Source organism: Mucilaginibacter sp. 3215, from assembly GCF_050433785.1.
Lineage (GTDB): Bacteria > Bacteroidota > Bacteroidia > Sphingobacteriales > Sphingobacteriaceae > Mucilaginibacter.
The window spans coordinates 114,767-345,452 of record NZ_JBNPWO010000005.1 but is presented as its reverse complement, the minus strand read 5'-3'; the positions used below and the strand labels follow the sequence as shown (position 1 = coordinate 345,452).

209 protein-coding genes, 1 tRNA gene and 1 pseudogene (2 of these 211 cut by a window edge) are annotated in these 230,686 nt (G+C 43.9%); 110 read left to right on the top strand and 101 right to left on the bottom strand.

All coding sequences use genetic code 11. The features are described from left to right. From ABIC84_RS12280 to pfkA, 3 genes are all read left to right on the top strand, one after another. Positions 1–340 carry the 3' portion of a protein-disulfide reductase DsbD domain-containing protein gene (locus tag ABIC84_RS12280; RefSeq protein WP_429263721.1) on the top strand. The gene continues 113 nt to the left of window position 1, outside the view, so the window shows 340 of its 453 coding nt (coding positions 114–453); its start codon lies beyond the left edge, outside the window; it ends in the stop codon at positions 338–340. A 23-nt stretch (positions 341–363) separates the two neighbouring features. Then, the gene (locus tag ABIC84_RS12275) at positions 364–2,121 is read left to right on the top strand and encodes a protein-disulfide reductase DsbD family protein (RefSeq protein ID WP_429263720.1); all 1,758 of its coding nucleotides are present in this window, start codon (positions 364–366) and stop codon (positions 2,119–2,121) included. Between the two features lie 146 nt (positions 2,122–2,267). Beyond that, a complete protein-coding gene (gene pfkA / locus ABIC84_RS12270) occupies positions 2,268–3,245 on the top strand; it encodes a 6-phosphofructokinase (protein WP_426583666.1) in 978 nt (325 codons plus the stop codon). Positions 3,246–3,300: 55 nt separating this feature from the next. Here the strand turns inward: pfkA and ABIC84_RS12265 are convergent, their stop codons facing one another. Then, a complete protein-coding gene (locus ABIC84_RS12265) occupies positions 3,301–4,653 on the bottom strand; it encodes a PAS domain S-box protein (protein WP_426583664.1) in 1,353 nt (450 codons plus the stop codon). 54 nt (positions 4,654–4,707) lie between these two features. Continuing rightward, on the bottom strand, positions 4,708–5,244 hold the full coding sequence (locus tag ABIC84_RS12260; protein WP_426583662.1) for a 5' nucleotidase, NT5C type: 537 nt from the start codon (positions 5,242–5,244) through the stop codon (positions 4,708–4,710). Positions 5,245–5,475: 231 nt separating this feature from the next. On the opposite strand from ABIC84_RS12260, the gene ABIC84_RS12255 reads away from it, so the two are divergent. The 9 genes from ABIC84_RS12255 (at position 5,476) to rplS (ending at position 10,112) form a co-directional block, all read left to right on the top strand. Continuing rightward, the gene (locus ABIC84_RS12255) at positions 5,476–5,997 is read left to right on the top strand and encodes a 30S ribosomal protein S16 (RefSeq protein ID WP_426583660.1); all 522 of its coding nucleotides are present in this window, start codon (positions 5,476–5,478) and stop codon (positions 5,995–5,997) included. Positions 5,998–6,092: 95 nt separating this feature from the next. Further along, the gene (gene rimM / locus ABIC84_RS12250; protein ID WP_426583658.1) at positions 6,093–6,620 is read left to right on the top strand and encodes a ribosome maturation factor RimM; all 528 of its coding nucleotides are present in this window, start codon (positions 6,093–6,095) and stop codon (positions 6,618–6,620) included. A gap of 161 nt (positions 6,621–6,781) precedes the next feature. Continuing rightward, a complete protein-coding gene (locus ABIC84_RS12245) occupies positions 6,782–7,216 on the top strand; it encodes a hypothetical protein (RefSeq protein ID WP_426583656.1) in 435 nt (144 codons plus the stop codon). Between the two features lie 68 nt (positions 7,217–7,284). After that, positions 7,285–7,722, top strand: a complete 438-nt coding sequence (locus ABIC84_RS12240; protein WP_426583654.1) for a hypothetical protein — start codon at positions 7,285–7,287, stop codon at positions 7,720–7,722. Continuing rightward, a complete protein-coding gene (locus tag ABIC84_RS12235; protein WP_176625861.1) occupies positions 7,719–7,919 on the top strand; it encodes a helix-turn-helix transcriptional regulator in 201 nt (66 codons plus the stop codon). The genes ABIC84_RS12240 and ABIC84_RS12235 overlap by 4 nt, the downstream gene beginning before the upstream one ends. 16 nt (positions 7,920–7,935) lie before the next feature. Next, a complete protein-coding gene (locus ABIC84_RS12230; RefSeq protein ID WP_429263719.1) occupies positions 7,936–8,325 on the top strand; it encodes a VOC family protein in 390 nt (129 codons plus the stop codon). Positions 8,326–8,377: 52 nt separating this feature from the next. Further along, positions 8,378–8,749, top strand: coding sequence for a VOC family protein (locus ABIC84_RS12225; RefSeq protein WP_429263718.1), 372 nt, complete (start codon positions 8,378–8,380; stop codon positions 8,747–8,749). A 106-nt stretch (positions 8,750–8,855) separates the two neighbouring features. After that, entirely contained in the window at positions 8,856–9,539 is a 684-nt protein-coding gene (gene trmD, locus ABIC84_RS12220; protein WP_429263717.1) for a tRNA (guanosine(37)-N1)-methyltransferase TrmD, read from the top strand. 225 nt (positions 9,540–9,764) lie between these two features. Next, positions 9,765–10,112, top strand: coding sequence for a 50S ribosomal protein L19 (gene rplS, locus ABIC84_RS12215; RefSeq protein WP_090532282.1), 348 nt, complete (start codon positions 9,765–9,767; stop codon positions 10,110–10,112). 721 nt (positions 10,113–10,833) lie between these two features. Here the strand turns inward: rplS and ABIC84_RS12210 are convergent. From ABIC84_RS12210 to ABIC84_RS12195, 4 genes and pseudogenes are all read right to left on the bottom strand, one after another. Continuing rightward, positions 10,834–11,487 (bottom strand): annotated as a pseudogene (locus ABIC84_RS12210) (phosphatidylserine decarboxylase family protein); the annotation flags it as partial. Positions 11,488–11,513: 26 nt separating this feature from the next. Next, complete coding sequence (locus ABIC84_RS12205; RefSeq protein WP_429263716.1) at positions 11,514–12,320, bottom strand: phosphatidate cytidylyltransferase; 807 nt, start codon at positions 12,318–12,320, stop codon at positions 11,514–11,516. Then, positions 12,317–12,529: a DUF2007 domain-containing protein gene (locus ABIC84_RS12200; protein ID WP_091167115.1), complete on the bottom strand. Its 213-nt coding sequence runs from the start codon at positions 12,527–12,529 to the stop codon at positions 12,317–12,319. Before ABIC84_RS12200 ends, ABIC84_RS12205 begins: the two co-directional genes overlap by 4 nt. Further along, positions 12,530–13,474, bottom strand: coding sequence for a CPBP family intramembrane glutamic endopeptidase (locus ABIC84_RS12195; protein WP_429263715.1), 945 nt, complete (start codon positions 13,472–13,474; stop codon positions 12,530–12,532). A gap of 39 nt (positions 13,475–13,513) precedes the next feature. Between ABIC84_RS12195 and dusB the strand changes: the two genes are divergently transcribed. Beyond that, positions 13,514–14,506: a tRNA dihydrouridine synthase DusB gene (dusB, locus tag ABIC84_RS12190; RefSeq protein ID WP_429263714.1), complete on the top strand. Its 993-nt coding sequence runs from the start codon at positions 13,514–13,516 to the stop codon at positions 14,504–14,506. A gap of 45 nt (positions 14,507–14,551) precedes the next feature. Beyond that, a complete protein-coding gene (gene apaG, locus ABIC84_RS12185; RefSeq protein WP_090532292.1) occupies positions 14,552–14,938 on the top strand; it encodes a Co2+/Mg2+ efflux protein ApaG in 387 nt (128 codons plus the stop codon). A gap of 109 nt (positions 14,939–15,047) precedes the next feature. Here apaG and ABIC84_RS12180 read toward each other — a convergent pair whose 3' ends face one another. After that, complete coding sequence (locus ABIC84_RS12180; protein WP_429263713.1) at positions 15,048–15,989, bottom strand: hypothetical protein; 942 nt, start codon at positions 15,987–15,989, stop codon at positions 15,048–15,050. 227 nt (positions 15,990–16,216) lie between these two features. Continuing rightward, the gene (locus tag ABIC84_RS12175) at positions 16,217–16,945 is read right to left on the bottom strand and encodes a zinc metallopeptidase (protein WP_090532294.1); all 729 of its coding nucleotides are present in this window, start codon (positions 16,943–16,945) and stop codon (positions 16,217–16,219) included. Between the two features lie 149 nt (positions 16,946–17,094). Between ABIC84_RS12175 and ABIC84_RS12170 the strand changes: the two genes are divergently transcribed. From ABIC84_RS12170 to bshC, 7 genes are all read left to right on the top strand, one after another. Then, the gene (locus ABIC84_RS12170; RefSeq protein WP_426583640.1) at positions 17,095–18,237 is read left to right on the top strand and encodes an NAD(P)/FAD-dependent oxidoreductase; all 1,143 of its coding nucleotides are present in this window, start codon (positions 17,095–17,097) and stop codon (positions 18,235–18,237) included. Positions 18,238–18,656: 419 nt separating this feature from the next. Beyond that, positions 18,657–18,890, top strand: a complete 234-nt coding sequence (gene rpmB / locus ABIC84_RS12165; protein ID WP_022830076.1) for a 50S ribosomal protein L28 — start codon at positions 18,657–18,659, stop codon at positions 18,888–18,890. Between the two features lie 82 nt (positions 18,891–18,972). Further along, positions 18,973–19,155, top strand: coding sequence for a 50S ribosomal protein L33 (rpmG, locus tag ABIC84_RS12160; protein ID WP_022830075.1), 183 nt, complete (start codon positions 18,973–18,975; stop codon positions 19,153–19,155). 83 nt (positions 19,156–19,238) lie between these two features. Next, complete coding sequence (locus ABIC84_RS12155; RefSeq protein WP_090532298.1) at positions 19,239–19,403, top strand: DUF4295 domain-containing protein; 165 nt, start codon at positions 19,239–19,241, stop codon at positions 19,401–19,403. A gap of 206 nt (positions 19,404–19,609) precedes the next feature. Beyond that, complete coding sequence (gene ftsY / locus ABIC84_RS12150) at positions 19,610–20,575, top strand: signal recognition particle-docking protein FtsY (RefSeq protein WP_129568978.1); 966 nt, start codon at positions 19,610–19,612, stop codon at positions 20,573–20,575. Between the two features lie 102 nt (positions 20,576–20,677). Then, positions 20,678–22,015, top strand: a complete 1,338-nt coding sequence (gene rimO, locus ABIC84_RS12145; RefSeq protein WP_426583636.1) for a 30S ribosomal protein S12 methylthiotransferase RimO — start codon at positions 20,678–20,680, stop codon at positions 22,013–22,015. A gap of 131 nt (positions 22,016–22,146) precedes the next feature. Next, positions 22,147–23,763, top strand: coding sequence for a bacillithiol biosynthesis cysteine-adding enzyme BshC (bshC, locus tag ABIC84_RS12140; protein WP_429263712.1), 1,617 nt, complete (start codon positions 22,147–22,149; stop codon positions 23,761–23,763). Between the two features lie 239 nt (positions 23,764–24,002). On the opposite strand, the gene ABIC84_RS12135 is transcribed toward bshC, so the two are convergent. The 8 genes from ABIC84_RS12135 to ABIC84_RS12100 all read right to left on the bottom strand — a co-directional run bounded on the left by ABIC84_RS12135 (position 24,003) and on the right by ABIC84_RS12100 (position 32,079). Next, positions 24,003–24,710 carry a peptidoglycan DD-metalloendopeptidase family protein gene (locus tag ABIC84_RS12135; RefSeq protein WP_429263711.1) on the bottom strand — a complete coding sequence of 236 codons (708 nt, stop codon included), beginning with the start codon at positions 24,708–24,710 and terminating at the stop codon, positions 24,003–24,005. 9 nt (positions 24,711–24,719) lie between these two features. After that, positions 24,720–25,097, bottom strand: coding sequence for a 30S ribosome-binding factor RbfA (rbfA, locus tag ABIC84_RS12130; RefSeq protein ID WP_090532309.1), 378 nt, complete (start codon positions 25,095–25,097; stop codon positions 24,720–24,722). Positions 25,098–25,197: 100 nt separating this feature from the next. Further along, complete coding sequence (locus tag ABIC84_RS12125; RefSeq protein ID WP_090532839.1) at positions 25,198–25,563, bottom strand: hypothetical protein; 366 nt, start codon at positions 25,561–25,563, stop codon at positions 25,198–25,200. A gap of 16 nt (positions 25,564–25,579) precedes the next feature. After that, positions 25,580–26,806 carry an FtsX-like permease family protein gene (locus ABIC84_RS12120; protein ID WP_429263710.1) on the bottom strand — a complete coding sequence of 409 codons (1,227 nt, stop codon included), beginning with the start codon at positions 26,804–26,806 and terminating at the stop codon, positions 25,580–25,582. Between the two features lie 62 nt (positions 26,807–26,868). Further along, positions 26,869–27,507 (bottom strand): MBL fold metallo-hydrolase, encoded by a 639-nt coding sequence (locus ABIC84_RS12115; protein ID WP_429263709.1) that lies wholly within the window; start codon positions 27,505–27,507, stop codon positions 26,869–26,871. A 146-nt stretch (positions 27,508–27,653) separates the two neighbouring features. Continuing rightward, positions 27,654–28,283: a SprT-like domain-containing protein gene (locus ABIC84_RS12110; RefSeq protein ID WP_090532317.1), complete on the bottom strand. Its 630-nt coding sequence runs from the start codon at positions 28,281–28,283 to the stop codon at positions 27,654–27,656. 183 nt (positions 28,284–28,466) lie between these two features. Then, positions 28,467–29,684, bottom strand: coding sequence for a hypothetical protein (locus ABIC84_RS12105; protein WP_429263708.1), 1,218 nt, complete (start codon positions 29,682–29,684; stop codon positions 28,467–28,469). Then, positions 29,677–32,079 carry a DUF2339 domain-containing protein gene (locus ABIC84_RS12100; protein ID WP_429263707.1) on the bottom strand — a complete coding sequence of 801 codons (2,403 nt, stop codon included), beginning with the start codon at positions 32,077–32,079 and terminating at the stop codon, positions 29,677–29,679. Before ABIC84_RS12100 ends, ABIC84_RS12105 begins: the two co-directional genes overlap by 8 nt. A gap of 153 nt (positions 32,080–32,232) precedes the next feature. On the opposite strand from ABIC84_RS12100, the gene ABIC84_RS12095 reads away from it, so the two are divergent. The 18 genes from ABIC84_RS12095 to ABIC84_RS12010 all read left to right on the top strand — a co-directional run bounded on the left by ABIC84_RS12095 (position 32,233) and on the right by ABIC84_RS12010 (position 50,789). Continuing rightward, positions 32,233–34,617, top strand: coding sequence for an alpha-L-rhamnosidase C-terminal domain-containing protein (locus ABIC84_RS12095; RefSeq protein ID WP_429263706.1), 2,385 nt, complete (start codon positions 32,233–32,235; stop codon positions 34,615–34,617). Positions 34,618–34,859: 242 nt separating this feature from the next. Then, positions 34,860–35,615, top strand: coding sequence for an ROK family protein (locus ABIC84_RS12090; protein WP_090532325.1), 756 nt, complete (start codon positions 34,860–34,862; stop codon positions 35,613–35,615). 38 nt (positions 35,616–35,653) lie between these two features. Next, a complete protein-coding gene (gene tkt / locus ABIC84_RS12085; RefSeq protein ID WP_112653383.1) occupies positions 35,654–37,657 on the top strand; it encodes a transketolase in 2,004 nt (667 codons plus the stop codon). 135 nt (positions 37,658–37,792) lie between these two features. After that, positions 37,793–38,500 (top strand): ribose 5-phosphate isomerase A, encoded by a 708-nt coding sequence (gene rpiA / locus ABIC84_RS12080; RefSeq protein ID WP_426583618.1) that lies wholly within the window; start codon positions 37,793–37,795, stop codon positions 38,498–38,500. 269 nt (positions 38,501–38,769) lie between these two features. Beyond that, complete coding sequence (gene tal, locus ABIC84_RS12075) at positions 38,770–39,858, top strand: transaldolase (protein WP_426583616.1); 1,089 nt, start codon at positions 38,770–38,772, stop codon at positions 39,856–39,858. A gap of 105 nt (positions 39,859–39,963) precedes the next feature. Then, positions 39,964–40,590, top strand: a complete 627-nt coding sequence (locus ABIC84_RS12070) for an HAD family hydrolase (protein WP_274986012.1) — start codon at positions 39,964–39,966, stop codon at positions 40,588–40,590. Next, complete coding sequence (gene gndA / locus ABIC84_RS12065; protein WP_426583613.1) at positions 40,587–42,011, top strand: NADP-dependent phosphogluconate dehydrogenase; 1,425 nt, start codon at positions 40,587–40,589, stop codon at positions 42,009–42,011. The genes ABIC84_RS12070 and gndA overlap by 4 nt, the downstream gene beginning before the upstream one ends. A gap of 26 nt (positions 42,012–42,037) precedes the next feature. After that, positions 42,038–43,552 carry a glucose-6-phosphate dehydrogenase gene (gene zwf / locus ABIC84_RS12060; protein ID WP_426583611.1) on the top strand — a complete coding sequence of 505 codons (1,515 nt, stop codon included), beginning with the start codon at positions 42,038–42,040 and terminating at the stop codon, positions 43,550–43,552. After that, positions 43,539–44,291: a 6-phosphogluconolactonase gene (gene pgl, locus ABIC84_RS12055; protein ID WP_429263705.1), complete on the top strand. Its 753-nt coding sequence runs from the start codon at positions 43,539–43,541 to the stop codon at positions 44,289–44,291. Before zwf ends, pgl begins: the two co-directional genes overlap by 14 nt. Positions 44,292–44,681: 390 nt before the next feature. After that, entirely contained in the window at positions 44,682–45,287 is a 606-nt protein-coding gene (locus ABIC84_RS12050) for an outer membrane beta-barrel protein (RefSeq protein ID WP_426583607.1), read from the top strand. A gap of 173 nt (positions 45,288–45,460) precedes the next feature. After that, complete coding sequence (locus ABIC84_RS12045; RefSeq protein WP_426583605.1) at positions 45,461–46,909, top strand: sigma-54-dependent transcriptional regulator; 1,449 nt, start codon at positions 45,461–45,463, stop codon at positions 46,907–46,909. Position 46,910: 1 nt separating this feature from the next. Further along, positions 46,911–47,114 (top strand): hypothetical protein, encoded by a 204-nt coding sequence (locus ABIC84_RS12040; RefSeq protein ID WP_176625913.1) that lies wholly within the window; start codon positions 46,911–46,913, stop codon positions 47,112–47,114. 78 nt (positions 47,115–47,192) lie between these two features. Continuing rightward, a complete protein-coding gene (locus ABIC84_RS12035; protein WP_176625915.1) occupies positions 47,193–48,227 on the top strand; it encodes an AI-2E family transporter in 1,035 nt (344 codons plus the stop codon). 163 nt (positions 48,228–48,390) lie between these two features. After that, a complete protein-coding gene (locus ABIC84_RS12030) occupies positions 48,391–48,657 on the top strand; it encodes a YtxH domain-containing protein (protein WP_090532345.1) in 267 nt (88 codons plus the stop codon). Positions 48,658–48,717: 60 nt separating this feature from the next. Beyond that, the gene (locus ABIC84_RS12025; protein ID WP_426583602.1) at positions 48,718–49,068 is read left to right on the top strand and encodes a phage holin family protein; all 351 of its coding nucleotides are present in this window, start codon (positions 48,718–48,720) and stop codon (positions 49,066–49,068) included. Positions 49,069–49,071: 3 nt separating this feature from the next. Next, on the top strand, positions 49,072–49,518 hold the full coding sequence (locus ABIC84_RS12020) for a hypothetical protein (protein WP_176625917.1): 447 nt from the start codon (positions 49,072–49,074) through the stop codon (positions 49,516–49,518). A gap of 279 nt (positions 49,519–49,797) precedes the next feature. Beyond that, positions 49,798–50,457 carry a tRNA (guanosine(46)-N7)-methyltransferase TrmB gene (gene trmB, locus ABIC84_RS12015; RefSeq protein ID WP_429263704.1) on the top strand — a complete coding sequence of 220 codons (660 nt, stop codon included), beginning with the start codon at positions 49,798–49,800 and terminating at the stop codon, positions 50,455–50,457. Next, entirely contained in the window at positions 50,457–50,789 is a 333-nt protein-coding gene (locus ABIC84_RS12010) for an MGMT family protein (protein ID WP_429263703.1), read from the top strand. Before trmB ends, ABIC84_RS12010 begins: the two co-directional genes overlap by 1 nt. 218 nt (positions 50,790–51,007) lie before the next feature. Here the strand turns inward: ABIC84_RS12010 and ABIC84_RS12005 are convergent, their stop codons facing one another. Beyond that, positions 51,008–51,367, bottom strand: a complete 360-nt coding sequence (locus tag ABIC84_RS12005) for a VOC family protein (RefSeq protein ID WP_090532356.1) — start codon at positions 51,365–51,367, stop codon at positions 51,008–51,010. Between the two features lie 127 nt (positions 51,368–51,494). Continuing rightward, positions 51,495–51,872, bottom strand: coding sequence for a VOC family protein (locus ABIC84_RS12000; RefSeq protein ID WP_090532358.1), 378 nt, complete (start codon positions 51,870–51,872; stop codon positions 51,495–51,497). A 121-nt stretch (positions 51,873–51,993) separates the two neighbouring features. On the opposite strand from ABIC84_RS12000, the gene ABIC84_RS11995 reads away from it, so the two are divergent. The 7 genes from ABIC84_RS11995 (at position 51,994) to ABIC84_RS11965 (ending at position 59,936) form a co-directional block, all read left to right on the top strand. Then, entirely contained in the window at positions 51,994–52,341 is a 348-nt protein-coding gene (locus ABIC84_RS11995; protein ID WP_090532360.1) for a carboxymuconolactone decarboxylase family protein, read from the top strand. 107 nt (positions 52,342–52,448) lie between these two features. Then, a complete protein-coding gene (locus ABIC84_RS11990; RefSeq protein ID WP_090532362.1) occupies positions 52,449–53,069 on the top strand; it encodes an ExbD/TolR family protein in 621 nt (206 codons plus the stop codon). After that, positions 53,053–53,616, top strand: coding sequence for a DNA-3-methyladenine glycosylase I (locus ABIC84_RS11985; protein ID WP_090532364.1), 564 nt, complete (start codon positions 53,053–53,055; stop codon positions 53,614–53,616). The genes ABIC84_RS11990 and ABIC84_RS11985 overlap by 17 nt, the downstream gene beginning before the upstream one ends. A gap of 158 nt (positions 53,617–53,774) precedes the next feature. Next, positions 53,775–56,582, top strand: coding sequence for a DNA polymerase I (polA, locus tag ABIC84_RS11980; RefSeq protein ID WP_429263702.1), 2,808 nt, complete (start codon positions 53,775–53,777; stop codon positions 56,580–56,582). A 412-nt stretch (positions 56,583–56,994) separates the two neighbouring features. Beyond that, positions 56,995–58,419, top strand: a complete 1,425-nt coding sequence (locus tag ABIC84_RS11975; RefSeq protein WP_429263701.1) for a glycogen synthase — start codon at positions 56,995–56,997, stop codon at positions 58,417–58,419. Then, positions 58,416–59,678 (top strand): glucose-1-phosphate adenylyltransferase, encoded by a 1,263-nt coding sequence (locus ABIC84_RS11970; RefSeq protein ID WP_426583583.1) that lies wholly within the window; start codon positions 58,416–58,418, stop codon positions 59,676–59,678. Before ABIC84_RS11975 ends, ABIC84_RS11970 begins: the two co-directional genes overlap by 4 nt. Before the next feature lie 72 nt (positions 59,679–59,750). Continuing rightward, positions 59,751–59,936 (top strand): hypothetical protein, encoded by a 186-nt coding sequence (locus ABIC84_RS11965; protein ID WP_188833649.1) that lies wholly within the window; start codon positions 59,751–59,753, stop codon positions 59,934–59,936. 216 nt (positions 59,937–60,152) lie between these two features. Here the strand turns inward: ABIC84_RS11965 and ABIC84_RS11960 are convergent, their stop codons facing one another. The 3 genes from ABIC84_RS11960 to ABIC84_RS11950 all read right to left on the bottom strand — a co-directional run bounded on the left by ABIC84_RS11960 (position 60,153) and on the right by ABIC84_RS11950 (position 62,782). Continuing rightward, positions 60,153–60,830, bottom strand: coding sequence for a metal-dependent hydrolase (locus ABIC84_RS11960; protein ID WP_429263700.1), 678 nt, complete (start codon positions 60,828–60,830; stop codon positions 60,153–60,155). Between the two features lie 300 nt (positions 60,831–61,130). Then, positions 61,131–61,445: a YbaB/EbfC family nucleoid-associated protein gene (locus ABIC84_RS11955; protein WP_090532373.1), complete on the bottom strand. Its 315-nt coding sequence runs from the start codon at positions 61,443–61,445 to the stop codon at positions 61,131–61,133. A 125-nt stretch (positions 61,446–61,570) separates the two neighbouring features. Beyond that, on the bottom strand, positions 61,571–62,782 hold the full coding sequence (locus ABIC84_RS11950) for a serine hydrolase domain-containing protein (RefSeq protein ID WP_129568956.1): 1,212 nt from the start codon (positions 62,780–62,782) through the stop codon (positions 61,571–61,573). Between the two features lie 139 nt (positions 62,783–62,921). On the opposite strand from ABIC84_RS11950, the gene ABIC84_RS11945 reads away from it, so the two are divergent. From ABIC84_RS11945 to ABIC84_RS11920, 6 genes are all read left to right on the top strand, one after another. Then, entirely contained in the window at positions 62,922–63,869 is a 948-nt protein-coding gene (locus ABIC84_RS11945) for a tetratricopeptide repeat protein (RefSeq protein ID WP_429263699.1), read from the top strand. Between the two features lie 123 nt (positions 63,870–63,992). Then, entirely contained in the window at positions 63,993–64,373 is a 381-nt protein-coding gene (gene gcvH / locus ABIC84_RS11940) for a glycine cleavage system protein GcvH (RefSeq protein WP_176625936.1), read from the top strand. 1 nt (position 64,374) lies between these two features. Beyond that, on the top strand, positions 64,375–64,764 hold the full coding sequence (locus ABIC84_RS11935) for a VanZ family protein (protein ID WP_426583575.1): 390 nt from the start codon (positions 64,375–64,377) through the stop codon (positions 64,762–64,764). Positions 64,765–65,347: 583 nt separating this feature from the next. Beyond that, the gene (locus ABIC84_RS11930) at positions 65,348–65,563 is read left to right on the top strand and encodes a FeoA family protein (RefSeq protein ID WP_090532383.1); all 216 of its coding nucleotides are present in this window, start codon (positions 65,348–65,350) and stop codon (positions 65,561–65,563) included. A 10-nt stretch (positions 65,564–65,573) separates the two neighbouring features. Continuing rightward, entirely contained in the window at positions 65,574–67,688 is a 2,115-nt protein-coding gene (gene feoB, locus ABIC84_RS11925) for a ferrous iron transport protein B (protein ID WP_429263698.1), read from the top strand. A 228-nt stretch (positions 67,689–67,916) separates the two neighbouring features. Next, the gene (locus tag ABIC84_RS11920) at positions 67,917–68,348 is read left to right on the top strand and encodes a hypothetical protein (RefSeq protein WP_429263697.1); all 432 of its coding nucleotides are present in this window, start codon (positions 67,917–67,919) and stop codon (positions 68,346–68,348) included. 268 nt (positions 68,349–68,616) lie between these two features. Here the strand turns inward: ABIC84_RS11920 and ABIC84_RS11915 are convergent, their stop codons facing one another. Beyond that, entirely contained in the window at positions 68,617–69,546 is a 930-nt protein-coding gene (locus tag ABIC84_RS11915; protein WP_429263696.1) for a TIGR01777 family oxidoreductase, read from the bottom strand. Between the two features lie 2 nt (positions 69,547–69,548). Beyond that, the gene (locus ABIC84_RS11910; protein ID WP_429263695.1) at positions 69,549–70,367 is read right to left on the bottom strand and encodes a DCC1-like thiol-disulfide oxidoreductase family protein; all 819 of its coding nucleotides are present in this window, start codon (positions 70,365–70,367) and stop codon (positions 69,549–69,551) included. Between the two features lie 493 nt (positions 70,368–70,860). On the opposite strand from ABIC84_RS11910, the gene ABIC84_RS11905 reads away from it, so the two are divergent. The 6 genes from ABIC84_RS11905 to ABIC84_RS11880 all read left to right on the top strand — a co-directional run bounded on the left by ABIC84_RS11905 (position 70,861) and on the right by ABIC84_RS11880 (position 77,524). Then, entirely contained in the window at positions 70,861–71,478 is a 618-nt protein-coding gene (locus ABIC84_RS11905) for a hypothetical protein (protein WP_354484777.1), read from the top strand. Beyond that, positions 71,475–71,777: a winged helix-turn-helix domain-containing protein gene (locus ABIC84_RS11900; protein ID WP_091166986.1), complete on the top strand. Its 303-nt coding sequence runs from the start codon at positions 71,475–71,477 to the stop codon at positions 71,775–71,777. Before ABIC84_RS11905 ends, ABIC84_RS11900 begins: the two co-directional genes overlap by 4 nt. 51 nt (positions 71,778–71,828) lie before the next feature. Continuing rightward, positions 71,829–74,213 (top strand): XrtN system VIT domain-containing protein, encoded by a 2,385-nt coding sequence (locus ABIC84_RS11895; protein WP_429263694.1) that lies wholly within the window; start codon positions 71,829–71,831, stop codon positions 74,211–74,213. Between the two features lie 103 nt (positions 74,214–74,316). Next, positions 74,317–75,672: an exosortase N gene (xrtN, locus tag ABIC84_RS11890; protein ID WP_429263693.1), complete on the top strand. Its 1,356-nt coding sequence runs from the start codon at positions 74,317–74,319 to the stop codon at positions 75,670–75,672. Between the two features lie 644 nt (positions 75,673–76,316). Next, positions 76,317–76,736 carry a cobalamin B12-binding domain-containing protein gene (locus tag ABIC84_RS11885; RefSeq protein ID WP_091166978.1) on the top strand — a complete coding sequence of 140 codons (420 nt, stop codon included), beginning with the start codon at positions 76,317–76,319 and terminating at the stop codon, positions 76,734–76,736. Positions 76,737–76,741: 5 nt separating this feature from the next. After that, positions 76,742–77,524 (top strand): enoyl-CoA hydratase/isomerase family protein, encoded by a 783-nt coding sequence (locus ABIC84_RS11880; protein WP_429263692.1) that lies wholly within the window; start codon positions 76,742–76,744, stop codon positions 77,522–77,524. Between the two features lie 200 nt (positions 77,525–77,724). Here ABIC84_RS11880 and ABIC84_RS11875 read toward each other — a convergent pair whose 3' ends face one another. Continuing rightward, a complete protein-coding gene (locus ABIC84_RS11875) occupies positions 77,725–79,383 on the bottom strand; it encodes a glutamine--tRNA ligase/YqeY domain fusion protein (protein ID WP_426583561.1) in 1,659 nt (552 codons plus the stop codon). Positions 79,384–79,879: 496 nt separating this feature from the next. Here ABIC84_RS11875 and acs point away from each other — a divergent pair, with 496 nt between their 5' ends. After that, complete coding sequence (acs, locus tag ABIC84_RS11870) at positions 79,880–81,781, top strand: acetate--CoA ligase (RefSeq protein WP_229701670.1); 1,902 nt, start codon at positions 79,880–79,882, stop codon at positions 81,779–81,781. 13 nt (positions 81,782–81,794) lie between these two features. Here the strand turns inward: acs and ABIC84_RS11865 are convergent, their stop codons facing one another. After that, positions 81,795–83,111 (bottom strand): amino acid permease, encoded by a 1,317-nt coding sequence (locus ABIC84_RS11865; RefSeq protein ID WP_429263691.1) that lies wholly within the window; start codon positions 83,109–83,111, stop codon positions 81,795–81,797. 194 nt (positions 83,112–83,305) lie between these two features. Between ABIC84_RS11865 and ABIC84_RS11860 the strand changes: the two genes are divergently transcribed. The 4 genes from ABIC84_RS11860 to ABIC84_RS11845 all read left to right on the top strand — a co-directional run bounded on the left by ABIC84_RS11860 (position 83,306) and on the right by ABIC84_RS11845 (position 90,028). Continuing rightward, positions 83,306–85,057: a c-type cytochrome gene (locus ABIC84_RS11860; RefSeq protein WP_429263690.1), complete on the top strand. Its 1,752-nt coding sequence runs from the start codon at positions 83,306–83,308 to the stop codon at positions 85,055–85,057. 60 nt (positions 85,058–85,117) lie between these two features. Then, positions 85,118–86,791: a tetratricopeptide repeat protein gene (locus tag ABIC84_RS11855; protein ID WP_429263689.1), complete on the top strand. Its 1,674-nt coding sequence runs from the start codon at positions 85,118–85,120 to the stop codon at positions 86,789–86,791. Positions 86,792–86,907: 116 nt separating this feature from the next. Beyond that, on the top strand, positions 86,908–88,506 hold the full coding sequence (locus ABIC84_RS11850) for a S8 family peptidase (RefSeq protein WP_429263688.1): 1,599 nt from the start codon (positions 86,908–86,910) through the stop codon (positions 88,504–88,506). Between the two features lie 13 nt (positions 88,507–88,519). Further along, positions 88,520–90,028 (top strand): carboxylesterase/lipase family protein, encoded by a 1,509-nt coding sequence (locus tag ABIC84_RS11845; RefSeq protein WP_426583546.1) that lies wholly within the window; start codon positions 88,520–88,522, stop codon positions 90,026–90,028. A gap of 448 nt (positions 90,029–90,476) precedes the next feature. Here the strand turns inward: ABIC84_RS11845 and ABIC84_RS11840 are convergent, their stop codons facing one another. From ABIC84_RS11840 to ABIC84_RS11830, 3 genes are all read right to left on the bottom strand, one after another. Then, the gene (locus ABIC84_RS11840; protein ID WP_429263687.1) at positions 90,477–90,707 is read right to left on the bottom strand and encodes a hypothetical protein; all 231 of its coding nucleotides are present in this window, start codon (positions 90,705–90,707) and stop codon (positions 90,477–90,479) included. Positions 90,708–90,762: 55 nt separating this feature from the next. After that, positions 90,763–91,698: a DUF6268 family outer membrane beta-barrel protein gene (locus ABIC84_RS11835; protein ID WP_429263686.1), complete on the bottom strand. Its 936-nt coding sequence runs from the start codon at positions 91,696–91,698 to the stop codon at positions 90,763–90,765. A 233-nt stretch (positions 91,699–91,931) separates the two neighbouring features. After that, a complete protein-coding gene (locus ABIC84_RS11830; protein ID WP_429263685.1) occupies positions 91,932–93,098 on the bottom strand; it encodes an aminotransferase class V-fold PLP-dependent enzyme in 1,167 nt (388 codons plus the stop codon). A 71-nt stretch (positions 93,099–93,169) separates the two neighbouring features. Here ABIC84_RS11830 and ABIC84_RS11825 point away from each other — a divergent pair, with 71 nt between their 5' ends. From ABIC84_RS11825 to ABIC84_RS11805, 5 genes are all read left to right on the top strand, one after another. Further along, the gene (locus tag ABIC84_RS11825) at positions 93,170–94,924 is read left to right on the top strand and encodes an FAD-binding protein (protein WP_429263684.1); all 1,755 of its coding nucleotides are present in this window, start codon (positions 93,170–93,172) and stop codon (positions 94,922–94,924) included. Further along, on the top strand, positions 94,917–95,774 hold the full coding sequence (locus tag ABIC84_RS11820) for a methyltransferase domain-containing protein (protein WP_429263683.1): 858 nt from the start codon (positions 94,917–94,919) through the stop codon (positions 95,772–95,774). The genes ABIC84_RS11825 and ABIC84_RS11820 overlap by 8 nt, the downstream gene beginning before the upstream one ends. Before the next feature lie 2 nt (positions 95,775–95,776). Next, a complete protein-coding gene (locus ABIC84_RS11815) occupies positions 95,777–96,874 on the top strand; it encodes a hypothetical protein (protein WP_429263682.1) in 1,098 nt (365 codons plus the stop codon). Between the two features lie 19 nt (positions 96,875–96,893). After that, complete coding sequence (locus ABIC84_RS11810) at positions 96,894–97,664, top strand: hypothetical protein (protein WP_429263681.1); 771 nt, start codon at positions 96,894–96,896, stop codon at positions 97,662–97,664. A 212-nt stretch (positions 97,665–97,876) separates the two neighbouring features. Then, complete coding sequence (locus ABIC84_RS11805) at positions 97,877–99,064, top strand: leucine-rich repeat domain-containing protein (protein WP_429263680.1); 1,188 nt, start codon at positions 97,877–97,879, stop codon at positions 99,062–99,064. A gap of 390 nt (positions 99,065–99,454) precedes the next feature. Here the strand turns inward: ABIC84_RS11805 and prfH are convergent, their stop codons facing one another. The 9 genes from prfH to ABIC84_RS11760 all read right to left on the bottom strand — a co-directional run bounded on the left by prfH (position 99,455) and on the right by ABIC84_RS11760 (position 114,012). Then, on the bottom strand, positions 99,455–100,069 hold the full coding sequence (gene prfH, locus ABIC84_RS11800; RefSeq protein ID WP_429263679.1) for a peptide chain release factor H: 615 nt from the start codon (positions 100,067–100,069) through the stop codon (positions 99,455–99,457). Between the two features lie 2 nt (positions 100,070–100,071). After that, the gene (locus ABIC84_RS11795; RefSeq protein WP_429263678.1) at positions 100,072–101,472 is read right to left on the bottom strand and encodes an RtcB family protein; all 1,401 of its coding nucleotides are present in this window, start codon (positions 101,470–101,472) and stop codon (positions 100,072–100,074) included. Between the two features lie 5 nt (positions 101,473–101,477). Continuing rightward, the gene (locus ABIC84_RS11790) at positions 101,478–102,209 is read right to left on the bottom strand and encodes a hypothetical protein (RefSeq protein WP_429263677.1); all 732 of its coding nucleotides are present in this window, start codon (positions 102,207–102,209) and stop codon (positions 101,478–101,480) included. A 459-nt stretch (positions 102,210–102,668) separates the two neighbouring features. Further along, a complete protein-coding gene (locus ABIC84_RS11785) occupies positions 102,669–103,943 on the bottom strand; it encodes an alginate lyase family protein (RefSeq protein WP_429263676.1) in 1,275 nt (424 codons plus the stop codon). A gap of 305 nt (positions 103,944–104,248) precedes the next feature. Continuing rightward, positions 104,249–106,330: a glycoside hydrolase family 43 protein gene (locus ABIC84_RS11780; RefSeq protein ID WP_429263675.1), complete on the bottom strand. Its 2,082-nt coding sequence runs from the start codon at positions 106,328–106,330 to the stop codon at positions 104,249–104,251. Positions 106,331–106,393: 63 nt separating this feature from the next. Continuing rightward, positions 106,394–107,995 carry a glycoside hydrolase family 43 protein gene (locus ABIC84_RS11775; protein WP_429263674.1) on the bottom strand — a complete coding sequence of 534 codons (1,602 nt, stop codon included), beginning with the start codon at positions 107,993–107,995 and terminating at the stop codon, positions 106,394–106,396. 107 nt (positions 107,996–108,102) lie between these two features. Beyond that, on the bottom strand, positions 108,103–109,740 hold the full coding sequence (locus tag ABIC84_RS11770; RefSeq protein ID WP_429263673.1) for an alpha-L-fucosidase: 1,638 nt from the start codon (positions 109,738–109,740) through the stop codon (positions 108,103–108,105). 122 nt (positions 109,741–109,862) lie between these two features. Further along, positions 109,863–111,713: a beta-L-arabinofuranosidase domain-containing protein gene (locus ABIC84_RS11765; RefSeq protein ID WP_429263672.1), complete on the bottom strand. Its 1,851-nt coding sequence runs from the start codon at positions 111,711–111,713 to the stop codon at positions 109,863–109,865. 292 nt (positions 111,714–112,005) lie between these two features. Then, positions 112,006–114,012 (bottom strand): alginate lyase family protein, encoded by a 2,007-nt coding sequence (locus tag ABIC84_RS11760; RefSeq protein WP_426583512.1) that lies wholly within the window; start codon positions 114,010–114,012, stop codon positions 112,006–112,008. 514 nt (positions 114,013–114,526) lie between these two features. On the opposite strand from ABIC84_RS11760, the gene ABIC84_RS11755 reads away from it, so the two are divergent. After that, complete coding sequence (locus ABIC84_RS11755) at positions 114,527–116,527, top strand: family 43 glycosylhydrolase (RefSeq protein WP_429263671.1); 2,001 nt, start codon at positions 114,527–114,529, stop codon at positions 116,525–116,527. A gap of 88 nt (positions 116,528–116,615) precedes the next feature. Beyond that, positions 116,616–116,819, top strand: a complete 204-nt coding sequence (locus ABIC84_RS11750) for a hypothetical protein (RefSeq protein ID WP_429263670.1) — start codon at positions 116,616–116,618, stop codon at positions 116,817–116,819. 103 nt (positions 116,820–116,922) lie between these two features. Here ABIC84_RS11750 and ABIC84_RS11745 read toward each other — a convergent pair whose 3' ends face one another. From ABIC84_RS11745 to ABIC84_RS11705, 9 genes are all read right to left on the bottom strand, one after another. Then, positions 116,923–117,936, bottom strand: a complete 1,014-nt coding sequence (locus tag ABIC84_RS11745; RefSeq protein ID WP_429263669.1) for an NAD-dependent epimerase/dehydratase family protein — start codon at positions 117,934–117,936, stop codon at positions 116,923–116,925. Positions 117,937–118,001: 65 nt separating this feature from the next. Continuing rightward, positions 118,002–118,571 carry a Crp/Fnr family transcriptional regulator gene (locus ABIC84_RS11740; RefSeq protein ID WP_429263668.1) on the bottom strand — a complete coding sequence of 190 codons (570 nt, stop codon included), beginning with the start codon at positions 118,569–118,571 and terminating at the stop codon, positions 118,002–118,004. Positions 118,572–118,674: 103 nt separating this feature from the next. Further along, the gene (locus tag ABIC84_RS11735; RefSeq protein ID WP_429263667.1) at positions 118,675–119,037 is read right to left on the bottom strand and encodes a hypothetical protein; all 363 of its coding nucleotides are present in this window, start codon (positions 119,035–119,037) and stop codon (positions 118,675–118,677) included. Positions 119,038–119,100: 63 nt separating this feature from the next. Beyond that, entirely contained in the window at positions 119,101–120,165 is a 1,065-nt protein-coding gene (locus ABIC84_RS11730; RefSeq protein ID WP_429263666.1) for a glycoside hydrolase family 43 protein, read from the bottom strand. Positions 120,166–120,337: 172 nt separating this feature from the next. Further along, positions 120,338–122,788 carry a glycosyl hydrolase family 95 catalytic domain-containing protein gene (locus tag ABIC84_RS11725; protein WP_429263665.1) on the bottom strand — a complete coding sequence of 817 codons (2,451 nt, stop codon included), beginning with the start codon at positions 122,786–122,788 and terminating at the stop codon, positions 120,338–120,340. 408 nt (positions 122,789–123,196) lie between these two features. Further along, entirely contained in the window at positions 123,197–125,116 is a 1,920-nt protein-coding gene (locus ABIC84_RS11720) for a RagB/SusD family nutrient uptake outer membrane protein (protein ID WP_429263664.1), read from the bottom strand. A 10-nt stretch (positions 125,117–125,126) separates the two neighbouring features. Next, positions 125,127–128,189, bottom strand: coding sequence for a SusC/RagA family TonB-linked outer membrane protein (locus tag ABIC84_RS11715; RefSeq protein WP_426583500.1), 3,063 nt, complete (start codon positions 128,187–128,189; stop codon positions 125,127–125,129). A gap of 474 nt (positions 128,190–128,663) precedes the next feature. Then, positions 128,664–132,692, bottom strand: a complete 4,029-nt coding sequence (locus ABIC84_RS11710) for a hybrid sensor histidine kinase/response regulator transcription factor (RefSeq protein WP_429263663.1) — start codon at positions 132,690–132,692, stop codon at positions 128,664–128,666. Positions 132,693–133,092: 400 nt separating this feature from the next. Next, positions 133,093–133,166: transfer RNA gene (locus tag ABIC84_RS11705), tRNA-Ala, on the bottom strand. A 771-nt stretch (positions 133,167–133,937) separates the two neighbouring features. Here ABIC84_RS11705 and ABIC84_RS11700 point away from each other — a divergent pair. The 6 genes from ABIC84_RS11700 (at position 133,938) to ABIC84_RS11675 (ending at position 136,444) form a co-directional block, all read left to right on the top strand. Further along, positions 133,938–135,149, top strand: coding sequence for an MFS transporter (locus ABIC84_RS11700; RefSeq protein WP_426583495.1), 1,212 nt, complete (start codon positions 133,938–133,940; stop codon positions 135,147–135,149). Positions 135,150–135,349: 200 nt separating this feature from the next. Further along, on the top strand, positions 135,350–135,526 hold the full coding sequence (locus ABIC84_RS11695; RefSeq protein WP_167516293.1) for a hypothetical protein: 177 nt from the start codon (positions 135,350–135,352) through the stop codon (positions 135,524–135,526). Positions 135,527–135,567: 41 nt separating this feature from the next. Beyond that, positions 135,568–135,696, top strand: coding sequence for a hypothetical protein (locus tag ABIC84_RS11690; protein WP_255485329.1), 129 nt, complete (start codon positions 135,568–135,570; stop codon positions 135,694–135,696). 38 nt (positions 135,697–135,734) lie between these two features. Then, entirely contained in the window at positions 135,735–135,899 is a 165-nt protein-coding gene (locus ABIC84_RS11685) for a hypothetical protein (protein WP_158604167.1), read from the top strand. 202 nt (positions 135,900–136,101) lie between these two features. Next, on the top strand, positions 136,102–136,290 hold the full coding sequence (locus tag ABIC84_RS11680) for a hypothetical protein (RefSeq protein WP_426583492.1): 189 nt from the start codon (positions 136,102–136,104) through the stop codon (positions 136,288–136,290). After that, positions 136,277–136,444, top strand: a complete 168-nt coding sequence (locus ABIC84_RS11675; protein WP_426583490.1) for a hypothetical protein — start codon at positions 136,277–136,279, stop codon at positions 136,442–136,444. The genes ABIC84_RS11680 and ABIC84_RS11675 overlap by 14 nt, the downstream gene beginning before the upstream one ends. 91 nt (positions 136,445–136,535) lie before the next feature. On the opposite strand, the gene lpxB is transcribed toward ABIC84_RS11675, so the two are convergent. From lpxB to ABIC84_RS11650, 5 genes are all read right to left on the bottom strand, one after another. Beyond that, positions 136,536–137,651 (bottom strand): lipid-A-disaccharide synthase, encoded by a 1,116-nt coding sequence (gene lpxB / locus ABIC84_RS11670; protein WP_426583488.1) that lies wholly within the window; start codon positions 137,649–137,651, stop codon positions 136,536–136,538. Continuing rightward, on the bottom strand, positions 137,651–137,917 hold the full coding sequence (locus ABIC84_RS11665) for a hypothetical protein (RefSeq protein WP_426583486.1): 267 nt from the start codon (positions 137,915–137,917) through the stop codon (positions 137,651–137,653). Before ABIC84_RS11665 ends, lpxB begins: the two co-directional genes overlap by 1 nt. 2 nt (positions 137,918–137,919) lie before the next feature. Beyond that, positions 137,920–138,693, bottom strand: a complete 774-nt coding sequence (gene surE, locus ABIC84_RS11660; protein ID WP_426583484.1) for a 5'/3'-nucleotidase SurE — start codon at positions 138,691–138,693, stop codon at positions 137,920–137,922. A gap of 109 nt (positions 138,694–138,802) precedes the next feature. Then, positions 138,803–138,988 carry a CsbD family protein gene (locus ABIC84_RS11655; protein WP_090532481.1) on the bottom strand — a complete coding sequence of 62 codons (186 nt, stop codon included), beginning with the start codon at positions 138,986–138,988 and terminating at the stop codon, positions 138,803–138,805. A gap of 126 nt (positions 138,989–139,114) precedes the next feature. Then, complete coding sequence (locus ABIC84_RS11650; RefSeq protein ID WP_426583482.1) at positions 139,115–140,125, bottom strand: dipeptide epimerase; 1,011 nt, start codon at positions 140,123–140,125, stop codon at positions 139,115–139,117. A 54-nt stretch (positions 140,126–140,179) separates the two neighbouring features. Between ABIC84_RS11650 and ABIC84_RS11645 the strand changes: the two genes are divergently transcribed. Beyond that, positions 140,180–141,169, top strand: a complete 990-nt coding sequence (locus ABIC84_RS11645) for a hypothetical protein (RefSeq protein ID WP_429263662.1) — start codon at positions 140,180–140,182, stop codon at positions 141,167–141,169. On the opposite strand, the gene ABIC84_RS11640 is transcribed toward ABIC84_RS11645, so the two are convergent. The 5 genes from ABIC84_RS11640 to ABIC84_RS11620 form a co-directional block, all read right to left on the bottom strand. Next, positions 141,138–141,767, bottom strand: coding sequence for a rhomboid family intramembrane serine protease (locus ABIC84_RS11640; protein WP_330859341.1), 630 nt, complete (start codon positions 141,765–141,767; stop codon positions 141,138–141,140). The two genes, ABIC84_RS11645 and ABIC84_RS11640, sit on opposite strands and share 32 nt — an antisense overlap. Further along, positions 141,768–143,513, bottom strand: a complete 1,746-nt coding sequence (locus ABIC84_RS11635; protein ID WP_429263661.1) for a M14 family zinc carboxypeptidase — start codon at positions 143,511–143,513, stop codon at positions 141,768–141,770. A 63-nt stretch (positions 143,514–143,576) separates the two neighbouring features. Next, entirely contained in the window at positions 143,577–143,978 is a 402-nt protein-coding gene (locus ABIC84_RS11630; RefSeq protein WP_426583475.1) for a ribonuclease E inhibitor RraB, read from the bottom strand. A 19-nt stretch (positions 143,979–143,997) separates the two neighbouring features. Further along, positions 143,998–144,351 carry an MmcQ/YjbR family DNA-binding protein gene (locus ABIC84_RS11625; RefSeq protein ID WP_426583473.1) on the bottom strand — a complete coding sequence of 118 codons (354 nt, stop codon included), beginning with the start codon at positions 144,349–144,351 and terminating at the stop codon, positions 143,998–144,000. Beyond that, on the bottom strand, positions 144,351–145,100 hold the full coding sequence (locus ABIC84_RS11620) for a hypothetical protein (RefSeq protein WP_429263660.1): 750 nt from the start codon (positions 145,098–145,100) through the stop codon (positions 144,351–144,353). Before ABIC84_RS11620 ends, ABIC84_RS11625 begins: the two co-directional genes overlap by 1 nt. Before the next feature lie 78 nt (positions 145,101–145,178). Here ABIC84_RS11620 and pepT point away from each other — a divergent pair, with 78 nt between their 5' ends. Continuing rightward, complete coding sequence (gene pepT, locus ABIC84_RS11615; RefSeq protein WP_429263659.1) at positions 145,179–146,429, top strand: peptidase T; 1,251 nt, start codon at positions 145,179–145,181, stop codon at positions 146,427–146,429. Positions 146,430–146,470: 41 nt separating this feature from the next. Beyond that, on the top strand, positions 146,471–146,965 hold the full coding sequence (locus ABIC84_RS11610) for an N-acetyltransferase family protein (RefSeq protein ID WP_426583467.1): 495 nt from the start codon (positions 146,471–146,473) through the stop codon (positions 146,963–146,965). A gap of 7 nt (positions 146,966–146,972) precedes the next feature. Here the strand turns inward: ABIC84_RS11610 and ABIC84_RS11605 are convergent, their stop codons facing one another. From ABIC84_RS11605 to ABIC84_RS11595, 3 genes are read right to left on the bottom strand one after another with little or no spacing between them, the layout of a single operon-like run. Then, on the bottom strand, positions 146,973–147,143 hold the full coding sequence (locus ABIC84_RS11605; protein WP_189549082.1) for a hypothetical protein: 171 nt from the start codon (positions 147,141–147,143) through the stop codon (positions 146,973–146,975). 1 nt (position 147,144) lies between these two features. Then, a complete protein-coding gene (locus tag ABIC84_RS11600; RefSeq protein WP_429263658.1) occupies positions 147,145–147,732 on the bottom strand; it encodes a zeta toxin family protein in 588 nt (195 codons plus the stop codon). Next, positions 147,725–148,264, bottom strand: coding sequence for a GNAT family N-acetyltransferase (locus tag ABIC84_RS11595; protein WP_426583463.1), 540 nt, complete (start codon positions 148,262–148,264; stop codon positions 147,725–147,727). The genes ABIC84_RS11600 and ABIC84_RS11595 overlap by 8 nt, the downstream gene beginning before the upstream one ends. A gap of 70 nt (positions 148,265–148,334) precedes the next feature. Here ABIC84_RS11595 and ABIC84_RS11590 point away from each other — a divergent pair, with 70 nt between their 5' ends. Further along, entirely contained in the window at positions 148,335–150,695 is a 2,361-nt protein-coding gene (locus tag ABIC84_RS11590) for a prolyl oligopeptidase family serine peptidase (protein ID WP_429263657.1), read from the top strand. Between the two features lie 88 nt (positions 150,696–150,783). Further along, positions 150,784–151,347 carry a suppressor of fused domain protein gene (locus ABIC84_RS11585; protein ID WP_429263656.1) on the top strand — a complete coding sequence of 188 codons (564 nt, stop codon included), beginning with the start codon at positions 150,784–150,786 and terminating at the stop codon, positions 151,345–151,347. Positions 151,348–151,391: 44 nt separating this feature from the next. Here ABIC84_RS11585 and ABIC84_RS11580 read toward each other — a convergent pair whose 3' ends face one another. Further along, entirely contained in the window at positions 151,392–152,000 is a 609-nt protein-coding gene (locus ABIC84_RS11580) for a murein L,D-transpeptidase catalytic domain-containing protein (RefSeq protein WP_429263655.1), read from the bottom strand. A 66-nt stretch (positions 152,001–152,066) separates the two neighbouring features. Here ABIC84_RS11580 and ABIC84_RS11575 point away from each other — a divergent pair, with 66 nt between their 5' ends. The 7 genes from ABIC84_RS11575 to ABIC84_RS11545 all read left to right on the top strand — a co-directional run bounded on the left by ABIC84_RS11575 (position 152,067) and on the right by ABIC84_RS11545 (position 161,463). Further along, a complete protein-coding gene (locus ABIC84_RS11575) occupies positions 152,067–152,492 on the top strand; it encodes a hypothetical protein (RefSeq protein ID WP_429263654.1) in 426 nt (141 codons plus the stop codon). A gap of 126 nt (positions 152,493–152,618) precedes the next feature. Continuing rightward, complete coding sequence (rimP, locus tag ABIC84_RS11570) at positions 152,619–153,083, top strand: ribosome assembly cofactor RimP (protein WP_429263653.1); 465 nt, start codon at positions 152,619–152,621, stop codon at positions 153,081–153,083. Between the two features lie 3 nt (positions 153,084–153,086). Beyond that, positions 153,087–154,322, top strand: a complete 1,236-nt coding sequence (gene nusA, locus ABIC84_RS11565) for a transcription termination factor NusA (protein ID WP_429263652.1) — start codon at positions 153,087–153,089, stop codon at positions 154,320–154,322. Positions 154,323–154,387: 65 nt separating this feature from the next. Next, positions 154,388–157,504, top strand: coding sequence for a translation initiation factor IF-2 (gene infB, locus ABIC84_RS11560; protein WP_429263651.1), 3,117 nt, complete (start codon positions 154,388–154,390; stop codon positions 157,502–157,504). 211 nt (positions 157,505–157,715) lie between these two features. After that, a complete protein-coding gene (locus tag ABIC84_RS11555) occupies positions 157,716–159,281 on the top strand; it encodes a M28 family metallopeptidase (RefSeq protein WP_429263650.1) in 1,566 nt (521 codons plus the stop codon). Positions 159,282–159,509: 228 nt separating this feature from the next. Continuing rightward, a complete protein-coding gene (locus ABIC84_RS11550; RefSeq protein ID WP_429263649.1) occupies positions 159,510–160,079 on the top strand; it encodes an RNA polymerase sigma factor in 570 nt (189 codons plus the stop codon). Positions 160,080–160,095: 16 nt separating this feature from the next. After that, entirely contained in the window at positions 160,096–161,463 is a 1,368-nt protein-coding gene (locus ABIC84_RS11545) for a carboxypeptidase-like regulatory domain-containing protein (RefSeq protein ID WP_429263648.1), read from the top strand. 70 nt (positions 161,464–161,533) lie between these two features. Here the strand turns inward: ABIC84_RS11545 and ABIC84_RS11540 are convergent, their stop codons facing one another. The 8 genes from ABIC84_RS11540 to ABIC84_RS11505 form a co-directional block, all read right to left on the bottom strand. Next, on the bottom strand, positions 161,534–162,271 hold the full coding sequence (locus tag ABIC84_RS11540; protein WP_429263647.1) for a DUF4197 domain-containing protein: 738 nt from the start codon (positions 162,269–162,271) through the stop codon (positions 161,534–161,536). A 37-nt stretch (positions 162,272–162,308) separates the two neighbouring features. After that, the gene (locus tag ABIC84_RS11535) at positions 162,309–163,319 is read right to left on the bottom strand and encodes an inorganic phosphate transporter (protein ID WP_090532528.1); all 1,011 of its coding nucleotides are present in this window, start codon (positions 163,317–163,319) and stop codon (positions 162,309–162,311) included. Between the two features lie 21 nt (positions 163,320–163,340). Further along, a complete protein-coding gene (locus ABIC84_RS11530; RefSeq protein ID WP_090532530.1) occupies positions 163,341–163,991 on the bottom strand; it encodes a DUF47 domain-containing protein in 651 nt (216 codons plus the stop codon). A gap of 48 nt (positions 163,992–164,039) precedes the next feature. Then, on the bottom strand, positions 164,040–165,104 hold the full coding sequence (locus tag ABIC84_RS11525) for a sensor histidine kinase (RefSeq protein ID WP_090532532.1): 1,065 nt from the start codon (positions 165,102–165,104) through the stop codon (positions 164,040–164,042). Between the two features lie 9 nt (positions 165,105–165,113). Next, complete coding sequence (locus ABIC84_RS11520; RefSeq protein ID WP_429263646.1) at positions 165,114–165,812, bottom strand: methyltransferase domain-containing protein; 699 nt, start codon at positions 165,810–165,812, stop codon at positions 165,114–165,116. A 98-nt stretch (positions 165,813–165,910) separates the two neighbouring features. Beyond that, the gene (locus tag ABIC84_RS11515; protein WP_429263645.1) at positions 165,911–167,035 is read right to left on the bottom strand and encodes an NAD(P)/FAD-dependent oxidoreductase; all 1,125 of its coding nucleotides are present in this window, start codon (positions 167,033–167,035) and stop codon (positions 165,911–165,913) included. A 6-nt stretch (positions 167,036–167,041) separates the two neighbouring features. Further along, positions 167,042–168,151 (bottom strand): type III polyketide synthase, encoded by a 1,110-nt coding sequence (locus ABIC84_RS11510; protein WP_429263644.1) that lies wholly within the window; start codon positions 168,149–168,151, stop codon positions 167,042–167,044. Between the two features lie 18 nt (positions 168,152–168,169). Further along, positions 168,170–168,697, bottom strand: coding sequence for a YceI family protein (locus ABIC84_RS11505; protein WP_429263643.1), 528 nt, complete (start codon positions 168,695–168,697; stop codon positions 168,170–168,172). A gap of 130 nt (positions 168,698–168,827) precedes the next feature. On the opposite strand from ABIC84_RS11505, the gene ABIC84_RS11500 reads away from it, so the two are divergent. After that, the gene (locus tag ABIC84_RS11500) at positions 168,828–169,712 is read left to right on the top strand and encodes a UbiA family prenyltransferase (RefSeq protein ID WP_429263642.1); all 885 of its coding nucleotides are present in this window, start codon (positions 168,828–168,830) and stop codon (positions 169,710–169,712) included. Between the two features lie 129 nt (positions 169,713–169,841). On the opposite strand, the gene ABIC84_RS11495 is transcribed toward ABIC84_RS11500, so the two are convergent. The 3 genes from ABIC84_RS11495 to ABIC84_RS11485 form a co-directional block, all read right to left on the bottom strand. Next, on the bottom strand, positions 169,842–171,629 hold the full coding sequence (locus tag ABIC84_RS11495) for a DUF885 domain-containing protein (RefSeq protein WP_429263641.1): 1,788 nt from the start codon (positions 171,627–171,629) through the stop codon (positions 169,842–169,844). Positions 171,630–171,725: 96 nt separating this feature from the next. Then, complete coding sequence (gene uvrA, locus ABIC84_RS11490) at positions 171,726–174,572, bottom strand: excinuclease ABC subunit UvrA (protein WP_429263640.1); 2,847 nt, start codon at positions 174,570–174,572, stop codon at positions 171,726–171,728. Positions 174,573–174,787: 215 nt separating this feature from the next. Next, a complete protein-coding gene (locus ABIC84_RS11485; RefSeq protein ID WP_429263639.1) occupies positions 174,788–175,573 on the bottom strand; it encodes a lytic transglycosylase domain-containing protein in 786 nt (261 codons plus the stop codon). A 231-nt stretch (positions 175,574–175,804) separates the two neighbouring features. Between ABIC84_RS11485 and ABIC84_RS11480 the strand changes: the two genes are divergently transcribed. Further along, complete coding sequence (locus ABIC84_RS11480) at positions 175,805–177,226, top strand: pseudouridine synthase (protein ID WP_429263638.1); 1,422 nt, start codon at positions 175,805–175,807, stop codon at positions 177,224–177,226. 163 nt (positions 177,227–177,389) lie between these two features. Beyond that, a complete protein-coding gene (locus ABIC84_RS11475; protein WP_091169211.1) occupies positions 177,390–178,523 on the top strand; it encodes a lactonase family protein in 1,134 nt (377 codons plus the stop codon). A gap of 136 nt (positions 178,524–178,659) precedes the next feature. Here the strand turns inward: ABIC84_RS11475 and ABIC84_RS11470 are convergent, their stop codons facing one another. The 4 genes from ABIC84_RS11470 to ABIC84_RS11455 form a co-directional block, all read right to left on the bottom strand. Next, positions 178,660–179,142, bottom strand: coding sequence for a hypothetical protein (locus ABIC84_RS11470; RefSeq protein ID WP_354485138.1), 483 nt, complete (start codon positions 179,140–179,142; stop codon positions 178,660–178,662). A gap of 49 nt (positions 179,143–179,191) precedes the next feature. After that, entirely contained in the window at positions 179,192–179,359 is a 168-nt protein-coding gene (locus ABIC84_RS11465; protein WP_175490073.1) for a hypothetical protein, read from the bottom strand. Positions 179,360–179,534: 175 nt separating this feature from the next. Then, entirely contained in the window at positions 179,535–180,119 is a 585-nt protein-coding gene (locus ABIC84_RS11460) for a non-canonical purine NTP diphosphatase (RefSeq protein ID WP_429263637.1), read from the bottom strand. Positions 180,120–180,141: 22 nt separating this feature from the next. Beyond that, positions 180,142–180,735, bottom strand: a complete 594-nt coding sequence (locus tag ABIC84_RS11455; protein WP_429263636.1) for a hypothetical protein — start codon at positions 180,733–180,735, stop codon at positions 180,142–180,144. Positions 180,736–180,913: 178 nt separating this feature from the next. Here ABIC84_RS11455 and ABIC84_RS11450 point away from each other — a divergent pair, with 178 nt between their 5' ends. Then, positions 180,914–182,383 carry a peptidylprolyl isomerase gene (locus ABIC84_RS11450; RefSeq protein WP_429263635.1) on the top strand — a complete coding sequence of 490 codons (1,470 nt, stop codon included), beginning with the start codon at positions 180,914–180,916 and terminating at the stop codon, positions 182,381–182,383. A gap of 4 nt (positions 182,384–182,387) precedes the next feature. Then, the gene (locus ABIC84_RS11445; protein ID WP_429263634.1) at positions 182,388–183,350 is read left to right on the top strand and encodes an AAA family ATPase; all 963 of its coding nucleotides are present in this window, start codon (positions 182,388–182,390) and stop codon (positions 183,348–183,350) included. 197 nt (positions 183,351–183,547) lie between these two features. Here ABIC84_RS11445 and ABIC84_RS11440 read toward each other — a convergent pair whose 3' ends face one another. After that, positions 183,548–184,411, bottom strand: a complete 864-nt coding sequence (locus tag ABIC84_RS11440; RefSeq protein ID WP_091169192.1) for a hypothetical protein — start codon at positions 184,409–184,411, stop codon at positions 183,548–183,550. Between the two features lie 277 nt (positions 184,412–184,688). Here ABIC84_RS11440 and ABIC84_RS11435 point away from each other — a divergent pair, with 277 nt between their 5' ends. Beyond that, positions 184,689–185,363, top strand: coding sequence for a hypothetical protein (locus ABIC84_RS11435; protein WP_429263633.1), 675 nt, complete (start codon positions 184,689–184,691; stop codon positions 185,361–185,363). A 15-nt stretch (positions 185,364–185,378) separates the two neighbouring features. Here the strand turns inward: ABIC84_RS11435 and cysS are convergent, their stop codons facing one another. From cysS to mutL, 5 genes are all read right to left on the bottom strand, one after another. Continuing rightward, positions 185,379–186,845, bottom strand: a complete 1,467-nt coding sequence (gene cysS, locus ABIC84_RS11430) for a cysteine--tRNA ligase (protein ID WP_426583413.1) — start codon at positions 186,843–186,845, stop codon at positions 185,379–185,381. Positions 186,846–186,932: 87 nt separating this feature from the next. Next, positions 186,933–188,042, bottom strand: coding sequence for an endonuclease/exonuclease/phosphatase family protein (locus tag ABIC84_RS11425; protein ID WP_354485149.1), 1,110 nt, complete (start codon positions 188,040–188,042; stop codon positions 186,933–186,935). After that, positions 188,043–188,915 carry a rhomboid family intramembrane serine protease gene (locus ABIC84_RS11420; RefSeq protein WP_429263632.1) on the bottom strand — a complete coding sequence of 291 codons (873 nt, stop codon included), beginning with the start codon at positions 188,913–188,915 and terminating at the stop codon, positions 188,043–188,045. A 33-nt stretch (positions 188,916–188,948) separates the two neighbouring features. Next, on the bottom strand, positions 188,949–189,674 hold the full coding sequence (locus tag ABIC84_RS11415; protein WP_091169174.1) for a rhomboid family intramembrane serine protease: 726 nt from the start codon (positions 189,672–189,674) through the stop codon (positions 188,949–188,951). A gap of 18 nt (positions 189,675–189,692) precedes the next feature. Next, positions 189,693–191,552: a DNA mismatch repair endonuclease MutL gene (mutL, locus tag ABIC84_RS11410; RefSeq protein WP_426583405.1), complete on the bottom strand. Its 1,860-nt coding sequence runs from the start codon at positions 191,550–191,552 to the stop codon at positions 189,693–189,695. A gap of 127 nt (positions 191,553–191,679) precedes the next feature. Between mutL and ABIC84_RS11405 the strand changes: the two genes are divergently transcribed. The 8 genes from ABIC84_RS11405 (at position 191,680) to ABIC84_RS11370 (ending at position 198,702) form a co-directional block, all read left to right on the top strand. Continuing rightward, a complete protein-coding gene (locus tag ABIC84_RS11405) occupies positions 191,680–193,311 on the top strand; it encodes an amidohydrolase (RefSeq protein WP_429263631.1) in 1,632 nt (543 codons plus the stop codon). Then, positions 193,298–195,115 (top strand): serine hydrolase domain-containing protein, encoded by a 1,818-nt coding sequence (locus ABIC84_RS11400; protein ID WP_429263630.1) that lies wholly within the window; start codon positions 193,298–193,300, stop codon positions 195,113–195,115. The genes ABIC84_RS11405 and ABIC84_RS11400 overlap by 14 nt, the downstream gene beginning before the upstream one ends. Positions 195,116–195,232: 117 nt before the next feature. Continuing rightward, positions 195,233–195,454, top strand: a complete 222-nt coding sequence (locus tag ABIC84_RS11395; RefSeq protein WP_090532581.1) for a DUF2683 family protein — start codon at positions 195,233–195,235, stop codon at positions 195,452–195,454. Further along, a complete protein-coding gene (locus ABIC84_RS11390) occupies positions 195,442–195,708 on the top strand; it encodes a Txe/YoeB family addiction module toxin (protein ID WP_429263629.1) in 267 nt (88 codons plus the stop codon). Before ABIC84_RS11395 ends, ABIC84_RS11390 begins: the two co-directional genes overlap by 13 nt. Positions 195,709–196,175: 467 nt before the next feature. Continuing rightward, positions 196,176–196,982 (top strand): AraC family transcriptional regulator, encoded by an 807-nt coding sequence (locus tag ABIC84_RS11385; RefSeq protein ID WP_429263628.1) that lies wholly within the window; start codon positions 196,176–196,178, stop codon positions 196,980–196,982. A gap of 61 nt (positions 196,983–197,043) precedes the next feature. Next, on the top strand, positions 197,044–197,424 hold the full coding sequence (locus ABIC84_RS11380) for a VOC family protein (RefSeq protein ID WP_429263627.1): 381 nt from the start codon (positions 197,044–197,046) through the stop codon (positions 197,422–197,424). A 61-nt stretch (positions 197,425–197,485) separates the two neighbouring features. Continuing rightward, a complete protein-coding gene (locus tag ABIC84_RS11375; protein ID WP_429263626.1) occupies positions 197,486–198,187 on the top strand; it encodes a hypothetical protein in 702 nt (233 codons plus the stop codon). Between the two features lie 50 nt (positions 198,188–198,237). Beyond that, positions 198,238–198,702: a hypothetical protein gene (locus tag ABIC84_RS11370; RefSeq protein ID WP_429263625.1), complete on the top strand. Its 465-nt coding sequence runs from the start codon at positions 198,238–198,240 to the stop codon at positions 198,700–198,702. A 51-nt stretch (positions 198,703–198,753) separates the two neighbouring features. On the opposite strand, the gene ABIC84_RS11365 is transcribed toward ABIC84_RS11370, so the two are convergent. Further along, complete coding sequence (locus ABIC84_RS11365) at positions 198,754–199,761, bottom strand: zinc-dependent alcohol dehydrogenase family protein (RefSeq protein ID WP_429263624.1); 1,008 nt, start codon at positions 199,759–199,761, stop codon at positions 198,754–198,756. Positions 199,762–199,850: 89 nt separating this feature from the next. Between ABIC84_RS11365 and ABIC84_RS11360 the strand changes: the two genes are divergently transcribed. The 4 genes from ABIC84_RS11360 (at position 199,851) to ABIC84_RS11345 (ending at position 204,451) form a co-directional block, all read left to right on the top strand. After that, complete coding sequence (locus tag ABIC84_RS11360; protein ID WP_429263623.1) at positions 199,851–200,708, top strand: AraC family transcriptional regulator; 858 nt, start codon at positions 199,851–199,853, stop codon at positions 200,706–200,708. A gap of 198 nt (positions 200,709–200,906) precedes the next feature. Next, on the top strand, positions 200,907–202,355 hold the full coding sequence (locus tag ABIC84_RS11355) for a circularly permuted type 2 ATP-grasp protein (protein ID WP_090532594.1): 1,449 nt from the start codon (positions 200,907–200,909) through the stop codon (positions 202,353–202,355). Positions 202,356–202,450: 95 nt separating this feature from the next. Next, positions 202,451–203,386, top strand: coding sequence for an alpha-E domain-containing protein (locus ABIC84_RS11350; protein ID WP_090532596.1), 936 nt, complete (start codon positions 202,451–202,453; stop codon positions 203,384–203,386). A gap of 96 nt (positions 203,387–203,482) precedes the next feature. Then, the gene (locus tag ABIC84_RS11345; RefSeq protein WP_426583390.1) at positions 203,483–204,451 is read left to right on the top strand and encodes a transglutaminase family protein; all 969 of its coding nucleotides are present in this window, start codon (positions 203,483–203,485) and stop codon (positions 204,449–204,451) included. 80 nt (positions 204,452–204,531) lie between these two features. Here the strand turns inward: ABIC84_RS11345 and ABIC84_RS11340 are convergent, their stop codons facing one another. The 7 genes from ABIC84_RS11340 to ABIC84_RS11310 form a co-directional block, all read right to left on the bottom strand. Then, positions 204,532–205,746 carry a glycosyltransferase family 4 protein gene (locus tag ABIC84_RS11340; protein WP_426583388.1) on the bottom strand — a complete coding sequence of 405 codons (1,215 nt, stop codon included), beginning with the start codon at positions 205,744–205,746 and terminating at the stop codon, positions 204,532–204,534. A 57-nt stretch (positions 205,747–205,803) separates the two neighbouring features. After that, positions 205,804–206,400, bottom strand: a complete 597-nt coding sequence (locus ABIC84_RS11335; protein WP_426583386.1) for a ribonuclease HII — start codon at positions 206,398–206,400, stop codon at positions 205,804–205,806. 86 nt (positions 206,401–206,486) lie between these two features. Further along, positions 206,487–207,725, bottom strand: a complete 1,239-nt coding sequence (locus ABIC84_RS11330) for a PP2C family protein-serine/threonine phosphatase (RefSeq protein ID WP_426583384.1) — start codon at positions 207,723–207,725, stop codon at positions 206,487–206,489. A gap of 40 nt (positions 207,726–207,765) precedes the next feature. Continuing rightward, on the bottom strand, positions 207,766–208,974 hold the full coding sequence (locus ABIC84_RS11325; RefSeq protein ID WP_426583381.1) for an ABC transporter permease: 1,209 nt from the start codon (positions 208,972–208,974) through the stop codon (positions 207,766–207,768). A 240-nt stretch (positions 208,975–209,214) separates the two neighbouring features. Then, the gene (locus tag ABIC84_RS11320) at positions 209,215–210,345 is read right to left on the bottom strand and encodes a glycosyltransferase family 2 protein (RefSeq protein WP_354485171.1); all 1,131 of its coding nucleotides are present in this window, start codon (positions 210,343–210,345) and stop codon (positions 209,215–209,217) included. Beyond that, positions 210,342–211,304, bottom strand: coding sequence for a hypothetical protein (locus tag ABIC84_RS11315; RefSeq protein ID WP_426583379.1), 963 nt, complete (start codon positions 211,302–211,304; stop codon positions 210,342–210,344). The genes ABIC84_RS11320 and ABIC84_RS11315 overlap by 4 nt, the downstream gene beginning before the upstream one ends. An 82-nt stretch (positions 211,305–211,386) precedes the next feature. Continuing rightward, a complete protein-coding gene (locus tag ABIC84_RS11310; RefSeq protein WP_426583377.1) occupies positions 211,387–212,232 on the bottom strand; it encodes a dienelactone hydrolase family protein in 846 nt (281 codons plus the stop codon). Positions 212,233–212,443: 211 nt separating this feature from the next. Here ABIC84_RS11310 and ABIC84_RS11305 point away from each other — a divergent pair, with 211 nt between their 5' ends. After that, positions 212,444–213,652 carry a sensor histidine kinase gene (locus ABIC84_RS11305; protein ID WP_426583375.1) on the top strand — a complete coding sequence of 403 codons (1,209 nt, stop codon included), beginning with the start codon at positions 212,444–212,446 and terminating at the stop codon, positions 213,650–213,652. A gap of 152 nt (positions 213,653–213,804) precedes the next feature. On the opposite strand, the gene ABIC84_RS11300 is transcribed toward ABIC84_RS11305, so the two are convergent. The 4 genes from ABIC84_RS11300 to ABIC84_RS11285 all read right to left on the bottom strand — a co-directional run bounded on the left by ABIC84_RS11300 (position 213,805) and on the right by ABIC84_RS11285 (position 217,133). After that, positions 213,805–214,185, bottom strand: coding sequence for an RNA recognition motif domain-containing protein (locus ABIC84_RS11300; protein ID WP_090532614.1), 381 nt, complete (start codon positions 214,183–214,185; stop codon positions 213,805–213,807). A 311-nt stretch (positions 214,186–214,496) separates the two neighbouring features. After that, complete coding sequence (locus ABIC84_RS11295) at positions 214,497–214,892, bottom strand: 3-oxoacyl-ACP synthase (RefSeq protein ID WP_429263622.1); 396 nt, start codon at positions 214,890–214,892, stop codon at positions 214,497–214,499. A gap of 316 nt (positions 214,893–215,208) precedes the next feature. Next, complete coding sequence (locus tag ABIC84_RS11290; RefSeq protein WP_426583370.1) at positions 215,209–216,006, bottom strand: alpha/beta hydrolase; 798 nt, start codon at positions 216,004–216,006, stop codon at positions 215,209–215,211. Between the two features lie 8 nt (positions 216,007–216,014). Then, a complete protein-coding gene (locus tag ABIC84_RS11285; RefSeq protein WP_426583368.1) occupies positions 216,015–217,133 on the bottom strand; it encodes a Zn-dependent alcohol dehydrogenase in 1,119 nt (372 codons plus the stop codon). 311 nt (positions 217,134–217,444) lie between these two features. Here ABIC84_RS11285 and ABIC84_RS11280 point away from each other — a divergent pair, with 311 nt between their 5' ends. Next, positions 217,445–219,010 (top strand): alpha-amylase family glycosyl hydrolase, encoded by a 1,566-nt coding sequence (locus ABIC84_RS11280; RefSeq protein WP_426583366.1) that lies wholly within the window; start codon positions 217,445–217,447, stop codon positions 219,008–219,010. Positions 219,011–219,239: 229 nt separating this feature from the next. On the opposite strand, the gene ABIC84_RS11275 is transcribed toward ABIC84_RS11280, so the two are convergent. The 3 genes from ABIC84_RS11275 to ABIC84_RS11265 form a co-directional block, all read right to left on the bottom strand. Continuing rightward, complete coding sequence (locus ABIC84_RS11275; protein WP_426583364.1) at positions 219,240–219,887, bottom strand: gluconate 2-dehydrogenase subunit 3 family protein; 648 nt, start codon at positions 219,885–219,887, stop codon at positions 219,240–219,242. A 20-nt stretch (positions 219,888–219,907) separates the two neighbouring features. Continuing rightward, entirely contained in the window at positions 219,908–221,644 is a 1,737-nt protein-coding gene (locus tag ABIC84_RS11270; protein WP_429263621.1) for a GMC family oxidoreductase, read from the bottom strand. Positions 221,645–221,775: 131 nt separating this feature from the next. After that, positions 221,776–222,438: a 3-keto-disaccharide hydrolase gene (locus ABIC84_RS11265; protein ID WP_426583360.1), complete on the bottom strand. Its 663-nt coding sequence runs from the start codon at positions 222,436–222,438 to the stop codon at positions 221,776–221,778. A gap of 959 nt (positions 222,439–223,397) precedes the next feature. On the opposite strand from ABIC84_RS11265, the gene ABIC84_RS11260 reads away from it, so the two are divergent. Together ABIC84_RS11260 and hisS are read left to right on the top strand one after the other, a co-directional pair. Further along, on the top strand, positions 223,398–224,429 hold the full coding sequence (locus ABIC84_RS11260) for a hypothetical protein (RefSeq protein WP_426583358.1): 1,032 nt from the start codon (positions 223,398–223,400) through the stop codon (positions 224,427–224,429). Positions 224,430–224,698: 269 nt separating this feature from the next. Continuing rightward, on the top strand, positions 224,699–226,240 hold the full coding sequence (gene hisS, locus ABIC84_RS11255) for a histidine--tRNA ligase (protein ID WP_426583356.1): 1,542 nt from the start codon (positions 224,699–224,701) through the stop codon (positions 226,238–226,240). 743 nt (positions 226,241–226,983) lie between these two features. Here hisS and ABIC84_RS11250 read toward each other — a convergent pair. The 5 genes from ABIC84_RS11250 to ABIC84_RS11230 all read right to left on the bottom strand — a co-directional run. Further along, the gene (locus ABIC84_RS11250; RefSeq protein ID WP_429263620.1) at positions 226,984–227,982 is read right to left on the bottom strand and encodes a YihY/virulence factor BrkB family protein; all 999 of its coding nucleotides are present in this window, start codon (positions 227,980–227,982) and stop codon (positions 226,984–226,986) included. A 110-nt stretch (positions 227,983–228,092) separates the two neighbouring features. Beyond that, positions 228,093–228,776, bottom strand: coding sequence for a M15 family metallopeptidase (locus ABIC84_RS11245; protein ID WP_429263619.1), 684 nt, complete (start codon positions 228,774–228,776; stop codon positions 228,093–228,095). A gap of 9 nt (positions 228,777–228,785) precedes the next feature. After that, complete coding sequence (locus tag ABIC84_RS11240; RefSeq protein ID WP_090532635.1) at positions 228,786–230,012, bottom strand: alanine dehydrogenase; 1,227 nt, start codon at positions 230,010–230,012, stop codon at positions 228,786–228,788. A gap of 53 nt (positions 230,013–230,065) precedes the next feature. Beyond that, positions 230,066–230,482, bottom strand: coding sequence for a tRNA (adenosine(37)-N6)-threonylcarbamoyltransferase complex ATPase subunit type 1 TsaE (tsaE, locus tag ABIC84_RS11235; RefSeq protein ID WP_090532637.1), 417 nt, complete (start codon positions 230,480–230,482; stop codon positions 230,066–230,068). A 147-nt stretch (positions 230,483–230,629) separates the two neighbouring features. Next, positions 230,630–230,686, bottom strand: the final stretch of a protein-coding gene (locus tag ABIC84_RS11230) for an alpha/beta fold hydrolase (protein ID WP_429263618.1). The gene runs 921 nt beyond the window's last position; only the last 57 of its 978 coding nucleotides appear in the window; its start codon lies beyond the right edge, outside the window — the gene reads right to left on this strand; the stop codon is at positions 230,630–230,632.

The window sequence follows — 230,686 nt, the reverse complement described above, 5'->3', positions numbered from 1 at the left end:
AGCTGTAGTATTTTTAAAAGCAACGATACAAAGCGGCTGGCACATTTACTCACAAACCGTAAAAGATGGCGGCCCCATCAAAACCTCATTTGACTTTACCCCATCAAAATTATATGCTGCTATTGGTAAAACTACCGAACCTACCCCGGTAACCAAGTATGAAAAAGCATTCAGCATGAATGTTAGCTACTTTGAAAAGGAAGTTGTTTTTAGCCAAAAAATCAGTTTAAAATCACCCAAAGCAACAGCAGTTACCGGCAAACTGACCTACATGACCTGTAACGATATGAAATGCCTGCCACCAGAAGACGTTGATTTCACTATCCCTTTAGGTAAATAATTCAGCACACCTTAAAAGTAGTCATGAAATTATTAAATAAAGGTGCTTACCTGCGCGCCGGGCTTATCACATTAATTACCCTGATTGTTCTTAATATAGCCGGAGCAAACCCGGCTCATGCTGTGCAAAAAAAAGCAGCCGATACTTCGGTATCAGCAGCGGATGTCACATTTACAGATATTCCTACCGCAGCAGAGAGCATAGCTATCAGGAAAAAGCAAGCCGATTCGGTAAAAAAGGCAGAAGCCGCAAAAACATCAAAGACGCCCGCAGCTGCTTCAAAAACAGCAGAAAAACCAAAATCACTTTGGCAAATCTTTATTGAAGGTTTACTGGGTGGCTTTACCGCGGTAATTTTGCCTTGTATTTATCCTTTACTGCCTTTAACAGTAAGCTTTTTTACCAAAAAAAGCGGCAGCAAAAGCAAAGCTGTTATGCAATCGCTCATTTATGGGGTATCAATCATTGTAATTTATGTTACACTGGGCTTGCTGATCTCCATCATATTTGGCTCGGATGCACTAAACGAACTGGCAACGAACGGTATATTTAATATTTTCTTCTTTTTGCTGCTCATTGTATTTGGTATTTCCTTTTTGGGCGCATTTGAAATCACACTACCAAGTTCGCTGGCTAATAAGCTGGATGCAAATTCTGATAAAGGCGGCCTTGCAGGTATCTTCTTTATGGCTTCAACATTGGTTGTTGTTTCGTTTTCCTGTACAGGCCCTATTATAGGAACCTTGCTGGTTGATGCAGCCTCAAAAGGTGATCGCCTTGGCCCGGCAATGGGTATGTTCGGCTTTTCTCTGGCTTTAGCACTGCCTTTTACCATATTCGCTTTATTCCCTTCAGCACTAAAAACGCTTCCGAAATCGGGCGGATGGCTTAACAGCGTTAAAGTTGTATTGGGCTTCCTTGAACTGGCGTTTGCTTTGAAGTTTTTATCCAATGTAGACCTGGCCTACCACTGGAACTGGTTTGACAGGGAAATATTTTTATCGCTGTGGATAGCAATTGGCTTACTGATCGGGCTCTACCTGATTGGCAAGATCAAGTTTTCGCATGATAGCGATGTAAAATTCCTTACTATTCCGCGCACGTTCCTGGCTATTATTGTGTTTGCTTTTGTTATTTATATGATACCGGGCTTGTGGGGTGCGCCTTTAAAATCTATTAGCGCGTTTTTACCTCCCGAAGCCACTCAGGATTTCAACCTTTCAAATATTCCGGATGGTTCAGGCTCATCAGCAGCAAGTCCATCAGCGGCCATACCCGCGAGCATTGGCGAACGCAAGTATGCTGCCAACTATACCCGCATCAAAACCAAAGGGTTGGATGCATGGTATGATTACGATCAAGCTTTACAGGTATCAAAGGCCCTGCATAAACCGATACTCATTGACTTTACTGGCTTTAACTGTGTTAACTGCCGTAAAATGGAAGCCAACGTATGGTCAGATCCGCACGTGTTTAGCCGCATTAAAAATGATTTTGTGCTACTGCAGCTGGTAGTTGATGACAAAGCAGAATTGCCTGCGGCGGAACACTTTGTATCAGATTACAGCGGTAAAAAGATCACTACACTTGGCGGTAAATGGAGCAACCTGGAGGCGCAACGCTTCAATTCAAATTCGCAGCCATTATACGTAATGCTTGATAGTGATGGCAACTTACTTAAAGATGCATCGGGTGCAGAAATACCGACATCGCCGGCAAATTATGACATTGCCAGTTATCTTAAATTTTTAGACAGTGGCGTAGCTGCTTACAAAAAATAGGGATCGGGTTCAAAAAATAAGTGTAAATTCGCGCAAAATTCAAATTCCGCGTTTTATTGGTTAGGCGTGGCGTTTGAATAATGAACAATATTTACAACCCTAATTAGTTATGAATAGGTTAGCCTGTTTATAACCGAAACAAAAAAATGACTCAGATCAAAAATATCGGCGTTTTTACTTCGGGTGGTGATGCACCCGGAATGAATGCTGCCATAAGGGCGGTGGTACGTGCCGCCATGTATTACGGAATTGAAGTCACGGGGATCCGCCGTGGTTACGACGGTATGGGCAAAGGTGACTTTTTTACCATGAACCGTAAATCCGTTTCAAACATTATCCAGCGTGGTGGCACAATCCTTAAAACTGCAAGGTGTGATGAATTCAGAACATCCGAAGGTCGTAAGGCAGCATATGAGCACCTGGTAAAAAATAAAGTTGACGCATTGGTAGCCATTGGCGGCGATGGTACTTTTACCGGCGCTAAAGTTTTTGGCAGCGAGTATGATATTCCGGTGGTTGGCTTACCTGGTACAATTGACAATGACCTTGTGGGCACCGATTTTACTATTGGTTACGATACCGCCATTAACACTGTTGTTGACGCCGTTGACAAGATCAGGGATACCGCCGAATCGCACGACCGTTTATTTATTGTTGAAGTAATGGGCCGCGACTCGGGCCTTATCGCTTTACGTACCGGTATTGCTACCGGTGCCGAGGCTATCCTGATCCCCGAAAGCAAAACCGGGCTCGAAGGTTTGTTAAACCGCCTTGAATTTGGCCGTAAAGATAAAACATCGCGTATAGTAATTGTTGCCGAGGGTGAAGATGCGGGCGGCGCGTTTGAAGTGGGCAGGTTAGTGCAGGAAAAGTTCCCTAATTATGATACCCGGATCTCTATTTTAGGTCACATACAACGCGGCGGAGCACCAAGCTGTATGGACAGGGTATTGGCAAGCCGTGTCGGCGCTGCTGCAGTTGAAGCCTTGAGAGATGGGCATCGCAACGAAATGATAGGCCTCATCAATGGTGAAATTGCTTATACCCCGTTTGAGCATGCTATTAAACACCACCAGGGCATTGATCCAAACATGATTAAACTGGTTGAAATGCTCTCTATGTAATTTAAGCTAAAACGATAAATAAAAACAGCCCCGCCTTAATCAAGCCGGGGCTGTTTTATTTGGCAATGGTGCTGTCAACAACAAGCCTTATCGCTGTATCAATTTCGGCACTCACGGTAAACAGGTGCGCTATGATCTCCCTATTTTCGGGGTTAAAGAAATCTTCATGGTCCATTAAGCTGATAAGCCCAAGCATACTTGCCACAGGCCGGCGCAACTCGTGCGAGCTTAAAGAAGCAACATTTCTTAAACGATCGTTCTGACTCACGAGTTCTTTCTGTATTTTGAGCCTTTCGGTAATATCATGACCAAAACAACCTGCACCTATTATATCGCCTGCAGCGGTGTAAATAGGATTAAAATTAACTTCATAATACAAACGCTGTCCATTTACCGGATCGATGCTTTCACTGATAATATCATACCGTTCTCCGCTTAAAGCACGGTTATAGTAAATAGTCCAATCGTCAATTAATTGCTTGCTAAAGCCCTTATGTTTATAGGAGTATTCACCTTTAAAAGGTTTTTGGCCCGTTAAATGAGTCACCTGCTCAACATAGGCCTGGTTCATGTACAAATAACGCAACTCTTTATCAACCGACCAGATATGGTCACGGGTATTATTGATCAATGCTTCAAGGCTGTCTTTCATATGCAAAGCCTCTTCCCGCATTTGCATTTGAGATGTAATGTCCCTGCCTATGCCCTGTATTTCAACTACCATTCCGTTATCGTCGGCGATGGATACAAACTCCCATTCGGTATCATGCAGGTTCCCATTTTTAGCAGGCTTTTTGTGAGCGAGCCTGACGATCTTGCCGGGATTATTAATACATTCCACAAAAGCGTCCTGGCACAGCTGCGCATCCTGCGGAATGGTCGTTTTTGAAAAATGATGACCTATTATGTCAGCCTCATCATAACCGAAGGTTTTAAAAAACCGGCGGTTAGCAAAGCTAAATTTGCCATTAATATCTATCCTTACCAGGAAATTTGTTTGCGAATCAATAAGCGAATTGAGAAACTGTTCGCTCAGACCCGGCTTGCTAAACGGGATCGGAATACGAACACCATCGAGGGCAGAAGTTATATTACTTAATATGATTTTATGGCCGGTAAGGCCATCAATGGCAAGCGTCCGTTTTTCGGTTAGCTGCTTTCGGCCCGCCTCCAGGTGATAGGTCATTTGGATTGACTCGTTCATAGCAAGCCCTTCAGTAAGTTGCTTTACACCGGCAAACGTTTCACCTTTTACCAGTCCAATCAAAAAATCAACATTTTGACGAAGGTGATCAGCGCCTACTTCAAAAAGGCTGTAAAAGCTTTCACTTACAAACAGGTATTTCTGTTCATCGATATCAAAAACAATTGTACAATTTCCGGTTGCAGCCGGGTTTGGGTTAAACATATAAAAAAGCTGTGAATACTTAAAGATATGGCTATTTACATGATAAACAAACAACTACAATAATTTCGCTGCAACTTCCTTCCAGGTATTTACCCGCTCATAGTCGGTAAGCAGCATGTTATGCGGTGAGGTATACAGGATCTTCCGGCCATTAAAGGTGGCGAAGTTTTTGATCCGGTCATCTATCATGATATCTACATCTAAAATCTTGTGCCCGCAAAAAATAATGTTTGTCCACGAAATAAATGGAAAATGTTCTTCCAGCCATTCCTGCTTATCCTCCAGTGAGTACTTGAACTCCATAGCGGCCGATGCTATGTACACATCGTACTTTTCGTGCAGGGCCTTCACTACTTCCTGTGCATCGGGCATCACCGGGATATCCCTGAAAAAACCCCGTTCATTAATATAAACCCTTAGGGTTTCGCTTAAGTGCGGCGGCAGGATCTCCCTAAACTCCTTACCCTCCATATTGCCCAGGCTTATTTCTTCACCATGCCTTTCTTTATACATATTGATGAATTTGCCAATGGTATCGGCAATAACTTCATCCATATCAATTGCTATCCGTATTTTTCTGTTGATGCTCATGGCGGGTAAGTTCCGATTTTTTTAAATTATTGCAATGTTAAGTTTAAAAAACAGCTAAATAAACCAAATCATGCCCTGCAAAAACAACCATTCACCAGTCAACCCAATCAGCCATTCACTTCAACCATAAATAATTAATTATCAACCATTTTTAATTACGATAAAAATTAATACCTTTGCATCCCCGCAGAAAGAACTCCGGGGATAATGTTGAATACATAAAAATTTACAATGGCAACTAAGATCAGACTACAAAGACACGGTAAAAAAGGCAAACCTTTTTATTATATCGTAGTAGCAGACTCACGCGCTCCACGTGATGGACGCTTCATTGAGCGTTTAGGTTCATACAACCCAAACACCAACCCCGCAACTATTGACATCAATTTCGACAAAACTTTAGATTGGGTTAACAACGGTGCCCAGCCTACCGATACTTGTCGTGCTATCCTTTCATACAAAGGCGTGCTGTACAAAAAACACTTACAAGGTGGTGTTAAAAAAGGTGCTTTAACCGAAGAGCAACTTGAAACTAAATTTGCTGAGTGGCTTGACCAGAAAGACAGCAAAATCACCGGTAAAAAAACCAGCCTTAATGTTGCTAAAGACGAAGCCCGTAAAGCCGCTTTAGCTGCTGAAGCTAAGAAGAGCGAAGAAAAAGCTGCTGCTATTGCTGCTAAAAACGCTCCTGTTGCCGAAGAAGAAGCTCCTGCAGAAGATGCAGCAAATGAAGAAGCTGAAAGCGCAGAATAATTTATTGATTAAGCGTACATCTATACGTTTGATTTCTTAAATCCGGATAATGGCGAGGCAAACAGCTTCGCCATTATTGTTTAATTATATTTTAAATGAAAACTGAAGATCATTTCAGGATAGGCAGCGTACTAAAAACCAAAGGCTTAAAAGGCGAGCTACAGATTTACGTTGATTTTGATGGCATTGAAGCCATTAAATTTAACGCGGTGTTTATTGATATTGCAGGGAAAATGATCCCTTATTTTGTATCATCAATAAAGTACCTGCAAAAAAACAACGCCTACTTAAACCTGGAAGATGTTGATACCATTGAAAAAGCATCAACCCTGGTAAAGAGGGATATCTACCTGCCCGGTAAGCTAAAGCCAAAAAAGAAAAAGAGCGAATTTACCCTGAATGACGTGGAAGGCTTTATCGCTATAGATGAAACCCACGGTGAACTGGGCGAAATATTATCGGTGCAGGAATATCCGCAGCAATTAATAGCCACAGTTCAGTACAAAAATAAGGAAGTACTTTTTCCGCTAAATTTAGAGATCATTAAAGGTATTGATGTTGAAGGCGGTGAGATTTACATTGACCTGCCCGAAGGCTTGTTGGATATTTATCTGGAAGGCTAAGTTTGAGATTCAAGACTTTTAGAATAAAGAAATAAGATTTCCCCCATGCCCGTGTACTCACGGGCATTTTTCATTTACCGGGATTTTAAAAAAAATATTTGTCAAATATATTTGACTTTTGTAAAGTTTACTTTACTTTTGGTCAGCCAAACTTTACAATTATGAAATCACGTTTTTTATTTCCGCACTATTGTCGATTAATTGGTTACTTGTGTTTTGTCATAGATATTTTAAAAGCCGTTGCTTTAAAATTTTTTTATCCCCAGGGCTTCGCCCAAACAGGAGATGTCCCCAATATCTGGATGAATATCACAAACGACTTTAATATTATCATCGTTATCATCGGATTATTGCTTATAGCTTTCTCCAAAGAAAAAGATGAAGATGAGCATATTTCACAGCTGCGATTGGACTCATTACAATGGGCGATATATGTAAATTATTGTCTTTTTCTGATTTTAGTCGTTTTGATACATGGCTTTAAATTTCTTGAAATTGTAGCCTACAATGTCATTACTCCTTTGATATTCTTTGTCATCCGGTTTAGATGGAAGGTTTTTTTATTAAATAGAAACCTCGCAAAAGAATCAAATTAAACTATAGTTGATTCAATAAGAAAAATTCAGAATACAGCCATCCTGTGTTTCGAGCAAATTTTACAATCATGAAATCACGTTTTCTATTCCCGCACTGGTTCAGGTACCTTGGGCTTGTGCTTTTCCTGATCCATATCCCCATCGTAATGTTTAAAAAAGAGATGGGCTTTAGCATGCATGAAGAACCGGTAAGCGACGACCTGTTTAACAGCCATCATATCTTTTTCATGACTACCACACTGCTCATGGCTATAGGCCTGTTCTTTGTCGCCTTCGCCAAAGAACGCATTGAAGATGAACAGATCTTTAAACTCAGGCTCGACTCATTGCAATGGGCTATTTATGTAAATTATATACTTTTGGTGGTGAGTTTAATATTAAGTAAAGACACCGAACATATTTTGTTTTTAAATTTATTGGTACCGCTTGTATTTTTCATTGTGCGTTTCAGGTGGAAGATTTTTCAGAACAACCGCCTCATCAACAAGGAAGAGGGGCAGGCATGAAAAATAACATTAGGGTTGAGCGCGCCATCAAAAACATAACCCAGGCCGAACTTGCAGAGCTTATCGGGGTATCGCGGCAAACCATCAACACTATTGAGAGCAACCGGTATGTGCCATCTACCGTGCTGGCTTTAAAAATAGCCCGTGTATTTGGCAAACCTGTAGAAGATGTTTTTTCGTTAGACGAAGAGGATTAATTAAACCAATATAACCATGGCAACAAAACCAAGCTTCGCACCGCAGTTAGCCATTCCGCATGGTGTAACCGATATCAGCTTTTACATTAAAGCTTTGGGCGCGGTAGAACTCAGGCGTTTTAGCAATGATGATGGCAGCATCCATGTATCGGAGCTTTCGATAGACGGAACCATCTTTCACCTGCATGAAGAAACCGAACGAACGGCTGTGCTTTGCCCCGATACTACAAAGGCTACCAGCGTTACCATCGGTCTTTTTGTTGATGACGTACATGCTGTGATGGAAGCTGCGAGGCGGGCAGGCGCAACAATAGCTTCGGAAGTAACAGACTGGGACTATAGTTACCGCCAGGGTGACTTTATTGACCCTTTCGGGCATCGGTGGATGATTGAGAAGGCGATATAGTCGATATAGAAGCAAGCAACAAGAATCAAGAGACAAGATAAAAAGCACCATTATGGCAAAGCAACCCACCTACGGCAACGGCAAAATATGCTATATCGAGATTCCAGCTACTGATATCAGCATATCCTCAAAGTTTTTTGAAACGGTTTTCGGCTGGCACATCCGGACGGATAATCACGGCTCCGCCTCGTTTGATGACGGCGTAGGCGAAGTAAGCGGCATGTGGGTAACTGGTCGTGAACCGATGGGCAAAGCAGGGTTACTGATCTCCATTATGGTTGATAATGCAGAAGCAACGCTTAAACTGATAGAGGCCAATCGGGGTATCATTGTTCAACCCATTAGTAAGGATTTCCCTGAGATTACCGCACATTTTACTGACCCGGCGGGTAATTTATGGGGAATTTATCAGCATAGAGGATAGTCATAGAAGCAAGATTGCACGACTCAGGAATCAAGACAATTTCGAAGAGAGGACATTTTTCAGTAATCTTGCATCCTGATTCTTTTATCCTGAGTCTGAAGAAAATATGCGTTTCGATATCATCTCTGTATTGCCCGGTTTGCTTGAAAGCCCTTTTGCACATTCCATTCTGCAGCGTGCACAGAAAAAGGGGATTTCTGAAATTGTTGTTCATAACCTGCGGGATTATGCCACCAATAAGCAAAAAAGCGTGGATGATTATCCTTACGGTGGCGGCAGTGGCATGGTGATGACGATTCCACCTTTTGCGGCATGCATCGAAAAGCTAAAATCAGAGCGCGATTATGACGAGATCATCTTCATGTCGCCCGATGGCGAAACCCTCAATCAGGCTATCGCTAACCAGCTTTCCATCAAAAAAAACATCATTATCCTTTGCGGTCATTACAAAGGTATCGATCAACGCATCCGCGACATTTATGTAACCCGCGAGATCTCTATAGGCGATTACGTACTTTCGGGCGGGGAACTGCCTGCCGCCGTATTGGTTGATGCCGTGGTAAGACTTATCCCCGGTGTATTGAGCGACGAAACATCCGCACTGTCTGATTCGTTCCAGGACGACCTGCTGGACGCTCCTGTTTATACCCGTCCGGCCGACTGGAACGGGCACAAGGTCCCCGAGATCCTTTTAGGAGGCAACACTCCCGAAATAGAAAAATGGCGCCATGAGCAGGCATTGGAACGTACCAAAGCCCGCCGGCCGGATTTGTTGGATAGAGGCGAGTAATGATAATTAATACACCGCGAATACTGGATTAGCTTAGAAAGCGGTTATCAAAACATTAAAACCACTCAATCAATCAACCATTCTCCCTTCCCTTAACCACAACCGGTTGTTAATAAAAAAACTAAATGTGGAAATTTTTAAATTTGGCTTTCATTTATTGAAAATAATCCCTATACTTGCAATCCGATTTTTACGGGCTAAAAATCGCATTAAGAGCTTAAAATCATGGATTTAGTAAAATTTGTTGAAGAGCAATCAGTAGAAAAAAAGCAGCTTCCATCCTTCAAAGCTGGTGATACTGTAAGTGTTCACTATAAAATCAGAGAAGGAAATAAAGAACGCGTTCAGGTTTACCAGGGTGTTGTTATTCAGCGTAACAGCGTTGGTGTAAGCGAAACTTTTACTGTGCGTAAAGTATCAAATGGCATTGGCGTTGAGCGTATCTTCCCTGTTAACTCTCCAAACATCGACAAGATCGAAGTTAACAGCGTTGGTAAAGTTCGTCGTTCTAAACTGTACTACCTGCGTGCCCTTACTGGTAAAGCAGCTCGTATCAAATCAAAACGCGTTTAATTTACCCAGCCGCTTAGCGGTATATAAAAGATTAAAAGGCCTTTCTGAAGTAATTTCGGTAAGGCCTTTTGCTATGTAATGGTTTTTTAAAAACCGTCCTCTTAATCTGTTGATTTTCAAACACGAAGGCAAAGGCAAGCTATCAAAGTAAACTACCGCGGGTTTGTAACCCGTGGTGAACCATGGCTTAAGCTTTCAGTTTCAACGATATCGAATCACAAGTTACGCTGCCACTAAACCTGCGACAGTGCAACAGCCATAAAAACCACGTCATTGCGAGGTACGAAGCAATCCCCAACTTTACAGAGCGAATTTGCATAGCCGCTACACTAATCGGGGATTGCTTCGTACCTCGCAATGACGCATTTAAATAGCTTTTCGAAAAAGCACAAAAAAAGCAGATGAGTTCCCCATCTGCCTTTCTTTATATAAAAACGTACGCTAATTATTCGCTATCCGCTTCCTTTGCCGCATCACCACTATCAACTTTTTTAGCTTTTGATGCAGTTTTTTTCTTAACAGGTTTCTCTGCGGCGCTTTCTTCCACTGCCGGATTTTCAGCTGTCTCAGGATGATCAACTACCAACGAAGGAGCCGGCGTAATGCTATTCATGGTTGGCGTTTCTTCTACCAAAACAGCCGGATCTACCGGTGCTGCAGGCGGCTCGGGAACAACAATTGCATCAGGCTTTGCAGCTTCTTTTACAGGCTCCGGATCAACCAGCTCGGCTAAAATGGTACGACCGCCTTTTACTACATCGCCAATATTTACCAGGATCTTAGTGCCCAGCGGCAGGAAAACATCCACTCTCGAGCCAAACTTAATAAAACCGAACTGCTGGCCCTGCTCAACAATATCCCCTTGTTTAACATACCAAACTATGCGGCGGGCCAGTGCACCGGCTATCTGTCTGAACAATACAGTTACACCTTTGCTGTTTTCAATAGCTATAGTTGTACGTTCGTTCTCGGTTGATGATTTAGGATGCCAAGCCACCAGGTATTTACCTTTATGGTATTTAAAATAACTTACCACACCTGCAATAGGGTTACGGTTCACGTGCACATTAACCGGCGACATGAAAACCGATAATTGAATACGTTTATCTTTTAAAAATTCGGTTTCTTCAGTTTCTTCAATCACTACAACCTTGCCATCGGCAGGGCAAAGGATAGTATTTTCGGCGGTTTCAATATCAAAGAATGGACTGCGGAAAAACTGCAGGATGATCAAAAATAAAGCACCCGAAAAAATATAAACTATCCATTTCAGCGTATGCGCAGTTGGCATGTAAAACTGGATGAGCGCATTTAAAACAAAAATGAACAGGATAGTAATAGCGAGTGAGGTATAGCCTTCTTTATGTATGGTCATTATTTATTGTGTTTAATACAAAACTACTAATTTGAAATTAAGTACAGGTATGCATATACAATTGGCGCGGCCATCAGCAGGCCGTCAAACCTGTCGAGCAGGCCGCCATGGCCTGGTAATATGCCCCCCGAATCTTTTACGTTGAGGCTGCGCTTGAACATGGATTCAACCAGATCACCCATGGTGCCAAAGTTTGAGATAATAAGCGACATAATGATCCAGTCGAAACAATTGTATTCTGTATAAAAACGGCTCAAAATATATGCCGCCAAAGCGCAGATCAGTATGCCCCCGATAAAGCCTTCCCATGATTTTTTAGGCGAGTGCCTTTCGAATAACTTGTTACGGCCAAATTTGCTGCCCACCAGGTAAGCCCCGGTATCATTGCTCCACAGCATAATTAAAAAGCCAAGCGGCACGTGAAAGTTAAAAACACCATCGCCACGGGTAAAAGCCATCGCATGAAAAAACATGAACGGCACAATAGCCATCAGCAAACCCAAATAAGTGAAGCCAATATTAGTGAATGGCGCGGTAGATTTTTTATATAACTCGCCTATCGGAATAAAGCTAAGCAGTATGGGTAGCAGTATAATGTATTTATATGCCGGGAAATAGCAGTTAGCCGCAAAAAAGAAGAACATGATTACGCCGGCAAGTGCCCCGGTAAAACGCTCGGGCTGCATACCGCCCTGTTTAACCAGTTTGTAAAATTCCAAAAGGCAAAACAGACTCAATAACAGGTAAAAAACACTAAATACATATGGGCCTAATAAATTAGACCCAATCATTACGATAATAAAAAATAAGCCAGTGATGGCGCGTTGTTTCATATATTAATTTGATTGAGGATCATGATCTCAATAGCCTTACTAAAATCCTCCTGGTGAATATAAACCTCTATTTCGCCAAAGTTGCGGTGCGATGAATCCTGTTTATTCAGCAAAACGGTATCAATATGATTCCCGGTAAGCATTTGCTTAACAATTTCTGATTGGTAAAAATTAGTTGAAGTAAAAATTTTGACCCAGTTTTTTTCCATTTAACTCAACAGCGGGCTTTTTCCTTTAGCAGTATTTCTGTACATAAAAAGCAAAATTAAAATAATTATCAGGCTTAAAGCATAGCTCTGATAATTAAAAACGTGCTGATCGTTAGGATCAAGGGTGATCCGTTTTTGCGAATACAGGTATAGGATCACCACCTGGGTGGCATTATTTAAAAAATGCGCCCAAACACTTGTCCAGATGCTGCCGCTCCACATCACAAAATATCCAAAAAACACGCCCAGCGCCACACGCGGTAAAAAGGTAAAAAACTCCATATGAAAGGCACTGAAAAGGATAGCAGTAATCCAGATTGCCGCATGCGGATTACCTGTCCACCTAATCATGATGGTTTGCAAACACCCCCTGAATAAAAACTCTTCGGCAATAGCTGTTAATAGCCCAACTACTAAAACCGCAAAAAGCATATCCCATACTGTTTTCATTTGCAGCATGGCTTCCGTAGCTTTTTGGGCCTGAGCCTCCATGGCCCGCAAGGCATCCTCAAGGCCTTTCAAAGAAGCAGGCAAAGCCAGTTTCTGGTTAACGTTTACCAGTACTTCCATAACCGGCGATGAACAGATCATGATAGATAAGATCAGCAGTAACAGCACCGGCGGAAATTTGGGGGTAACCTTCAAATAATCTACAGGCTCCTTTACTATAAAGCGCGCAAAAATTACAGGGGCGAGATACAAAGGCAGCGTAGTGCTGATGATTTGCAACGTCCACAAAGCAGCGCCAACATTCGGGTTTCGGGTATTAAAAGTAAACGTATCAGTAAGCGTTTGTGACCCAAATATCACCCCGATAATTCCGGCAGCTATTAAACCGCACACAATCAGCATCCCTATAGTTAGCGCAATCAGTATTATAAATTGTAAAAACGGCGTTATTTGACTTCCCTGTGGCTGAGGGCTTTGATATGAGGCTTTTATCATTCGATGTAAAATTCGTATTTTTGCAGGCTAAAGATAAGGATGTCTGTACAAATAGGAAATATTGATTTAGGTGAGTTCCCGCTGCTGCTGGCACCGATGGAGGATGTGAGTGATCCGCCCTTCCGCTATGTGTGCAAGCAAAACGGCGCGGATATGATGTATACAGAGTTTATTTCAAGCGAAGGCCTGATCCGCGATGCGGCAAAAAGCAGGCAAAAGCTGGATATTTTTGAATACGAAAGGCCTATCGGCATCCAGATCTTCGGGAGCGATATCGATCACATGCGCGAAGCTACCGAGATTGCTACATTAGCTGGTCCCGATTTAATGGATATTAACTATGGATGTCCGGTAAAACAGGTGGCCTGCCGCGGTGCAGGCGCAAGCCTTTTACAGGATATTGATAAAATGGTTGCCATGACCAAAGCTGTTGTTGAGGCCACGCATTTACCGGTAACTGTAAAAACCCGCCTTGGCTGGGATGATAATACCAAAAATGTTTATGAAGTTGCCGAACGCCTGCAGGATGTAGGTATCAAAGCACTTACTATACACGGCCGTACGCGCTCACAGATGTACAAAGGCGAGGCAGATTGGTCGTTGATCCGCGATATCAAAAAAAATCCGCGGATAAAAATCCCCATTTTCGGCAATGGCGACATCGATTCGCCCGAAAAGGCCGCCGCGTGGCGTATGGAATATGAGGTTGACGGCATGATGATCGGTCGTGCGGCGATTGGTTATCCATGGATTTTCCGCGAAATAAAGCATTATTTTAAAACCGGCGAATACCTGGATAAGCCAACAATTGCCGAACGTGTGGCAGCTTGCCGTGCCCATTTATACAAATCAATAGAGTGGAAAGGCCCTAAAACGGGCATTTTTGAGATGCGCAGGCATTACTCTAATTATTTTAAAGGTATAGATCATTTCAAAGAGTTCAGGATGCGTTTTGTTACTGCCCCTGACCTTGAAGCAGTTGACCAGATATTGGCCGAGATCGAAGAAAAATATGCCATCGAAATGGCTTAATATTTGCTCCCTTTCCATATATTTGAAATAAACGATACTTGTCACATGGTTACCACTATAACTGAGGGTGTTAAGGTTTCCATCGAAACCATATATCAGCCGGAGTATTCAAACCCGGCAAACGATCATTTTATGTTTGCCTACAAGGTAAGCATCGAAAACATGACCAACTACGCCATCAGGTTGATGAGCCGTCACTGGTATATATTTGACTCAAACGGTGCAAAGCGCGAAGTGGAAGGCGAAGGTGTAGTAGGCCAGCAGCCTGTTATTGAGCCGGGCCATACCCATGAGTACGTATCAGGCTGTAACCTCAAAACCGACATGGGCAACATGAAAGGCGAATACCACATGATCCGCCTGTTGGATAACGCCAACTTCAATGTACAAATCCCGGAGTTTTATCTGATAGCGCCATACAGGTTGAATTGAGAGTCAAGACGGCAAGATTCAAGAAACAAGAAAGACACTTAAAAAATATAACGGCCTAATTGATGATTCAGTTAGGCCGTTTCTTTATATATGAGTATTAAGATTGGGGCTATCGTTGTCTTTCCCTATGCGGTCTTTCTTCGCGCGGAGCCAAAGCTTGCCTGCGGGGAGCCCTGTTACTATGCTGCCCGGCAGGTCTTGCACCTGCATTATTTGTAGCGGCAACATTTGCCCTTCTGGCAGGAGCGTGGCTGTTAGTAGCATTATCAGCAGATGGAGCAGCATTAGCTTTATGCGCCTGGCCATCCTCGGCATTTGCTCTTGATGATGGTTGCGCCCGGTTTCCTTCAAGGGTAAAACGGCTTCCGTTAACCTTGTTCATGGCAGCGGTTGCCGGATGCCCGTTATTATTTTTTGCAAATTGGCTTGGATCTTTTACCGCAACCTGCCGGTGGGTAATCTGATCAGCTGTAGGCTGTATATGACTTTCCTTTTCGGCAGCCTGCTCTTGCGGCCGCGGCTTTGCGGTTACACCACCCGGTCCGTTAAAACTGTTATTATTAACGGTAACATTGTTATTGATAACAGTTTTGTTGACATAGGTATTATGCACAACCGTATTATTAACATTCACTACAGCGGTGTTGTACTGAAATGAATTACCGGCCCAGCGCCCGCCAACATAACCGGTTCCAACATAACCGTAGCCATAATTAACCCCGCCGTAAAACCCGATATGGCGGCCCCAATAACCCTCATGGTAAACATACACAGCACCGTCGTAGCCCCAGTACCCGGGTGTCCACAAATAACCCACCCTGGGCGGGCTTACCCATACACCCGGAACCCAGTAATATCCGCCATCCTGGTCATAAGCCCAATAACCGGGTGTCCACAAATACCCGTCAACAGGGCAGGGCGGCTGGGTATAGGTTGGCAATACAGGCGGTGCTATATTTACAGAAACACTTATACTGATTTGTGCATAGGCTTTAACGGATGCTGCTGACACTATCAAAAGCACCATAAATACACTTGCTATTTTTTTCATGATATATGATTTTACCCAAACCTACCCGTGTAACATGAACATTACATTAAGTTTCGGCGGCTTAGATGAACGAAACATGAAGTAGAGACAGGAAGTCAAGATTCAAGAAACAAGAAAAGAAAACTTAAAGAGAAAGCCCTAACCGAATTGTCGATTAGGGCCTTTTTTGCTTCTTGATTTCGTTCTTCCTTCTTTAACTCTTGATTTCTTGCCTCCTGCCTCTAATCTCAATTCCTCCTGTTAAACAAAAACGAAGCATAGTAAACCAGCGTAGCCAAAGCGCTCAACGCGGCAACTACATAGGTCATGGCAGCCCACCAGAGGGCATCTTTTGCCATTTCATGTTCTTGTCCGGTTTGTACTACAGCATAATTGTTATCCAACCAGGCTAACGCCCGGCGACTTGCATCAAACTCAACCGGCAGGGTTATAAAGCTAAAAAATGTAACCAGTGCAAGCGCGGCAACACCAACTGCCAAAACATAAGGGCTACCTGAAAAGAATAACAGCATAATGCCGATGAACAAAGTCCATTGGGTAATAGTTGATGCCACGTTGATAACGGGCACCATAGCCGAACGGAAACTTAGCCAGCCATAAGCTTCGGCATGTTGCACAGCATGGCCGCATTCATGTGCGGCGACAGCGGCAGCGGCGATACTGCGGCTGTAAAAAACATCGGTACTCAGGTTAACTGTTTTCGTTTCGGGGTTATAATGATCGGTAAGCTGTCCTTCAACACAAATTACCTGTACATCAAAGATACCATGGGCGCGCAGCATCTTCACGGCTACTTCCTGTCCCGATAAGCCAGACATTAAGCCAATTTCAGAATACTGCTTAATTTTACTCCTGAACCGCCATTGTACAATAAAGCTTACCAGGGCAACAATAATCATCAGGAACCAGGCCGAGTTCGGCGCGATGTATCCCATAATTAATGATATGTGATTCATATGATATTGATAAATATAAGTTAAAACTAAGTAGGTTGAAACCTTACAAACGTTACAGCGCTTGTTCAAAAACTATTCCGCTTTAAGCAAAAGTTTAAAAGCATTCGGTTACCTCAAAGTTTTTGCCTCCCGAATAGCTATTTTTGAACATGTTAGAGCCATCATTTTCATACTGGGAGCGTACAGCCTTTACTGATAATGCCGATGTTATCATTATTGGCAGCGGACTTGTTGGCCTTAGCGCCGCCCTTCAGTTAAAAAAACAGCAACCAACCTTAAAAGTTTTAGTGTTGGAACGAGGCTTCTTACCGTCAGGCGCCAGTACTAAAAACGCTGGTTTTGCCTGTTTTGGTACAGTTTCGGAGCAAATTGAGGCAATAAATCATTCATCAGAAACGGAGGCCATGCACCTGGTAGCTTACAAGTGGAAAGGACTGCAACGTTTAAGGGAAAATTTGGGTGACGCTAACATCGATTATTATCAATATGGCGGGCATGAACTGTTTATGGATCATGAGGAAAGCCATGCACGTGAGTGTATTGATCAAATAAACCACCTTAACAAATTATTAAAACAAGCTATAGGCCGGGCTGACATTTATTCAGTAGCCGATGAAAAAATTGCAGGTTTTGGCTTCAATAAAGTGAAGCATATCATATACAACCCTTTTGAAGGACAGATTCACACCGGCAAAATGATGCGTGCTCTATTATATAAAGCATACCAACTCGGCGTATTGGTACTTAATAATTGTGGCATTTCCGTTATCGGGCAGGAAGATCAGCACATCAGGCTAAGTACCTCGCAAGGTATTTTTAAAGCGGGCAAAGTGATCCTGGCTACAAATGCTTTTGCAAGCCAGCTATATCCTCAGCTTGATGTAGTACCCGGCCGCGGACAGGTAATGATTACCAAGCCTGTTCCAGGGTTAAAACTTAAAGGCACTTATCATTTTAACCAGGGTTATTACTACTTCCGCAATATTGATGGGCGGGTATTGTTTGGCGGCGGCCGTAACCTCAATTATAAAGCGGAAGAAACCTGGGATTTTGGCCATACCGATGAAGTTAAACAGCAATTGATAAACTATCTGAACCAGGTGATTCTCCCCGGCCAAAATGTTGAGATTGATTATTGGTGGAGCGGCATCATGGGTTTCGGGCAGGACATCAGCCCGATAGTAAAACAAGTGCAGCCTAATATTTTTTGTGCTGTGAGATGCAATGGCATGGGCGTGGCGATGGGGAGTTTGGTAGGCGAGGAAGTAGCAGAGTTGTTACTTAATTCGTAAGTAATTGATTTTAAAAGCCCGATAAATTGGGATGTAAAAACGGCCTCTTAACCACATCATTGAACCCATTGCGTGCGGCCCCCCGGAGCGGAGACACGGTAAGGAGCCCGGGCCGAAGCAACGCTCTGTAATCGTTGATTAAAATTGTTTGCCGATTTTGTGTGAACCCGATTTGATGAAACTAAAAGAATTCATCGAATTTATTTAGCATTCTGTTAATTGATCAAATTACAGGATCTGGGTTCAGACAACAGTAAGCACAGGTAAAAATAACCTGTTATCAGCTAAATAGATAAGCGCCTGGCACTGCTGTAAATCTTTTTTGAAAATTTTTCAAATCACTGTTGAATATTTGATTTAAAAGTCTGATATTTGCAAACTCTTTTTGGATAAAGGGTTGATAATTAAAAATATTTGTCATGTCAAGAATTTGTGATCTAACAGGAAAAGGATCTATCGTAGGTAACAACGTTTCAAACTCAAACGTTAAAACAAAACGCAGGTTTCATCCTAACTTGAAACTTAAAAAGTTTTATATTCCTGAAGAAGATAAATGGATTACCTTAAAGGTGTCTACTTCTGCTGTAAAAACTATCAGCAAAAACGGTATTACCGCCTGCATCAATAAATTTGTTAAAAAAGGCTACATTTAGTAGTTAGCTTTCAAGTTTAGCAGTATAATAAAATTGAAAAATTACGTAAGCCGTGAGGTGACACGTACAACATAAAAAGAAAATGGCAAAAAAAGGCAACAGGGTTCAGGTGATTTTAGAGTGCACCGAACACAAAACAAGCGGTATGCCAGGCATGTCTCGCTATATCACCACTAAGAACAAAAAAAATACAACTGAAAGATTAGAGTTGAAAAAATTCAACCCTGTTTTGAGGAAAGTAACCGTTCACAAAGAGATTAAATAATTAGTTGACCGAATTGATTGGCTCATTAAGTTTTAATTTGATATGGCCAACTCAATAATTCACTAAATCAATAATTAAACAACATGGCAAAGAAAGTAGTTGCAACGCTGAAAGTAGCAGGTAAAGGCAAAGAATATTCAAAAGTGATCACCATGAATAAATCACCTAAAACTGGTGCTTATTCATTCAAAGAGCAAATTGTCCCTAACGATTTAGTTAAGGATGCAATTGCAGGTAAAACTATATAATCACTCTTTGATTAAAATATTGAAGCCGTCTTGTTTTAACGAGAGGGCTTTTTTTGTTGAATGAAATTAGATGTGCAAATTTCAGGTGTGCAAATGCGCAGATGAAGAAAGGTGATTTGATATGGCAACATATTTGAATACTGAAATTAGTACATTGAACAAACAATCTGCACATCTGAAATTAGCACATTTGCATATCAACGAACATGGGATTATTTGATTTTTTTAAGAAAAAGGAAAACACGCAGCAGGAACAGCAGGCGCTTGATACCGGTTTGGAAAAAACCAAGGATAACTTTTTTTCAAAGATCACCAAAGCCATCGCCGGTAAATCAACCGTTGATGATGATGTGTTGGATGAGCTGGAAGAGATCCTGGTTACATCCGACGTTGGCGTAAGCACCACGCTCAAGATCATTGACAGGATCCAGGCCCGTGTTGCTCGCGATAAATACGTAAGCACAAACGAGCTGAACGCCCTGTTAAAAGATGAAATTCAGCAACTGCTTGCCGAAAACAACAGTAACGACTTCCGCAATTTTGAATATGGCGATCATAAGCCATACGTAATTATGGTGGTTGGCGTTAACGGCGTAGGTAAAACTACTACTATAGGCAAGCTGGCTCATAAGCTAAAGCAGGCTGGCAACCAGGTTGTTTTAGGCGCCGCCGATACCTTTCGCGCAGCCGCGGTTGACCAGATTAAACTTTGGGGCGAACGTGTTGGGGTAAAAGTTGTTGCCCAGGCCATGGGATCCGATCCGGCTTCGGTTGCTTATGATACCCTTCGTTCGGCTGTGGCCAATGGCGATGATGTAGCTATTATAGATACTGCCGGCCGTTTGCATAATAAAGTTGGTTTGATGAACGAGCTAACCAAAATCAAGAACGTGATGCAAAAGGTGATCCCCGGTGCTCCGCATGAGATACTGCTGGTACTGGACGCCTCAACCGGGCAAAACGCCATTGAGCAATGCAAGCAGTTTACCGAAGCTACCAATGTAAACGCCTTGGCGCTAACCAAATTGGATGGTACAGCTAAAGGTGGTGTGGTTATAGGAATATCAGATCAGTTTAAGATCCCGGTTAAATATATAGGTGTTGGCGAGGGAATGGATCACCTGCAGCTGTTTGACAGGCAGGCGTTTGTAGATAGCTTATTTAAGCAATAACAGCCCCGCCCAACCCTCTCCGGTAGGGAGGGCTAAATGAACTTGAAAGTCTCCCCTACCGGAGGAGATTTAGAGGGGGCTTCCCTCAATGATTAGTGTGTTATGAAGACAAAAGAAATTTCCCGTCCATCAGTTAAACAGGCCAAACCCCGTGTAAACGTGGTTACGTTAGGCTGTTCAAAAAATATTTACGATTCGGAAATATTGATGGGCCAATTGAAGGGCAACCAGTTTGATGTGGTGCATGAGGCCGAGAAGGTAGGCAAAAATGATATTATAGTAATTAATACCTGTGGCTTTATTGATAATGCCAAGCAGGAATCGATAGATACTATTCTGCAATACAGCGAACTCAAGGAGCAGGGCAAAGTAGGCAAGGTGATTGTTACCGGCTGCCTGAGCGAACGCTATAAACCCGAACTTGAAGCTGAGATCACCAATGTTGATGCCTACTTTGGCACTAATGACCTGCAAAATTTATTAGCTACCGTAGGCGCAAACTATAAACACGAGTTGATAGGCGAGCGTTTATTAACCACACCTTCGCACTTTGCTTATTTTAAAATTGCTGAAGGCTGTAACCGCCCATGTTCTTTTTGTGCTATCCCTTTGATGCGGGGTAAGCACCTGAGCTCACCTATTGAGCAACTGGTTGAGGATGCTAAGAAATTGGCTAAAAACGGAACAAAAGAACTCATCCTGATTGCACAGGATTTAACCTATTACGGCCTCGACCTTTACGGCAAACGCAATCTGGATGAGCTGCTTCGCCGTTTATCTGATGTGAACGGTATTGAGTGGATCAGGCTGCAGTACGCTTACCCTTCAGGCTTCCCAATGGAGATCCTGGATGTGATGAACGAGCGTGAAAATATTTGCAAATACATGGATATGCCTTTGCAGCACATCACCGATAACATGCTGAAATCGATGCGCCGCGGTATCACCAAGCAAAAAACCATTGATATAGTTAACGAGATCCGCGACCGTGTACCGGGCATTGCTATGCGTACTACACTGATCACCGGTTACCCGGGCGAAACCCAGCAGGATTTTGAAGAGATGGCACAATGGGTTGAGGATACCAGGTTCGACCGTTTGGGCTGTTTCACCTATTCGCACGAGGAAAAGACCCACGCCCATACTTTGGTTGATGATGTACCTGAAGAAGTAAAACAGGAGCGTGCCGATGCCATTATGGAAATCCAGCAGGGCATTTCTTTTGATAAAAACCAGGAAAAGATCGGCAATACCTATAAAGTGCTGATTGACAAAAAGGATGGTGGCTATTTTGTTGGCCGTACAGAATTTGATTCGCCCGAGGTTGATAACGAAGTTTTGATTGATGCCAGCATTGATTATGCTACCGTTGGCAGCTTTGTTAACGTAAAGATAGACAGCGCCGAAGACTTTGACCTTTATGGACAAATTGTAAAATAATGTTAATTTGCGGTCGGCTGTAAAGCGATTTGCGATTTATAATCTAATTTCGACATCAGCATTTAATTTTATTTGCTGATGTTTTGTTTTAGGGGAAATCTGAACTGAGCATCCAAAACCCGAAATCAACAATGGACGCATCCTGTATAAGTTATAAAGACACCGGTTTTTTTTCAAGCACAGTTGCCGAATATATCGACAATAAACCCGAACTACACCCTTTTTATGGTTACCGTCCGGATATGGCCGGTTTTGCCGAATTTCTGAAAAACAAAAAGGTAGTTGCTGACCGCGAAGTGCTGGTACGTGTTTTAACTAAGCAATATGAGTGTTTAGGCAAAGAGCCGGGTAAATTATGCACTTATTCAACTGCCCTTACAGCCCAAAACCTGGAGCTGTTAAAACAGGATAATACCTATACCATTACAACCGGCCACCAGCTTAATATCTTCGCCGGACCTTTATATTTCCTTTATAAAATTGCAACGGCCATTAAACTGGCGCAGCAGTTAAAAGCCGCCCATCCCGATAAAAATTTTGTGCCTGTTTACTGGATGGCCAGCGAAGACCACGACTTTGCCGAGATCAACTATACTAACATAGGTGGTAAAAAAGTGCACTGGTGGTACGAGGCTTCGGGAGCCACAGGTCGTATCGACCCGGTGAGCATGCGCCAGGCACTTAACCATTACAAAGGCGTTTTAGGCATGGAAGGTCACGCTACTGATCTTGCCGAAATTGTTGAAACAGCCTATACCAAATTTGATAAGCTTGCTGATGCTACCAGATATCTTGTTAATTCACTTTTCGGACAATATGGTTTAGTTATCATTGATGCCGATGACCATGAATTTAAAAAAGAGTTCGCGGCCATTATTGAGCAGGATATCATTGGTCAGCATAGTTTTAAAAACATTACCGAAACTAACCAAAAACTACATGAGCTTGGTGTACACATCCAGGTTAACCCACGCGAGATCAATTTCTTTTACCTGAAAGATCAGCTTCGCGAGCGGATAGTTTTCGAGAATGACAGCTACCAGGTGCTTAATACTGAGATAAAGTTTACCGAAGCTGAGCTTAAAAAGGAGATCGCCGAATACCCGGAACGTTTTAGCCCTAATGTGGTGATGCGCCCGCTGTACCAGGAATGTATTTTACCAAACATTGCCTACATCGGTGGTGGTGCAGAGGTAGTTTACTGGCTCGAGTTGAAATCCAATTTTGATCATTATAAAATTGATTTTCCTATCCTCATCCTTCGCAACTCGGCTTTGGTGATCAAAAAAGAACAGGCCGCCAAGGTTGAACGTATGAACCTTGACGCTATAGACCTGTTTAAACAAAGCGATGCCCTGCAAACCTATTGGATCAAAAAGCACAGCGGCCATAACCTGAGCATTGCCGAAGAATGGCGCGAAATGGAAAACCTTTTTGAGAAAATAAAACTCCGCGCCTACAAGATAGATCCTACCCTTTCACCATCAGCTGCGGCTGTACAGGCCCGCCTTAAAAAGGCCATGGATAACCTTGAAAAGAAACTGATCCGTGCAGAAAAGAGAAATTACAGTGTACGGTTGGAGCAGCTAACCGCTGTCAAAGCCGAGCTCTTCCCTAAAGACAGCCTGCAGGAGCGTTCTGAAAACTTCGGCCTCATGTATGTAAAATGGGGGCAAACTTTTATTGATGAGCTTATCCGCCTGTTTGAACCGCTTGATTTTAAGTTTACGGTATTAACGGAGAAATAACAGCAGGAGGCATAAGCTATCCCTGCCCTTTTTAGCGCAAGTCTTGTGTGGGGGGATATAAGCGTGGATGACTTGTGCTTTTCCGAATGTATCGTCCTAAAAAAAGTTTACAGTTTAAATGCTAAATCCTGTTATACGTTTACGCAGAAGGCACAAGTTACCTCAGCATTTGCAATCACACAAAACTTGCGCCAGCTAAGAATTGTGAGCGAGACGTAATTATGCATCTCTACGGGGTGCTACCCTACATTCACCGCTCTCGGAAACTTCAATATCAACCCGGGGTCAGGTATATTCTTCTGCCAGATCTCTTTTTCTGAAAACTTAGCTACGCCGGGATAATCGCCTTGTTTACCTTCCATATCAAACATCAGCTGGAAATGTAAATGCGGTGGCCAATGGCCGTTTTCATCGGCATTGCCAAGGGTTGCTATTTGGTTGTTTTTAGACACAGGCATACCTTTAGAAAGCCCCTTCAGGCTTTTACGGCTTAAATGCCCGTACAGGCTATAAAGGGTTAAGCCATCAAGGTCGTGTTGTAAAATAATGGTTGGGCCGTAATCGCCAATAGTATTATTATCCTGGTAACTGTGTACCATGCCATCAAGCGGGGCGTATACAGGCGTTCCGGCATCGCTCCAGATATCGACGCCCAAATGCAGGCGCCGGGGCTCATCATCCGTGTCAAAATGACTGCTAAAGGCATAAATGGTACGGTGTTCCATATACCCGCCAATACCGTAACGGCAATTGTAGTCGCGCAGCTTTTCGCTCACTAACTGGCTAAACATCCACGGCTTGTTAATAACCTCAGCCGTCAACTCCTTATTGGCGGCGGTAAGGTCAAAATGGTAAAGGCGGTCATGATCTGCATCAAAATCAACCACTTTGCCAATGGCTTCGGGATGATTGTTAACGTAATTAGCAAACAGCGTGTGCCGGTCCATCAGTGGTTATCAGTTTTCTTCGGTATCGGGCTGGCGTTCCTCTTTACTGATCTTATCAAAGATCTTGTCCATGCGTTCAACGTATTCGCTGGTATCGTCAACAAAAAACTCAAGCTGCGGAATGATCCTTACCTGGTCTTTGATGCGGGCGCCCAGTTTGTACCTGATCTCCGAAGCGTGCGATTTGATGGTATGCAAAGCGGTTTGCACATTAGGGTTACCCAAAAAGCTTAAAAATATACGGGCTATAGCCAAATCGGGCGTTACGCGTACCTTGGTTATGGTTACCAGTGTATTAGGCAAATAATTCATGCCTTCGCGCTGAAAAATAGCTGCAAGGTCTTCCTGTATTACTCCGGCAAATTTTTGCTGACGTTTTGATTCCATGGGTTGTTAGTTACGCCGATAAGGCAGATGAGTTGTTTAATGCTTAATGCAAAAGCCTAAGTTATTGTTTTAGGCTTTTATTAACAATGGTGGCAGGGCGTTAATTACATACGTCCTGCGGGATCTCTTTGGTTATTTTTACTACCTTTTTTACAACGAGGGTACTGTCATATTCAGACCCGCGGCCAACATCGCCCGATTTTGATTTGATGCCCTCAACCTCCACGTAAACCGGTTCGTAGGGTTTTTCGAAATTGAGTTGCGAATACTGAAGCTCCAACTGAGCCGAACTGTCAACAGCCCAAAACTCCTGGCCGCTATCGCAATCTTTAAATGATTTAATTTCGGGCCCCGCGCTGTACAAGCCTTTATAAAGCGTAACCCCGTCTTTTTTATGGGCATCATTATTACATGCGTAAACAGCAATAACAACAAGCAGCAAAACAAAAACTTTGATATACCTCATACCCATTTTAACAAATTTACAAATCCTGTTTGATTTCATCCAATCCTTTAATACTTAAACGGGCGCTGATGCCGGCAGCTATTACCGAAATGCCGCCAACGGTTAGCAGCACCAGGCCAAAATCCTTAATTTTAAGATCGATAGGATACGAGTCTAACACCGACATTTTGGCCCCCATTTTTATCCATCCGTAATGCTGCTGCAACAGGCAAAAAATGGTGCCCAGCGTTATGCCGATAATACAGCCAATAGCGGTGATCATCATTCCCTCAAAAAAGAAAATTCCCTGGATCATATTTTTATTGGCGCCCAGTCCGCTTAAAATGGCAATGTCCTTGCGCTTATCAATAACCAGCATGGTTAACGAGCCAATGATATTAAATATTGCGATGATAAGCACAAAGGTAAGGATCATGTAAACCGCCCAGCTTTCGTAATTAAGGGTTTTGTAAAGCTCGCTGTTTTGTTCCTTGCGGTTTTTTACGGTAAAGTTATTCCCTATTTTATCCTGGATGTCTTTTTGCATGGCATCGATACTGGTGCCGCGCTTAAAATTAAGCTGTAGTGAAGAAACATTTACCGGCTGGTCAAGCAGATCGCGGGCAAACTCAATGGGGGTTACAGCTATGTCATCAAATTCCTGCTGTATGGCAAACACTCCCGATGGATTAATACTGCGTACAACAAATTCATTTAAAGGATTAGCCGAATTTTCCGCACCGCGCCGCGGCGAATAGATCTGCATGGACGAAAGCTCGTCATGAACATTAATACCCAAGCTCCCCTGTATGGTAGCGCCAATTACAGCAAAATTTTGATCGCCGCTTTTAAGCGTGAATGAGCCGCTGGCTATGGTACTATCGAGCTGGTTGTTTTTCAAAAAATCATCGCTCACGCCCATTACGGTACCTAAAAATGGTTTATCACCATATTTGATTAGGGCTTTTTCCTGCAATACTTCGGTAAATGAAAATACGCGCGCATCTTTATGCAGGGAGGCAAAGTAAGGCGTGTTGGGATTAAAAGTTTTGCCCAGTTTGGTTTCGATCTTTATTTCGGGCGTAAAGTTGCTGTATAACGAAAGGATAACTTTTTCAAAGCCATTGAACACCGAAAGAATGATAAGCAAAGCCGCGCTGCCAATGAGCACCCCCAACATGGATATACCCGAAATAATATTGATAGCATGCATTTTTTTGCCCGAGAACAGGTAACGCTTTGCTATGTAAATGGAGGTGTTCAATTGTGTGGGAATTATGCGTTCAGGTTTTGCTTATGCTCAGTAAAACGTTGCTATGATGTTAACTAAGTTAAAAACGGATTGTTTTGTTTTTCGTAGCCGATGGTTGTTTCGGGACCGTGGCCAGGATAAACGGTAACATCATCAGGCAGGGTAAACAGTTTGGTTTCGATGTTATCAATCAGTTGGGTGAAGTTACCTCCCGGCAAATCCGTGCGACCGATGCTTTGTCTGAACAGGACATCGCCCCCGATCAGGATCTTAGCCTCTTTATCATAAAAACACAAGTGAGCAGGCGAATGCCCCGGCGCAAAGATCAAATGTAGCGTAGTATTGCCAAAATGGATGGTGCCGGTTTCGGGCAAAAATTCATCAGGCATCGGCGATACATCGTAACGGAAGCCCATAGATGGTGCATAAGCTACCACAGCAGCCAATACTTCCGACTCGCCAACGTGGAAACGGGGCTTAAGGCCATACTGGTCGAATACAAATTTATTGCCCAGCACATGATCGATATGGCAATGGGTGTTGAGCAGCATAACAGGCTTGAGGTTATTGTTTTTGATAAAGCCAACCACGGTGTTTTGCTCTGGTGCAGTATACATGCCCGGGTCAATGAGCACACATTCGCCGGTTTCATCATACAAAATATAAGTATTCTCCTGGTAAGGGTTATTTACAAATGATATAACTTTTGCCATGCGGTAAAAGTACGGAATAAATTGATTGGGTGCTTGGGGTAAGATTGAGCGATCGCTATTGCGCACGAAGCAATCTCCTATTGGCAGGTACGCCCTGTAAAGTTCGCGATTGCTTCGTTCCTCGCAATGACGATTGTTATATAATATTACGCCGCCGTTGCCCCTTCAATTAACTCCACCTCCGCTACCGGGCTGAACAGATAGATCCGCTTAGTAGCCACTTCAGTACATTTAAAGCGTTTACGCAACTTTTCGTCCTTGCGGAACACCCTGCCGTCCTTTAGCTTAAATAATGCCTTAAGCGGAATCTTTTCTACCGTTAAAATTGCTTCGGATGTTTTAGGGGGATCATATTTGCGCAGCGAACGGTACAGGTTCAAATCTGAGCAGCTTGACGCCGCCGGGTTATCCAGGTAGTTTACAATAGCCTTTTTAACATCTGCCGGGAAAATCTCTTTTTCAAAAAATGGCTGCATCATTTTTTTGAAATTGTTTTTCCATTCTGTTCCGTGGGGTTTGGCTTTTTGCTTATGCTCGTTCCAGGTATGCAGGTGTGCAAACTCATGCACTGTCGTTACCAGGAAAGCGTAGGGGTTAAGGTCGTAATTAACCGAGATACGGTGACCTTTGCCACCATAAGGCGAGCGGTAATCGCCAAATTTACTGTTACGGTTGCGCGAAATTTTAAATTCGCATTTGAAGTAGTCAATCCACCGGGCAATGAGCGGGGCCGCTTCTGCCGGTAGATATTTCTCTAAAACTTTTACTTTATCCAATTTTTACCTCAGTGCAAATGTAAGGATTTGTGGTTGATAGTCCATAAACCATGGTCGATGGTTTGTAAAACTTTGATTTACGATCTAAGTTTCTGCTGACGGTTATTTGCTCTAAAGTATAAGTCTGCCGGGATGGGCAAGCCTCTACATCCAATCTCATCCTAAATTCAAAGGGTGTAAATTTTATCTTTCCCCTTCCTTTTTCTTTACCTCCCTGGTCATCTTCAAAGTCAACAACAACAACAACCCTAACGAAACAATAATAGCTACCCAAATCAGTACGGTGTAATCTTTCCCGGCAGGTTTTACCGCCACTGCATAGCCGGTGTTTTTAACAACAGCCTCATGTTTAATAACCGGGGTGTTCCCTCCAATACTATCAGCAAAAAACTTAAGATCATATTCCGGGACCTGAGCCGAGGGGTCACCGACCAGGACCCGGTAGCTTTGCTTAGCTTCAAGGTAGCTGATCAAATATTCGTCGGATTGAAACGCTTTGATCTCACCGATGCTCAGTGGCTGGTTATCGCCGTTGCTTATCTCTATTAACAGGTGGTTGCTTTTTGCAGCAATTAACAAATCAGTTGTTTTATCTGATGACAGCTCGGCTTCGCTCAAGAGCTCCCTGCCATTGTTTACAAACTGGTGAACGGTAATACTTCGTTTATAATACCTCGGCGCGCTGATATTGAGGTGCAGCTTGTTTACCTGGTAATTATCGTTCAGCTTAATGTCAATGTAAGTAGTTTTATTGCTGTCCGCGCGGATAACATTTACAGGCTTAATGGCTGTATAGCTTTGAGCTTCGGATGCATATTCTGTATAGATCCCGGCCTGTAAAAATTTAACCGGGTTCTTATTTTTATCGTTTACCTGGATTTTTAAATAGCGATAGTTACTTGCCGGGAAGGATAGCGATTGCAGGTAGGTGCCTTCACTGTTTTGTATTGCTTCCTGCAGCGGAATCTCTTCCTGTATGGCGAACCACTGGTTCGAATCATCGCTGCCCAGCAGGTTTACTTTACGTTTTACGGCTGTGTTTTGCAGCCTGATCCAAAGACGGTCGAGCACCAGTCCCGTTTTATTTTCGATAATAAAAACCGTGCTGGTATCGGTTTTGGATGTGTTTCTGATCTCAGGAAAAACAACAAAACTTTTCTGGCTCTTTTGCGGGAGACTGCCGGCCTGGATGTATGGTACAAAATTACCATTCGCGTCTGCAATGCGAATGTCCGACAGATCGGGTTTGGCCTTTGCTACCAATTCCGGCTGTAGGCCAATACGGTAAAAGCCGTTGCTGTCAATCTTGTGCAGCGCGGCTTTATATTTAAAATTTTTTTGTGCCAATGCGGGCAATATGACTCCGCAAAGCAGCAGCGTTAAAAGCGTTAGCTTATTCATTTTTTTTAGCCTCATCATCGGCAATATTTTTTTTAGCTGTTCGCTGGTACATAAATGCCACAATAAGCAATAGTACTCCCAAACAAAAGAAAGCAGCTATTTTACCCCAAACCGGGATGTTTTTAATATCAAACAAAAATAATTTTAATAAAGTAAGCGAAAACAGCGTTAACGAAGCCACCCGCATTACCCGCAATTTATACCTCATACCCAGCCACATCAATGCGAAGGAAAGCAGTCCCCATAATACGGGTAAGCCGGTTTTTACGTATACGATTTCTATTTGATCGATAGAATTAGCTTTACTAAAAAATAGCAGGTTGCTCATCAGGCTCACCTCAAAACTTAAAAACAATACAACGCCCGCGCTTAATACCCAGGTAAACGCTTTTTTCAGGCCTTCGTTCATATTTTGCTGACATAAGCGGATCACCCTGTAAAACAACAGACCGATAAATACAGCACCAATCCAATGTGCCATAAAATGACTGGTCGACGGCTTCTTAGTTTCGAGCATCAAATGTTGCAGCGAATAATATTGTGGCGTAAGTAACAGGTAAACAACCAGGCAGATGAACAGTATCACAAATTTTGTGTTGCTGCTAAAATTGATAACCTGTATTTTGGGCGATGACGTATAGTAGATAAATACAAACACAGGCGTATACACCATCGCATATAAAATATTAAGGTTGGTATCCGGGTAATGGTTCAGGAACTGGTGGTTGATTTCCAGCAGGCCGCTTAAATAAAGAAGCACAAGTGCGGCTACTCCAAAAAGCTGCTCAGTAAAAATATTGGTGTGCTCCACCTTGGTTGAGTCCTTTTTAACCAATACCGAAAGTAAAAATGAACTCACAGCAGCAAATAGCGTAGTGATGAAACCCTTATTGGCAATTATGGTTAAACTCAAACTGTAGTTACTATAAGTTTGGTACATGTCCATTGATAAACTTAGCAGCATGGCTATCCATAAAAACACGGATGTATATTTCATAAGTTGGATGCCCGAGCGCAGGTACAGCCAATAAAGCAACACCGTTTCTGAAGCCCAGAAAATGGTAATGTTATTGCCATGCAACTGAATAGGAGCAGCTAACGAAATAAACGTGAGCGTAATGCCGATAAGCAGGTACAAAATATTAGTATCCACCTTACGATTGCGGAACAGGACGTATGAAAGCACCAGGTTTACCACAGCCAGGCAAATACAAAACAAACCCCGGTATTGCCCAGCATGCATCATGGTTAACAGGTACAGGCCGGTAGCAAAATATAACCCGGTATTAAGAAGCAAAATGCTGAAATCGGACGCGATAAATTTTTTGTTTTCGCGTACGTTGTTGGCTATGTTGATAACAAAGTAAAGCGCGTAAAAAATGCTGGCGTAAATAAAGCCGAAATGGTAGGTAGGAGGTTTAAGTGTATACAGCACCGTTGAAAAAACAATTACCGTAAAACCAAACGAAACAATGTTAAGCACCCTCCATGCTTTATAGTACGCAATGATGAGCAGCCCGGTATTTAATATCAGCAGATAAATAAACAGGCCGTTATAGTTGGCGCTTCCGTTGCTCACCATAAAAGGACTGGCAAAACCGCCAACCAAAGCAATTACGGCCAGTTCCTGCTTATCATATAATAAGGAGAGTACCACTGCAAAAATGGTGATCACAATTAAAATGATAAATGCCGTGGTTTGGTTAAACAGGTGAAACTGCTGAAATGCCAATGTTATGGTAAAATAAAACACGGCCAATCCACCGCCTACAAGCACCGAGCTAAAGGCCTTATAACTATCACGCAGCACATGTGCAACCGCAATTAAAATTCCGCCGCAAACAATACCTATACCCACGCGGCCTACTAAGCCTATCCAATCGTTATCAATAGCATATTTTACAAAGAAGCCAATGGCCAGCACCAGGATGGCTATGCCTATTTTATTGATGAGGTTTTCGCCGATGAATTTTTCAAGGTCGGGATGGCGCTCAAAGAAAGACGGCTTGGGCTGTAAAGGCTTCGCGGGTTCGAAATCGCGTGTTTTTATAGGGCGATTGATGATTGATAAGTTGTCTTCAATAACTTCGGGTTGCCTTTCAACTTTAGGAGGCGTGATAGGCTCTGGTTTTATCTCTGCCTCAACGGGAGGTTTTACTTTTTCAACAGGAGGTTGTGGTATAACAGGCGCAGGAGGCGAAACGCTTGCAGGTGCCCGTTCTTCTGCTTTTTTGACATCTTCAGCACCCGGCCGGGTTATCTTAAGCTGTTCAATAATACCTTTTAATTCGAATATTCTAAATTCAAGTTCTTTGATCTTATTGTTTAAACTGCCCTTGTGGTTCAGCATTATTATAATGATCACCACTAATAAAAAGACGGCTAATACATCCATAGTTTTAGGTTTGTAAAAAATAAAGATAACGGAATTATGAAATATTCCACTATCAGGCCTGCCGGCCAATAGGCATATTGCATATAAATTAAAGCTTTAATTGTAATTTAGCTGTACAGGCAAATGCCGATCACCTATAAACCACCCTATATCATGAAGACATCTTTTAAACGTTACTTTTTTTCGTGTTTTCTTTTTATTACAGCATCCACCTATGCGCAAACCATCAGTCCGGCGCTTTTAAAACACCAGTGGAAAGCATCGTGGATCACTGTTCCACAGGAATCATTAAAAGAATATGGCGTTTATTACTTCAGGAAAAGCATTGAGCTTTCAGCTAAGCCTGCTTCCTTCGTCGTTCATATATCGGCAGATAATCGTTATAAACTATACGTTAACCAAACTTTGGTTTCGTTAGGCCCCGCCCGCGGAGATACCTATTACTGGAATTATGAAACGGTTGATCTGGCGCCATATCTTCAGCCGGGCAAAAACCTCATTGCCGCTGTAGTTTGGAATGATGGCGATTATCGCCCCGAAGCACAGATCTCCTTACAAACAGGTTTCATTATGCAGGGCGATACTTCAAATGAAGAAATCATCAATACCAATAAAACCTGGAAATGTATCCGTGATAAATCTTTTCAGCCTATCACCGGTATTGGCTGGCATCCTTATTATGTTGCCGGGCCGGGCGAGCGGGTAGATTTAAACCAATCTATAAAAGATTGGAACACGACCGGGCTTGATGACAGTAGCTGGAAAAATGCTATCCGTATTGACAACGGAAATCCAAAAGGCGTAACCAATGCTTTTGGCTGGATGCTGGTGCCATCGTCAATTCCTGCTATGGAAATGACCAATCAAAGGATTCCGGTTTTAAGAAAAGCCGATGGGGTAACTGTTCCGTCCTCGTTCCCGGCAAGCAAAACAGCTATCACTATCCCGGCTAATACGTCGGCTACTTTACTGCTCGATCAAACCTATTTAACCAACGCCTATTTAACGCTCAATTTCAGCAAGGGCAAAAACGCCGGTATTGGCATTACCTATACTGAATCGCTTTTTAAAAGTTTAAGCGGCCCGGAAGGCCCGGTTAAAGGTAACAGGAATGATGTGGATGGAAAGATCTTTGTTGGCAGGAGAGATAGCGTTGTTTCTGACGGTGCCACCGGTAATTCGTTCACTACTTTAACCTGGCGTACGTTCAGGTATATCGAAGTGAAAATAACCACCAAAGATGAGCCATTGGTTATTGACGATATCTACGGAACATTCACCGGCTACCCATTTAAAATGAATGCCAAACTCGAAACGCCCAACCCCGAATTACAGCAGATGCTGGATATTGGCTGGCGCACCGCCCGCCTTTGCGCCGGTGAAACCTATACCGACTGTCCATACTATGAACAGCTGCAATACGTAGGCGATACCCGCATCCAGGCACTGGTATCTTTTTATAATAGCGGCGATGACCGCCTGGTGCGCAACGCCATTAACCAGATGGATCATTCCCGCCTGGCCGAAGGGATCACGCTAAGCCGTCACCCTTCGTTCTCACCGCAAATCATTTCCACCTTTTCGTTATGGTATATCGGGATGCTGCATGATTACTGGATGTACCGGCCCGATAGTTTATTTATTAAAGATAAGCTGCCCGGCATGCGTGATGTGCTCAATTTTTTCAGCAAGTATCAGCAAGCCGATGGCTCCTTAAAAGATACTCCTTACTGGACATTTGTTGATTGGGTTAACGACAAGGGCTGGAATTTTGGACAGGCGCCCAAAAGCGCCAAAGGCACTTCGGCTATATTAGACCTGCAGTTGATGTGGGCCTACCGACAGGCCGCCGAAATGGAAGCAAAAATGGGGATGCCCGCGTTTGCAGCAATGTACAAGGCCAAAGCAACACAATTAAAAACGGCTATCCAAAATAAATATTGGGACACGGGCAAAAAACTTTATGCCGATACCGAGGACAAGCAATTGTTTTCACAGCATACCAACTCCATAGCTGTATTGGCCGGGATGGTAAATAGTACAGTAGCGCATGATATCAGCTTAAAGCTATTGAATGACACTACAATAACCCTATGCACCATCTACTTTAAATATTACCTGCACCAGGCTATGGTTAAAGGCGGTCTGGGCGATAATTATCTAAACTGGCTCAACATCTGGCGTGATAATATCAAAATGGGATTGACTACTTGGGCCGAAATCTCCGACCTTGACCATAACCGCTCCGATTGTCACGCCTGGGGTGCAAGTCCAAACATTGAATTTTACCGTACCATTTTAGGGGTGGATACCTACGCGCCGGGGTTCAGCAAAATAAAAATTGAGCCGCATTTGGGCCAGATCAAAAACATTAGCGGCGAAGTGCCTCACCCTAACGGAAAAGTTTGTGCCAAATATGTGTTCGATAAAGGAAAATGGAGTATCAACATAGTGCTCCCCAAAAACACATCAGGCATTTTTGTGTGGAAAGGAAAAACTTTTACGCTAAAAACAGGTAATAACAGTTTAAGCATTTGAAAAAAATAACCGGGGTGTTTACATTTTACCTTAATTGCACTGATTTTGCCACGCATAAGTAAAATACTTTTAAATATTGACTCGTTAAATAAAAGCAACGCTAACTTTACCTTTGTTGCTTTAATGGGATAAATTGATTTTATCGCATTATTTAACAATTTGATATTATTAAAATGTGATATTTATGCGCTGGGAACTAAGGGTTTCACCAAATTGCCAACCAGCTAAATAAATTACGCTAAATGAAAAAAACACCATCCCAATTAAGGGTTCTCTCAATCGATATCGGTGGATCACACATTAAAGCCACTATCCTGAATAAAAAAGGGGATTTAAAAATGGAGTACGACAAGATACCTACTCCCGCTCCTGCAAATCCCGAAAACGTTATAAAAGCTATCAACACCCTTGTGAAGGATTTTCCGGCATATGATAAAATATCGGTTGGTTTCCCGGGTTATGTAAAAAACGGGGTTGTTAAAACCGCGCCTAACCTGGGTACCGATTACTGGGCCGATGTTGATTTAAGCAAAAAACTGGAAAAAGCATTGGGCAAACCAACCCAGGTGGTAAACGATGCCGATATGCAGGGCCTTGGCGTAGTTGCCGGGAAAGGCCTCGAAATGGTGATAACCCTGGGCACCGGCTTTGGTACTGCTTTGTTAATGGATGGTCATTTATTGCCACACTTTGAGCTGGCGCACCTCCCGATAAAAGAAGGTATTACCTATGATAACTATATCGGCGAGAAGGCTTTGGAGAAAGAAGGCAAAGAGAAATGGAACAAACGCATGAAAAAGGTTTTCAAAATATTGAAAACTGTATTCAATTACGATACTTTATACATTGGCGGCGGCAATTCAGATGAGCTTACCTTTAAGCTCGACAAAAACATGAAAATAGTTACCAATGCCGATGGTATCAAGGGCGGCGCAAGGCTTTGGCTCAGCGAGGACGAAAGTAAAACCAAACGAAAAATTGCAACACCTACCGAATAAATTAAAAACTAACACTAACTACAATACCTGATAACAAAATGGAAAACCAACAAGACATAGAAAAATTGGCGATTGATACCGTAAGGGTATTGGCAGCCGATGCTGTGCAAAAAGCAAACTCAGGCCACCCGGGTACAGCTATGGCGCTGGCACCAATGGGCCACGTTTTATGGACAAAGTTTTTAAACTACAACCCTAAAAACCCCGATTGGGCAAACCGCGACAGGTTTATCCTTTCGGCAGGCCACGCTTGTATTTTACAGTACAACTTTTTGTATTTAATGGGCTATGATCTTTCGTTAGATGATATCAAACAGTTTCGCCAGCTAAACAGCAAAACGGCCGGTCACCCCGAATATGGATTGGCGCCCGGCATTGAAGTAACTACTGGTCCGCTCGGACAGGGTTTTGCCAATGCTGTGGGTTTTGCCATTGCTCAAAAACACCTGGCTGCCCGTTACAACAAACCTGGTTTTGAACTGTTCAACTACAATATTTACACCATCTGCAGCGATGGCGACTTGATGGAAGGTGTAACTTCCGAAGCGGCATCATTGGCTGGTCACCTGCAATTGGGCAACCTCATCTATTTATATGATGACAACCACATCTCTATTGAAGGCAGCACTGATATTGCTTTTAATGAAGATGTAAGCGCCCGTTTTCGCGCATACGGCTGGCACGTGCAGGATCTTACTGACGTAAACGATACCCACGCGCTTGAGCTGGCTTTGATCAATGCCAAAGCCGAAACTCAGAAACCATCATTTATCCGCGTTCGCTCGCTGATTGCCTATGGTAGCCCTAATAAATCGGGCACTGCAGGTTCACATGGTTCGCCGCTTGGCGCCGACGAAATTAAACTGGTAAAACAGTTCTTCGGTTTCGATCCTGAAAAATCATTCAACGTACCTGACGAGGTGCTGGATTACTATCACAAAAAAGGTGCACGCGGCGCTGCAGTTGAAGAAAAATGGAACAAATTATTTGCAGATTATAAAGCAAAATTTCCTGAGTTAGCCGCCGAATACGAAGCTGCCGCGAAAGGCGAACTACCTGCAGGCTGGAAAGATAAATTGCCGGTATTTAAAGGTTCCGACCCTAAAATGGCAACCCGCCAGGCCTCAGGCAAAGTATTAAACGCTATTGCGCCGGCATTGCCAAACCTTATTGGCGGTGCGGCCGACCTTGCCCCATCAACCGAAACTAACCTGAAAGAGTACGATTCGTTTACATCAGAAAACCGTGCAGGCCGCAACTTCCACTTCGGAATCCGTGAGCATGCTATGGGTTCGGCTTTAAATGGTATGGCTTTAACCAAAGGCGTACTACCGTTTGGTGCTACCTTCCTGATGTTCTCTGAATATATGCGCCCGCCAATCCGCCTGGCGGCCATCATGAAAATAAACCCGATTTTTGTTTATACGCATGATAGTATTGGTTTGGGCGAGGATGGTACTACTCACCAGCCTATTGAGCAATTGGCTTCTTTACGTTCGATACCAAACTTAACCGTGATCCGTCCGGCTGATGCCAACGAAAGCGCGCATGCATGGCGTGTTGCCATCGAGAAAAAAGGCGGCCCAACTGTGCTGATCTTCACCCGCCAGGGCCTACCTATCCTTGACCAGGATAAATATGGCAAAGCCGAAAACCTGGAAAAAGGTGCTTATATCCTTTCAGAAGGCAGCAAAGGCCCGGATCTGATCCTGATAGCTACCGGATCTGAAGTAGCCTTAATTATGCAGGCGCAGGAAAAACTGGAAGCTGAAGGTATTTCAACCCGCGTGGTAAGCATGCCATCATGGGAATTGTTTGAAAAACAGGATGCGGCTTACAAAGAATCAGTATTCCCTAAAGCAAGTAAAAAACGTTTGGCGGTTGAAATGGCATCACCAATGGGCTGGCACAAATACATCACCGACGAAGGCGATATGTTAGGCATGACAACCTTCGGTGAATCGGCCCCTGCCGAAGACCTTTACAAACATTTCGGCTTTACTGTTGATAACGTTGTTAAAAAAGCAAAAGCTCTTTTATAGAGGCAAGAAATCAAGAGTCAGGAATCAAGATTTTCCTGGCTCTTGATTTAAAAAATATACAAGTAAGAATCAAACGGTAAGAAGATAAGTTTTTCTTCTTGTCTCTTGGTTCTTGACTTCTTGATTCTAATCAAAATGAACTGGAACAGCAACCTGATAAATAACCTGGAGTGGGCCGATAAGATTATCAATATCGAAGGCAAACAAAAGGTAGCTGCCGAAATAGCGGCAAAAGTTAAGGATGGCGATATTATAGGTGTTGGCTCGGGTTCAACATCATACCTGGCTTTGGTGGCCATTGCCCAAAGGGTAAAAGATGAAAAGCTGAATGTAAAGGCTATCCCTACTTCGGTAGAGCTTTCTATGTTTTGCGCCAAATTAGGTTTGCCTGTTACAACACTGTATGAATATAAACCCGATTGGCTTTTTGACGGAGCAGATGAGGTTGACCCCGACAAAAGCCTGATCAAAGGGCGCGGCGGGGCTATGTTTAAAGAGAAGTTGCTCATCAGCTCAAGTGAAGTAAGTTATATTATAGTTGATGAGTCGAAAATGGTTGATAAATTAGGCTCGAAATTTCCGGTACCTATTGAGGTTTTTCCGCAGGCATTGCCTTATGTAGAAAAGGAACTGAAAAGTTTGGGAGCTACAGAATTAACCATCAGGCCGGCAAAAGGCAAGGATGGTCCAATAATTTCAGAAAACGGCAACCTTGTATTGGATGCTAAGTTTGAGGAAATCGGTAAAAGTTTTGAAAAAGATATTAAATCGATAACCGGAGTAATTGAAAGCGGGCTTTTTATCGGCTTTGATGTGAATATTATCATGGCCTCGAACAGTTAGATTTAGCCTTAAGTTCGACATCTTTAGTCCGAAATCTTAAAGAAAATGAGACTTTTGATTTGCTAATTCCAATTTAAGGTTAAAAACCAGAATTTACTGCTAAAAACTGCAGGCTTAACCCGGAAATATTAACAAAGTATGATATAAATCTTACAATTACTGACATTCTTATTAAGAACTTTACATAATAGACCGATTTGGTAGCAATTTTTACTACCTTCATCGCGCTTTTAACAAAATAATTAACAAACACAAAAACAAACCCTATTATGGCAACTAATAACGTAGCACAGATACATGGTTTTGGTCAGAGTATCTGGCTTGATTTTATTGACCGTGAGATCATTTCTTCAGGAAAACTTAAACAATTAATTGACGTTGACGGCGTACGCGGCGTTACTTCAAACCCTGCAATTTTTGAAAAGGCTATCAGCAGCAGTTCTGATTATGATGCTGATATTGCCGCGCTCAAATCTGAAAGCGACAACGAAAAGCTGTTTTTTGAAATAGCTGTTAAAGATATCCAGGCTGCTGCCGACCTGTTTAAAGGCGTTTACGAAGAATCAAACAAAGTTGATGGTTACGTAAGCCTTGAGGTCTCTCCGTTCCTGGCTTTAGATACTGAAGGTACTGCTAAACAAGCCGAAGAACTTTGGAAAAAAGTTAACCGCGAAAACGTAATGATCAAAATCCCTGGCACTAAACCAGGTTTGGCCGCTATTCAGCAATCAATTGCAAAAGGCATCAATATCAATGTTACACTGCTGTTTGGCTTAGAACGTTATGAAGAAGTAACCGAAGCTTACATTGCAGGCCTGGAAGAGCATTTAGCTGCAGGTCATAAAATTGCCCACATCGCGTCAGTAGCCAGTTTCTTCCTGAGCCGTATTGATGTTATTGTGGACCCGATTATTGAAGCAAAAGGCGAAAAAGAGCTGTATGGTGAGGTCGCAATCGCGTCAGCTAAAAAAGCATACGAAATTTATAAAAGGGTATTCAGCAGCGAAAGGTGGAAAAAACTTGCCGAGCAAGGCGCACAACCACAGCGTTTATTATGGGCAAGTACAGGTAGTAAAAACCCTGCATTTAAAGATACCAAATATGTTGAGGCATTAATTGGCCCGGACACAGTTGATACCGTTCCTTTGGAAACTGTTGACGCTTTCCGTGATCATGGTGTTGCTGCAAACACGTTAGAAACCGGTTTAGATAAAGCTAACGAGATCTTAGCCAAACTACCATCTTTAGGTATCGACCTTGCTGCTGTAACCCAGCAGTTAGAAGATGAAGGCATCGAAAAATTCAACAAGCCATTTGAAAAGTTGTTGAACGCCATCGAAACACAGAAGAATAAGTAATCAAGTTCTAAGTCTTAAGCCGAAAGTCCAAGTTCGAAGTCGGGATTATTTCTTTGACTTTGAACTTAAGACTTTAGACTAACGACTTTAATACAAAATACATCTATGGAAGTTGCTGATCTGAAGATCCTTTTTTTTGACGTGGGCGGCATTTTGCTGTCGAACGGATGGGGGCATGAGGCGCGCGAAGAAGCGGCCAAACGTTTTAACCTTGATTACGACGAAGTTAACGCGCTGCATAATTTCATTTTTAATGTATATGAAATTGGTAGCATCACGCTCGACGAATACCTTGATACGGTGATATTTAACCACCCGAGGGATTTTGTACGCGAAGATTTTAAGGATTTTATCTATTCTACATCTGTTGAATTGCCCATGCTGCAATTCCTTAAAGACTGGAAAAAAGATTGTGGCTTCCGTATTATTTCAGTGAACAACGAAGGCAAGGAGCTGAACGACTACCGGGTGCGTAAATTTAAACTGCATGAATGTTTTGATGCCTTTGTATCATCATGCGAAGTAAAAATGCGCAAACCCGACCCCGGCATATGGCAGTTAGCTATGGGTATAGCCCAGGTATCGCCTCAACAATGCGTGTATTTTGACGACAGAAAGATGTTTGTTGATACCGCCCAAAAACTGGGGATCCGTTCTTTTCAGCATACCAGCCTCGAAAGCACCAAGAAAATTTTAGAAACTCTTAAAAAAGAAAACCTCAAAACAAAATGAGCGCAACAGAAAACAAATACGCCTTTGGCATGATAGGCCTGGGTGTTATGGGTCGCAGCCTGCTGCTAAATATGGCCGATCATGGCTTCGCGGTGGCCGGGCACGATAAAGATACCGGTAAAGTAGATTCATTGAACCAGGAAGCTGGTGACAGGGCCGCTAAGGGCTTTGCCGATGTTAAAGAATTTATACAGAGCCTTACCACACCAAGGGCTATCATGATGTTAGTGCCTGCCGGTAAAATTGTTGACGCTGTAATTGAGGAATTAACCCCGTTATTGGAAAAAGGCGATATCCTGATTGATGGCGGTAACTCGCACTTCACTGATACAAACCGTCGTGTTGAGGAACTGGAGGCCAAAGGCCTGCATTTCTTCGGTATGGGCGTATCAGGCGGTGAAGAAGGTGCCCGTCGTGGCCCAAGCATGATGCCGGGTGGCGATAAGGATGCTTATGCTGTGATGAAACCTATTTTTGAAGCCATCGCTGCTAAAGTTAACGGCGAACCTTGTGTTACTTACATTGGCCCTGGCGCATCAGGTCATTTTGTTAAAATGGTTCACAACGGCATCGAGTACGGTATTATGCAGGTAATTGCCGAAACTTATGAGATCCTTAAAAAAGGCTTAAAGTTAGGTAACGATGAAATTGGCGATCTGTTCACTAAATGGAACGAAGGCCGTTTACAGTCATTCCTTTTAGATATCACCAAAGATATTTTCAAATACAAAGCATCTGGAACCGATCATTTATTGTTAGATGATATTAAAGACGAAGCGAAAGCTAAAGGTACAGGTAAATGGACGTCGCAGGTGGCTATGGATTTGGTAACCCCAATCCCAACCATCGATACATCTGTATCAATGCGCGATCTTTCAAAATACAAATCACTGCGCGAAAAAGCTTCTGCCCTTTATAACGACCCTATCGAGCTTAAAGGCGATAAGGAGGAGTTGTTGGTTGCTTTAGAGCAGGCTTTCTATTTTACCAGCATCCTTACTTATGCACAGGGTATGCACCTGCTTACCAAAGCATCTGAAGAGTATAAATATGACCTTCATTTGGGCGAAATTGCCAAGATCTGGAGAGGCGGCTGTATCATCCGTTCAGAATTTTTGAATGACATTTACAATGCTTATAATAAAGATCAGGCACTGCCTCACCTGTTGCTTGACAGTGATATACAGGCATTGGTTGCCGGTACCTTACCAGGCATCAGGAAAGTATTATCGGCTACTATTGCTGCCGGTGTTGCTGCTCCTGGTTATGCTTCAGCATTGAGCTATTTTGATGCTTTCCGCAGCGAAAGAATGCCTTCAAACCTTACCCAGGCCCAGCGTGATTATTTTGGCGCGCACACTTATGAGCTGATTGGTAAAGAAGGCACCTTCCATACACAATGGGCTCCGGCAAACGACTAATTGACGCTATTAATTAAAACAAAACAATGAGCACAACAGCTAAATCAGACCCTACCATATTTATCATTTTTGGTGGAACGGGAGATTTGAACTCCCGGAAAATTGCGCCGGCCCTATATAATCTATTTTTAGATGGATGGATGCCCAAACAATTTTCAATCATTGGTACCGGTCGTACCAAGCTAACCGACGAGCAATTCAGAGAAAACCTATATAAAGATATCAACCAGTTTTCGCGCAGCGGTAAAACGGATGATAAACAATGGGCCGAATTTGTAAAAAACGTTTATTACCAGGTATCTGACGCTACTGATTTTGAAACATACAAAGAATTTGGCAAACGCATTGAAAAACACAACGCCGAGTGGAAAACTAGGGCAAACGTGTTGTTTTACCTTGCGGTAGCGCCTAATTTCTTCCCGATCATTGCATCAAACATATCAAAAGCTAAACTGGCCGATGATAAAAAACGTGTAAGGATCATCATTGAGAAACCATTTGGACACGACCTGGAAACTGCAAAAGATCTGAACCAGTTATTGAAAAGCATTTTTGATGAATGCCAGATCTATCGTATCGATCATTACCTGGGTAAAGAAACTGTTCAAAATATCATGGCTTTCCGTTTTGCCAACTCCATTATGGAGCCGCTATGGAACCGTAACCATATTGAGCACGTACAAATTTCAGTTACCGAGCAATTGGGCGTTGAAGAACGTGGCGACTATTACGATGGCTCAGGTGCGATGAGGGATATGATCCAGAACCACCTGCTGCAATTGCTTTGCCACGTGGCTATGGAGCCTCCTATCAGTTTTAGCGCCGATGAAGTACGCGACCGCAAAGTTGACGTATTGAAAGCAATGCGCAAGTTTACTGCTGAAGACGTACGTAACTCAACAGTTAGGGGCCAATACGGCAGCGGATGGATGAAAGGTAAAGAAGTACCGGGATATCGAGAAGAGCCAAAGGTTAACACCGAATCAAATACTGAAACATTTGCGGCCATCAAGTTCTTTATCGACAACTGGCGCTGGCAGGGTGTTCCATTCTATTTACGTACAGGTAAAAGAATGCACCAGTCATCATCAGTGATTACTATCCAGTTTAAAGATGTCCCTCACCAGATTTTCCCGGCCGAAGCTACTGAAAGCTGGCAGCAAAACAGGTTGATCATCAGCATTCAGCCAGAGATGAGCATCCGTTTGCAGGTTCAGGCTAAACGCCCCGGTATCGATATGGTATTAAACGCCGTTGATATGGTGTTTGACTATAAAGGCACCTACACCAACCAGGCGCCTGAAGCCTATGAAACACTGATCCTGGATACCATGATGGGCGATCAAACCCTGTTTATGCGTGGTGACCAGGTTGAGGCAGCATGGGAACTGGTAATGCCGATACTAAACACATGGCAAAATAAAAAGAGCCTTAACTTCCCTAATTATTCGGCCGATTCATGGGGCCCTGAAGCAGCAGAAGCTTTAATTGCACGTGATGGCTATAATTGGTTTACTTTACCTGTAAATGGTAAAAAATAAAAAGCTGATGAAACTGAATATCTATAACACGGAAGGTGAAGTTTTAACCGGGCTGGCCGATCATTTTGTTACCCTGGCTACCGAAGCCATCAACAAAAACGGCAAGTTCAGTGTGGCGCTTTCGGGCGGCAGCTCACCTAAAAAGCTATATGAGCTGTTAGCTTCAACAACATACGCCGACCAGGTGGACTGGGAAAAAGTTTTCTTCTTTTTTGGCGATGAGCGCAACGTGCCGCATGACCACAAGGACAGCAATTACCTGATGGCAAAAAAAGCGTTGTTTGAGCCATTGATGATAAGCCCGGCGCAGATTTTTCCGGTTGAGACATCGTTTGGCCCTGCCGAAGCCGCTGCCAAATACTGGGAAGTGATCTCGGCTTTTTTTGATGATGGCGAAGCAAGCTTTGACCTCGTGCTGTTAGGCTTAGGCGATAACTCGCACACAGCATCATTATTCCCTTATACGCCGGTGTTGCATGACCGTGTGCCTGGTGTAAAAGAAGTATGGCTTGAAGATCAGCAGGTATGGCGCATTACCCTCAACGCACCGCTTATTAATGATGCTGCTCAAATAGCATTCTTAGTTTACGGCGCAGGCAAGGCCGAAGCTGTAAAACACATCCTGGAAGATGATGAGGATATTGAGCTTTATCCAGCACAGCTTATTGATTCCATATCCGGCGAAGTAGAATGGTTCCTCGACGAACCTGCTGCTGCCGATTTGGAGAATAAAGAATAATATCCGCTATTATTTTAGCAACTAAAGGGCTTGGGCATTTGCTTAAGCCCTTTTTGTTTTGAGTAGTCCGTAATGATTACCGGATGCACATTGAACATTAATTTCACAGGATTTTTTTCGGCATTTAGTCGTTTCGCCCAATTTCACGCAGAATTCATCATTTTTGGGGTCAAAAACACATGTTAAGCCAATGTTATTTTTGACAGAAAAACAGCAATTACAAGGGCATTTTACACTATCCTGACCAAAATACCCATAGGGTCAAAAAATAAATTACTATTAATCAATTGATTAAATATTCATGACTTTTGGATGAAAAATCACATCTGATTTCTGTTGTTAATTTGCTGTGTGTTTAAGACAACACATATAAAAATTACAACAATAGTTATGAAAAATTTATTCAAAGTTTCAGCATTAGCCCTTGCATTTGCAGGCTTAGCATTTGGTGCAAAAGCACAAACATCTACACCTACTACCACTGCTACAACATCAACTACAACTAAAAGCGGCATCCGTTACAGCATCGGTGTCGACGCAGGTATTCCTCTTGGCGACTTCAAAGACAGATACAAATGGAATTTAGGCGGTTCGGTACAGGCTGATATCCCGGTTGTTTCAAACCAGTTATTTGTTACTGTTAACGCAGGTTACAACAATATCTTTGGTAAAAATGATGTGGTTGTAGGTAATACAACTGTTAGCCCTACCGATTTTCATTTGATCCCGGTTAAAGCAGGTTTGAAATACTTCCCTATCAGCAACTTCTACGTACAAGGTGAAGCTGGTGCTGCATTCCTGTTAAACAAATCTGACGTTGGCGCTAATAAATCAACTGCGTTTGTTTACGCTCCGCAAATTGGTGTTCAGTTCCCGGTGAGTGCAAGCAGCTTTATTGATGCCGGTATCCGCTATGAAGCAACTACCAAATATGCTACCGGCGTTGACGCAAGCAAAGTTAACTTTATAGGTTTACGTGTAGCGTACGGCTTTTAATATATGGCCCTACATATACCTTGATATCAAAAGGGGAGCTCATTCGGGCTCCCCTTTTTTATTATGTTTTTTTAGTTGATATGAACCTTTATAATTAAATAAATCGTATAAATTAGCACATTGTTTGTATTTTGACACGTAATATTACATTTACCGCACAATAATTGCTGAATATGAAAAGGATTCTCATCATTGATGATGAAGTTAATGTGGCGTTATTGCTATCGAAGTTTTTGACGCGGAATGGGTTTGACGTTAGTACGGCATCAAGCGGTACCGGTGGGATGGAAGCGTTGAAAAATGGTGAATATCAACTTGTACTATGTGATTTCAGGCTCGAAGATACCGACGGCCGCGAAATGCTCCGCAATATTAAAATTCAATATCCAAAAACAGGGGTTATCATCATCACCGGCTATTCAGATATTAAAATGGCGGTCGAGCTCATTAAAATGGGGGCCTATGATTATATCACCAAGCCGCTGTATCCTGATGAAATATTAAATACTATTAATAAGGCCCTTGAAACCCACCATGCCCTGGTTGAAATTGACGAGGAGCCCCAGGCGACTATTTTACCTGAGAAAACTAAAGTTAACACTGTAAAAAAAACCGTTTTTGCAGCCGAATTTGTAACCGGCACCAGCCGCGCGTCAAAAGAGCTCGCCCGGCAGATAGAACTGGTGGCACCAACAAACTACAGTGTTATTATTTTAGGCGAAAGCGGTACCGGAAAAGAATCCGTAGCGAAAAGCATTCACCTTAACAGTCCGCGGCACAACCAGCCTTTTATAGCAATGGATTGCGGTTCTTTAACCAAGGAGCTCGCGGCAAGTGAATTTTTTGGCCACGAAAAAGGTTCATTTACCGGCGCTTTATATACTAAAATAGGCCACTTTGAAATGGCTAACGGAGGCACTTTATTTTTAGATGAAGTGGGCAACCTTTCGTACGAGATCCAGGCAGCTTTACTTCGTACCGTACAGGAACGTAAAGTCAAAAGAATAGGCAGCACCAAGGAGATCGATCTTGATGTACGTATTATCATTGCCACCAACGAGAACCTGCAGGAGGGAATCCAGAAAGGCCGTTTCCGCGAAGATCTTTATCATCGCTTTAACGAGTTCAGTATTTACATGCCGCCTTTACGTGAGCGCGGCCATGATATTATATTACTGGCCGAACATTTTTTAAAAATAGCCAACCAGGAGCTCGGGCGCAATGTTGAATCGTTTTCGCAGGAGGTCGTGGATTGCTTTATGAACTACCGCTGGCCGGGCAATATCCGAGAGCTTAAAAATGTGATCCGCCGTGCAGCGCTTTTAGCCGAGGGCAATGAGATCACGCTTAAAGCATTGCCGCTTGAAATGTCGACCTATAAATTATCATACGAAACGGCTAATCATTATACGCAGCATCATCATGCCACAGCGCATGTGGCAGAAGCCCCTGAGTCAAAAGAACCCCGTCATGACCTTAAAAATGCCGCGCTCGAGGCCGAGTATGAAACAATTATAAGGGTGTTAAGGGAAGTTAATTTCAACAAAACCAAAGCTGCCGAAATCCTGAATATCGACCGCAAAACTCTTTATAATAAAATGAAGGCCATTAACCTTAAGTAAAATGGGGGCTTATGAAGAAAAGGACGATGCCGAGGCCCTGCGTAAATTAAGGCACGATATAAAAAACCAATTATCAAACATTCACCTGGCGCTTGAGCAATTACGGTATGAAATACCCAATCCAACATCAGACTGTTTGTTTTACATGGATACCATAGAAATAAGTTCAATCCGGATCAATACCCTGCTTAACGATACTAATTAAAGGCGTTGCAATTAATGCTTGAAACGCTAAAACTTTTTGGCGTTTTTTTGTTTAAGCAAGTATCAATCAACAGCCTACATGTCAGTCTTCAATTATAAGCAGCGCAACAATATTATCCTGGCGAGTATCATTATACTTGGCTGTTTTTTATTATATGCGCTCAGCAGCTTGTTTAGCTCAATTCTTGGTGCAGTAGTGCTGTTCACCATTTTTCGTCCCCTTTACATTAATCTTGCCGAAAACAAAGGATGGAACCGCTCGCTGGTGGCCCTGCTTATAATTTTTATATCGCTTATCGTTATCGTGATCCCTTTCTTAACACTAAGCATAATGGTTGTGGGCAAAATTTCAAGCATCAACCTTAAAGATCTCCCTATTGACCAATGGATCTCAAAAATCGATGCCTTTGCCGGCGCAAACCTTAATCAACCTCATTTTGCTGAAGACACATTACAAAAATTAAGCACCTTTGCCACCGGCCTCTTCCCGTCTATACTGGGCAGCGCGGCCAACACCATATTGACCCTGCTGGTTTTGTATATTATACTGTATTTCATGTTTACACAAATTCGTGAATTTGAGGCCGGACTATTGAAATATGCGCCATTCAGGGAGCAGCATGCATTGAAATTTGCCAACGCCCTGCGCGATTCTACCTATTCAAACGTTTTAGGCCAGGGAATTATAGCACTTACGCAAGGAATATTACTGGCCAACGGATTTTGGATATTCGGCATTCCCGACCCTATTTTTTGGGGGGTTATCGCTATCTTTATTTCGTTTTTACCCGTTGTAGGAGCACCAACGCTATGTATCCCGGCAAGCATTGTATTGTTTGCACAGGGGCACAACTGGCAGGGAGTAGCATTACTGGCTTACGGTTTATTGTTCATTGGCAATATTGATAATTTTTTGCGCATGATCATTAATAAACGCGTTGCCAACACACACCCTATTATTTCGATAATAGGCGTTTTTATAGGCCTGCCCCTTTTCGGGATCCTGGGCCTGGTGTTTGGCCCGGTACTGCTATCCTATTTCCTGCTGCTGATGGAAATTTATGAAACAAACCGCATGGCGGCCGACAGGCTTGAACGGATTAACAGCGTATAAAATATATCGTACAGCCCTGAATAGTTTTGTGAACACAGGGTAAAATTTATTTGACTGATAAAAGTTAATTTATACTTAAATAAAAATAATTGTGCCAAATGCACATATTTGGCAGGATATTTACACGTAACTAATCAAATGTTCAACTTTTAATTATATTACAATGAATGATAACTCAAAAGTAGTTGTTGCATTGCTTGCCGGTTTAGCAGCAGGGGCAGCGTTAGGTATTTTGTTTGCACCTGATAAAGGCAATGAAACCCGCGACAAGCTTACCGAATCATTAAAAAACCTGGGAGAGTCGATAAAAGATACCGCGGCTGCCGAAATTGACAACCTGGTTGGCTTAAAAGACAAAGTTGTTGAAAACATCAAGTCGAAAATTAAAGGTGCCGAAGAAGAATACCAGGACGACCTGGAGCACGCATAAGCATGTATAACACCAATCCCGGATGCAGATAAACAACATCCGGGATATATAACCTTACCCATGGAAGATAAAAAAGAGACTCAACCACCAGTACCCCCAATAGTTGATCAGTTAAAGGAATATGCCGAAACCCGGTTTAAACTTTTAAAATACGAAGCTATTGAAGGTGGTAGCTCCATATTAGCAAGCATCATTGCCGATTTGGTGACTGTAATAAGCATGGTACTGGCTTTTCTTTTTGCGAGTGTTACTTTGGGCTTTTTTCTTGCCGATATTTTACACTCCTACTGGATGGGTTTTGGATGTATTGCCGTGCTTTACTTTTTGATAGCCATGTTTATCAAGATATTTAAACGACACCTTGAAAGGCCGCTTATCAACATCTTTATTCAAAAAATATTTAAAAGATAAACCATGGATCTTCATATCACCAACATCAGCGATCTGCAAGCCGAAATATTCAGGTTAAAAACGCTTGAAAAACAGCAATCGGTGGCTTTGAAGGCGCGCGTTAACAGCCCTTCTGCTTTATTTTCAACTGTGCTTACGCTGTTCCCGCGTTCAAATGATACTGATGGTGTAAAAAATACCAGTTTTTTTCATCCCGATATTCTCAACCTCATCTCCAGGTTCGTGATTCCGCTTACCTTGAATAAAACGCTTTTTAAACACTCCAACTTTTTGGTAAAAACACTGGTTGGTCTGGTATCACAAAAGGCTTCAAACTATGTTAATGAGGATACCGTGAGCAGCATTTGGGACAAAGCAAAAGCGCTTTTCGCCAAATTCACCAAAAAGAAAGATGACGCGGCATACAAACCTGCGCCATATGTTAAGCCTGTAGGCGGATCTGTCGTATAATAATTTTTACACGAATTTTTCGAATTGAGACGAATTTCACGAATTAGAATTAAGTTTAATCTTTGAACTTCGTGTAATTCGATTAGTTGCTGCTCAATCTGCAAATCAATTTGTGTTAAAAATTCCCACACGAATTTTGCTAATTATTCGAATGTCTCAAACCTGCTATACAGATCCATTAAACCAATTCGCGTAATTCGATTTAATTGCTCTGCAACAAGCAAATCATTCGTGTTAAAATAATTTCAATATTTTTGCGCTTTATTTTAAAAACGTAAAGTGGGAAAAGATAAGTTAAGGCGTTTTGCCGAGGTTGAAACCTTTGGTAATGTATTGCAATTAGATGCCGGCAAACCGTTTAAGGGCCGGTGGGCCGTTGAGTTTTTTAAGAATGACAACCCGGTTGTGCTTGAACTGGCCTGCGGCAAAGGCGAATATACGGTAAACCTTGCCCGCATGTTCCCCAATAAAAACTTCATTGGTATCGACTACAAAGGCAACCGCATTTGGCGCGGTGCCAAAACCGCTATCGAAGATGGTGTGCCTAATGTTGCTTTTTTACGCATCCAGATCGAAAACCTGCTTGATTATTTTGCTCCCGGCGAAATAGATGAGATCTGGATCACTTTTCCCGACCCGCAGCCGCAATTAAGCCGCGAGAAAAAGCGGTTGACTTCACCACGGTTCTTAGATAAATATATCATCGTCTTAAAACCAGGTGGCTGCGTTAACCTTAAAACAGATAACGATGGATTGCACGTTTATACCGCCGAAAAAATTGACGAGCTGAAGTTGAATCTGCACGTTAAAACTGAAGACCTCTACAATTCAACATATGCGGACGATGTGCTTTCTATCAAAACTTACTACGAGAAAAAATATTTAAAGGATAACAAAAACATTAACTACCTTAAGTTTTCATTTCCTGAAAACGCCTGATGGAGGACATTAATTTTTTTGAAAAAGTTTACCAGGTAGCCCGGCTCATCCCGCCGGGACGGGTGACCTCATATGGTGCTATTGCAGCCTATCTTGGTACCAAAGGCTCATCGCGCATGGTAGGCTGGGCCATGCAGGCAGCGGGCAATGCCAAACCAGCAGTTCCGGCTCACCGGGTGGTAAATCGGCAGGGCTTGCTAACGGCAAAAGCTCATTTCGGCGGCAACCGCATGGCTGCAATGCTGGAAAGTGAAGGCGTAAAAGTAGTTGACGATCAAGTGCAGGATTTTAAAACAGTTTTTTGGGACCCTATGGTAGAGCTGGCTTTGTAATCTCCCGCTAAACTCATTTAACCATATCATTGCGAGGAGCGAGCCGGATAGTGCGTGAGCGCGACGTGGCAATCTCGTAGCCAATACATAAAAGTCATGTATAGACCAACCTAAACGGACGAAATGCCGCGCTACGCTCGCAATGGCATTTTTTCTATTTCAAGATATAGATAATTTCATCATCCCAACACTTGTTGGCTCCAGCAGCAATTATTAGTTTACTCTGTAAACTGCAGCAACTCCATCCTGTTTCCAAATGGATCAATAAATGAAAACCGCGTGCGATCCGGAAGAACAGGTTCTTCCCAAAACTCAACGCCATAGCTTTCCAGGTGCCGGCGGGCTTCTGCAATATCGGTAACCTCAAAGGCCGTATGCCGCGATGTGCGCGGCAAAGCATCTTCAGTACTTAAATGAAGCTGGATATCTGATATCTGAAACCAATAGCCTTTTGAATTAAAGGCCGGTCGTTCTATCCGCTGTAACCCCACAACGTCGGTATAAAAAATTCTTGCTTCTTCCAGCCGTTCCAACGGAACACAAACCTGGATATGGTCGGCGCGTTTAAAGTTGATCATATTATGAAAAAGGCGTCATTGCGAGGTACGAAGCAATCGCGAACTATACAGAGAAACTTGCTTAGTCGCTCTGCTGTTTGGGGATTACTTCGTCTCCGCAATGACGATTTGTTAATCAATAAGTTATTTATTCATGCTCGGCAAAAGTAAGCACATAACCATTATTATCTTTTATCGAGAATTCGGTTGCACCATAAAAGGTTGCTTCAAGTACTTTTAATACGGTTACTTTATCCTTTATCTCTTCAAAAAAGGTACGGATATTTTTCAGGTTGATGTACAACAGTAATGAGCCGCCATCAACTCGGCTTATCTCAGGCAGGTCATTGGCTAAACTGCTAAACGTTTGGAACATCATGGTAACGCTGCCATTGGTCATCATGGCCCAAACAAGATCAGTACCGGTTTCGGGTACACTCATGGCTACTTTAAAACCAAGCAGTTCATAGAAGCTGATGGTTGCGGCGATGTCTTTCACAAAAATATTGGGCGATAGGCTTTCCATAATTATCCGGTAAATTTTGTTATTAATGTTACCGGATAAAAATAAAGATTTATACTTTTAATTGCTAATTATTTTAGCTTAATTAGCTTAAATATTTACTCGATAATTAATTCAACATCCCGTGGGAAAACTTGTAGAAGAATTTGACGCCTATCGCTCTAAAATGAACGACAGGATCATGGAAACCGCCAATACCAACATTAAACGCTTTTTTGCGCTTGATACCACCAGCTATGCCGAAGGTGCACTGGATGTTAAAACCAAAGAAATGCTCGGCCTGGTAGCCAGTATGGTTTTACGCTGCGACGATTGTATCAAATACCACCTCGGCAAATGCCACGAAGCCGGCGTCAACCATGATGAAATGAACGAGATCTTTATGATTGCCAATTTGGTTGGCGGATCAATAGTTATTCCGCATTACCGCAGGGCTGTTGAGTATTGGGATGAGTTAAATGAAGTGAAATAAGTACGCAACAACGTCGTTATAAGGAGTGAAGCGAGTTCCTGTTTAGCAGTATAGGATTCGCTCCTTGTAATGCCGTTGTTTAATCCTTTACTTAACCTTTTCACACCATGTACAGACCTAAATTCCGCAGAAAGCATTTTGACGTAGACATGTTTCCGATGTTCAATTTATTATTGATCGTGTTATCATTTCTCATGCTGAGTGGTCGTCCCGCAATACGTTATCCTATTTTGATCAATTTGCCAACGGGGTCTTCTTTTAATACTGCAGATCCTGATAGCTACTTCACCATTACCACTATACTTATCGGACAAAAAAAGTTAATGCTAAAGCTTGATGCTCCAGATATACGCGAAGCAACACTCAAACAAATAGGAAATAAATACAACACTGATTTCACACCAGCTGAGATAAATAAATTTGGCGAAACGGATGTGATCGGAACGCCATTGGCTCAAATCAAAAAATATATTTCGGGTTACTACAACGCTACAGACTATTACAATCAACCGGGATTAAGGCTCGATGAATTAGCCGAATGGATAAAAGAATCGCGCAAAGCTACATTCGAAAAACATAATAGTTTAACACGTATTTTTATTATGGCCGACGGAGAAACCCCTTACCCCGAGATCAAAAATGTAATAGACATGTTAGGCCAGCAAAAAATCACCAAATTTTCAATCATTTATTCCTACCTAAGACAATATAATGAGCAATCAAACTAACAACTTAACCCGCTGCTCCTGGGCAGGCACCGACGAACTGTACATCAAATATCACGATGAAGAATGGGGCAAAGAAGTTCATGACGATCATACCTTATTTGAATTTCTGATATTAGAATCCGCACAGGCCGGGCTTAGCTGGATCACTATATTGCGCCGCCGCGAAGGCTACCGCAAGGCATTTGCTAATTTTGATGTGCAAAAAGTGGCAGCTTTTACCGATGAAGATGTTGAGCGCTTAATGCATGACGAGGGTATCATCCGTAACAGACTTAAAATATTAGCCACTATCAACAATGCTAAACTGTTCATCGGTATACAAAAAGAATTTGGTTCGTTTGATAGATACCTGTATAGCTTTATGCCCGATGGAAAGCCAATCGTAAATCATTCGCACAAAATACCGGCTACCAGCCCCGAATCTGACGCTATCAGTAAGGACATGAAAAAGCGGGGTTTTAAGTTTTTCGGCAGTACTATTTGTTATGCCCACATGCAGGCTACCGGTATGGTAAATGATCACATTCCTGATTGCAGCTTCAAATAAAACAAACACGAATCTTCACGAATGTGACCGAACTACACAAATTGATAATGAAATTAAAACCATGCAATTCATTAAAAATCGTGTTCTTTGCATAAACACCGGCATCAAAAAATTCGAGTCAATTAGCTTAAATTCGTGCAATTAGTGTCAATGATATTATGAAAAAACTATTTCTTTTGGATGGCATGGCCCTTATTTACCGGGCGCATTTTGCTTTAAGTAAAACACCACGGTTTACCTCAAACGGGCTAAACACCTCGGCAATGATGGGGTTTACAAACACCCTGCTGGATGTTTTGAAAAAGGAGGCCCCCACCCACATGGCCGTGGTTTTTGATACCGAAGCACCAACCGAACGACATACCGATTTTGAAGGCTACAAAGCTCACCGTGAAGCCATGCCCGAAGATTTGGCAAAAGCTTTACCTTATGTTATAAAAATTATCCTGGGTTTTAACATCCCGGTTATTACGTCGGATGGCTACGAGGCTGACGATATCATCGGTACCCTGGCAAAAAAAGCCGAGCAAAAGGGCTACACTGTTTATTGTATGACTCCCGATAAGGATTTTGGTCAACTGGTATCAGATAATATTTTCATTTACAAACCGGCCCGCATGGGTAACGAGATGGAAATACAGGGCGTTAAAGAGATATTGGCAAAATGGGAAATTGAGCGAGTTGACCAGGTGATAGATATTTTAGGGCTATGGGGCGATGCGGTAGACGGCATTCCGGGTATTCCGGGCATCGGCGAAAAAACGGCAAAAGCCCTCATTAAGCAATATGGCTCGATGGAAAACATCTTTGAGCATAGCCATGAGCTTAAAGGCAAACAGCGCGAAAACGTTGAACAGTTTAAAGAGCAGGGCCTGATGTCGAAAAAATTGGCTACCATATTGCTAAATGTACCTGTTGAACTGGATGAAGAAGGCCTCGAAGTATGCGCTCCAAGTAAGGAACTATTAGAGCCGCTTTTTGCCGAATTGGAGTTCCGTACCTTAGGCAAGCGTGTATTTGGTGATGATTTCAGTATTACTGAATTGAAGCCGGCCGGAACCCAGATCGATCTTTTTGGCAATCCAACGGCAACTGGTCGTACCACCATGACGGTTGATGTGGAAGATATTCGTGAGGACCTGATCATCGCTGCCAAAAATATTAACAATACGCCGCATGAGTATCATCTGGCCGACACCCTTGAAAAACGCGCCGAACTGATCAAAATATTAGCGCAGCAGCCAGCCATTTGCTTTGATACCGAAACCACTGGTACCGATCCTAATCATTGCGAGCTGGTAGGACTGTCGTTTTCTGTTAAACCAGGACAGGGCTGGTATGTACCCGTCCCTGCCGACCAGGCCGGGGCGCAAAGCATTGTTACCGAATTTAAAGCAGTGCTTGAAAATGAAAACATCGGCAAAATAGGGCAAAACATTAAGTTTGATATCCTGATGCTGAAATGGTACAACATCGAAGTGAAAGGAACTCTGTTTGATACCATGCTGGCCCATTACATCCTTGATCCGGATACCCGCCACAATATGGATATCCTGTCCGAAAATTACCTTGGCTACAAGCCTGTTTCCATAACCGAGCTTATTGGCCCAAAAGGCAAAAACCAAGGCAATATGCGCGATGTGGATTTTGAAAAAATAAAAGAATACGCAGCCGAAGACGCCGACATCACCCTGCAGCTAAAAGATATTTTTGAGCCTAAACTAAAAGAGGTTGAGGGCGAAAAGCTGGTGAACGAGATAGAGCACCCGCTTATTTATGTACTGGCGGATATGGAGTACGAGGGAGTGAAAATAGACCATGATACCCTGCGTGAGTTTAGCAAGCAACTGGAAACAGATATTGCCCAATATGAAAAAACAGTTTATGAAAAAGCAGGCGTAAAATTTAACATTGCATCGCCAAAACAACTGGGCGAGGTTTTGTTTGAAAAACTGATGCTTGACCCTAAAGCCAAAAAAACCAAAACCGGCCAGTATCAAACCGGAGAGGACGTATTGCTTTCATTAGCTGCCAAGAGCGATATTGTGCGTGATATCCTGGATTTTCGCCAGCTGCAAAAATTAAAATCGACCTATGTTGACGCGCTGCCGCAGATGGTAAATCCTAAAACAGGCCGGGTACACACTTCATACAACCAGGCAGTTGCTGCAACGGGCCGTTTAAGCAGCGTTAACCCCAACCTGCAAAATATCCCTATCCGTACCGAGCGGGGCCGCGAGGTTAGGAAAGCTTTTATCCCGAGGGATAGCAATCACACCATAGTATCTGCTGATTATTCGCAGATCGAACTCCGCATCATTGCCGAGATCAGCAAAGATCCTAACATGATGCAAGCCTTTATCAATAACCACGATATCCACACGGCAACAGCGGCCAACGTTTACGGCATCGGGCTTGACGAGGTAACCAGCGATCAGCGTCGCAACGCCAAGGCGGTTAATTTCGGCATTATTTACGGGCAGTCGGCCTTTGGCTTATCGCAAAGCCTGGGCATACCACGTAAAGAAGCTGCCGAAATTATTGAACAATATTTTATCCAGTTTGCCGGCATTAAACAATACATGAGCGATACCATGAACTTCGCCCGTGAAAACGGTTATGTGTGCACACTGATGGGCCGCCGCCGTTACCTTCGCGATATCAATTCGGCCAATGCAACCGTTCGCGGTTTTGCTGAACGAAATGCTATTAACGCCCCTATACAGGGTTCGGCTGCCGATATGATCAAAATAGCCATGATCAACATTCACCGGGAGTTCAAAGCCCAAAAGCTGGATGCCCGCATGACCATGCAGGTACATGACGAGTTGGTGTTTGACGTACCTAATCATGAGGTAGAGATCGTGAAGCCGATCATTATGCATAATATGAAAACCGCCATCAAAACCGAGGTACCCATCATGGTAGAGATCGGAACCGGATTGAACTGGCTGGAGGCGCATTAGCCCCCCAGCCCCCTAAAGGGGAGCTTCTAAAAAATGTGATCCTTGCGCTCGTTTGTAACGAGCGCTTAATATGGGCTTGCGTTTAAAACGCATCTCTGGCGATGCAATCGCCTAACCGTGTTAAGCACTCGTTGCAAACGAGCGCAAGTTAATTTTTCGGGCTACCCTGGCGGATACCGCATTGACATATCTATAATTTATGATGCATTTTGCAATATAAGACAATTCTTTCCCCTTCATAATACACTAACCTATACTTATCCCTTCCCTTTTTCCCTATCATTTTTACAACTATAACATCTTAACGGTAATAAAATTTCAGCGCTTTTAATCTAAATTTTACAAAACTATATTAATTGCCGCGGGTTTCTCTTTTGGTAATCTTTGCTTAAATTGAGCCAATAAAACCTGAATGAAAATATACCATTTGAGTGCCGAGTGCTATCCCGTTGCTAAAGTTGGCGGGCTTGCCGATGTTGTTGGCGCATTGCCTAAGTACCAGAACCTTGCGGGTTTGCAGGCTGCGGTTGTTATGCCTTTTTACGATCGTAAGTTTACCCAGGAAAACGACTTTGAAATTGTGTTTGCTGCTGCAACCTTGCTCGGTAATCGCCGACTTTTCTTCGAGATCCTGAAAGAAAAAACAAACAAACTCGGTTTTGAGCTTTACTTAGTGAAGATCCCCGGGCTGCTCGACAGGGAAAACATCTACAGTTACCCCGATGAGCGCGACCAGTTCATGGCCTTTCAATTGGCATTTTTAGATTGGATCAGTTATTCGCAGCAAACACCCGATCTGATCCACTGCCATGACCACCATGCTGGTTTAGTCCCATTTCTGCTTTATCATTCCAAACTATATACAAGGCTGGCCAATACGCCAACCATATTTACCATACACAATGGCCAGTACCACGGCGCTTTCGGCTGGGACAGGCTGTCCTTATTGCCTGAAATTGACCTGACCAAAACAGGTTTGCTTGACTGGGCCGGCGGAATCAACCCACTGGCTGCCGCGGTTAAATGCAGCTGGCGCTATACAACGGTATCGCCTACTTACCTGGAGGAGCTTACCTACAACTCAAATGGTTTGGAGTACCTGTTTTACATTGAACGGGCAAAAGGTTATGGCATCATGAATGGTATCGACACCGAGGTTTGGAACCCGCAAACCGACCCGATGATCCCAACCAAATTTTCGGCTAAAACACTGGCCAAAGGCAAAAGGGCTAATAAAGAAGTTATTTGCAAACGCTTTGAGCTCGATCCCGAAAAACCGTTATTCACCTTTATCGGTCGCCTCGTTGTTGAAAAGGGGGCTGATCTGTTGCCTGCCGCTATTGAACGCAGCCTGCTCGAAAACGAAGGCGAAGTAAACTTTATCATATTAGGCGCCGGCGATAAGGAAAATGAGCTTGCCCTGCTTCAGCTTAAAAATAAATACCCTGAGCATTGTAATGCTTTTATTGGCTATGACGAGTCATTGGCACACTTAATTTATGCCGGGGCCGATTTCCTGCTGATGCCATCACGCGTGGAACCTTGCGGCCTTAACCAGTTGTATGCGCTGCGTTACGGCACTATGCCAATTGTACGTACTACCGGTGGATTGAAAGATTCTGTCATTGATTTTGGCGATGAGGGAGGCTATGGGATCCGCTTTGTACAGGCCAGCGTACAAGATATTTGCCACTCAGTTTTCAGGGCAAAACAACTTTACCAGGATAGCGCAAAAATGCAGCAGCTCCGCAAACAAATGATGGAGCTTGATTTTTCATGGACACGCTCAACACAACAATACACTGAACTATACGAAAGCTTAAAACTAACTATATGACATCCAAAGTAATCTCCATTGTGCTCGGTGGCGGCCAGGGCAGCCGCTTATCACCGCTTACCGCAACGCGGTCAAAGCCGGCAGTTCCAATTGCGGGTAAATATCGTTTGGTGGATATTCCCATTTCAAACTGTTTGCACTCGGGTATTACGCGTATTTATGTGTTGACGCAGTTTAACTCGGCATCCTTAAACAAGCACATCAAAAACACGTATCATTTCAGCAGCTTTAGCGATGCTTTTGTTGATATTCTTGCGGCAGAACAAACGCCGTCAAGCGTGGCCTGGTTTCAGGGTACGGCCGATGCTGTGAGGCAAAGCTTACACCACTTGGCGGTGCATGAGTTTGAGTATGTGCTGATCCTGTCGGGCGATCAGTTGTACCAGATGGATTTTGAAGATATGATCAACCACCATATTGAAACCAATGCCGAAATTTCGATAGCTACCATCCCTGTTGATGCAGCTGACGTTCCGGGCTTCGGAATCCTGAAAACGGACGAGAACAACATGATCACCTCGTTTATCGAAAAACCTAAAAGCAATTTCGAAAGCTGGGCGTCAGAGGTTAGTCCGGAGATGGAAGCTGAAGGCCGTGTATACCTGGCGTCAATGGGTATCTACATCTTTAATCGCAAATTGTTATATGAATTGCTTGAAGGCAATGAGCGTACCGACTTTGGTAAAGAGATCATCCCGCAATCAATTGAAGGCCATCGCGTAGCCAGCTATCAGTATGAAGGATACTGGACAGATATTGGTACTATCCCTTCATTTTTTGAGGCCAACCTGGGTTTAACTGATAACATCCCCAAGTTTAACCTGTTTGATAAAAACCCCATCTACACCCGTGCGCGCATGTTGCCGCCGTCAAAAATATCAGGCACGCTGATGGAAAAATCTATTGTTGCCGACGGCTGTATTATCAATGCCAAACAGATCATCCATTCTATAATAGGGATCCGTACCCGTATTGGGGTTAATACCATTATCGAAAACTGTTATGTGATGGGTAGCGATAATTACCAAACCCTTGAGGAAATTGCCGAATCGAAAGAAAGCGGTTCGCCAATTATGGGTATAGGCGATAATTGCCATATCCAAAACGCCATTATCGATAAAAATACTTACATCGGTAATAACGTAACCATCAACTGCGGCGAAAAACTTGAAGACGGTGATTATGGCACCCATACCGTGCAGGATGGCATTGTTGTAGTTAAGAAACGGGCTATAATACCAAGCGGCACGGTTATTTAATTAAAAAATAAAAAAAACAAACCATAGTTAATTTGTTATAGATAGAACTAACCATCTAAAACATAATCAACTATGAAAAAGGCACTATGTATGATCGCTTTAGCAGCGATCTCGTTCAGCAGCGTTTTCGCTCACGGTACAGTAGTTCGCCCCTCAAAAGGCATTATGCAAACTGATACTACCAAGAAAAAGAAAACGAAGAAAATGAAAAAAGATACCATCATGAAAAAAGACACCATGAAGATGAAGAGAAAATAAGTCTTTAGTCTGAAGCCGGAAGTTTTAAGTCCGGTGGTATCAAACAGAAACAGCCCCGGCATTTTGCCGGGGCTGTTTGCGTTTGAAAATATCTCCAACCGTCATTGCGAGGTACGAAGCAATCCCAAACTTTACAGAGAGACTTGTACAGCCGCTCTGCTTCATGGGGATTGCTTCGTACCTCGCAATGACGATTATTTTATTTGATGTGTTTTTTTACAACTCTATAGTTTCGCCAATAGCCGGCAACTTCAAATTCAAGCCTGCTTTGATAAACTTCTCTGTTACTTCATCCTTATCAATTTTAATAACCGGGAATGAGTCATAATGAATGCCGATGATGTTTTTACAATTGATAAACGCCGACGCTTTAATGGCATCATCCGCGCCCATGGTATAGTTATCGCCTATAGGCAGAAATGCCCAGTCGAGGTTTTCATCGGCCAGGAGTTTCATATCATAGGTAAGCGCAGTATCGCCTGCAAAATAGATCACTTTTCCTTCTGCATAAATTAAGAAACCCGCAGGATTACCACCCGGCGAGCCATCGGGCAAGGTACTTGAATGAATAGCGTTTACCATTTTAACCCTGCCAAAATCAAAGTTAAAGCCACCGCCAATGTTCATGCCATGTACATTTTCAATGCCTTTAGTACCAAGCCATCCGGCAATTTCGGCGATACAAATTACTTTTGCACCACTGCTTTTGGCAACTTCCAACAAATCGGTCACATGGTCGCCGTGCCCGTGCGATACCAGAATATAATCGGGCTTCAAACTGTGGATATCAATATCCTTTGCCAGCGGGTTAGGGCTTATAAATGGGTCGAAAAGCAGTTTCTTTCCACCAGCTACAATCTCAAGGGCCGACTGGCCATAATAAGTAGTTTTCATAGAAAATAGTTTATTAACCTAATTCAAAAGTAAACACTTATAATCCCGATTTGATTTATTGGGAGAAAAGTTACAGCAGTTTTTTGAACAAACAAAAGCAAGGGGTAGCTTTAAAGTTAATGTCAATTCTGACCGAGCCTGGGAAGACTCGCACATGGAGAATAGGGAGAAAATCCTGTACACCCTGTAAACTCACTTAGCACAGTTTGTTATGCATGGCGTAGGAGATTTCTCTTCGCACAGCCGCTGTTGCCCGCCCTCGCTCATCGAAATGACATTTTTAAGATGGATGGTATAATTTTATTTACCAAACATATTACCCAAGCCGCCTAAACCACCAAACATACTTTGGGTCATGGCAGCCATTTCACTTTGGCTGATATTTTCGGCTTGTTCAAGCGCCTTGTTGATCGCAACAACCAATAACTCTTCCAATTCTTCTTTATCGGCATCGGCTAAAAAATCAGGATCTATCTGTACCGATTGGATCACTTTATTGGCATTAGCGTTTACAACTATTTTGCCGCCTTCGGCTGTGCCTGATACACTGATGGCATCAAGGCGTTTTTTCATTTCGCCAGCCTTTTGCTGGGCTTCCATTAATTTATCAAACATGATTTTTTTGTTTTTAGTCAGTGGTTGATTAGGTGAATGGTTGGAATACGGATAGAGGAAAAATGATCAATCGGTTTATTAAAACCACTCACCAAATCAACTCTATCAACCACTCACCAAAAAAATTAATCATCACTGGTATCGCCATTACCATTGTACGCACTTTTACGTACAATAGGCATGCCAGCAGCTTTAAACAGGTCATCGAGCTTTAATAAACTGCCGTTTGCCAGGTTGGTCAGCAATACTATGGTAATGTCGTGTTTCATATCACGCAGGTAAATATGCCTGAACCCATGCCACCAGCCGGTATGATAAATTACTTCCTCGCCGGGCGCGGTAAATGTACGCCAGCCGTAGCCGTAGTTGAAATGCCCGTGCACCATCGGGTTACGCGGCACGTAGGCCGAATCAAGCGTGGCCGGTTTTAACAATAACCCGGCACGTAAGGCACGGTCAAACAAAAACAGGTCGCCAACCGTGCTGTAAATGCCTTTATCACCCACCGGGCCGTCCAAAAAGTTCTGCACTACCGAATAACGCCACTGGCCGCGATCGTGCCCCACCACATCAACCGGGATTTTATCATAAACCGCCTTTGAGTAAACATGAGTATGTGCCATACTGGCTGGTTTAAACACATTTTCCTGCATAAATTGGGCATAGCTCATTCCGCTCACTTTCTCAATGATGGAGCCCAGCACCATAAAGTTGGAGTTGTTATACAGGAAACGCTTATTGGGCTCGTTGAAGCGCGTTGGCTTATAATCGGCAATCATTTTCATAGCCTCAGCATTGGTAAGTCCTTTGCGCTGGTTCAAGTGGTTTTTTCGGTATATATCATCGATAAAATATACATAGTTCATCATGCCCGAGCGGTGGGTGAGCAACAGGCGAATAGTTACGCCATCGTACGGGAAATCAGGAAAAAACTTTTTAACATCATCGTCAAGCTTCAATTTGCCGCGTTCCATCAGCAGGAGGATGGCGGTTGATGTCATAGTTTTAGTTACCGAAGCCAGCTCAAATTGCGAACCGATCTTCAGGCTGTCGCGATGCAGGTAGTCGGCCCAGCCAATGGCTTTTTCATAAACTATTTTTCCTTTTTTTGCCACCAGCACATTACCGTTAAAACCGCGGGTACGGTGCAGCTCCTGCATTACGGCGTCTATCTTTTTATCAGCATTTTTAGGATTGTAGGCCAGCAACGCGGTGGTATCAAGCGGCCTGGCGGCAACCTGCGACTGCGATTGGTCTTTATTTTTATTTTTGGATGAACAGGCTAACAGTAACAGGGGGGCAGCAAACACTACCAGGCTTTTGTACACTAATCTCATAAATAAATTTATCTCACACTAAACGAATGCGAAAATTAGAAATTATACAGCAGGTATTGATTAAAGTTTTAAAATTTTCTGTTAGTTAGCACAATTAGTATGTTTAAATATGATTTTGTTGAAAAAATGCTTGTTCATTATGGCCCTCGTGCTTAGCGCAGGGTTGGCAGGCGCTCAAAATGTTGATATTAACAGTACAATAAAGGAAGGCATCAGGCTTAACAGCGAAAAAAATTATTCGGCGGCTATTGAAAAATATAAAGAGGCACTTGCCGCCGAGCCAGATAACGCGCAGGCCAACTATCAGCTGGCCTTCAGTCTCAATGCATCGGGTAAGGGAACAGAAGCGATACCTTATCTCAACAAAGTGATAAAAACAGGCGGCGACCTAACTGGGCCTGCTTATGAATTAATGGGCAGCATTTATGATACTGCACGTCAACCCCAACAGGCCATCGACGCTTATAAAGAGGGGATCAAATTGAAGCCGGGGTATCAGCCGCTGTATTTTAACCTGGGGATAGCCTATTTCCGCGCGCAAAAATATGCCGATGCCGAGCTGGCTGCCATTGAAGCCATTAAACTCGATCCTAAACATGCTAATAGCCAACGCTTATACGGGCTGGTAACTTTCCACCAAAACAAAAGGGTACCGGCATTGATGGGCCTGTGCAGCTTCCTGCTGCTCGACCCGGAAGGCCCGCGCGCCGACGAAGCTTATACCAACCTGCAAAGTTTACTAAAGGGAGGCGACCTGAAAGCAGCCAAAGCAGATCCGGAAACCCTGTTACTAAATAAAACCCTAAGCACCGCCGTTTCGGTTTCTGGCGGTCAGCTGGAAACCCAGTTGAAAAACATTTTTACGGCGGTTGGCAAACTTGGCGAAAAGCCGGGCAGGCAATCCTTCTTTTGGAATTACTATGCAGCTTTTTTTTATAAGCTGTCACAATCTCAAAGCTTTTCAACGGCGGTTAAATTAATTGGCTTAAGCGCCGATAAAACAGCGGGAGCAAAGTGGCTGCAAAACAACGCAGACCAACGGAAGGCCCTGGAGGATTGGATGGCATCTGCCGAAAGAAAGTTTTAATTACAAATTTATCAACGATAAATCATTGCTATGCCATATAGAAAATGATGATTTTATAATTTACATATCAATAATTGCGAAAGCCAAAGTTTTACTATTTTTGAGCACACAAAATTTAACGACATGAATTTTCCGGCTGAATTAAAATACACCAAAGACCACGAGTGGATTAAGGTTGAAGGCAATGTAGCTACCGTAGGCATCACCGAATTTGCTCAAAGCGAACTGGGCGACATTGTGTATGTTGATATTACTTCATTAGGTAAAGAGGTTGCTAAAGACGAAGTTTTTGGCACCGTTGAAGCAGTAAAAACAGTATCAGACCTGTTTATGCCGGTTGCCGGTACTGTAACCGAAGTTAACCCGGCATTAAATAACCAACCCGAACTGGTTAACACCGACCCATATGGCGAAGGCTGGATGGTAAAGATCACTGTAGCTAATGCTGCCGATGCTGAATCACTTTTATCTGCCGGCGATTATAAAACGGTTATCGGCGTATAAGATGAAGCTGTTTTTAAAATATCATGGGCCCGCTATTTTGTGGGCCTTATTTGTTTTAATTATTTGCTCCATACATCTTGATTCTGTTGATAAATCGCCGATGTTTTTTGAGGGTTTTGATAAGCTAACCCACTGCGGTTTATTTTTCACCCTTATAGTACTGGTTTGTTTTGGTATTATCAGGCAACAAAAACCACGGCCACTTACGTATACAGGGGCATTCGCTATATGGGCGACCAGCGTATTTTTCGGAGGGCTTATTGAAGTGCTGCAGGCATCTGTTTTCACCTGGCGCAGCGGCGACTGGAACGATCTTTTTTGCGATGTGCTTGGAGCTTGTATGGGGATTTTTAGTGTAATGCTAACTGTTGAGGCAATTGGAAAAAAATGAAAAAAAATAAACTGGTCATTTTATTGGGCGTGCTACTCTTAACGGCAGGTTCATCATGCGGCATTTTCCATAAGGGTTGCGGCTGTCCGCGTTTCGGGAAAATTAAATCCGCCGACTCCAGATGTGCAGAAGTGCAAATGATGGCTTAGCCAGGTAAATCTATATCAGCAAAGCACATTTACTATTCAATTTACGGGTGTTCAACTTTTTAAGGTGTAAACACTTGCAATTATTTTCAAAAAAAACACTACTGATAATCAGCTACTTAATTTTATTAACTATTAGCAAAGCACCCAACATGAACACATCATCATTGATAATCAGCTACTTGCTTTTTTTTAGAAATTAAACGTTGAACACTCCCTTTTTAAAAATTGAACACTGACATAATTGTGTCAGTGAAGGCACCCAATATATGCTTTGCCGATCCGGAATCTGCAGATCTAAATCCTCACAACTGCATCTCGAATTGTCATTTACAAATCAAAAATCACCTGCACATTTAAAATCCGCACATCATAGCAAATCTTATTTGGATTTAATATAAATAAGCTTACATTTGCTACGTTTTATATTATAAATGATGAAGCTGTCACAACTGGAAATAGGCGAAACTGGTATTGTAAAGGAATTTACCGATCTTGAAATGTCAGTAAAACTGATGGAGATGGGCTGTTTACCCGGCGAAGAGGTCCGCATTTCACGCATCGCCCCTCTTGGCGATCCTATTGCCATCAGCGTATCAGGCTACCAGCTTAGCTTACGCAGGTTTGAAGCATCCACCATCATTTTGCAGTAGTTTGTAAGCGTTGAAAACCAATATAAGAGTTGCACTTGTAGGAAATCCAAATACCGGTAAATCAACTCTCTTTAATATATTAACCGGGCTAAATCAAAAAATCGGGAACTTTCCGGGGGTTACTGTTGATAAAAAAACAGGCTTTTGTACCCTGCCTGACGGCCGCACGGCCGAAATAGTTGACCTTCCGGGTACTTACAGCATCTATCCCAAAAGTAAAGACGAATCCATCGTATTTTCGGTACTGGCCGATAAATCAAAAGGCATGGTGCCAGATCTGGTTGTGGTGATCCTTGATGCATCCAACTTAAAACGCAACCTGCTGCTTTATACCCAGGTTGCGGACCTCAAGATCCCCGTAGTGGTAGCGCTCAACATGGTAGACGTGTCGGACAAGGCAGGCATCAAAATCAATATTGATCTTTTTGCCAAAAAACTGGGCGTTCCGGTAGTTCCGATCTCCGCCAGGAAAAATACCGGCATTGACAAGCTTAAAAGCGCCATTGCTTTTGCCAACAGCGTACCACTGCAACAAGATACTATTGATATTGAAAGCATCGCCCCAGGCATTATCGCACAGATAAAAGGGGAGATGCAGGTTGAAAATCCATATGTAGCCTTGCAGCTTGCCCACCAGCACGAAACGCTGAGCTATCTTTCAACTGCCGAGAGCGACCGGATTGAACAACTGGAGCAGGAGCATTCTTTCCACTCGCAAAAGGCGCAGGCTACAGAAACCATTGCCCGTTACAACTTCATCAACGACCTGCTTTACGATACGGTTAAAAAAGCTGAAACGGCTCACGACGAAACCATAAGCAACAAGATAGATAAGATCCTTACCCATAAAGTATTTGGCTTTGTGATCTTCTTCGCCATCTTACTGTTCATATTCCAGGCTATCTTTTCATGGTCGGCCTACCCGATGTCGCTCATCGAAGACCTGTTTATCTGGCTGCAGGCCGGCGCTGCTAAAATACTACCTGCCGGTCCGCTGAGCAGCCTCATCATAGATGGGGTATTAGCTGGCCTGAGTGGGGTATTGGTATTTATCCCGCAGATCGCCATCCTGTTCGCGCTCATCTCCATTTTGGAAGATACAGGCTACATGTCGCGCGTTACTTTTATGATGGACAAGGTGATGCGCAAGGTAGGGCTTAACGGCAAATCAGTAGTACCCCTTATCGGCGGTTTTGCCTGCGCTGTACCGTCTATCATGAGTACCCGTACTATCGAAAACTGGAAAGACAGGATGATCACCATTATGGTTACCCCGTTGGTCGCTTGTTCGGCCCGTTTACCGGTTTATACCCTGCTGATTGCGTTGGTAGTACCCAACCGCAACGTTTGGTGGATCTTTAACCTGCAAGGCCTGGCGCTTACTGCCATGTATGTGCTCAGCATCTTTTCGGCGGTTATTGTGGCTTTTGTAATGAAGTTTATCCTCAAAGCCCGCGAACGCGGTTATTTTATTATGGAACTGCCCGTGTACCGTATGCCAAGGTGGAAAAACGTGATCTTTACCATGTATGACCGTTCAAAAACGTTCGTACTGCAGGCCGGTAAAGTGATCATTGCTGTTTCGGTGATATTGTGGGTAATGAAATCATACGGCCCCGGCGACAGGTTTGCGCAGATAGATAAACAATACGCCCAGCCCCAATACACCAAAACCATGACGCCGGATAGCCTCACTAAAGTTATCGCATCCGAAAAACTGGAAAACTCATACGCCGGCGTGTTTGGCCATGTTATTGAACCCGTTATTAAACCCCTTGGCTTCGATTGGAAGATAGGTATAGCCCTTATCAGCTCCTTTGCTGCCCGCGAGGTATTTGTGGGCACCATGGCCACCATTTACAGCGTGGAGGGCGATGCCGATAAGATGCAATCGGTTCAACAAAAAATGCACGAGGCTAAAAATCCGCAAACCGGAGAGCCGGTATTTACCCTGGCTGTGGCTTTCTCCCTCATGATGTTTTATGCCTTCGCCATGCAATGTGCCAGTACGGTAGCCGTTGTTTACCGCGAAACCAAAGACTGGCGCTGGCCCGCTGCCCAGTTTGCCTATATGACCGCGCTGGCTTATACGGCGAGCTTTATCGTATACCATTGGCTCAAGTAATTTTAGTTAGTCCATGGTCGATAGTCCATAGACAATGGTAAAAGGAGTAGCCGATGTTCGAGGCCGCTGACTTTGAATAGCGAAGTATATTATTGGCTGAAGCAGGCTTAAAATTATTACCTTAACCAAGGTTTTTTATATTGTTACATGCCAATTTTTGAAACAAAATTCAACTATCCGCTATATTTCTGCTTATTGATAATAAGTATTGTTTTCTGCTCACTTTTATTGGGATTTTTACTCGCCGTACCGCAAATTATACAAGATGAAGGTCTTTTAACCGGAGCCGGAATAATGCTTGCCGGACTATTAATGTTTGGCTACTTTTCGGCACAGTCTATAGAAACGATCTCGACTATTCGTTATGGGATTATAATTACCGAAAATAAAATCATTTTAAAAGACTATATGTTTTGGCAAAACCAAGATATAACTAACCAAATAAAAGGATACAGCTCATCTTTTTATGGCCACAAAAACGATATCAAATGTATCATCATCTATCTCCAAAATAAAAAACACATCAATTTACCACGTTATTTATATTGGAATTACAGTAAAATAGAACCAGCATTGAATCTCCGTGAAATCCCATTTTTAGGCAACGAACTATTTTACTCAAAAAACATAATTTTTCGGGCCTATCGTTTTGATGAATGATATGACCCTGTAACAAATGCATTGCTGTTCGACGTCACCGATCTCGAATCCGTGTGTTTGTACTTTGTAACTACGCTATGTTCAGTAATATCTGTTGTTATTCTTATTCAGTCATAGAACAATAACGAAAAATCTATGAACCATCAACTATGATCTATGAACCATAAAAAACCCTTATTTATTCAGACTACAGGCACAGCCATCTGAAGTCAGAGACGTTGGACGGCGTCAAACGAGTAACATCACGCGTTGACACATGAGCAACCCGCTACCTCTTCAAACTCAAAATATCATGCACCGCATGCTCCGCTTTTGGGTATTGAAATATAAACCCGCTATCCAGTAAGCGTTTGGGCATTACCCACCGGCTTTTTAATATCAGTTCGGTTTCGGTACCGATTACCATGGCGCCGACTTCCAGCAGCCACTGCGGTGCGGGCAAGCCGAATGGTGCGCCATGGGCCCGGCGGATGATATGCATCATATCGGTGTTTCTTGTGCTTTCGGGAGCGGTGCAGTTAAATATGCCATTTAATTCGGGGTGGTCTAACAGCCATTGTGTGCTCCGGGCTACATCATGCTCATGCACCCAGGCTATGTATTGCTGCCCATCGCCTTGTTTGCCGCCGAGGCCAAACCTAACCAGGTTAAGCAACCGCGGAAAAACGCTGTCGCTTCGGCCTAACACAATGCCCATGCGCAGGGCAATTTTACGGGTATGGGGCGTATCTGTTTTAAAGAAAGTGCTTTCCCAAATGTTGCAAACATCAATAGAAAAGCCATAACCAATCTCACCGGTATCCTCATCCTGGGGGCGGTCTTCGGCGTGGCGGTAAATGGTGGCAGAAGTTACATTGATCCAAACCTTTGGCGGGTTTTCCATCTTATGGATCACCCTGCCTAATAGTTCGGTAGGTACCACCCTTGAACGGATGATCTCCTGCTTGTTCTTTTCGGTATAGCGGCAATTTACATTTTTGCCGCACAGGTTAATCAGCATATCGGCACCGGCAAGGTGAACTGTCCATCCCTCTTCGGTTTCACCATCCCAAACAGCGGTATGTACATTGCCATCAACAGGTTTTTGTTTGCGGGCCAGGATGATCACCTCGTCTGCCAAATCGCGGTAGTATTTGGCCAGCACGGTACCGAGATAACCGTTGCCGCCGGCCAGTACGATTTTTTTATAAGCTTTCATGATCAGTTAAGGTTTAAAATAAGTAATAATAAAACGATACGATAAGTTATCCAGGTAACGGTGAGCACCCAGCCAAGTCCAAGCAATTTGGTACGGCGGATATGTTCAAGGAGCATCAATCCCGCTACCGCCATAAAATACAGGGTGTAAATCAGCGGGCCGAATTGAAAAAAATGATTTGCAACCAACCCCATCAGCATTAATAAGCTGCCGGCAAAAGAGATGGTCATCATGTTGCCGAGGTAGGTCCACAGGTTACGGCGGTCAAAACTGCATATAGCAGCTCCCTGAAAAAGGATCTGCCCGCCGCAGATCAGGTACTCACGATAGGGGTTGCCTAAAGGAACAATCCCCGTAAGCAGATGTGCATAAGCGGTAAGGATGAACCCTGTACAAAACCAGGTGAACAGCAAATACAATAAGCGATAATGCAGCTTAAACGCAGGCTGGTATTCAAAGCCGGTTTCGGCAGCAGGGATAATTACCCTCCTGTTGTATGATATAAAAGCATAAACCTTGCTCATGAGCCAGGTGAATGGTTTAAAAGCAAATAAGGGAGTAAATACAGGCCAGGTATTGGCAATTATTTTGAAAAGGCTTTTAACGCCGTAGGTAACCTCGCCGCTTTTCAGGTTAATTAAGGCTATTTCGTTAACAGCCCGTTGCCTGTCATAAACAGGGCAGGTACCTGCATGTGCTTCCTGGTACGCGGCGCGGCCATCAGCATCAAGCATCCCTGTTTTTACAAAAGCACCGGTATAAGCCCGGCACATCGGGCATTCTGCATCAAACAGGATCATGTGGTTCTTGAGCGTTTTCATAATTTTCAGTGTTTTCTGAAACAAATATACAATATATTTTAAACTTTCAATAAATACTGAAAATTAAATTCCAAATCCTTGGACACTTAGTATCTTGAAGAGAGCCTTTAAAACGAATTGTCATTTCGACGAACGGAACTGGGCTGAGCAATGGTGTGAGTGAGATTTTTTAACTCCCTCCCTTGGGAGGGGTGTGATAGGAATGTGTAGTGGCAGGGAGGGGTTTATCCGCTATTTCAAAGGAATAGGCAAGGTGATGAAACCCCTCCCTACACCCTCCCAGGGGAGGGAATCGCACAATCCAACGCTTTTTTTATTTCTTCCGAACAGTTGTGCTCCTCACCCTAACCCCAACCCCCGCCGATTCGTTCGAAATGACATGAAGGTTTAATTGGTAAAAGGTATTAAACTATTAATTGCTTACTAAAAAAACTTCCCTCCCCTCTTGCAAATTCAAATCTTATATTTAACTTTGAACAACAAAGTACTTTTGATGAAAGAACAAGATATTCATGCAGAGTTAAGTTCCATCCGCGACCTGATGGAGCGTTCGGCCAAGTTTATTTCGCTTAGCGGCCTTTCGGGTGTGATGGCAGGCATCTATGCCTTCGCCGGCGCCGGCATAGGATACAGTTTGCTGCAGGGCGAGTATACTACCCTCAGGGAGCGCCATACTTACAATGAAGAATTGCTGATCATAAAATTATTTATCGTGGCAATTGCGGTGCTTGTACTGTCTATTGGCACGGGGATCTGGTTATCGGTACGCAAGGCTAAAAAAAATGGTCAGCCATTTTGGAGCGCCGGCAGCAAACGCCTGCTCATTAATATGGCAATCCCACTGGTAAGCGGCGGTTTATTTACTCTTATACTTGTTTATCGCGGTTATTATGGTGTTGTGGCCCCTGCTACATTGATATTTTATGGCATGTCGTTAGTTGCAGGCAGTCATTATACATATTCGGGTATTAGGAGCTTGGGGATATTGGAGATTTTATTAGGTTTGCTGTGTGCCATAATGCCGGGCTACGGCTTAATTTTTTGGAGTGTGGGTTTCGGTCTGCTCCACATTATTTATGGTACAGTAATGCATTTTAGATACGATAAGTGAAGATATCATTAGATCAGTTTGATAAAGCCTTTGAAAACCGCATCCGCCTGCAAATCATGAGCGTATTGGTTGCTAATGAAAGCTACGACTTTAACTCGCTTAAAGAATTGCTTAACCTTACCGACGGTAACCTGGCATCGCACCTGAAAGCGCTGGAGAAGGAAGAATACATCCAGGTGGAGAAAACTTTCATCGGCCGCAAACCAAATACACGTTACCTGGCATCCGAAAAAGGCCGGGCAGCCTTCAAATTGCACCTCCTTGCCCTCGAAAATTTGATCAAACAACAAAAACTGTAATTTTTTTTATCTATAAACTTTGAAATACAAAGTACTTTTAATTTATAAAATATGAAAAACCTTAAAGCAATTTTATCTGAAGATAGTGTTGTTAAACTTGGCCTAATCCTAATCACTATATCTGCCGGATTCTTCCTTATGGAGGGGTCCGGCCTTTTTGAACTTACCGAAGGAACTGCTTTTGGTGCTTTTTGCTTCAATTATTCCGCCTCACTTGTGTTTTTCTTTGTGGTGATATATAAAGGATTCAGACGCTTACATTATTGGGTGCTCCTCCTGGCACTTTGGTTCATCAGCGCGTTCGCACTTAACCTGAGCATCCCTGTTTTCAACACTTCGGTTACCTGGCTGTCGGTTGTTATCTGTATCTCCACAATCAGCATTATACTTTCTGTATTTATGAATGAGCTCAGTTCAAAAATGAAACACGTGGTGACATTTTTCCTGGGGATGGCTTTCCTGCTTTTTGTTTACTACAGCGTATACCTTACCTCCATGTATCTCATCGGCATTTTTGCAGCTATCGCGCTGGGGCTTTCGCTGCATGTTTTTGTGCCGATGGGTTTGGTTATAGTAACGTTTATCACCATTAAAAAAACAGTAAGGGGCAACAACTCCTTAAAAATGGCATTGGGCGCAGGCTTACTGGTTCCGGTTTTGGCATGCAGTATTTTTATATGGCAATGGAAAAGTATTAGCAATCAGGTTGATCTGGCCATCAATCATAATACTTTATCTGAAGGTAAGTTGCCAACCTGGGTAGTGGTCGGTCAAACTATTCCTAAAAGCGCCATAGCACAACGAATCATTAAAGCCGGCATTGTGTACACAACCGCAAACCTTAACGACAGTTGGTTTTGGGGCGGCTGGCGTAAAGCATCATTTGATGAACCCAAGCAGCATGATCCTTTTATAGTGATAGCAAGCCTGTTTGGCGGCGACTTAAACCTTGACGAAGCCGAGCGCATAAAAATATTGGAAGCCATGTATGATTCACGGCACCAGGCACAGGAGCGGCTTTGGAGCGGGGATAAGCTAAAAACGGCTAACGTGATCACCAATGTTAAAATCTTTCCGGAATACCGCTTAGCTTATACCGAAAAAACACTAACCGTACATAACACCGAAAAAGGTGGAGTACGGGCCTGGGCGGGCAAACAAGAAGCCATCTATACATTCCATGTTCCGGAGGGTTCGGTTGTTAGTTCTTTATCATTATGGATAGACGGTAAAGAACAGCAATCAAGATTAACCACTAAAGGTAAAGCCGAATCGGCTTATCGTGAGATTGTGGGTGTTGAACAGCATGACCCATCGGTGGTTCACTGGCAGGAGGGCAATACTGTAACGGCACGAATTTTTCCATGTACGCCAGAAGAAAACCGCAAATTCAGGGTGGGAATCACCAGTCCGCTGCGCAAGCAAAGCGATATGCTTACCTATGAAAGCAGTTATTTCGATGGCCCATCGCCCGAAGACGCAACCGAAGCCATCCAGGTATCTTTTTCGAAGAAACCTGAAAGCCTCAACATGCCAAACTTTGACGAGATCAGCGGGGGCGTTTATACTGCCGACCGGCCTTATCAACCGGATGAGCAGATCACGTTTAAAGCCCCGCCGCTTGCCGATATGCCGTTCGCATTTGCAGGTAAAGGCTATCAGCTGAAAGATTATGTGCCTCAAACCACAAACTTTAACCCGGAAGCCGTCTACCTCGACCTTAATGCAAGCTGGTCGGCCAGCGAACTGGGCGAGCTTTGGCCGGCCATCAAAACCAAAAAAGTTTACTATTACGATGGCAAGCTGGAAACATTAACTGAAGATAACCTCGGAAGCGTTTACAGCAGGATGGGCAAACTTAACTTTAGTATGTTCCCGGTTAATGAGATCAAACACCCCGAAAGTTCATTGCTGATTACCAAATGCGCCGAAACCTCTCCTAACCTGCGCGATCTTGACGAATCGGAGTTTGGCAAAGCGTTAACCAGCTATCTGCCGGGTGCAAAACAATTGCAGTTATACAATATCGGCACCAACCTAACGCCTTATTTAAAGGCATTGAAAGAGATGCGGGTATTTACTTATAACGAAGGAGATGTAGCAACGCTGCAAAGTAAGCTCACAAAACATGAATTTAGCCATTCGCAGGAAGATTCAACCCATGTAGTGCTCGCCCAATCGGGTTTAGTTATTGAACAAACTGGCGATACTTTAAAAGCAGGCAATGCGCCTGACCACCTGCTGCGCCTGTTTGCTTATAACGATATTATGAAAAAGGTTGGTCCGCATTATTTTGATAAAACCTATGTGCAGCCGGATATTATCGATGAGGCTAACCAGGCTTTTATAGCCTCGCCTGTTTCGAGCCTTATTGTACTCGAAACTCAAAAAGATTATGAACGCTTCGGGATTGATGAAAATAAGAACAGCCTTTAAAACGCTTCCGCAAAATCATCGGGCGCAGTACCCGAACCCGGGGAGTGGTTGTTGATCCTGGTTGTAATAGCGGTGATAAATTTCTTAGTATACAAGAGCAAGCATGTTCAGCCGGAGCTATAATTTGCAGGAGTATATCTCATTTAAATTAACCGGCAGCAGGCTAATCATCAATAGTTGCTGGTTAATATACATTGGCATTGCAGCGAGGTTAGGTATCATTTATTTTAAGTGGGATGCCAATATGGTGCTTGGCCTGGCGCTGCTGCCTTATATCTGCACGGTAAAGCGCGGGGGCCTTTCACTAAGGCACCTCGTCCCGGCCATTGTTTTTACAACAGTTGCCATTTATTTTCCGGTTAAAACAAATTTGTTCCTGGCCTTGCTGTTTTCTGCACTGCTTTTCTTTGAGAACTTAAAAGGAAAAATAAGCCTGGTATTGTTCCTGTTGTTATTGCTCATTTCGCCGGCATTTGAGTATATCAGCAATACTTTTAGTTTCCCTTTAAGAATTTGGCTCAGTGAAGTAGCAGCCTCTCTGTTTGCAAGTATGGGAATGGAAGCCAGTGCAGCAGGCAACATCATCCGGCTTAAAGGTTTCGAATTTTCTGTGGATCAGGCCTGCGCAGGTTTGCATATGCTTGCCACCTCGTTCATGATCTGCCTGTTTATAATAGCTCATTACCAGCGGCAGGCGGCAAAGCAATTGCACCTGGTGTGGATCTTGTTTTTGTTGGTGTTTACTTTTGCGTTAAACATCCTGTGCAACCTTTGCCGCATCCTGCTGCTGGTTTTTTTTAAAATACCGGCGGATACTACGATGCATGACCTGACCGGGATTATCTGCCTGCTCATTTACGTGGTATTGCCTTTATTGTTCCTTTCTTCTTTCGTATTGAAACGCACCGAAAAACCATACATCGATTCGCGGTTTTATAAAACCATCAGGCTGGCGCCGGATGAACTGCGCTTTCCGCTGATACACCTTGTATTGGCCGTTGCGTTAGTTGTAATAATTATAAACATCAAATCGATAGATGACCTGGAGGACAAAAGCGTAAGTAACGTATCCTTACCCGGTTATAAAAAATCGGTATTGGAAAGCGGGGTAATTAAATTTGAAAATACCGGTGCGCTGGTTTATGTGAAACCCTCTCCATTTTATTGCCCCGAACATGACCCCATGATTTGCTGGCAGGGAAGCGGCTATGTATTCAGTACGATAAAAAAGGAAGTAATTGCCGGTCGGCAGGTTTATTTAGGAGTGCTTACCAAGGCAAAGGATAAGATTTATGCTGCCTGGTGGTTTGATAATGGTAACATGAAATCAATCAATGAGTTTGAATGGCGATGGGCAGCCGCAAAGGGGGCTAAGCTGTTTTACCTGGTGAATGTGAATGCCGCTACAGAGACAGCATTGCTAAAGGCGGTGAAAAATTTGCCGGCTATTAAGCAATGATACTTACCACCTTTCTGAATAACGATCGGGGAAATTTCCGGAAAGAACCATGATGACGTATAAGAAGCTGTTTAAGAATGAAGAATATTAATTGCCGTTGGTTTTAACCAACGGATTAAGAGCCGAAAACTCATGGCTTTAGCCTAATTATGCAAGCGGATTTGGGCAGAAGGCCTCTTGTTGTGAATGCTTTATTCCGTTGGTTAAAACCAACGGCAATGAAGTTTTATCTACCTGTAAACGATATTCGTCAAATTTAAACAGGTTTTAAGATACATAGCGATGGTGTGCGTTGCCGCGTTAGTGATAGGAGCGGATACCGGCCTTGTGGCTAATGCCCGTGTAGTATGAGTGGATAGCACGGGCCGCAGGCAACGCCCATATTTATAAATCGACCAAAAAACCAACTTAAGATCAAGCCATTATAAAGAACTTGCTTAAAAATGAGAAAAATTGTAGGGATGCATAATTGCGTCTCCGAAGGACAAGCCGATTTCAAAAGCACCTCAGCTGCCGTAAATTGCACGTGTGAGATGCAATTATGCATCTCTACATTCAAAAACTATCGTTTTAAACAGCCTATAATAAACACAAACAACTTCCATAATTTTCTTATTACTTTTACAAAAACCAATAGGTTATTCATGAGTAATACCTTTAACCGACCAATCCGTGTTTTAGTTGCCAAAGTAGGGCTCGATGGCCATGACCGCGGCGCGCGCATTATTGCCACTTCGCTGCGCGATGCAGGTATGGAAGTTATTTATACAGGGCTACGCCAAACTCCCGAAATGGTGGTAAACACTGCCCTGCAGGAGGATGTCGATGCCATTGGCATTTCTATACTTTCGGGTGCGCACATGACGGTATTTCCGCGCATCATTAATCTCATTAAAGAGAAAAAAATGGATGATGTTTTGGTTACCGGCGGTGGTATTATTCCGCATGAAGATATGCTCGAGCTGCAAAAACTGGGTGTTGGCGAACTTTTTCCGCCCGGCACCAGTACGCAGGATATTGTAAAATATATAACCGGTTGGGTACATGAACACCGCAATTTCTAATACCTATGGAATTTCAAAATTTGCTGATTACAAACAAGGGCCGCGTTCAATTAATCACTATTAACCGCGAAAGCAAACTAAACGCCCTTAATAAAGATACACTGGCCGAACTGCATAGCGCTTTTACCCTGGCTTTCCAAAATCCGGAGGTAGGTGGTATCATCATTACCGGAGCCGGACCAAAAGCATTTGTTGCCGGGGCAGATATCAGTGAGTTTGCAGCGCTGAATATTGAAGGAGGTGCACAGCTTTCGCGTACAGGCCACACCGAAGTTTTTGATTTAATAGCTAACGGCAGCAAGCCTGTAATAGCAGCGGTAAATGGGTTTGCTTTGGGCGGTGGGCTCGAACTGGCCATGGCTTGCCACATCCGCATAGCATCTGACAATGCCAAAATGGGCCTGCCCGAAGTTACTTTGGGGCTGATCCCCGGCTATGGGGGTACACAACGCCTTACCCAACTGGTTGGTAAAGGCAAAGCGATGGAAATGATCCTGACTGCCGATATGATCACCGCGGGTGATGCCCTTCAATATGGCCTGGTTACCCACGTAGTTAACCCCGAAGAACTATTAACTAAAGCCGAAGAGATCCTGAATAAAATATTATCCCGCGCCCCTTTAGCCCTCGCGGCAGCCATCCGCAGCATTAATGCCGCTTATACCGATGGTATTAATGGCTATGAAACTGAAATAACCGAGTTTGGCAAATGCTTCGGCACAAATGATTTTAAAGAAGGCGTAGCAGCCTTTATGGAAAAAAGGAAAGCGGAGTTTAAAGGGGAATAACTTTATAAGGCTAAAAGCTGAATGCAGAAAGCTTAAGGCTATGCCGTTGTTGTCGTCACGGGTATCCGGAACACAAAAAACATGTCATTGCGAGGAGGAACGACGAAGCAATCGCATGCTATACAGGGCGGATATGCTTCCGTGCGATTGCCACGCTACGCTCGCAATGACATGATTTTTTTAAGGGGGGCCAGGGGTGATTACTTTTTACCCCAGCCGTCCTTCAATGTAACGGTGCGGTTAAACACCAGTTTATCCTGAGTCGAGTTTTTATCTAAAGTAAAATAACCTTTACGCATAAACTGAACCGGCTTGCCTAACTCGGCATTAACCAGGTCGGGCTCAATGTATACTGTTGACAATACATGCAGGCTGTTAGGATTGATATAATCTTTAAAGTCGCCATCCTCATTTGAAGGGTCTTCAACCTGGAATAACCGGTCATATAACCTTACTTCGGCAGTTTTGGCGTGTTCAACACTCACCCAGTGGATGGTGCCTTTTACATTAATGCCGCTGGTATCATGGCCTGATTTTGATTCGGGCAGGTAGCTGCAATGTATCTCGGTGATATTACCATCTGCATCTTTAACAATGCTTTCGCCTTTAATGATATAAGCATTTTTTAGGCGAACCATCAGCCCGATACCTAAACGGAAGAATTTTTTAGGAGCAACTTCCATAAAGTCTTCACGCTCTATCCACAACTCACGGCCAAATGGAATATCCCTGCCGCCGTCGCCGCCTTCAACCTCAGGGTTGTTTTCGCCGTGCATTACTTCGGTTTCGCCTTCAGGATAATTATCCAGGATCAGCTTAACCGGATCAAGCACAGCCATACGGCGCCATGCGGTTTTGTTCAGGTCCTCGCGGATACAGAACTCCAGCAAGCCAACATCTATCATGTTTTCGCGTTTGGCAACGCCAATACGCTCGCAAAACTCACGGATAGAAGCAGGAGTATAACCACGGCGACGTAAACCACTGATGGTAGGCATACGCGGATCGTCCCAGCCATCAACATAGCCTTCTGTAACCAGTTGCAGCAATTTACGCTTGCTCATTACCGTATAGTTAAGGTTTAAGCGGGCAAACTCGTACTGTTTTGAAGGGAAAATATTCAGTTTTTCAATAAACCAATCGTACAACGGACGGTGAGGTACAAACTCCAGCGTACAGATAGAGTGCGTGATCTCTTCAATAGCATCCGATTGCCCGTGAGCAAAATCATACATGGGGTAAATACACCATTTATCGCCTGTGCGATGGTGATGAGCGTGTTTAATACGGTACATCAATGGGTCGCGCAGGTGCATGTTGGGCGACGCGAGGTCAACCTTTGCACGCAGTACTTTCGCGCCGTCGGGGTATTTGCCATCTTTCATATCGGCAAACAGCTGCAGGTTTTCTTCTACTGAGCGACTGCGGTATTGGTTTGGCGTGCCTGGTTCGGTAGGTGTACCCTTCTGGGCGGCTATTTCTTCGGCTGTGCTGTCATCAACATAGGCCAGGTTATTTTTGATCAGTTCAACGGCAAAGGCATACAGCTGATCGAAATAATCAGAAGCATAAAGCTCATTGGCCCAATCAAAGCCAAGCCATTTTACATCTTCCTTAATACTGTCAACATATTCAATATCCTCCTTAACGGGGTTGGTATCGTCAAAACGGAGATTGGTAAGGCCATTGTATTTTTTTGCCAAACCAAAGTTAAGGCAAATTGACTTGGCATGACCAATATGCAGGTAACCATTAGGTTCGGGCGGGAAACGGGTAAGTACACGGTTGTCGTTTTTACCGGCAGCCAAATCTTCTTCAACAATTTCCTCTATAAAGTTCAGTGATCTTTCTTCGCTCATAAATTAGTATAGCAATATGAGCAAAAGTAACAAAATTTTAGGCGGCTGTGCGCATTATCATAGCATATTCGGTTGTGTATTATTGGCCAGTCAAAACAGGAAGCCATGCCGGATTTATCGGTGCCCCACATGCCGGGTATCCAATGCAAGGAGATAGCCCTCCCAATCGGGTTTATAACATGGGCGTTGCCTGCGGCCCGGGCTTTCCGTTGCAAGTCCTCGCTTGGCCCCTACGCTCCCTCTCGTTCGCTGCGGGCTTTACACTGCTATCCCTAACGCTGCCTGCGCACGCGGCCGGGAACAACAACAAACGGAGCCCACAATTAGTCCAATAATTGCTTTTTAAAATATTTTAAAAAGATAGAATTTTAATATATACATCACACATAAATTATTAAATTACGCCCACCATTTAAACCAGCATGAAACTTGGTACGGAGGAACAAAAACAAACAATTTAAACCCGGAACAGCTTCATCAACCAAACAACCAACCGATGAAAATTACATCATTTGAAGAGTACAAAAAAGTTTACCAGCAAAGTGTTGAGCAGCCCGAGCAGTTTTGGGCCGGCATTGCCGATAATTTTTTATGGCAAAAAAAGTGGGACACCGTACTGGACTGGAACTTTAAGGAGCCTAAGATCAAATGGTTCCAGGGTGCAAAACTCAATATAACCGAAAACTGCCTCGACCGTCACCTCGAAACTCTTGGCGATAAACCGGCCATCATCTGGGAACCTAACGACCCGGAAGAGGATCACCGCATTTTAACATACCGCCAGTTGCATGATAAGGTTTGCCAGTTTGCCAACGTACTTAAAAACAACGGCGCAAAAAAAGGTGACCGTGTTTGTATCTATATGCCCATGATCCCCGAGTTGGCTATTGCTGTTTTGGCTTGCGCGCGTATCGGTGCTATCCACTCGGTGGTGTTTGGTGGTTTTTCTGCACAGTCCATCGCCGATAGGATCAATGATGCTGAATGTACTATCGTGATCACCTGCGATGGCGGCAAGCGCGGCAATAAGGAAGTTCCGCTTAAAACCGTGATTGATGATGCTTTGGTACAATGCCGCTCGGTTAAAAAAGTTATTGTGCTTACCCGCAGCCGTACGCCGGTATCCATGATCAAAGGCCGCGATGTTTGGTGGGAAGATGAGATCAAAAAAGTGGAAACACAAGGTAACCCAAGCTGCCCTGCGGAAGTGATGGATGCCGAAGATATGCTCTTCATCCTCTACACATCTGGCTCAACCGGTAAACCCAAAGGGGTGGTACATACCTGCGGCGGCTACATGGTTTATACAGGTTATACTTTTGCCAATGTATTTCAGTACAACCAGGGCGAGGTATATTTCTGTACTGCCGATATCGGCTGGATCACCGGTCACTCTTATATCGTATATGGCCCGCTTTCGCAGGGCGCTACTACGCTGATGTTTGAAGGGATCCCAACTTACCCTGATTGCGGTCGTTTCTGGGAGATTGTAGATAAATTCAAAGTAAACATATTATATACCGCGCCAACAGCTATCCGCTCACTGATGAGTTTTGGGCTGGATAACGTAAATAATAAAGACCTGAGCTCGCTTAAAAAATTGGGCTCCGTAGGTGAGCCTATCAATGAGGAAGCATGGCATTGGTTTGATGACAATATCGGCAAAAACCGCTGCCCGATTGTTGACACCTGGTGGCAAACCGAAAATGGCGGTATCATGATTTCTCCTATCGCCGGTATTACCCCAACCAAACCGGGGTATGCTACCTTACCGTTACCAGGCGTACAACCTGTTTTGGTTGACGAAAACGGCAAAGTGATTGAAGGCAACGGTGTAAGCGGCAACCTGTGTATCAAATTTCCGTGGCCGGGTATGCTGCGTACTACTTATGGCGATCATGAGCGCTGCCGCACCACTTACTTCGCCACTTACGAAAACATGTATTTCACCGGAGATGGCTGTCTGCGCGATGAGGATGGCTATTACCGCATTACCGGTCGCGTGGATGACGTATTGAACGTATCCGGTCACCGTATAGGTACTGCCGAAGTGGAGAATGCCATCAACATGCATAGCAGCGTGGTCGAATCGGCGGTGGTAGGTTATCCGCATGACATTAAAGGCCAGGGTGTTTATGCCTATGTGGTGAGCCCTGATAAGCATGGCGATGAGGACATTACCCGCAAGGATATCATCATGACGGTATCACGTATCATTGGCCCGATAGCCAAACCGGATAAGATCCAGTTTGTAACCGGCTTGCCAAAAACCCGTTCGGGCAAGATCATGCGCCGCATTTTGCGCAAGATAGCCGAGGGGGATACCTCAAACCTGGGCGATACCAGTACTTTGCTTGATCCGGCAGTAGTTGACGAGATCAAGGCAGGGGCTTTGTAATATTTAAAAAAGACTAATTCACATTTTTTGTGAATGCGGCCCAAACATAAAACGGGATCCCGGCCATCAGCAGTAAAAAGCCGTAATACACAGCTTCCTGCCCGGCTCCCGCAATAGCCCAAAGCGCATAGGCAAAAGCCAGCATAGCCAGTGCTATAGCTCCGGCCCAGCCCCCTGCCTTTGGGCTTTTTCGTACCCGGATAACCAGGTAAGCCGCTGCCGATAACAAATAGGGGATCAAAACGCTCAACAGCGAAAGCAGCAGCAGAAATTTAAATTGTGTTACCAGGCCTTTGGTATAATTCATGGCCATAAACAGCGATACCATGATACTGCTGATGATAATACCCATATAAGGTACACCCTTTTTATTAGTGCGGCTGAATATCGGCGGGAAAAGTTGATCTTTTGAAATGGCATAAGGCACTTGCCCCTGCAATAACGTCCAGCCGTTCAGCGAGCCGAAAGCGGCGATGGCAATACCTGCGCTTACCCAGTAGCGGGCGCTGCTGCCGTAGATGATCACCGCGGTATCGGCATAAGGTGTAAGTGACTTTTGCAGCTGCGCCGCCGGAATAATACCGATAACGCTTACACTCCCCAGTATATAGATAAAGGTGGTGATGAGCAGCCCCAGCATGGTTGCCCTGGCTACCGTTTTTTCGGGATTGGCCACACTGCCCGATGGAACGGTGGCGCTTTCAATACCAATAAACGCAAACATGGTCATGGTAGCGGTTGCCTGCAGGGCGCTGACTATGCCTGTCCCGCTGGCGTTAAAAGGACTGAAGTTTGCTGCCTTAATGAAAAACAAACCGCCGATTGCTACCAGCAGCAGTGGCAACACCTTTAAAATAGTGGTAGCCAATTGCAACCTGCCGCCGGTAACAACGCCCAATGTATTGATATAGGCTAACAGCCAGATAGAACATAAACCGGTAATCACAGCAATAACACTGCTGCTTCCCAATATTGGAAAAAAGGTGCTTAAGGCGCTCACAAACGAGATAGTAATGGCAGCGTTGGCACAGGCCACAGCAAGGTAGTATCCCCAGGCCACTAAAAATCCAATGAAATCGCCCAGCCCGTCGCGGGTGTAGGCATACGGCCCGCCGGTAGCATGGGGCAGAAGCTTGCTCAGGTTGCTGAAAACCTTCGCTAAAAAGAACGAGCCTATTGCCGAGAACACCCAGCCCAGCAAACCAATACTCCCGAACGAAGCCATAGCCGCTGGCATCAGGAAAATGCCTGCACCTATCATATTGCCAATCACCAGCGAGGTGCTGGTCCACAGGCCTAATTTGTTTTTTTCGGGATGAGCTTCGGGCATGGATCTTTTGTTTTGTTGAAAAGATAGGACTTTTTGGGATAATATGATATCCTTACATCCGGCCCATGTTATAATATTTAGTCTCTCAGCCAATAAAAATAAATCTTCCTAAACATTTACCTTCAAAATCGCTTTTATAGCAGGGCATTGCCGTTTAATACCAATCCTGCATTTAGATAACCTGTTCGCCTCAAATGAAAAGCAAAAAAACTATGACCGGCGTGATGCTGGTGCTGTGTGCACTGTTGATTATCAGTTTTAAAAATATAGGCCATAACACTGTACCGCCTGCTGCTGACACCGCCAATGGCGGCTTATTCCTGCCCGGCAAATTTAAAGCGGTTGTGGTGGTGGATAGTTTGGAAGGCCGCGCACGTCATATCGCGGTGAACACCAATGGCGATGTTTATGTAAAACTCCGCTTCCCCGATTCTATCGGCGACAACGTTGCCCTGCGTGATACTAACGGCGATGGCCGGGCTGACGTCATTAAAAAGTTTGCCAACTATGAAGACAAAGGGCCCTATGGTACAGGCATGCGCGTACATAAAGGATACCTGTACTTCAGTTCGGAGGCAAATGTTTATCGAACCAAATTAAATCCGCAAACATTGGTACCCGATGCCCCGCTCGAATTGATTTTGCATGATGCTACCGCCCCGCATGAACATGATGCTAAACCCCTGGCCTTTGATAATGCCGGACATATGTACGTGGCGTTCGGAGCACCCTCAAACGCCTGCCAGGAGCAAAACAGGGTCCCCGGCTCAAAAGGGATCAAGGGCTGCCCGTTATTAAAGCAATATGGAGGTATCTGGCAGTTTGATGAGGCTAAACCTAACCAGGTACAGGCCGATGGAATCCGTTATGCTACCGGCATGCGCAGCATAGTTGCTATGGACTGGAATACTGCTGACAATTGCCTTTATGTGGTGGCCCATGGCCGTGACGACCTGCGCCTGCAGTTCCCTAAAATATTCAGTGCCTGGCAAAGCGCGGTGCTGCCTGCTGAAGAGTTTATTAAAGTAAAAAAGGGCACTGATGTAGGCTGGCCATATTATTATTACGATCCTATTAAAAAGAAAAAACTTCTGAACCCCGAATATGGCGGCGATGGCATAAAAGCCGGCAACGGCGCTAAATACACCCAGCCTATCATGGCTTTCCCCGCGCACTGGGCCCCCAACGACCTGTTTTTTTATACCGGCGATCAGTTCCCGGCAAGATATAAAAACGGGGCTTTTATTGCCTTTCACGGATCAACCAACCGGTCGCCTTACCCGCAGGCAGGCTTCTTTGTATGCTTTGTACCCTTTAAAAACGGGAAGCCAGCTGGTCAGTGGGAAATCTTCGCAGACGGCTTTACCGGAAAAAACACGGTAGTAAGTGTAAGTGACGCGGCTTACCGGCCAATGGGGCTGGCCATGGGGCCCGATGGCTCCTTATACATCAGCGAAACAGAGGAAGGAAAGATCTGGAAAATTTCCTACACGGGTAACAAAGCCGGGTTTGGCAAGGCCGAACTTGCCAAAATGGAGCTCCGTAAAAAACTACCGGGTTTCAGGTTGCCCGATGTTTTAAAGAGCGATCTGCAAACCGGCATGCTCAAAGGCGGCGCTAAAATTTACAATACCTATTGCGCTAACTGTCATCAAAAAAATGGCCGCGGCGATGGTAATATGATCCCGCCGCTTAGCGGATCGGAATGGGTAACCGGTGGTAAGTTTATGGAAAAAGACCTTGCTATAAGGGTACTGCTTAATGGCCTCGATGGACCCATCAAGGTGAAAAACAGGCCTTACAACAGCGCCATGCCCAAGCATAATTTTTTAAGTGATGCTGATATCGCTGCTGTACTTACCTATATCCGCAATAATTTTGGTAATAACAGCAGCCTGGTTACCGCGGCTGAGGTAAAAAAGGTTAGGGCTGAACTGGGCAAATAGGATTAAACCGGCAACCCATTTCCATTTTTTAATATTAACCGGATATGCTATTTTTATAGCATGACCTTATCATTTAAACCAATAGCTTTTTGGCTGTTTATTTTAGCCCCCTTAACCACCTGGGCTTTAGTACCGGCGGATACTTCCAGTAAAAAAAATTCCGTACCAATAACTGCACCTGGTTACCAGATCAGCGACTATGCATCCTATTTAAAAGAGGCTATCACCTGTTTCAGGCAAGACAGCATTGATAAAGGAATGATGTTACTATCCAAAAGCATTAAAAACATCACCTTACAAAAAGATGTAACGCGGATCATGCCCTATCAGGGATACGAAATTTTTAGCCTTGTTAAGGATATTGCTGACAATAGCAATCTTTCGCCTGCGGAAAAACAACTGGGGAAAGATTTTTTTAAATTGGTATTCACATCACAGCCCGGCGATAAAAATGCCGATAAAATTTTAGACGGCTTTTTTAAAAATGCTCCTAATACCGTTTTTGCTAAACGATTAAAATTACTTACCGCGTCATTTAAAGGAAAATCAGCCGCAGGTACTGAATTGAACCGGTTGCTAAAAGACAGCCCGAAATTGATTTCGGCCAACACAATGAAAGCAGAAATGCTGTTTGATGAACATAAATACCGGGAATGTATAACGTATTGTGATCAAATATTGGCGGTACGGCCACAGTATGCCCATGCATACCAGATGCGGGCTAAGTGCTATTATAATCTTGATGAGCTTGACAAGGCGGTAGCTGATTACGACCAGGCCATTAAATTTTTCCCGGGCTACTTTGTACTTTATTATGACCGGGCCGACTGCCTGATCGACCTTGAAAAATATAAGGAAGCAGCAACTGATCTGCGATTGACATTACGGTTAAAGCCCAATTATAGTTGGACTTACTACAACCTTACCAGGTGCTACAAAAATATGGATATGCCTGATAGCGCCCTTTATTTTATCAATCAGCATATCAACCAAAACACCGACGATGGTGATGGTTATAACCTGAAAGGTGATATTTACTGTGACAGGAGCGAATACGAAACAGCTATCAGTCTGTATACACAGGCCATCAACCTGGAACCCGACCGACGGACTTTTTATGTTGATCGCGGCGACGCTTATTATTACGCAGATAAATTGGACGATGCCATAAAAGATCTCCAAAAAGCTATCAGCATTGATAAATCATATCCTTTTCCATACGACAGGATAGGCGATTGCTACTATCAGAAAAAGCAATATGAAACAGCTATAACTTATCATCAGAAAGCAGTAAGGGCCGACCCGACCTATAAATACGCTTACGTAGGGCTCAATTTAAGCTATACGCAATCGGGTAACTACCAGGAAGCTATTGATGCCGCCAAAAAAGCAATAACTATTGACAGCACTTATGCCAATGCCTTGGGTAACCTGGGGTGGTCATGTTATTGCGCTGGTAAGTTTGATGACTGTATAAAATATTCTTACAAGGCGCTGAAATACCAGGATGACGCCACTTACGCCATGTTTAATATAGCGCTTGCCACACTTGCAAAAGGCGAAACAGGCAAAGCGAAACAATTGTATACAGGTTTTATAAAAACCTGTAAAGAAAAGAAGTATGAGATAAGGGATGGCGCCACCGACGATTTACGGGAACTGATCAGGAAAAAGGTTTACGTAGAAGAATCAAAATTTATAATTGAACATATTTTTGAGCAAAAAGTAGAGTGACCGGCAAGATATTTTTTCCTAAAAACGTGTTAAAATCACCAAACCCCCACATTTTTTAAACAATTAAAAACCTACTTTAGAGTTTTTGTACTTATAAACTATTACTGAAAGTATTAATGATAAACAATTTTCCGCTTAAAAAGCTTGTGCTGGTAGCCGGGCTTTGCTTACCTGTATTCACTTATGCGCAGGAAGCTCCAAAAACTAAACCTAACTGGCAAAACCTTGATCTTAAAACCGATTCTGTATTTGGGATCAGTACTGAAAAAGCATACAACGAGCTGTTAAAAGGCAAAAAACACGTTACCGTGCTGGTAGCCGTAATTGATGGGGGTATTGATGTGGACCATGAGGACCTTAAAAAGGTGATCTGGAACAACCCGCAAGAAACCGCCGCGAATAAAAAGGATGATGATAAAAACGGTTATGCTGATGACATGCACGGCTGGGATTTTATAGGATCGGCCAAGGGAGATGTACATTACGATAACCTGGAGCTAACCCGCCTTGTACGGATCAACAACGCACGCTTTGCCAATGCCGACAGTACGAAACTTACTGGTAAAGACCTTGCCGATTTTAAAGCATACAGCGCTATGAAAGCTGATATGGATAAGCAGGTTGCCAAAGCACAGCAAACCTATACGGTGATCAATAAATTCAACACCCTGCTTGATGGCGTACTGGCGAAGCTGGGCAACCAAAACCCAAGCCTTGATGACATTACCAAATTTGAGCCTAAAGATAATGGCGAGGCCTATGTTAAACGTGTATTGGTAAGCGCCCTGCCTTCGTTTAAAAATGTAGCCGAGTTCAGGGAGAAAGAGGTAAACGGCGGCTTAACTCACTTTAAAGAACAGTTGGATTATCACCTCAACCTTAATTTCAATTCAAGAGATACCGTGGGCGATAACTATAACAACGCTAATGAGCGTTTTTATGGCAATAATGACGTAACCGGCCCGGATGCTGATCATGGCACCCACGTTGCCGGGATTATTGGCGCGATAAGAGATAACAATCTGGGTGTTATGGGTGTGGCCAATGATGTAGCTATCATGTCGGTACGTACAGTGCCTACCGGCGATGAACGCGATAAGGATGTAGCAAATGCTATTCGTTATGCTGCGGCTAACGGCGCTAAGGTCATCAACATGAGCTTCGGCAAAAGTTACTCGTACAATAAAAAAGCGGTTGATGAAGCTGTAAAATTTGCGTTAAGCAAGGATGTATTGCTGGTACATGCCGCGGGTAATGACAACAATAACACCGAAGTTGAACTGAACGTCCCTAACCGTATTTATGAAGACAAAAGCGGCGTAGCCGGTGCCTGGATAGAAGTTGGCGCATCGGGTCCTAAAGACGACGAAACGCTGAAAGCATCTTTCTCCAATTATGGCAAAACCAGTGTTGATGTGTTTGCACCGGGTGTGGCCATTAATTCAACCACACCAAAATCTGCCTATGCCGAGCATGATGGTACCAGTATGGCGGCACCGGTTGTAACCGGTCTGGCAGCGCTTATCCGTTCATATTATCCAAAATTAACGGCTGTACAGGTTAAGGAGATCATCATGAAATCGGTAGTGAAAATATCGCATAATGTAGAGATTAAAGATGGAGAGACTAAAAAAGAAGTTCCGTTTACCGATCTTTGTGTAACCGGCGGCGTTGTTAATGCTTATAACGCGCTTCAGCTGGCTGCCACTTATTAAGATCAACCATGTTATGAAAAATATCATCCGCCTGATTCCGGGTTACACGTTTTTACTGGGCATATTTTTAGGTTTTACCACCTCTGCCCAAACAGTTGTAACAAAAGTATCAGGTGGATGGATAAAAGGTATCGAAGAAGGGCCAACCCTGGTATTTAAAGGCATCCCGTATGCTAAACCACCGGTTGGCCCTTTGCGTTTTATGCCCCCGCAGCCAATGATGGCATGGAAAGATACGCTTTCATGCGAAAAATTTGGAAGCCCGGCATCGCAGGGTGGCGGCACAGGCGGACTAAAAGGCAGCGAAGATTGCCTGACATTGAACGTTTATACACCAACAACAGCAAGGGATGCCAGGCTTCCGGTGCTGGTATGGGTACATGGCGGCTCGCTTACAGGCGGCTCGGGTATGGGGATGAACGGGCACGCTTTTGCCGACGATGACAGTGTTGTTACCGTTACCATTAATTATCGCCTTGGCGTTTTCGGCTTTATGTATTTGGGCGATGTAAACAAAGCTTATCAATCATCCGGAAATAATGGCCTGCTCGATCTGATCATGGCGCTGAAATGGATCAGGCAAAATATTACGGCGATGGGCGGCGATGCTTCGAAGGTTACCGTCATGGGCGAATCGGCAGGCGCAAAACTCACCAGTGCCCTGTTGGCAACACCGCAATCCAAAGGCTATTTCAACCAGCAGATTTTAGAAAGCGGCGCCGTGCAATGCATCCGGGATTCTGTTACCGCTAAGGGCATCAGGCAGCGGTTAATGACCGAGCTGGGTGTTAGCAAACCTGCCGATCTCCTCAAAATCTCCGCCGAAAAACTTATAGCAGCACAGGCAAACATCAGCAATGGGGCACAGGGCACCAACTATTTTGGCCCCGTGATAGATGGCGCGGTGATTTCGCAGGATCCATATCAATATATCCTCAAAAACAGGAATGATAAAGTACACTTCCTCATCGGTACCAATAAGTTTGAAAGTAAAATGTTTATGAATTTTGATAAACGCCTCAATCACCCCGATAGCACAGTGCTATATGGCTGGTTTGGTGATAATTACCGTTATATTTTATCAAACTTTGAAAGTGAGGCTAAAAATGGCAGTGCAGATAGCGCCGCCATAAAAGTACTCACCCAATACATGTACCAGATGCACAGCTACCGGCTGGCTAACACATTAGCGCAGGCAGGCAGCCACGTTTGGATGTACCGTTTTGATTACAAGCGCGATGGTACCGGTGCAACCCATGCCGATGAATTAAGCTATGTTTGGTTTTTACCCAAACAAAACAATTTTAACGATACAGAACTAAAACTGGCTAACCAAATACACCAAACCTGGGTAAACTTTATAAAAGGCAAAGCTCCGGGCCAGGTTAATGATAAGCAATGGCCTCATTTTGTAGCCGGCGAAAATAATATCATGGTTTTTGATACCGTTTCGGGACCAACGCAGCTTAACGATATTTACAACGACAGGGCCCATCCTTCTTCCTGCTTTGTACTAAAATAATTACCCTGGATGCAGTTTAAAATGGTTTGATAAAATCTTATTGAAAAAGCCGTCATTGCTGTAACGAAGCAATCCCCGGTTAGCAGAGTTGCTCCGTATAGTTCGGGATTGCTTCGTTCCTTATAATGGCATGATTGTAAGCTATTGATTATTAAGTATATTTTTCGATTGATTTTATAGATTTGGGCGTTGCCTGCGGCCCGGGCTTTACGTTACAAGTCCTCGCTTTTCCCGCCCGCAATCCCAATCCACGCCGTGGGCTTTACACTGCAATCCCTAACGCGGCCCCACACATAATATCCCTAAAATATATTTTACATGCCATAACGGCTTTTTTCAGCTTGCCTTGATGCTTTCTCAATAACGCGTTTCATCCGTTTTTTAACAGCTCTTCAGGTTTATTTGACAAGCGAATAGGCATACAAACATTATAATCCGGGCTTTGTGTTTATTCGAGCGGCTGGCATTTGTAACCATGATCTTTAAGGATGCCCACGACCGATTGCGGTGAAACATCCGGGCCCTCTATCCTCAATACTTTATCACAATCTTCCAGGTCAAAATTTACACTGCTATTGGTAATACGTTTTTGAAGCAGGCCCACCAATTTTGCTGCCTGCACCGGATCCTCAACATTTGTTTTAAAAACCTCGACCATTAAATTAATAGTTGTTTCCATTGCTGCGGTTGATTGATGTTATACATTGATAAGGAATACTTGCACCGGCTCCGGGTTAAAACCGGTAGCTGATCCCCGATTCGACGGTGAAGCCGGTCTTTTTCAGTTCGGCCAGGGGAACACGTTTGTTCAGGTCGTTAAATGGAGCCCAGTTAACTTTTTGATCTTTATTGTATAAGTCAAGCTTCTGCACAAAATTGTACCCGCCGCTTATTTGTACCGAAAAGTTTTTAGCCAGCTGGTAATTATAAAAAAGCGTGTTTTTATACTGCTGTACCTGTAAATAATTTGACCCGGTTTTTTTTGATAGGCGATACGAGCCCCCGCCAATGCCAAAGTCGCTGCTGAAACCAATGATACTTTTATCGTTGAGCTGGTACTTTAATTTTTCGGAAACGGGCAGGGTGCCGCTAAGGCTCAGTTTTTCGCTGATCTGCCATTCTATCCCGATAACCGGCAGCAGTATCGTACCAAAAAACTGCCTTGAATAACCCACACCTACGGCGTAGGAAAAGTTTTTAGACTTACGGATCTTGAGCATGGCAAAGCCTGAGTATAGCATGTCTTCGCCCGAAACATCTTTCAGATCGGATGATAAGGTAGGGATTGCTGATACCAGCAGCGCGTACTTTGCAGAAAACGATTTTTGAAAAGTGATGGGTACCGAAATAGAATAAAAATCAGCACCGCCGAATGTTTTTCCTGTCCCGGATAAGGAAAGCCCGCTGTAACTAACGCCGGCAAGTAAAAAATCAAGCTTTCCGTCCCTGAAATAATTTATCAGCGGTACGTTGAGCGAAGCATTCACTTGCCTGATGTTCATGTTTTTATTTTTAACGGTAAACGGCGAGTAGGAGTAATCGGCATCAAATGATCCGATTTTGGGCTTAAATACTGAATCGGCATTGGTTGCCGTTTTTTGCTGGGCGCCTGCAGTAAATTTAAACGAAATCAAAAAGATAACAAGATAGATCAGAGATGTTGCTTTCATAGCATTTGTGTTGTTAAGACGATTATTAAAATTTGTCTCTTAAACACGCCTGAAGCGTTTTACCCTCATTGCTGTTGATGATATTTTTTTAAAGTGGATTTGGGGGGGGGCTGGGGTAGTTCGGGCTATTTTTATTAATAAACGGACATCTTTCGGCCAAGGATATGGTTAAGCAATTGAAGCCTAGTTATGGAAAACGTTAAAGCGCCACAACCTGTCAGCATAAAAAGAGATTAGCGCGAAAAATTGATTATTAGTTGTATTAGTTTATTACGGTCTTTTGCGCTCATAGCGGGATACACTGGTAAATAAACAAGATTGTCTAATGCTAATTCTTCAGGTTTGGGAACGCCGCCCGCCTCGCTCAACTTGATTAAGCTTGATGCTTTTTGCGAAGCATCAAAACCGTTATTACGCAAGTGTTTGATCAGTGCATCCGGATTATGGGTTTCAACAGGCATCACCCAGTAAGAATGCCTCTTGTTCTCAAAACCAATTTTATAATTATCGGGGATCTTTGATAAAATATCTTTAGCTAATTGGATCCTTTTAGTAATACTATTTTGATCAAAGTTAGCAAGTTTTTTTCGGAGCAGCCTTTGATTTGGAGTGGAAGGCTGATGCCGGATCTGTCTAAAAATATCGTTGCCGGGGAAGCCCTTTGTAAAGCCACCTAATACCTGTTCAAAGTCTTTTCCCAAAGCCATCACTAAATTATAAAACCCGGTATAAATAACTTTATTGGTGAGCAGCTTTACAAACAGCACTTTAAAAAGCTTTTTAAAATAGCCTGCAGTGCTTTGTTGATGGTAGTGCCCATTTTGCGCAACAACCTCAGCGTACAAACCCGGGTCTTTTATTTTGATCATCGCCCCGCTAATAGCCGTATTGGTTTTAATAAAGCCAAAGCTAAACATCACTACGTCTGATGCGGGATTCCCGCTATATAAATTACCGGCATATGCTTGTGCGCAATCCTCAAATATAATGAGGTTATGCTTTTTTGCTATGGCAACTATCGCTTCAATTTCCATGATACCGCCAAAAAGGTGAGTGATCAGTATAACTTTGGTTGCAGGTGTAATTGCTGCTTCCACCTGGGCCGGGGACATATTTAAGGTATACTTATTAACCGGGATCGGAACAAGCGTTAATTCGTGCCAGTTAATTATGGCGAACATATCCGGGATATTGATATCAGTAACAATCATCTCGAAGCCCGGCGGAAAATTCAAAGCATTTAATACCAGATCGATTCCAGTTCTCACCGAGAGGCAAACCATTTCGTTAGCGCATTGATCAACATCCGGCCCTGGTAAGCGAAAGCGATCAGTAAGGCAGTAATAAGCACCTTCAACCAAATTCTTATAGCTGATATATAATTTACCTCTGGGTATCATGTTACATTTATATACGCGGCTATAATTATAATTGAAAGTAATGATATATTAGCGTATTGCCAAGACCATCCATGCGCCTGAAACAAAAACTACCTGTAACCTATCTGCTATTTACTTTTAACGGCCGCTTATCAAAAGGGGCTTTTTGGCTGGCTTCCCTGTTTTACTGGTGCACTTTTTACGTGTTGTACAACTTTTTATTGCTTGCTGGCGAAGGAGCTACGTTTATTCTATATCCTTTATTATTCTGGATCATTATAGCTACTTCTATTAAGCGCCTGCATGATCAGGGCTATTCAGGCTATTGGCTGTTTACTGTTTTAATACCCGTGCTTGGGCCATTATGGTTATTCTGGCGGTTAGGTTTCAAAAAAGGGGATTACACGACAAACCAATATGGTTCGGTACCCGGGTCGGCACCCGATTATTTGAAAAACGATGAAGGTAAAGAGATCCCCCACCTTAAAACCGATGAGCGTATTATTGACGATGTAACCCGGCTGAACCCCGTATTGGTTAGTAAAATTGCGCGTCCAACTTCGGTCGAAGAAATCTGCGAAATTGTTAAAAACGCTACCGGCGCTATCTCCGTAGGCGGCGGCCGTTTCAGCATGGGTGGACAAACAGCAAGCTCGCATAGTTTGCATATTGATATGCGCGGAATGAACAAAGTACTGGAGTTTTCAGCAGCAGATAAACTCATCAAAGTACAGACGGGTATCCGCTGGTGCGATATTCAGCAATATATTGATGAGTATGACCTGAGCATCAAGGTCATGCAAACCTACGCCAATTTCACGGTAGGCGGCGCATTGAGTGTTAATGCCCATGGGCGATATATGGGCATGGGGCCGGTTGTTTTATCAGTACGGTCAATTGATGTTGTGTTAGCCGATGGCTCGTTAGTTCATGCTACTAAAACAGAAAACCCGGAAGTGTTCTTTGGCGCAATTGGCGGTTATAATGGCATTGGCGTTATCGTTCAGGCCGAACTCGAGTTAGCCGATAACCTGGCCATTAAACGAATTGATAAAAAAATGAAAGTTGAAGAATATAAAGATTACTTCTTCAAAACCATACGCGATAATTCACAGGTAGTTTTCCATAACGGCGATATCTACCCACCAAAATACACGCGTTTAAGAGCTGTAAGCTGGATAGAAACCTCCGAAAAGCCGACAGTTAAAACCCGGCTGATGCCACTGAAAGAATCCTATCCGCTGGAGCGGTATTTCCTGTGGGCGTTTACAGAAAGACCATTAGGCAAGCCTTACCGGGAGTTTATAATTGACCCTTTACTGTTCAGGGGCAAAAAGATCCATTGGCGCAACTACGAAGCCGGTTATGATGTTGCCGAACTGGAACCCAAATCACGAATCAACAGCACTTATGTATTATTGGAATACTTTGTTCCTGTTCAGCGCTTTGAGGAATTTGAACAAGCCATGGCCGAAATATTTATCCGTTTTAATGTTAACGTGCTTAATGTATCCATCAGACATGCCAAAGCCGATCCGGGCACCTACCTGGCATGGGCACGGGAAGAGGTATTTGCTTTTGTGGTTTATTACAAGCAACGCACAGATCCGGCATCTAAACATGCTGTTGCTGTATGGACCCGTGAGCTGGCTGATGCCGTAATTGCTGTAAACGGTGCTTATTATTTACCTTACCAGGTACATCCAACCGCGGCACAGTTTCATAAAGCATATCCTAACGCGCAAAAGTTATTCGACCTGAAAACCAAGCTTGATCCTGACTATAAATTCAGGAACATTTTTTGGGATACCTATTATCAACCATTAAAATCCAAAAGCAATGGCTAATACATCCGAATTTAAAGCAGTATTTAACGATACCAAATGGAGCGACGATTTTTACCGCTTTTTACAGGTGATATTTCATTTGTATCCCGAGGATAAATTCCATCAATTAATAAAAGAAGAAACCGCTGCTGGCAAAACCGATGAGGAGATCTATAAATCAGTTCAAAGCAAATTGAAAGGCATTAAGCCATTCTTATCAGAACTGACTTATGCCTTGCCAGCGCTTAAAAAGCAAAAAAAAGAAATAGTCAGGCAAACACTGGGGTTATTGGGCGATGTTAAACAGATCTCGGGTTATGCCGAGATTGGTTCTACCGGTCGTTATATTAGTCAGCTAAGAAAAGAAATCAAGGTCACCGGCCCGATATATCTTATTAATGATCTCGCGCCAACCAATTCGCCGGGAGACATTATGGAGCGGGGGCAGCTGGGCAAGCTGGGCAATTTTGTGGATATTAATGGCTATAACCCAATTAGTAGTTTAACTATTCCTGATGCAAGCCTGGACGTGGTTACGTGCTATATTGGTTTACACCACTGCCCGGTAGCGAAGCTGGATGGGTTTGTGGAATCGATATACCGAATCCTACGGCCCGGCGGCTCGTTTGTTATCCGCGACCATAATGTTAAAACGCCAGAAATGGCCACCTTTGTTTCTTTGGTGCATACGGTATTTAATGTGGGATTGAACGAAACCTGGGAGTTTGAAGCCAGAGATTTTAAAAACTTCAAGTCCGCAGATGAATGGGCAGCCATTATTGAGCAGGCGGGATTTAAAGATGCCGGTAAACGAATACTACAAGATAAAGATCCATCCGATAATACCTTAATGTTGTTTACCAAAATATAGGCATGAAAAGGCTAAGGATACTGACATTAATTGCGCTGCTACTGGCTATCATAACTTTTGTTGTTAAAAACAGGGAGCCATCCACTGTGCCTTCCGGGAAGGGTTTGTTGGTGGATAAAGCCTGGCTGTCAATTAATAAGAACCCGCTAACACCTCAGGCAGCCGTACGTCCGCCTGATCAAACTTTTCTGACCTACCCCGAATGGTTCCTGGTGTTTAGTCCGGCTGAGCAGGCAGATTACTTTAAAACCCATACTTCAACCACCTTTCCATACCTGAAACATGTTGACCAGATGTGGGGTGGTTACGGTGTAATGTACGATCAGATTAAAGGCAATTTCCCTTTCAATACCGGCTACCATGTGATGATATGGGTAATAGCCGGCAGCACAACCGTTGAGTACGGTATCAAATCATTTTACGAGACCGTTGTTGGCCGGGTGACCGACATCAGCCCCAACGAAGAAATGACCGCCGAAGATAAGTTTAACGCCGACTATGAATACAGCTATGTGAAATTTATTGAGGCGTTGCCATGGTACGAGTATGATTTTAACCATCAGCTTAAAATGTTGTGGAGCAGTACCTCTTTCTCCGGTCCGCATTTGCTGCGTAAACTGGAGAGGCGCTATTATCTAACCACCGAACTATTGGTTAAAAGCGGCTATGGCTGGCTGATTGGCCTCGGCACCAAATCGGCTTATGAAACAGCCTCGTTGCAAACAGCAGTAGTGATGGATAGGCTACCCACAGGGTTGGATACAACCGGATTTGTGCATAATATAAAAGTATTGCCAAACGGTATGGTGCTGGCTAATTTACCCCGTTATGCTGAATTTAATACAGGGGTTAGTAAGCTGGCAAACAATGGTGTTGGTTTTACTGAGATTGCCGGAAATAAAAGTGCCATTATGCTTACTGTTTTAACTGACAGGCCTTTAAATGTTACCGATAATTATAAAATACTATTTACTCAGCCAATCTTTACCAAGCCGGGCTTAAGCAGGGTTGCTTTAGTGACAATGGTGGAAAACCTTAGCTCGCTTGTAAGAACACTTAAACTAAAAGGAGTGACGATAGAGCATATTTATGATTATTAATTAATTCTTTCTACAACTTATGAAAGTTAACCTACTTATTTTATTAATAGTATTTAGCCTCGAAAGTTGTTTAGGCCGAACTGATAAAAAGCTAATCAGTAACTGGAATACGCATCCAATTCCTACTAATCCGGACAGCCTCAGAAAATATGGTTTCTCTTTTCACGAATGGGCTGTCTATAAGAAAAACGATTCTGTTTTTGTGGTAGATAAGAAAGAACTTCCATCTCCTCAATTACCTTTTCAAATTAAAGTTAAAAAAGCTGATAGTCGTGACTTTGGGGGAAGGGCTTCAATCTTGAAAGTAGAAGATGGTTATTTAGTAGGTTTTTACAGAGGTGAATGGGGTGGTGCTCTATACTGGGTTTCAAGTGATGGTAAGAATTATTATAAAATATCAAATCATGCGATAGTGCAGTTTATTAATAGAGGAGGCAAACAATACGCCATTGAAGGGCTTGCACACTTAGGAACCTCGGAAGGAAGCATTATTGAAATCTACAAACCAAATGATAAATGGGCTGTAAGAGAACACTTAAAACTACCAACAGCACCAAAAGCTATCGCATTAGATCATCAGGATAACTTTATCATTATTACTTCTAAAAGTTTGTTAAAAGTAGGTCGAAATGCACAAATATTTTTTTTAGTAGATAAAGGATTATGGTACGCGGCTCTTTATCCCAATTCGATGGTTATCAGAAATAATAATATTTACGCAGGCATGCGCGCGGGAGTTTATCATTACGATCTGGGTACAGGGAAGGATTCCTGGTTGTTGCCATATTAGTATTTATGATTCCAAGCTTGACAAAATTGAAAAGATCAAACATTACTCCCCTCAAGGTCCTTTCCATATTGGCCATCTGTTTAGGCTTTGCAATAATTTACTTAACTGGTGGGTTTGGACTGGGAATAGGGATATTGATGATGATAAGTTCAATATTACTTTATCTCATTAATTATTTTGCTTCCAAGACTAAACATTTTAAACTAATACAGATGGGAGTATCAACAGTATATATTTTTACTGTTTCTTATTGTGCTTTGAAATGGCAGGAACATACAACTTTTATCTTCTCTAAAGCATCCAGGGGCGCAGCAGGGATAGTTTTCGGAATTCAAGGTTACCCTGCGCTGCCTCCCGCTTTTCTATGGGCTAAAACTGTTACCATCCCGGATAGCGGTATTGTCATCACGTCTACAAAAGAGGAAGAGATGCCAACCTGGCAACGATACCGGTACTCCGATAGATCTGCAGTTGAGCCGAATGACATTGAATGGAACCCAAACTTTCAATATCCCTGCATTAAAAGCAAGGGAATAGTAAAGGCATGGTTATTTAGCAAAAGGGGGCAATCCGATTCATTAGCGCAGAAGCGTATAGTAGAAATTGTGAACAAAATTGATGAAGGCAAATTGAAAACCCTTTATACGTCTTCAGGAGTGTCAATTGTAATAGCTAATGAGGGAGCCTATCTAACTCTTCAAGGTGCCGGACTTGCTTACCTGCCCGATGCTGTCAGCACATTACCAATTAATACAATTTACCTCGCACAGAATAAATTTACAACAATACCCCAACAGCTTTATAAAATTAAATCACTTCATAGTGTTTATTTGGGTGCAAACCCCATAAAGTCACTTCCTAATGATTTGTATAAAATGCGAGGGCTAAAAAGCCTGCTGGTAGGAAAAACGGAAATCCGCGAAATTAAAACTGATCTTTCAAACCTTGATAGTTTAGAGTACCTTGATATTTCTGGCAATAAATTGTCAATGTTTCCTGAAAAAATCAAGACTGTTCCTCACCTAAAATGGCTTTCAATTGAAGAAAATGAGTTTAAAGATTTGGGCTTCGTAGATAATAAATTAAGTGGGCTTCAAACATTACAGGTCTATAGCAATAAGATTAAACGCATCTCTGATAATATTCGCTATCTGTCAAATCTTAGAGAATTACTAATTTTTGATAACCAAATAGATAGTATCCCTAACTGTATAGGTTCGTTGGTTAATCTCGAAAAACTTGAAATTTGGAATAACCCACTTCGTTATATTTCTCCTGAAATCAAAAAATTAACAAAATTAAAAGAGATAAGATTGGATGACAATTACTTATCAAAAGAAGACAAGAAACAGTTAAAGCAGTGGTTGCCGCATTGTGATATTCACTTTCAAACCAGATAATTGATTAATATACTGGTGCCGTGTCGCCAGTGTCAATAGGATCAGCCGACGGTTAGTTTATTAACGAAACGGATGACAAGATACTTTCCTCTGGGACAACAACGTTTTGGCCAAAAACCTTACAAGTCTACTTTTCACGCAGATTGGGACCGGACATATCAATAAAACTTACGGAAAGTGTTGTACCGGCGTAGCACCCATAAAAAAACAGGCTTTTAGAAAAAAATCTAAAAGCCTGGTAATCGATATGTGGAGAATATCAGAGGATTCAAAGCTTCTAAAACAACAGCCAAACGCCGTTTTGAGGCTTTTATTAAACCTTATCATTTATAAAAACATCGATTTTTTACCTTTTTTCACGAAAAAACCCGGTTACTTTTGCCGCGTGTTTTAAATTACTGCCCTGATGGTTTTAACCGGATTACCACGCTCCAGGGCATTATGCTCCTGCCATTGGCTTTGCTGTTGCTCTATTAATTGTTCTGTTTGCCAGATCAGTATTTTGGCTTCCAGCCGGGCTAAACAAAGCTTCTTGTTTTCGAGCTGCGACCGGCTATCCATTGCCATAACTTGCAGCCCCGATGGTAAATGTGTTCCCCGAACCGCGGTTTCCACCTTGTTTACATTTTGACCGCCTGGCCCCGACGAACGACAGGTTTCCAGCTTTACATCTTTAGGGTTCCATTGCATCAGTTCTTTTACGTCAAAAACAGATACGCCTACAAACCAGTTTTTACGTTTATGGTATTTTCGATACGGACTTTGCGCTATCCATTGTATAGTGCCGGTCCATTCTTTTACAAAGGCATCCAGGTTATTACCTGTAGCCATCATCGTAGCGGATAGTAAAGTGCCGTTTAACCCGCCGGCTTTGTTTTCCAGTACTTCAAGCTGAATGCCTTGCTGTTTGGCTTGCTTCAACATCAGGTTTTGTACGCGGGCTACAACCCGGCAGCATTCTGCCGGGCCTTTGCCTGAAGTGATTTGTATCATCATCTTTTTCATCACTACTCCTTATTCATTCGAACGATACGTGGATAAAACTTGCCCTGGATATCAACCAGGTCGCTTTGCACCGCCATTACGGCCTCGATATCCTTATAAACTAAGGGGTTCTCTTCAACGGTACCGCCAATTAAGGTTACACCTGCATTGGTCAGCAACTTTTTCATGGCCGAAACCGTCATGCTGTCCTTAGCCTTTTGCCTGCTCATGGCCCGGCCGGCACCGTGCGATGCAGAATATAAAGCATCATTTGCGCCTTTGCCCGATACCAGGTAAGCCGGCGTGGTCATGCTGCCGGGGATAATACCCAGCTCGCCTTGATGCGCCGGTGTCGCGCCTTTGCGATGGATAATAACCTCCTGGCCGTCAGCCAATCGATCTTTCCAGGCAAAGTTGTGGTGGTTCTCTACCACGTGCAAAGCTTTCAAGCCTAAAGCCTTTAAAAGGTTAGCGTGTATGCGCTCATGACAAGCTTTGGCATAATCTCCGGCGAGGGTCATGGTTAACCAATATTCCTGGCCCGCCTCGCTGTCCATATCCAACCAGGCCAGTTGCTGTGCGTGGCGCGGAAGTTTGCAGGTATTCATGGCTATCTGCGTGTACTGCCTTGCTATTGCCGAACCTAAACCCCGGCTGCCTGAATGTGTTAACAAGGCCGTGTACTTTTTAGCGGGTAAACCTAAAGCGTTATCAGCCAAAAGTTCAATCTCGCCAAACTCCACAAAGTGGTTTCCGTTGCCCGATGTGCCTAATTGCCTTACCGCCTTACTCCGCAGCGGTTTCAAAAATGGGATCTCATCAAATACCCTGCTATCCAGCACTTCATGCTCCTGCCTTACCTCCAGGCCCCCTTCCATACCAAAATGAGTATGATTTTTTAAGGCTTGTTTAATTTGATATTCGAACCGTTTTAGAAAACCATCGCTCTCATCAATAATCGACAACGCCATGCGGCAGCCAATATCCATACCTACAGCATAGGGAATTACCGCGTTGTTTGCAGCGAGTACGCCACCAATAGGCAAACCAAAACCCATATGCGCGTCAGGCATTAACGCACCTTGAACGCTTACAGGCAGCATATTAGCCAGCTCCATTTGTTTTTTGGCCGATTGCTCAATACCCTTGCCTCCGTAAGTTTTGCAGTACACCGGTTCATCACGCAGTGCAAACGTTTTAAAGGATGGTGCGTCCGTTTTGCCAATTACCTTTTCGGCTATCTTGCTTGTTAACTCATCATCCAGAAATGCTTCCGGATCGTTCTTAATATTCAACAACAGGTCCAGTAGCTGCTGCTTACTATGGTGCTTGAAATTTTTAGAGGTTATACCAATAACCAGGCTTCGCAGCTGATCATTATGATAACCTATTTTACTTAAATCTTTTGTTCTTAAATTGCCCATGTGGGTTATGTTTCTAATTCCAGGTAGGCTTCTTTACAGGCATACCTGGGTGTGTTTTTAAATTTGTTAATGTATTTTGGCCGGTCGTTAAACTCATTTTTCCAGCGATAGCTCCGGCCACGGGTTAACAGGTTAATGCGCGGCCATAAGTGGTTGTTATCAATGTGTTCGTCTATCCACGCTAATTCCCTTTCAATATCCGCATCGATCATTTTAGTATGCGTAACCATATGTGGTACCACCTTCAGCACATATCGCCAGGGTTCGGCAAACACGTATTTCACCTCGGTACGGTAGGTTTTAGCATCAAAAGTTTCAACACGGGTAAAGCAAACCTTTTCCTGTTCGGTTAAATTGATCTTGTTGATATCCCAGCTATGCTGCGACAATTCACGCAGCATTTGCGGTTTTGCCTGGTACACATAACGTTGTTTGCGTCGTTTTTTCCGTTTGAAGGATTTGTCCTGATGATATTCAACCGTGTTAATTTTCATTAGCAAGGCTTCATAACAGTCCTTCCCCGGGTTATGCTTCTGGTCATCCCGCAACACAAAAAAACGTTTCCAGCCACGTTGATACGGGTGTTCAAGCGCAACCATAGGCAAAAGCCTTCTTTGCTCCCTTAGTTCATCGCGCCGTTTGTCCAGCTGTATCAGTTGTTTATCCCGACCGGTTTTAACGAGCCGCCTTTTGCGCCGTGCCGATTTGATACAGCGCGGCCATTCATGTGTGTTCATCACACTTTCATTTAATTTTCCTGAATTTGATTTTTGATCTCAGTTCGTCCTTGAGTAAGGATATACCCTTGTTAGAGCGCTCAAAAAATCCTGTGAATTTGGGGGCAGGCAAAATAATGCACAGGTTACTGACGCAAAAGTTTAATTATTTAATAAAATACAGGGTTTGCCTGCCTGATCAGGCAATGAGCGAAAGGGGCGATATGTAGATTTGCTCTGTCATGATTCCTTGATATTTAAAAGATTAACAAATCAGGAATTGGATACAAAGATAGAATTTAATTCGAAATATCAAGAGGCGGCTATTTAGTTTGCAGGTTTGGGCCGCAACGTAGCTACAATTTCCATCGCCAGCGCTTGCTGTTTATGATTTAAACTGCGCATATCTATTACCATAGAAAAGCACTGGCTTCATCAATATTTGACAAAGCCAGTGCAGCCTGTTTAGTTGTTTGTTGTTTAACGGGAGAAGGTCAGTGTGCCAAAGCCTAATTGATCATAGCCGCCACTATTACCTCCGTAATCGCCGCCACCTCCTTCGGGGCGTACTTTAGTTGCAAATTGGGTAGTATAGGTGGCTGTTTTTCCCTTTACTTTAACATAATAGTTATAAACAAGTTCCCAACCCGGGCGAACATTGCCCCGGCCTCCGCTTGAAATAACGGTTTGGTTTGAATTTTCACAGTTATTATAAGTTGTATATGGGACAGTGTTGGTTGTATTGATGTTGTAAGCCGCGATATATTCGCTTACCCCCAAAAGCGGCGGGTTAACGTGGTTCCAGGGATTATAGTCGAAAAAGTTTTGGCCCTGGTTGTATAACATCTCGCAAAAAGTGCCAAAGAGCGGAACTTCCATCGTGGCATGTCCCTGGTCTCTTCCGGCTTCCTGCGCCTGGTCCATTCCGTTGGGATAGGTAGCGGTGGTTACACGCCCTATATACGCGGTACCAACACCACTGTGCTGGTAATAATTTATAGCGTAATTAACTTTACTGATATCATCACAAAGAATGCCAATGGCCAGCACGGTACAAAGGTTTGACATATCCCAATTTAACCAGTAATGTGTTCCGCAGGTATTGTTATGCCTCGCCAGGAAATCGCTTGATACGGGATAATACACATTAAGCATAAAGTTTTTAAAAGCGGTAAAATCGGATGCCGACCAGCCACTGTAGCTACGCATAATTTCGGCCGCGTTGGCCCATTGGTAACCCTGCAGGCCGGCTGCAAGCTGTTTGTTACTATCGCCGTCAATCAGTTTGCATTTTGCGGCCCACGCGTTCATAATAGCCACGGCATTATTCCCGCAGGCGGTATCGCCCTTAATTTTCCAGCGTAATGCATTTTGATAAGCCGCGGCCGCGTCCTGGCAAGCCAGTATATAATTCTCGCCCTTTCCGCTTGCCGCCTTCCCGCGCACAATAGTATCTACCGGCCTGGGAACATACGTAGCAGATGAATGGCCGTTAGCGACGAGCTTGTTCCAGCCGTCGAGCCAGGGTTGCGCCCCGGCATTCACTTTGGCCGTCATCCGGGCAAAATCCGCTGCCGAATGCAGCATTCCCGGGTGAACAATGGTTGTTACGCTGCCTAACGAATATGACGTTAAATTTTTGCCTGCTACACTGTCTTTACCGCCGGTTGTTACGCTCTGAACAGATACCGGTTTGCTGCACCCGCAAAGCGAGGCTATGACACAAATAGCCAATTGAATTGATTTACTTTTCATTTTGTAGATATAATTAATTTAGTGAGCAATATTTTAGCTTATAGTCTGAGCAAAACTCCATTATAAGACAATAAAGCAAATTGTTTATACTCTCCAGAAAGTAATATTAATCAAAAATTAAATTTTAAATCGAATTGGTGGTAAATTAGTGGGTTCATATTCCTGTGTTTATAGGTAATAAGGGAGGGCACCGGTTAAAAAACAGCTAAGTTTTTTCAAAGACAGGCATGGCAGGCCAAATAAAACAGCCGATAATTGCTTTGCACCATATAGCCCTGCATCATGCAGGTAAACTTGCCGCAGGTTTATGGGGCAATTTCCTGCCAGCTAAAAACGGTACCATCTTTTTTGCCGGGCAGGGTTCCGGGCCAGTCGGCCCCGTATAATTCACCGGTATGAGGGTTCAGGCCCACAAAACGGTTGGTATGTAATGAGAGCAGCATGCACTGGCCCCGCAGCATATCCTGCCACAGCAGCAGGCTGGCGGCAGTATCCTTCTGGGTGAGCCGAACATCGGCCGCCATACCCTGGCCGGTAATGGTTACAAAGCCGGTACCGTTCATGGCCTGCAGCACAACGCGGCCATTTCCCCTGTCAATCACCCTGAAATTGCAGCCCGCGTCTTTTTCGTTGGTCCGGTAACTCCGTCCGGGGACGAGCATGCCGTGGGGATCGGCCCGTACCATGCGGCCGTCAGCCAGGTTGGTTAGTGTAATTGTTTTTCCGATGGGCAGGTTTTTGGATCGGTCAGCCAGGGGCTCCTTCAGTTCAAATTTACTGAATGCGGCATAGCCGCCTTCTTTATTTTGGGTATTGTAGGCAAACAGCGCAAAACGGGTACCCTGGAATGTTTTTAACTGGTACGGCAGGCGAATGGTATCGCCAAGGCTTTCAAACCGCGTTCCGTTAGTGCTGTAGCTCAACCGGGCAATATCGTTATCAAAATCGCCGAAGGCCCGTAGGCTCACCCGCGGCGATTGTAGCGGCTTATCAATAGTTTGATGCTTATACTGGTCAAAAAAGCGCAGCGTATACCGGTTACCCTCACGCAGCACGGCCACCCAAGCGTAAGGGATGTTCATCAGGCCTAAACCGGCGATATCTCCTTCCCTCAGGCGCGAGGCATCCAGGATTACTGTAGCTTCGCTCTCGGGGCCTACGCAGCGTTGGGTAAGTGTGTTGTGTGCCCATAAAAAATCTTTGGCGGGAAGGGTGCGCAGCTGTAGTTCGCCGGCTTTAAGTTTCCAGTGAGTGTTGATGGGGTTATGGTTCCATTGCCAGGCGGATACCAGCCGTCCCGATTTAAAATCGTCGCTCCGCACGTAAGGGGCATGCGGTGCCGATGTGTTGTTAGGCTTAAACCAGGTTTTGGGCGAGCGGCCCAGGTTGCCCGCCAGGCCAAAGTAAGGCCAGCCATCCTGCCAGGTAACAGGCGAGAGGAACGTAGTACGGCCCACCGACCTGAAGTCCATCATCGAAAAGCCCCACCACTGGCCGTTTGGCATATCCACAATACCGCCCTGGTGCATGGGTACTGAGGCTAACAGCTGGTCATTACGCTTAACCATGGTCACGTTTTCGGTGGGGGAAGGTACAGGCGTACCCTGGCCCATATTGTTGGTAAACCAGCCCAGCGAGGTGCCCAGGGTCTCTTTGGCGCTTATCACCGTAGTTTCGTAAGGGCCGTAGATATTGGCAGACCGGGCGCACTGCAAACGGCCGCCATCGGCATTGGTGATGTAGTACTTGCCGTTGATTTTATAAAAATGGTTGCCTTCGCCCATGGCCTCGTTTCTGGCGATGAGCAGCCTGTCGGTATTAGGTTCAAAGCCGCTAAGGTCGGGCTTGAGTTCAACCATCCTGATTTCGCTTTGCCCGTAAACGATGTAGATCCTGTTGTTTTCGAACAGTACCGAAAGGTCATAAACAGGCTTTTTAAGGTCATATTGTTTCCAGGGGCCGGCCGCGCTTTTAGCGGTAAATACCTGCAGGCCGTGCCGGTTTATGTTGGAGAAAATATAAAATGTACCGTTGTGGTACCTGATACAGGGCGCCCAGATCCCCTGCCCATAAGCTTCTTTACCGTTGCGCAGGTTAAAATCATCGCTGTCGTCAAAACGCGGAAGTGCGTAACTCACCAGCCGCCAGTTCACCAAATCGGTAGAGTGCAGCACCGGCAGGCCCGGTACGCTATGCATGGTGGTACCTGTGATGTAGAAATCGTTATTTACCCGGATCAGGTCGGGATCTGAAAATTCGTCGTAGAACAACGGGTTGGTGTAGGTGCCGTTACCATTGTCGGCCGTCCAGGATTGCGCGGCGGCCGGAGCCGTGGTCAATATACTGTAAACGAGTAATAATTGCAGTGCGGATATTAAGCGGATCATCGGGTTGGTACGGATTATGCATGTTATAGGGTCAGTCAGTCTGCACCCTGCTTAGAGCTGTTGTTAATGGGAATATTGATAGTGCAGGTAATCAACATCAATAAAACCGGCATCTTGCAGGTCGTTAAAACTGTAAATGGCCAGCCTGTCGCCCCTGTATGATCCCCATCTTAACTGATAGGTTTCGCCAATGGGTTTAAAATTCCTGCCATCCGTGCTGTAAGTAAAATTACTTTTGCCATCCAGGCCCCACACTGTGCGTAACCAAATGCTATTGCCCTTGATGATGGGGCCGTCGGTTACGGCATTTTCAGTAAAAAACTGCAACTGTTTACCCCGGTTGGTTTGCACTACACCAGCCGCCGCATAATGGGGCGCACCAAAGTGCGATAGCCCGGCGCGCTGGCCGTTAGCCATACCGCTCAGGTCAATTTTAACGGTGGCCGCGTTGGCGTTGGTGCGGTAGCAGCGCTGGGTTATGGTGTTGCCGGCATACAGCAAATCGTTTTTGAGCGGTTTGAAGGCGTGCAGCCTGAGCCAGCCTTTTCGTTGGGTTAAGGACCATTTGCCGGCGCGGGGCTGGTAGTTCCATTCCCACTGTGGTCCGGGCGTGTTGCCGGTAAACTCATCCGAGCTTTGCGGAACATCCCGGCCGGTGCCGGTTACGGGCATGGGGGCCTGCCACACCATTTCGCCAAGGCCCGCTGCATTAGGCTGGCCAATGATAGGCCAGCCATTAGTCCAGGTTACAGGTAACAGGCTCAATATCCGGCCCGACCAATCGCCCGAGCCATGATGGGTCAAAAAGTACCACTTACCGTCAGTCGTCTGCACTAATCCGCCCTGGTTGGGTTCGTTAAATTGCGGCTGACCTTCGCTCAATTGCTGCGGGCCTTCGTAAGGGCCCCGGATATCTTTGGCCCGCTCCATCATAAGCACCCTTACGTTGTTGCGCACCTCGCTGAAAAGGTGGTAATAATAGCCATTAATTTTGTACAGCTTGTTTGCCTCGCTGCCCTGCGACTGGTAGATCACCTTGTCGCTTTCCCGGTCAATCACCGAGCCATCGGCCGACATTTTAAACAGGTGGATTTTATAGTTATCGGCAAACCTGGTGCCTATTAGGTAGCCCTGGCCGTCATCATCCCAAAACGGGCAGCAGTCGTCCCAGCCTTTTTCGCTCAATACATGTTTCAAAGGTGCCCAGGGGCCTTCGGGCCGTGTAGCCGAACTCATAAAATAACCCTCGTCCGGATCTCCGAAGTAGATCCAGAAACGGTTGTTGTGATAGCGTATGGCACCCGCCCAGATCCCACGGCCATAACGGTCCATCCTGGTGTAATTCATAGCCGGCGAAATCACCGAAATATCGTTGACGGCGTGCCCCAGGATGCGCCAGTTCACCAGGTCCTTAGAGTGCAGGATCACAAAACCAGGCGAATATTGAAACGTAGAGGATACGGCATAATAGTCAGCACCCACCCGGATGCAATCTACATCGCTGTAATCACCAGGTAAGACAGGGTTACGGTAAGTACCGTCGGGTTGGTCGCCCCAGTGAGTCCAGCTGCCCCATAGCGGGGCTGCTTGTTTAGGCTGGCAACTGGCTTTATTAAAACAAAGCAGGGCTGAAACAAGGCCAGCAATAATTATTTGGCGAATCATAATGGACAATTATAAGTAGTTGATATATGAAATTAAGACTAGAGTATACCAAGTTGGCAAAGCCTCCTTGATAATAAAAAAATGAACTATTGCATACCGAAATGTTATTAAGCAATAGCTCCATCTATTTTAAACACATATGCAGTATCGCCGGGAATATTTTGCGTCAGATTTATTTTCAAGCCTTCAGCGGTTTGCTCAAAATCCAGCGGGGCATCATTGCCCAGCAAACTCACACGCTGCACTTTAGGTACATTGTTAAGCGCCAGTTTTTTAATAATAGCAGGGTTATTATCAGGCCAGCCTAGCATGGTAGCATATAGAACTTTGTCCTTTTTGACAAACCTAAAATCTGCTGCGCTGAAAGGTTTGCCCTTTCCCTCATTAAAGCCTTGCATGTTCAGTGGCGCTGCATCTTCAATAGCCGGGCCTTCACCAAAGGTGGTCCATGGGCGGGTGTTGTAAATACTCTCGCTGTTGATACTCATCCAGTCGGTAATGCCTTCTACCACGGCGCGTTCTTTAGCATCAATTGTGCCGTTGCCGCGCACCGGAACGTTCAACATAAGGTTGCCATTTTTACTCACTACATCAACCAATGTATGTATGACCGTTTTAGCAGTTTTATAGCCGTTGTTATCGTACAAAGAGCGTTCGTAATGCCAGTTGCCCAGACAGGTATCTGTTTGCCAGGGTTCGGGCTCTATGCTGTTGCTCTGGCCCCGCTCTATATCCCAGGCCATACATTTGCGCTGCTGCTCATTCAGCATTTTTCCAAACAGAACAGCTTCAAGCTTACCGTGGCGTTTGATATTGGTGTTATACATGTGAGCGGCTATGCGAAGCCCGGCATCACTTATTGGCCATAATGGCAACACGGTATCGTCAAAATAGATAACGTCAGGGCCATATTTATCGAGCAACTCGATGGTACGCCGATAGAACTTTTCACAATATGCATTGGACGGCATTGATACGCCATTACCCCAGGTCCACTGTTTATGGATTATGCCGTTATCCTGGCTATTTTCGCTCAGGGGATGATTTTGCGCATACAACTCCTGCGGGTCTTCACCATCCCACCACTTGTCTTTGCCGTCGGCTTTAGTGAGGCTGCCATCGTATGACACTCCGGCCAGCGGGCCGGCCTTGTCGGCACGACGGGCGGTTTCCATCCAGCTCCAAGCATGGGCGGCGTGCACGCTCACGCCGAACCGCAGTCCGTTATTTTTTGCCGCCTTGGCCCATCCGGCGATAATATCTTTTTTGGGGCCCATACGGGCAGAGTTCCATGGTTGATGTTTGCTGTCCCACATGTCAAAATTATCATGGTGATTGGCCATCGCCATAAAATATTTGGCGCCTGCTTTCTTATAAAGCCCCACCAGTTCTTCAGGGTCCCACTGGTCTGCCTTCCATTCATTGATGACATCTTTGAATCCAAATTTTGACGGATGACCATACTTCTGCAGATGGTATTTATTTTTCCGTCCGCCCTCCATATACATTTCCCGTGCATACCAATCACCCTGTTCGGGCTGGCACTGTGGCCCCCAGTGTGCCCACATCCCAAATTTGGCATCGCGGAACCACTCAGGCACCCGGTATTGTGCCAGCGAATCCCAGGTCGGCTTAAACGGACCTGCAGCGTACGGCGCTTTCAACAACCGGCCTGCATAACTTTTGGAAAGGTAGAACGACGACAGCCCTAACGCCATACCTTTAAGTACATTTCTTCTGTTCATTTGATATTCAGATATGTTACAGCGTTAAGACAGCATACTTATTTGTATGCGGGCTAATAACTGAAGTTTAATTTTTATAATTGGCTTGGCAACCTGTGTTGTACGTGAGACATAACGGGTGATCAATAGTTCCTGATTGTTGCGTAAACACCATACGATTGCTGGCTGATGTCGCTTAACGGGCGCAAAACAAATGTCTTTTCTTCGTTCCTCAACCGGAAAGCATTGCCACCCGCGGCAGTTATGTTTTTTAAGATGTCGTCCCTGTGTCCCTTCAGGATAAATTCGGAATCCGTTTCAGCCGCCAGCATAAGCGGGCCATAAAAAATAGCAAAAACGTTTTCATCATCGGGCATTGGCTTCAGGTAAAAATCGTAATGGAATACCAGTCTGATCTTGTCGTTGGTCTTCCATTCCCGCTGCAATGACAGATAAGAACCCGGCGCAGCATTCACCGTTTGCTTCTGATCATTGATGTACACTTCAAATTTTTTTGACCAGTCGGGTATCAGCAGCTTAACGGTAAGCCTGGCTTTTTTCACTTCTTTGAAAGTAAATTCTGCAGCCGGGTCCGCCGGGAAGTTTCCGCTTTGTTCTAAAACAAGTGATCTGGCTTTCCAGTTCAACCGGGAGGGGATATACAAATTTACCCATAAGGTGGAATCGTTGTGGTAATAGATACCGCTGTTCAAGGCTGCGAATGCTTCAACGGATGAGCCGTTACAGCATCGGAAGTCATCGTTTTGCAGAAACTTTTTTGTTTGCGGGGAGCCTAAAGGTAAATGATAAACAACTGTGCCGTTTTGGGCATTTTGAATGGCCATGGTTGAATTGTAAAAGGTATTCATGTAAGCATCCGCGTATTTGGCATCGCCGCTCCAGGAAAACAGCATCGCTGTGAGTTTTTGCGTATTGTGTGATACGCACGACTCGGCGATCTCCTTCGTCATCGTGTTGCTGAGGTGGTCAGGTACGCCCCAGTGTTCAGAGGTTAGCGATGTTGGTGTAACTACGTTCGGGCGCGGGCCGCTGCTTGACCCGTTAGCGTAGGCATGATGAGCGGTCAGCAGATCCCAAAAATTTTGCGCGGCATGCTGATACAGCGTATCTCCGGTAATGATATAGCGTTGCGCAAACCCGTTCACCAGTACGATATGGGTGTTTGCATGAAGACCTGAAAGGATATCCTGGTTGTTTGCCAATGGTTTGAGAAACCAGTCCCTGTCAAAAACCCTGGCCAGAGCCAGGTGCCTGGAGTTATGGGACACCTCGTAAAGCTTATACAATACATCGTTCATACCGCCCGCCTCATTAGACGGATTGGCCTCCGGGGTATAAAGCATTTTGTCAATGGCCTCCGGGCTGAGCTTACTCATTCTTCGGTCAACGTAGGCAGCCATGTCATTCACCATCATGTAGGCTTTCCGGTTGCCCGTGCGGACGTAAACGTCCAGTAGCCCCTGCATAATTTTATGGAGGGTATAATAGGGCGCCCATACGCCTCCGTACTTTTGCTCAAGCGTGTCAAAATCTTTTTCCGGGAACGCGCTCAGGTAGCCATTGCCAAAAGCCTGCTGGCATTTATACAATTCGTTAACCATGTAACTGAGCCGGCGCATTGCTGCCGTATCCTTATCCCTTTCTGCCAGCATCGCAACGGCAGATAAGTAGTGCCCTGTGAAATGTCCCCGGAGGCCAACCCCGGGGGCTTCCCACCCTGATAATGGTTTGGCTGTTGACGGCAGCCCGGCATTTACCCGGAAGTTATGCAGCAGCCTGTCGGGATCAAGAGACAGCAGGTATGCTGTGTTTAACGCTTCCCGTTGTTTTACCCGGGACGGTTTTAATACGACCGCTTCATCCGGGAATGGCGAAATCTTAGTGCTTGCAAGCGGGTAAGTATCGCTCTGGCCGTATGCAAGGCGACCTATTGAACATAGTATAAAAAAAATCAGGGAAAGCTTAGTTTTCATTTTTCCGGTTTAAAATTCTGTAACGTCATAACCAGTTTAAATAAAGTTTATAATTGCACCTCAGTTGCCCCGGCTTATCAAGTCCTGTAAAAATCCGGGCTTTTCGACCGCAGGCACACCAAAATTGATGGTGCAACCAGCAGATATGATCACGGGTTTGTTTGCTCAGGCTAAATGGTTAACGAATTTATAGGTATCAAAAAGAATATTGTTGTTCCAAATAGACTTTTTGTTATATAAACCCGACCTGACGATGTCAGCATTTCCGGTTATACTAATATTTTTTAAAAGGTTATTCTAACCTAACCTGATCAAACCTGACCGTTGTAGATACCGCTTCAAGCCCTGAAAAAACGATTATGCCGGCTTCTGTCAGCGATAGGTTTCGCGCAACAGTCCCGATCAGTTGCCACTCTTTGCCATCCGCGGAATAAAATGCGTTCACCTGGTTTTGCTCCTGAACTAACTTTAGCCAGCAACTGCCCGTCATGCGGTTAAAAGATACTACAGGTTCTTTTATATCGAGCGTCGCTCCTGCCTGTGTTAAACTATCGCCCGGATGAAGCCGTGCCGTACAGGTTACTACCCATTTTGGAGCCTCAAGTTGTTGCGAAACTTCCGGAGAGATCAGCAAATTTACCCCGGTCCCCTTTCCCCTTGCAGACTGCCGGAACGAAATGCCGAAGCCGGTGAACTGCGAAGTCAACTGCGGCTGATAATGAACGGCGAGCGTTTGATAAGGCGCTAATTTGTGATGGACGTAGGTAGCCCGCTCTTCGTTTCCGGTAAATCCCATGCCGGTACCTTCAACAGTAAAACCAGAATCCAATGACCGTGCTTGTCCTTTTTTTGATTTGGGGTCGAGATCGGTAACCGACCATCCTGCGGGCAATCCCGCTGTAACAGCAGCAGGATAGGCGTCCATACTTTTGCCTTTATTATTCACCGCCGATACCGTATACACATACTTGTGCCCCGAGGCTACGTTTTTATCCTGAAACTGTGCATTAGTAACCCTGGTGGAAATTATTTTAAACGTTCCTTTCCCATTGACTGCCCTTTTAACCTGATAAAAAGTGGCTCCCCGTACCGGTACCCACGTCAATTGAATGGACCCATTCTCGGGCACGGCCGTCAATCCCGACGGTGGGCACGGTGTAACCATTGTATAAGGATCAATAGTTTGCAGGCTGCGTGAGTACAATAAAGTACCAAAGCCAATATGGTCTGCACCCGGTGTACCCTGCGGTTCCGGTCGTACCTTTTCAGCAGCTTTCTGCGTAAAAGTGGCCGTTTTATTCGCCCGGTGAACATAGTGATTAAATACCTCTTCATAAACCGCACGCAATTTGCCGCGCCCTTCTGTAGCTATCTGAGCATGCAAATATTTTCCGGTCCGGTCCATTGCGGGCAAATAAGGAACATCCTCCCCCAAATTATATTTCGCGGTGTACTCGAAGCCCCTGAGCAGGCGATCATTGAGTATACCATAAAGGTTTAGTCCCTGTTGCCACGCTATCTCGGCGCAATCGGCAAGATGCGCAATACCTAATTGCGTATGTGACTGGTCTCTTCCGCTTTCCTGGCACTGTCCTTCTTCATTAACAATATAATTGGGCAGGCTGCCGTTGCCTTCGCCGTTTTGATAGTAAACAATCGCGCGTTCAAACATTGGCCGGTCATTGCAGAATACTGCTATGGCCATCATTGTTTTTAGTGCAGCTGAATCCCAGTTGCCGTTAGCAAAAGGTGCAAAATCTTTAATAACCGGATAAATCACTTCTTTAAAGTGCTTCTCAGCCTGCTTAATTTTGACAGTTGGCCAGTTTGAATTGGTATAGCGCAAAATTTCCGCGGCATTAACCATTTTGAACGGTCCAAGACCGGCCATTAATACGGCGTCACGGCCTGTTATGGATTTTAACGTCGATGCCCAGTCATCAATAATTTGTTTTGCTTTTTCTGCATAACGTTGATCGGCTGTTATGGTCCACATGATGGCATTCTGATAGGCCGCATTGGCGTCAGCATCATAAACACCCTGGCCCACGGTAGGATTTCGGCCAACCATCTCCATTGGCCCCTGCATTTTATAATCAAACTGCGACTGGCGATTATCTTTTAATTCATTATAACCCGTAAAAATAGGCTCAATGCGCATAGCAACGCCATTTTTTATTCTGGCCAGGTCTTCGCGACTTTGAAGCAGCCCCGGATGGACAAACTGTTGTGCTGTTGAAGTTTGAAAGCAAAGCAACAGCGCTGAAGCATTAATAAGATACCTGACAACTGTTTTCATAAACGTGTCTTAAATAATTAAAATTGAATGTTTTTTTTAATTCGCCGAAAATTTAAATCAACCGGCCTGTCGGATATTACAAAAGGCTTGATAATGCGCCAATTGTTCCTAATGTTTATCATTTGTTATATCATTATTAGTGACAAATCGGATGCCTTGCACATGTTCAGCCCGGAAGACATTCACCATATCACCAGGAAAGCACACGGTACAACTCTTAACAGTTTTTTATAAAAAAGGCACATACAGGAAAGACACTTCCTACCTTTTTTTATACTCATTACTATTGCCGCAATGACTTAAAAATGGAACAATAGCCTTGTTTTGATAATTCGGCACCTTTGATCATGTCACCTAAAGTCTAATGACAATATGGATAATCAGCTACTCGATATCTGCAATGAGCGTTATCAATATGGCGGTTTTGCACATTCGTTGTACGATTAGTTACATACAGGACATCCGGGCGAACGCCGTAATCATATTTTTAGGTCTTATATTCATTTGTATACTGATGACTTTCAAATCCATTATTTCCCGTTGCAGTTTAATAGTTGTTTGTTCTTTCTTCTGGTATCATGGCGCTATGGCCCAGTTCAATAAGGTAGAAGATATCAAGCCGGTTCCTTACCCCAGGGATGCAGCAACCCTGGTTAGAACTTATGTCAACCCGGTGCTCGCCGGGGATCATCCGGACCCGACGCTCTTAAAAGTTGGCGATGACTTTTACATGTGCGGCTCCAGTTTTCATTTCGTCCCTAACTTACCAATTCTTCATTCCAAAGACCTGTTGCATTGGGAGCTCATTTCAAGGGTTGTGCCCGCGGATTGGGATGAGTTAAAGTCCGGGGCGCCTGGTGCCGGCATTTGGCAAGGCGCAATAACCTATTTTTATGGCGTTTATCGTATTTATTTTTCAAACAGCGCAGGGGGCGGGCAATACATGTCAAGCGCCACGAAACCGTCGGGGCCATGGTCTGCGCCTGAAAAAGTTAAAACAACCCCGGATACAGGGCCTATCGGCTACGATAATTCTATTTTCGTAGATGACGACGGCACACCTTACATGATCATTAAAGCCAGTCAGACAGCTAATCGCATACAGCAGATCGATCGTTCCGGCCACCTGACAGGCAAATTGATTAACCTGGACTGGATCAATCACGACAAGAAATACAGCTGGGCTGAGGGCCCTGTGATGTGTAAGAGAGACGGCTGGTATTATTACTTCATGGCTGGTGATGTTACAGGCGGGCAGTATGTACTTCGTTCAAGATCACTTACTGCAGATTCAGCGAAATGGGAGAACCTTGGAAAAATATTCGCATTTTCAAAAGATCCGGATAACAGGTTCAAATCAGTCAATCATATGTCGTCTCCATTTCGGTTAAGTGACGGTACCTGGTGGTGTATCGCTCAAAGTTATGATGCGCCCAAAGGGGATGACTGGAGCGGCCAGGGAAGGCAGGACCTGATTTTGCAGGTTCAGTGGACAGCCGACGGCCGTCCGTTTGTTCCTTATCCCTCAGATATGCCCCTTACACGTCCAAATCTTACAAATAACGGCCTGGCCTGGCGCTTACCGAGGTCGGATGAATTTTCAAGTTCAAATTTGTCGTTGTATTGGCATTTTTTCAACAAGAACGCTGCGCAACAGTATTCAGTCACTGACAATAAAGGCTGGCTTAGGCTTAAGCCGAAAATTGGCAGGACCCACATTCTGCAAAAAGAGGCGGGACATTATTATTCGCTCGTTACGCGGGTAAGGCTGAATGCACTGGCATCGGGGCAAGAGGCGGGGATTTACCTTGCTTCCGGCAATGAATCGGTAAACGTGCGTCTTTGTACTGGGTTTGAAGAAGGCAGAAAAATATTCAATTTCGCGATGGGCGGCCAGTCGTTCAGCACAGAAAACAAAATTGGGGAAAGCGCATGGCTGAAACTGGAGCGAAAAGCGCATGAGCTAACCGGTTACTACAGTTCTGATGGTCTGCAATGGCATCAAATCGGTACGGTCATCAATGCAAGTGAACTGGACAAAGCCCAGCCTAATTTTAATTCGTGGGTAGGTACCAGCCTGGGCCTTTTTGCTGAAGGCAGGGAAGCGGATTTCGATCTTTTCGTTTATAAAGACGGTTATTCGGAGCAGCCCTTAGCAGGCGCCAATAATTATTGGGGCGTTACGTTATCTCAGGTTGATGGCGTTATCTTAAACAATGATGCCGGAGGTTGGGTGATGTTGGGCGGAGTGGATATGGGGAGAGGGGCAAACAAAGCAACCAGTATTTCTTTGACCGCCGCGGCGCTTAATAACGGCAGCGTTGAAATATGGATCGATGACCTAAACAAAGACGGCAGGAGAATCGCCGTTATACCAGTTAAAAGTACGGGCTCATTGAATAAATGGTCAGCCATATCTGCAAAGATACCCGCCATTGCCGGTCAGCATGATCTATATGTTAAGATAAAGGGATCTAAGAATGCTTTGGCGATAAGATCATTATTGTTTAAATAAGCTGCCCCTGCCCGAAACTAACTGGTTATAAAGGCAGGCGCTCTCCTTGCTTCCCGATTGCTATCCTTACCTTTTTTATCATTTAAAAATGAAAACCGCAGAAAAAAATGGTACAGCAGTACAAGCAATTGCAAACAAAGGAGTAAACAGAATTTCAAACCGCCCAGGCTTAACAGGAAAGGAAGCCAAAGAAGATGAGAGCACCGGAAGGTATAAGTTTTTCAGCGATGCTACGTTATTTTTAAAGCCAACTGAAAAGCCTCAAATACAAATGCGATTAAAGCATCTCTAATGAGGATTTTCTACTTGGACTATCAGAGCGTAACCGTAATTATTTCAGATCCGGAAAACAAGGAGGTTAAAAATCATTTATGTTATATATCCGACTATCTCAACTAATATATTTTGTTCCGATTTTTAATCAAATAGACCATTGCTTCTTTCACTACCTGCACCGGGTTTCTTGGAATAAATCCCAATTCTGTTCTGGACTTTGAAATATCAAAATTTTGTTGAAGTCCTGAAAACATTTTAATGTCTTTGGTAGTGAGCAATGGTGCTTTTCCCGTGATTCTGCTTCCGGTTTCCATCAGCCAGGCAATGGTCAAAAGTATGGGTTTTGGAACGGCGGCTGGCAGTTTTATATTCAGTTCAGGGAAGAGTTCCTGGGCGATTTTGGTAGTTTCTTTTATCGACATACATTTTTCGTTTGCCAGAATGTACCGCTCACCATCCCTGCCTTTTGTTGCAGCCAGATAACAACCTTCGGCAACGTCTTTTACATCAATCCAATTGAGCGTAATGTTGGTTTCAACAGGAATTTGTTTTTTCAAAATCAGGTGGATGATGTTATAGGAAACGTTCAATGGTGCAAATGCTTCACTGCCAATCATTGCGGAAGGCAGTACGGCAACCAGCTCAATGTTACGTTTCTTAGCCAACTCGAACGCCAGTTTTTCACCGTCATTTTTCGAGTTGTAATACATATCCCTGCGGTCGGAATTGTAGCCATAGCTCTCCTTTGTAGGAAGTCTGGAATAATCTAACGCCGCTATGGAACTTACATATACAATCCGTTTTACACCGGCTTCTGCGGCGGCTTCAATCATGTTTTTCGCCCCGGAAAGATTGACGTCATAAATTTCTTTTTTCGGGTTATTTGCCCAAAGTTTGAATGATGCACCTACGGCATAAAAAACATCCACATCCTGCAAGGCGTTAGCCAGGGATTGTTTGTCGGTGATGTCGGCCTGAACCACTTCGCAATTGAGTCCTGCAAAAGATTCCTGGTTTTTAATGTTGCGAACCGAAGCCCGGACAGGAATGCCTTTTTCGATAAGCAATCTCACAAGGTTATTGCCCAGATGTCCGTTTGCACCTGTAACCAATGCCAAATTTTTCTGTGCCATAGTTTTTGATGTTTAAATGATGGTACAAAATTCAAGATTGGCTTTTTAAAGGCACTTCACAAATGTTACTTAATGATTTCCTTTCGTATTCTGCTTAGGCTTTTAGGGTTCATTCCTAAAAAAGATGCGATGTGTTGCAGCGGTACGTTTTGTAAGATCTGCGGATAGTTTTTCATTAATTTGCGATAGCGTTCTTCGGCACTTAGTGTTGCCAGTTCTGTTGAGCGGTTTTCGTTATAGGCAAGTGATTGCTGGAAAACCGAGATGCGGAAATCCCTGAAGACTGTGCTTTGCTGTGTTAGTTGATCCAGATTCGTTTTCGTAATTCTCAATAATTCACATTCCGTTACACATTCCAGACTTTCGTTGGATTTTGTTTGGTTGACAAAGTGGAAGTAGGAAGTAATAAATCCTGGCGGACAATTGATATGTGTGGTTACCTCATCTCCGTTCTCGTTGTAATAAAACAGCCTTACATAGCCAGATACCACGAAATAAAGATACTTCGGAATGCTTCCCTCTTTTTCACAGATGTGGTTTTTGGGGAAAAGTACATACTCAAAAAAGTCTTTGCACAAGGCCTTATCTTCCGGCGTGATTGTTTGGGATAGGAGTGCAAATAACTTTTCATGCATTTTGTAAATTTAGAAATTTTATTAACCGTTATCGGCTTTTTGCCTATCCGTTTTCCAGGATGGTTTTGTCTGTAAGTTTTGAAATGGCATCGTTTATCGTGCTTTAAATGGTTATGCAAAGCAATGCAGATTCGGAATGCCCGAAGATACAGGCAATGGCATCATTTAGATTTTTGGGTAGATGGGTAATGATTTTACTGACGATGGTATTTGTCACTACAGTTATAATTATATGATGAGTGAATACAAAATTGCCATCTATGTCCGGGAAAAAATTGCCATCCTGTCCGGCATAAATAAAGCCGAAAATGGATTTGCTGACTGGAAGATTGCAGTTGATTTCGTATAAATGCGCCAATGAAGTAATATCATTAATGAGCTCGAAATTTTTGGCCCTGTTGTCTGCCAGTAATTTGCCTTTGGGTGGTTTGAAAAAAGCAGTGTCGCCTTTCTTTAATTTTTGCATCCATTCCGAAATGTTAAGCAAATTGATCCTCCTTTACGCTTCATCATATGGCTTATTCTAAATTTATTTTGATTTAAACGGGTCAATCAGGGCAATACTGCCATCTGAACGATGGTAAAGCGGCGTTACCTTAACATTTCTCAGGTGTGTTTTGCCGGAGATTTCCGTGTCGTGGTAAAACAGGTACCATTTTCCTTTAAACTCCACAATAGAATGGTGCGTGGTCCAGCCCTGCACCGGTTTCAAAAATATTCCTTTATAGCGGAAGGGGCCGAATGGCTTATCACTTGTAGCGTATGCCAGGTAATGCGTGTCGCCTGTAGAGTAGGTGAAATAGTATTTGTCTTTAAATTTATGCATCCAGGGCCCTTCAAAAAAACGCCTGTCATGGTCTTTTCCCAGCAGCGGACGCCCGCTCTCGTCCAGGATAATAACATCCTTCACCGGCCCCTCAAATTGCTTCATATCCGAACTTAGCCTGACCACTTTACAGTTGAGCGCCGGGGCATCGTCGTTCTGAAGGTCGGTTTTAGAACCGTTGGGCTGGTATTGGCCCGTGGCCCATTGCTGTAACTGACCTCCCCAGATACCGCCAAAATACATATAACTTTGGCCATCCGAATCTGTATATACCGCCGGATCGATACTAAAACTGCCTTCAATTGGCTGTGGTTCGGCTTTAAAAGGCCCGGCGGGATCTTTGGAAGTAGCGACGCCAATATGGAAAACATCTTGTTTATCCTTCACCGGAAAGTAAAGGTAATACACGCCATTTTTGTAAGCACAATCCGGCGCCCATAGCTGCCTTCCTGCCCAGGGGATATTTTTTATATCGAGGGCTACCCCGTGATCGGTTACAGGCCCGTCGATATGATCGAGCGAAAGGATATGATAATCCCTCATCGCGAAGTGATCGCCGCCGCCGTTGTCGGTTACGGCTGTGTCAATGTCATGAGAAGGGTAAATATAAATTTTACCATTGAAAACATGTGCGGAGGGATCTGCGGTATAAATCGATCTGATGAGGGGAGGAGATAAAAAGGTTTGTTTTGTTTGGGCGGCGGCCTGATGTACGGTGAAAATCGCCGCCATGAGTGTGCAGATAAGTTTAAATTGGGTTTGTTTCATCTTTGTTAATATTGTTTTCCAAAGGCAGCAGGCAGGGCATTATACTTCGATGTTTAATTTGACGGAGCTGGATAGCCCGGGTTGTCCGGCATTTTTTTATCATATCGCCGGCCAATTCCCTGTTATATGTTTATAGCGGGAAATTGCTACTACAACTCATCTTATTAATTACTCAAATAATGCGGTATGTTTTACCTGCCAGGGTTGGAAGATCATATAAATAACTTTTCGGGAGTTTTACGTTTAGATCTTTATCATTTTTTTTGATAATGGGTTGCGCGATGTCGGTGATACGATAGAATCGATTGCTGTTAACACCGTTTGCTTTTTTTAACATCCGGTTGTTCAGCAGTTCGTTAACACGCAGCCGGCAATTCCCGCCAAGGGCCGAATGTATAACGAGCTTTGTTAGGTGACGGCCTGACCATGCCAGGTCTATCTTGAATCCGCCACGGGCCATCAGCCCGTTTACACTGCCTTTATCCCAGTCGTCGGGCATAGCAGGCAGCAGATAGATTGCAGCATCATGGCTTTGCATCAACATTTCGGTGATCCCCGAAGTGCAGCCAAAATTGCCGTCAATCTGAAAGGGGGGATGTGCATCAAATAAATTGGGATATGTGCCGCCGGATCCGCTCATGACCGGTTTTATCTGGTCTTTGATTAGCTTGTAAGCGTGATTGCCATCCAATAACCGGGCCCACAAATTAATCTTCCAGGCCATTGACCAGCCGGTAGATACGTCACCACGGTATACCAATGAATTTTTGGCCGCGGCAAATAATTCCGGATGTATAAAAGGAGAGATCTGGTTTCCCGGGAAAAGTCCGTAAAGGTGAGATACGTGGCGGTGATTGTCGGTTGGCCGGTCAAAGTCGTCCAGCCACTCCTGCAATTGCCCGTACCGGCCCACCTGCATTGGCGGCAATTTTTCGCGCAGCGCTTTCAGCGAATCGGCAAATGTTTTGTCCGTATTCAGGTCTGCCGCAGCATATATAACATCTGTAAATAAGCCATATACCAATTGGTTATCCATCGTGGTCCCGGCAGAAACCGACACCTCATGGCTCCCGGTTATGTATTCGTGCTCGGGCGAAACGGACGGGCTTACGACCAGCCAGCCATGATCCGGTTCTTTTTGCAGCACATCAACGAAATAAGTAGCGGCACCTCTCATTACCGGGTAATATTGCTTCAGAAATTTTTTATCTCCTGTGAAAAGATAATGTTCCCACAGATGCTGGCACAGCCAGGCATTTGCGGTTGGCCATAAGCCCCAGAATGCGCCGTCGACTACACCGGTAATCCGCCAGATGTCTGTATTATGATGAAGCATCCAGCCCCTGGCCCTATACATCTGCCTGGCTGTCGCCTTACCGGTTACGGAAACATCTTTGATGAGGTTAAATAAAGGCGTGCCCAGCTCAGACAGCTGGGTGGCCTCCGCTGGCCAATAGTTCATTTCAGTATTGATATTGACGGTATACTTACTATCCCACGGGCCTTTCAGTTCCCCGTTCCATATGCCCTGGAGGTTGGCCGGTTGTGATCCCGGTTGTGACGAACAGATCAGCAGGTAACGCCCGAATTGAAAATACAGTTCGGCCAGTTGGGCGTCATTGTTACCTGCAAAGTTTTGTATCCGCACATCTGTGGGCAGCTTGATCGCGTTTGTCATGCCCAGGTCCAGTTTTATCCGGTTAAAGTACGATTGATAAAACCTGATATTAGATTGGCGCAGGGTATTAAACGATTTGGTACAGGCGGCCTGCATATCGTTGCGGGCCCGCCCAGGCGCGTTTCCTGACAGGTCGTGATAGTTGATGAAATTAGTGCCGATGGAGAGATAAATAGTCGCCGTGTCCGCATGAGCGATGGTCATCCCGGAAGTATCCGTTTGTATAGTACCCCCATGATTTTTTGCACGGGCGATCATGTTAAACCTAACCTGGCCTTTTTGATTTTCGTGATCGCTGCTTTTACCTGAAAGAACGATTTCCTGGTTAGCTGCGGTAAGCTCTTGTACAAGCGGGCTCTGGAGCCTTACCTTGCAATTGATCATTCCCGGTTTATCAGCACTCAGCCGTACCAGTAACACATGTTCTTTGAACGACGTAAAGTATTCCCGCTTATACTGAACACCTCCCGAGCTGTACCGTACTGTAGCTGTGGCATGTTCGATATCCAGGTCGCGGTAATAATTGCTGACGTCCGTTTGGCCGGGAAAATTGATATACAAATTTCCGGCGAGTTGATAGGGCATGCCGCTGTTGCCCTTCGGGCCGAGATATTTATTGGCAGCCGCCTGCGCCTCCAGATATTTTTTTTGCGCCAAAAGCACGCGTACTTCTTCAATATGAGGCTTAGCGGCCGAATCAATGTTGTTGTTGGGGGCGCCTCCCCAGATGGTAGATTCGTTGAGCTGGATGCGTTCCTGCTGTACGCCGCCAAAAACCATTCCGCCTATAAAACCATTCCCTATCGGCAGGGCCTCATTCCAGTTGGTGGCGGGCCTGGTGTACCATAGCCTATAACGCAGATCCCGAAGAGCGGATTGATTGTTTTGGCCCCAGGCGACGGCACAAAAAAGGCCTGCAATTATTGCTAAAAATATCTTTTTCAATTTTATCAGTTTAGTTATGACAGGGGTATACAAGCCCGTGCCGGTTTGCAAGTCAGTTTATCGGGTTATAGCGCAAGTCACTTTTTTAAGTATGGCTGCTTTTTTCTTACAATATATTGACTATTAGCCTTATGAACAATATTTTATCCCCGGATTAATTATCCCGATTGATTTTTGAACAAGCTCCGTTTTAAAGAAAACAGGGTTCGCTGAATAGGCCTGCGCAATACAATTGCGCAAATGTTAAACCGGAAAGCTGCATTAAGCTGTATAAATTGCCCCTCAAACACGAGAAAGATCATCGTATAATTTATGCAAATGCTGTGCGCTAAGCATTACCGACTGGAAGAAATTAAGAGGCTGTTCACAAATTGAACAGCCTCATTAAAAAATCATTATTTCTCCAGCTTAGTAGCCCGGGTTCTGGTAGGCAGCCTTATCAGCAGCGCTCATAACCAATGCATCTATCTGCCCCTGCGGAATAGGGCGAAGATAGAGATGTGAGTCGATGGAACGTGTAACTTTAACCGGCGTGTGGTCTCCAAAGGTGGTTCCTGCAATTGTAAAGGAAGCAGCAAGTTCCCCCCACTTTTGCGTCCGTACCAGATCGAACCAGCGGCCGCCTTCTGCATAAAATTCCCGGGAACGCTCCGCTAATACATAGTTCATGTCGATGATTGCGGGAGTAGCCGCCATCATAGCCTGGCTATCGTCTTCAATCTTTACTACATTACCATTATTATTGAAACGCCACTTTCCTGCGCGTGCCCGCAGCACGTTAACGAGTTCACGTGCGGATTTTCCGGGTTTAACAGCGGCGCCTTTAACTGCTGCCTCTGCTGCGATCAGGTATAGCTCCGAAAATTTTGCAATTGGATAGGGACGCGTACTACCGGCATTTGGCTGTCCCAAACCTGTGCCGTTATCTGTACGATAAGGCCCCAGTTTCCAGAGTCCCGGATAAATTATCCGGCTTATATCGCCAGGGTTGACCACCCAATCTGATCTACCTGGCAGTAATCCGGCACCAACATTCCCGTTTCCTTTGGCATACACTACGTTCGGATCGTCATTATCCAGGAACGAGAGTATCGCGCCCCCCTGTGCAACGGGCAAGCCGTTGGCGTTGGCTAAGGTCTGGGCCGTATTTCCGCCCTTTTGCCAGTTTCCGCGATATACGGTTGTGAAAGTTCCGTCATATCGTGAATCGTTTACTTTATCAGCGAAAGTGTTTTTCAGTACTTCAACAGTAGGGGCCATGCGAACCCAGGGCCGGCCTAAATGTTGATCTGCCTCACGCAGAACGGAGTTCACCCCGCCACTGATTATGTTGGGATAGTTCCAGGTCATCATCCAGCCGGCAAAGTTATCCGGAGCGCCGCCGCTTCCGTAGGTCAAACTCGAACCGTTATATTTTTCACTGCTTTGAGTATGGTCTGCATAAAGCACCATTTCGCTGTTACGGTCATTTGTTCCAACATTCACATCGTAAAATGTTGGCTGTAATTTGAACGGACCGGGATTATCAATCGCGGTGGTGGCGATATCGTAGGCGTTTTGAAAATACCACGCGGCGTCGTGTCCATTGGGATCTGTCCGGTTACTTGCGGGGTAGGTCGGGATACTATTGGGATTTTGCAACCACCATGCATAAGTTAAATAGGCTTTAGACAGGAAAAGGCGAGCTGCCGTTTTGGTCAGTCCGCCGGTTACCCGGCCGGTTTCCGGCAGATCATTGATCGCCTGCAGTAAATCCGGGAAAATCGCCTTTGTATAAACTTCGGGTACCGTATTACGCACTGAAGTCCTTGAAGGCGTGATATTAAATTTCAACGCTCCCGAACCCAGATCAAGCGGTACGCCGCCGTAGGACTGCACCAGCAAAAAATAATCAAATGCCCTGAAGAAGCGGGCCTCAGCAATCAGAGCGCTGGAAATCCCCACGGCACTGGCGTTTTCGATTACGCCGCTGGCAGTATTGATGTCTGTAAAAGACTCGCCCCATATGATACTGGTAGGATAACTGGTTGAAGATATGATACCGACGCCTGAGCAATCCAGATCTTTGAAGTTTCCGTCAGCGCTCTGGCCCCATGTAGCTTCATCGGTACCGGTAACACCCGAATTATAGTAATAAGCCTGCCCGTAAATATTACGCAGGTGCGCGTACATGGCTGTTAATCCCCCATTAACACCCTGTACCGTTTTAAAATATTCCGGGGTGAAGGAGGAACGCGGTTGTTCATCAAGCACTTTTTTACATCCCGTAGATAAGACCGTTAGCAAAAGCGTGGATTTTATGACGCTTTTTATCTTTAAAGTTTTCATGTTGATAATGTTAAAATGTCAAATTCAATCCAAGTACATAGTTCGTGGTCGAAGGGGCGTTGCTGCCGACTGTCAGGAATCTTCTTAGACTGTTTGACAGGGGCACCGCTGCGTTTTCATTACCATAAGAGTTTGGTTCAGGATCCATCCCGGATTCTTTGTGGTAAGGGGAGAAAAATACAAATGGATTTTGCACGGTGAAGTAAGTGCGCAGGCGCATGTTCGCGTGCTTTGAGAGCAGCTTGCTGAAATCATAGCCAAGTGTCATTGTCCGGATTTTGAGATAGGATGCATCAAAGTAACCGAGCGTACTGCCATATTTCGGATTATCGCCACTCAGGATGCCGCCTGGTTTCGGGTATTTTGCTCCTGTGTTATCAGGCGTCCAGTAATCTTCCTGAACGTTATTACTGCGGCCTGTCATCAGGTTCAGATAGCCACCTGAGCCGTACAGGCTACTGATGAGCGTGCCCCCTTTCTTAAAGGCACCTACAACACTAAAATCAAAGCCTTTATATGCCACACGCGTATTAAAGCCGCCTTCGAATTTAGGATCAACATCAATGATCTGACGATCGGCGGCCCCGATAGCCCTTGTTGGCTGACCGTTGGCGTCATAAGTACCGGTATACAACACTTTGATCATGCCCACATTTCCGCCCGGTTCGAGGGTGCTCAGGTAAGGGTCGCCAGACTGCCACAATCCTATTTTCTTGTAATCGTATATGGCGTTTATATTATGGCCTACGAACCAGGCGTTGCCCTCATCACGTGTCTGACCTGAAGCAAGTGCCACAAGTTTATTCCTGTTTCCATAGATATTAATACCCAAATCCCAGGTAAACCCGTTTTTATTGATGAGCGTACCATTTAAACTTAGCTCAAGCCCTTTGTTCTGAGTCCGCCCAACGTTTGCTGTATAGCTTCCAACCCCCGCGGTTGGAGGCAGTCCTACGCTCAATAAGATATCATTTGTATTTGTAACATAATATTCAACGGTACCTGATAAACGATGTTTAAACAAAGAAAAGTCTATTCCATAGTTCCATGTCTTGGAATATTCCCAACCTAAAGTTGGACTTGGAAGCTGTGTTACATAATAGCCCGTTGCATAGTTTGTGTCGCCGAAATTATACTGACGCGTACCCAAAGTACCTAATGTCTGATAAGCGTTTACTGCCTGGTTCGAGGTTTGCCCAAAGCCTGCACGCAGTTTCAGATTATCTATGACCGAAATGCCTTTCATGAAAGACTCGTTCATGATATTCCAGCCTGCTGAAACCGCAGGGTAAGTGTGCCATTTATGCCCTGGAGCTAACCGGGAAGAGGCATCCGAGCGAACGGTGGCAGACAGCAGGAAGCGGTCATCGTATGAATACATCACACGACCCATATAGGACATCAGGCCGCTCTGGCTGTAGTTGCCGTTGCCGATCGTGATCTCGCCGGTTGCTGCACCCAAATTATAAAACTGGAAAGCATCAGCTGGAATATCTTTGGCCGACATGCTGGAAGAATTGTACCTGGTTTGCTCGGTAGAATACAGGGCTACGACATTTATGTTATGCTTTTGGGCGAAAGTATGGTCGTAGGTGAGCAAATTTTCAACTGCCCAGTGATATTGGGCTGAGTTGCTTACGCCCGCTGTTGACGGCGTTGTAGGCGTGGCACTGCCAATCCCAACTCCGGTATAGTTGCCGTTGTTGCTTTGCACGTAATCCAGACCAAGGTTTACCCTGTATTTCAGGCCTTCTACCCACGGAATTTTTACTTCGCCATAAACGGAGTTGTATGTGGCGTAATTTCTTGTTTCGTTGAGCCATTGATCGTGGAGGTTATTGATGATGCCTTTGGTCAAAACGAAACTTTCAGACAGTGGCGTTTTAACCGTTCTTTTCAGGCTTCCGTCCGCATTATAGGGATTGGCAAGGGGCGAAAGTCCCAAAACACTGCCAACGCCAACCTGGCTGCCTTCCGTAAGGTTATAGTTATTGTTAGTGGTAAAGCCAACTTTAACGTATTTGCCTACATTCTGGTCCACTGATCCTCTCATGGAGTAGCGGGTATATTGCTGCGTGGGAATAAGGCCCTGATTTTTATAATAGCCGCCGCCGAAATTATATGTACCCGTTTGGCTGCCTCCGGAAACACCTACGTCATTACTGAAAACCATACCGCTTCTGTAAAAAAGCTTCTGCCAGTCGGTATTAACATCGTCCGCTTCGTCTACGGCGTTGGTATACAGGCCTGCCGCTTTACGTAGTTTTAAAAATTCGGGACCGGTCATCATCGGGTATCTGGCGAAAAGTTTTTGCTCCCCATAATAGGCGTTATAGGTAATTTTAGCGGCTCCTCCCACCTGGCCCCTATTCGTGGTAATAAGTACAACGCCGTTTGCTCCCCTCGAGCCGTAAATAGCTGTGGCGGAAGCGTCCTTGAGAATATCGATACTTTTAACGTCGTTAGGGTTAATATCACCAAGAGAGCCGGTAAAAGGGATACCGTCAAGTACGATCAAAGGATCATTGCTTGCAGTAAGCGACCGTTGGCCCCTGATCAGGATCTGCATCGTTGCACCTGGTTTTGTAGAAGTTTGAGAGACCTCTACGCCGGGCAACCTGCCTTGTATGGCCTGGCTGATATTAGGCGCGGGAATATCACGGATCCGTTCGCCGCTGATCGACGCGACTGAACCTGTTACAGCTTCCCGCCTTTGGCTACCATAGCCGATAACGATCACATCGTTAAGGCTGTTACTGCTTTGGCTAAGACGAATGGATAAATGTGTTTGCCCGTTAATCTGGATTTCCTGGTCGGCATAACCAATAAAAGTCACAATAAGCGCCTTCTCGGTTGTAGGGACAGTTATGGTGAAATTGCCGGCAACATCGGTAACAGATGTTGCTTTAGCTGTTTTGGCCCTAACGGTAGCGCCCGGTAAAGGCAGGCCCTTCTCATCGACTACGGTACCGTTTATTTTCCTGCCTTGCCCAAATGCTGTAAGGCTGGAAAGCAAAACCGCCAGCAGCAGCAAGAAAGGTTTCTTTTGAATAGTTTGTAATGATTTTTTCATAATTCAGGTTTAAAAAAATTGAAGTTTTTGTGCCATGGAGCAATTCGCCCAGGTTTGAGTTTAATATGCTTCCCGTCCGGGCCCCTAATCAGGTTTTTCATTTTATAGTTTGTTAAATCACAACGATAACTTTATTATGACCAGCTTCGCAATCGATTGCGAAATTGATGGTGACATAATGCGGACCTTAATCCGGACGATACAAATAAATCAGAATGTTTTTTTTAGTTTATAAATTGTATATGGCGGCAGGAATGCCCCCATTGCTATGCCGAAGATCATCGCTTTAAAGTGATTAGGGTAGGACAAATCGCAAAATTCGTGTTACATTTGTTCAACGATGCCATTATTGGTGATTTCTGCAGTGTTGTCGAATTACTTTGCCTCGAGAGTCTGACCACCTGAATATCCGAATGCAGCTTCCGATACATGCGCCATTGTGTAAAAAGATGGTAGCGGGGCCTATAGAACGCCTTAAATTGCAGGAGTGGCCTTGTTTTTAGATATATTCCTTTTGATGGTCAGATACTCCGACGGTAACATGCCGAAGCGTGTTTTAAAGATCCGCGAAAAATAGCTGGGTGTGCCGAAGCCTGTGATATAGGCGATCTGAGCTACATTATAATCACTGATTTCCAGCAACTGGGCTGCTTTGTCAAGTTTGACGTTGCGGATGTACTCCACCGGGGTTTGCCCGGTAATTTCCAGAAGTTTGTAATAAAGTGACCCCCGGCTCATGCCCACATGCCGGCTCAGTTCTTCAACTGACAACCCCGGCTCACTCAGTTGGTCTTCTATATATTTCATGACCGAATTTAAAAGCTTTACATCGGCCGACTCCATTTCAACCTGAGGGCTAACCATCTGTATTTGCCTGGAATATGTATCCTTTAGATTTTTGTTCAGGTCAAGAAGGTTATCGATCTTGGTTTGCAGGATTTGGAAATTGAAAGGCTTCGTAAGATAGTCATTAGCGCCTGTTTTGAGGCCTTTTAACTGATGCTCTTCCCCTGTTGTTGCCGTTAATAATATTACAGGGGTATGGCAGGTGCGCTTATCGGCTTTAATTTTTTTGCTCAACTCAATTCCATCCATGTGGGGCATGTTGATATCACTGACAACCAGGTTAACATGCGCGCCAAGTGTTTTTTGCCACCCTTCTTTACCGTGGGCCGCCTCAATAATATGATAGTATTTTTTCAGGTGATCCGACAAATAAGAGCGGAATTCGTCATTGTCCTCTACCAATAGTACGGTTGGCTTTAGTTCAGGGTTTTCACTGCCGGCCTGCCTGTCTTTAGCGTTTTCTCTATCAGAAACGGGAGGTGCTTCGGAGGTACCGGCTTCCACCGCAGCGGTGAGCGGAAGCCTTACTAAAAAGCTTGTTCCCTGTCCGGCTATACTTTCCGCCTGAATGGTGCCGCCGTGAAGTTCTACAAATTCCTTGGTTATGGAGAGGCCTATGCCGGTACCCTGGTTGACTATTGCACTGCTTTGGCGCGATTGATAAAAGCGTTCAAATATTTTTTCGAGATCATCGGCCTGTATACCAATTCCGGTATCAGTAACCTTAAGCAGCAAGCCTGTGCTCAACAACGAATTCTTTTCAGTCCGTGCGCTTACAGAAACCACCCCGCCGGCAGGGGTGAATTTAAATGCGTTAGACAACAAGTTGAAAATAACCCGCTCCAGTTTATCCGGGTCAAAGTAAGCCCGCACCTCTTCCTGTTGCACATCAACTTCCAGTGTAACCTGTTTTTTTAAAGCAAGATCCTGAAATGCTTCGCACGACTCGGTGATAAAAGACATAATCTCTCCCGCCGAAAGGCTGAGCTTCAACTTTTGCTCTTCCATTTTACGAAAGTCGAGCAACTGGTTGACCAGGTTGAGTAACCTGCGACCATTTCTATTGATCATTTTTAGATCCTCGATGTCATTCCCCGGAACAGATTTTTCAAGTAGTTTTTCGACCGGGGCCAGAATGAGCGATACCGGGGTTCGAAACTCGTGGCTTAGATCTGTTAAAAACTTTATTTTCAGCAAGTCCAGCTCATGCAAACGTTCAGCTTCCCGCCTTTCCTGTTCAATAAGCTGACTGACTTGAAGTTTCTCCTGGGCCTGCTCAAATTGCCTCCGGATCTTCTGAATACCGCGTCTCCTTATGAAAAACAAAGCCGATCCTAAAATAACCACGTAAGCAATATAGGCATAAACTGTTCGCCAGAACGGCGGCAATATAGTTATCCTGATCGTCGTCACCGGGTTATTCCAGTGGTTTTCATCTTTACTGGCCATCACCTCAAAACTGTATGTCCCGGGATCAATATTGGTATAGCTGGCTGTCCGAATATTTTGAACATAATTCCAGGCTTTATCAAAACCTTTTAGCCGGTAAGCATATAAATTCTGTTTAGGAGATGTATAATCCAGTGCCACATAGCCGATGGAAAAATTTTGGCCATATTTCAAAGTGACTTCTTTTGCGGTACTGATATGCTCATGAATCGGCGACTCATTTCCCGGATTTACTATCGCATTATCAACGGTTAAATTGCTTAGAATTACCCGTCCGGGACGAGAGACAACCGGCAATCTCGATGGATTAAAAAAATTAAAGCCGTCCTGACCTCCAAAATAAAGATTGCCGTCCCGGGTTTTAATTCCTGAGCCTGAAGAAAAAGCTCCTTGCTGTACGCCGTTTTCGTTAGTAAAATTGCGGAAAACCCTTCTTTTGTAATCAAACGAACTGATTCCGCGATCTGTGCTTAACCACAGGAAACCTTTATCGTCTTGCAAAATTGATTTTACGAAGGAATTAGCCAGGCCCTGATCTTCACCGTAAGAAATGAATTTTTTTTGATTTTCGTCAAAGTAGCTAATCCCCTGTTTGGTGCCAGACCAAACACTGCCGTCATTGGTTACAAATAAGTTCAGTACCACGTCGTCGGCCAGTGCCGAATTTTTTTTATTGTAATGCGTCCACTTTTGATGCTCAGTATCAAGCACTACGATTCCAGTTCCCATCGAAGCAATCCACATGCGCCCGTCCCGGCCCGGAATAACAGAAGAGATAAAACCGTTAACGGGTAAACTCCGGCTCTGGCCGCCGGCCCCGTTTTGACTTGTGAGATGTGAAAATGAATGGCTATTTTCATCATATATATCTATTCCCCGACCCAGTGTACCTATCCAAATTCTGCCACTCGCGTCGGCGTTAATGCAAGTAATATCATTGCTACAAATTCCATGACCATTGCCGTCAGCTGTATATTGTACATACCTATGAGTAGCGGTGTCGATTCGGAAAAGCCCGTTATGGTAAGTTCCCGCCCACAAGTTTCCTTTCCTGTCTATATAAAGTGATGTTACGGCCAGTGAGCTTCCGCGGCGTTTCAACTTACTTTGTATATCATACGAATGCAAAAGGCCTGTCTTTTTGTCGAGCAAAGCAATACCTGCGTCGGTCCCTACAAAAATGTCACCGCTGCTGCATTCCGCGAAAGCGGTTACAAGCGGCGATTTTAAACCGAGAGGATCGAAAGGGTCACTTTTCTTGTGATTGAAGAGTGCAAGATGAGGATCGTATTTTCCGATCCCTTCGGTAAAAGTTCCAACCCAATATATACCTGCAGGGTCAATAAATATGCTGCGTATGGAATTGCTTTTCAGGCTGCCCGCATTCCTGGGATCTGCGGTCAATTGCTGAAAAACCTCCAGTTGAGGATCGAATAAATTGACCCCACCCTCTGTTCCGATCCAGATCTTGCCGTCTTTAGCCAGGCACATCGTGAAAATTGCGTTATTGTCCAGGCTCAGGGACGATTGATTGCCAGAACGAAAAATTTCAAAATGCCCATCATCTGTCCACTTGTTCAGCCCGTCGTACGTACCAAACCAAATGCTGCCTTTTTTATCTTCAATGATTGCTTTAACCGTGTTATTACTTAATGCATACCTGTCCTGCTCATTGTGCGAAAACCTCTTGAATGAATTTGACGACCATTCATACACGTACAACCCGTAATTGGTACCAACCCACATCCGTTGTCGACTATCTTCGAACAAAGAGAGGACGACAAACGCGCCCGCGTCCTTTTTATCAGGTTCTGGAATCTTAACAGGCGTAATTCTGCCGGTTTTCGTATCAATTATCCGGAGATCTTCATAGGTGCCTACCCATAATTTGCCTTGGTGGTCCTGGCAAATAGCCCTGACAGATATGTCTGAAATTTCTTGCCAGGAACCGTCTCCCCTGAAACGTTCGAACCGATCAAACTTGCGGTCGTAATAAGAAAGCCCTCCTCCGCTGGCGCCAACCCATATCCGTCCGCTTTTATCTTCAAACATGGACAAGACTTCGTTGGAAGGAATACTATTACCAGATGCGCTATGCCTGTAAATAACGAAATTACTGCCATCGAATTTATTAAGCCCGTTTCCGGTTCCGAACCACATCAATCCAAACCGGTCTTTTATAATCGTATTTACTGTATTCGAGGACAATCCTTCTTTTATTGTAATAGATGTAAAGTTTATAGCAGCCTGTCCATAAATTTGAGATGGGACGCACAAAAAGAGCAGGCATGTCAATATATAACAGCTTTTAAACTTAAGCATGATTAAAATTTGATGAATAGTCACTCGTAGCAACCAATAAAGAATTCAGTAATTTATTTTAATTGGTGTTGTTTTGACAAATATAACCTGATTGATGCAAATATCCTTGTTAATTTATGACTATAGGGTATTTCCAGGTTTATTCCCAAAGTGTCCGTCTTTTATCAGGTAGCAACGGGTCTTATTCGGCATCGATTTTTGGATATCCCAGACTGTCTAAAACGTATGTGAAAAAAGAAAATCCGCCGATTTCATGCGAAACTCGGCGGATTTTGCGGAAAAGATGTGGAGAATATCGGAGTCGAACCGATGACCTCTTGCATGCCATGCAAGCGCTCTAGCCAGCTGAGCTAATCCCCCGCAGTGGGCTGCAAATATAGAATTTTGTGAATTAAAATGAAATTCTATTGTTATTTATTTTATCCGATCCTGTCTCAGCGCCTTTACTATCGGCTTGTTTAATTTAAACTTAAAATATACATGCACCTGGCTTGCCCCAAAATTGCTTCCGGGGAAGCAAAAGCTTATAAAAAAGTAAAGCCCCTGATGGGCAGGGGCCTTTACTAACCAATTATAAACCTAAATTATGAGAAGACTACTTTATGTATTGCGTTATTTTTAACACGGTGTAAAAGTAACACTAAGTTTTGATATTCTGAAAATATATTTTGTAATTGTTTTGTAAGTTTTATCAATTACATTGTCATCCGGTATCTTATTGTCAAAAATAAGAATAAAACATTATTAAATTACTAATTTTTTCAAATTATTTTATAATAATTACCACCTCGTTCATTTTCATCAAAAAAAGATGCGGTTTTATTTATAAAGTTTACAAAAATTTAATTTTAAATGATTTTTAAAGTAAAATTAGAATCTAAATCCCTATTAAAATTAAATTTTAAAGCATATCGTATGCTTAAAGCAAAACAATCGCCAGTTTTTCTTTAAAAAACTCCAAAATACCACAATTTTTTTGCCTTAATGCTGCTTTTAGCTCTTTAAAGAACGATTGTCTGCTAAAACAATTTATGTTCTAAACGCAGTTACATCCTAAAAATTACTTTACAAAGGTTTTTTTTTAAAGATGCTTTAACACTTTTGCAGCAAAAATATACTGCCTTTTAAAATATGTCATCAACACATACCGAAAAACAACATCCGCATCTTACGCCATTAACTTTATGGATCATGACCATAGCTACAGGTTTGGTGGTAGCCAACATATATTATAACCAACCATTACTGGCCGATATGGCGAATACTTTTGGCGTAAGCGATAAAAAAGCGCAGCAAATATCGCTTTTTACGCAAATTGGCTACGCTACAGGTTTATTATTTATAGTGCCATTGGCGGATATGCTTAAGCGTAAGCGTCTTATTTTAATTGATTTTGTGCTCATGATCATATCGTTAATAGCCAGCGCCATGGCGCCTTCCGTAACCATACTTATGATAGCGGGTTTTTTAGTGGGCGTATCATCGATTATTCCGCAATTGCTGATCCCAATGGCGGCCCACTTAGCCAAGCCATATGAGCGGGGTAAGAAGATTGGCTTTGTAATGAGCGGCTTATTAATCGGTATTTTACTGTCACGCACACTAAGCGGTTTTATAGGCGAGCATTTTGGCTGGCGAAGCATGTTTTATATAGCTGCAGGGTTAATGTTGCTCATCTGGTTCATGATATTTTTGTTTTTGCCCGAAATTGAACCCGATTATAAAGGCAATTATGGTAAATTGATGAAATCATTGATCCATTTAGTAAAAACCCAACCTAAATTAAGATTGGCAGCATTCAGAGGGGCTTTATGTTTCGCCGGTTTCAGCGCATTTTGGACAACGCTGGTATTCCTGTTAAAACAGCCTCAGTTTAATGAGGGCAGCGCCGCTGCGGGTATGTTTGGCCTTGTTGGCGCTTTCGGTGCGGTAGCCGTTGGCTTTATGGGTCGTCTGAGTGATAAAATGGACGCATACAAATTATCAATTTATACACTTTCGCTTATCCTGATCTCTTTTATTGTATTCTATTTTTCGAGCCATAGTATAATCGGGCTCATCATCGGGGTTATCCTTTTGGATATGGGTGTGCAGGCTACTCATATCTCTAACCAGTCTATTATTTTCGCATTGATCCCGGAAGCCCGCAATCGTATCAATACAGTGTACATGGTGTCTTATTTTATAGGCGGGGCTTTAGGCACGTTCTTCGCCAGCTTAGTTTGGAAAAACTATGAGTGGAACGGAGTGTGTGCTATTGGAGCTGCCTTATCAGTAATAGTGATCATAGTGCATTTGTTAAACTACAAAAAATCGTCCGCTACTGCTACTGATGTTCGGTAACGTATGCCTGTTTATCTGCTTTGAATAGTTGTCGGCGTTGAATTGATCAAAAAAAGTAAAAATTTCTTCTAAAAAAATACCCCTGTATTACAGCCATTTACATCGTATTGTAAAATAAATCTGATTTTTTAATGACTTTTTTTGCTCTCCGATAAAAGTTTGGCATTGATTTAGATCAGTACTTATCAAACGCAGTTGTTATGAAAGCAAAAGACAAAGCGGTTAAACCTGAAGAAGAGAAAGAGTGGGAAAACCCAGTGGAACCGACAAAAACTTCAGACCCACGCGATGAGGAGCAAATATTAAGGCAATATAAAGAAGCAAAACGCCGCCATGATAACCTCACCGAAAACGGAAACGAAAAAAAGAAAGACTAAAACGGAGACATTAAAATATTAAAAACATCAAAACCTACAACATGAAAACGCAAAAACAAACATCAACCACCAAACTAATAGCAAGCTTTGATAACGCACTTAAAAACATCATCATGAGCGACTTGAAAGCTATCAAAACTAAAACGCCTTATTTAACGCCGGCAGCTTAAACTAAATATAAACTACATCACCTACACTACATCTACCTATGAAAGCATATAAACCAACACCCGCAATAACTAAATTACTTGCACGCTTTGATGCCGAATTATTGGAGCTGTTGAGGGAAGATCTGAAAAACTACAGGGCTAAAACCCAATTTATGAGCAACAACAAGCAGGTAGCAGCACAGCAAACGCTGTCTGCCGCTTGATCAACATATATACATCTACCTATCGAGTACTAACATCACCTATGAAAACGTGGAGCCCTGCAAAAAACAGGGCTCTATTTTTTTTAGTAAAGCCGGGCAAGCTTAATGCTATCTTTGTATAATGTTAAATAACAATATATTAACCCTTTGGTCACCTAAAGGAAATGTCTGACACGGTTATTTGGGATCAAGCATCGGGCGAATGACCAATGCGGTTAAACATCATATTGCACCATCTACGCATAGTACCGTTAACCAGGTGATGAACAAACCGGTTACGGTCATATTGATCCTGCACGAGCAGGAGCTAAAGACTGATTGTCTGTATGGTGTATTGTTATCTGTAAAATTATATACTCTACATAAATACAAACATTATGGACCAGGTTAATTATCCCATAGTAATAATTGTAGTTATTGCAGTTATTATTTTGCTGGTTTGGATCATCAGGCGGAACCAGAAAGACGAAAAAAAGCTGGAACAGGACATCATCCAATCCGAACTAAAACCAGAAGAAAATAATGATAAGGAAATAGAATCCTGAGAAGTTGAAGTGTCATTGGTAGCCCGTCGAAGCATGGTGAGTTGGGCCTCTGCTCGCGACCCTTCGACATACTCAGCATGATAGCCGTTTTCTACTTGTTATCGATAGCGTATTTAACAATCAACCCGGCTGTTTTGGCTGATGCCCCCGGTTGTCCCATTCGCACATCAAGCTCGTCATAATTATTGAGCATGTTTTGGCGATAGGTTACATCATTGACAATCAGTTTTAACTCTTCACTTATCTTGTTAGCCGTACACTCTTCCTGGATCAACTCCTTCACTACCGCTTTGTCCATGATCAGGTTAACCAGCGATATAAATTTAAGTTTAACCAGCATGCGCGCTATGGCGATGGTTAATTTCCCGCCTTTATACACCACTACCTGCGGCACATTAAACAGCGCGGTTTCAAGTGTCGCGGTGCCGGAAGCTACAAGAGCTACATGGGCATGATTCAGCAGATCATAAGTGCCGTTGAATACAACGGGGATCTCGGCCCCGTTTAAGTAAGGCGCATAATAATCAGCCTGAAAAGCCGGTGCACCGGCAATTACAAACTGGTATTCAGGAAAGTTAGCCGAAGCCCGGATCATATCGGGCAGCAGTCTGCTGATTTCCTGTTTGCGGCTGCCGGGTAACAGTGCTATAATTTTTTTTACACCAAGTTTATTTTTTTGCAGGAAATCAGGGTCAGGATTAAACGCCGAAACCGCATCAAGTAAAGGGTTGCCTACGTAATCAACATCCATTCCCCACTCTTTATAAAATGCCACCTCAAAAGGCAATATGCAAAATAGGTGGTCAACAATGCGTTTGATTTTTAACACCCGCTTCTGGTTCCAGGCCCAAACTTTGGGCGAAATATAGTAGTTAACCGGTATGCCGTTAGCTTTGGCGTATTCGGCTATTTTGAGGTTAAAGCCGGGAAAATCTATCAGGATCAATACGTCGGGGTGGTAAGCCGAGATATCCTGCTTGCACGATCGCATGTTTTTAAGAATAGTTTGCAGGTTGGCAACCACTTCAACAAAGCCCATAAAAGCCATATCGGCATAATGCTTTACCAGTGTGCCGCCCTCGGCCTGCATCAGGTCGCCGCCAAAAAAGCGAAACTCAGCATCAGGGTCAAGCGATTTGAGCGCTTTCATCAAATTAGCCCCGTGCAAATCGCCCGAAGCTTCGCCGGCTACCAGGTAATATTTCATTATAAGGATTGCAATTTAAAAATAAATATGGCCAGCATAAACAACAGTGAGATCATAGCAATGCCGTTTCCCGTTTTATCGGCCCCCTTGCCATAAAAGTAACGAATGATAAACAGATTGATGGCAAAAGCGACAAAGTAAGGGATCCCCGGCTTGTGCATGAAAAACAGTTGATTTTTAAGCAGAAATCCAAAAACAAACAGGCTAACGCCTGGCAGTATAGCGCCAATGAGCAGCCCTAAGGATACGTCGTTTTTGTTTAGCATGATTACAGGTTGAATTTCCAGTTGTTTAAGTAAGGGATAACGTGGTGTGCAGTCATATCAAACTGCACCGGCACAACCGAAGCGTAACCCTGTTCCAAAGCCCACACATCGGTATCCTCGCCGCCATCATTTAATTGAAAAACGCCGGTAAGCCAGTAATAAGGCCTTTTATGCGGATCCATGCGTTCATCAAATTCTTCGGCCCATTTGGCTGCCGCCTGCCTGCAAATTTTAATGCCTTTAATGTGTTTTGTATTCGGGAAGTTTACATTTAACAAACTGGCTTGTGGTAAACCATGGGCTAAAACCTGTAAAGCAAGTTCTTTTACAAACTTGATGCAAGGCTCAAAATCGGCTTGCAAAGTATAATCATCTAACGAAAAACCTATCGACGGGATACCCTCAATGGCTCCCTCAACCGCCGCCGACATCGTGCCCGAATACAGCACATTGATAGAGTTATTAAGGCCATGGTTAATGCCCGAAACACAAAGATCAGGCTTTTTACCTTTAAAGATCTTGTTAACAGCCAGCTTTACGCAATCAACCGGAGTGCCCGAGCAGCGGTACATTTCAATGCCCTCGTAAATGTCAACCTGGTCAAGCCGTAAAGGTTTGCCGATGGTAATGGCATGCCCCATACCCGATTGCGGACTATCCGGGGCAACAACTACAACACGGCCAATTTCGGCCATAGCATCCATCAGGGCTTTGATACCCGGAGCGGTAATGCCATCGTCATTTACAACAAGTATGGTTGGCTTGGTAACTTTCATTGGGCAAAGTTAACAATCCTCAACAATGTAGCTGGTAATAATAGTTTTGGATGGTCATTGGATAAAACTATTCCAATAAAAAAGCCCCGTTTCCGGAGCTTTTAGCATCTTATAAACTGTTTATCCACTTTACCAGTTCATCGCGGGTTTTGCCCGTTTTTTGCTGAAGTTTGCCAAGTGTTTCATCATCTTTGCCTTCCTGCCAGGCAAGGTCATCGTCGGTAAGATCGCCATAGGCTTGTTTTATTTTGCCTTTCAACTCATTCCATCCGCCTTTAATTTCTAATTTATCCATGATGTTTTTTATTTAGATGTATCAGAATAACGGACGAGAGGCAAAGATGGTTTGAAGAATATTGGATTTGTAAAGAAGCTAAAAGCAGAATGCTAAAAGCTGAAAGCCGCGACCTGCTTAGATTGCTTAAAACCTCAACCCCAAACCTGCATCCTCATTCAGAATATATTTACCATCATTAAATTCTGGCATCAGATACGGATTATTGCTTACCAAAAAAGGACCATCAAGATCTACCCAATCAGCTTGCGGGGCAATGGCTAAACCTGCTAAAGCGGCACAGCTGGTTTCTGTCATACAGCCAATCATGATCTTCAGGTTAAGCTCACGGGCTTTATCTATCATCTGTTTGGCTTCATACAACCCTGCAGATTTCATGAGTTTAATATTGATACCGGTATAAACACCTTTGGCCTTTTCCACATCCTCAAAACGCTGAACGGCTTCATCGCCAATGATAGGAATAGGACTGTGCTCGGTGAGCCAGGCATTGCTGTCGGGATCAGTTTTGAGCATGGGTTGTTCTATCAATTGTACGCGTTGCTCGTGCAGCCAGTAGGTCATGTCAAGGCTTTGTTGCAGATCTGTCCAGCCCTGGTTGGCATCTACGTAAAGCGGCACATCAGTTACCGAACGGATAGTATTAATCAATTCTTTATCGGTATCGCGGCCAAGTTTAACCTTAATCACTTTAAACCCTTCTGCCTCTTTTACCTTTTTGATGATCATTTCGGGCGTATCAATGCCTATCGTGAAACTGGTAACTGGCATCAGCGCAGGGTTGCTGCCGAGCAGTTGCCAGCAGGGCTGGTTTTTCAATTTGCCGTCCAGATCATGCAACGCAATATCAAGAGCTGCTTTAATGGCCGGATTACCAGGAGCAATGCTATCGAGGTAATTGATGATCGCTCCAAAATCAAAAGGGTAACTAAACCGGTCAATATCAACCTTGCTTAAAAATTCGGTGGCACTTTGATGGCTTTCGCCCATATAAGGCACCATTGAAGCTTCGCCGTAACCGGTTTTACCTTCGTGGTTGATCTGCACCAGCATAACCGGGGTAGAGGTACGCGAAAATTTGGCTATCGTAAAAGCATGCTTCAGCTGAAGCTCGTAGGGTTGATATGTCAGTTCCATGTTAAAAACCAAAGCTAAAATTTTAGTACGAAAATCGTGCTTATCTTTGCGGCCATGCCGGCACAAATTTATTCACCGTTCACCAATTTCAATTTCAGCAACAATAAATGTTTCCTTACGGGGCAAAACCTTAATTCGCCCGAGGAGCAGATCCAGGTATTTCCGCAATGGCTCATGAGCCGTTATGAGCTGGAAGATAAGCCTTTTAAGTTGCTCGACGAAAGCATGGCGACTTACAAAGACCTGAAACTGCCCTGCACAGCCGAAGTTAACGAACGCTATCTTGAACCGCTCGAAAACGAAATTGCTGCTGCTTTTGATACCGGTTATGAAGCTGTAAAGGTGCTTGATGAGGATAAACTGTTTTTGTGGGCGGGCAAATTGCTGTACGGAATTATTTTTAACGAGATTCAGGCCGGCATCAAACTCCAACACTCGCAGGGCGAGGAGTTTAACATATCGCAATCCATTATCCACAAGTTCAATAACCTACACATGATGCTGCAAAGTATCAATCTGCCGGTTGAGTTTGATGGCTTTAAGCCGTATAGCCGGGTATTGTTTAAGGTTGATAATGCTGAAAACGTTTTTGGCTATCGCGATGAGATCAATACGCTTACCTTTTCATTAAGGATAAAAGATTTTGGCCTGATCCTTTGCCTGCAGGATAACGGCGCCAACGCCCGCTATCATAAAGAAGCTTTGGATAAAATTGCAGATCACACTCTGCATCCTATCCAGTTTGAAGAGTTGAACGCCCGCTTCTTTTATTCGGCTTATTTATTTAACCGGCTGCCCGAGTACGATATTTTCCATATTGGTGACACCATATCCTTAGAAGCCCTGCCCCTGCGCGGCACCAGCAGCAAACCACTGTTTGACGACTGGATGAACAAAACCTACGGACAGGTACTGGAAAACTTTTGGAAAAATTGGGGGTTCCTGCTGTTAGAGATTATCAAGAACCCCGAAAAACCTATGAGCTTTTTATTTAATGCTGACGGGGAGTTTATCAATGGCCAAGATTTGAAACTGCCATTGTAATCTGCTGCCAAAAATCGGGCAAAATTTCATGGTGAAATATAATGGTGATCATTAAGCCGCTCAGTGCGCCATAAAAGTGTGCATCATGGTTGATCTGATCGCGCGAATATTTTGATGCGAAGTGGCAATACACTAAATATAATACGCCAAATATCACTGCCGGGATAGGAATTGGTATAGGCAATATCATCATTTGAGCTAGCGGGTTATATAATATAGCACTAAAAATAACCGCGCTTACCGCACCCGACGCACCCAAACTATAATAACTGTAATGATCTTTGTGTTTGAGCACAGTAGGCATGTCGCTTAAAATTAAGCTTACAGTGTACAATATGGCAAATTGAACGTGGCCTAATAACGGCTCAAGCCCAAAAGCAAAAAAGTAAAACGACAGCATATTGAAAAACAAATGCATCCAGTCGCGGTGAATAAGTCCGCTGGTAATGATGGTATGAATATCCTTTCCGCGTGAAACTGTGTAAGGGTGCAGCATCATGCGGCCATAAAGGTTATTGTTTGAAAAAGCTAAAAGTGAAGTAATAATTGTTATTGCGAAAATAGCACAGGCCACCGGGGCCGTTTGTAAATATTCCATTTATTTAAGGTCGAGTTTGGTATTAGTTAATAATCTGCCTACCGGGTAGCGCATAAAAGTTTTTTCAAAGTAAGGCGAATTGCGGTAAACAAAGAACAATTGCGCACCAGCATTATTGGCCAGCTGTGGGTCTTTCGCTTTGGCATCGTCCAGTTTTTGTCTAATCGATGGATCCTTTTTTAGCAGATCAGCAGCTATATCTTCAAAAACATAGTCCGAAAAATACTCTTTTTCGCCCAGCACCGAATCAAAAAAGTTCCATGCAAAAAATGAGTCGACACCCTGCGGTTCCAGCGTTTCCACGATATAACGGTTTATCGGCTGATTAGTATATACTACATAGTCGCCGGTATAAAATTTAACCGGCATATCCACCGGGTTAAGTTTTACGCCGGTATGCAGGTAATGGCCCTCAAATGGCCGGGCCGGTGTTTTTAAATCGGTTATGTAATACATTTGCAAGTTAAGCGTGGTATCATGGGCCAGTTGTTTCATCTGCACCCCGTTCAGCTTAAACAGGTCAATCACCTTACCCCATGCCTGCGGAATTACATAGGCAACAGGCTTATCGGCAGTGGCGGTAACTTTATAGGTGTTGTAATATTTGATGGTTTTGGTGTAGGGCTTATCACGGTCATAATATAGCCTCGGCAATCCGCTCACGCCGCTGGTTTTATAGCCTGCCTCATAACCTTTAAAAGTAATAGTATCAACCTTACTTTTATCAACCATCCAGCCTAACGCAAACGTTTTTTGATTGGTTACCTGCTCATCGGCCTCGCGTTTCAACTCTCCTATCAGTTTGGCATCGCGCTGGTTAATTTCAATAAGGTGCTGCATAAAATCGTAAGTGGCATACACGCGCTTATCAAAAGGCTTCAGCATATGTGTTTCGGTAATATAGCTAATGATGTTATGCTGGGCCGTAAAGCCGGTAGCAAAGCGCGGGGTTTCTAAAAAACTAACGATACCCGAATCAGGAAGCCCTTCTTCACCGGCGCCGTAAGGGATCATTTCGTACCCGCTCTTTTTCATTTTGCTGTACAGGTACGGTGTAAGTGTTTTGGTGGTATAATCAGCCAGGATGGGGTTTTGCTTTTCTTTTTGTGTTTCAATGAGCGTCATCACATACTGATAATCGGCGCCATCGCTGGTATGATTATCTAAAAAGATCTCGGGTTTCCAGGTAGTGAGGATCTGTGTAAAAGCCAAAGCGTTGCGGCTATCAGCCTTAATAAAATCACGGTTAAGGTCGAGATTGCGATAATTACCCCTAAAGCCGTAAGCCGATGGACCGTTCTGACTTACACGGCTCAGGCCACGGTTAAGATTGCCGTCAATATTATAAAGTGCAATCAGGCATATCACCACATCTTTTGGCAACGTGTTGTTTTTAAGCAGATCTCGCACCAGCATCATGCTTGCATCAATGCCCTCCGGCTCGCCAGGGTGGATGCCGTTGTTGATAAGCAATACCCTTTTGTTTTGTTTTTTGATCACAGCCGGATCAAACACCTTATCTTTTGAAAGCACTACAAGTGTTAAGGGTTTACCCACATCGGTTGTGCCGTAATTGATAAGCTTCATTTGCTGCGGGTATAGCTTGTTAAGCTTTTGATAGTAATCAATTACCTGGACGTAGGTGGCTGTATAATTTTTATCCTTACTTAGTTCAAAAGGAGTAAGCTGAGCTTTGGCAGAGAGGGTAATAAAACAGGTGATAAGGGCAGCGAAAACTATCTTCATAAGTAAATACGTTGTTCAAATATAGCTTAAGAATGCCAATTAGATATGCGGCACACAATAATATTACTGATCGGGAATGGTGCCCCAGCCATCAAACTCACAATCAAATTTATAAGCAAGGCTACACATCTGGTTAATCCATGATGCTACAACTGCCTCTTTCATTTTTACTTTGTCAGACCAGCCGGTAATAATGAATAGTTTTTTATCCCCTTCAGAAACACCGAATTTTACCTGGTAGCTTAAATTGGATAATTCCTGCGCAAATATCTGGGCCTTTTGATATGTATTGGTGTAAAAGAAAAACTCAAGCATCAGCTCCCTGTCTTCGTCAACATTTAGCTCCCTGAGCTTTTCCATAAGTACCGGCAACATGTTAAGCTGTATTGCCGATTTTTCACTGAATGCTTCTTCCGATACAAATTGTCCGTTATCCTTCTTACCGAAAAAACTGAATAGCCCCATGAGTATAATATGAATTTGCTTATAATACAGCTATCTCCGCCTGCACTCTCTTCGGCAGGCTTTTAACCACTTCATTGTATGAGTGATCAATCATTTCGCAGAGTTGTTTTCGGGTAAGAGCGCCGTTCATTTGCACGGTGTTCCACATTTTTTTGTTCATGTGGTAGCCGGGCTGCACTTCGGGGTAGCGTTCGCGGAGTTCAACAGCCCATTCAGGGTCGCATTTAACATTGAACCTGTCGCCGGTTTGTAAACCTGTTAACAGAAAGATCTTTTCAGCAATTTTAAAAACCAGCGTATCCTCGCCAAAGGGGAAGCCCTCGGTAACGCCTGGCTTTTGCAAACAATAATCGCGCAGTTCTTCTATGTTCATTACCTGAAATTTCTGACCAATTTAGTGTAGGATACTGTATTGCCAAAGTTATACTTAAACCCAATGCTATATTGAACAAACTGATCGGGCGCATTGTTCTTAAATTTTTGAGGGTTATCATTGTAGCCGTCAAGCCCTTCCCCAAAAGTATAGCTGTGCTGAACGCCAAGGGTTATGGTGTAACCTACCTGGTCGTAATCATCGTAAATTTTAAACTCATAGCCCAATCTTAACGGTATCATAAGGTTGATGCTCTTATCTTTTCCCTGAAAACCCTCGGTTTCGCCAACCGGCCCATGGTTCTCATATCCGGGAGGGTTCGAACGTTGTACAAACGCCATCTTATTTTTTATTGCACCAATGCCCGAGCCTATATAAAAGTTTTTAAGTACGTTTAAAACGCCGCTGTTACTATAATCAATGATTTCGCCCATTTGTAAATCGGCACGAAGGACAAGCGCTAAAAAATTATTTTTTGATTTGCGGCCAAACTCGTCTGTACTGGGTGTAAGGCCGCCGCCTTCAATAGTTCCAAAATGAAAATCAAGCGCCATTGGTACATAAGGACTGTAGTTGTAAGTTAAATTGAGCGTACCCCCGGGATGCCATACTTGTTTTTTAAGGTCATCGAACCCACGAGCGTAATTGACACCTCCGCCAATGCCCCATTCATAATAATTAAAACCACTTTGGGCTTTTGCCATAGCCGAAGCACAAACCAAAACAAAAAGTAGAAAATATTTTTTCAATGTATAATTTTAATCAATATTTACAACTGGAGATGGCATTAACCACCGCCTAAATTTCCCCTAATATAAAAGCTTTATATGAATTTTAACTCATTCATTAAGTTCACAGTAGCCGAACGCTTCTTGCGCTACGTTACCATTGATACGCAATCAGACCCTTCTTCGGTTTCATTTCCATCAACAGAAAAGCAAAAAGATCTTGCCCGGCTGCTGGTTGATGAACTGTTGGCTATGGGTATAGCCGATGCACATTTAGACGAGTACGGTTATGTCTATGCTACTATTCCGTCAAATACTGATAAAAAGGTGCCCGTAATTTGCTTTTGCTCGCATATGGATACCGCGCCCGATTGCAGCGGAAAGAATGTAAAACCTTTAGTCCATAAAAACTACCAGGGCCAGGATTTAATATTGCCGGATGACAATACCCAGGTGATCCGCATGGCCGAGCATGCCGATCTGAAAAACCAATTGGGCAACGATATAATAACAGCCAGTGGCACCACGCTGCTCGGCGCCGATAACAAAGCCGGTGTGGCCGAAATTATGGATGCCTGCTACCAGCTCATCGGCCACCCCGAAATTAAACATGGTGATATCCGGATCCTGTTTACACCCGATGAGGAAGTTGGCCATGGTGTTGATCATGTGGATATTGCCAGGCTGGGTGCTTTTGCCGCTTATACTATGGATGGCGAAAGCGCAGGCAACATGGAGAATGAAACCTTTTCGGCAGATGGGGCGAGGCTTACTATTAACGGTGTAAGCTCACACCCCGGTTTTGCCAAAGGGAAAATGGAAAGTGCTATTAAAATTGCCGGGCAAATTATTGCTGCCCTCCCTGATGAACTTTCGCCGGAACATACTGAAGGAATGCAGGGCTTTGTGCATCCGGTAGGTATGGAAGGGCATGTGGAAACCGCTTCTATCGATTTTATAATCCGGGATTTTGATGAAAATAAACTCGCAGATCATGTTGATGTTATCCGCCAAACTGCTGATAATGTATTGAAGAAATTCCCAGGCTCAACGTTTGATATTGCCGTGAGCCAGCAATACCGCAATATGAAAGGTTTGCTCGACCAGCATCCGCAAATTGTGGATTATGCAATGGAGGCCATTAACCGCACAGGCTTAACAGCTAAGTTATGCAGTATCCGCGGCGGTACCGATGGTTCACGGCTTTCGTTCATGGGCTTGCCTTGCCCTAACATTTTTGCCGGCGAACATGCTTTTCACAGCCGGCACGAATGGGTATCGGTACAGGATATGCAAAAAGCGGTTGAAACCATTTTGCACCTGTGCATGATCTGGGAAGAAAGAAGTTAAGACATACGACTTTTCTTAATAACACAAAACTAAATTTGAAGATGTATACAATACGTACTGCCACCTTAAACGATGTGGAAACTATCCGTGATATTGCCGATAAAACATGGTGGGTAACCTACAGCCCCATTCTTGAGCGCGAACAGATATCCTTTATGCTTGGCGAGATTTACACGACAGAGAAAATAACCAAACAGGTTAAAGAAAATCAGCAAACTTACCTGTTACTGGAGGAAGAAGGCAATCCGGTGGCATTTGCAGCCTATTCGCCCCGCGAAGAGGATCCGGAGATCTACAAATTGCATAAACTTTACTGCCTGCCCGAAACGCAGGGCAAGGGCTACGGAAAAGTATTGATTAACGAGGTGGCCCAAAAAACTAAAGATGCCGGTAAGAAAACGCTGGAACTTAACGTCAACAGGTACAATAACGCCAAATCATTCTATGAAAAAATGGGGTTTACCATAGCCTATGAAGAGGATATAGCCATTGGTAAATACTGGATGAACGATTATGTAATGCGGAAGGAGTTATAAGTGATTGTTATTTGGCGGGAAGGGTTTTTAAAAGCTCTTTTGCGGGTACAGCTTTGAAACTGCCGTCTTTATCTCCAATGATAAGGCTTTCGTTGTTGGCAGCGGCAGTTTCAACCAGTTTGCGGTTTGCCCGCTTCATGCCTTCAAGCACTTTTTCAGCAAACTCGTTTATATCCATTTTATGTGTTTTTGTTGTCATTAGCTTGCGATAAAATCGTTTCCCAAATATCGGGTGTTATAATATTGATTTTAAGTTCATCCGCACTTTGTGCAACAAACACCGGCCCAAGATCCGTGTTGTTTGCAATCAGCCATTTATCACAAAGAGGTATATACAAAGATACCAAATTTCTTATTCCCCGGTAATATCTCCGTTCTATTACATCGGCAGGGATATTATGGCCTCCTTTACTGACTCGTTTAGCTACTCGTTCCATTGCCATTTCAGGAGAGCTCAACCAAAAAAACAATAAAGTAACTTCATATCCTTTTTGCCGGGCTCTTTTAACCAAAGATACATAACTCCGGGTTGAAAGCGTTGTTTCAAAGGCAAAGTCAACTCCCCGGTTCAGCAACTCATCAATTCGTTGCAGCATGATCCGGCCGGCTTCGAATGCAACACTTTCCGGATTGAAGGGAGATAGTCCCGCCGCGATGTTATCTGCATTTACAAACTCATTACAGTTAAGCAATTCGGGCAAAACTGTATAGCTTGCCGTGGTTTTACCGGCACCGTTACAACCTGCTATGATATACAAATTAGGCATCCTGTGAATTTAGTTGTTCATCCTTAAAAATAGCATACATATATTTATCCATCACCTCGCCATTTTTAATAACTGACCTTCGTAGTACGGCCTCTTGAATATAACCTGCTTTTTCGAGCACCCGTATGGATGCCCTGTTTCTATTATACACACCGGCTTCTAAGCGCAATAGCGAAAAATGTTCAAAAGCATAAGTGGTCACCAGTTTTACTGCCGCGGTTGCTAAGCCCTTTCCCCAATGTTCTTCACCAAGCCAATAGCCTATTTCGGCCGTTATGCGGCTTTCGTCGGTAAAAAGTTCAACACCAATGCCGCCGCAGGCTTCACCGTTAACTACTATGGCAAAGTTGGTTAAAGGTTTCTGGTTTTGGGCCAGGTTCACCCAAAATAGCGCATCCTCCATAGTGTAAGGATACGGGAACCTGTCGCGCAAAAAAGCCGATACTTTCGGGTTATCCGCATGCTTTTGAAGTGATGCTTCATCACCCGGTTGCCACGCCCTCAATAAAAATCCGTTGCCCAGTAGTACCATTTTGTAACAATAAAATGCTTAAAAATAGCAATCATTAGCCAAACTGTTAAATTGCATGCTTTATTGAGATATGAAAAAACTGTTAGGCTTATTGTTCCTGATCCCGATAACAGGCGCCTTTGCCCAAAAGCTGGATTCCCTTAGCATCGATAAAATTATGCGCGACCCTAAATGGATCGGTGTATCTCCCTCCAATATCAATTGGGCTAACGATAGTAAAAAGATCTACTTTAAATGGGATGATGATGCTTCAGGAGATACGCGCTTATATTCGGTTAACCCACTTGATAACAGGGTACAAAAAGTCAGCATTGCCGAACAGCGTGATCTGGCGCCGGGTAACTGCGAATGGAACAAAAAGCACAGCCAAAAGATACTTAGTAAAAATGGCGATCTGTTTTTATACGATGTAAAAGCTAATAAAACTACCCGGCTAACCAATACCGTAGGACAGGAGGAAAGTCCGGTTTTCAGCGGCGATGAAACAAAGATCATTTACAAAGAAGATAATAATCTTTTTGCCCTGAACCTGAATAGCGGCAGCTTGGTACAGCTCACCAATTTTGTACGCGCCACTACCGATAAAAAAAGCAAGGATAAGCCTAATGAGCAAGAACAATGGCTCAAAAAACAACAGCTTGAACTATTTGATATTATTAAAAAAGAGGCTAAAGACGAAAAAAAGGACTCAACAGAAACGGCATTGCTCAAACCTGATAAGTTGAAGGAGATTGCCTTTGGTGATAACAGACTGAGTGCTGTACAGATCAGCCCCGATAGCAGGTTTATCACTTACAAACTTACCAAACGTGCCGACGGGGTTCAGAATGCCATAGTACCTAATTATGTTACCGCATCGGGTTTCACCGAGGACATACCTAACCGTTCAAAAGTGGGCCGGCCATCGTCGACCTCAGAGACGTTTATTTACGATAAGCGCCGGGAAGCTGTTTACCCGGTTATTACATCAGAGATCCCCGGCATTAAAGACCTGCCCGATTACTTAAAAGATTATCCCGAAGAATTAAAAGCCCGCCAAAAAGAAAACGCCGACAGGCAGGTAAATATTGATGGCGTTTTATGGAATCAAAGTGGCAGTAACGCGGTGGTCATCATCTCGGCACAGGATAATAAAGACTGCTGGATCATGCGCCTTGACCCGGTAACCGGCAAGCTAAGCCTGCTTGACCGTCAGCGGGATGAGGCCTGGATCGGTGGCCCCGGCATTGATGACCCCGGGAATGCCGGTTTTATTGACGATACCCATTTTTTTTACCAAAGTGAGGCCAGTGGCTACTCGCATATTTATGTGGTTGATGTAACCAGCGGCGCCAAAAAACAACTCACCAGCGGCAAATGGGAAGTGCAAACTTTGCAGCTAAGCCAAGATAAAAAGACGTTTTACTTTACTGCTAATATTGATCATCCGGGAATAACCCATTTTTACAGGATCCCGGTTGGGGGCGGCACCCCCGTTAAAATTACCGGTATGAAGGGCGGCAATGAGGTAACACTTTCGCCGGATGAAAAATGGTTGGCTATTCGTTACTCTTATTCAAACCGCCCCTGGGAATTATATATCCAAGCTAATAAACCGGGCGCAAAAGCCGTAAAAATAACCAACTCTGTTTCGGCCGAATACTTGTCGTACTCCTGGCGCGACCCGGAGATCATCAACTTTAAAAACCGCTACGGTACCGATGTTTATGCTCGTCTGTATCAGCCTAAAAAGCAAGATCCTGCAAAACCAGCTGTGGTTTTTGTCCACGGTGCGGGTTACCTGCAAAATGTCACCTATTCGTGGAGTTATTACTTCCGCGAGTACATGTTCAATAACATGCTCGCCGATAATGGTTATACTGTTTTGGATATCGACTATACGGCGAGTGCCGGTTATGGCCGGGATTTTCGGACAGGGATCTATCGCCATATGGGAGGCAAAGACCTCACCGATCAGGTTGATGGCGTAAAATTGCTGGTTGAAAAATATGGCGTTAACCCGAAGCATGTCGGTTTGTACGGCGGCTCATACGGGGGCTTCATTACGCTTATGGGCATGTTCACCGAACCGGATGTTTTTGCTGCAGGTGGCGCTATCCGCTCTGTTACCGACTGGGCGCATTATAACCATGAATATACTTCGAATATCCTTAATGAACCTTTTACAGATGAACAGGCTTACCGAAAAAGTTCGCCTATTTATTTTGCCAAGGGCTTAAAAGGCAACCTGCTCATGCTGCATGGCATGATAGACCAGAATGTGAACTACCAGGATATCATTCGCCTCACTCAAAAACTGATAGAGCTGCACAAAGAAAACTGGGAGCTGGCTTCGTACCCGGTAGAAGACCACGGCTTTGAACAACCCAGCAGCTGGGCCGATGAGTATAAGCGCATTTATAAATTATTTGAGGGGACGTTGAAGAAGTAGGGTAACTACCTCCACCCGTCGTCCCGAATTAATTTCGGGATTCCATGTGCTTAGCCAGATAGACAAGTTAATAAAAATGCAATTTACAATGATGAGCATTTACAACAAACTGATCAAAGAGCCTTATATATCAAATTGGGGGAGCAACTTTGAAGAGAAGATATGGACAACGGGGCCTATCAATGAACTTGATAATAAACTTACAATTTTAGAATTTAAACCAACTGACAACAGAAAAATGTGGGCTTACGCAACATGCGGTATGTCTACATTTTCACATGAAAAGCCCATCGAACTACACTTGTTTTCCGCTATTCAGGATAACTCTATATTGGAACTGTTAACAAGTGTAGTTTACTTTTATAATATTGATCAAAATCTCAATTTAGGGCATACGGTTAATTTTGGCCGGCCATGGCAGGAAAATTCAGAGTGCAGCTACGGTTTAATTTCTTTACCTTATTTAGATGGACCTGATCTTGAATTGTTTGATCCTGGCAATAACCATAAAACAATATTTTTTTATTGGCTTATCCCTATAACATTACAGGAGCGAAACTTTAAAATACAAAATGGCCTGGACGCTTTAGAAGGGAAGTTTGAAGAAAGCCAGTTTAATTATCTCAATAGTGATAGAACATGCGTTGTATAACAGCTGTTTAAAATTGCGCTCGTTATAAACGGTCGCAAACCATGCTATTGATATATCCACATCAACACATGCTTCTTTTGTTTCTTTAACAGCACATCCACAGCTTTCATGATATTGTTTGAGATAGCAGGGCAGCCCCAGCCTTCGGGTGTACCATTGGGATAAACTTCATTTTCGGCAACGCGCTCCCAGGAGTGAAAAACGATTTGCCTTGCCAGGGCATTGTTGTTGGTACGCTCCAGCCCGTTTAAGTAATATTTTACATGAATGTCCCAGGCGCTCCAGGCACGGCCATCTATTTCGTATTTGCCCAAAGCGGTACAATGACTGCCATCCATATTACTAAATGATGGTTTGTCTTTTGACCATATGCCATTCCATGGGTTGCGCCCACAGCCATGGCTTACCAGTCCACTCATCAACATATTGTCTTTCTTAAAATCCCATACCACAAAACGCTTAACACCCGATGGCAGCGACATGTCAATTAAAATGCAATAGCGAGTGTTGTATCCCCGCTGCCGGCAAAATAAAAAGCTTTGCTTAGCTTTTGTTTTAACGCGGTCGAGGTCAATACGGGGCGGCACATCGGCGTTAACTTTAACACAGCAAAAGGATATTAAGAAAAGCAGGAATAAAGATCTCGGTTTCAATTGTGGCAGGTTTTGTGTTGTAAACAGAAATATCCGCTTTTTATTACAATAAACCTATCTTGCCAAATGAAAAAACTTTTTCCTTTATTACTTCCGCTAATGTTTTTATTTGGTTGTACAGGAACATCAACCCAAACACCAATAACCATTAAGACAGTTAATAACGGAAAAGCATTACAGGTAACAGGCTTCGATCCGGCTATCATTAACGACATCGGCCGCGACTCATCTGCCAAAGCCTGGGAAACGCTCATGGCTGTTTATCGCATGCCAGCCGATACCTCGTTGAAAAACCTGCAACCTGTACAGCCCGGACGCTATGTAATTAAAGATAATGTGATTATTTTTACACCCGATACAGCTTTCAACACACAGCAAACCTATTTTTTCCGTTATTATAATTTCGAAGCCGGCAGCACATTGACCGATCTGATAAGAAGCCATAGTAAACCCGGAACCCTGCACTATACAGATTTGATTTTTAAGCAATAAACTACCTATATGCTTGAAAATTTAATATTTTTGATTATATTTGCAACCGTTAATAAAAGAGGGGGCAATTAGTCCCCTCTTTTATTTTATCAATCAAAATTATTCTGTCAAAAACACCGGTGGGTAATGAATATTGAAAAAAGGGTAAAAGAACTGGTAGAAGAGAAAATAGCAGATAAGCCGCACCTGTTTATAGTGGATATCAAAATGCACCCGAACGGGAAGCTGATTATACTGCTTGATGGTGATAACGGTATCGGCATTGATGAATGTGTACAGGTAAGCAGGCATGTCGGCTTCCATCTGGAAGAGGAAAACGTAATTGAAACCGCTTATAACCTGGAGGTTTCATCGCCGGGTATTGATTATCCGCTATCGTCGCCAAGGCAATATGCCAAAAATGTTGGCCGCAACCTGGGCATTAAAATGAAAGATGGGGCTAAACGCGAAGGCACATTAACCGGCCTTACGGAGGATGCCATCACCATTGAAGAACAAGTAAAAGAAAAAGGGAAAAAAGCGCAGGTTATAGAAAGCGTTATCCCAATGGACCAAATAACAGAAACAAAGGTTTTAATATCATTTAAGTAAAAAATGAGCAATATTAATTTAATTGATTCTTTTCAGGAATTTAAAGATTTCAAGAACATTGACCGCCCTACCATGATGAGCGTACTGGAAGACGTTTTCAGAAGCATGATCAGGAAAAAGTACGGTACGGACGAAAATTGCGACGTAATTGTGAACACCGACAACGGTGACTTAGAGATCTGGCGCACCCGTAAAGTTATGGAAAATGGCTTTAGCGAAGATGATGACCTGGAGATAGAACTTGCCGAAGCACACCTGTATGACGCCGACCTTGAGGTTGGTGATGACTATATTGAACAGATCACTTTAGAAAGCTTTGGCCGCCGTGCTATTTTAGCCGCCCGCCAAACGCTGGTATCAAAGATCCTGGAATTAGAGAAAGACGAGATCTTCAAAAAATATAAAGACCGCGTTGGTGAAATTGTTACAGGCGAGGTTTACCAGGTTTGGAAAAAAGAAACTTTAGTACTGGATGACGAAGGTAACGAACTGTTGCTGCCAAAAACAGAGCAGATTCCGGCCGACTACTTTAAGAAAGGCGATAGCGTTAAAGCTGTTGTATCAAAGGTAGATATGCTGAACAGCAACCCTAAGATCATCATTTCGCGCACCGCGCCCGAGTTTTTACAGCGTTTGTTTGAGCTTGAAGTGCCGGAAATTTTTGATGGCCTGATTACCATCAAGAAAATTGTACGTGAGCCGGGCGAACGCGCTAAAGTTGCGGTTGAATCATATGATGACCGTATCGATCCGGTTGGTGCCTGCGTAGGTATGAAGGGTTCACGGATCCACGGTATAGTACGTGAGTTAAAAAATGAAAATATCGACGTTATTAACTTTACCAACAATGTTCAGCTATATATTCAGCGTGCACTATCACCTGCCAAAATCACTTCTATTAAATTAGATGATGAGAAAAAGACAGCGGCTGTGTATTTAAAACCCGACCAGGTATCATTGGCTATCGGCCGTGGCGGACATAACATTAAGCTGGCAGGAAAATTGACAGGCTACGAAATTGATGTTTACCGTGAAGCCGATGAGCATGACGAAGATGTGGACATCGAAGAATTTTCAGACGAAATTGATAGCTGGATCCTTGACGAATTTAAACGCATTGGTTTGGATACAGCAAAATCAGTATTAGCCCTAACCGTTGGTGAACTGGTAAAACGCACCGATTTAGAGGAAGAAACTGTAAAAGAAGTGTTATCAATTTTGAATGCGGAGTTTGAATAAACGTAATAAGCAAAATAAAAAGCGTATTTTTGCACCAAATTAGCAGAGAAAGTAAGTAATATTAAATGTCAGAAGACAAATCCATAAAATTAATTAAAGCAGTAAAAGAACTGAACATTGGCATGGGTACCCTTGTCGATTATTTAGCTACCAAAGGATACAAGGTTGACAAGCATCCTATGGCCAAGCTGGATAATGACATGTACAATGCCCTGTTAAAGGAATTTGCTGTTGACAAAAGTATTAAGGAGGAAGCTAAGCAGATCAGTATCGGAAAGATAAGGAAAGAAGAGCCTGCTGCACAGTTTCCTGAAAAGCCGGTTGAGAACCGCCGTTCGCGCGATTTTGAGAACGAAGAGATACTGATCAAGAATACAGGGCACTTTGCACAGCCGCAGGTTGAAAAACCTAAACCGGCCGAGCCGACTCCGGCAGCACAAGCTCCTGCACGTTCTGATGAGCGCAATGACGTATTACCTGGTGTTAAGGTAGTTGGAAAAATCGACCTTAACAACCTGAGTGCTAAACCACAGCCGCAGGCCGAGAAACCTGCGGAAAAACCAGTTGAAGTTGTTAAACAGCCAGAGCCTGTTGCACAGGCACCTGCGCCAACACCTGCACCGGCGCCTGCCGAGCCAAAAGTTGAAGCGCCAAAACCGGTAGCACCTGCTGCGCCCGAACCGCCAAAGGCTGAAGCACCAAAACCGGCAGCACCTGTTGTGCCCCCGGTTGCTGAAGCACCTAAGGCTGAAGAGCCGAAAGCGCCTGCTGCACCGATAGTTGAACAAACACCGGTTGTAACACCTCCGGCTGCTACTGAAACACCGGCTGATGACAGCCAGGAACCAGACGTGATCCGGGCTAAAGCCGAGCGTTTAACCGGGCCAAATATTATTGGTAAGATCCAGTTACCTGTTAACGCGCCAAAACGCAACCCGGTAGCTTCATCATCAAATTCAAATAATAACTCGGCCGATCATAAACGCAAACGTAAGCGTAAAGATAGCCAGGGCAACCCGCAACAAGGCGGCGGTAACCATCCGCATGGCCAGCAGGGCGGTGGTGGCAATCACCCGCAACAAGGTCAACAGCCAAGCGGTGGTGGTACCATTAATCCTAACCGCCCGGATTTCAGGAACCGTACACATGGAGCACCCGGAAACAGCGGGCCAGGTCAGGGCCAGGGAGGTCATGGCGGTGGTAACCGCCCGGATTTCAGGAACAACCGCAATAATCCGCCTCAACATACAGGACCGAAGGAAGAACCTTCAGAAAAAGACATACAAGACCAGATCAAGGCTACGCTTGCTCGCTTAAGTGGAGCAGGTAAGTCGGGCAAGTTTGCACAGCGTGCTAAATTCCGCCGTCAAAAACGTGATGACGTTGCTGCAAGTGCCGAAGAACTGGCAATGGAACAGGAACTGCAATCAAAAGTATTGAAGGTTACCGAGTTTGTAACAGCCAACGAGCTGGCAAGTATGATGGATGTATCTGTAACGCAGATCATATCTACCTGTATGAGCCTGGGTATGTTCGTTTCCATTAACCAAAGACTTGATGCCGAAACACTTTCAATTGTGGCCGATGAGTTTGGCTACCAGGTTGAATTTGTGAAGCCGCAGGATGAGGAAGCCAACCTTGACCAGGTTGATGATCCGGCCGATTTGGTGACACGTGCACCAATCGTAACCATCATGGGCCACGTTGACCACGGTAAAACCTCATTGCTCGACTTTATACGTAAAACCAACGTAATAGGCGGCGAAGCGGGTGGTATAACCCAGCACATTGGTGCTTACGAAGTAACATTGCCTGACAATAAAGGAAAGATCACCTTCCTGGATACACCGGGTCACGAAGCGTTTACCGCGATGCGTGCAAGGGGTGCACAGGTTACAGATATTGTAATTATAGTGATAGCTGCCGATGACAGCGTGATGCCGCAAACCCGCGAGGCCATAAACCACGCGCAGGCTGCAGGTGCACCAATCATCTTCGCCTTTAACAAAATTGATAAGCCGGGTGCCAATGCCGATAAGGTAAGGGAACAATTATCGGCCATGAATATTTTGGTTGAAGAGTGGGGCGGTAAATACCAGTCGCAGGAAATTTCGGCCAAAACCGGCTTAAATGTTGACTTGCTATTGGAAAAAGTATTGCTTGAAGCCGAATTGCTCGAACTGAAAGCTAACCCTAACAAACGTGCCGTAGGTACTGTTATTGAGGCAGCTTTAGATAAAGGTCGTGGCATTGTTACCACCATCCTGGTACAGGCCGGCCGCTTAAAAGTAGGCGACCCGATATTGGCAGGCTGCTACAGCGGTCGTGTTAAAGCGTTAACCAACGAGCGTGGCCAGCGTGTAGATTCAGCAGGACCATCAACACCGGTACAGGTATTAGGTATGCAGGGCGCGCCAACCGCAGGCGATAAATTCAATGCGCTTGAAAGCGAAGTTGAGGCACGTGAAATTGCTAACAAACGCCTGCAATTACAACGTGAGCAGGGCTTACGTACACAAAAACATATCACTCTTGATGAGATCGGCCGCCGTTTGGCAGTGGGTAACTTCAAGGAGCTTAACATCATCGTTAAAGGTGACGTGGATGGTTCTATCGAGGCCTTGTCAGATTCATTGTTGAAACTGTCTACCGAGCAGATCCAGGTGAACATCATTTCGAAAGCGGTGGGTCAGATCTCCGAATCAGACGTATTGCTGGCATCAGCATCCGACGCGATCATCATCGGTTTCCAGGTACGCCCTTCAGGTAGTGCCCGTAAATTGGCCGAAGCTGAACAGATCGATATCAGGCTGTACTCTATCATCTACGATGCGATCAACGAGATCAAAGCGGCGATGGAAGGTATGCTTGCACCAACCTTTGAAGAAAAGATTGTGGCTAACGTTGAGATCCGCGAAACCTTTAAGATCAGCAAAGTGGGTACTATTGCAGGTTGTATGGTATTGGATGGTAAAATTAACCGTAACAGCAAGATCCGCATCATCCGTGATGGCGTGGTGATCTACACCGGCGAACTGGCTTCACTGAAACGCTTTAAAGATGACGTAAAAGAAGTAAGCGCAGGTTATGAGTGCGGTTTGAACATCAACAACTTTAACAACATTGAAGTTGGCGATATCGTTGAAGCTTACGAAAACGTGGAAGTTAAACGCAAGCTGTAATTAAGTAAATCAGCTTTATAATATTGAAGGGCTTATCTGTAACGGATAAGCCCTTTTTTATTGGGATGTATTGCTAACCCAAGCCGCAGCCAGTTAAGCGATAGTAACTTAACAATCCTCCGCCATGTAACAACTTTGTTAACACAATATATTCCCAATTTTAATTTATAATAAATAGGTTTGTTTTAACTGATCTTATAATTTATTATATATGAAATTAAAACTACTCTTTTCGTGTTTAATTACGGCTGGTATTGCAGTACCATCGTTTGCACAGGAACCTGTTGATGCTGCCATGGTTCAAAAAATAAGGGAAGAAGGCCTTAACCATTCAAAAGTAATGGAAACGGCTTTTTACCTTACAGATGTTTCGGGCCCAAGGCTTGCCAATTCTCCGGGCTTAAAGCGCGCTCAAAACTGGGCTGTTAATCAGCTTAAAACCTGGGGCATGGCCAACTCCAAATTGGAAGCCTGGGGTAAATTTGGCAAAGGCTGGGAGGTTCAAAAAAACTATGCAGCTATCACGGTTCCTTACTATCATGCTATTATCGCCATACCTAAAGCATGGACACCAGGTACACATGGCTTGATCAAAGGCGAAGTGATGATAATCAAAGCCGATTCGGCAGCAGAGCTTGAGCAATATAAAGGTAAGCTGGCCGGCAAGATCGTGATATTTGATACTAAAGCACCAACAGAACGTACCTGGAAAGTGGATGCCGCCCGTTATACCAATGAGGAACTTACCGAAATGGCCAACGCGAAAGCTACGCCGGCCGGCCCGCGCAGGAACGCTGTGGACCCCAACGCCGCCCAAATGGCCGCTTTCCGTAAGCTACGTGCTTTCAGGACTGCATTAAGCCAATTTTTGGTTGATGAAAAAGCTGCCTTGGTGTTAAGCCAGGCCCGCGGTACTGATGGTACAGTGTTTACAACCAACGGCGCTTCATACGCCGATACCGCAAAAGCGGTAGCACCCGAGCTTGAAACCAGCAGCGAAGATTACCAGCGCATTTTGCGTCTTATAAAAGGCGGCCAGCCGGTACAACTGGAAGCTGATATTAAAACTCAATTCATTACCGATGACCTGCAGGGTTATGATGTAGTCGCTGAAATTCCCGGAACGGATAAAAAGCTGAAAGACCAGGTAGTAATGCTTGGCGGCCACCTTGATTCATGGCATGCTGCTACCGGTGCTACCGATAATGCAGCGGGCAGCGCGGTAATGCTGGAGGCCATGCGTATTTTAAAAGCGATTAACTTTAAACCCAAACGCACCATTCGCATCGCCTTATGGAGTTCGGAAGAGCAGGGCTTATTTGGTTCGCGCGGATACGTGGCCAATCATTTTGGCGATCCTAAAACGATGGAGCTTAAACCCGAACAAGCAAAGCTTTCGGCCTATTACAACCTGGATAATGGAACCGGCAAGATCCGTGGAGTGTATTTGCAGGGAGATTCGGCCGCAGCACCTATCTTTAAGGCCTGGCTTGACCCTTTTAAAGATCTTGGCGCCAGCACGCTTACCATTCGTAATACCGGCGGCACCGATCACCTTTCATTTGATGCCGTTGGTATTCCGGGCTTCCAGTTTATCCAGGATGCTATCGATTACGGTTCACGCACCCATCATAGTAATCAGGACACTTACGATCGTCTTATTGAAGACGACCTGAAACAAGCCGCTACCATTGTTGCTTCATTTGTTTACCATACGGCTCAACGTGCCGAAATGATCCCGCGCAAAGAGCTGCCAAAGCCACAACCTGCAAGGTAAAACTGTTACGATATTTATAGAAAAGCGATGCTTCCGGGCATCGCTTTTTTTGTTTAAACTTTATGCTATTGTCCTTTCAGTCGGGACTTAGTGTATTCATGGTTTATAACAGAAATGAACCAACACCTATGAAAAAAAACTGGTTATTAGCTTATTTTCCTTAAATAGAGCTGTCTGCAGGCGGTTAATTTCCATAAACCATTTTAATAAATTAATTTTGTATGTTTAATGAGCCTATTTATAAAACCCCAGAAACCAGGGAAATCAACAGACGAAGAACTACTTAGTGATTATCGCGCAAGCGGTAACCTAACAGTTTTGGGCAGCTTATATGAAAGATATATGCCCCTTGTTTATGGCGTTTGCCTTAAATATCTGAAAGATGAAGAACTGGCCAAAGACGCGGTAATGGGCATTTTTGAGGAGCTGGTTGATAAGGTTAAAAAGCATGAGATTAACCAGTTCAGGAATTGGGTGTATGTACTTGGGCGCAATTATTGCTTGATGCAGTTACGGAGGGGTAAAAAGATGGAGTTGGTTAATTTAGATGAAGTTGTGGAATTTACCCCCTTTTTGCATCCTGATGATAATAACAGGGAAGAGGCGTTGAAAGCTTTGGAGCACTGCATAGCAGGGTTAACCGGCGGACAAAAACAAAGTATCGACCTGTTTTATTTAAAAGAGAAGTGTTATAAGGAAATTGCCGGGATAACAGGATATACTTTAAATGAGGTAAAAAGTTATATCCAGAACGGTAAGAGGAATTTAAAAATTTGCCTCGAACGGAACAGTGCATAGTAAAAAGGCAAATATATTGCAAATACAGAAGTATCTCAACGGAGAGCTTGACGCCCGTGCTATGCATAAACTGGAGATGGAGGCACTAAACGACCCTTTTTTGATGGATGCATTGGAAGGATATGACAACATGGGGACAAGTCAACAGTTAAACCTTGCTGACCTTAGCTCAAGATTGCGGCAGCGTACCGGAGAAAATAAAGGCCGTGTAATACCGTGGACCGTTTGGCCCATAGCGGCTTCGGTTTTAATAGCATTAAGTTTGGGAGGCCTTTATCTTAACAGATCTCCTAAAGCTGAACTGCAAAGTAATAACATCGCAGGAAACAAAAATTCGACCCCGCCCATGGCAGCTGCCGCCGATACCGTAAAGACCGGCGATACAGTTAAAAAAGCAAGTGCCAATACGCCCATACAGGCCCCATCAGTTGCAGTAAATAAAAAACCAAGACGGACAAAGCAATCGGCTAACGCGCTTTATCAGCAGGAAATTTCCGCTGGCGACAATAAAACAGCTTCGAATGATGTTCCGCCTCCTGTGGGCAGCAATCCTTTAACAGTACCGGCAACTCCGCCCGCTGCTGCTAAAGATAAAGTTGTTTTGAAAGAAGAAGGCAATTTAAGTGAGCGGATAGTAGCAGGATACACAGCTCCAATTGCAAAAAAAGATACAGTAAGCCAGGATGTGATAGCATTAAGAGCGAATACTACTGTAGCTAAATCAAAAGCCCCGCTGCAATTTAAATTACCCGGAAAGGTTGACGGTGTTACATCCTCACCGGCAACTGTTTTTGGCAGCAGTAAAGCGGCTGCACAATCATTATACATTGCCGGTACTATTATTTCGAGAGATGACGGCTCTCCTTTAATTGGTGCGGCAATCAGGATCAAAGGCACCAACCGGAGCACGGTAACTGATGTTAATGGAAAATTCGCACTTAGTTCGCCGGGAGATAAGGCGACGCTTGATGTGGTTTATATTGGTTATGAGCCGAGGCAGGTTAACGCCACACGCGGCGATAGCATTAAAGTAGCGCTTAAGCCCGATTCCAGGGCCCTTAGCGAGGTGGTTGTAACTAAAAAAGACGATGACAACGGCGAGGTAAGTGTCACTGCGGCACATCCGCAACTGGGCTGGGGCAGCCTGAAAAAATATTTACAAACTAATGCTTTACTGCCTGATGGTACTGCCGGCACCGTGACCGTAACATTTACGGTATTCCCGAGCGGCATCACAGACGAGTTTAGTATTAAAAAAGGCCTGAATGAAGCGGCCGATCAAAAAGCCATAGAGCTTATAAAAAATGGCCCCTCATGGGTTGGCAGTACTAACAACAAACCCGAAGTTGTTACTGTAAAGGTTAAATTCCAAAAGCAAAAATAATATGCCCAATAAAAAAGCTGCGTTGAATAACATCGACGCAGCTTTTTTTGTATCTCTTTCTTTTATCTATTTATTGTCCTGTAGTTTTTTTCCTATCAGCAAAAGCGAATACTTTTTGTAATAAAGGCGTAGTACGCGCGCCAAGATTTTGACGAATGTTAAGCTCTTCTTTGGCTATCTCTACAAATAAGCCGTCGATGGCTTTTTGGGTCACATAATCGCTGATATCAGGGTTAAGCTTTGATACAAACGGAACTTTATTGTAAGCCTGGGCCGCGTCAGTATAGTATTTGGTAGCGTTCACTTTATTTAAACTGCCCTGGATAACAGGTTTGAATTGCAGGCTTAATTTCGCGGTAGTTGTACGTTTAAAATATTGTGTTGCAGCATCCTGGCTGCCCAATAAAATATTGGTAACATCCTGCAGGGTCATTTGCTTAATAGCATCAATAAAAATAGGTTTTGCCTGTTTTGCAGCGTCTTCGGCTGCGCGGTTAAGCGAAAGGATTACATTATCGCAAAGGCTGTTCAGGCCAAGCCCGCGTAAGGTTCTCTCAGCCTTTTGTGCTTCGGGCGGGAAAAGGATCTTGATAGCGGCATTGCCAAAAAATCCGTTAACTGCCGATAGTTGATCAGAGCTTTTACCTGTGCCTATTTCAAGGGCCTGTTTTAAACCGTTGCCTATTTCAAGCGACGTTGGTGTTCCCTGGTTTTGAATAGTGGCGTTAGCTACCTGGTTTAGCGTATCACAGCTGGTTAACGTAATTAAAGCTATTAAGATGGGGATAATGAGTAGTCTTGTTTTCATATAGTAAGTAAAGCTAACAAAATTACTACCGGTTTGTTTATGCAAAGAAATGTAATAATGCAAATACACCAGCGGCAATCAGGGCCGAAATAGGGATGGTAATGATCCAGGCCCAAACCAGGTTAATGGTTACGCCCCAGCGCACGGCCGATACACGTTTGGTTAAACCCACACCTATAATTGAGCCGGTGATAGTATGTGTTGTTGAAACCGGAATCCCGAAACGCTCGGTAATAAACAGGGTGATAGCACCAGCAGTTTCGGCACTTACACCTTCAAGCGGGGTAACCTTGGTTATTTTTGAGCCCATGGTTTTAACGATCTTCCAACCGCCCGACATGGTACCCGCAGCAATAGCTGAGTAACAAGCTAAAGGGATCCACTCCGGCATTACTGAGCCTGGCTTTATCACTTTTGAAGCAATAAGGCTTACGTACAGGATCCCCATTACTTTTTGAGCATCGTTACCACCGTGAGCAAAACTCAGAGCTGCCGACGATACTAACTGCATGCGTTTAAACCAGCGCTCGGCAGTGGCTGGTCTGGCAGCTTTGCACAGGTGGAGTATTAAAATGGTTACAACATAAGCTATAATTAAACCAATAAACGGGGCAAGTACGATGTAGGCAACGATTTTAAGCACATATTGCATTTCAACAGCATGCAGGGCGTTGGCACCCATATAAAGTGCGTTAGTCATACCAGCACCGGCAAAGCCCCCAATAAGGGTATGCGACGAGCTTGAAGGGATTCCGAACCACCATGTAAACAGGTTCCAGGTGATGGCGGCTACCAGGCCAGCCAGGATCACGTGCAGGGTAACGTAGTGCTCCAATACGATCTTAGATACGGTATTGGCAACCTTATGATCTTTAATAAAAAAGTAAGCTGCAAAGTTGAATACCGCGGCCATTAACACAGCCTGAAACGGTGTTAATACTTTGGTAGATACAATGGTAGCTATAGAGTTTGCGGCATCATGAAAGCCATTGGTGTAATCAAACAACAGGGCGAGTACAACAATAACTACAAGTAGGGAAGTAACCATTTAGCTGGGGATAAGATTTACTTAAGCGTTTTTAACTAAGATTGACTCCATAACATTAGCTGCGTCTTCGCACATATCAGTAGCGGTTTCAAGGGCTGCTAATATTTCTTTGTATTTGATAAGGCGGATAGCATCTTTTTCATACAGGAACAAGTCGGCTACAGCGCGGTCAAAAACATAATCAGCCTGGTTTTCAACGCTGTTTATCCTGATGCATGAATCGGCTATATTACGTACATTCCTAAGGTCTTTCAGTTCTTTTACAGCTTTTTCCAAATCAACACTGGCCTGCAGTATCAGGTCAGATAGCTTACGGATGTGCTCATTCAAATCATCTATCCTGTACAGGCTCATGCGGTTTGCCGCGCCCTGTATATAGTCGGCCACATCATCAATAGCTGTTGCAAGGGCGTGGATATCTTCACGATCAAAAGGCGTAATGAAGTTTTTGCCAAGCTCCAGGTAAATCTGGTGGGTATATTCGTCGCCTTTGTTTTCAAGCTTGTCAATCTGTTTATATAGATCCTCGCGGGTTGCAGGGTTGTTTGAGTTAACTGCTTCAACCAGTATGGTAGCCATGGCTACAACATTGGCCGCGGCTTGTTCAAACAGCGGGAAGAATATTTTTTTATCCTTGGGTACAAAATACTGGAATATACTGTTTAGCGACATAGTGATTTGAAATTGGTGTAAAGGTACAGTTAGTATGTTAAATTATTGTTAACTTTTTAACACAGGTAAATTTGGGAAAGGAATGGTCTGCTTAGCCCTTGCCAATGTAAAACCAAACGTTGAACCAAGCCCTTCTGTACTGCGCACATTGATAGTTTGCTGGTGGGCTTCAATGATATGCTTTACAATAGCAAGCCCCAGCCCGGAGCCTCCAATTTGCCTTGAACGGCTGCTGTCTGTACGGAAAAAACGCTCAAACAGTCTTGGCAAAAACTTTTCTTCAATACCAATGCCGTCATCGGTAACTTCAACCAAAACCTGGTCGTGCAGTACAAAAAGGCTTACCGAAGTACTGCCTTCTTCTTTACCGTACTTAAACGAATTATCTATCAGGTTCACGAGCACCTGTCTTATTTTTTCCCTGTCGGCATTCACCACAATAGGCTCATCATACTTTTGCTTAAATATAAGTTTGATGTGGTACTGCTTGCCTTTGATCTCCAATGATTCAAAAACCTCTTTGATCAGGTCGTTGATCTTGAATTTAGTATAATTGATAGGCATCTCGCCCGATTCGAGTTTGGAGATTTCATCAAGGTCTTTAATCAGATAACTTAGGCGGTCTACATTTTTCGAGGCCTTCTCCAAAAATTGTCGGGCCATTTCCCTGTCTTCCAGATCATCGTCCTGCAGGGCTTCTATGTAACCCTGGATAGCAAAAAGCGGGGTTTTAAACTCGTGTGAAATATTGGATAAAAAATCACGGCGGAATTTTTCCTGCTTACGCAATTCGTCTATCTCGGTCTTTTTCTGTTTGGCCCATTCCTTTACCTCCTGTTCTACATCGGCAATGGGGTTGGCGCTTACGTGTTCGCCAAGGGCGTCCCTAAGATCGCGGCCTAATTTCAGGTTATGGATCAGTTTATAAATTAACTTGATACGGGAGTAAATATATTTTTCGATAAGGTAGTAGAAAACGAAGTAACTTACACCAAGGGCCACCGAAAAAGTAACCATTACATCGTACCATTTATGCTGAAAATAAAAGTTAACTGCCGAGAGCGTAATTGCCACGCCAAGCGAGGTTGTTAAAACCAGTACACGCAAATTCATAGCGTAAAGCTACGATTTATAGATGATTAACTCCCATCTGAAAGGCCAGCGCCATGTTAATTTAAAGTTATCAATTTGTGCTTTTTTTAATAATGCCAACAATTCGTGCCTTTTAAAACCACGCTTAACCGAAAGGGGGCCATCATTTTGTGCCATGGCATTATGGGTAAAAACACGGGTTATTAACACTATGGCATGGTATAAAAGCCAGTGCCGGTGCAGGTCGGTAATGATAATTCCTTTTTGTGCCGAGGCTTGCATGTTTTTGATGAGCTCAATCCAGCGCTCATCATCAAAATGGTGCGTGAACAGGCTGCAAATGATCACATCAGCCGGTTTAATGAGATATGCTTCGTCAATAACATCGGCTTGGATAAAATTAATGTTGCTATAATCCTTCGCCTGTTTTCGGGCATAATTAACAGCAGCCTGTGCTGCGTCAACGCCGTTTAAGTTAAGATCGATTTGTTTGCTTTCGGCCCATTTAGCAATGGCTATCAGGGTGTCCCCTCCGCCACAGCCCCAATCACTAACAGAATAGCCCGTACTTACAGATAATTTATTCAATAAGTTGATAATGTTTTTATGGCCGCCAAATAACGCGTTCATCTTCCCCAGGCCTTCAAGCACCGGAGCTACTTCGGCAGAGGGGAGATTAAAATCGTCCATGATCTCCAGTGTATCTGTACGGTAACTTAAATCAGGCATATATTATAGCATCAAATGTACAAAGCCAAGAGCTGGCAATTAATTATTAAAACCAATTATCAACTTTGGATTAAATTTCTATAATATATACGCTTGAACTATACAAATGGTTGGCCGTGAGTTTTACTTATCAGGTATTGTGCAACAGAAGGCAGGTGATTCAGCGTATTTAAAGTAAAGGCTGTCATATTATCGTTACCAAACAAACGCTGTAACTGCCTGCCAACCCAAAGCCTTTGCGCAAACTGTTTGTTCCAGCTTTGGGCATAATCCTGCTCAAGGTTAGCGCGCTGTTCAGCATTAAAGCTACCCGGCTTATAGTGTGTAATAATTTTTTCGGAAAGGATTTTAGCCGAATGAATGGCCATAGTCATGCCGTTGCCACAAAGCGGAGCTATCATCCCGGCGGTGTCTCCGCTCATCAGGATGTGGTTATCAACAGGCGCCTTCTTCTCAAAGGAGATCTCGTTGATCACCTCCGGCTTATCCAGTAAAAACTTAGCGTTACGAAAGATCTCATCAAGGTAAGGGTTCCTGCGGATCACGTTCTCTTCCAGAGCCTGTAAAGTGCCGTACTTGCGCAGGTCTTCACGATGGGCCATATAGCACATGCAATACCTGTCGCCATCGGTTTTACTTACCCCACAATAGCCGTCTTTATAATTATTAAGCTGGATGAGGTCCTGTGGGAAATCCATCTGCAAATGAAATTTTACGGCCAGGTATGGGCTGCGTTTATAAAAGAACGGCCGTTTAAGTTTTTGATCGAGATTGGAGCGTTTACCGAACGAGCCGATAGCCAACGGGGCTGTTAATGTTTCGCCGGGAGTTACCACTTCAAATTTTTCGCCAGCAAAACGGATATCCTCCACCCGCGTGCCGGTTAAAATGTCAACCCCTTCGGCGAGGGCTTTTTGATACAGAAAATTATCGAAAGTAAACCTGCTTAAACCAAAACCGCCCAGGTCAAGCTTTTGCGAAAGTTTGGTGCCGGATGCCGCTGTTACCTCCAGCCGGTTGATGCGGGCAACATTCAGTTCATCAAGATTGATATCCAGCGAAGACAAAAAGGGGATCACCTCGTTCGAGATATACTCGCCGCAAACGCGATGCATGGGGTAGGTTTTTTTTTCGATAACTGTAACTTTTAGCCCCGCGCGGTTCAATAATATGGCGTTAAACAATCCGGCCAGGCCCCCGCCAATTACAATTACGTCGCTCATAATGGCTTAGTGCATTTCAAGTATCATTCCCTCAACCGTTAAACCCGGCCCAAAAGCGAAACTCAATATCTTCTGATCTACCAGATTACCGGCTTTCAGCATTTTATCCAGCACAAATAAAATAGTTGCCGATGACATGTTGCCGTATTCCTGCAGCACCTGGTAAGCGAATGCGTTGCTTTCTTCCGGCAACTCCAGCGCATCTTCAACGGCTTCCAAAATGGTACGCCCACCGGGATGGACAGCGTAGGCCGTAATATCATCTATATGGGTTTTGGCCTTTTGCAAAAAACGGTCGGTAAGGGCTTTGATATGTTTTTTGATTTGTTTGGATACTTTGGATGTAAGCTTCATTTCAAAACCGGTATTGCCCACGTACCAGCCCATCTCATTGCGGGCTTCAGTAACAAATTCCGAATAGAAATTTTTGAGCGAAAAGTAATTGCCACTGGCTAAACGGTTAGCCGTATTTTCGACCAAAACGGCAGCAGCCCCATCTGAAAATAGCGAATTAGCAACCCAGTTATCCAGCGTATTCACTTTTTGAAAATGAAGCGTACAAAGCTCTACACTAACAACAAGCACTTTGGCACCGGCATCGGCGCGGCAGATATAGTCGGCTACTTTGAGCCCGTTTATGGCACCGTAGCAGCCCATAAAGTTGATGCAGGTACGTTCGGTATCGCAGTTTAGCTGCAGCCGGTCCACAAGTTCGATATCAATCCCAGGTGCGTGCATACCCGTACAGCTAATGGTTACCAGGTGTGTAATGCTGCCGGTAATGTCATCTCCAAATTTTTGAAGACAGCTTTTTGCGGCATTTACAGCTATGGCGATAGCTTCTTTTTCGTAAAGCTTTAACCTTTTCTGTGTGTCAGGGAATGGTTCGAGCCCTGCCGACTGTTCAAAAAAAGTGAAATCTGCCGCATCCCGATAGCCAAAATCAGGAATTACCGAATAGCGGTAATCAATTCCCGAATGGTCATAAATCCCCTTTAATCTTGCTGCATTGGTTGCATCCAGCCCAAAGGCGTTAGCCATGAAATGGTAAATATCCTGCTGGGCAATTCGATTGGCGGGATTTGCTATCCCGATAGCACTGATGCAACTCTCCATTAAAAATGATTAAGCGTTTTATTTGCTGATCTCCGCCTCAACCGAAACATTGGCTTCATTTGAAAGGATCAGGTTTTTGCCGCCTATTCCAAAATCTGTCCTCAAAATCATAAAGTTTCCTTTCAGTTGTGCTGTATTACCTGATTCCATATACGTAAAAGGTACTTCAATCAACTTTGTTTTATCCCTTATAGTTACGTTAAAATTGCCGGTATAGTTGCTCCCGCTTTTACGTTTAAAGGAAACTGACTTTAGTGTGATCTTTGGATATTTAATTACGTCAAAATAATCTTCGCTTTTAAGATGCTTATCACGGCTTTCGTTATCGGTATTAACCGTATTGGATAACACTGACGCTTCGATAAAGCTGCCTTCCAGGTCATTAGGCTTAAACTTAATATCGGCCTGCAAACCGCCGAAGGTACCGCCAACATTAAAGCCAAGGTTTTTAATCTTAAAGCTGATATCTGATTTAGATACCGTTTGCGCGAAGCCCGCTGTCGTGGCGAAAATTAAAAGTACAACTATATAAATTTTCTTATTCATGTTACATTAACGCTGTTTCAAACATAATAATTTATACTGAAGGAATTTTGTACTTAAGGTTGTATGTTTATAACCGCAATCAGGCAACCTGATGTTGCCTCCGGCAGTAATTATAATGTAAAAACACGCCATGAAGTTTAAACAATTTATCCCTACCCGGTCGGCATTTGCGCATTTAAGGTTTGTGTTTTCTGTTTTTTTGCTGCCGGTGTATCTGTTTGCCTTTAGCCGGGCCGATGTGGTGAAAGCTTCAACAGCCGTACTTGTATTTTTTATATGGCATTTCCTTGCTTTCCCGGCCAGCAATGGCTATAACAGTTATTTTGATAAGGATGAAGATAGCATTGCCCTGTTAGCCAAACCGCCCGAAGTGGATCTCAGTCTGTATTATTTTTCCATTCTGCTGGAGGTTATCGCGTTTTTGCTTGGCTTTATCATTAGTTGGGAGTTTGCCTGTGCTGTGCTTATTTATGGCATTATGTCAAAATTATACAGCCATCCTGCTACCCGTTTAAAAAAATATCCCATCATCAGCTTTTTAACGGTGTTTATTTTCCAGGGATGCTTTATTTATTACACCACCTACACCGCTTTGACCGGCACAAGCCTGTTTGACCATTGGGATTTAGGGCTGATCATTCCAGGGGCTATCAGCTCCTGCCTCATCGGGGCATCATACCCCTTAACCCAGGTTTATCAGCATGAAGAAGACAGCAGGCGGGGCGATAAAACGCTTAGTATCGTTTTAGGCTACAAAGGCTCCTTTATTTTTTCGGGCGTATTGTTTGCCGCGGGGATAGGCCTTTCCTACTGGTATTGGCACCTGGCTGGGATGATGCTTAACTTTTATTTCTTTATAGTATGCGCCGCGCCAATATTTTTCTTTTTCAATTATTGGTTTTATAAAGTAGGCCAATCAACGGCGAATGCTAATTTTAAAAACGCCATGCGTATGAATTTCATCAGCTCGGGTTGTATGCTGGTTTATTTTGGGGTGCTGGCAGTGTTTAGTTGATAGATAGATCTAAAAACTAAACGCGTCATTGCGAGGCACGAAGCAATCCCAAACTATGCAGATTCGCTCTGTAGGTCGGGGATTGCTTCGTGCCTCGCAATGACGCGTTGTATTATAGCAATTTTCTTTTTACTTCTTCGCAGCCCAGGCATCCATTTTAGCCTCAAAAACCGCCATTGGCATAGCGCCATCTTTCAGTACCTGGTCATGAAATTCGGCGATATTGAACTTGCCGCCTAATTGCTTTTCATATTTGGTGCGCAGTTCGCGGATTTTGAGTGCGCCTATTTTATAGCTCAAGGCCTGACCCGGGATGGCCATATAACGCTCAATCTCTGCGGTTGCACCCTGCTCGCTGATGGCTTCATTATCCATCATATATTTAATAGCCTGCTCGCGGGTCATGCCTTTGGTGTGGATAGCCACATCGACAACCAAACGGATAGCCCGGTGAATCTCATCGCCTAACGCGCCCATATACTGGTACGGATCGGTGTATAAGCCGAGCTCTTTCCCTAATGATTCGCAATACAGCGCCCAGCCTTCTACATAGGCAGTTTCCCCGCCATCAAAGCGACGGAATTTTGGCAATGAAGCGTTTTCCTGGGTTAACGAAATTTGGTAATGGTGACCAGGAATTGCTTCATGCAAAAACAACGATTCCATGCCCGATGTGGTGTTAAACTTGGTGGCATCTAATATCGGCACGTAAAAAATACCGGGACGGGTACCATCTGCCGAACCCTGGTTATATTCGGCACTGGCCGATGCCGCGCGGAAGGCTTCGGTTTGCCTGATCTCGAAAGGGGTTTTAGGCACATGGTTAAACATTTTTTTCAGGTTTGGCTCCATGCGTTTGTGAATGTTTTCAAAAGCATCAAGCACATCCTTCGGGGTTTTGTAAGGAGTAAACTTAGGGTCGGTTTTCATGTATTCGAAAAACGCCTTCAAATCGCCCTTAAAGCCAACACTGGTTTTGATGCTATCCATTAAGCCACGGATCCGGGCAACTTCTTTCAAACCCAATTGGTAAATTTCTTCCGGAGTTTTATCGGTAGTGGTTTGTTGTTTAACTAAATAGGTGTATTTAGCAGTACCATCCGGCAGGGATGAAAAACCCGAGGTTGCACGTGCGTGGGGCAGGTATTGATTTTTCAGGTAATCGGCCAGTTTTTGGTAGGTTGGGTTAACTATGGTAGTTATCACTTTTTTGTAAGCCTCGGTCAGCTGTTTTTTATCCGCATCCGAAAAATCCTTCGGCATATTCTTAACTGGTCCGTAGAACAAGCTTTTTTCTACATCTTTTGATACCAGGTCCTGCATTTCGGGGATCATTTTAACAACTAACGATTTTGGCAGCACTACGCCTGTTTTGATGCCTTTGTTAAAATTAGCTATGGCTGTATCTGCCCAGATCTGGAAAGCGGATAATCGCTTAAGCCAGTCGTTATAATCAACAACCGTTTTAAAGGGCTGCGCACCAGAACCCGAACCCAACTGCCCTATGGTAATTGGCAGGGCATAAAACTGGTTAAAAGGCATGTACTCAAAGTGATACTTGAAATTATCAAGGGCCAGTTGCACCTCGTAGGTAAATATATCGTATGATAGCTTGTCGTCTTCGTTCAGTTCAGCCCGGTCAAAGTTTTTCACCTTCGACAAGTAAACCGAGTTGTAATCGTATGCTTTTTTTAAAAACTCCGCCGAACCATCATTGGGTAGCAGATCATTATAGCGCTTGTCGCCAATGTAGGTTGCATTAAGCGGGTAAAGTTTTAAGCCGTCCTGGAAATAATCTTCAAAAACTTTGGCGAGGTCTTTATTAGTAGGGATGCCGCCGGCGGTGTCTATTGATTTAGGTTGATTACAGGCCGCGAAAGAACCAGCTATGAATAGCATGAGTAATATTTTTTTCATGAAGGTGTTGTTAAAAACATAAAGCTAAGAAAAAAGAAAAGGAGATTTATCGTTACGATAGATCTCCTTGTTTATCATTTATCAGAATTTTAATAATTACAACCCCATTTCTTTTTTCAAAAACTTGCCGGTAAAGCTGTTCTTCACTTTGCACAAACCTTCGGGTGTACCCGAGAACAGGATATTACCACCGCCTGAACCGCCTTCGGGGCCAAGGTCAATTACGTGGTCGGCCACTTTAATAACATCAAGGTTATGCTCAATAACCAAAACGGTATTGCCTTTATCAACCAGTTGGTTAAGCACACCTAACAGCACGTTAATATCCTCAAAGTGCAAACCAGTGGTAGGCTCATCCAGGATATAAAAAGTGTTGCCGGTATCCTTTTTCGATAGCTCGGTAGCCAGCTTAACACGCTGTGCTTCTCCGCCGGATAGCGTGGTTGAAGCCTGTCCTAAGGTGATGTAACCCAAACCAACATCGTTCAGCGTTTTTACTTTGCGATAGATGGATGGGATGTGCTCAAAGAATGGCGTAGCGTCCTCAATACTCATATCCAGTACATCGCTGATGGATTTGCCGCGGTAGCGCACTTCCAGTGTTTCGCGGTTATATCGTTTGCCTCCGCATTCTTCACAAGGTACTTGTACATCGGGTAAAAAGTTCATTTCAATTACCTTCATGCCGGCGCCCTGACAGGTTTCGCAGCGGCCGCCTTTTACATTGAAGGAGAAACGACCTGGTTTATATCCCCTGATCCTTGATTCCGGTAGTGCCACGAACAGATTGCGGATATCCGAAAACACCCCGGTATAGGTAGCCGGGTTTGAGCGCGGTGTACGGCCGATAGGCGTTTGATCTATCTCAATTACTTTATCAATATGCTCCAGCCCCTCAATTTTTTCATAAGGTAGCGGTTGTTTCTTCGCCCTGAAAAAATGATGGTTCAGGATAGGATATAAAGTTTCGGTGATCAAACTTGATTTACCGCTGCCCGATACACCTGTTATGCCAATCAGTTTACCCAACGGAAAATCGACCGATACTTTTTTAAGGTTATGACCGGTAGCTTTTTTCAGGCTCAGGGTTTTGCCATTCCCTTCTCTGCGTTTTTTAGGAATAGCGATCTCGCGCTCACCATTAATATAGGATGTGGTAAGCGTATGCTTTTCCATTAATTGGGCCGGGGTGCCTTGGGCAACAACCTCGCCGCCATGTACTCCTGCTGCCGGGCCCATGTCAATTACATGGTCGGCTTCCAGTATCATATCTTTATCGTGTTCAACAACCAGTACCGTGTTTCCTAAATCCCGCAGATTTTTAAGGGCGTTGATCAAACGTTCGTTATCGCGTTGGTGCAAACCAATACTTGGCTCATCCAAAATGTACATCACATTCATCAACTGTGAACCAATTTGCGTAGCCAGCCTGATTCGCTGTGCTTCACCGCCCGATAGGGTCTTGGCTGTACGGTCAAGCGTTAAATAGCTCAAACCCACATCCAGCAAAAAAACAATACGAGCGCGGATCTCTTTCAGGATTTCCTTAGCAATCACATTCTGGCGCTCGTTAAGGCGGTCTTCCAGGCCATCAAACCAATCCTGCAGGTGATTGATATCCATACAGGCCAGTTCAAATATGTTTTTACCATCTACCTTAAAATGCAGCGACTCTTTTTTGAGCCTTGCACCTTCGCAAACCGGGCAGGTACGGAGCACACGATAGTTCTCCATATCGTCCATCCCCTCGTCGTTGCGGCGTTCCTGCTGCTCCTCCAGCATACGGATGATGCCTTCAAACGTGATCTGGTAGCTTTGAACATTCCACTTATTATATTCAACAGCAACACTCAATGTTTCGGGTGCGCCATTCAGGATCATATCCAACTGATCGCGGTTCAGCTTTTCGATAGGGGTTGAGAGCGAGAACTCATACTTTTTAGCCAGCGATTTCAACACCTGGAAGATCCATGTTTCTCGGTACTCGCCAATAGGGGCTAAACCTCCGTTCATGATGCTCAGTTTCGGGTTAGGGATCACCGAGGCTTCATCTACTTCAAAAATATACCCCAGTCCATTACATTTTTCACAAGCGCCATAAGGCGAGTTGAACGAAAATGTATTAGGCTGAGGCTCATCATATGAGATGCCCGATACCGGATCCATCAGGTATTTACTATAATAGGATACGTTATTGTCTTTATCGGCAATACGGATAATGCCTTTGGCAATTTTCAGGGCCTGCTGCACTGAGGTATATAACCGTTTGCTGTCCTTTTCGCTTACAACCAAACGGTCAACCACAATATCAATATCGTGGATCTTGTAACGGTCAACCTGCATTTTGGGTTCAACATCCGCGATAGCGCCATCAACCCAAACTTTTAAAAAGCCCTGCTTACGGATAGATTCAAACAATTCGCGGTAGTGGCCTTTACGTGCCTTTACTACCGGGGCCAGGATATTAACCGGCTGACCGTCAAATTTTTCGCTGATGGTTTTCAGGATCTGGTCTTCGCTCATGCGCTCCATCTTTTCACCCGTGGTGTAAGAGTAAGCATCGCCGGCACGGGCGAAGAGCAAACGCATAAAATCGTAGATCTCGGTAATAGTACCTACTGTGGAGCGTGGGTTTTTGCTGGTAGTTTTTTGCTCAATGGCAATCACCGGGCTCAGGCCCGATACCTTATCAACATCCGGCCGCTCCATCCCGCCCATAAACTGGCGTGAGTAGGCGGAAAATGTTTCCATATAACGGCGTTGGCCTTCAGCGTAAATAGTATCAAACGCCAGCGATGACTTGCCGCTGCCGCTTAAGCCGGTAATTACCACCAGCTGGTTGCGCGGAAACGAAACATCTATATTTTTCAGGTTATGCACCCGGGCACCATAAACTTCAACTTCACTTTGCTCGCCCAGGTCAACAAGAGGTTTTGTACTCATACTTTATTAATATGGATTTATTGACATTGTTTGAAGCTAATTATTATAGTTGCCAGATTTTTACAAAACGCTGCTTTCCTAAAATTTTTGGCTTAAACTATCAACAGTTTGCTACAAATATAAGCAAAAAAGGCCGATCATCCACTGTGGATGACCGGCCTCAAAGTGCTCCGTAATGTAATCTTTTAATTAATTTACAGTATGATTACCTGTCATTAATTAATCGCTAACAACTGTGATGCAGGCGGGATATAAAAATAATTATCATACCCGTGCTCTTTTGGCTGCTCGATAATAGCTTTCATGGCAATTAGCTTGTAAACATATGAACCGGTTTCGCGGTTCAGCTTCATGCGGAAGTAGTTATCTTCATTTTGCCTGTTAATGGCGCGCGCTAATTTAATCGAGCCATTGTTGTAGGCAGCAGCTGCCAGTGTCCAGCTGTTGAATTCATCGTATAGTTCTTTGATATACTTGCAGGCTGCAATAGTTGATTTGCGAAGGTTTTTCCGCTCATCAACACCATGGCCTACTCTAAGTCCGTAGGTACGTGCAGTACCTGGCATAAATTGCCAAAAACCCGACGCTCCTTTTGGTGATGTGCCCGATTTAAGGCCCGACTCAACCAGGGGGATGTACTTAAAATCTTCCGGGATACCGTAAAACTTTAAAATGGGCTCGATGATCGGAAACCATAGCTCGGCTTTCCGGTGCAATACATTGCTCTGCACACTTTTAAAGTCGTGCTGCCTGAGCGATTTGTTGAGTTTACGCGTAACCCTTGCGTCATTAACTGGTAAAGCCTCATTGGCAAAGTTGTAAGCAACTGCCTTTGAGCTTTTGAGAAAAATAAAATCTGAGGTTCGGGTGCTTAAAGTTGCCGCTTTTGCAGCCTTTTCGATGATCGTTGTACCGAAAATATTAAGCTCTGAAATGAGAACCAGCACCAGTGTTACGGAGCACGTAAGTAAGTGTTTTTTAATCATTTCTTTTCCTATCATTTAACTATACATTTGGTAGAATGTGCTGCAAAGGTAGGTTATACAGATCACATAATCAAATACTTACCATTTTGCTAACTTTTTTAGAGTTGGTTTTTGGTTCAAAAACGGTGTTTAAAACCGTTTAAACGGCGATTTTGCAAGAGGATATTTTTTTGATCTTTTTAGATAAAAATTGGCAAAAAAGCGTAACTTTGACCCTCACGCTGCGAAAGCGCTAAACAAAAAATTATGGTATTTAAGAGACCAGCAGGTAGTCGCGACGACAAACCCGGAAAGTCGTCATCAAGGAGTTCAAGATCCGACGACCGACCAAAAAAATCAGCATCAACCCCAAAAGGTAAAGCTACTCCAAACGGAGAGAAAAAAATACTTTCCAGGCCGGAAAAAACATTCCAAAGCAACAGGTTCAGTGACGATAAGCCCAAAAGCAGTTTTAGGGGCGGGGAATCATCTGGCGATAAAAGATCAGGCGCTAAGCCAAGGCCTTACTCTGGCAGGCCTGCTTCCGACAGCGACGACAGGCCAAAAAGAAACTTTGGCGGCGATAGCACAGGCGAAAGGAAGCCATTTAGTGGCGGCCCGCGTAAACCTTACAGCGGCAGGCCAACAACCGGTGATAACGACAGGCCGAAAAGAAGTTTCGGCGGCGAAGCACAAGGCGAAAAAAAACCTTACTCATCTCCACGTACCCGTTCATCAGCAAGTTTTGAGGGCAAACCTAAAAGAACCTTTGGCGGTGATGCAGGGGGCGAACGTAAATTTGCACCAAGAGGAACCGAGGGCGGCTTCAAAAAACGCGAAGGTGGTTTTAAAGAGAAATCACCATTTGGCGAAAGGCCGGCACACAGGCCGCATGACAGGGAAAACCAACAGGATGCCCCTAAAACCATGCGCAGTCGTAAAAATTCTCCTGCAAAAAAATCAGAAGACGATGGGCTGATCCGCCTGAACCGTTACATATCAAACGCGGGTATTTGTTCACGCCGTAAGGCCGATGAGCTGATTACCGCAGGCGTGGTATCTGTAAACGGCGAAGTGGTAACAGAATTAGGTACCAAAGTTGATCCGTTTAAGGATACTATTAAATATAACGGCGAAACGCTGAAACGCGAGAAAATGGTTTATGTATTGTTAAATAAGCCAAAGGATTATATCACAACTACAGATGATCCGCAGGAACGCCGTACAGTAATGCACCTGGTTGAAAAGGCAAGCCGCGAGCGTATTTACCCCGTTGGCCGCCTTGACCGTAACACCACCGGTTTGTTGTTAATGACAAACGATGGTGATTTGGCCGATAAGCTATCGCACCCGCGTAACAGCATCACTAAATTATACCAGGTTGAACTGAGCAAAAGCCTAACCCAAGGCGACCTGAATAAATTAACTTTCGGCCTTGAGCTGGAAGATGGCGTAATTAAGCCCGACGCGGTATCATACGTAGCCGGCGGATCAAAACGTGAAGTTGGGATCCAGATCCACAGCGGCAAAAACCGTGTTGTGCGCCGCATGTTTGAGCACCTGGGTTACGAGGTTGTTAAGCTGGACAGGGTAGTTTACGCTAACCTTACCAAAAAAGACCTTCCGCGGGGCCGCTGGCGTTACCTCGATGAAAAAGAAGTGATCCAGTTAAAACACCTGATGAAATAATGAAACGCCCCGTTAAACAGCGGGGCATTTTTTTTGTCTATTTTGTTATCTTGCACAGCAATGATTGTAAGGCTAAAAGCTGAATTTATAAAGCTTAAAGCTATATGATTGTCAGTATTTTTTGCTATTTGTGAATTAATTAATAGACCTTATATAATCAACCATGAAGAAATTTCTTTTGATCATAGCTATGCTTTCACCGGCGCTAACATTCGCACAAAATAAAAAAACAGGGCCTAAAACTTTCGACCTTGTGGTTGGCACTTACACCACCGGCAAAAGCAAGGGCATTGTTGTATACCGTTTTTATGCCGAAACTGGCAAGCTGGCCTACCTTAGTGAAATTGATGGCGTAAATAATCCGTCGTATTTAACATTAAGCGCCAATAATAAATTTATTTATGCAGTTAATGAGTTGCCTAAGGGCGAGGTAAGCGCATTTTCATTTGAGCCCAAAACGGGCAAAATGACTTTTATCAACAAGCAATCAACACTGGGCGCCGATCCGTGCCATATCTCGGTTGATAAAGCACAGAAAAACCTGATCATAGCTAACTACTCAAGCGGCAACGTTGCGGTAATGCCTTTGAATAAAGATGGTTCAATAGCTAACGGAATTCAAACGGTACATGATGATGGCCATAGCATAAACAAGGAAAGGCAGGAATCTGCACACGCGCATATGGCGGTCCTTACACCCGATGAAAAATATGTATTGTATAATGACCTTGGCACCGATAAAATAAACGTTTACCGCTACCGTCCTTCAAAAGAGCCCCGTATTGTACCCGCAACACCGGCCTTTGTAAGTGTTACTGCAGGTGAGGGCCCAAGGCACCTGGAATTTTCGGCTGATAAAAAAACTGTTTACCTGGTAACCGAAATGGGATCGAACGTTATTGCGTTTGATTACAATAATGGTAAGCTAAAACAAAAACAATCCATTACTATGCTGCCAGATGGCTTTACCGGCCAAACTGCAGGTGCAGCTATTCACCTTTCGCCCGATGGCCGTTTCCTGTATGCTTCAAATCGTTTGGAAACCAACGAAATCAATATTTATGCTGTTAACCAGGAAACAGGTTTGCTTACTTTTGTAGCGCGCCAGTCTACCTATGGCAAAAACCCACGCGATTTTGCTATCGACCCAACAGGTAACTTCCTGATAGTGGCTAACCAGAACAGCGATAACATGTGGGTATTCAAAATAGATCAAAACACCGGCAAACTTGCCCAAACAGGCATCAGAGTTGATATTGGCAACCCGGTATGCTTAAAATTTGCACCAGCCGAGTAAGAAGGTGAAAGGATAAAGGTAAAAGGTTTGGCCTCGCGCTGAAAATGAAAAAGGCGAAGTTTGAGAACTTCGCCTTTTTCATTTTATCAGCTGGAAAGGAAACCTTTAACCTTTCGCCTTTTAGCTTTAACCTCAATTAAGGGTTTTTAGTAAACGAATATACAATGTATCCGGTGGTATTGCCTACGGTAACCGGCGATTTCAAGGTCATGGTTGAGCCATCGTTGCTGGCAATATCCAAACGATATCCTTCGGATACGTTTTTGGCTTTATCGCCTTCAAAAAGTTTTTTGAACTGGAATTGTGTACCGGTTGTACCACCGTTATAAACCGACCAGAAAATGGTTTGCGATGTTCCGTTGGTTAAAGTGTAGATACCATTACCACTGTTGGTGAGCTTCCACGTGCTGCCAACAAAGGCTTCGGGGGGAGCCTGATCAAATACGCTCTGTACTGCATTTTGTACAAGGCCGTCGTAACTTACATTATTGCAGGTCCAGGTACCAACAAATTTACCGCGCGATACATTAGACGTAGTTGTGCTTTTGGTTGACGAGCAGGCCGAAATGACCAAAACAAGTGAAAAGATTGCGATTGAGGTCTGAATTAACTTTTTCATGACAGTATATTTTATGCATAAATAGCATAAATCCTGCCAAAGTGTGTAATTATAAATTCACCGCCTGCTGGCGGGTGCGTTTTTCTAATTCAGTTAACCTTTTATTGATTGATTCGGCAATCTGGTCCGCTTCCCGAACTTTTTTAAGGCTATTAATAAACTTAGGGTTGGTATCCCTTTCCGATAAAATTTTACCGATTTGCTTAATAATGTTCATAGGTTATTCCTTATAGCTCTATTTTACGGGGCTTACACCACTAAGGTTTCGTTTCTTCCTGCTAATATCGAATAAATTTAGTTAAACGTTTTACCATTAGAAAAAAAGCACCTTTATTATTTATAAATAACTGTTATTGTAACGCGTTAAGTTGAGGCTGAGTGTACTAAAATGATTATTCACCAGCTTCATTTAAAAATGCGATCAACTTTTCCATTGCTTTTGCACGGTGGCTAATGCTATTTTTTTCGTCCATACTCATTTCGGCAAAAGTAATGTCGTAACCTTCCGGTTCAAAAATAGGATCATAGCCAAAACCGCTATTACCACTCGGCTCTTGCCGGATGGTGCCTTCAACCGTTCCTTCAAAAAAGTACTCTTCGCCGTTCCAGATCAGGGAAATTACGGTACGGAAGCGGGCCTTTCGGTTTGCTTCGCCTTTTAAATTATCAAGTACTTTACTAATGTTGGCGGCGTGGTTACCGTGGGTACCTGCATACCTGGCCGAGTATACACCCGGCTCTCCGTTCAGGGCGTCAATTTCCAGCCCGCTGTCATCGCCAAAGCAGTTAAGCTTATACTCAGCATATACATAATGGCTTTTGATTGAGGCGTTGGCTTTAAACGTAGTGCCGGTTTCTTCAATATCATCATAGCAGCCAATATCGTGCAGGGTTAAAAGCTGAATGGCCCCATTGAGTTTAGCCGAAACCTCATCAAGCTTGTGACGGTTATTGGTAGCGAAAACTAACTGCTGCATATTAATTTAATGGCGGGTTTATTTATAATGTTTTTACCAGTTCCCAAAAGGTCTTCTTATACTCTACATTGTTCATCATTTCATCAAACGAATAACTGTACAGTACAGTGATTCCGTTTGAGGTTACCGGCTTATTAGGCTTAAGCACTTTGATATCCTGCGGAAGTGCATCTCCTCCCAAAACAAGCACTTTGGTTGGCTTAAAAAATGGCTTCAGCTGGCTAAATTTCGTTTCACTGTAGTTGGCAAGGTTAAATATAGCTACATCATCGGGGCCAAGTTCCTTACGTTTGAGGATATTTTCAAGGGCTGTTAAATGTTCGGCCTTTATAAACTCATCAGTGCTATAACTGGTAAGTACCAGGAAGTTCTTTAAGTTTTGGCCTTTATACTTAAATCCGGCAACCGGCGTTGGTATTACAGGCTGAGGTTCAGCGGCTAAAGCAGGTCTGGTTGTTGCAGATCCGGGTGTTATTTGTTCAATAATGGGTGATGATGGCTCCGCTGTGGTGAGTTCAGGTTCGGCAATTTTATCATACAACATTTTATCTGCATTGAGCAGGTAAAGTTCATCCTCTAACAAAAAACGAAACGCGGCGGGATTCTCAACTTTCACTTTAACAAATTTTAACCAAAAGTAGTTAAACGGTTTCAAGCTTTATAGGCATATTAGCACAATTATAGCCGGTTGGTTTTGCAGAAAATATTTGTTCGGTTATAATTAATAAATTTTACCGAAATTCGTAGTTTTTAACGGGTTAACTATCCCGTTTTATTTAGTATAACAGCGTTACATGAGAAAGTTAGGAGTATTAGTACTAAGTTTTATTTTAACAATTACATTTGCAAAGGCACAGGTAGCATCAGATACAGCAGCAAAAAAACTGGTTAAAGCCGATTCGGTTATTGCCCCCACATCCGGCAAAACGCTTGATAAAATTGCAGCGGTAGTTGGTAACAGCCCGATACTGCTATCAGACATTGAACTGTCTTACGCTAACTTCCTGGTACAGGGAAACCAACCTGACCCATCTGTTAAAGCCCGTATTTTACAAACTTTGTTAACCCAAAAACTGCTTGCCCAGCAAGCCGCAATTGATAGTATTGAAGTAAAGGAAGAAGATGTTGATGCCAACGTTGATCGCCGTATGCGTGAAATGACGCAGCGCGCGGGCGGGCAGGAAAAGCTGGAAGCATTTTTAGGCCGTTCGGTTATCCAGTATAAAGATGAGATCAGGCCCGACCTGAAAGAGCAGATGGTTGCTCAAAAAATGCAGCAGCACATTACCGAGAAGCTGAATGTTACCCCTCAGGATGTTAAAAAATATTACGATGGAATCCCTAAGGACAGCTTGCCTTCATTTAATAAAGAAGTTGAAGTTGGTGAGATTGTTTTTCAGCCTAAATTAACTAAAGAAGAAAAAGACCTTTACAAAGCTAAGGCCGAAGAGTTAAGGCAACGTGTTAAAAAGGGCGAAGACTTTGGTACACTGGCCAGGCTTTATTCGCAGGATCCGGGTTCGGCACCTGAAGGAGGCGACCTTGGTTTTGCCGACCGTACCACTTTTGTGAAGGAATTTACCGCAAACGCTTTCAAGTTAAAAGCTGGCGAGATTTCCCCGGTGTTTGAAACGGATTTTGGTTTCCACTTTTTACAGGTGATTGAACGCCGCGGCGAACAGGTTCACGTAAGGCATATCCTCATTACACCGGTTGTTACCCAGGCCAGTTTGGATAGGGCAAAAGCAAAAGCCGATAGTATTTACAACTTACTTGTAAAAGACAAGAATGTAGGTGTCGATTTTTCAAGCGCTGCAGCCTATTACTCAGACAATAAAGACACTAAATACAACGGTGGCATGATGCTTAATGCCGAAGACGTACAAAGCCGCTCAACTTTTATCCCTACCGATAAACTTGATCCTAAAGTTGCGCTTATTACCGATACGATGAAAATCGGCAGCATTTCAAAACCTGATCTGTTTACCGGTGCCGACGGTAAAAAGAGCTACAAAATATTGATGCTTAAATCGGCTACCAATGCCCATAAAGCTAATTTAGAGCAGGATTTCCCTAAACTTAAGGAATATGCCTATAATGATAAGGTTAACAGAACTGTATCTCAATGGTTCGAAAAACGGCGCAAGGAAACTTTCATTAAAATTGATAAAGAATATCAGGCATATGATGTGTTGAAGAAATGGGTAAATACCAATCCCTCGCCCGTAATCCCGGAGACCAAAACCAAATCATCATCTAAATAATTTTATGCAACACAGCTCTGATGTAGAAGCCGCAAACGCTTTAAAACAGGCCTACCAGCAAATACGTGCCGAAATAGGTAAAGTAATAGTAGGTCAGGATGAAGTGATAAAATTTGTGCTGATCTCTATTTTCAGTAACGGGCATTGTTTATTGGTTGGTGTGCCCGGGCTTGCAAAAACCCTGCTGGTGCAAACGGTATCGCAGGTGCTTGACCTTGACTTTAAAAGGATCCAGTTTACGCCCGACCTGATGCCTTCAGACATCATCGGCTCTGAAATATTAGGTGAAGACCGCAATTTTAAATTTATCCACGGCCCGGTTTTTTCAAACATTATCCTGGCCGATGAGATAAACCGTACGCCGCCAAAAACGCAGGCAGCCCTGCTTGAGGCCATGCAGGAAAAAGCGGTTACCGCAGCAGGCGTAACACATAAGCTTGCACAGCCCTTTTTTGTATTGGCTACCCAAAACCCTATTGAACAGGAAGGGACTTATCCACTGCCCGAAGCACAGCTGGACAGGTTTATGTTTAATGTAGCCCTCAGCTACCCTTCATTTAAAGAGGAACTGCTGGTTGTTAAGAACACCACAAGTACTACTAAAGCAGAAGTAAATAAAATATTAAACGCCCAGCAGATCATCTATTTTCAGCAACTGGTGCGCAATATCCCGGTTACCGATAATGTGATGGAGTACGCGGTGAAACTGGTATCCAAAACCCGCCCCAACAGCGAGTTTGCCACACCACAAATTAACCGCTTGCTAAGCTGGGGCGCAGGACCAAGAGCGTCGCAGTTTTTAGTATTAGGTGCTAAATGCCACGCGGTACTTAACGGTAAATACTCGCCCGATATTGAAGATGTGCAGGCAGTGGCCAAACCTATTTTAAGCCACCGTATAGTGCGCAGCTATCATGCGGAAGCCGAAGGATTATCAGCAGCTGATGTTATTGAGCAGTTGTTTTGATTTTAGTGATTAGAGGTTAGGTTAGGAGTGGTTGAAGATTAGTTTTTAATAGTCGATAAAGTAAAAAGGCCTTGTAATTTATAGTTTACAAGGCCTTTCTATTACTTATTGCGCCGCGTCCTTACGGGCAACCTGTTACCCTAATCTCTAATCTCCAGTCTCTAATCTCTCACAACAAACCTCTAATCACTCAAAGACTACTCATTCTCAATAGGTGAGAAAATCTCAAGAAGGATATTCCATTTTTTTGTTTTGTCAATTTCCCAAACCCTTACATAATTGTAGTTGCCTACAACATTGCCTTTGGTAATGCGGGCGTGACCATAGGTATAAGCCAGGTCATTACTCGCGGCGCGGCCGCCATCGGTAGTTTCGGCAGTGATGCTGATGGCTTCGTTATTGATAAACTTCATCACCACATCGGTACCGGTCATTGGCGGAAAGCCGGGGAAATAATAGCGGCCTTCAGGGCTTAAAAATTCCTTATAACTGGCCATAGCCGATAATGTTAACCCATGATTAAATGTTTTATCGGTACCAATAATAACATTTTTGGCGCCGAATGGGTCTTTACTTGGGCCTGAACGGTGCGCCGGGTCGGGTTCTTTAAAATCGGTAACGACTTCTTCTTCAGCTTCAGGATGCTGGATACCAAGGTCGATGAGAAGCTTTAATTTACCATCGGCGTTAGTACGCCAGATAGACACATAATCGCCAAACACTTTATCATCATCAGTTTTGCCGTTTTGATATACATAGGGGCCCGCGGTGAACGCCAGGTCGCCATTGGCCGAGATCCGGGCAAACTTGGGCTGCCAGCTAAGCTTTCCGGCTTGTTTATCAATCTTACTATAAAAATCAACAATCTTTACTACATCGGGCTTAAATATGATGCCATCGGGATCGGCAACTGCCAGGAAACCATCTTTTATTCCTTTACGTTCAACTAACTTATCAAAAGCTTGTTCAACACTAACTACCTTGTTTACATTAACAGCGTCCTGCGCCAGGGCAAAAGCACTATAACCAATAAATGTAGCAGCTAATATTATTTTCTTCATATTTATATTCGGGTTTTAGGGAGCAATTTAGTAATAAATTTTAAGTCGGAAACGCAATAGTCAAAATGCATTACGCAGCATAGCATAATTTAACAATTGCATTATTTTTGTTTTATCCTGAAACGAAGATATGGGCAAATAATTGCAGAGCGCGGGTTTGATCATATAAAATATGCGTAAATATTTAAATTTACTTAATAATGAAGTTGAATAAAAAAACACTTAACTTCATAACCCAACTAATCTGTTTTTGTTTAAATCAATATAAATTGCTTTCATGAAAAAGTATAAGCTATGCTGCGTATTTGTACTTTTATTGCTGTGTGTAAAGGCAAAAGCGCAATATCTTTCTGATTATACCGGCCGCCCATATTATCTTAAAACCAATGATGGCATACAAGGCAGCGCCCTCCTTACCGATAACTGGCTGAATGGCACTGTTTATTTCGTTAACGGCAAAATAGCTAATGCAATATTGAACTATAATATTTACGGGGATGAACTTTTGTTTAAGAGCCCCCGGGATTCATCGGTACAGGCCTTTGTTGACCCGGTGAAAGGTTTTTCAATAAAAGGCATCGCGCTTGAAGAAAGTGACCAAACAGATATGAACTTTAGCAGCGGCTTCCCGGCTGTGGACGATCAAACCTCAAAAACTTTTTACCAGGTAGTAGGAGACGGAAAGGTTAAACTGCTCCGTTATTACAAGAAAAAAGTACTTGAGTCAACGGGCTTTGCTTCGCAGGTGACCACCAAAACTTTCATGACGGCCAATAGCTACTACATTTTTGCCAATAACCAAATGACAAAGATCAGGCCGTCGCAAAAAACCATCCTCGCAGCAATGAGCGACAAGGGCGATAAAATGCAGGAGTATATCAAAACCAACAAAGTTAATTTTAAAAGCGATGCTGCCTTAGCTAAATTATTCAGCTACTACAACTCGCTTTAAAATCGTGGCCTGTTATCAGGCTTTGCTCCAGGTAGTCCCTTCTTTACTATCTTTTAGCTGGAAACCTATCTGTGATAAACCATCACGGATCTTATCTGACGTGGCATAATCCTTATTGGCTTTAGCACCGCTGCGCAGATCGACAATAAAGTTTAACACTTTTGGCAGATCGTCATTAGCCGCCTGCTCATTTTGTAAACCCAGTACGTCAACCACAAATAAATTCATAAGCGCGGTTAACTGCTCAAGATTAGCGCCGTCAATTTTCAATTTACCATCATATACCGAATTGATAATGCGCGATGCTTCAAAGAGCTCCGCTATTAAAACCGGGCTGTTAAAATCGTCGTTCATAGCCGCATAGCAACGCTCCATTAATGGTGCTATTTCAACTTCGGTAGTGGCAGAGGCTTTTAATCCATCGGTAAGCAGGGTGAAGGCGTTCATAAGGCGTTTAAACCCTTTTTCGGATGCCTCCATTGCTTCGTTGCCAAAATCAAGTGTACTACGGTAATGGGCCTGCAGCATGAAGAACCTTACCGTCATGGGGCTGTAGCCTTTATTTAGTATCGAATTTTCACCGCTAAATAATTCGTGCGGTAAAAAGCTGTTACCTAATGATTTCGACATTTTTTGCCCGTTTACCGTAAGCATATTGGTATGCACCCAGTAATTAGCCGGGTTGGTACCGCAGCAAGCTACGTTTTGGGCAATTTCATTGGTATGGTGCGTTGGCACAAGATCAATCCCGCCTCCATGAATATCAAAGTGGCTGCCCAGGTATTTCTGGCTCATGGCCGAGCATTCCAGGTGCCAACCGGGAAAGCCCACGCCCCATGGCGAAGGCCATTTCATCAGGTGTTCGGGTTTGGCTTTTATCCACAGGGCAAAATCAAGCTTGCCATGTTTTTCCTGCTGGCCGCCAAGCGTGCGGGTATTATTTAAAAGGTCTTCGAGATTACGGCCGCTTAGTATGCCATAGTCCTGGCTCTTGTTATATTTTTCAACATCAAAATAAATGGTACCATCCACCTCGTAAGCATAGCCCCTGGCAAGTATTTCCTTCACCATTTCTATCTGCTCAATGATATGGCCGGTAGCTGTAGGCTCAATGCTTGGGGGTAGGTTGTTCAGGATCCTCATCACATCCCTGAAGCCAACGGTATATTTTTGTACTATCTCCATTGGCTCAAGCTGTGCAAGCTTGGCCTTTTTTGCAATTTTGTCTTCGCCCTCGTCGCCGGCGTCTCCTTCGAGATGGCCTGCATCGGTTACATTACGTACGTAGCGCACCTTGTAGCCAATAGCTGTAAGGTACCTGAACATAAGGTCGAAAGATATATAAGTACGGCAGTTGCCTAAGTGAACATCGCTATAAACAGTAGGCCCGCAAACATACATGCCAACATGCGGCGCGTTAATGGGCTTAAATAATTCTTTTTTACGGGTTAAAGTGTTGTAAACAAACAAATTTTGTTGCATGAGCGCAAACTTACGATTTTTTCAATTTTAAGTTACTGCCTGCCGGCTTTCGGGTTTATTTTTACAAACGAAGAGCAATGACTTATGTTAATTTAGTACGAGATCGCTGCGTAAAGGATAATGGTCTGAAAGTTTTTTTTCGATCACCTTGTAGTTGAAAACCGAAAACTGCTGGCTGCTCATAATGTAATCTATCTGGTAATTGGGGAAATCGCCGTTATAAGTGCGGCCCAAGCCCGAGCCTTTTTCGCGGAATGAATTGTTTAAGCCTTTGGCCATTTGGTTAACAGCGAATGACGACGGGGTATCATTAAAATCGCCGGCTATAATATATGGGTAAGGGCATTGAGCCGCATGTGCTTTTACTTTGAAAACCTGTTCAGCCCTTTTCATAAAAGCTATTTTAAGCTTGCTCCCCAGGCGCTTGGTTGATTTAATGTCGGTTTTTCCTTTTTTTGATACGCTGTCGATATATTTATAATCGTCCGGGTTAAAATTGATGGATTGCAGGTGGATATTATAATACCTGAAAATTTTATCTCCCTTTTTTATATCAGCATATAAGCACTGGTTGCCGGATGTTCTGTCGGCCGCAAGGCGGATCATCCCTCTTGATAGGATAGGGAATTTCGAAAAGATAGCCATGCCAATGGCTTCACGGCTGTTAAAACTAAAGGGTTCAAAGTAAAAGTTATTGCTGCCTAATATTTTGTTGATCGAATCGCGTGTTTCATACTGCCCTTTATTGCGGGTATAAAACTCCTGGAACCCTATCACATCCGGCTGCTCGCTATTGATGATCTCCAGGATCTCATGCTTGGTTGATATATCGTTATTGAAGCCAAAATGTTTAAAGTTATGCACGTTGTAGGTCATGACATGTACAACATTGAGCCCCGGGGGCAACGAAAAACTTGATTTAAATCTGAACCCGATATTGTTATTAAGTACTCCCCAGCCAATTAAAATACTGACCAGCGAAAATAAAAACTGCCAGCGCTTACGCAGCAGCCAATACAGCATCATGATTATATTAACCAACAGTATAGGAGGATAGGCAAGGCCGAAGAAGGCGAATAACCAATACTTGCGCGGATCAACCGAGGGGGCTAAATATCCTATTAGTAAAGCAAAACAAAAAAACAGGTTTATCCATAATAATACCCTGCTAAAAATACTTTGCTTTTTTTTTATCATTTATTCCTGTTTGCTTGCACGCGATAAAATTTCCCGCTCCTGTTTGCTTAAGCTATTGTAGCCCGATTGCGATATTTTGTCTAAAATGCGGTCGACCTCTTCCTGGCGCGGGTAGTCGGATGCGTTTTTGCCCATATTATTTGATACCACTTTTAGCCTGGGTTTCCGTTTAAACAGCCCGGCTATTCCGCCCACCCAATCATGGCCTTTTTGTAATTGCTTAATATACACAAATCCCATTAAAGCACCACCAAGGTGGGCTATTTCGCCGCCCGCGTTTGCACCAACTATACCCAAAAAATCAATAACCAGGATTACAAATACCAGCCATTTTAATTTTACCGGCCCAAATAAAATTAATGATATGGTGTAGTTGGGCAACAAAGTGGCCGTTGCCACAACAATGGCCATTACACTGGCCGATGCACCAACTATGGTACTGTTCTGTGCAGCGTTAGCACTGGTAAATGCAGGCAGCAGGTTTAAGGCCAGCAGATATAACACAGCACCGGCCAGGCCGCCCATTAAGTATAAACCTATAGTACGTTTATTACCAAGGTACTCTTCAAATATTTGCCCCATCCAATATAGCCAAAGCATATTGAACAGGATATGAAGTATACCTGCATGCATGAACATATAGGTTAACGGCGTCCAAAAGCGTTTAAGCAAATCTGGCAGGTATGCCGGCATGTTTAAATACTTATCGGCATAAAGTAAAATGATACTGCCCCCAAAATGCGTTAGTAACTGTTCAACTATTGCCGAAATGTTTATCGCCAGAAAAACAATCACGTTAATGCCGATAAGCAGGTTCAGCCTATTGCCGGAGCGCAGCATTTTGTAGTGGATATTTTGCCAAAGGGTGCTCATAATAAAGCTGTATTACAAAGATAACTACTGTTATTAATAAAAATTGTTTGGCCGTTGTAATCGCCAAATTTTAACTAATAAAAACCCGATAAGCGCACCGCCAAGGTGTGCAAAATGCGCCACCGAATCTCCGGAAAATTGCTTTACCCCTAAAAATAATTCTATCACTACATATACAGGAATAATATATTTTGCCTTGATGGGCACAGGTATAAACAATATCATCAGTTCAAGATTTGGGAACAGCATGCCAAAAGCAATCAGCAAACCAAATATTGCTCCTGATGCCCCCACAATCGGTGTCGCATAAATATCAATAAGTTTTTCAGCATTTTCGCCATATTCTGCATAAGATGACTGAAGTGAGGGATGGGCAATGGTAAAGCTGCCGGTTATGCCATGCACCTCTATGGCCTGTACCGCAATTTGAAACAGAATTGCCCCTATTCCGCATAAAAAATAGAGGTTAAAAAACTTTTTTGAGCCGATAGCATATTCTACAATAGGGCCAAAAGAAAACAAGGCAAACATGTTGAAGAAAATATGGCCCCACCCCCCATGCAGGAACATGTAAGTAATGATTTGCCATAGCTTGAAATAAGGCGAATTAAAATAAAAACCGCCTAACAATGGCACTATTTTGGCCTCATAAAATTGCCCAAACAATACAAATGGCAAAAAGCATATTATATTTATAATCAGCAGATTTTTAACAACAGGTGTAAGGTTGGCAAAAGGCGATTGATTGTATCCGTTCATATATAATTTAGCCTGGGGCTATTTTTCAAATCGTTCCATTAATTCGTTCATAGTAAAGGTACTGATTACGGGCTTACCATTCAATGCCTGGTTAGGTGATTCACAGGCAAAAAGCTGGTCGATAAGCTGGTTCATTTCCTCCAGGGATAACTTTGTTCCTGATTTAATAGCGCCGTTACGGGCCAGTGACCTCGCCAGGTTATCCCGTTTATCTAATTTAAGGATGGCCATATTGTTTTTAAAACCTTCCAGTAAATGTTCTAAAAGCTCATGCTCACCAACGTTGTTCAATTCGGCCGGGATCCCCTCTACTACCACGGTGTTTTTTCCAAATTCGCGGATGTCAAAACCCAGCGACCGGATATCAGGCAAAAGCTCTTTCAATAACTCAAAATCGGCACCGTTTAGTGTTACCGACTGCGGAAATAAGCTTTGCTGGCTCACACCCGAATGATTTTGCAGCTGTTGTAAAAAGCGTTCGTACAAAATACGCTCATGCGCGGCCTGCTGGTTAATGAGCATAAAGCCCGATTTTATTTGCGACAGGATAAACCGGTTATGGATCTGGAACAGTTGCCGCTCGCTTGGTTTACTTACATCCTGCTCATCAACCGCTATGGTTTTTTCCTCGTGGATCTCGTGCTGAAAAAGGGTTTCCTTTTTGCTGATCTCATACAAAGTATCCCAGTTTTGTGGAATGGGGTCTTTTTTATAACCTCCGCTCTCCCTTAAAAAGGGATGCTCCTGCCTGGGTTTTTCTGCTTTATCAGCAAATGGGTTAAAGTTTGGATTGAAAGAAATAGTAGGGGCGATGATCTCCTCAAATGGTTTGGGGGTTATCAGGTGCTCGATACTGTTTTCCTGGTCAAAATCCAGGCTGGGCGTAATGTTATATCTGCCTAATGACCGCTTTACTGCCGACCGGATTATGGCATAAATAGCCTTTTCATCCTGGTATTTGATCTCAGTTTTGGTAGGGTGTACGTTGATATCAATTTTTGAAGGGTCGATATCGATAAACAACACATAAAACGGAAAACAATCATCGGGCAATAGTTCTTCAAACGCTGTTGTTACAGCATGATTAAGGTACGAATCACGGATGAAGCGGTTGTTTACAAAAAAGAATTGCTCGCCCCGGGTTTTACGTGCAAACTCGGGCTTGCCTACAAAACCGCGCAACTTAATAATCGTTGTATCTTCTTCAACAGGTACCAGCCGCTGGTTATAATTATTGCCAAACAGGTGTACTATTCTTTGTTTAAGCGTGGTGCCAGGCAAATGATAAACTTCCTGGCTATCATGGTGAAGGGTGAAAAAGATTTCGGGATGTGCTAAGGCCACACGTTGAAACTCGTCAATAATATGGCGCATCTCTACCGGGTTGCTCTTTAAAAAATTACGGCGGGCCGGGGTATTATAAAACAGGTTTTTTATGGAGATGGATGTGCCCGCGTTAGTTGCACATGGCTCCTGGCTTATCACTTCAGAGCCTTCAATAGTTATACAACTGCCCAGTTCGTCTTCATGGCGGCGGGTTTTCAGCTCTACCTGGGCAATAGCGGCGATAGACGCCATGGCTTCGCCCCTGAAACCCATGGTACGGATGGCAAAGAGATCTTCGGCCTTGCGTATTTTTGAAGTTGCGTGGCGCTCAAAGCACATGCGGGCGTCGGTAAGGCTCATGCCGCAGCCATTATCAATAACCTGGATCAGTGATTTACCGGCATCTTTAATAATGAGCTGGATCTTATCCGCACCTGCATCAATAGCGTTTTCTACCAATTCCTTTACCGCAGAGGCCGGTCGCTGCACTACTTCGCCCGCGGCAATCTGGTTGGCAACGGCATCCGGTAAAAGCTGAATAATGTCTGACATCTAAAAAAAACTCCCTCCAATTTCTATTTCGATGCTAAATTAAATATTTGAAGGCATAACTTTATGATTTGATAGTTGTATATACTTTTGTGGTTTAATACAATTACAATAAACATACAATTACTTTATGAAGAGACTATTGCCCGCGCTGCTATTACTGGCAGCGGCCTGCAAACAAAAGGAATACAATGCCGATATGTTGGTAAAAAACGCGGTTGTGTACACCGTAGATAGCAATTTTACAACAGCAGGCGCATTTGTAGTAAGCGGAGGAAAGATACTTGCAGTAGGCAATGCCGATTCCCTTGAACAAAAATACAACGCCCGCGAAGTGGTTGACGCGCAGGGCGCCGCGGTTTATCCCGGCTTTATTGACGCCCACGCCCATTTTTATGAATATGGTATGGGCCTGCAGGAAGTAAACCTGGTAGGCACCCATAGCTGGCCCGAAATTATTGACTCGGTAAAAGCTTATGCCGAACGTAATACCGACGGTTGGATCATTGGTAACGGCTGGGACCAAAACGACTGGACTAATAAACATTTCCCCGATAAGGCAAAGCTGGATTCGCTGTTCCCGATGAGGCCGGTGATCCTTAGCCGTGTTGACGGGCACGCCGCTATAGCCAATCAGGCAGCACTGAACATTGCCGGTGTTAAACCGGGGCAAACCATTAACGGCGGCGAAATAGAAACCAGTAACGGGAAACTTACCGGTATTTTGGTTGATAACGCGGTAGGTATAGTTACCCGTAAAATTCCGGAGCCCACAGCTGCTATTATAGATACAGCCTTGCTATCGGCACAGAAAAATTGTTTTGCCGCTGGGTTAACTACTGTTGATGATTGCGGGCTGCCTTATACCATGGTAAACACCATTGCCGAGCTGCAAAATAAAGGCGACCTGAAAATGCGCCTGTATGTGATGCTGGCCGACAGGCAGGAAAATTATGATTACCTGTTTAAGAAGGGAGTTGTTAAAACACCCCGTTTAAATGTAAGGGCATTTAAAGTTTATGCCGATGGCGCACTCGGTTCAAGAGGGGCCTGCCTGCTAAAACCTTATGCCGACTCGGCCAAATGGAGCGGCTTTTTGTTGAGTAACCCAAAACATTTCGAAGAAATAGCTCCAAAAATAGCGGCCCGCGGGTTCCAGATGTGTACCCATGCCATTGGCGATTCGGCTGTGCGGGTAATGCTTAAGATTTATGCGGCTAATTTAAAAGGCAAAAACGACCTGAGGTGGCGTATCGAGCATGCGCAGATCGTATCGCCGCAAGACCTGGACATGTTTGGCCAATACAGTATTGTCCCATCGGTACAGCCTACACACGCGACATCGGATATGTACTGGGCCGGTAAAAGACTGGGCCGCGAACGGCTTAAAACGGCTTATGCCTATAAACAATTGTTAAAGCAAAACGGGTGGATCCCTTTGGGTACCGATTTCCCGGTTGAGAACATTAATCCGCTTTATACGTTCTATGCAGCGGTTGAGCGCAAAGATTTGAAAGGTTTCCCGGAAGGTGGTTTTCAGCCTGAAAACGCCCTGAGCCGGATTGAAGCATTAAAGGGAATGACCATTTGGGCAGCCAAAGCCAATTTTGAAGAAAAAGAAAAAGGCAGCATTGAACCCGGTAAATACGCCGACTTTGTGATATTGGATAAAGATATTATGAAAGTAAAAGGCAGCGAGATCCCGGCAACCAAAGTGACCCAAAGCTATATAAACGGAGTTAAAGTATATGATAAAAAATAAATGGGGCCGTGTTCCTTTAGTACTATTAGGGTTTGCATTATTTAATACCGCTTGCGCGCAAAATCCACCGTTAACAGGGCAGGCCTTCATTGCCGAAGAAAGGTTGGTTGGCAACTCCACCGTGTTACTTAACAATGCCTCATACCTGGTGCCGCTGCAAAAGCTGGAGGATTTAAAAATTGCCAGTGTGCATTTCAATAACCAGTACGCCGCCGTTTTTGATAGCTTGCTTAATAAATATAACAAAGTACAACTGTTTGACGGTGCCACTTATTCGGGTAATAAAACGCTGGCCAATCTTACTTCCGATCTGAAGTTTTATAACACCATTATAGTACAGGTAAATGATGCCGATTTAAGCAATCCGGATGTGATTGATTTTATCAGTACCAATCAAAAAAACAAGAATATAATTGTCGCGGCTTTTGGCAACGGTTCGCTATTGAGCAAGCTTGATGTTATAACCGCCCCCGTGATCTGGACAGAACGGGTATCCGAGGTATCGGCCATGTACAGTGCCGAAGCTATATTCGGCGGGGTAAGTATCTCTCAAAAATTAGCGAAAAACTACAGTGCGGTTTATAAAACCGGGATGGGCTTTACTACCGAGAAAACGAGACTGCAATACACTGTTCCTGAAGAAGCTGGCATAAATGCTGCCAACCTGCAGGGAATAGATAAAATAGCACAGGAAGCTATCCGCGAGCATGCCACTCCCGGCTGCGTGGTATTGGTTGCAAAAGATGGTAAAGTGATATTTAATAAAGCTTACGGTTATCACACCTATGATAATGTGATCCCAGACAAGCTGACCGATATTTTTGACCTTGCCTCCATGACCAAGGTATCGGCAACTACCATGGAAACCATGCAGCTTACCGACCAGGGTAAACTAAGTCTGGAGAAAACCCTTGGCGATTATATTCCCCTTGCCCGTAAAAGCAATAAAAACGACATCCGGATCCGCGAAGTGCTGCTGCACCAGGCAGGCTTGATCCCCGATATCCAGTCATTTGAAAAGGTAAAGCCAACTGATCACAGTACCGATTCGTCTGCCGCTTACCCCACAAAAGTATCTGATCATTATTACCTGCGCAAAGACTATTATAAAGATGTAATGCTGCCCGATATGCTGAACTCGCCGTTAAAAACGCGCGGGCAATATGTGTATAGTGATGTTAGCATGCTATTTATGCAGGAGGTTGTTGAAAACATTACTGCCGTGCCGCTCAACATTTATGTACAGCAGCATTTTTATACTCCGCTGGGAATGCAAACTGCAGGCTTCTTACCCTTATACCGCTTTACGCCCGACAGGATAATCCCTACCGAAAATGATAAGGAGTACCGTATGTCATTACTGGATGGATATGTACATGACCCAACAGCAGCGCTTTTGGGTGGCGTTGCCGGGCATGCCGGTTTATTTGGCAGTGCCAATGATGTGGCCATATTATACCAGATGGTTTTAAACAAGGGGAGTTATGGCGGTGCCCAATATTTTAAGCCGGAGGTTGTTGACCTGTTCACCTCCAAACAATCGCCGGTGAGCCGCCGCGGACTGGGTTTTGACCGCTGGGACCCGATAGCCGAAAGACACTATCCTTCAAAACTGGCGTCAGATCAGGCTTTTGGACATACCGGTTTTACAGGCACCTGTATCTGGGTTGATCCTAAATACAACCTGGTATATGTATTCCTGTCAAACAGGGTGAACCCCTCGGTGTCCAGTAAATTGGGCAGCCTTAATATCAGGCCAAGGATTCAGGATGTTGTTTACGAAGCGATAACGAAAGGGTTGTAAGGAAATTTCGGAATTAGGGATTTTGATTTCGGATTTGCCCCATTATTTGCAGGGGCTGTATCGGGTTGTATTTTAGACAGATTTGACGGTTGAAATAAAAACGGGTATATTTGATATATGACAACATTAACCATACATCCTGCAGATGCAGATCAGGAAACTGCTATCCGGATTTTTTTGGATGCCCTGCATGTTGATTATAAAACGAGTGAAATAACGGATGATACTGCTTACTTGCTTTCTTCAGAAGCAAATGCTCAGCATCTGCAAAAATCAATTGAGCAAGAGCATCAAGGTAAAGTCACCAAACTTAACCTTGATGATATATGGAAACTATAAATTTTACTGACGAAGCGCTGACTGATCTCGAATACTGGAAGAAGAGCGGAAATATCATTATCCTTAAACGGATTCGTCAATTGATCCAGGCAATACAAATTGATCCGTTCAAAGGTATCGGTAAACCTGAAGCACTAAAACACAACCTTTCGGGTGCATGGTCAAGACGCATTAACCAAGAACATCGTATTGTTTACAAAGTAGAAGACCATATTATAACAGTTTACTCACTTAGGTTTCATTATACGAAGTAATATCCCACATCTTGGGAGAAAAGTTATCCTGAAATAAAATGCCTCTGGATTTTTATGATATAAATGATATCCACCTCAGTCAAAAACTATTTGAGTTAGATGAAACGGACATTGAAACTTTAGAGCCGGTATTGTCCAGTTTAAAAAAGACAACAGGGGTAACAATTGATCCTTATGGGACAACGCGGATATATGCAAATCATATCTGGCTTATGATATCACTGATTCAGAGATCTTTGTTAACATTAAACAATAGCATACAGAGTAAGCATGCAATATTAAGCCGGGTGCTCGCTCGTTTTAAAGAGGTTCAGGAGGGTTTTATAATTATAGGTGATTGAGGACGGATTGAACATTTTTTCAATAGTGAAGGAATAATAACTAAACTGGCGGATGGTCATCTTTTAAATAAAACCCTAAATTTATTTAATCCCGAAATCGAACATTCGCAATCCCAAATCAAAACGATGCGTTATTTCACGATCCAGCCACCGGCCGAGCTTAAACCTTATGTAAGATTTTACTGGGTGCTTGAGCATGAACTGAAGCCGGATCATTCGTCATATATTTATCGCTCTGTTGCTGATGCCTGTACCGAATTGGTATTTCACTACCGTTCGTCGTTTAATGAATTGAATGGGAAGAATGAGCAAAGCCCAAGCCTGTCAGGCATTCAATTTCAAACTACACAATATCGCAGGTTTATAACAACCGAAAGCTTTGGCATATTTGGCGCCTATATTTATCCTTTTGCAGTGCCTTATTTTTTTAATATCCCCAGCAGCCAAACCAGTAACCTCGCATTTGATTTCGATACGTTTTTAAGCCGGCCGGGCCAGGAGCTGGAAGAGCAGATCATGGTGGCCGGAAATAACCATAAACGGGCAGAGATCCTGTCTGCATTTTTAATAGCCCGGTTACGTCAAAGTGTGTTGAAAGATGACCGCATAGCGGTAGCCGTCAGGGATGTGATCCATAATAAACAACACAGAACGGTTGCTCGACTGGCTGATGCTTATAATTTATCGGCACGGCAGTTCGACCGTAAATTTAAGGAGTCCGCGGGCTTTAGCCCTAAAACTTATATGCGGCTGGTGCGCCTTCAGGATGCCTTGACTCAATATAATGCAGATAAAACACTAACCCAAATAGCGCTGGAATGCGGGTATTACGACCAGTCGCACTTTATTCATGACGTGAAGGAGTTTACAGGCTATCATCCGGGTTTTTATTTTTCAGGCAAGGCAGAGGGAACTGAATACCGGAATGCATAATGTCCGGTTTTTACAATTTTGAGAACAGGGGGGACAGCTAATTTTGAGAAAAAAACAAATTATGGCAACAATAAACATTCCCGAAAATTACCAGGCTGTAATGCCTTACCTCATTGTTAAAAACGGCGCTCAGTTTATCGGGTTTACCCAAAAGGTTTTTGGCGCAACCGAACAATTTAAAACCATGCGCGACGAACACACCATTATGCACGCAGAGGTTAACATCAATGGCAGCACCATCATGTTTGCCGATTGTACCGATACTTACCAACAGCAAAATGCAGGTATGTTTGTATATGTAGAAAGCTGTGACGAAACTTACCAGAAGGCCATTGATAGTGGAGCCGAAAGCGTTATGCCGCCGGCCGATCAACCATACGGCAGGAGTGCAGGGGTAAAAGACCCGTTCGGAAATACATGGTGGATTACTAACCCGCTATAAATAATTTGAATAATTTATGGAAATCAAACAGCGTCTGCATCTTATCCATAACATTACAACCATGAAAAATCTTTTAACTGTTTTAGTGTGTCTGTTTTATGGAACTACCGCTTTTGCTCAGACAGTCCTACCTCAAACGTCATCGCCGCAAATTAAATCAGCTCAACCTTTGCAGGCAAAGCCAGATACCGGCAAAGCTTTGTTAAACCCCAATCAAAGCCCCTCGTTTAAAGACACAACTAATGCATATAAAAGCTACCAGTCTAATTCTCCCGCCGATTCCTTATACCGCCATTTACCTGATGCAAAGGAACGGCAGCCATTAATTATTGTTAACTCCAAAATCATTACTGGTCTTGGCCATATAAATCCAAATGATGTTACCTGGTTGACAATTTTTAAAGACAAAGATGTTCCAGCAAACGTCGCCAACCTAAGCAGGTTTGGTATAATAATGATAACCCTTAAAAAAGGAGTGAAAATTGAAACAAATACTTTTGACGATATAAAAAGGAGGTTTGGAGTAAGTGGTAATGTGAGGTTTGCTGTTGACGGCTATTTTGTTGACGATGAAAGTATGCTCATTTCGGCGCAGGACATCAACGAAATAAACCTAACCTGGAAAAAGAATAAAGATGGGTCGCCGGATGTAACGATCAACATATGGATGCTGGCGCCTGAAGCCCGCAAAGGCCCTGTTGCCGGAAGGCACCCAACTGATAAACCCGGTGAAATTTATATAAGGGGATTGGTATCAAAATAATTTTATTTCGGATAAAATCTTTTCCTTTGCCGGTCGTCATACATTAATATATGTACGCTTTTATTTTAGCATTACACTCTCTTACGCGCTGGTTTGTTTTGGCCAGCCTGCTTTTTGCCATTTATCGCGCTTACAGCGGATGGCTTACTAACAAAAGCTATTCAAAATTTGAAGACCGCGTACGGGTTATTACTACCAATATTGCCCATATCCAGCTAACTATTGGGCTCTGGCTGTATTTCATCAGCCCGATAGCCAATTATTTCATCAGCCATTTTAAAGAAGCGGTGCACGAGCGGCAGATCAGGTTTTTTGGCATGGAGCATGTTACCATGATGCTGATCGGCATTACGCTGATCACTGTTGCCTCATCAAAAGCCAAACGAAAAACACTTGATAAGGACAAATTTAAAATCACGGCCATTTGGCTAACCATTGCCCTGCTGGTTATTTTAAGTTCCATCCCCTGGTCGTTTTCGCCGTTGATCAGCCGCCCGTTATTCAGGCCGTTTTAAAACCCTGGGCCTTGAAAACGGAGAGGTCAACTTATTTTAGGGTGAGTCACCTTACTCCGCAACGTCAATCACCAATTTACCGCTTGCCTTACCATTCTCTAATATCTCGTGGGCTTGATTGGCGTTAGCCAATGTAAATGTACGTTCATCCACCAGCGGAACAATTTTACCAGCTTCTGCAAGTTTTGCAGCCTGCTGCATAATTTCACCATGATGTTTGCGGCCCCTACCGCTGAGCATCGGCATCAAAGTAAACACTCCTGAGTATGTAGCTCCCCGGAATGATAAGGGCGCCAGCTTATGCTCTCCCCAGCCCAGGCAACTTACCACATGACCAGTATAATAACGCACCGCATTAAATGATGCATCTAAAGTGGCTCCGCCCAGGGTATCATATACAATATCAAACCCTTCGCCGTTAGTATAATTGTTCACATATTCGTCAACAGTTGAGGCACGGTAATCAATAAAGGTAGCGCCAATGCTTTCAATATATTGCTGCTGGGCCACGCTGCCTGTAGCATATACATCCGTGCCAAAGGCTTTCGCTACCTGAACCGCTAAATGGCCAACGCCTCCGGCACCACCATGCACCAGCACTTTTTGTCCCTCATGCACATTTGCCCTGTCTACAAGGCCTTCCCAGGCAGTAATAAAATTAAGCGGCATCGAAGCCGCCTGTCTGAAACTTAAGTGAGATGGTTTAATAGCAAGCAGGTCCGCATCAAAGGCAGCATATTGCGCGTAAGTACCCTGTAGCCCACCAATACCACCGGCAAGGCCGTACACTTCGTCACCAGGTTTAAAAGTATTTACATCAGCTCCAACGGCTTCAACTATGCCGGCAAAGTCCATTCCTAAAATAGCAGGTAAGGGCTGCCTGGCATGCCCGCCTTTACCGGTACGGATCTTATTATCCAATACGCTGACGCCGCTGGCTATAATACGCACCAGTACCTGGCCCTTGGAGGCAATTGGGCGGTCGACTACGGTTATTGTGAAAGGCGCATTTGCTTCAGGAGCGATAAGGGCCTGCATTGTTGTATTTTGAGTTTCCATTGTGTTGTTGTTTAATTACAATACAAAATTATACAAGCAGGCAGCCATATTCCTTGTACAATCCCTCGTAACATTTGTACATTTACACTATGGTAAAAGATAATTTATACCAGCCTTTTGAAGTTGTTTTGCGCGAACCACTCAGCGCCTGTCCCCGCAGCAAACACTCACACAGCTTTTTCGAGTTTATTTATATCGTAAGCGGCACCGGAAAGCAGTGCATAAACAAAAGCAAGTTTACCTATAAACCCGGTCACCTGTTTTTACTTACACCTGATGATTCACATTATTTTGAGATACTAACCGAAACACAGTTCCTGTTTATCCGTTTCAACCCACTTTACATTAAAGATCACGGCCTTAGCAACGAAACAGCCGAGCATCTCAATTTTCTGCTAAAAAACGCAGGCCAGGCACCGGGATGCATATTAAAAACCGATGAAGACAAGGCCGTTGTAAAACCCATTATGCAGGCCATCATCAGTGAAAAAGAAAAAAACGGGCTTTACAGTAAAGCGCTCCTGCAGCAATATATCAATACGGTTATAGTAATCGCCGCCCGTAATGTGGCTATGAGCATGCCCGATGAAGTTAGTGAGAACACCGAAGAAAAAACACTTGATATCCTGCAATACATCCAGGCCAACATCTACTTCCCCGAAAAACTAAAAGCTAAAGTCATAGCCGATAAAGCCGGAATCTCTGAAAACTACCTTGGCCAGTATTTTAAAAAACATACCGGCGAAACTATGCAGCAGTATATCATCAATTACAAACTGAAGCTGATTGAGAACCGTTTACTGCACAGCAACATGCGTATGGTTGAAATTGCCAATGAGCTTGGTTTTAATGATGAGAGCCACCTGAACCGTATTTTTAAAAAATACAGACATATGAACCCTTCGGATTTTAGGAAAGCGGGAGGAGAATTGCATACCCTTGTTTAATACGTTAAAGCCCGTCAGTTTTATATTAACGACCCAACAAAAACAAGAATTATATTTTAAAAATCGCCATGAATTGAAAATTTGATGAAAATATCTTCAAAAATTTCAAAATAATTTGCTTTTTTATCAAAAACACTTCATAAATTACAATTCTGAAAGATAACTGATTGTCAATTTTTAATTTATTGTAATTTTCTCATGGAAGAATCAGCTTATTTTGACAAATACAGCCCAATTGATAATGTTTGGGACGAAATGTATGGCTTAGACGCTAATGTTCGGGAACATTACCGTAAAGTTATTGACTACATTTCGAAGGAATCGGCCGACGACCTGAACAAAAAGGAGGAGCTTGCCAAGCGCCTTTTCATGAGCCAGGGCATCACCTTTACCGTTTATAATAGCGGCGAGGGCATTGAAAAGATCTTTCCTTTTGACATTATCCCCCGTATCATCACTGCCGATGAATGGGCTTTTGTTGAGCGTGGCATCAAGCAGCGACTTAACGCGCTTAATTTATTTCTGAAAGACATATACCATAATCAGTTTATTGTAAAGGACGGCATAGTACCCATTGATATTATTTATTCGTGTCCGCACTTTCTGCGCGAGATGTACCAGCTCCAGGTGCCTTATGATATTTATGTACATATTTCGGGCATTGACCTTATCCGTGATGAAGACGGCACTTTTTATGTGCTCGAAGATAACCTGCGCACCCCATCGGGCGTAAGCTATATGCTCGAGAACAGGGAGATCACCAAACGCTTGTTTCCTGACCTGCTACCGCAATGCAGTGTGCGCAGCGTTACCGAATATCCGTCAATATTATATAAAAACCTGCTGGCGCTTTCACCCCGGCAGATCCATAATCCAACTATTGTTTTACTTACGCCGGGTATTTATAATTCGGCCTATTTTGAGCATACCACGCTGGCCCGCCTGATGGGGGTTGAATTGGTAGAAGGACGCGACCTGGTAGTGAACAACCATAAAGTGTACATGAAAACCACCACCGGGCTGCAACAGGTTGATGTGATCTACCGCCGGGTGGACGATGAATTTCTCGATCCCCTGGTATTTAACCCGGCAAGCATGCTTGGCGTAGCAGGCCTTATGGGTGCTTATCGCAAAGGAAACGTAGCCATAGTAAATGCAACAGGCACCGGCGTAGCCGACGATAAGGCTGTATATGCCTATGTACCCGATATGATCCGCTATTATCTGAACGAAGAACCCATACTCAAAAACGTACCAACACACCAGTTAGGCAATCCGGATGAACGCGAAATGGTGTTTAAAAACCTCAATAAAATGGTGGTTAAAAAAACCAATGGCAGCGGCGGTTACGGGATGCTGATGGGGCATGCGGCAAGCGAGCAGGAGATTGATGAATATAAAAAGGAAATCCTGAAAGATCCGCGTAACTTCATAGCGCAGCCAACCATCAGCCTTTCGGCGGCACCTTGTTATATGCAGGGCGAATTAAAGCCACGCCGGGTCGATTTAAGGCCTTACGCGCTGTACGGCCCCGATGGCATTGAAATAGTCCCCGGCGGCCTAACCCGTGTGGCTTTAAAAGAAGGTTCACTGGTGGTAAACAGTTCGCAGGGTGGCGGCAGTAAGGACACGTGGGTGTTAGCCTGAAAGGTAAAAGGCTTTTAAATCAAAATAAAAAACAAGAAGGATGCGGAGCTAAGTAAATCCGAAATTGAACATCCGAATTCCGAAATTTAGATCATATGTTAAGCAGGGTTGCAGCAAGTTTTTATTGGTTAAGCCGCTATATTGAGCGCAGCGATGGTATGCTGCGGATGCTCAAAATTAATTATGCCTCATCGCAGGATACAGTGCAGGAATTTACCTGGGAACCTGTAATGAGGATTTTTGCCGGGCTAAACGCCGGCGAAGCCGAAAAACTGGACAACGACAGCCGGTCGGTTTTAAAGTATATGGTTACCGGGAAAAATAATCCTAATTCAATACTCAACATCATTACACTGGCACGAGAAAACGCCCGCGGTGTACAGGAGCACATCACCAAAGACCTTTGGCAATGCCTGAATGAATATTACCACACCGTAAAAGATCCGCGGCTGGAACGCGCCCTGCACCGGGAAGACCCGATAGGGGTACTGGACGTACTGATAAAACAAGTAATGCTTTATTACGGCACAGTGGAGATTACTATGGAGCGCGGCGAAGGCCGCGCATTTATGAACATTGGCAAATACCTGGAGCGGGCCATCCAGTCGGTTGATATTTTGGATACTAAATTCAGCTCGATAAGTGACAACCCCGATCTGCTTACGGATACCACTTACTGGAAACACCTGCTGCTTTCATTGGGTGGGTACGAACTGTATTTAAAAACATACCGTGAAGGCTTTGAGGCCGAAAATGTTTTGGAACAGGTTGTACTGAACAACGATTTTCCGCGCTCGGTTATTTATTCGGTAAATAATATTCAGCGCTATTTCGACAGATTGAAGAATGACAGCAATGCCGATGACTACAGGGAAATGTCGTTTCAGATAGGCCGGTTGCAAAGCCGCATCAAATACAGTTCGGTAAAAAGTATCAAGCAGGAAGGCCTGCACCTGTTTCTCACCCAGATCAGGAGTGAGCTATACGGCATAGGCAATTCATTAAACCAACATTACTTTGCTAATTCATGATAACAATTTGAAGATGTTTTGATTTGAAGATTTGAAAATGCCGGTCTATCTTTTCATTTTCAAATTTTCAAATCCTCAAATTAAAAAATTAAAACAATGCCTGAATTTAAGATTCAACATATCACCAAATACACTTATGAAGGCCCGGTTCGTGACAGCGCCAACCAAATCATCCTGTTCCCGATAAAAGATGAATACCAGGAAGTGGTAAAACAGGAGCTAAGTATAACCGGCAACCCGGTAGTTGATACTCATACCGATTACTATGGCAACGAGGTTGGCAGCTTCACCTACAGCGACCAGCACAATATGCTGGTCATTAACTCAAAGCTGGTTGTTATTACCCGCCAGCGCCCGTTGCCGGTTAACGATATTTTTCCGGAGCAGCAATGGGAGGATCTTAAACGTCTTCAATACATGGTGCCCTATATTGATTTTCTAAAGCAGGAATATTTTGAAGGCCTGCCCGAGCTACAGGCAATAGTTGAGCAGGAACGGCGTAAAGATGAAACGCCCTTTCAGATAGCACTTCGTTTTTGCGGCTGGGTTTACAAAAACTTTGAGTACATCAAAGGCGTTACCACGGTTGAAACTACGCTGGATGAAGTGTGGAAGCTTAAAGCCGGCGTTTGCCAGGATTTTGCCCATATTTTAATGGTGATGCTTCGCCAGCTTAAAATACCATCCCGTTATGTAAGCGGCTATATCTGCACCCATAGCAGTGCTATGCGCGGCGAAGGGGCAACCCATGCCTGGGCCGAAGTGTATGTGCCCGACTACGGATGGCTTGGCATCGACCCTACAAATAACTGTATTGCCAATGAAACTCACGTACGCCTGGCTGTTGGCCGCAATTTTTCAGATTGTTCGCCGGTTAAAGGCGTTTATAAAGGCGCCTACGGCCACAAGCTGGAAGTATCAGTAATTGTTGACGATGCAGATACTATTGTTTTTGAGGATAAAACCCACGAATCGCCGGCTATGCACGCGGTAGCCGAATTTCCTAAAAACAGCTATCAGCGATATATGGAGATCATTCAACAGCAGCAGCAACAACAGCAGTAGGTCAGTTGGCAGTGGCAGTTTTCAGTTGGCGGTAGCAGCGGAGAAATTGTTGTCACACCAACAATGGCATAGGGAATCCCTTATTCAGGTAAATCAACGTCCAGGCTTTGATAAAAAGCAACAAGGCCCGGTGCTATTACATGTACATCATGCTGTTCTTCAATTAAACGGCGGGCGTTGAGGCCAATGTTACGGCAAAATTCTTCGTCGGTAATACAGCGTTCAATGGCATCATAAAACTCCTGCCGGTTATTAGCAATAAGGATATTAGTGCCATTGGTAAAATTGATGCCTTCGGCACCTAATGAGGTAGAGATAATACATTTTTCCATGGCCATGCCCTCTACTATTTTAACCCGCATGCCACCACTTGAAAGCAAGGGTACCACCATAATAGCCTTACTATTCACAAACTCAGAAGCGTCGTCAACCTCTCCCTGGATAAAGATCTTTCCCATCGCTTCATAATCATCAAAGCTATCGGGGATATTATGTCCGGCAACATAAAATTTTACGCGGAGGTCGCCCTCGGTAAGGTCTTTATAAAAATTCTCAATAAACCATTCAATCCCCTCCCGGTTGGGCATCCAATCTAACGAACCTAAAAAAAACAAACTTGGGAACTCCGTTTTATTATAATCAGGCTTATAATCGGTCAGGGAAATACCTACCGGAAAAATATCAACCGGGATGGTAACACCGTATGATAACAGCGTTTTTTTATCTTCATTGGTAAATACAGCAATGGCATCAAATTTATTAAGCTGCTGCAGTTCATAATCTTTCACCCGGCGGGCCAGCAAATGCAGGTACCACTTCTTAAACAGGTCGCTTTTTCGTTGTGCCAGCCTCATCCATACCTGGTGTTCGATATTATGCGACCGGTAAATCAACCTGGCTTTGGTATGCTTACGCATAGCGGTCAGGTAAGGCGTTACAAACAAGCCTTCAAACTGGATAACATCGTATGCCGTCTGGCGCAATTCGCGCAGCAGGAGTTTTTCAAATTCGGCATTGTAATAACGATCAACATCGTTTGATTTTTTGTTGAACAGGTTAGTTATGGAATCAAGTACAGATATATTGATGTTAATGTCATATGATGTGTACCTGATCTTCTGCATCAGCTCATCTTCGTTTGTTTGTACACTGCCATGATATCTTTTCCCGTTTAAAGCTACCAATGCAACTTCATGCCCAAGTGCAATCAGCCCTTTTATGGTATTGCAAACCACAATAGCGTAACCGCCATTCTGCGGAAATGGTACACGATGTGTTAAAATTAGGATCTTCAAACGGTGGATTTGGTTTTTAACAAAAATACCATCCTGAACGTGGTATTCAAAACTTCATTAAAAAATACTTAACTGCGGATCGGTAACCCTGAAAGTGCGGCGGTGATAGGGCGTAAAACCAATCTTCATTACGGTTTCGCGGTGCCTAATGGTTGGATAGCCTTTATTGGTATGCCATTCATATTCCGGGTGTTCGGCCGCTATTTGCATCATATAATCGTCGCGGTAGGTTTTGGCCAGGATAGATGCAGCCGCTATGCTGAAATATTTTCCATCGCCTTGTATAATACACTCATGCGGGATGTTCCGGTATTTTTTGAAGCGGTTGCCGTCGATGATCAGAAACTGGGGTTCAAGATGTAATTTTTCGATGGCCCGGTGCATAGCCAGGAATGATGCATTGAGAATGTTGATCTCATCAATCTCCAGATTATCAACAGATGCGACGGCATAAGCCACCGCTTTTTCCTCAATTTCGGCACGAAGCTGGTACCTTATTTCTTCGGTAACTTGTTTGGAATCGTTCAGCAGGTGATGGTCAAAATCGGAGGGTAAAATCACTGCGGCGGCAAAAACAGGCCCGGCCAAACATCCTCGCCCCGCTTCATCGCATCCTGCTTCCAAAAATTCGTACTGGTACCTGGCTGATAACATCCGGCAAATATAATAAGAGTTGTAAACGTGTTAGTAAAACAATTAGTATGATGTGTTTTTCAACATGCGGCTAACGCATCCTTTACTTAAAAAATTTTTAGCGTAAGCAGGGTAATATCATCAATGGGCTTGCTTTTATAAACGTTGCTCAAATAATCCAACAGCGCCTGGTTAAAATTATCGGGCGATAGCTCGCCATGCGCAAGCACAAAATCAAGTAATTTATCCTCATTCCATATTTTGGTGCTGGGCGATTCAAAATCCATGAGCCCATCTGTATAGTTAAAGATCAGGCTGCCGGGCTCCACATCAACTTCGCCCTCGTTTAAAAAAGGCAGATCTTCAAAAACCCCAATCATGGTGGTACCCAGTTTAAGCGGAATGGCTCCCCCTTCTGAATAAAGTATGGTTGGGTTGTGCCCTGCATTAATATAATTAAGCCGCCGTTTTTTTTGATTATATCGCGCAAGAAACAGGGTGATAAACCGTTCGCCCTTGGTATTGCTGAGTACAATTTTATTTAAACGGTCAATAATATTGGTCAAATCACCTTCAACCGCCGCCCAGGCATGCAGGCTGGCCTGGAAGTTGGCCATCAGTAAAGCAGCCGAAATACCCTTCCCCGATACATCGGCAATACACCATAAAAACTCGTGCTCATTAAGGCGGATAAAATCAAAATAATCACCGCCTATGTTTTGATGCGGAAGATACTTAGCCCCGATCTCCACACTTTCGTCCTTATGTTCACGCATGGGGATCAGCATATTTTGCACCTCCACGGCAAGCTCCATCTCGCGCAAAAAACGTTCTGATTGCAGCCGTTCGCGGAAAAGTTTTTTATTTTCAAGCGCCACAATAATCACGTTCATCAGCGTTTGGATGAAATTAAGATCATTGTTAAGCATCTCACCCGAGGTATTAAAATCGCCGATAAGGGCGTAGGCAAGTGCCTTGCTTTTGTGATATACCGGGATAAAGTAATTATATTTTTTAAGGACAGGGTCGCGGTGCCCGGCAATAGCTATAGGCGCTTTAACCTTACTCAGCTTTTTACACGCACGGGCCAGCACTACCGACGATTCAACGTCGCCGCCATACTTGGCTATACAGGCAAATTTATCATCCTTTTCAATCAAAAACCTGAGTTTACCTACCTGCAAATAGTTTTGCAGGATAACTTCCAGCATTTGAATGAGGATAGGAGTAGCGGTATTTTTGTTTATGGCCCGCGTAATTTCCAATAAAGAATTTAATTCCGACTGCCGTTTGAGCAAAAGCCTGATCAATTCGTCTTCGCCGGAACCGTCGTCTATATTCAGCATATTGATATAAGTACGCTGACTAAAATAGAAGAAATAATTTTTAAATACGAGTACTTTGTGATTTTATATCAAAGGCATCGCGCAAGCCAACAGTAACCAGGTTAAAAGCATAAACCAGCAGCATAATGGCCATACCGGGAATGATAGCCAAAAAAGCCGAATCCATAACAATATAACCATAATGTTCCTTGATCATGCCGCCCCAGGTTGGCATAGGCGGCTGTGCGCCAAAACCCAAAAAACTAAGGCCCGCCTCTAAAAGTATAGCCGAGGCAAAGTTTGAGGAGGCCAAAACCAGTATCGGCCCGGTTATGTTGGGTAAAATATGTTTAGCTATAATGCGCTTGTTGCTAAAACCCAATGCCCTTGCGGCCTCGATGTACTCCACCTGTTTAAGGCCCATTACCTGACCGCGCACCAGGCGCGCCACTTCAACCCACATGGAAAGGCCAACGGCTATAAATATTTGCCATAGTCCTTTACCCAACGCAAATGATATGGCTATTACCAGTAACAGGGCCGGCAGCGCCCATAAAATATTCATCAGCCAGCTTAATGAGGCATCAACCCATCCCCCAAAATAACCCGCTACCGCACCTATAGTTACGCCCAGCAGCATACTGATGATAACCGACATTAAACCCACAGCAAGCGAGATCCGCGTGCCCAGCAGCAGGCGGCTTAGCATATCCCGGCCATAACCATCAGTACCAAGCCAAAAAGTTTTAAAGCCAATGTTTTCTTCATAAACCCTTCCCCAAAACCTGCGATAAACACCGTCATTGGCTTCCCTCACAACAATTTGGCCGTTATAATTAAAAGTAACCCTCCCGTTTTTATAAACCGGCTTTTGCCCGGTCATTACCTCAAAAATATTGTAGGCTTTTTTCTCGGGCTTATCTTCATCGCCAATATATCCGTTAACGTAAATAGAATCTTTAACGAAATGATACCCGGTAACGGGAACTTCTTTATAAAACGACGGCTGCCCATACAGCATCCTGCTGAAAAAATTTACGGTATCAACAGCCTCCGCTTTCCTGAGCTTTAACATCATATAGGTTGAGCCCGGCTTTTTTATACTGAGCTGTATGATCATATTATTGGCCAGGGGCGTATCATCGGGCATAATGAGGTAGCCCAGTATCGCAACAAGCAGCGTGAGCAGGATAAATACAAGCCCGCCTACAGCAAGTTTATTACGCTTAAAAACACGCCAGGTGCGTTTTGCTGGTGTAATTTCGGCCAATGTGTTAATAGTTCATGTGTATTGGCTAAATATCGCTTAAATAGGAGCAATTAGCAATAAGGACAGGTTTCTTTACAATCAAATAGCCAAAAGCAGAAAGCTTAAGGCTGAAAGCTGAATTACAGCTGAAGCCGAAAGCATAAATGGAAGTTAAAAACGAAAAGCCCAAAGCCTATTAACTTAAACTATGCTTCGTCGCAAAAGGATGAAGCTTTAGGCCTTCAGCCTTGAGCTTTCGGCTTATTTAACGATTCTGCCTTTCCAGGCATACTTCTTATTTTTCCCTAAAAAACCGATAATAACGAAATAAAGGATATTAAGCGGCAAAACAAAGCTTACGTACAACAGCAGTTCGCGCCGTTTTAAGAAGTTCATGATCGGTGTCATGTATAACAAGTCTATCGCATATTTAATTCCGATAGTAAGCAAAAACAATTTCAGGAAACAGCTATCGAAAATACCCAGCACGGCTGTTAGCAATAGCATAAAATTACACAGCCAGATACTGAGCGCAAAAGCCACCATCTTTTTATTTTTGTACTTGGTTGATTTTGATGCCCAACGGCGCCGTTGCTGCATAAACTCTTTTAAATTAGGCTTTGCGTGGGTATATACAATTGCCTCGCGCCGTTTTAAAAAGGCTATCCTGCCGGGATAACGTTCTCCAACCTTGTGCAATAAAAGTTCATCATCGCCCGAGGCCAGATCATCGATGCCGGCAAAGCCGCCTACTTCATAAAATACATCTTTACGATAAGCAAAATTTGCCCCGTTACAGGTGGCAGCAAAACCATGACCTAAAAACGCGCCCCCCATACCAATAAGCGATGAAAAATCAAGTGTTTGCATGCGCTCAAATACCGATTGCTCCTGGAAATAAGTTACCGGCGAAGAAATCATAACCAAGTCATGCTGCTCATAAAAGCCAACTATAGTACGCAGCCATTGATTACCCATACGGCAATCAGCATCCGTTGCTACCATTAAGTCGCCTGTTGAAAGTTTAATGGCTTCGGCTATCGCTTTCTTTTTATAGGAGTTAAGTGTTTCACCAAGCTTAAGTTGCAACAGCTTTACGCCCTGTGCCGCATAACTGCTAATAATAGCTGCGGTATTATCGGTTGAATGGTCGTCAACAATAATGACCTCCACCAGGTGTTTGGGATAATCCTGGGCCAAAATATCTTCAATGGTAAGGTGAATCTTTTCTTCCTCGTTACGGGCCGCAATAAGCACAGTAACTTTGGTGCTAAATGTTTGGGCGATAACCGGAGGGGTGGTGACCTTTGCCCAGCCTATCCGGAGATAGATGAGCAACAGCACATAAAGCCCTATGGAAAATAATGAAATAATACTAATCAGCGCGGTCAAAAGAATTTGAGTTTTAAAACAAAAAACGATCCTAAAATAGCAGGAATAAATAAATTAATAAGCCATATTGACGATACACCGGCTATTACGGCGATATTTTGATCGGTCACATACACAAACAGGTGCGAAGCAGTAAAGCCGCGTACACCGATATCAAAAAGATCAAGCGAAGGGATAGCTGATGATACCACGAAAAAAAGCATCAGCATGAGCATCATGGGTACAACAACCATATGCGGCATTAACAACTGAAAAACCAGGAAATACTGCATTGAAAACGTGATATACCGCGCAATGCTAAAACCCATGATGTTGATAAGCTCGTGGGTGTGATACCGGCCCATTACTTCAAAAAAGCGGTGATATTTTTTGATGAACGGAACCCTGTCAAGCAAAGTAACCGCCCACTTGATATGAAAATAAAATATCAGCTGCATAGCTGCAATTACAACGCCGATAACAACTACCCCCCAGGCCAGCAATAAATTGGCATGAATAAAATTGACTACGAACCAGATCATGGCTATTACGCCCAAAACATTGGTTACCGAACCTTGGCTAAATGAACCTACGCCCATGGCAAAAATACCCGGAATACGTTTGCGGGGGGGTAAAAACATCACACGTCCGCCATATTCGCCCAGCCTGTTTGGTGTGGTTACTGCCCAGGTAAGGCCGCAAAAAACCGCCTCAACAGCTTCCCATAAAGAAATATTGATTAATGTTTTGGTTACATAGCGCCATTTAAGCGCTTCCAGAAACCAGTTTAAAAACATCAATATAACTACCAGTCCCATAACAATAACAACATGGGTAGTACTTATTTGCGATGCGAAATGTTCAAACTGCTTTAGGTCGTTATTCTTTTTGTTGAACTGCCGGTAAATAAACCACCCTGCAATTATCAATATACCGGCCTTAAGAAGATACGAAACAACCTTTTTAGCAGAACGTGTCAAGTAGATAAATTTTTATGCAATGTTACAAAAAAATGGGGCATGCCAAAGCTTGCCCCATACAACACGATACTGTTAATTTTGTTTACTTCAATCTTGCTTTTAAAAACACCAGCGTATTTGCATAAGCGTCTTTGGTAGCATCGCTGTTATAAATAGGATTGCTCGGGTTTGCAAAACCATGGTCGGCATCATACTGGTGCAGATAAACCTTTTTTCCGGCGGCTTTCATATCAGCATCAAATTTGGCTACAACCTTAGGGTTAATCCACTGATCTTTATTGGCGAAGTTCCCCAGCACATCGGCGTTTAAGGTTTTTAGTTTATTTACATCCTGTTCGGGCATGCCATAATACATTACACAAGCTACCGCCTTTTTACCCGCAAGTAAGCTGGTTTGCAAACTCCACCCGCCGCCAAAGCACCAGCCAACAGTAGCAATATGTGCTTTGGGGCCGGCATATGCTATGGCTCCGTTTACTATAGCGCGGGCCCTGTCGTCATTTACCGCTTGCATAAATTTCCCCGCGTCTTCGCGTGTGGCAGCTACCTTGCCGTCGTATAGGTCAAGGTCAATGATGTTGACGTTACCCAGGTCATTATAAAGCTTTTCTGATTCTTTTTTTACATAGTCATTAAGGCCCCACCATTCATGTATCACCAATAGATAATTGTTAGTAGGTTTTTTAGCTTTCATAAAAAATGCTGATGCCTGTTTCCCGTCGGATGTTTTGTAGGTGATGACCTCGCCTATACTGCTTTGAAAGCGGATTGGCAAAGGATTTTTGTGCGACAATTTGAACCGGGTATCGGAGGCCAGCATGGCAAACTGCTGTGTTGCCGATGGATTACTGCAGCAAACTATTTTGCGCTGCGCAGAAGTTATAGTGGCTATGCCGATAAATAATGTAAATAAGAGCAGTTTTTTCATAGGGTTCAATTTTATGTTAATTAACGCTGATGTGCGTTAAAACAATTACGTTGATAATATAGTTTTAGTTGCGGGGGTTAATGTGATTAACCGGCATAAATTTACGATAATGCATACACAATTACCTAAAATTTAATGCACGCCTGTTTATTATCCATTGAATCTTATGTGGGTAAAAGCACGTATATAATAATTATCAATATATATTAATATGCCTGTCCCGCCAATTCCTGATAATGAAATGGAAAGGCTTTTAAGCCTTTCGGAGTTTGATCTTGATTATACCGAACACAAAGACAGTTTTAAAGACCTGGCCAAGCTGGCAGCCAAGGTTGCCGGTACGGAGGTTTCGCTGGTTAACCTTATCGACTCCTATACCCAATGGAGCATCAGTGGTCATGGTTTAGAAATCGAACAAATGCCGCGTGAGGATTCGGTTTGTCAGTATACTATTATAGACGGAGAGTATTTTGAGGTTGAAGACTTACGGAATGACGAACGTTTCCGGGATAAATTTTATGTAACCGACGGACCCAAATTAAGATATTATTATGGCATACCGCTAAAGGTAGGCGACGATCATAATATCGGGGCCTTATGTGTGCTTGATAAAAACGTTAAAGAACTCACTCCCGAAAAGGTTGAACTTTTAAAGATCATTGCTAATGAAATACTAAGCAGGTTAAAAGACCTGAAAGTAATTAACAAACTAAAAAGTAAGCTTGCTGAAGCCAGCGAAATTCAAAAAAAGGTGGCTCATGATATCCGCGGGCCGTTAAGCGGGATCATCGGCCTCGCCCAGCTGATCAGCGAACAGGGAGAGGCAAACCAGATAGAAGAAGTGCTGGAGTTTACCAACCTGATCCATAAAAGCGGGCGGTCGATACTGGAGCTTGCAGATGAGATCCTGAGTGCTGATAAAAACGATCATAAACGCATATCCAATGGGGCGGAATTTAACCTGCTGGTATTTAAAGATAAAATTGAACGGCTTTTTATTCCACAAGCCCGCAATAAAAACATTTTGCTTACGGTTACAACCTCATCCGAATCGGAGCGGGTTCCCTTTGCCCGGAATAAACTATTACAAATAACGGGGAACCTCATCTCAAACGCCATAAAATTTACTCCGGCCGGCGGTTATGTTAATGCAGACCTGAGTCTCGAACTGAACGACCATACCCATATACTGCAAATCCAGGTGAAGGACAGTGGTGTTGGCATAGATGAAAAAGGTATCGAAAAAATACTGAAAGGCAATGCAGCGTCAACAGCAGGCACAACTGGCGAAGCCGGCTTTGGCTTTGGGCTGGCATTAGTAAAACATCTGATTGAAACCCTTAAAGGGACAATCAGTATCTACTCAAAACCTGGCGAAGGGACTGTATTTGAGGTAAGGCTACCGCAAAAAATGCAATAATAAAAGAACCTGTCCGGAGAATAATAGGGCATAAAGATTTGCGTAGGCAAAAAAATCCCTAAATAAGTTGTTTCCTGAAGGTAGATTATAGATGCAATGCTTAAGGTAAAATACCGGCCTAAAAGCCCGGTATTTTACCTTAGATTATATTTTTACCAGCTTTTGCCGCCGCCGCCACGGTTATCTCTTGAATAGCCGCCACCGCCACCGCGGTTGCCGCCACCGTAACCACCGCCGCCACGGTTACCACCACCGTAGCCACCGCCACTGCTTCTGCGGTCACCGCCTGGTTTTTTCTCTTCTGCCTGGCTTACTGCAATTGATCTACCTTTAACTTCAGAACCGTTTAGGCCGCTTATAGCTTGTTGTGCTGCCTCATCATCTGCCATTTCAATGAATCCGAACCCTTTGCTTCTTCCTGATTCCCTGTCAATAATAATTTTTACGGAGTTAACTTCACCATAAGCTTCGAAAAGCTGCTTTAAATCGGCTTCCCCTAAAGAAAAAGGAAGACTTCCTACGAATATGTTCATTAATATTTAGTTTTTAATGGGCATGCTTTGTTAATTACCCACGTTTTGTTAACATCAAATATAGTAATAGATATTTGATGATTACTGCATGTTTATGTGAATGAATGCTTTTATTTTAAAAAAAATATTTTTTTTGATCGTTTTGGGAAGATAAATCAAAAAAGCCAACCTATTAATACAAAGGTTAATTGCTTTTGTTTTAAAAGCGTGCTGTTTTTGTAAAATAAATATGTAAAGAAAGCGCTGTCAATATTTTTTTAATATTAACGTAACAAAAATTTATTTTCCGGAGATAAATCAGCAGCAAAAATTTAAACTACCGATTCGATCTGGTAGCGTTTGCCATTCAGGGTAAACTCTTCCCCCGCTTTTTTACCGCTAAGCAGGTTTCCTACAGGCGATGCCGGCGACACCGCAAAATAAGTTTTGCCATCAAGCATTAAAGCGCCCGCGCTTATTGCCAGGTAAAAATTGCCCTTATTGGTAAATATCACACTGCCGGATTCGGCATGCATCGATACCCCGGTGGTATTGATGCGGTTTAAAGCCACCAATAGTTTGTTGGCTTCATTTAGCTGCGCCATATTGCGGTTGGTTTCCTGCTGCATCATTTCACGCCCGGTTTCATATTTATCACCCGCGCTGCTTTTGGTATCATCGGTTGACGCCCTTTGGGCATCGGCTATGGCAAGTTCCGCGGCCTCCATGATTTTACGCACATGATTAACACACAATTGATGTAATTCTTTCTTCAGATCGCCCATTTATGATATCAAACAAAAGACTAAAATAGGTGAAAAGATCAAATTTTATTGGCAGAAAAACTGCTGTAAAATAAAAGCCCCCTTGCACTCGCTGCTTGGGGGCTTTAAACCTAAACCTTATCACTATTTGCAGGCGTTAACCTACAAAGTAGATAAACGTTATTAAGTGCAATAATGGTATGTCAGCCTAATTAAAACTGACAAAATAATGATATTCGCACATTACAAGCCAGTCCTTAGTGTATATTAACAGCCTCATCTACAGTTTACCGGCAAAAAATTTAAGGGTTGAAATAATATGTTTTGCCCAGTATGACCACTCGTGTCCGCCCTGGTTTTCTTCATAAATATGAGGAATCTTCTCCTTATCCAGCTTTTTATGCAGGTCACGATTATAATTAATCAGCAAATCATTTATACCGCAATCAAACCGAACAGGCGGCAGCTGGGCCCTGTATTTTTTAAATGTTGCAAACACATCTTCATCGGCCACAATATCCTGTGCATAGGTTTTTAAGGGCTCGCCGGCAAAAAGTTTGATTTGCGGCAAGCTTGTTATAGATGAGAGGCCCGAGATAGCTTTAAATTTATGCCCGTATTTTGCGCCTATCCTCAAAGCACCGAAGCCGCCCATAGATAAGCCCGCTATAAAAAGCGGTGAGTTTTGCTTTGCACCGGGAATGTTTTCCATTACAGCAGTTGGAACATCCTCGGCTATCCATTGCTCAAAATTAAAGCCGCTATGTGGCAAATAACCTGAGCCATCACCCCAAAGCCCGTCTGACGGCATGGCTAATATCATTTTTGGCAATTCGCCTTTTTCAATCAGCTCATTGGTTTTTAAATGAACGCCCCCGCTCATGGCCCAGCTCCAGGCGCTGCCATATACCCCGTGCAGTAATATTACAATAGGTAAAACCTCGTTTTTATTGGCTCCGGGCGGAACGTATACGCAAATATCACCCCGGCCCTTTAAATTGGGCGTTTTTACAGTTATAAACCGTAGCTGATTACTTTCATATTGCGGATTGGAAATTTCTGTTGTTTTAAATGGCATGAGCTTTTTTAGTCGAACACGATAACCCCTTTGGCATTCCTGCCTTTCAGCATGTCATCAAAAGCTTTATCAAGTTCGTTTATAGAATATGTACGTGTAATCATTTCTTCAAGTAATAAGTGCCCGCTGGTATAATGTTGTACTATATCCCGAAAATCAATTTGCGGGCGGCACTTACCATAAAGCGGGTTAAGGTAAATCTTATCCCATTCAAAAAGGCGCATATCAATGGTGATGTCCTGTTCAATACCGCTTACCTGTACGGCCGTACCGGCATTGCGCACCATAGCTAAAGGGGCTGCTCCCAATTCGGGAATAGCGGTGCATTCAAAAGCATAATCGGCCCCGCGGCCACCGGTAAGTTTTTTTACTTCTTCGGCGGCCTTAAGGAGGCCTATATCATCTTTCGTGGCTAAAATAGTGTGTGTTGCACCAAACTTAACAGCCATTTCAAGCCGGGTGGGGTTAATATCAATGGCTATGATCATACCTGCGCCGGCAATTTTTGCACCTTGTATCACATTAAGGCCAACACCGCCGGTACCCAGCACCACTGCCGATGAACCTGATTTTAGTTTAGCCGCATTCACCACAGACCCATAACCCGTCATTACGCCGCAACTGATGATACTTGCCGCAGGGAATGACATGGTTTCCGATGTGTTTTTCACCACTGCCGACTCTTTTACCAAAGTATATCCGGCTATGGTACCGATATTGAAAGACCTTAAAATGGGATCCCCATTAAGCGTTGTTCCGTCAAGGCCGGCATGGCCCGGAGTGTAGCCATTCCCGCCGGCTGCAACCGGCGAGGCTACTTCACACAAATGCAGATTATCCTCCAGGCACTGAAAGCATTTGCCGCAATGCATGGCCCAGTTTAAGATCACCTTATCGCCAGGTAGTACACTGCTAATATTTTTCCCAACCGAAACCACAATACCAGCACCTTCATGCCCTATAATGAACTGCTTTCCCCAGCTTAACGAGTCATGATCGGTATGGCAAAGTCCCGCTGCTTTTATTTTAACCAGCACTTCATCATCTTTCGGTTCGTTCACCACAATATCCTGTACCGAAAAACCACCCTTTCCATTGGCAATAGCCGCCTTGCATATTATAGCCATAATTGAAGGATATGTTAAACGCTTTTCATGCGCCATTAAACCAGTTGAGCAAATAATAGCAACCACTATAGCTTGCCATATTAGCAGTGCTGGATTCGCCAAACCTATGTAACAAAAGTAGGTTAAGCCATGATTCTAAAACTTTAGCAAATTGTCCAAAAAGTGGCCTATATTATCCTCGCAGGCGCTTTTTCTTGCATTTGACAATATTTTTAAAGGGTCGCCGGATAAAATACACCAGTTTTTCACACCTGTAGTTATTGTTAATAATCAACCCTTTACGTTACTTTAAACTCCAATTATAACAAACCATGAAACTAAATAAGCTTTTTATCCTGGGCTGTTTATCGTTTGGCTTTATCCCCGCCGGCGTTAAGGCCCAAACGGGAGCGCTGGGTAATAACGAAATTATTTACCATGTATTCCAGCGAAGTTTTTACGATAGTAATGGCGATTATCACGGCGACCTGAATGGCATCCGCAAAAAGCTTGATTATATACAGGAACTCGGGGTTACGTCAATATTGCTTACCCCACTTTACCAATCCGCTTTTTATCATAATTACTTTGCCATTGATTTTGAGAAGATCGACCCGAAATATGGCTCCCTGGCCGACTACCTTAAACTGATCAAAGAGCTGCACCGCCGGGGGATGAAATTTTATATGGATATGGAAACCCAGTATGTAACCGAAGATTCCCGCTGGTGGAAAGAAGCCTTCGGAAATCCCAAATCAAACTACAGTGATTATATTTTATGGGATGATAAGGACAACAAAAAGCCGTCAACCATAGTATATAACCTCACGGGGCTGACAGGTTACGACAGCGTAACCCGCAAAATAACTACCGCAAATCTTAACAGCGAGGCTTCTAAGGCTTATAATCTAAAATTGTTCAGCTACTGGATAGACCCTAATGGTGATGGCAAATTTGATGATGGAGTAGACGGTTTCAGGCTTGACCATATGATGGACGACCTGGATAATAAAGGCCGTCTTCCACATTTATTCGATACTTTCTGGAACCCTTTACTAACCAAGCTAAGGACCATCAACCCTAAAATTAAAATAGTAGCTGAACAAGCCAACTGGTTTAGTCTTGGTACTGAATACCTGGAACATGGCGGCGTTGACCGGGTATTTGGGTTGCGGCTGTGTTTTGCTATCCGATCGTTTGATAAAAAGCTGCTGTTGGCCAATGCCGATTCAACGCTGACTATGCTGCCGCCCGGTAAACAACAGGTAGTTTTTATTGAGAACCACGATGTGCCGAGGTTTAGCTATGCGGTTAAAGGCGATCTGGCTAAACTAAAAGCTGGCTGTGCATTTAACCTGTTAATGGGCGGCATTCCATCCATTTACTACGGGCAGGAGTTGGGCATGACCGGCACCACGGCAAATTTTGGCGCTACCGATGCCAATGAAATTCCCGACAGGGAAGCTTTTGAATGGTACAGAAGCGATACAGGCAAAGGCATGGCCCTGTGGTATAAACAAACCGGCCCCTGGAAAGATCAGTTTAATAACGATAAGCCTAATGATGGTATCTCCCTCGAAGAAGAAAAACAGGACCCAAACTCATTATGGCATTACTATAAACAGATGATCGCCATCCGCAAAGCAAATCCCGCTTTTGCTGACGGCAGTTATAAAACCATCGGCAATGATAATGATCATGTTTTTAGCTTTATAAGGAAGGATGCCGGACAAACTATACTGGTGGCAATAAACCTGTCGGATAAAGAAACAGGAGCGACTTTTGAAGCCGGAGGCAATCCGGTTAATATTATTGGGGACGCAAAACCGGTAGCAAAGGGAGGAAAGCTGGCGGTTAATTTGCCAGCGTTTGGGGTGGAGGCTTGGGAGTTGAAGTAAAAACCTGCGCCCGTTTAAAACTTGCGCTCGTTTGCAACGAGCGCTTAATATGGTTCGGTGATTGTATCGCCGGTCGCGTTATAAACGCAAACCCAAGTTAAGAACTGAAGTAGCTGGCACAAATAAAAAAAACGTCATTGCGAGGAACGAAGCAATCCCAAACTATACAAAGCGGCTCTGCTTATCGGGGATTGCTTCGTTCCTCGCAATGACGGATTCATTAAACTTCTTACATCGAAGCCGAAGCTTTCACATTTTCCATGCCGTAATGTTTCAGGATATCATCAGGTACACCTGTCCATTTGCCGGGTTGGTTACCTGCGTAGCCAATATCTTTCACCCCGATTTCGCTGGTGAAAAAGCCCGAAGCAGTAAGATCGCGCATGCGGTTGAAGAAAGCTACACCCTGGGCCATTTCTGGTTTGGCTTTTTTAGGGTAAGCGATCATATCAATTAGCTGGATCTGCTGATCTTTAGTGCAGTCGGTAAATGGCTTGCCGAAACGGTTAAGGCATTGCAAATCGAGCCAGCGTAAACCACCGCGCATGGGAGTTTGATGATCGGGCATATCTTTTACAATAAACTCTATAAAATCCGGCACCTTGGCGTCTGAGGCGCTGCCCGATTTTTCATCTTTTGGGATAATGATATCGGCCAGTACAGTGATGGTAGCCATTTCGGCGGCGGTGAAAAATTTATCGGCATGCAGTTTTTTATCCCGCTCAACTTCAAACGGCTGGCGACCTACTTCATCGCCGGCTGCCGCGGTGGTTGTTTCTTCCGCGCCTTTTTTTGTATCGGTTTTACAGGCCTCCAGTAATAATCCTGCCGAAAGTGTACCCAAGCCCAGGGCTTTGAGGGAGTCACGTCTGTTCATAAAATTGTTATGTTAGCTTGTTAAACGTTTAATTTTTTTCTTTCCTGAATAATGTATTCTGCGGTACGCATTGACAATGCAAGGATTGTCCATGTTGCGTTTTTATCCCCTTGTTGTACAAACGGAGCGGCATCAACCACAAACAGGTTTTTACAATCATGCGCCTGGCACCATTTATTTAGCGCCGATTTTTTAGGGTCGTTACCCATGCGGATAGTACCAACTTCATGAATGATCTTACCCGGAGTTTCCAAACCATAATTGGTTTCAGGACCTTGCGGCGGCCCATATATTGCTCCGCCCATGTTATGCATAATTTCCTGGAAGGTTTCCTGCATGTGCTTGGCCTGTTTAATTTCTTCAGGAGCCCATTTGTAGTGGAAGCGCAACACCGGGATCCCGTATTTATCAACTACGTTAGGATCAATTTCGCAATAGTTATCATAACGGGCAATAGCAGTACCACGACCGGCCATACCAAACTGGGTACCATAAAAACGACGGTAGTCATCTTTTAACGAAGCACCATAACCACCGGCCTCTTTCATTTTACCATCGCGGCCAGGCACTACGCCATTCATGTTTTGGATACCGCCGCTAAAACCGTATGACGGCATGTGTAAACCGCCACCATACTCGATGTGATAACCACGCGGGAAATCCAGTTTTTTATTATCAAGCCACCATGGCGAGTAGATGTGTACACTGCCAACGCCGTCTTCATTATAACGCTTGCGGTCCATCAACTGTGGAAGGAAACCACCGGCGCTTGAGCCTGTTGAGTCATGCAAGTAACGACCAACAACACCACTGCTGTTAGCCAAACCGCCCGGGTGCTGGGCCGATTTCGAGTTAAGCAGGATCCTTGCAGATTCGCCCGCACTTGCACCGAGGATAACCGTTTTAGCGTTAACCTGGTACTCCTGCAAATCCTCTTTATTAATGTATGATACACCAACAGCCAAACCTTCGGCATTGGTAATCACCTCGCGTACCATGGCGTTGGTAATCACTTTTAAGTTACCTGTTTTAATAGCAGGAATCACCAAACATGATGATGCCGAGAAATCACCATAAACTTTACAACTGCGACCGCACTGCCCGCAGAAGAAACATGCGCCACGGTCTTTATTGCCCGGTAAAGCTTCTGTTAATACCGAACCACGGCCCGGAATAATTTTAACGCCAGCTTTTTGAGCACCTTTTACTATATAAAGCTCATTAAGTCTTGGTTTTGGAGGAGGCAGGAAAATACCATCCGGTTCGTTCTCCAAACCTTCTTTGGTCCCGTAAACACCTATCATACGGTCAACCTTATCATAGTATGGCTTAACATCATCATAGGTGATTGGCCAATCGTCGGTAAGGCCGTCTTTGGCCTGGAAATCACGCGGGCCCATCCTTAACGAGATCCGGCCCCAGTGATTGGTACGGCCACCCAGCATCCGCGAGCGGAACCAGAAAAACTCTGTTTTATCTTTGGTAGTGTAAGGTTCGCCGTCGATTTCCCAACCGCCATAGGCAGCGTCAAAATCGCCGAAAGGACGGGTAGTACCGGCACCGCGGCGCGGCGACTCCCATGGCCATTTTAACTGTTGTGAATCTTTAGCAGGGTCAAAGTAAGCACCGGCCTCAAGCATTAAAACTTTTATCCCGGCGTTGGCCAATACGTAACCGGCCATACCCCCGCCGGCACCCGAACCAACAATCACCACATCATAGGTGGCTGATGATTTTTTAATTTGCAGATCGCTCATATTATATCAAAGTATCCTTCTTTCTTATAGGGAGAGGAAATTACACATGCCTGGAGCATGTTAAAACACAATTTAAGTTATGGTAAAGATATGAACAGGCCACTATATAAGCATCCTGTTCATAAAAAATATTAAAGCTCTTTCAGTTTAATGTTACGGTAGCTAACCAGGTGACCGTGATCCTGCAAAGCAATATGGCCTTTAGGATATTGGGCAAAACCTTTCCAGTTTTTAAACTTGCTATCAGCTAATACTTTGTTCCATTCGTCGCTGCCCATTTTTACATCAACAATTTGGGTGCCGTTAAGCCAGAAAGTAAGCTGACCATCTTTTTTACGCAGCTTCACTTTATTCCATTCGCCGGCCGGCTTGCATACATCTTTTGAAGGGGCAATCATATCATACAATGAGCCGGCAAGGTGGTTGGCTTTTTTGTTGTCGCTCGCATCTTTATTATCAAGCACCTGCATTTCCATGCCAGTTAAGTAAGTTGCGCCAAATTGAGGGTCTTCATGCACCCCGAAAATGATACCGCTGTTACCCTCTTTGCTGATGTTCCACTCTAAGGTAAGTTCGTAGTTTTCGTACTCGCCATCGGTAACCAGATCGCCATGACCTTCTGCTGCCTGCGGATCGAGTTGCAAAGCACCGTCAACAACCTTCCAGCCCACAACGTCCTTTTTTAAGTAGGTGTGCCAGCCATTGGTGGTTTTCCCATCGAACAGTTTGGTTTGTGCCGATACCGACAGGCAAAAAGCCGGGATGGCCATAAGGCCAAGCATGATTTTTTTCATAAAATTATAGTTGTTTTTATAGTATCAGAACCGCCATTAAAATAGCGTTGGTTGGTTGCGGCGGCTCCTGTTGGTTTCATTGTTTTGCTTTGTACAAGGTATCTGACTTAAAAAGTATAAAACTGTTTAAGGGCATATTTTGATAAAACGTTTTAATTGCAAATTAAGTGAACATTTTTTTAGGTCGGGTTAAATATATCGGCTTTTTTTTAATGCTAAAACGATTATCGCAAAAATAAAGTATAAGCCTGCGAAAACCGAGGTAAAACCTTGGTTACAATGGACAATTTACGGTAGATGGAGACCACGGAAAGGGTACCTGATTGTAACAAATGAGGTGTCCCAATTTTTTGATTCCCCACAAAAAAGCGAAAAACCATCGGCCGGTATTTTTTTAAAAACAGTAATGTTCCATTTTTTGAGAGTGAAACAGCGGAACGCCTTTTTTATGAAACACATTGATAATCAGCCACCACAAAACAACACTAAACAACACTAAACAACTGATTATCAGTGAGTAAAACCTGAAGAAGTGGCTTTAAGTGTTTCATATGCGGGCCTTAAAAACCCTATTTAATTTAGCTGTTTTTCATAGATTTTAAAGGTTTTTGGGATTAAACGGAAAGAATAGGGCCGCGTACTGACAAAATTCCGTCACCATAATTCCGGGTGGAAATGTGTTGTTTTGCCCCAGGGGCAAAATAAGCCTGGGCTTAACAAACGCTATACCCGCGCCGGCTTGAGGCCGGTTGAGAAACAGCCAACAAGTGCACATAATTTCCGGTTAATGTCACAAGATGCCGATTACCGATACATTTACTTAATGCTGACATATGCCCAATTGCAAAAAAACTTATAATAGGTAATATTGCGCCATTGTGGTTAACCGTATTTTAACACATAGGATTAATCATAAATAACTATAACCCAAGCATTATCGGTAATTAACACTTACTACATTGATCAATTTTTATTTTATAAAACCTGGTTTCAAGAAATCTGGTTTAACGTTTGCATTAAAAGCAATTTGCATACTTTTTATTTTTATTACTGTTGACAATTTCACAACGGCTGCGAATACCCGCACAGCTACCCCGGCCGATACACTGGCCGACAGCGCACTGATGAAAAAGCGGCTGATTAACCAGGCATTTGATTACATTTACGAGCAAAACCTGCGGGTATCAGAAGGAGGAAACGATTACTTTAACAAAATAAAAACCCAGCTTACTGCCGATCTGGCACCGAACTTTGTTTTATTCAGCACGCCAAAGTCGCGGTTCTTTTTCGTCTTTACTCCACGGGTGAAGATCCGCCTGCTGGCCTCACATGGCGCACCGGTAAAATCGCCAAGCTTTATGCCGGGCGGTACGGTGTATTTCAGGGTGAACGAGGACACTTACAATCCAAAGTTCTTTTCGTTCGGTTACTCACATCATTCCAACGGCGTACGCGGACCATCACTTAATCCCGACGGCAGCTTTAACCGCGATAGCGGCAAGTTCACCACCAACTTTTATACTTTAACTTATTACAGCGGCAAACGCTTTGATAAAAAAGACCTGATCATCAACCGCTATGACAACCTGGGTTTAGAGGTCCACGCCGGTTTGTTTAACCTTGGCTTGTCCGAAGGCTTGAAAGATCATTATGGCTTTATCCGCATTAATGGTAGTCGTATGTACAACTTCGCCAAAGCCTATACCGACCCTATTGACAAGAACAAAAAAGTATACCAAAACTGGCAGCGCATCCGGTTCGACTTTACCTATATTGTAGATAAGTACGATAATTACTCAACTTTTGATTTTAAGAAGCGTTTAAACGTCAGCCTGAAATACTATTACCAGTTTCCGTTTATGCCTGATGCTGCCCTTATGGTTGGCGGAGGTTACCGCGGGCAGGATGATTATAACCAGTTTTTCGAAGACAGCTACGGTTATGTTACCATTGGCTTTGCAACAAGCCTGAGTTTTCATACACATAAGTAAAAAAACTACGCCGGCGCTCGGCTCCAGCCGGGTGGCAACTATTTCCAGGCCTCTGGCCTGTATAACGGGGCTTCGGCGGCCAGAGGCCGTTTGATAGTCAACACCCGGCAAGAGCCGGGCGTTAGCAAAGGGGAAAAGAGAAGCGGTTTCGCAGGCGAAACCGCTTCTCTTTTTTTATCGCTGCCGCAAGCCTCCCGGCTTGTGGCCCGCATGCTTAGTAACAGACACGACAATCCATCGCATAACCCTCTTTTTTGTACATTTGCCGCATGGCATCCATTAAACCATCCGTACCCAAGGGCACCCGCGATTTTTCACCTGCCGAAATGGTGAAACGCAATTATATTTTCGATACTATTAAATCCGTTTTCCGCAAATATGGCTATCAGCAGATAGAAACACCCACCATGGAAAACTCATCAACCTTAATGGGGAAATATGGCGAAGAAGGGGATAGACTGATATTTAAAGTATTAGACAGCGGAGAATATCTTGAAAAAACATTAACATATAAAAAGCTATTAGATCTTTCAGGTCAAACACTCCATCAAAGACAACTTCAGGACAAAGTTCTTGCATCGATGGATTCAAAAACAAATTCGGATACGCTTAATTCAACAATATTAGCAGCGCAAGGAAAGCAAAGTGAGATTGAAAGCCAACTGATTTATTTTATAAATGAGTCCTTAACGTCAAAGAGAATAACTTCAGAAATCTCCGAAAAAGCCCTACGCTATGACCTTACCGTGCCTTTTGCCCGTTACGTAGTTCAACACCAAAACGAGATCACTTTTCCATTCAAACGTTTCCAGGTGCAGCCGGTTTGGCGTGCCGACAGGCCCCAACGTGGCCGTTACCGTGAGTTTTACCAATGCGATGCCGATGTGGTAGGCTCTGATTCACTACTGAACGAAGCCGAGTTTATCATGATCTATGATGAAGCTTTAACCCAACTTGGCCTTAAAGACTTCAGCATTAAAATCAATAATAGAAAAATACTATCAGGAATTGCGCAAGTTATAGACAAAGCTGATAACATCATTGATTTAACTGTAGCCATTGACAAACTGGACAAGATCGGCCTCGATGGCGTGATTAAAGAACTGCTTGAAAAAGGTTTTACCGATGCCGATATCGACAAACTAAAACCTGTTATCCTGTTGGAAGGCAACAACACCGAAAAGCTGGCAAACCTTCGGGAAGCATTAGCCCAATCAGAGATCGGCTTAAAAGGCTGCGACGAAATAGAAACCGTTTTCGGCTATATAGAACGCTGCCCGCTTCAAACCGCTAAGCTTGAATTGGACATCACCCTTGCGCGCGGCTTAAACTATTATACCGGCGCCATCTTCGAGGTGAAAACCAACGAAGTAAATATGGGCAGCATTGGCGGCGGCGGACGTTATGACGACCTTACCGGCATGTTCGATAGCAAACAACGCCTTACCGGTGCCGGCATCTCCTTCGGGGCCGACAGGATCTATGACGTACTGGAAGAACTAAACCTTTTCCCGGCCGGCAGCAATCAAACCACGCAGGTACTTATATGCAATTTCGATAAAGAAGGCGAACTTTATAGTTTACCTCTATTACAGCAGCTCCGCCGCCATAATATCAACACCGAACTCTATCCGGCAGGTGCGAAAATCAAAAAGCAGATGGAGTACGCTAACAACAAAAACATCCCTTATGTGGTAGTTATCGGCGACGATGAAATGCAAACCGGGTTATTGACATTTAAAGACATGGCAAGCGGGGTTCAGGAGAAATTGACGGCGGATGAGATCGTAGCAAAACTGAACCGGGATTAAACGGTTTTTCTTGGATTGACAGAATTTGATTTGTACGCGTCTTATTTTCATTTCCCTTTATAGTTCAGAACAAATAACAAAGCCGGGGAAGACTAACGAAGTTTTTAAAACTTCGTTAGTCTGGATTCTACAACACCTCATGTCAGCTCAATCGAAGTGTCGTACGCAGAGGCCTACCCACCATGCTTCGAGAACCTACCCATGACATAATAAATAAAGAATGTTCCCGTCAGCAGGTAAGCTTCGGGTGAAAGCGGACAGAACAATGGTGGCCTTGAGCGCAGGAAGGGGCATAGCAAGTTTTTGCAGAAGCATTGGGAAAGCGCGAGCGTAGCGGGGCAAAATATTGCAGCCGCGGTTCTGCCCGTTTTGCAGGGCAAAGGCCGGCGGGGCTGTGGAGTGGGTGAGCGCAAAGAAGCCTATCTGCTGACTTGACTTTTTGGATACTTTTGTGTCAAGACAAAAGTATCTGGCCCCGCGCGGCCAAGAGCGCGACGATGCAAGTTCGATACCACTAAGCACCTTGTCTGGCTGTAAGAGATTGCTGTATAACTCAGCAATGACGTGGAGGAGATGTCATTGCTCCTTCAGAATCCAACGGATTTAAATCATTCAGCATGACCCCCCTTTTTCTCCTCGTGTGGCGACGCGCCACCCTGAGTTTACCGAAGAGTCGTGCGCAGAGGCCTGGCCGCCATGCTTCGATAAGCTCAGCATAACACCTGTTTTGTCCCTAATGTTTCCTATCCTTTTTTCTCTCCCTCATTCTTTTTCAAATGCCCTTCAAGCTGCGGGTTTTGAGGTGGAAGGGTTTTTACGCGGTGTTCAACCTCGGTTTGCTGAACATGAACGGCGTAATCTGCGGGCTCGATATGGCTCCCGCTGGCCTCGGCAAATACCTGGGTAAACTCGGCACCAATGTACAATATGGCCGATGTATAATAGATCCAAACCAATATCACAATAATAGAACCCGCCGCGCCATAGGCCGACCCTTGCGCTGTATATTGGATATAAAGGCTGATGAGGTATTGACCTATCATAAACAGGATAGCTGTAAATACCGCGCCGCTGCGCACATCCCGCCATTTGATTTTAACATCGGGCAAAAACTTAAATATGATGCCAAACAAGGTAGTGATCACCACCAGGGTAATGCCCAGGTTTAGCGCCTGAACAAATACTTTCGTAAAAGAATCGATACCGGGAAAAAAATGCTGGATCTGATCCTTCAGGGCACTTATGACCAGGTTGATAATAAGCGATGCCAACAACAGGAAGCCCAGGCTGATGATAAGCGAAAAGGACACAAACCGATTTTTCAGCAATTGCATCCAGCCGCTTTTAGGCTTGGCTTTAACCCTCCAGATTATATTAAGCGAATCCTGGATCTCGATAAAAATACTGCTCGCGCCCAATAAAAGCGTAACCCCGCCAATAATAACCGCTATGCCCGATTTCCCCGACAGCGCAAGGTGCTTTAAGGCATCCTGAATTTGTGCTGCCGGCGTTTTGCCAACATAACGAACAATTTCGGGGTACAACCGCTCCGTTGCGGCATCCCGTCCAAAAACCAGGCCGGCTACCGATATTACAATAATTAATAACGGGGCAATTGAAAAAACGGTGTAATAAGCCAGCGAGGCGCTTAATTTTAAGCCATTATCTTTTGAAAAGCCCGTGAACGATGCCAGCAGAACCTTCCATAGTTGTTTAAAGTATGCTTTGCTTAAAAATTTCATGCCTGTTTTTTGTAGATTAACCCTGCTTATGTACGGTTAAGCAATATTAATGCCTTTTGTATGGTTTTGTAATAAAAGTTGTAAGTTTTGAAACAGGGCTGCCTAACGTATTATAAACTCTGAACGGGAATATCCAGCAACTCATACCCGGCCCAGCCTATAAAATCATAATGCCACCATTCGGTTGACAGCACTTTAAAGCCGTATTTGGCCATTACTGTTTTCAGCAGCCCGCGGTTTGTAATTTGCTGCTGCGGTAAATCCATATAGTTTGCCCCGGCCTTACGGCTAAAGCTATCAAAGCCGGTTGGCATATCCAGTTCTTTGCCGGTTTTAATATTGATAAGGGAAAGGTCAATAGCGCAGCCACGGTTATGCTTCGAGCCTTTGCGTGGATCGGCTACAAAATTGGTATCGGGGGCCATTTCATAAAAATTAACGGTGACCGAATAGGGCCGATAGGCATCATAAATTTTAATACCGAGGCCCTGCATTTTTAATTCGGCTTCAACCTGCTGAAGCGCTTTTACAACCGGGAGCCTTGCATAAGCTTTGGCCCTTGTATATATGCGGCGATGCATGAAATTGTTGGTTGTAGCATACCGCAGATCTAAGATAATTTCAGGGATATATTTCTTTATTTCAACCAGCTGTTTATCCGGGTTTGCTTTAACCTGTAGTTTATAGCGGGCAATACCATAAATTTTTGTACTGTCGATATATTTATAATGCTGCGCATTAACGCGCAAAGCACACGCTACAAATATCAGCAATATCAAATACCGGCAATTCATATTACCTGTTTACCTGTGCGATACGATCAGCAAATCGAGGTCTTTGCAGGGGATCGAGAAACGCTCGCCAATGTGTTTATTGGTAAGCTGGCCCTGGTAAATATAAACCGCGTTACGCACCCCCGATTTTTGCCAGATGAGGTTTTTGATGCCGCCCATATCGCCAATATCAAGCAGTATCGGTGCAAAAATATTGGTGAGCGCATAGGTAGCGGTACGGGCCACACGCGATGCGATGTTAGGCACACAATAATGAATTACATCATATTTGCGAAAAACGGGGTGGGTATGATTGGTAACTTCGGATGTTTCAAAACAGCCGCCCTGGTCAATACTTACATCAATGATCACCGAGTCGCGTTTCATGCGGCTAACGGTAGCTTCAGAAATAATGCAGGGGCTGCGGCCATCTTCGGCACGGAGCGCGCCTATGGCCACATCGCAGGTGGTGATGGCTTTTTCTAATACAATAGGCTGTACCACCGATGTGAAAACGCGGTTGCCGATATTGTTTTGCAGGCGGCGGAGTTTGTATATAGACGGATCGAATACCTTAACCTCGGCACCCAATGATATGGCGGTGCGTGCCGCGTATTCACCCACGGTTCCGGCACCCAGAATCACGATTTCGGTTGGCGGAACGCCGGTTATGCCGCCCAGCATCAGGCCTTTGCCTTCAAAAACATTGCTTAAATATTCGGCTGCTATAAGTATGGAGGTAGCGCCCACAATTTCGCTCATGGCCCTTACCACCGTAAGGGTATTGCCCTCATCGCGCAAATGCTCAAAACTTAGCGCGGTGATCTTTTTGGCCATCAGCGCCTGAATGCTTTCGGCCTTGAGCGTAGCGATTTGCAGGGTAGAGATCAGGAGCTGCCCGGGCTTCATCAGCTCAATTTCATGAGTGGTAGGAGGGGCTATTTTGATAATGATATCGGCCTCGTAAACCTTTTTAGTATCATATACTATCTGGGCGCCCTGCTCACTGTAATCCTTATCCGAAAAATTGGCAGCCTGCCCGGCATTACTCTCCAGCATCACCTCGTGGCCGTTATTAACCAGCAGCGCTACCGACAGCGGGGTCAACGGCACGCGGTTTTCCTGGAAGGAAACCTCTTTGGGAATGCCGATGTATAGCTTGTTCTTTTTGCTTTTTACCTCCAGCAACGACTCCTGGGGCTGCAACATTGCTTGCTTGGCAATATCCGAAAACCCGCTATATATCCCTGAACTCATGATGTGTTTTTTTTAAGGCTGTTGAAGATAAGAAAAAACGATGTATGATAAAACTAAATATTTTCCATGCTGATGCTGCGCGAGGTGCTGTCCAAAACCCGGATCCGGATGTTGGTGTAACGGTTGGGAAGCAAGTCTGGAATTTTTTCGGGCCACTCAATAAAGCAGTAGGCATCGCTGTAAAAATATTCCTCATAGCCCATATCCAATGCTTCTGTTTGATTTTTAAGACGATAGAAATCAAAATGAAAGATCCTGCTGTCGCGGCCGGTGTATTCGTTTACAATTGAAAACGTAGGACTGGTTGCCTGTTCTGTTACGCCGAGCTCTTCGCATAAAGCTTTGATGAGCGTTGTTTTGCCCGCCCCCATTTCGCCATAAAAAAGAAAAATTTTATTCCCCGCCGAGTTGGCCAGGATGGCTTCGGCAGCCTGCGGTAATTGAGATGTTGAATTTACAGATAGTTGCACGTGTTATAAATTTAAGTACGTCATTGCGAGGAACGAAGCAATCGCGAACAATACAGAGCGGACCTGTAAGTAGGGGATTGCTTCGTTCCTCGCAATGACGTTTTTATGCTTAGTGGCACTGATTCAAAAATACTCAAAATCCCTAAATTATAAATTAGCCGTCAGGGCTTTAAAAAAGGCCTCCTTAACCTCAATATGCGGAAT

Excerpts from the sequence above, each read along its gene's own strand:
- ABIC84_RS12275 (WP_429263720.1), top strand. The coding sequence starts at position 364 with ATGAAATTATTAAATAAAGGTGCTTACCTGCGCGCCGGGCTTATCACA.
- pfkA (WP_426583666.1), top strand. The coding sequence starts at position 2,268 with ATGACTCAGATCAAAAATATCGGCGTTTTTACTTCGGGTGGTGATGCA.
- ABIC84_RS12265 (WP_426583664.1), bottom strand. The coding sequence starts at position 4,653 with ATGTTTAACCCAAACCCGGCTGCAACCGGAAATTGTACAATTGTTTTT.
- ABIC84_RS12260 (WP_426583662.1), bottom strand. The coding sequence starts at position 5,244 with ATGAGCATCAACAGAAAAATACGGATAGCAATTGATATGGATGAAGTT.
- ABIC84_RS12255 (WP_426583660.1), top strand. The coding sequence starts at position 5,476 with ATGGCAACTAAGATCAGACTACAAAGACACGGTAAAAAAGGCAAACCT.
- rimM (WP_426583658.1), top strand. The coding sequence starts at position 6,093 with ATGAAAACTGAAGATCATTTCAGGATAGGCAGCGTACTAAAAACCAAA.
- ABIC84_RS12245 (WP_426583656.1), top strand. The coding sequence starts at position 6,782 with ATGAAATCACGTTTTTTATTTCCGCACTATTGTCGATTAATTGGTTAC.
- ABIC84_RS12240 (WP_426583654.1), top strand. The coding sequence starts at position 7,285 with ATGAAATCACGTTTTCTATTCCCGCACTGGTTCAGGTACCTTGGGCTT.
- ABIC84_RS12235 (WP_176625861.1), top strand. The coding sequence starts at position 7,719 with ATGAAAAATAACATTAGGGTTGAGCGCGCCATCAAAAACATAACCCAG.
- ABIC84_RS12230 (WP_429263719.1), top strand. The coding sequence starts at position 7,936 with ATGGCAACAAAACCAAGCTTCGCACCGCAGTTAGCCATTCCGCATGGT.
- ABIC84_RS12225 (WP_429263718.1), top strand. The coding sequence starts at position 8,378 with ATGGCAAAGCAACCCACCTACGGCAACGGCAAAATATGCTATATCGAG.
- trmD (WP_429263717.1), top strand. The coding sequence starts at position 8,856 with ATGCGTTTCGATATCATCTCTGTATTGCCCGGTTTGCTTGAAAGCCCT.
- rplS (WP_090532282.1), top strand. The coding sequence starts at position 9,765 with ATGGATTTAGTAAAATTTGTTGAAGAGCAATCAGTAGAAAAAAAGCAG.
- ABIC84_RS12205 (WP_429263716.1), bottom strand. The coding sequence starts at position 12,320 with ATGAAACAACGCGCCATCACTGGCTTATTTTTTATTATCGTAATGATT.
- ABIC84_RS12200 (WP_091167115.1), bottom strand. The coding sequence starts at position 12,529 with ATGGAAAAAAACTGGGTCAAAATTTTTACTTCAACTAATTTTTACCAA.
- ABIC84_RS12195 (WP_429263715.1), bottom strand. The coding sequence starts at position 13,474 with ATGATAAAAGCCTCATATCAAAGCCCTCAGCCACAGGGAAGTCAAATA.
- dusB (WP_429263714.1), top strand. The coding sequence starts at position 13,514 with ATGTCTGTACAAATAGGAAATATTGATTTAGGTGAGTTCCCGCTGCTG.
- apaG (WP_090532292.1), top strand. The coding sequence starts at position 14,552 with ATGGTTACCACTATAACTGAGGGTGTTAAGGTTTCCATCGAAACCATA.
- ABIC84_RS12180 (WP_429263713.1), bottom strand. The coding sequence starts at position 15,989 with ATGAAAAAAATAGCAAGTGTATTTATGGTGCTTTTGATAGTGTCAGCA.
- ABIC84_RS12175 (WP_090532294.1), bottom strand. The coding sequence starts at position 16,945 with ATGAATCACATATCATTAATTATGGGATACATCGCGCCGAACTCGGCC.
- ABIC84_RS12170 (WP_426583640.1), top strand. The coding sequence starts at position 17,095 with ATGTTAGAGCCATCATTTTCATACTGGGAGCGTACAGCCTTTACTGAT.
- rpmB (WP_022830076.1), top strand. The coding sequence starts at position 18,657 with ATGTCAAGAATTTGTGATCTAACAGGAAAAGGATCTATCGTAGGTAAC.
- rpmG (WP_022830075.1), top strand. The coding sequence starts at position 18,973 with ATGGCAAAAAAAGGCAACAGGGTTCAGGTGATTTTAGAGTGCACCGAA.
- ABIC84_RS12155 (WP_090532298.1), top strand. The coding sequence starts at position 19,239 with ATGGCAAAGAAAGTAGTTGCAACGCTGAAAGTAGCAGGTAAAGGCAAA.
- ftsY (WP_129568978.1), top strand. The coding sequence starts at position 19,610 with ATGGGATTATTTGATTTTTTTAAGAAAAAGGAAAACACGCAGCAGGAA.
- rimO (WP_426583636.1), top strand. The coding sequence starts at position 20,678 with ATGAAGACAAAAGAAATTTCCCGTCCATCAGTTAAACAGGCCAAACCC.
- bshC (WP_429263712.1), top strand. The coding sequence starts at position 22,147 with ATGGACGCATCCTGTATAAGTTATAAAGACACCGGTTTTTTTTCAAGC.
- ABIC84_RS12135 (WP_429263711.1), bottom strand. The coding sequence starts at position 24,710 with ATGGACCGGCACACGCTGTTTGCTAATTACGTTAACAATCATCCCGAA.
- rbfA (WP_090532309.1), bottom strand. The coding sequence starts at position 25,097 with ATGGAATCAAAACGTCAGCAAAAATTTGCCGGAGTAATACAGGAAGAC.
- ABIC84_RS12125 (WP_090532839.1), bottom strand. The coding sequence starts at position 25,563 with ATGAGGTATATCAAAGTTTTTGTTTTGCTGCTTGTTGTTATTGCTGTT.
- ABIC84_RS12115 (WP_429263709.1), bottom strand. The coding sequence starts at position 27,507 with ATGGCAAAAGTTATATCATTTGTAAATAACCCTTACCAGGAGAATACT.
- ABIC84_RS12105 (WP_429263708.1), bottom strand. The coding sequence starts at position 29,684 with ATGAATAAGCTAACGCTTTTAACGCTGCTGCTTTGCGGAGTCATATTG.
- ABIC84_RS12100 (WP_429263707.1), bottom strand. The coding sequence starts at position 32,079 with ATGGATGTATTAGCCGTCTTTTTATTAGTGGTGATCATTATAATAATG.
- ABIC84_RS12095 (WP_429263706.1), top strand. The coding sequence starts at position 32,233 with ATGAAGACATCTTTTAAACGTTACTTTTTTTCGTGTTTTCTTTTTATT.
- ABIC84_RS12090 (WP_090532325.1), top strand. The coding sequence starts at position 34,860 with ATGAAAAAAACACCATCCCAATTAAGGGTTCTCTCAATCGATATCGGT.
- tkt (WP_112653383.1), top strand. The coding sequence starts at position 35,654 with ATGGAAAACCAACAAGACATAGAAAAATTGGCGATTGATACCGTAAGG.
- rpiA (WP_426583618.1), top strand. The coding sequence starts at position 37,793 with ATGAACTGGAACAGCAACCTGATAAATAACCTGGAGTGGGCCGATAAG.
- tal (WP_426583616.1), top strand. The coding sequence starts at position 38,770 with ATGGCAACTAATAACGTAGCACAGATACATGGTTTTGGTCAGAGTATC.
- ABIC84_RS12070 (WP_274986012.1), top strand. The coding sequence starts at position 39,964 with ATGGAAGTTGCTGATCTGAAGATCCTTTTTTTTGACGTGGGCGGCATT.
- gndA (WP_426583613.1), top strand. The coding sequence starts at position 40,587 with ATGAGCGCAACAGAAAACAAATACGCCTTTGGCATGATAGGCCTGGGT.
- zwf (WP_426583611.1), top strand. The coding sequence starts at position 42,038 with ATGAGCACAACAGCTAAATCAGACCCTACCATATTTATCATTTTTGGT.
- pgl (WP_429263705.1), top strand. The coding sequence starts at position 43,539 with ATGGTAAAAAATAAAAAGCTGATGAAACTGAATATCTATAACACGGAA.
- ABIC84_RS12050 (WP_426583607.1), top strand. The coding sequence starts at position 44,682 with ATGAAAAATTTATTCAAAGTTTCAGCATTAGCCCTTGCATTTGCAGGC.
- ABIC84_RS12045 (WP_426583605.1), top strand. The coding sequence starts at position 45,461 with ATGAAAAGGATTCTCATCATTGATGATGAAGTTAATGTGGCGTTATTG.
- ABIC84_RS12040 (WP_176625913.1), top strand. The coding sequence starts at position 46,911 with ATGGGGGCTTATGAAGAAAAGGACGATGCCGAGGCCCTGCGTAAATTA.
- ABIC84_RS12035 (WP_176625915.1), top strand. The coding sequence starts at position 47,193 with ATGTCAGTCTTCAATTATAAGCAGCGCAACAATATTATCCTGGCGAGT.
- ABIC84_RS12030 (WP_090532345.1), top strand. The coding sequence starts at position 48,391 with ATGAATGATAACTCAAAAGTAGTTGTTGCATTGCTTGCCGGTTTAGCA.
- ABIC84_RS12025 (WP_426583602.1), top strand. The coding sequence starts at position 48,718 with ATGGAAGATAAAAAAGAGACTCAACCACCAGTACCCCCAATAGTTGAT.
- ABIC84_RS12020 (WP_176625917.1), top strand. The coding sequence starts at position 49,072 with ATGGATCTTCATATCACCAACATCAGCGATCTGCAAGCCGAAATATTC.
- ABIC84_RS12010 (WP_429263703.1), top strand. The coding sequence starts at position 50,457 with ATGGAGGACATTAATTTTTTTGAAAAAGTTTACCAGGTAGCCCGGCTC.
- ABIC84_RS12005 (WP_090532356.1), bottom strand. The coding sequence starts at position 51,367 with ATGATCAACTTTAAACGCGCCGACCATATCCAGGTTTGTGTTCCGTTG.
- ABIC84_RS12000 (WP_090532358.1), bottom strand. The coding sequence starts at position 51,872 with ATGGAAAGCCTATCGCCCAATATTTTTGTGAAAGACATCGCCGCAACC.
- ABIC84_RS11990 (WP_090532362.1), top strand. The coding sequence starts at position 52,449 with ATGTACAGACCTAAATTCCGCAGAAAGCATTTTGACGTAGACATGTTT.
- ABIC84_RS11985 (WP_090532364.1), top strand. The coding sequence starts at position 53,053 with ATGAGCAATCAAACTAACAACTTAACCCGCTGCTCCTGGGCAGGCACC.
- polA (WP_429263702.1), top strand. The coding sequence starts at position 53,775 with ATGAAAAAACTATTTCTTTTGGATGGCATGGCCCTTATTTACCGGGCG.
- ABIC84_RS11975 (WP_429263701.1), top strand. The coding sequence starts at position 56,995 with ATGAAAATATACCATTTGAGTGCCGAGTGCTATCCCGTTGCTAAAGTT.
- ABIC84_RS11970 (WP_426583583.1), top strand. The coding sequence starts at position 58,416 with ATGACATCCAAAGTAATCTCCATTGTGCTCGGTGGCGGCCAGGGCAGC.
- ABIC84_RS11965 (WP_188833649.1), top strand. The coding sequence starts at position 59,751 with ATGAAAAAGGCACTATGTATGATCGCTTTAGCAGCGATCTCGTTCAGC.
- ABIC84_RS11960 (WP_429263700.1), bottom strand. The coding sequence starts at position 60,830 with ATGAAAACTACTTATTATGGCCAGTCGGCCCTTGAGATTGTAGCTGGT.
- ABIC84_RS11955 (WP_090532373.1), bottom strand. The coding sequence starts at position 61,445 with ATGTTTGATAAATTAATGGAAGCCCAGCAAAAGGCTGGCGAAATGAAA.
- ABIC84_RS11950 (WP_129568956.1), bottom strand. The coding sequence starts at position 62,782 with ATGAGATTAGTGTACAAAAGCCTGGTAGTGTTTGCTGCCCCCCTGTTA.
- ABIC84_RS11945 (WP_429263699.1), top strand. The coding sequence starts at position 62,922 with ATGGCCCTCGTGCTTAGCGCAGGGTTGGCAGGCGCTCAAAATGTTGAT.
- gcvH (WP_176625936.1), top strand. The coding sequence starts at position 63,993 with ATGAATTTTCCGGCTGAATTAAAATACACCAAAGACCACGAGTGGATT.
- ABIC84_RS11935 (WP_426583575.1), top strand. The coding sequence starts at position 64,375 with ATGAAGCTGTTTTTAAAATATCATGGGCCCGCTATTTTGTGGGCCTTA.
- ABIC84_RS11930 (WP_090532383.1), top strand. The coding sequence starts at position 65,348 with ATGAAGCTGTCACAACTGGAAATAGGCGAAACTGGTATTGTAAAGGAA.
- ABIC84_RS11915 (WP_429263696.1), bottom strand. The coding sequence starts at position 69,546 with ATGAAAGCTTATAAAAAAATCGTACTGGCCGGCGGCAACGGTTATCTC.
- ABIC84_RS11910 (WP_429263695.1), bottom strand. The coding sequence starts at position 70,367 with ATGAAAACGCTCAAGAACCACATGATCCTGTTTGATGCAGAATGCCCG.
- ABIC84_RS11905 (WP_354484777.1), top strand. The coding sequence starts at position 70,861 with ATGAAAGAACAAGATATTCATGCAGAGTTAAGTTCCATCCGCGACCTG.
- ABIC84_RS11895 (WP_429263694.1), top strand. The coding sequence starts at position 71,829 with ATGAAAAACCTTAAAGCAATTTTATCTGAAGATAGTGTTGTTAAACTT.
- xrtN (WP_429263693.1), top strand. The coding sequence starts at position 74,317 with ATGTTCAGCCGGAGCTATAATTTGCAGGAGTATATCTCATTTAAATTA.
- ABIC84_RS11885 (WP_091166978.1), top strand. The coding sequence starts at position 76,317 with ATGAGTAATACCTTTAACCGACCAATCCGTGTTTTAGTTGCCAAAGTA.
- ABIC84_RS11880 (WP_429263692.1), top strand. The coding sequence starts at position 76,742 with ATGGAATTTCAAAATTTGCTGATTACAAACAAGGGCCGCGTTCAATTA.
- ABIC84_RS11875 (WP_426583561.1), bottom strand. The coding sequence starts at position 79,383 with ATGAGCGAAGAAAGATCACTGAACTTTATAGAGGAAATTGTTGAAGAA.
- acs (WP_229701670.1), top strand. The coding sequence starts at position 79,880 with ATGAAAATTACATCATTTGAAGAGTACAAAAAAGTTTACCAGCAAAGT.
- ABIC84_RS11865 (WP_429263691.1), bottom strand. The coding sequence starts at position 83,111 with ATGCCCGAAGCTCATCCCGAAAAAAACAAATTAGGCCTGTGGACCAGC.
- ABIC84_RS11860 (WP_429263690.1), top strand. The coding sequence starts at position 83,306 with ATGAAAAGCAAAAAAACTATGACCGGCGTGATGCTGGTGCTGTGTGCA.
- ABIC84_RS11855 (WP_429263689.1), top strand. The coding sequence starts at position 85,118 with ATGACCTTATCATTTAAACCAATAGCTTTTTGGCTGTTTATTTTAGCC.
- ABIC84_RS11850 (WP_429263688.1), top strand. The coding sequence starts at position 86,908 with ATGATAAACAATTTTCCGCTTAAAAAGCTTGTGCTGGTAGCCGGGCTT.
- ABIC84_RS11845 (WP_426583546.1), top strand. The coding sequence starts at position 88,520 with ATGAAAAATATCATCCGCCTGATTCCGGGTTACACGTTTTTACTGGGC.
- ABIC84_RS11840 (WP_429263687.1), bottom strand. The coding sequence starts at position 90,707 with ATGGAAACAACTATTAATTTAATGGTCGAGGTTTTTAAAACAAATGTT.
- ABIC84_RS11835 (WP_429263686.1), bottom strand. The coding sequence starts at position 91,698 with ATGAAAGCAACATCTCTGATCTATCTTGTTATCTTTTTGATTTCGTTT.
- ABIC84_RS11830 (WP_429263685.1), bottom strand. The coding sequence starts at position 93,098 with ATGATACCCAGAGGTAAATTATATATCAGCTATAAGAATTTGGTTGAA.
- ABIC84_RS11825 (WP_429263684.1), top strand. The coding sequence starts at position 93,170 with ATGCGCCTGAAACAAAAACTACCTGTAACCTATCTGCTATTTACTTTT.
- ABIC84_RS11820 (WP_429263683.1), top strand. The coding sequence starts at position 94,917 with ATGGCTAATACATCCGAATTTAAAGCAGTATTTAACGATACCAAATGG.
- ABIC84_RS11815 (WP_429263682.1), top strand. The coding sequence starts at position 95,777 with ATGAAAAGGCTAAGGATACTGACATTAATTGCGCTGCTACTGGCTATC.
- ABIC84_RS11810 (WP_429263681.1), top strand. The coding sequence starts at position 96,894 with ATGAAAGTTAACCTACTTATTTTATTAATAGTATTTAGCCTCGAAAGT.
- ABIC84_RS11805 (WP_429263680.1), top strand. The coding sequence starts at position 97,877 with ATGGGAGTATCAACAGTATATATTTTTACTGTTTCTTATTGTGCTTTG.
- prfH (WP_429263679.1), bottom strand. The coding sequence starts at position 100,069 with ATGAAAAAGATGATGATACAAATCACTTCAGGCAAAGGCCCGGCAGAA.
- ABIC84_RS11795 (WP_429263678.1), bottom strand. The coding sequence starts at position 101,472 with ATGGGCAATTTAAGAACAAAAGATTTAAGTAAAATAGGTTATCATAAT.
- ABIC84_RS11790 (WP_429263677.1), bottom strand. The coding sequence starts at position 102,209 with ATGAACACACATGAATGGCCGCGCTGTATCAAATCGGCACGGCGCAAA.
- ABIC84_RS11785 (WP_429263676.1), bottom strand. The coding sequence starts at position 103,943 with ATGAAAAGTAAATCAATTCAATTGGCTATTTGTGTCATAGCCTCGCTT.
- ABIC84_RS11780 (WP_429263675.1), bottom strand. The coding sequence starts at position 106,330 with ATGATCCGCTTAATATCCGCACTGCAATTATTACTCGTTTACAGTATA.
- ABIC84_RS11775 (WP_429263674.1), bottom strand. The coding sequence starts at position 107,995 with ATGATTCGCCAAATAATTATTGCTGGCCTTGTTTCAGCCCTGCTTTGT.
- ABIC84_RS11770 (WP_429263673.1), bottom strand. The coding sequence starts at position 109,740 with ATGAACAGAAGAAATGTACTTAAAGGTATGGCGTTAGGGCTGTCGTCG.
- ABIC84_RS11765 (WP_429263672.1), bottom strand. The coding sequence starts at position 111,713 with ATGAAAACTAAGCTTTCCCTGATTTTTTTTATACTATGTTCAATAGGT.
- ABIC84_RS11760 (WP_426583512.1), bottom strand. The coding sequence starts at position 114,012 with ATGAAAACAGTTGTCAGGTATCTTATTAATGCTTCAGCGCTGTTGCTT.
- ABIC84_RS11755 (WP_429263671.1), top strand. The coding sequence starts at position 114,527 with ATGACTTTCAAATCCATTATTTCCCGTTGCAGTTTAATAGTTGTTTGT.
- ABIC84_RS11750 (WP_429263670.1), top strand. The coding sequence starts at position 116,616 with ATGAAAACCGCAGAAAAAAATGGTACAGCAGTACAAGCAATTGCAAAC.
- ABIC84_RS11745 (WP_429263669.1), bottom strand. The coding sequence starts at position 117,936 with ATGGCACAGAAAAATTTGGCATTGGTTACAGGTGCAAACGGACATCTG.
- ABIC84_RS11740 (WP_429263668.1), bottom strand. The coding sequence starts at position 118,571 with ATGCATGAAAAGTTATTTGCACTCCTATCCCAAACAATCACGCCGGAA.
- ABIC84_RS11735 (WP_429263667.1), bottom strand. The coding sequence starts at position 119,037 with ATGCAAAAATTAAAGAAAGGCGACACTGCTTTTTTCAAACCACCCAAA.
- ABIC84_RS11730 (WP_429263666.1), bottom strand. The coding sequence starts at position 120,165 with ATGAAACAAACCCAATTTAAACTTATCTGCACACTCATGGCGGCGATT.
- ABIC84_RS11720 (WP_429263664.1), bottom strand. The coding sequence starts at position 125,116 with ATGAAAACTTTAAAGATAAAAAGCGTCATAAAATCCACGCTTTTGCTA.
- ABIC84_RS11715 (WP_426583500.1), bottom strand. The coding sequence starts at position 128,189 with ATGAAAAAATCATTACAAACTATTCAAAAGAAACCTTTCTTGCTGCTG.
- ABIC84_RS11700 (WP_426583495.1), top strand. The coding sequence starts at position 133,938 with ATGTCATCAACACATACCGAAAAACAACATCCGCATCTTACGCCATTA.
- ABIC84_RS11695 (WP_167516293.1), top strand. The coding sequence starts at position 135,350 with ATGAAAGCAAAAGACAAAGCGGTTAAACCTGAAGAAGAGAAAGAGTGG.
- ABIC84_RS11690 (WP_255485329.1), top strand. The coding sequence starts at position 135,568 with ATGAAAACGCAAAAACAAACATCAACCACCAAACTAATAGCAAGCTTT.
- ABIC84_RS11685 (WP_158604167.1), top strand. The coding sequence starts at position 135,735 with ATGAAAGCATATAAACCAACACCCGCAATAACTAAATTACTTGCACGC.
- ABIC84_RS11680 (WP_426583492.1), top strand. The coding sequence starts at position 136,102 with ATGACCAATGCGGTTAAACATCATATTGCACCATCTACGCATAGTACC.
- ABIC84_RS11675 (WP_426583490.1), top strand. The coding sequence starts at position 136,277 with ATGGACCAGGTTAATTATCCCATAGTAATAATTGTAGTTATTGCAGTT.
- lpxB (WP_426583488.1), bottom strand. The coding sequence starts at position 137,651 with ATGAAATATTACCTGGTAGCCGGCGAAGCTTCGGGCGATTTGCACGGG.
- ABIC84_RS11665 (WP_426583486.1), bottom strand. The coding sequence starts at position 137,917 with ATGCTAAACAAAAACGACGTATCCTTAGGGCTGCTCATTGGCGCTATA.
- surE (WP_426583484.1), bottom strand. The coding sequence starts at position 138,693 with ATGAAAGTTACCAAGCCAACCATACTTGTTGTAAATGACGATGGCATT.
- ABIC84_RS11655 (WP_090532481.1), bottom strand. The coding sequence starts at position 138,988 with ATGGATAAATTAGAAATTAAAGGCGGATGGAATGAGTTGAAAGGCAAA.
- ABIC84_RS11650 (WP_426583482.1), bottom strand. The coding sequence starts at position 140,125 with ATGGAACTGACATATCAACCCTACGAGCTTCAGCTGAAGCATGCTTTT.
- ABIC84_RS11645 (WP_429263662.1), top strand. The coding sequence starts at position 140,180 with ATGCCGGCACAAATTTATTCACCGTTCACCAATTTCAATTTCAGCAAC.
- ABIC84_RS11640 (WP_330859341.1), bottom strand. The coding sequence starts at position 141,767 with ATGGAATATTTACAAACGGCCCCGGTGGCCTGTGCTATTTTCGCAATA.
- ABIC84_RS11635 (WP_429263661.1), bottom strand. The coding sequence starts at position 143,513 with ATGAAGATAGTTTTCGCTGCCCTTATCACCTGTTTTATTACCCTCTCT.
- ABIC84_RS11630 (WP_426583475.1), bottom strand. The coding sequence starts at position 143,978 with ATGGGGCTATTCAGTTTTTTCGGTAAGAAGGATAACGGACAATTTGTA.
- ABIC84_RS11625 (WP_426583473.1), bottom strand. The coding sequence starts at position 144,351 with ATGAACATAGAAGAACTGCGCGATTATTGTTTGCAAAAGCCAGGCGTT.
- pepT (WP_429263659.1), top strand. The coding sequence starts at position 145,179 with ATGAATTTTAACTCATTCATTAAGTTCACAGTAGCCGAACGCTTCTTG.
- ABIC84_RS11610 (WP_426583467.1), top strand. The coding sequence starts at position 146,471 with ATGTATACAATACGTACTGCCACCTTAAACGATGTGGAAACTATCCGT.
- ABIC84_RS11605 (WP_189549082.1), bottom strand. The coding sequence starts at position 147,143 with ATGGATATAAACGAGTTTGCTGAAAAAGTGCTTGAAGGCATGAAGCGG.
- ABIC84_RS11600 (WP_429263658.1), bottom strand. The coding sequence starts at position 147,732 with ATGCCTAATTTGTATATCATAGCAGGTTGTAACGGTGCCGGTAAAACC.
- ABIC84_RS11595 (WP_426583463.1), bottom strand. The coding sequence starts at position 148,264 with ATGGTACTACTGGGCAACGGATTTTTATTGAGGGCGTGGCAACCGGGT.
- ABIC84_RS11590 (WP_429263657.1), top strand. The coding sequence starts at position 148,335 with ATGAAAAAACTGTTAGGCTTATTGTTCCTGATCCCGATAACAGGCGCC.
- ABIC84_RS11585 (WP_429263656.1), top strand. The coding sequence starts at position 150,784 with ATGATGAGCATTTACAACAAACTGATCAAAGAGCCTTATATATCAAAT.
- ABIC84_RS11575 (WP_429263654.1), top strand. The coding sequence starts at position 152,067 with ATGAAAAAACTTTTTCCTTTATTACTTCCGCTAATGTTTTTATTTGGT.
- rimP (WP_429263653.1), top strand. The coding sequence starts at position 152,619 with ATGAATATTGAAAAAAGGGTAAAAGAACTGGTAGAAGAGAAAATAGCA.
- nusA (WP_429263652.1), top strand. The coding sequence starts at position 153,087 with ATGAGCAATATTAATTTAATTGATTCTTTTCAGGAATTTAAAGATTTC.
- infB (WP_429263651.1), top strand. The coding sequence starts at position 154,388 with ATGTCAGAAGACAAATCCATAAAATTAATTAAAGCAGTAAAAGAACTG.
- ABIC84_RS11555 (WP_429263650.1), top strand. The coding sequence starts at position 157,716 with ATGAAATTAAAACTACTCTTTTCGTGTTTAATTACGGCTGGTATTGCA.
- ABIC84_RS11550 (WP_429263649.1), top strand. The coding sequence starts at position 159,510 with ATGAGCCTATTTATAAAACCCCAGAAACCAGGGAAATCAACAGACGAA.
- ABIC84_RS11540 (WP_429263647.1), bottom strand. The coding sequence starts at position 162,271 with ATGAAAACAAGACTACTCATTATCCCCATCTTAATAGCTTTAATTACG.
- ABIC84_RS11535 (WP_090532528.1), bottom strand. The coding sequence starts at position 163,319 with ATGGTTACTTCCCTACTTGTAGTTATTGTTGTACTCGCCCTGTTGTTT.
- ABIC84_RS11530 (WP_090532530.1), bottom strand. The coding sequence starts at position 163,991 with ATGTCGCTAAACAGTATATTCCAGTATTTTGTACCCAAGGATAAAAAA.
- ABIC84_RS11525 (WP_090532532.1), bottom strand. The coding sequence starts at position 165,104 with ATGAATTTGCGTGTACTGGTTTTAACAACCTCGCTTGGCGTGGCAATT.
- ABIC84_RS11520 (WP_429263646.1), bottom strand. The coding sequence starts at position 165,812 with ATGCCTGATTTAAGTTACCGTACAGATACACTGGAGATCATGGACGAT.
- ABIC84_RS11515 (WP_429263645.1), bottom strand. The coding sequence starts at position 167,035 with ATGAGCGACGTAATTGTAATTGGCGGGGGCCTGGCCGGATTGTTTAAC.
- ABIC84_RS11510 (WP_429263644.1), bottom strand. The coding sequence starts at position 168,151 with ATGGAGAGTTGCATCAGTGCTATCGGGATAGCAAATCCCGCCAATCGA.
- ABIC84_RS11505 (WP_429263643.1), bottom strand. The coding sequence starts at position 168,697 with ATGAATAAGAAAATTTATATAGTTGTACTTTTAATTTTCGCCACGACA.
- ABIC84_RS11500 (WP_429263642.1), top strand. The coding sequence starts at position 168,828 with ATGAAGTTTAAACAATTTATCCCTACCCGGTCGGCATTTGCGCATTTA.
- ABIC84_RS11495 (WP_429263641.1), bottom strand. The coding sequence starts at position 171,629 with ATGAAAAAAATATTACTCATGCTATTCATAGCTGGTTCTTTCGCGGCC.
- uvrA (WP_429263640.1), bottom strand. The coding sequence starts at position 174,572 with ATGAGTACAAAACCTCTTGTTGACCTGGGCGAGCAAAGTGAAGTTGAA.
- ABIC84_RS11485 (WP_429263639.1), bottom strand. The coding sequence starts at position 175,573 with ATGATAGGAAAAGAAATGATTAAAAAACACTTACTTACGTGCTCCGTA.
- ABIC84_RS11480 (WP_429263638.1), top strand. The coding sequence starts at position 175,805 with ATGGTATTTAAGAGACCAGCAGGTAGTCGCGACGACAAACCCGGAAAG.
- ABIC84_RS11475 (WP_091169211.1), top strand. The coding sequence starts at position 177,390 with ATGAAGAAATTTCTTTTGATCATAGCTATGCTTTCACCGGCGCTAACA.
- ABIC84_RS11470 (WP_354485138.1), bottom strand. The coding sequence starts at position 179,142 with ATGAAAAAGTTAATTCAGACCTCAATCGCAATCTTTTCACTTGTTTTG.
- ABIC84_RS11465 (WP_175490073.1), bottom strand. The coding sequence starts at position 179,359 with ATGAACATTATTAAGCAAATCGGTAAAATTTTATCGGAAAGGGATACC.
- ABIC84_RS11460 (WP_429263637.1), bottom strand. The coding sequence starts at position 180,119 with ATGCAGCAGTTAGTTTTCGCTACCAATAACCGTCACAAGCTTGATGAG.
- ABIC84_RS11450 (WP_429263635.1), top strand. The coding sequence starts at position 180,914 with ATGAGAAAGTTAGGAGTATTAGTACTAAGTTTTATTTTAACAATTACA.
- ABIC84_RS11445 (WP_429263634.1), top strand. The coding sequence starts at position 182,388 with ATGCAACACAGCTCTGATGTAGAAGCCGCAAACGCTTTAAAACAGGCC.
- ABIC84_RS11440 (WP_091169192.1), bottom strand. The coding sequence starts at position 184,411 with ATGAAGAAAATAATATTAGCTGCTACATTTATTGGTTATAGTGCTTTT.
- ABIC84_RS11435 (WP_429263633.1), top strand. The coding sequence starts at position 184,689 with ATGAAAAAGTATAAGCTATGCTGCGTATTTGTACTTTTATTGCTGTGT.
- cysS (WP_426583413.1), bottom strand. The coding sequence starts at position 186,845 with ATGCAACAAAATTTGTTTGTTTACAACACTTTAACCCGTAAAAAAGAA.
- ABIC84_RS11425 (WP_354485149.1), bottom strand. The coding sequence starts at position 188,042 with ATGATAAAAAAAAAGCAAAGTATTTTTAGCAGGGTATTATTATGGATA.
- ABIC84_RS11420 (WP_429263632.1), bottom strand. The coding sequence starts at position 188,915 with ATGAGCACCCTTTGGCAAAATATCCACTACAAAATGCTGCGCTCCGGC.
- ABIC84_RS11415 (WP_091169174.1), bottom strand. The coding sequence starts at position 189,674 with ATGAACGGATACAATCAATCGCCTTTTGCCAACCTTACACCTGTTGTT.
- mutL (WP_426583405.1), bottom strand. The coding sequence starts at position 191,552 with ATGTCAGACATTATTCAGCTTTTACCGGATGCCGTTGCCAACCAGATT.
- ABIC84_RS11405 (WP_429263631.1), top strand. The coding sequence starts at position 191,680 with ATGAAGAGACTATTGCCCGCGCTGCTATTACTGGCAGCGGCCTGCAAA.
- ABIC84_RS11400 (WP_429263630.1), top strand. The coding sequence starts at position 193,298 with ATGATAAAAAATAAATGGGGCCGTGTTCCTTTAGTACTATTAGGGTTT.
- ABIC84_RS11395 (WP_090532581.1), top strand. The coding sequence starts at position 195,233 with ATGACAACATTAACCATACATCCTGCAGATGCAGATCAGGAAACTGCT.
- ABIC84_RS11390 (WP_429263629.1), top strand. The coding sequence starts at position 195,442 with ATGGAAACTATAAATTTTACTGACGAAGCGCTGACTGATCTCGAATAC.
- ABIC84_RS11385 (WP_429263628.1), top strand. The coding sequence starts at position 196,176 with ATGCGTTATTTCACGATCCAGCCACCGGCCGAGCTTAAACCTTATGTA.
- ABIC84_RS11380 (WP_429263627.1), top strand. The coding sequence starts at position 197,044 with ATGGCAACAATAAACATTCCCGAAAATTACCAGGCTGTAATGCCTTAC.
- ABIC84_RS11375 (WP_429263626.1), top strand. The coding sequence starts at position 197,486 with ATGAAAAATCTTTTAACTGTTTTAGTGTGTCTGTTTTATGGAACTACC.
- ABIC84_RS11370 (WP_429263625.1), top strand. The coding sequence starts at position 198,238 with ATGTACGCTTTTATTTTAGCATTACACTCTCTTACGCGCTGGTTTGTT.
- ABIC84_RS11365 (WP_429263624.1), bottom strand. The coding sequence starts at position 199,761 with ATGGAAACTCAAAATACAACAATGCAGGCCCTTATCGCTCCTGAAGCA.
- ABIC84_RS11360 (WP_429263623.1), top strand. The coding sequence starts at position 199,851 with ATGGTAAAAGATAATTTATACCAGCCTTTTGAAGTTGTTTTGCGCGAA.
- ABIC84_RS11355 (WP_090532594.1), top strand. The coding sequence starts at position 200,907 with ATGGAAGAATCAGCTTATTTTGACAAATACAGCCCAATTGATAATGTT.
- ABIC84_RS11350 (WP_090532596.1), top strand. The coding sequence starts at position 202,451 with ATGTTAAGCAGGGTTGCAGCAAGTTTTTATTGGTTAAGCCGCTATATT.
- ABIC84_RS11345 (WP_426583390.1), top strand. The coding sequence starts at position 203,483 with ATGCCTGAATTTAAGATTCAACATATCACCAAATACACTTATGAAGGC.
- ABIC84_RS11335 (WP_426583386.1), bottom strand. The coding sequence starts at position 206,400 with ATGTTATCAGCCAGGTACCAGTACGAATTTTTGGAAGCAGGATGCGAT.
- ABIC84_RS11330 (WP_426583384.1), bottom strand. The coding sequence starts at position 207,725 with ATGCTGAATATAGACGACGGTTCCGGCGAAGACGAATTGATCAGGCTT.
- ABIC84_RS11310 (WP_426583377.1), bottom strand. The coding sequence starts at position 212,232 with ATGAAAAAACTGCTCTTATTTACATTATTTATCGGCATAGCCACTATA.
- ABIC84_RS11305 (WP_426583375.1), top strand. The coding sequence starts at position 212,444 with ATGCCTGTCCCGCCAATTCCTGATAATGAAATGGAAAGGCTTTTAAGC.
- ABIC84_RS11300 (WP_090532614.1), bottom strand. The coding sequence starts at position 214,185 with ATGAACATATTCGTAGGAAGTCTTCCTTTTTCTTTAGGGGAAGCCGAT.
- ABIC84_RS11295 (WP_429263622.1), bottom strand. The coding sequence starts at position 214,892 with ATGGAGGCCGCGGAACTTGCCATAGCCGATGCCCAAAGGGCGTCAACC.
- ABIC84_RS11290 (WP_426583370.1), bottom strand. The coding sequence starts at position 216,006 with ATGCCATTTAAAACAACAGAAATTTCCAATCCGCAATATGAAAGTAAT.
- ABIC84_RS11285 (WP_426583368.1), bottom strand. The coding sequence starts at position 217,133 with ATGGCTATAATATGCAAGGCGGCTATTGCCAATGGAAAGGGTGGTTTT.
- ABIC84_RS11280 (WP_426583366.1), top strand. The coding sequence starts at position 217,445 with ATGAAACTAAATAAGCTTTTTATCCTGGGCTGTTTATCGTTTGGCTTT.
- ABIC84_RS11275 (WP_426583364.1), bottom strand. The coding sequence starts at position 219,887 with ATGAACAGACGTGACTCCCTCAAAGCCCTGGGCTTGGGTACACTTTCG.
- ABIC84_RS11270 (WP_429263621.1), bottom strand. The coding sequence starts at position 221,644 with ATGAGCGATCTGCAAATTAAAAAATCATCAGCCACCTATGATGTGGTG.
- ABIC84_RS11265 (WP_426583360.1), bottom strand. The coding sequence starts at position 222,438 with ATGAAAAAAATCATGCTTGGCCTTATGGCCATCCCGGCTTTTTGCCTG.
- hisS (WP_426583356.1), top strand. The coding sequence starts at position 224,699 with ATGGCATCCATTAAACCATCCGTACCCAAGGGCACCCGCGATTTTTCA.
- ABIC84_RS11250 (WP_429263620.1), bottom strand. The coding sequence starts at position 227,982 with ATGAAATTTTTAAGCAAAGCATACTTTAAACAACTATGGAAGGTTCTG.
- ABIC84_RS11245 (WP_429263619.1), bottom strand. The coding sequence starts at position 228,776 with ATGAATTGCCGGTATTTGATATTGCTGATATTTGTAGCGTGTGCTTTG.
- ABIC84_RS11240 (WP_090532635.1), bottom strand. The coding sequence starts at position 230,012 with ATGAGTTCAGGGATATATAGCGGGTTTTCGGATATTGCCAAGCAAGCA.